Source organism: Marinobacter mangrovi (assembly GCF_016798325.1).
Lineage (GTDB): Bacteria > Pseudomonadota > Gammaproteobacteria > Pseudomonadales > Oleiphilaceae > Marinobacter_A > Marinobacter_A mangrovi.
Genome location: NZ_JAERVO010000003.1, coordinates 1 through 227,307, shown reverse-complemented (window position 1 = coordinate 227,307; position 227,307 = coordinate 1). Strand labels below are relative to the sequence as shown.

Here is a 227,307-nt window from a genome sequence, read left to right as displayed (position 1 = left end):
ACCCAGACCAAGGGCATCATCAATCCCTGGCACCTGCCGCTGATCAACACCGTGTTGCTGCTGAGCTCCTCGTTCACCGTGACCATCGCGCACCACGCGCTGAAGAGCGACAACCGCACCCGGGCCAAGATCTGGCTGGCGCTGACCATCATCCTCGGGCTGTGCTTCATCACCTTCCAGGCGGAAGAGTACATCCACGCCTACACCGAACTGGACCTGACCCTGAACTCCGGCATCTACGGCAGCACCTTCTTCATATTGACCGGCTTCCACGGGGCGCACGTCACCCTCGGTGCACTGATGCTGACGATCATGCTGATCCGCATCACCAAGGGGCATTTCTCGCCGGAGAAACATTTCGGATTCGAGGCGGCCAGCTGGTACTGGCACTTCGTGGATGTGGTCTGGCTGGGCCTGTTTATCTTCGTCTACATCCTTTGATGGGCGCGCGGATCAGGGCGTGGGATTCATCGACAGGTCGCCGTGCCACAGGGCCAGGCCGATGATCAGCAGCAACAGGCCACTGAGGGTGACGCGCAGGATGAGGGAATTGAGCACCCGTCGGCTCTTGCTCTCGTCGCGCAACAGGAAGAACAGGCCGCTGAACAGCGACGCAATCACCGCGAACAGGAGAACGACGATCAGGATCTTGAGCATGCCAACAGCTCCCATGGGCCGATTGGATGATGGAGTCACTATAGCAAAGCATGACTGAGCGGGTGCAAAGACGCTGGCAGCCCGATTGGCGTCTGTGGTTGTTGGCCCTGTTATTACTGCCGGTGCTGGTGGGGCTGGGCATCTGGCAATTGAACCGGGCGGGTGAGAAAGAGGCCCTGCTGGCCCGCTGGGCCCAGCAACTGGAGAGCGGCAGCTGGACGGAAGCCGTACGTGCGGGCCTGACCGACGGCCAGCCGGTGGAACTGAGAGGGCAGTACGTCGCGGCGCACCAGTGGTTGCTGGACAACCGCACCCGCGATGGTCGCCCGGGCTACGAGGTGCTGACCCTGTTCGAACCGGCCGCCGGCCCCCCGGTGCTGGTCAACCGGGGCTGGGTGCAGGCGCCGAGGCGCCGGGATGACTTGCCGGGCCTGGTCACGCCGCAGGGCACGGTCACGATCCGGGCCCGGGTGGCGGATTACCCCACGCCACCGGTGCTGGAAGAGACTCAGCCCGAGACCGGCTGGCCCCGGCGGGTGCAGGCGCTGCATCCGGACGACGTGAAACAGCAGGCGCCCGGAGCCGTGGACCAGCTGCTGCGGCTGGAAGACCCGGCCCAGCCGGGCGCCTACCGGGCGGATTTTGCACCGGATCTGATGGGGCCGCAGACCCATTACGGCTATGCGGCGCAGTGGTTCACCATGGCCGCCGTGCTGGTGGTGCTGACGGTGGTGGCGAGTTACCGAAAACAACAAGGACAGGATCAGGATGACGCTGGCAATGACTGACCCCAGGCAAACCCAAACCGGCCCCACGCCCGAGCAGGTCCGGCGTGGCCGACGCACGGCCCTGCTGCTGTTTGCCATCGGCTTCGGCCCGCTCGTGCTGGCGACCATCATGTACTACACCGGCTGGATGAATCCCACGGGCCAGTCCAACAACGGTGTCCTCATCAATCCTTCGGTTCCGGTGGCCAACCTGGGCCTGGTGAACGCCGACGGCCAGCCCTTCGCCGATCGATTCGGACCCATGCACCCGGACGCCAGCTGGCTGATGCTGGTGGCCAACGAAGGGCCCTGCAGCGAGGCCTGCCAGCAGCAGATCTACCTGGCGCGCCAGGTCAACGTGGCCCTGGGCAAGAACCAGGACCGGATGAGCCGGGCCGCCTACCTGCCCGAGCCACCGGCGGACCTGAGCGGCTATCCGGACATGCCCCTGCTGCGAGCCGGCGAGACGGAAGCGATCCGCTGGCCAGGCGGCGTGGACCTGAAACAGGCCCCCCAGATTTACGTCATCGACCCGTTCGGCAACGTGATGATGCGTTACGGACCGGCGATGGACGGCAAGGCGATTCTTGAGGATCTCAAGCACCTGATGAAGATTTCCCAAATCGGCTGACGTGGTCCGGCGCGGAGGTATCCCGCCACGTGGAAAGACGCCAGCCACAGGTCGGAGGAGTGTGCCATGAACGCAACGCCTGACCGTATTGCCCCGCACCGTCGGTTGATGGGACGCCTGGCGCTGGCTGCGACCGTGCTGACACTGCTGGTGGTGATGCTGGGGGCCTGGACCCGGCTGACCCATTCCGGCCTGGGCTGCCCGGACTGGCCCGGCTGCTACGGCTTCTTGAGCGTGCCGCAATCCGCCGAACACATCGCCATCGCCGAGGCCCGTTTCCCGGAAGCGCCGTTCGACGCGAGCAAAGGCTGGCCGGAAATGATCCATCGCTACGCCGCCGGCACCCTCAGCCTGCTGGTGTTCACCATCGCTTTCCTCGCCGTGCGCTATCGCCGCGAAGGCTTGCCGCTGCGCCACCCGCTGCTGATTGCCGGCTTCATCCTGCTGCAGGCCGCGTTCGGCATGTGGACGGTGACCCTCAAACTCTGGCCCCAGATCGTGGCCCTGCATCTGCTGGGTGGGTTCACCACATTGAGCCTGTTGACCCTCCTGACCCTGCGCCTGCGCGGCCGTCACGTGAATCCATTGCCGTCCCTGGCGCACCGGCTGGGACATTTCCGGCCCGCCCTGCGAGTGGCCCTGTTCCTGGTGATTGCCCAGATCGCCCTGGGCGCCTGGACCGCGTCCAACTACGCGGCGGTGGCCTGTACCGATCTGCCCACCTGCCAGGGGCAGTGGTGGCCACGGATGGACTTCCGCCACGGCTTTGATGTGACCCAGGCGGTGGGCCCGAACTACCTGGGTGGCCAGCTGACGGCCGAGGGCCGGGTGGCCATCCACGTGACCCACCGGATTGGCGCCATGCTGGTATTGGCGGTGCTCGGCAGTCTTCTGCTGCGGCTGTGGCGACCGGCTCGTGAGGCCGGCATGGGGCGTTGGGTGCTGCTGAGCGGCGGGGTGTTGCTGGCGCAGATTGCGCTGGGGATCGCCAACGTCTGGCTGCACATCCCGATTGCCGTGGCCATGGCCCACAACGCACTGGGCGCAGGGCTGCTGCTGACGGTGATCAACCTGCTGTGGCGACTGCAGCCGTTCCCGGTCGCGCGGTCGCTGCCGAAACTGCGACTGATCAACCATGAGGTGCCTGCATGAGCGAGCCGTCCGACACCGTTGCGCTCGATCTCCACCGCGCCAGCTGGCGCGACTTCCTGGAGCTGACCAAGCCCCGGGTGGTGGCGCTGATGATGCTGACCACGGTGATCGGCATGTTGCTGGCCCGGCCGGAACTGCCGGGGCTCACCGTGCTGGTGCTGGGCAATCTCGGCATCGCCGCGCTGGCGGGCGCCGCGGCGGTGGTGAACCATGTGGTGGACCACAAGGTGGATACCCTGATGGCGCGCACCCGCAAACGGCCGGTGGCGACGGGCCGGGTGTCCACGCCCGAGGCGTTGGGGTTCGCGCTGGTGCTGGCGCTGGGCGGGATGTGGGTGCTCATGCAATGGGTCAACCCACTGACCGCCTGGCTGACGCTGGCCTCGCTGGTGGGCTACGCCGGCGTCTACACGCTGTTCCTCAAGCGGGCGACGCCACAGAACATCGTGATCGGCGGACTGGCCGGCGCCATGCCGCCGCTGCTGGGCTGGACCGCGGTGACCGGCCGGGTGGACGGCCATGCCCTGCTGCTGGTGCTGATCATCTTCGCCTGGACGCCGCCGCATTTCTGGGCCCTGGCCATCCACCGCAAGGCGGAGTACGCCAAGGCCGGCATTCCCATGCTGCCGGTCACCCACGGCAATCGCTATACCGAACTGCACATCCTGCTTTACACGCTGGTCCTGTTCGCCGCCAGCCTGCTGCCGTTCGTCACCGGCATGACGGGGCTCATCTATCTGGTGGGGGCTGCGGCCCTGGGCTTGCGATTCCTGCACTATGCTATTCGACTCTGGCAGGGCGATGACCGACAGGTGGCGTTGGCCACCTTCAAGTATTCCATCACCTATCTCATGGCCCTGTTCGTCGTGCTGCTGATCGACCATTTCGTGCGTTTCTGAACGGGAGCCGTATGGCGCAACGCAAGAACACCTTTGGTATTCGCCTGACGGTGGCGGTTCTCATCGTCGTGGTGGTGGCCATCCTGGGGATGGTGATCATCCGCCAGGCGGTCTTTGTGCCCCAGGCGGCCCAGGCCGGCCCGCCGCCGGATCTCAGTGCCATGCACACGTTCGTCTACGACGAGGCGCGGCCCGTTGCGGATTTCCAGCTGGCGAACGAGCAGGGCAACACCGTCACCAACGCCGTCCTCAAGGGCCACTGGACCTTCGCCTACGTCGGCTACACGTCCTGTCCGGATGTCTGCCCCACCACACTGGCGATGCTCAGGCAGGCCAACCAGGAACTGGCCGGCAGCGGACCAACGCCGCAGACCCTGCTGATCAGCGCCGACCCGGAGCGGGACACACCGTCCCGGCTGGACACCTACCTGAAGGCGTTTGGCGACGACTTCCACGGGGTGACCGGCGATATCGACACCCTGCGGGCGCTGGCCCGCAGCCTCAACGCAGACTTTTCGCGACGCACCGACGACAACGGCCAGACGGTGGTCGACCACAGCGCCCACCTGGCGTTGATCAATCCACAGGGTGAGATGACCGCGGTGCTGCAGCCGCCGTTCAAACCGGAGCAGGTGGTGTCGGCCTTCCGACAGATCGTCCAGTGGTACGGCGCCGGCGACGCCTGATCCGCACCTTCCACGACACCGGCCACCTTTCCCCTTTCCGGCGAATCACCTAAACTGCCAGCCCTTTTTGTGTCGCATCCTAACCAAAGGTGAGCCATGGCCCCGTCGTCCACATCAACCGCATCCCGGCGCGATCTGTTCCGGGTGCTGCTGGCAGGGTCGATCGTCCTGTTGGTGGTCCACACCCTGGGCCGCTTCTACTACACGCCGCTGCTGCCGTATCTGGTGGACGATGGTGTTCTGGATTCGCGACAGGCCGCGGCCCTGGCCACCTGGAATTACCTGGGCTACCTGATGGGCGCCATGCTGGCGATCCGCTGGCACCGGGTCGATCACATCCGCGTGCTGTTGCCGGTATCGCTGGCGGTGCACGTCATCACTACCCTGTTGCAGACCCAGATCGAGGCGGTGCCCGCGCAGGATGTGGTGCGATGGCTCAACGGCGTCGCCAATGGTGCGGTCTTCGTTCAGGCGCCTGCGCTGATCCTGGAATGGCTGGTCCTGCGCAACCGGGCGTCCCTGAGCGGACTGGTGTATCTGGGCGTGGGTTTTGGCCTGCTGCTGTCCAGCGGCATGGTCACCCTGACTGCTGACTGGCTGAGCGGTGCTGCCCGCTGGTGGCCGGCGCTGGTGCTGTCGGTGCCGCTGGCCTGGTGGGGGTGGCGCCAGCTCCACGCGCTGGAGATGCCGGTGCATGATCCGGCCCAAGCCGATCGCAGCGCCGCCAGGCGAGGCCAGTCACCGCTGTTCGACCGCGCCAGCATCCCGCTGTTCCTGTCTTACGCCGGCGCCGGACTGGGTTATATCCTGCCCATGACGTTTCTGCCCCTGCTGGCCAAGATGCAACTCGACCCCGGCGCCTGGCTGGTGGACGGTTCCTGGCTGATCGTGGCGCTGGCGACGATCCCGTCCGCCTACGTCTGGAATCACCTGGGAGCCCGCATCGGTGACCGGCTCGCCCTGCGGATCAATTTCGTGGTGCAGTTGGTGGGCGTGCTGGCGGCGGTGATCTGGCCGGGGCCGGTGGGCATCGTGCTGTGCGGCTCGTTGATCGGTGGCACCTTCCTGGGAGCGGTCCTGCTGACCCAGCGCATTGCCCGGGCGCTGCATCCGCACCAGGGCCCGCGCCTGTCGGCGGCCATGGTGGCGCTCTACGCCTTCGCCCAGATGGCCGGACCCTGGCTGGTCAAGCAGTGGCTGGACTTCGGCGGCACCCTGGAAAGCGCCTTCTGGATTGGCGTGGGCGCGCTGGTCTGGGGGCTGCTCTTTGCCTGTCTGGTACCGGCGCCGAAGCGCTGACACCGGGGATAATGCAACCTATTCCTTGTCCGCGTCGTCGTTGCTATCCAGCACAAAACAACGCGGCAATGAATAGAAATAGGCATTGATCACCCGCTCGGATTCCTTCTCCATGTCGAACGTATCCGGCACCAGCAGCCAGAAGTAGATCAGCCCGGTGATCTGCACGTGCAGTTGGACGATGGCCCGTTCGATGTCCAGGTTCTCCGGCAGCTGGCCCAGACGGATGGCGTTGCGCATCACGCCGCGCATGCGCTCGGACGCGTCGTAGATGTTGTTGCGATGCCGGGCAACCAGTTGGGCGTTTTCATCGGTCAGCTCGCACTTGTGGAACATGATCTCGAACACCTTGCGCTGGTGCGGATCGCGGGCGATGTCCCGGGTGAGGAAGAGCAGGAAGTCTTTCAACCGGCCCAGAGGGTCGGTCTGTTCGGGATCTTCAACCACAGCGCGGAGCATTTCCAGCGGCAGTTCCTGGCGCTCCATCATCGCCTCGAACACGTCGTGCTTGTTCTTGAAGTGCCAGTAGATGGCCCCCCGGGTGACACCCGCCTCCGCCGCAATATCGTTCAACGACGTGCGCGAGACGCCTTTTTGATAGAAGACGGTCTCTGCGGCATCGATCAGCAGTTCACGGGTCTTCTGGGCGTCTTCTTTGGTGCGTCGGGCCATGGGCCGCTCCTGTAAATTTCATGTCAGCACAGCATTAACAACTATACATACATTCGTGCATGTATGTATAATCGGGTTTCACGGATTCGCCTTGGCGTGGGTCAATTTTCCCGCGCCTTTTCTATATCGGCTCTACTGAGGTTTCCCCCATGCGGCATTCTACGCAATCCTTGTTTTTGTTGCTGATTGCATCTGTCATGCTCAGCGCCTGCGGTAAACAGGAGTCTTCCGCCCAGGCCCAATCCCAGCGGCCGCCGGCAGAGGTGGGCTTCGTCACGGTACACGCCCAGCCCTTTACGGTGGTCAACGAGCTGCCCGGCCGCACCTCGCCGTACCAGGTGGCGGAAGTCCGCCCGCAGGTCACCGGCATCCTGGAGAAGCGTCTGTTTGAAGAAGGCCAGACGGTCAAGGCCGGCCAGGCGCTCTACAAGATCGACGACAAACTCTACAAGGCTTCCCTGGCCAGCGCCGAGGCGGATTTGGCATCCGCGAAAGCCAATCTGCAATCGGCCCAGCTCACGGCCAACCGCTACGAGCACCTGATCAAGACCGGTGCCGTCAGCCAGCAGGAACTGGACGATGCCCGCGCCACCCTGAACGCCAACAAAGCTGCCGTCGCGGCGGCCCAGGCCTCGGTGCAGACCGCCCGCATCAACCTGGACTACACCACCATCGAAGCGCCCATCAGCGGCCGCATCGGTCGTTCCAACGTGACCGCCGGCGCCCTGGTGACGGCCAACCAGAGCAACGCGCTGACGGTAATCCGCCAGCTCGACCCGATCTACGTCGACCTGACCCAGTCCTACTCGGACCTGCAGGCCCTTCGCAGCGCTATGGCCAGCGGCAAGCTGGAGACGGTGGGCAAGGGTAAAGCGACGGTCTCTCTGGTTCACCAGAACGGCGCGACGTATCCGCACGACGGCACCCTGCAGTTCTCCGAATACGCGGTCGACGAAAACACGGGATCCGTGACGCTGCGTGCCCTGTTCCCCAACCCGGACGGTGAGCTTCTGCCCGGCATGTTCGTGCGCGCCCGTCTGCCTCAGGCAGAAAGCCAGAACGCGATCCTCGTACCCCAGAAAGGCGTCTCCCGCCAGGCGAATGGCAAGGCGTCCGCCATGGTGGTCAGTCAGGACAACACGGTGGAAAAACGCTCGGTCGTGACCGAGAAGGCGGTGGGGAATCGCTGGCTGATCAGCAGCGGCCTGAAAGACGGCGATCGTCTGATTGTGGAAGGTCTGCAGAAAATCGGCGAAGGCGCACCGGTGAAGCCGGTCAGCGTGGACGACGCCGACAAGACGGCCGATTCCAAGACCACCGACGCGGCACAGGGCTGATTGCATGGCACGCTTCTTTATTGACCGACCAATATTCGCCTGGGTCATCGCCATCGTCCTGATGATGGCCGGTGGCCTGTCGATCTATAACCTGGCCGTCGAGCAGTATCCGACGGTCGCCCCGCCCGAGGTCACCATCAGCGCGTCCTATCCGGGCGCCTCGTCGGAAGCGGTGGAAGACTCCGTCACCCAGGTGATCGAGCAGCAGATGAACGGCATCGACAACCTGTTGTACATGTCGTCCACCAGTGACTCCCAGGGCAACGCCTCGATCTCCCTGACGTTTGCCGCCGGCACCGATCCGGACATCGCCCAGGTGCAGGTGCAGAACAAGCTGCAACTGGCCACGCCGCGACTGCCCCAGGTGGTGCAGCAACAGGGCGTGCAGGTCACCAAGTCCTCCGACACCTTCCTGATGGTGGTGGCCTTTACCTCCAGCGACGGCAGCATGGACCGGGCCGACATCGCCGACTACGTGGCCGCCAACATCAAGGACCCGATCAGCCGGACCCAGGGCGTGGGTCAGACCCGTCTGTTTGGTGCCCAGTACGCCATGCGGGTGTGGCTCAACCCCAACAAGCTCAATGAATACGGCCTGACACCGGCGGACGTGACCAACGCCATCGCCGTGCAGAACAACCAGGTGGCCGGCGGTCAGTTGGGCGGCACGCCGTCGGTGGACAATCAGCAGATGAACGCCTCGATCATTGTGCAGACGCTGCTGTCCACGCCGGAGGAATTCGGCAAGATCCTGCTCAAGGTCACGCCCGACGGTTCCAAGGTGCGCCTGAACGACGTCGCCCGCGTGAAGCTGGGTGCGGAGAGCTACAACACCGTGGGGCGCTTCAACGGGCATGCGGCCGCCGGTTTGGGGATCAACCTGGCGTCCGGCGCCAACGCGCTGGATACCGCCGAACGCGTACGGGCCCGTCTCGACGAGTTGAAGCAGTACTTCCCCGACGGCCTGGAAATCCAGTATCCGTATGACACCACCCCGTTCGTGAAAATCTCCATCGAGGAGGTGGTCAAAACCCTGTTTGAAGGCATTGCCTTGGTCTTCCTGGTGATGTTCCTGTTCCTGCAGAACTTCCGGGCCACGCTGATTCCGACCATTGCCGTGCCGGTGGTGCTGTTGGGCACGTTTGCGGTGCTCTTTGCATTCGGCTTCTCGGTGAACACCCTGACCATGTTCGGCATGGTGCTGGCGATCGGCCTGTTGGTGGACGACGCCATCGTGGTGGTGGAGAACGTGGAGCGGATCATGTCCGAGGAAGGGCTGGGGCCGCTCGAGGCCACCCGCAAGTCCATGGGCCAGATCACCGGCGCCCTGGTGGGGATTGCCCTGGTGCTGTCGGCGGTGTTCGTGCCCATGGCCTTCTTCCCGGGGTCCACCGGCGCCATCTACCGCCAGTTCTCGATCACCATCGTCTCGGCGATGATCCTGTCGGTGCTGGTGGCATTGATCCTGACGCCGGCCCTGTGCGCCACCCTGCTCAAGCCCCACAAGGGCGACCACCACACCAAGGGCGGCTTCTTCGGCTGGTTCAACCGGTCGTTCGAGAAAGCCTCCGGCCGTTACCAGGGCCGGGTCGAGAAAATCGTCGGCCGGCGGGGCCGCTATGTGCTGCTGTATGTGGTGATCGTCGGTGTGCTGGCGTTCAGCTTCATGCGCCTGCCCTCCGCGTTCCTGCCGGATGAGGACCAGGGCATCCTGCTGGCCCAGGTGCAGCTGCCAGTCGGGTCCACCCAGGAGCAGACCATCGACGTGCTCAAGAAGATGGAACACCACTTCCTGGTGGATGAGAAAGACGTGGTGCAGTCCATGTTCACCGTGGCCGGTTTCAGCTTTGCCGGCCAGGGCCAGAACTCCGGTCTCGCCTTCGTTCGTCTGAAAGACTGGGAAGACCGTGACCTGAGCAAGGACGGCGTGCAGGCCGTTGTCGGCCGGGCCATGGGGGCCTTCTCGCAGATTCGGGAAGCGGTGATCTATGCCCTTAACCCGCCGTCCATTCCGGCGCTGGGTGTGGCCAGCGGCTTCAACATGCAGCTTCAGGACCGCGGTGGCCAGGGCCATGATGCGCTGGTGCAGGCGGCCCACAAGCTGCTGGGTAAAGCCAACCAGAACCCGGCCCTGACCCAGGTCCGCTACAGTGGCCTGCCGGACGCACCGCAGTACCACCTGGACGTGGACCGCCAGAAGGCCCGTGCCATGGGCGTGTCCCTGGCGGACATCAACACTACCCTGCAGGTGGCGTGGGGCTCCAGCTACGTCAACGACTTCACCGACCGCGGGCGGATCAAGCGGGTCTATGTCCAGGCGGACGCGCCCTACCGCATGCTGCCCAACGACATCGACAACTGGTACGTGCGCAACGGCGACGGCGACATGGTGCCCTTCTCCAGCTTTGCCACCGGCGAGTGGAGCTACGGCCCGCAGCAGTTGCAGCGCTACAACGGCGTCTCGTCCATGAACATCCAGGGTAGCGCGGCACCCGGTTACAGTACCGGCGACGCCATGAAAGCCATGGAAAAACTGGTGGATGACCTGCCCGGCGGCTTCGGTGCCCAGTGGACCGGCCTGTCCTACCAGGAGCAGCAGTCCGGCAACCAGGCGCCGGCGCTCTACGCGCTGTCACTGATCTTCGTCTTCCTGTGTCTGGCGGCGTTGTACGAGAGCTGGTCGATTCCGTTCTCCGTGATGCTGGTGGTGCCGCTGGGCGTCATCGGTGCGGTACTGGCGGCCACGATGCGCGGGCTGGATAACGACGTGTTCTTCCAGGTGGGGCTGCTCACCACCATCGGCCTGTCGTCGAAGAACGCGATCCTGATCGCCGAATTCGCGCTGGAGCTGGAGAAGCAGGGCCGCGGCCTGCTCAAGGCCACGCTGGAAGCGACCCGCATGCGACTGCGGCCGATCCTGATGACTTCGCTGGCCTTCGGCCTGGGCGTCACGCCGCTGATGCTCAGCACCGGCGCCGGTTCCGGTGCGCGTAACGCGATCGGTACGGCCGTGTTTGGCGGTGTTGTCGCTGCAACGGCGCTGGCCATCTTCTTCATCCCGCTGTTCTACGTGCTGGTGCGCCGTCTGTCCGGCGTGCCTTTGAAAGCCAGCGGTGACACCGAATCCACATCCGATGACCGTGGGGACACCCCGGCACTCGAACAACCGGAGGGCCGTTCATGAAACGACTGACCCCAGCCTTGATCATTGCCCTGGGTCTGGGCGGATGCACCCTGATGCCCGACTACCAGCGGCCGGACAACCCGGTCCCTGAGGACGTGGGCGCCAACAGCCAGGCGCAGGACAGGGTTGTCCTGCCCGGCTGGGAAACCCTGTTCCAGGACAACCAGCTGCGCGCACTGATCAGCAACGCCCTGGCCAACAACCGTGACCTGCGCCTGGCCATGCTCGACGTCAAAGCCGCGCGGGCCCAGTACGGCATCCAGGGCGCGGAGCTGTTCCCGGAGATCGGCGTCAACGCCGACGGCTCCCGCTCTCGGGTGCCGGCCGACCTGAGCAGTACCGGCTCCAGCACCATCACCAGCCAGTACGGCGTCGACCTGGGCGTGGCGTCCTATGAGCTGGACCTGTTCGGCCGGGTGCGCAGCCTCAAGGAATCCGCCCTGCAGAGCTATCTCGCCACCGAGGAAGCTCAGCGCAGCGCCAAAATCACCCTGGTCTCCGAAGTGGCCAACGCCTACCTGACGCTACTGGCGGACAAGCAGAACCTGCGCATCAGCCAGGAGACCGTCGACGCCCAGCAGGAATCCGTCAACCTGGTGCGCAACCGCTACAACGCGGGCCTGGGGTCCGAATTGGATGTGCGCCAGGCGGAAATCGCCCTGGAAACCGCGCGCACCAACCGCGCCCAGTACCGCCGCCTGGTCTCGGAAGATCGCAACGCCCTGGCCGTGCTGGTTGGCGCGCCAGTGCCAGTGATCCCCAATACCAGCGTGATTGATCCGGCCGTCTCCCTGCTGACCGACGTGCCGGCAGGCCTGTCCTCCGACGTGCTGCTGCAGCGCCCGGACATCCAGCAGGCCGAGCACAACCTGAAGTCGGCCAGCGCCAACATCGGTGCGGCCCGGGCGGCGTTCTACCCGAGCATCACCCTGACCGGCTCGGCGGGCACCGCCAGCAGCGAACTGTCCGGCCTGTTCGATGGTGGCTCCGGCGCCTGGTCGTTCGCGCCCAGCATCAACCTGCCGATTTTCACCGCGGGTAAGAACCAGGCCAACCTGGACCTGGCGGAAATCCAGCGGGACCAGCAGGTCGCCCAGTACGAGCAGACCATCCAGAACGCCTTCCAGGAAGTGTCGGACGCCCTGGCGGCCCGCAACTTCCTGGCCGAGCAGGAAACGTCCCAGGCTGCCCTGGTCAAGGCGACGGAACGGTCCCTCCACCTGGCGGAAGATCGTTACGAGGCCGGTGCGGATGATTATCTCGCCGTGCTCGACGCCCGCCGGGAGTTGCTGAGCGCGCGGCAGGCGCTGGTGTCCGTCAAGCTGCAGAAACTGACCAACCGCATCACCCTGTACCGCGCGTTGGGTGGTGGCGAATCGTCGGATCAAACCACGGTCATCGGGCAGAAGCCGACGCAGGATGACACACCGGCCCAGGGTTGAACCGGTCCGTTGCAACATGGATCGCGTAGGGTACGGATTCACCCACAAAGCCTATCCGGCATGGGAACCACAAGGAGTGTCTATGACCATCGGTAAGCCATTCACCATCCTGGCCCTGAGTCTGCTCAGCGCCGGCGTCCTGGCGGACGAATCGACGTCCAAACCGGGCCCGGACGAGTGGCGGTTCAACCTCGGCGCCGGTGTCGGCGTCGCGCCCGAGTACCGCGGTGCCGACACCTACAAGGCCATCCCGATCCCGGTGGTGGAAGCCCGTCTGGGACGGCTGTTCATCAACCCGATTACCGGCATCGGCTGGAACGTGGTGCGGACCGAACAACTGACGATCTCGCCGGTGATTTCCTACGAGCGTGGCCGTGACGACGTTGGCGACATCTCCGAACTCGACAAAGTCGATGACGGCGCCATGGCCGGCGTGCTGCTGAGCTGGACACCCGGCCCCTGGCAATTCAACACCGAGCTGGCGACGCCGGTGGCCGGTGATCTGGAAGGGCTTCGCCTGCGCTCCTACCTGCGCTACCGCGGCCGCCTGTCGCCGCAATGGAGCTACGGCTTCGGGCCCGGGGCCACCTGGGCCAACGAGAAATGGAACGACGTCCTGTTCGGCGTCTCGGACGCGGAAGCCACCCGCTCCGGACTGGCGGCTTACGATCCCGACGGCGCCTTCCTGCGTGCCAGTGTTAATGGTCGCCTGACCTATCGCGTGACGCCGGAGTGGAACGTCTCCTCCATTGCCCGCTACAGCCGGCTCTTCGGTGATGCGGCGGACAGCCCGATCGTCTCGGACGTGGGCGACGCCAACCAATGGTTCGGCAGCTTGATCGTCACCTACAGCTTCTGACACACCGTTTCACGCCCACCGTCCTCCCCCCTGAACCCAACCCTCCCGGACGGTGGGCTTTTTTATCCATCATCACTGCCGCCTCAGAACCGTTCGCCGGACCAATGCCCCGATCCCGCGTATGCTGTGGTAGAACGTCCCTCATCGGAGTCGAATGTCATGTTGCTGAACGAGGATTTGTCGTCCCCCGCGCGGGTCCATGCCAGCGCCCTGGACTGGGTGCCAAGCCCCCTGGGCGGCGTCGAGCGGCGCATGCTGTTTCGCATTGGCGACGAGAAAGCCCGCGCCACGTCTATCGTGCGCTACGCGCCGGGCAGCCATTTCTCCGCCCATAACCATCCCGGCGGCGAGGAGTTCCTGGTGTTGGAAGGCACCTTTCAGGACGAGAACGGCGATTACCCGGCCGGCTCGTACGTGCGCAATCCGCCCGGCAGCCGGCATACGCCACGCAGCGACGGCGGCTGCATCATCTTCGTCAAACTCTGGCAGTTCCGCGCGGACGATCTTGAGCCCGTGGTCCGCCGCCCCCGCGAGGGGGAAAGGGCACCATTGCGCCCGGGTGTCGTGGCGGCAAGGCTGCTGTTCGAGGACGCCGATGAACGCGTGCTCCTTGAGGAATGGCAGCCGGGAGCCGAGGTGGCACTGGAGGGTTTTCCGGGCCTGGAACTGCTGGTCCTCGACGGCGCGTTCAGCGACGGCACCGACGATCTGGACCGCTACACCTGGCTACGCCTGCCCGCCGGCGAGTCGCTGAAAGCCCGGGTAGGCCCGGAAGGCGCCCGCGTCTGGTACAAGGTTGTGCCGCTGATGCACGAGCGGGTCTGCGCCTTCGACGAATAGCGCGGATTCGCGGGCCGCGCTTGAGTTTTCCCCGATTCCCGGCATGATCGTCCCCATGCTGCCGATCGATACCCTGCTCCCCGATTTACGCGCCACCCTCGAGGCGCACACCACCGTCCTGCTCCAGGCCCCGCCGGGTGCGGGTAAAACCACCCGTGTGCCGCTGGCCCTGCTGGACTGCGACTGGCGCGACGACCGCCGCATCCTGATGCTCGAACCCCGCCGGATCGCCGCCCGCGCCGCCGCACGCTTTATGGCCGGCCAGCTGGGCGAGAAGCCCGGCGAAACGGTCGGCTACCGCACCCGGCTGGACACCAAAGTCTCCGCCCGCACCCGCATCGAAGTGGTCACCGAAGGCATTCTCACCCGCCTGATCCAGCAGGACCCGGCGCTGGAGGACTACGCCGCCATCCTGTTCGACGAATTCCACGAACGTTCCCTGCAGGCGGATCTCGGGCTGGCGTTGGTGCGGGAATCCCAGCAGGCGTTGCGGGACGACCTGCGCGTGGTGGTCATGTCTGCCACGCTGGATACCGCGCCGCTGGCTGAACTGTTGGATAACGCCCCGGTACTCACCAGCGAGGGCCGGGCGTATCCCGTGGACGTGCATTATCGGCCGCTCCCGCCGGCGGCGGGTCGACCGCCCCGCATCGTGGATCATGTGGCCGCGATCATCCGGGAAGCGCTGGATACAGAAATGGGCTCGATCCTCACTTTTCTCCCCGGTGCCGGGGAAATTCGCCAGGTGGAGCGGCTGATGCGTCCCCATTTGCCACCCGGCACCCACCTGACCCCACTTTATGGCAATTTGAAGGGCGAGGAGCAGGACCGTGCCATCCAGCCTGCTCCTGAAGGCGAGCGCAAGATCGTGCTGGCCACCGCCATCGCCGAAACCAGCCTGACCATCGAAGGGGTGCGGGTGGTGATTGATGCCGGCCAGGCTCGCCGCGCGGTGTTCGACCCCAACAGCGGCATGACCCGCCTGATCACCGGCCGTGTCTCCCAGGCGGCCGCCGAACAGCGCAAGGGCCGCGCCGGACGCATCGAGCCGGGCGTGTGCTATCGCCAGTGGAGCGAGTCCGAGCAACAGGGGCTGCCCGCCTTCACACCATCGGAAATCCTCGAAGCCGACCTGGCGCCCCTGGCCCTGGAACTGGCCCAGTGGGGCGCGCGGGACCCGGGCGATCTGGAATGGCTCGACCCGCCGCCGGCCGCCCACTGGGCACAGGCGGTGGACCTGCTGCAATGGCTCGATTTGCTGGATAGCGACGGCGCCATCACCGACCACGGCCGCCGCGCCCGGGATCTGGGCATTCATCCCCGGCTGGCACACATGGTCCTCAAAGGACGCGAACTGGGTTATCCACCGACAGCGGCCCGACTGGCCGCGTTACTGGGTGACCGGGACCTGCTGGGGCCCGGGGCCGGTGCCGATCTCACCCACCGACTGCAGGTACTGACCGGCGAGTACCGCGCCCCCAACCTGGACCGGGCCCGGCTGGATGCGCTCAAGCGCGCGGCGGATCGACTGCTGCCAGAAAAGGGCGCCCGGGATGTGGATAATTCACTGCCGGCAGGCCGTTTGTTAGCCCTCGCTTACCCGGACCGTATTGCCCTTCGCCGCTCCGGCGACGCCAACCGCTACCAACTCAGCAATGGCCGTGGCGCCCGGCTGAACGACGAAGACGCCCTGGGGCGGGAAGACTGGTTGGTCGCCGCCGATCTGGACGGCCAGGCCCGGGAAGCCCGCATCTTCCTCGCCGCCGCCACCGACCGCGCCACCCTGGAAACCGATCTGGCCACCCACATCGAGACTGCCGACGAGGCCCGCTGGGACGACGCCAGAGGCACCGTCATCGCCCGCCGGGTCAAACGCCTGGGCGCGCTGGTGCTGGAACAGAAACCCCTGCCGGACCCGAGCCCCGAGCAGATCCAGCTCGGCCTGCTCACCGCCGTCCGCGAAATGGGCCTGGACAGCCTGCCCTGGACCGACGCCGCCCGGCAGTGGCGCGCCCGCGTGCAGCACATGAAGGCCCTGGAGCCGGACGCCTGGCCGGACACAGCCGACACGGCCCTGCTCAACACCCTCGACCAGTGGCTCGCCCCGTTCCTGGCCGGCGTGCGCAACTGGAAAGGCCTGCAACAGATCAACCTCATCGACGCCCTGCAAAGCCAGTTGGACTACACCCAGCAGCAGACCCTCAAACGAGACTTACCCACAACCCTCGAAATCCCCACCGGCCAACAGATCCGCCTCGACTACACTGCCGAGAACGGTCCCGTGCTGGCCGCCAAACTCCAGGCGCTGTTCGGCTGGACCGACACCCCCAAACTCGCCAACGGCCGCCTGCCGGTCGTCATCCATCTCCTCTCCCCGGCCCAACGCCCCCTGGCCGTCACCGCCGACCTTGCCAGCTTCTGGCGAGAGGTTTATCCACAGGTCCGTAAGGAGCAGCGCGGGCGCTATCCCAAGCACCCCTGGCCGGAAGATCCGCTGACGGCCGAGGCGAAGATGGGAACGAAGAAGTCGGGGAAGTGAAGTTGAACACGCGAAAAAGACCGGAGTTCAGCGACAAATGCACGAAAAGTCCGAAGCCTGTAAAAGCTAACGACTGTAACAGGCTGATCTTATTGGTTTTATGGCGGTAGGTGCATTTGCGACTGAGTGTTATACAACTCGGAGTTATCCTCGTTTTGTCGGGAAAGTCCAAAGCCTGAAACCGGCTTCTGGCCTTACGTGACTGAAAGGGCTACGCTTTTCGGGGATTGGAGTGTTTCGCGCTGCGGAGTTAGCCGCGTGGATGATATACGGCAAAGTCAGTTGAATTGGCTGTTAAGCATATGGAGATAAAATGGCTCAAGGGGTAGTAGCTGATAATTGGTCGTTGCAGGATATTTCATCTCTGTTTGCAGATGGCTTAGAGCATGATTTTGCAGGACAGATCTTGCTCAGTGGAGAAGGGCATTACTATGCACCAATCTCCAGCGCAATCATCCAGACAGAGGCTTTATTTGACTTTATTGCCAACTTAATACTTCGTGATGAAATATTGGTCGAGGAAAAGTTCTCATATTCATGGGACCAAGTCAGTAGCCCTTTGCTCGAAGCAAAGAATCTTGGTGTGGTGCGTCCATACCCCTTCCTCTCAGAACCCGGAAAAATTGCAGGACCCCGTAACAAAATAGTTGACCACATCTGTACTACTGAGTCTTTGAGGGTCGCGCATAGAGAAAATGTAGAGGGTTGGAAAGCTCGCAAACAACCCACGGATCCGCTTCTTTCTGCGACCTTGTGGGGTGGTGCAGGGATGTGCGCCAGAAGCTATGTCTATGAAAAAAGCTATACTCCCCACCCCTTGAGAAAGCGTCTTTTCGTAAACTCCGGATTTATGTTGCCTGCTTCAGACGCTCTTCATCTGGTGAAAGAGTTTCTGCATGACAAAAGAATTACTGTAAGTAAGAAAGTATACGGAAACGACTCCCTGTATTCTTCTTACGTTAATATTCCTGCGCTTCCGATACGCGTAATTCAAGATTCCAGCTCTCCATCTCAAATGATTACCACTGCACTTCAGATGCGGGATGACTTTCAACCGCTTCGAGATTGGCTAAAGATGTTCCAGAATGCTATGGCTAATGAAGATACCGAAAGTCTGTTGAAGTACAGAAAGCAGCTCGACTCGGTGAGTGAGTATATTGACAGAAAAATCGGTTACGGCGCTAGGTCCCAGCCTGTATCTATGGAAGCTGGCATGGGGATTTTTAAGATCGCCACACAAGGAAATCCGATAGAGAGCCTAAAAAACCAGTTTGGGGTAAGAGCAACCCTCAATAAACTGGTATTTGGTAGTTTTGGGGCATCAGCTCTTAAAAAGTATGTTCACATGTTTGGTGAGCGAGGGTCTGAGGTTGGCCTTGAGATTGAGCGCGCTTTCACCATAAATGCTTAACAATTCGCGCAAGGCGGACGGCTTTCAGCCGCCGCTTCGCTTGGCGTTATGAGGCATCATGTTCTGGAAGCAGAAAGGATCATTCAGGCTCATTCCGGTGCTCCCCAAGAACTATCGAAGTATTTGCCTGCACGCGATAGAGATCGCGTCCGAGCCCTGCGTGGTAGTTGATAATGATGTGATTACCGACTTCTCCGAGCGAGGTAGGCTCACTCAAAAGGGCATTCGCAACTGCACGAATCTAGAGATTCGGGATCGGGGTGTTGGAATCGTGGGCTTTCATGATCATCCCAGTGAAATGTGGATCAATGAAAACTACCAAGATTTCGCCAATCACTGCGAACACCAAGGTTGGCTTCAAATCCAAGGGCCGGCCGCTTGACAATCGGCTGTTGTCGGACGTCCCTACGCTGGCGCTCCGGTGCGCCGCAAAGCCATGGCGTTAGCTGCTTTGGAGCAATTGTTTAACGTTCCTACAACTGTCGGTCTGCTAAATTCCTGTGATTTTCAAAAATCATGACGCTGTATCCAATCGGCGTAGATGATTTCAAGAACGGATTCGAGCTATGCAAACCCTTAATTATTTTGTCTCTCACACTCTAGTGAACTTTGAGGAGTTTCAGGAGCTTTTAAAGTCCGAGCAACCTATAGGAATGGAAAAATTTAAGGCCAAATGTTCAATGGTTGCTCTGAATTTTAATCATACTCTTGAGTTTCTCATAAAAGAGAAAGAGGGTGAGATGTGCGCCCTGCTTGACTTGCAAGTTGCTAACGGCGCTAATAAACCGTCAACTAAAAATCAGATTCTTCGTAGGTTCTTTAGTTCTTCATTTAGTTATTTGGGGATGACAATTTCTGGGCACATGTTAAAAGTGTTATATGACGTAGGTGATGCGTCAAAGCATGGAAAAATTACCAGAAAGTTCCGTCAGGTGTCAGGCTATTCCCAAGTAGAGGAATGTCTATTGTTGGTGCTAAATAATTCACAGGAGGCTGAGTATTACTCAATACACACGGGGATCATGGTAACAACCGATGAAGGAAAGAAGTATAATCTTGAGAAAGTAGTAAACTTAGGTATAGGATTACTTTCAAAACTGCTTTATGACCTTGGGATAATTGATAGTGAACCCGATATTTGGGGGCAATGCAGAGATTTCAATTTAACACCTGAAGAAGCTGATAAAACATTTGAAGTAAAGCAGAATATCTGTGAACTTCCTCAGTACAGTGATAGGCCGCCCCCTACTATGCTAAGACAGGTGTTCGACCCCAGGTCCCCTCAATCTATAAGGTTTCCCAAGGAGGGTGATTGTTTTAACATCAATATCGAAGTCCCTGTTGAAGTCGTATCTACTCCTTTCCTTAAGCAACCAAGGACACCTGATTAAAACATGAATAATGTGCTTTTATATTGTGCTATTCAGCTAACCAGTAGCGTCAGTCGGACCGGTTTGTCGTGCTGTGCACCACAAACCGGCCGTTGCGCATAGCGTTATAAAAAAGAGAGTTCTATGGAAAATTCGGGCAAACGAAAAACATTTATTCTGGATTTCTGGGCTTATATTTTCAAAGTAATCGGTAAAATATCATTTTTCAATCTTGTTAGATTTTTGTTTCCAAGTTCGAAAACTGGTCTTTTCTCAGAAGCCTGGGCTCTTGGGCACTTGCTGCTAGCTGTTTTATCGGTGCCAGCAGTTTTGTATATTAATAATCAATATGTCGGTTTTTTTATTGCATCATATGCTTTATTGCGAGTTTTTGAGATTGTTGTATATCAAACCAACGTCCTTCTCTTCGATGAGTACAGAGCAAAAAAAGCTGGAAAAGAATATGCCCTGCATGGCTATAGGAGGATAGTTGTCCTTCTTATTCAAAACTATTTTGAAATAATCTTTTGGTTCGCAGCCCAATACGTAGTTTTTAACAGTTTGTTCTCGTTTTCTGTAGAAGGTTCAAATGAAAGCGTTTTTGGTGCGATATATACAAGCTTTGTAGTTATGACTAGCTTTGGTTATTACAACGTGACCCCACTAGGGGTCTTAGCCTATTCTCTTGTTATCGGGCAAGCTATGATTGGGCTTTTCATGACTTTGTTGAGTTTGGCGAGGTTTGTAGGATTAATCCCTACTCCGAAGTCAAGAGACATCACAGAGCAGTAGTTTTTATAACCAGTGCAGGCACGGCGACGCCCATTGCATTGCGCCTTCGGCTTCATTACATGGGCGCGCATGCTGCAAGCGTTGAGGCTGTAGAAAAAGGTCAGGAGATTTTTTTGACCCGAAACTGGTCAAGCAAAAACTAAAAATAGCGCCTATTCTTAAAATCTGGGGCACTCAACATCGAAAATACACCCAGATTTTACGTAGGAGCGCCATCTTAAAAAGGGCGAGGGTCTTCCTACAGCCTCGTTATGCAATCAAGGAGGACAAGTCACATGGTTACCGATCGTGAAACTGAGCTGGCTGAGCGACTGATCAAGCTACATGATGGAAGGAGCTATCAGGAACTCCAAGAAATGTCGGCGCCGCCTAAAGACCCGAATGATGATGGAAAGATCACTGAGGACATGTATCTGGATATGTGTCGAGATATAGAGAGTGAAATGGGGGCGTTGGAAAGCATTGAGCCTATAGATTGCCTGCCGAGAAATGGTTCCAAGTTAACGTTATGGAAGGCAAAATACAGTAAGAGCGATATCAAAGTGTTTTGGGCGATTGGATTTGACTCGGAGACACTAAAAGTTCAAGACGTTTTGGTCCAATGGTAAATGCATGACAAGGCCAGTCACAGCGACGTGGACTTCCCCCGCTTCACGGCTCCAAACCGGCGCGTGAGCCCGGCGGTAACTGTCTTATGAAATTTAGAGAACATCTCGAAGATATAGATTTTGACGGGGCAGAGGTTGTTGATGTCGCACGCAAAGATGATGTCGTCATAGTTTATTTTAGAAAGGGGATTTTGTTACCTAGCCATCCAGCGCACTCGAGATTTTCAGGAACTTTGGATAGCTACGAAATATCGTTTTTCGGCCTTAAAAATGAAGAAGCTTTAAAATATGTTGGTGTCGGCGAATCAGTCGCATATTTAGGAAAAATTCCCGTAGAGAGTCTCGAACACATAATACATGAGGATGATCAATTCACCTTCGGTGGGTATGTTGAAAGGGAGCCATGGTATGAGTGGCGGTTTAATGCAAATGAGTATGAGGTTCGGCTTGGCAACAGTTAACAAGTGGTTGTGGTTTGTTCTGGACTTCTAAAGATTAGGACGACCATCAACGGCAAAGAGCATGGAGCGACTTCTCTTCAAAGCCCCACTCCTGTTTATTCCTATCCAGGCAACCACTTGTATGCATACGTTGCTGTTGTATACCTAATTTATGTTTTATTGATCGAGTTGGGCGTAATTTATGAGCAAATGGATGCTCCATAATAAGGCCAGTTAGCGGGCCTTGGGTTTCCTCCCGGGTACCGGGCGTTTCTCACTCCCTCAAATAACCCCAATAAACTGAAGCCTTTCCGAAACCAGAGACTGGTACCGAGCTTTCATCTCGTCCGGCAGGTAACTCGATCGAATCAAATCCGGCGCGGCCTTTTCCACCCATCCAGCCAACCGGCGAATACGGCTGGCGGCAGCCTTCTCTCCCAGACCTGCACTCGAAGCCAGCTCGACGAAATCCGATCCGGAGTAATGGCCATTGCCCATTTCAGCGTGGTAAGTCGGTTCCCGGTCCGGGAAGAATTTGAGCGCCATCGCCCGGCCGCCCTGATTGTAAAGACTGGCGGCGAGGACGTCGTAGGCGGGCGCGAGGACGATCGGTTGGCCCAGGACAAAGCTGATGCTCTTGAGGTGATGGTCGTCGTTGCCGACCAGGTAGGAAAACACCAGGCGATCCAGCAATCGTGCGGCTATCGCCGTACCGCAGCGCTCTTTCGTCAGCGCCAGCACTTCGGAGTAACTGGCTAAGTCGTACTTGGAATCGGACGCGTCATTGCGGATCCCGAGGGCCTGCATCGGGTCCCATTGATGGCGTTTGCCGTCGGCGGTGCGATCGTAGCGGCGAATGACGAAAACGCGGTGGCCGTCCTGCAACGTGATCAAGCCACACGTCGGTAGGTCAAACCCCACCTGGAGCATCAGTGAGGGGCTTTATCGGGCATTGAGGTAACGGCAAACCGGGACGTCGGGCTTCCTCCGCGTCATCCCGGTTTGCTTCCTGGTCGACTTCGCTGGCCTCCGCTCATTTCAAGCGCCGGATCAGGGCCCGGAAGACCTCTCGCCGGGCGCGGCGCTGATCCCGTTTGACCCGCTCCAGATCAATACCGCCCAGTCCGTCGCGGTATCGGGGCGAAATGCTCTCCTTGAGTGATTCCCTCTCCTCACCGGGGTGATCCTGACGCGTGACCAGGCGGCCGGGCATGTAGGGTGCTTGTCCTGAAACCATCATCGTGTGACCTCCTTAACGCTGCCCCAATCAGGGGGCGATGGTTATCCCGTGGATTCAGGAAAATGCTAACCTTGTTCTCTGTTGCACAACATTCCATAAACGTGAGTGTTTACTTTGCAAAAACGAACAGGTGAATCCAGCAAGCCGGCAGCATCCACAGCGCAGAAAACACGCAGCGCCCTGGCCTGGAACGACTTTGAGCTCGTCCTGGCCATTGCGACGGCGGGCTCGCTATCCGGCGCCTCGCGCACCCTGGGCGTCAGTCACGCGACGGTGTTCCGGCGGTTGGGCGAGATCGAGCGGCGGTTGGGGGTGGCGCTGTTTGAGCGCAGCCGGGCCGGTTACCAACCCACCCTGGCGGGTGAGGAGCTGGCCGACACGGCCCGGGTGATGGACGAAGCCGCCCTGGCGGCGGAACGCAAAGTGGCGGGGCGCGATCTGGAGCCGACGGGAGAGATCTGGACCACCACCACCGATTCCCTGCTGATGGGTCTGCTGGCGCCGTTGTTCACGGAGTTCCGGCATCGCTATCCGGGCATCGTGCTGGATGTGGCCGTGTCCAACCAGTTGTTCAACCTGACGCGCCGGGAGGCGGACGTGGCCATTCGCCCGTCCAACCGCCCGCCCGAGAACCTGATCGGCCGACCGCTGACCACCATCGGCCAGGCCGTCTACGGGCACCGCAGTCTGGGGCTGACGCCCGGGGCGCCCGTCGAGTCCCTGGTCTCTCAGCCCTGGATCGGCGCCGGGCCCCGCCTGACGGATTCCGCGCTGGACCCCTGGATGGAAAAACACGCCCTGAAGGCGTCCTGCATCTACCGTGTGGATACGCTGGTGAGCATTCTGAGTGCCGTGCGTTCGGGCATGGGGCTGGCCGTTCTGCCCTGCTACCTGGCCGACGACGATCCGGACATCGTGCAACTCACCAGCCCCATCCCCGAGCTGCAATACGGCCTGTGGTTCCTGATGCATCCGGATCTGCGGGGCGTCGTGCGGATTCACGCGCTGATGGATTTTCTGACAGAGGCCGTGCGAGCGCAGAAACAGCGCTTGGCAGGTGCGGATATTGGCTGATGCCTTTGAAGGCCGGTACACCGGGAAAGGACAAGGAACCCATGACGATCCTCATCATTGCCCCCGATAAAGATCCCGAACCGTGGATTAGCGCCCTGAAAAGCCTGGATCCGGCGCTCGACATCCAGGTCTATCCCAACGAGGCCCGCAAAGCCGACGTAACCTTCGCCCTGTGCTGGAATCATCCCGAAGGCGTACTGCGGGACTACCCGAATCTCCGTTGCATCTGTTCCATGGGGGCCGGCGTGGATCATGTGTTGAGCGACCCGCAGTTGCCTGAAGGCGTGCCGGTCATTCGACTGGTCGATCCGCAACTGGCGCAGTCGATGTTCGAGTATGTCTGCGCGGCGGTGATGGTTTACTTCCGGGACTTCGCTGCCTACCGAGCCCAGCAGGAACAGGCGCTGTGGCAGCCGCGGGCGCCGAGGCCGATTGGCGACACGACGGTCGGCATGATGGGCCTGGGGCAGTTGGGTGAGTATTCGGCGATTCGTCTTTCGAGGCTGGGCTTCAACGTAATCGGCTGGTCCCGGACACCGAAATCGATCGAGGGCATTACGGCCTATGCCGGATCTGAGCAGCTGGACGCTTTTCTGTCACAGACCGATGTACTCGTCTGTCTGCTGCCCTTGACGAATGAAACCCGCGATATTCTCAATCTGGACAACCTGCGCAAACTCCCGGCCGGCGCGTGTCTGGTGAACGTTGCCCGTGGAGAACACCTGGTCGACGACGACCTGCTGGCCGCGCTCGACGAGGGCACGTTGCGGGGCGCCCGCCTCGACGTCTTCCGGCAGGAACCTCTCCCCGAGAGTCATCCCTTCTGGCGCCATGAAAAAATACGGCTGACACCCCACTGCTCCAGCCTGACCGATCCGGTGTCCGTCGCTCCACAGATTTTGGAAAACTATCGCCGCCTGAAGGATGGGCGGTCGTTATTGAATCGGGTTATGCCGTCTCGGGGCTACTGAGAAGCTTCCGGTCACTGCGGCTGAGGCACCCGTCTATTGACCCTGGCCAGCCCCGCGGTCATCGCGATACCGGCAAAGATCATCGCCGCGACGTTGGGGCCGAGCGCGTCCAGCAGCAGCCCGAACAGCGGTGCCCCGGCGGTCTGGCCGATAGCGATGGTAAGAAATCCAACCATCAACCCGGTGGCCGGCCGGTCTGACAGGGCCGTGACGCCCCAGATCAGGTAGACCCCGGTCAGCATCACGTAGGCGGCACCGAACAGGGCGCCACCCGCGATTGTCGTGCCCGGTGTCGCCAGGCCCGAACCCACGGCGAGAATACTCACCGCCATGGCGCCCAGGAAGCCCCAGTGGACCCGGTCAATGCCGAAGCGTCCAACCAGCGAACCGGCCCCGGCCCCGGCGATCCCGGCCGCGCCGATCGCGATCCAGAGCAGGCCGATGCCGGTGGTGCCCCAGCCCAGCCGGAGCGTGGCCAGTTGCCCGCCAAAGGACCAGATGGCGGTGCTGGCGGCGCCCATGATGAAAGCAGCCATAATCAGTCGGGCGACGTCGTCGTTGATGGGCGGAAGGACGCTGGCGGTCGCCGAACGGCTTGTGGCCGAGGGCACACAGCGAGCGGTGGCAATTGCCAGTACAAGCGCCGCTGCTGCAAAGGCGGCAAACGCCAAGCGCCACTGGCCGCCAATCGCCAGGGCGACCGGTCCGGACAGCGCTACGCCAACGCTGGTACCGGCGTTGATCGTCGAATTGGTTTTATCCTGCCGGTCCCGGCGCACCGCGGCGGCGACCGCGGCCGCCATCGGTGGGGAGGCCAGACCGGTGCTGGAGCCGGCCAGCATGACGGCGCTGGCGAGCCAGAAGGCGTTGGGTGCCATTGCGATGCCCGCCATGCCCACGGCCGCCACCAGAGCGGCACTGACGGCGACGGCCCGCGCGCCGATCCGTTCGGTCAGGTAGGCCGACCCGACAATCGCAAGGCAGTAACCCAGAAACGAGCCGCCAGAAATGACACCCGAGAGGGCGGGGCCGAGCGCCAGTTCGGCATCAATCTCCGGGAGGAACAGGCCAAAGGCAAAGCGCGCAAAGCCGTAGCAGACGCCAATCAGGCTGAAGCCGACGATGCCGAGGCGTAATGCCGGACTCATGGCCGCACCTGTTCGATCAGGAGCGCCGCCGCTTGTCGGGCCGCCACAATGGCTTCCGGCCCCCGATAGACGGATGCAGCCGTGGCGCCCTCGAAGAGCACCAGGATCTGGTCGGTCAATGCGTCGCCGCCGGCCTTCCCGACATCCTGCTCAACCACGTTGGCAATGTGGCTTCTGAACGCGGCCTTGTGCGCGGTCACGGTCTCGGCAATTTCCGGCGTGTCGCCCCCGGTCTCGCTATAGGCGCGAAGGAACAGGCAACCGCGCGAGCCCTCCTCCCGCACCCAGTCTTCCAGGGCGGCAAAGAGCGCATCCACGCTGTGAACGTCGAGATAGTGCATAAAACGGCGCTCGCGCTCGGAAAGCACCAGGGCCGAGAGTGCGGCCTTGCTGCCGACATGCTTGTAGACCGTCCGACTCGAAAACCCGGCGGCCTTCGTCAGCCGGTCCATCCCGGTGGCGGTGAACCCGTGTCGATCGAAGAGTTGTTCGGCGGCTGTGATGAGCTTTGTCTTAATATCCATGTTTGACAGGGTAAAGTGATCGTTTTACCTGTGTCAATGGTGATGCTGTTTACCCAATTTGGGTATGGTTGTGCCCAATCTGGGTATCTTGACGACCGAGGGTGGTTGTCAGGGGCTTACCGCTCGTCATGGCTTGAGCGGTTGGTTTTCGCTACAGTCGAAGGCGTTGGCCGCCTCGCAGACTCTGAATTCGTCTCCATCGCGGTCGGCCACCGCACGCTTTCACTGTCTCATTACATCGCAAGGTAACGCTTTGACGTTCGAACTCGACCCCTTCAACGGCGTCATCATCCAATCCGACGCCATGCCCGCTGAAACCGGGGCGTTTCGCGACGCCCTGCAGGAGATCGTGACGTTCTCGCGCCGTGAGTCGAAGAACATCGTCTGGCTGACGCTGTCGATCCGACGTTCGCACCTGATCGCGGTGGCGACGGAGCTGGGGTTCGTGTTCCATAACTGTCAGGAAGATGAGCTGACGCTGATACTGAAGGCGCCGACGACAACTTTCGTGCCGTTTATCCCGACCCACACGGTGGGAGCCGGGGCGATCATCACCAACGATCGGGGCCAGATCCTGGTGATCCGGGAACAGGGCATGACCGGCTTCAAGCTGCCCGGTGGGCATGTGGAGCTGGGGGAGCGGATTGAGGATTCCGTGGTGCGGGAAGTCTGGGAAGAGACCGGTATTCGGGCCCGCTTTCTCTCGATTGTGGGCTTCACGACCCGCCACCCGTTCCGGTTCGGCAAGTCGAACGTCTATTTCGTGTGTCGGTTGGCGCCGTTAACCGAAGACATCGCGATCCAGGATCCGGAGGAAATTGCCGAGGCTCGCTGGGTCGACTGGCACGATTTCATTGCCGACAAAACCAACTCCCCGTTCAACCGCCAGATGGTGGAAGAACTGAGCCATGTCGACGGGTTACGTGCCTTTGAGCCCACAAACAACACCGGCCCGTTCCGCAAGCACGAGACCTTCTTTGCTAAAGGCAAATGACGTTCCGGGCCGAATCGGCCGTCAGGCCACGCAAACGCTATTACGGCCACCTTCCTTGGCCCGGTAAAGCTGTTCGTCGGCGATCCGCAGCATGTCGTGCTGCGTGGTCTGCAGGCTGGTCAGGCCAAAGCTGGCGGTGACCTGCAGGCCGACGGCGATCTGGTGCCAGCTGTGCTCTTCGATATGCCGGCGCATGCGTTCGGCAATCTCTTCCGCCTTCTCCAAAGACGTGTCCGGCATCAGCAGGATCAGCTCTTCCCCACCGAAGCGGGCCAGGATGTCGTGGCTGCGCACACACTCGCGCAGCAGGCGGGCGATCTGTTGCAGCACGGCGTCGCCGGTCTGGTGGGAGAAGTTGTCGTTGATGCGTTTGAAGTGGTCGACGTCGATGATGATCAGGGCCAGCTGGCGCCCCTCGCGCCGGCACTCGCCGAACCAATGGTCGAACTGTTCGTTGAAGTAGCGGCGGTTGTACAGGCCGGTCAGCTCATCGGTGTAGCTCAGCTTTTCCAGGGTCTGGGCCTGCCGGGCGATGGTGGCGTTGGAGGACTGCAGGGCCTGGTACTGGTCAGTGAGATCGTCGCTCATCCGGTTGAAGGCGTGGGCCAGTGTGGCGATTTCATCCCGGCCTGAGACGGTGATCGGCTCGCTCCGGGTACCCGGTTCCATTCCGTGGACGGCGTTGCTCAGGTGACGCAACTGGCGCAGCATCGGCCGGGTCAGGAAAAACGCCACCAGGAACGAGAGCACCAGCGCGACACCGCCGGCGACGGCGAGGCTCTGGTAAAGCAGCGTGCGGTAGCTGTCGTCGAGGCCGGTCTCCGGTGCCGTGCCGGCGGCCAACGCGTAGCCCACCGGTTGGCCGTTGAGCGTCAACTCATCGGCCCGCAGGCGCTCCAGCCAGGTCAGCTTCTGGCCGGCCTGGTAGTCGAAGAACGGATGGAAGACGTAGCCTTCAGTGTCGGCCAGCACGAATCGCATGTCCTGTGAGGCAAAGGGGTCGCCCTGTTGCCGGCCGGGTGGCCCGAAACCGGGCGGGGGCGGAAAGCCTGGCGGCGGCCTTCGACCGGCTGGGCCCTGTGCCTGGCGTTGTGAGTGCCTGGCCTTGTCCACTTCGATAATACGGTGGTACAGATCCAGCGCGGCATCGCGACTGCCCCAGGGCAACGCCCCGGGCATCTGCTGGTAGCGCTCGATCAGGTGGGTAAAGTGGTCGAAGTGTGTGTTGCGGGCCTGGCCCAGGAATCGGTGTTCCATCAGCCAGGGTGTGACCAGGGCCACCACCAGCACGGCGCCCAGGCTGCTCAGCAACAGCGCAGCGAGCACCTTGGCCCTCAGGGTCAACGTCATCATAGGGGACATCCTCGTTACTGCGGGACAACCCGCGTCCCCCGGTGGCCAGCGGTCTGATTCCGGCCGCTGAACAGTATAGCCTCAGTCGCTGGAAAAGATGAGAACCGGATCTTTCGGTGGGGCCGGTCCATCCGGTCATGTTGCGGATCGATCACCTGTGCTGGCGACTGCTACGCTATAGAAGCATTCCGGGGGCATCAGCCCCGGCGACCTTCTCGTATCACAAGGACTGAGCATGGCTGAATCCGGAGAGGCTGCGAAGCCCGGCCGCGCGGCGGTCGGGCTGGCGGTGCTGGGGATCGTCTATGGCGATATCGGCACCAGCCCGATCTATGCGCTGCGTGAATGTTTTCGCGGGGTGAGCCCGGTCCCCATCACCGAGGCCAATATTCTCGGCATCCTGTCGCTGATTTTCTGGGCGCTGATCATTGTGATCTCCCTGAAATACATGGTGTTTATCCTGCGCGCCAACAACCACGGCGAGGGCGGGATTTTCGCACTGCTCGCCCTGTTGCGGCCGGATCGTAATCAGGAGAGCCGTTCCCGCCGCACGCTGGTGTTGCTGGGCCTGTTCGGGGCCGGGCTGCTGTATGGCGGCACCATGCTGACACCGGCGATCTCCGTGCTCAGTGCCGTGGAAGGTTTGGAGGTGGCGGCGCCGTCGCTGGAGAGCTACGTGCTGCCGATCACGGTCACCATCCTCGTGATCCTGTTTGCGGTGCAAAAGCACGGTACCGCCAAGGTGGGCACGCTGTTCGGGCCAATCATGGTGGCCTGGTTCCTGACGCTGGCGGTGTTGGGTATCAACAGCATCGTGGCGCACCCGGAAGTCCTGAAGGCCGTGGTGCCCTGGTACGCGGTCCAGTTCATGATCGAAAACCGGCTGCCCGGTTTCCTGGTGTTGATCGGTGTGTTCCTGGTGGTGACCGGTGGCGAAGCGCTCTACGCGGACCTGGGGCATTTCGGGCCGACGCCGATCCGGGTGGTCTGGTTCGGTTTTGTGCTGCCGGCCCTGCTGCTGAACTACTTTGGCCAGGGCGCGTTGCTGTTGGACAAGCCTGAAGGCACGCTGCAGCCCTTCTTCCATCTGGCGCCGGACTGGGCGTTGTTCCCGTTGGTGGGGCTATCGACGGCGGCAACCATCATCGCTTCCCAGGCGGTGATCACCGGCGCCTTCTCGTTGACCCGACAGGCCGTGCAACTGGGTTTCGTGCCGCGGTTGCAGGTGCACCAGACGTCCGAACACTCCCACGGCCAGATCTACATGCCGGGCATTAACTGGCTGCTGATGGCGGCCGCCCTGGCGCTGGTGGTGACCTTCCAGTCTTCCGAAGGGTTGGCCGCTGCCTATGGCGTCAGCGTGAACGCCACCATGCTGGTGACGACCATTCTCGCCTTCAATGTGGCCCGGGAACGCGGCGGCTGGAGCCTGGCCAAGGCAAGCTTCTTCCTGCTGGTGTTCCTGAGCGTGGACGTGGCGTTCCTGAGCGCCAATGCGGAAACCATTCCCCGCGGCGGCTGGTTCCCGGTGGCGATGGGGGCGGCGATTTTCACCGTGATCGTCACCTGGCGGCGCGGCAGCGAATTGCTGGTGCAATCCTACGAGGCGAACACGGTTTCCGTCGAGACACTGCTGGGCCGGCTGGAACACGATCCGCCCCACCGTGTGCCCGGCACCGGGGTGTTCTTTACGGCGCGGGCCGAGGAAGTGCCCCGGTCGATGATGCAGCTGCTGAACCTCAATAAACTGCTGCATGAGAAGATCGTGATCGTGCATGTGAACGTGACGCGGGATCCGCGGGTGTCCAACGATGAGCGCTGGGAGATCAAGGATTGCGGCCAGGGACTTTATGAGGTCATCCTGAATTACGGGTTCATGCAGGGCTTCAACATTCCGTCGGACCTGGCCTACTGCATCGAGCACCGTAATCTGCCGATCGACCTGAACGAAACCACCTATTTCGTGGGGCGCACCTCGGTCATCGCCGACCGCAAGAAGGACGGTATGATGGCCTGGCGGGACCGGATGTTTGCCTTCATGGTCCGCAACACCTTGCATGAGACCTCGCTGTACCGGATTCCGGCGGGACGGGTGATCGAGATCGGGCTGCAGTTGGGGATTTAGTGCCCCGTCTGGTTTAAGGTGATCGGAGAACCGGGGCCGTCGTCTCGGTATTGACTAACGGAAAAGGAGATTCCTGACTATGATTCGTTCATTCCGCATCGCCGTCCTGGCCCTCGCGCTCGTCTCGTTCGGTGCGCTTGCTGACGGCCGGCCCAGTGCCGCCACAGAGGCCTTGCTCGATGGCCAGTTAAAAGCCATCGCGGCCGACGATTACGCCGGTTTCGTCGAACATGCCGACGCGCACTTCCGCCAGACCCTGGAGAAAGAACAGTTCCATTCGGTCGCACAGGCCCTGGGCGGTCCGTTGCAGGCGGGTTACGAGACGACCTACCTGGGCACGCTGAATCAGGCCGGTTTGAAGGTATACCTGTGGAAGATTGTCTACAGTGAGAAGAAAGACGACAACCTGATCAAGATGGCGCTGCGGGACGATGACATTGCCGGTTTCTGGATTCAGTGACACACGCGAGCTGGCGACAAACGGCTTTTCGGTGAGCAGTCGAAAAGCCTGGGCAGAACCGGTGATCAGGCCATCCAGGAGGAATGGGAGGTCATGAAGGTTCATCACCAGCTCGCCATAGAAGCGCCCCCGCGCCTTATTTACAAAGCCCTCACCGACCCGGAACTGATCGGCGAATGGTGGGACCGGCAGACGGTGCAGCATACGCCAAACGGGGTGATACTGGAGCACGATCCCGGGCCCGAGCACGGCGTGGTCCAGATGCGTGTGGTCGTGGATGTGCGGGATCAATGGGTGGAATGGGAGTGCATCAGCCGCCACCCGCCGAGCAGCCCGGCGTCCGCCTGGACGGGCACGCACTTCATCTTTGAAATCACCGAAGCCGAAACCCCCGCCACCCGGGTGCTGCGCGCCTATCCCGGTTTCGACTCCACCCGCCTGTGCACGCTGAATTTTTTCCAGACCGACTACGACGAGCGCAGCGAGTTCCTGGGCTTCAACAACTTCGCCTGGGCGCACGTGTTGCAGCAGTTGAAGCGGTTTTGTGAGGATGCGCCCAATTGACGCTGCCACCGGTGATGGCCCATAGAAAAAGAAGACTGACTGTATGACGCTTGATGCCCTGCTGGTTCGTTTGAATGCCGCCATATTCGCTCTTTATGGCATCGCATTCATCGTATTGCCTGAAACGCTATCCAGGATGGTTACCGGTGAAATCCCAGCCTCGGCGACTGGCCTGACCGACATGCGCGCGACTTATGGTGGCATGTCCCTGGGTATCGGAATCGTGCTGTTAATCCTGACCCTGAAAACGGAAACGCTGCGGCTTGGCGTTTTGGGTGTGGTCATCCTGATGCTGGGCATGGCCGGCGGGCGAAGCGTCGGACTGGTCATCGACGGCGTGGCCAGTCAGACCATGGTCACTTACCTGATGCTGGAGCTGGCCATGGCAGCCCTGGCCTTTTGGGTGCTGGTGCGCTCGGGGACGTCGAGACATTAGTACGGACTTAATCCACTTAATGTACCTGCCGGGAATCGCCCGGCGCCTCGTCCCTTTCGGTCATCCCGTAATCCCGGATAACGCCGGCCACCCGCAACCGGTAGTCCGCAAAATAGCGACCCCGCCCGCGGCGCTGTGCGGAGCGGTGGACGTCCAGGTTGCGCCACTGCTTGACGGCCTCCTCATCCCGCCAAAAGGACAGCGACAGCAATTTGCCGGGTTGGGTCAGGCTCTCGAAGCGCTCCACCGACACGAAGCCGTCGATGGTTTCGAGATGAGACCGCAGGGCGGCGGCGGTATCCAGATAAGCCTGCCGGTGTTCGGCATGGGGCATGACTTCAAAGATGACGGCAATCATTGGCTCTCTCCCGGGAGTTGTGCCGGAATACCCAGCGTACCTTCAACGGTCTCCACAAAGGTACGTTCTTCTTTTACGATGAATCGAAGCTCCTGCGCGATGGCAAAATTGGCGCGCCCCATCTCATCGGTTTTCAGTCGCACGCGATAGGTTTCATAGGCCGCCAGGCTGTCGAAGGCAATCAGGCCCCAGGCCACGTTATTGGTGCCTTCATGGGGCAGGAAGTAGCCCACCAGATGGCCGCCGCAACGGGGAATGATCTGACCCCAGTTTTCGGCATACTGGCGAAAGGCTTCCCGCTGGAACGGATCGATTTCATAGCGGATGATGCAGGTCATACTCATGGTTGGGCTCCTCTGGAGGTCACGGTTAATGCGAACGCTATCACCCCATCACTCCCGGTTAATTCGAGCTGGGTCGAAGCATGGCTGAAGGTCCCAACATCGTCCGGCTGGCGGCGTTGATCGGGGACAATGCCCGGGCAGCGGCCCTGTCCACTCTGATGGCGGGGCGTGCCCTGACGGCCACCGAGCTGGCCGATGCCGCCGGCGTCACGCGTCAGACCATGAGCTCGCATCTGGCAAAACTGCTCGACAGTGGGCTGGTTCAGGTCGAGCGACAGGGGCGGCATCGCTATTTCCGTCTGGCCGGGCCCGACGTCGCCCACCTGTTGGAGTCCATCATGGGCATGACCCCGCCTGCCGAAGGGCATCGACCACTCACCGGGCCCCGGGACCAGGCCCTGCGCAAGGCCCGCATCTGTTATGACCATCTGGCAGGGGAACTGGGGGTGTATGTTTACGACGGGATGCTGGGCAATGGTGTGTTGCGACAGGGTGGAGACGGGCTGCGTTTGACCGACCACGGCCAACTCTGGTTTCGCAGGCTGGGGATTGATACTCAACGGGTTGCCCGGTCCCGTCGTACCTTTTGCCGGACCTGCCTGGACTGGAGTGAACGCCGCGATCATCTGGCCGGCGCATTGGGCGCGGTCTTCCTGTCTCGCATCGAAGAGCTGGGTTGGGCGGCGCGGCTGGAGGGGTCACGAGTGATCGCCTTCAGCGATACGGGCGAGCGATCTTTGCGGTCGCTGTTTGGCGGTGTCGATCAGGAGCCCGAGCCGCCAATACGGTGTGTCCGGTAATCGCCTATCTTTCCCTTTTCTGTTGACCCGCCGTGCCTGTTGGGTGCGATAAGGATGTTCCAGTGCAATACCGCCCCATGACAATCGCCGATTACAATGCCGCGATTCAGCTCTGGCAGGACACCGCCGGCGTTCGGCTTCGCGATGCCGACTCGCGGGAAGGCATCGCCCGCTATCTGGAGCGTAATCCCGGATTGAGCTGGGTGGCGTTGGATGACGGACGCATCGTCGGCACGATCATGGCGGGCCATGATGGCAAACGGGGGTATATCCAGCATCTGGCGGTTGCGGAGGACCATCGTCGCCAGGGCATTGCCTCCCGTTTGGTGGCCAATTGCCTTGAGGCGTTGCAGCAGGCGGGGATTATCAAGTCACACGTCATGATCCTGCGGACCAACGCGCTGGGAGAAGCCTTCTGGCATCGTCTGGGCTGGCAGCGGCGGTCGGACGTGGAGCTGTTCTCGTTCATCAACGGTGGCGGCGAAAACGTCTAGTTCACGCTGTGAGGTTCAGTCCCGCCAGCGCGAATGCTTCTGCAGTTTCCGCTGCAGGGTCCGCCGGTGCATGTTGAGCGCGCGGGCGGTGGCGGAGACGTTGCCGTCGTGTTCGTTCAGGACCCGCTGGATGTGTTCCCATTCCATTTCTTCCACCGACGGCGGCGCCATGCGCAGGTTGGGCTCGTCCGCCACCGGTTCAAAGCCGCCCATCAGCTGACTGGCGGTGATGGGCTTGCAAAGGTAGTTGATGGCGCCGCGCCGCATGGCTTCCACGGCGGTGGCGATACTGCCGTAGCCGGTGAGCACCAGCACTTCCAGGTCCGGCTGCCGTACGAGCAGTTCGGGCAGCAACTGCAGGCCGCTCTCGCCGGCGAGGTTCAGATCTAGCACGCAGCGCTCGAAGTCGGTCTCCGCCAGGGCGTCCAGCGCCTGCTCGCCAGTGTTGGCGGTGGTGGTGCGGATGCCCTGCCGGGTCAGCGAGCGTTGCAAGACCTGCAGGAAAGCGACATCGTCGTCGACAAGAAGCCAGTCACGCGGTTTGCTCATCTCACTCTCCTCTTATGACTTTCCCGGCTTGCGGCAGTTCGATGATCATCGTGGTGCCCTCGTCGGTGGTAAAGGCTTTGAGGGCCCCGCCCAGCCGCTGGATTGTGGCATTGGACAGGAACAGGCCCACGCCAAGGCCGCGCTCCGATTTGACGACGTGATCGCCCGGGCTGCCCTGCTCGCTGATGTCCAACCCTTTGCCATGATCGCGAACGACAATCTCCACCCCATCCGGCCCGGTCACCTGGGCGCCAATGGAGACCCATTCCGGGCTGGCGGTCAGGGCGTTGGCGACCAGGTTGAGCACAGCCTGATCCAGCGTGGCGTCCACGGCGACCCGCGCCTCGGGATACGGTTGTTCCCATCCAATGCGGCTGGCCGGCCAGAGCAGCGTGGCAGACTCTCTCAGGCGCGCCAGCCAGTCCTGCACCGTAAGGGTTTCCAGCTGCGCTGTCCGCACCTGCATCGCGGCGGTGGACAGCTGCTTGAGGTGGCCCGAACACAGCTGCAGCTGTTCCTCCAGCATGTTCAGGTCATCCCCCAACTGCGGGGCTTCCGCTCGCATTTCATCCACCAGCAACGTCATGGTGTTCAGCGGTGTGCCCAGCCGATGAGCAACCGTGGCCGAGGAAAGACCCAGAGCGATGATCTGTTCGTCCCGCAGGCGGCTCTCGCGGGTTTCCGACAGCTGCGCCTGCTGTTCGCGGATCTGCCGGGCCAGTGAGCCGACCACCAGCATGAGGATACCGGCGGTCAACGAGAAGGCCACCCACATGCCGAGCAGGTACAGGTCCGGCAGGTGCGAGTTGGTTTCGTTGGGCAGGACCGGCGAGCGCCAGAGAATTTCCACCGCATAGGCGGTTATCGTCAGTCCTGTCAGTACGATGCTGTGGCGCAACGGGACCAGCAGGATGCCGAAGGCGATGGGCAGCAGTAACGCAGGGGTTAACGGGTTGGTGTAGCCGCCGGTCTTCAGCAGCCAGGTGCCGATCAGGACCAGGTCGAAAACGAGGGTGGCGGTGACCGTGAGCGCGTGACGCGGTGGACGCTGCCGGAACCAGAGCCAGATCAGGGTGGTGAACACGCCGTAAACGAGGCACAGCAGCAGCGCCTCGGTACTGTAGAAACTGGGGGCCACCGCCTGGGTGACCGCCAGCGTGACCAGCTGCATGGCGACGATAGCCACACGCATGGTCAACAGGTAGCGGGATGCCTGGCGAAAACCGGTCTGGGATTGTGTAAGCCACTCCATGGCGGCCATTCTACCCACTTTCAGGCGCGTCGTTGCTGCTGTTTTCACGGTAGTCCTGCGTCATTGTGTCGCGGAAACAGTAGCACAGGTTGGTTTTTATTCGGGCACTGCCGCTGGACCTTTCGTGAGCAGAGGCAGCAGCACGCCCTGCCAGAGGGACTCTCGATAGCGCTCGCGGAACCAGCCGAGATGTCCGATCTGACGTTCGCCGATATCGTCCGGCTCGATCCGCCGGATGGTGACGTCCGCGTTACGGTAAAAGCCGTGGAGCGATTCGGTATTGCGCCGGGACATCATTTCATCGTCGGTGAAGGCTATCGCAGTCATTGGAATCGTCACCTGTGCAAAACGTTCGCGCATGGCCGGCCCTTCGGCGCCGACGGCGTACTCCCGGTCCAGGCACCAGCGGCGCCACTGGCGGATCACGTTGGGCGGCAGGTCGCCGACCATCTTCAGGCGGTTGCCGGGGAAATAACCCACGGTCGCTACGCTCACCGGAGCGACCAAATACCAGAGCAGCCACGCGATGCGCTTGGTGGGCGGAGAGTTCTCCCACCAGTAGCCGCTGCCGCAGGCGACCGTAATGGCCTGATCCAGGTCGTTCACGTTCGGCGTCATGCCCAGCAGCTGGCCGCCGACGCTGTGGCCGATCCAGTGGCATGGCAGGCCGGGATGGCGGTTGCGGGCAAACTCGATCACGCTGCGGCAATCCTGTTCACCCCAATCGGTGATCCGCACCGGGCAGTCGCGCATGGCACCCTCCAGCGAGGCACCGGTACCGGCGTAGTCAAAGGTGATGGCGCTGAAGCCCTCGGCCTGCAGGAAGCGGGCGAACTTCTCGTAGCAGTGTTGGCCGACGCCCATCGCGCCGGCAACGATGACCACGGCATGCGGGTCCGGGCTCTCGAACAGGCGTAGTTGGATTCGGTAGCCGGCGGGTGTGTCCAGAGCCAGGTCCTGGCGCTCGGTACCGAAGGGCGTGTGAATGCTCATGGTGATGTCTCCCTTCGCCTCAGAAATCGTCCACCAGGTGATTCAGGAAGCGGTAGACCACCTGCATCTCCTCGGCGGTGAAGCCGGCGCTCATGGTGTCGTTAAACTGGCGGATCAGTGGCTTGGCGGCCTCGATCTTCTGGCGGCCGCGGTCGGTCAGGTAGAGCCGTCCGGCCCGGCCGTCTTTTTCGCAGGGGCGGCGTTCGATCAGTTCCCGCTGGATCATCCGGTTGGCCAGCCCGGTCAGCGCGGAGTTGTTCAGGTGCAGGCCGCGGGCCACGTCTTTCAGTAGGCAGCCTTCATTGCCGGCAATCAGCAGCAGCGCGCCGAGTTGGGTCACCGAGATATCGAGACCCTTTTCGGTCTGCTGGTCGGCGTAGTTGTAGACGCGCTGGCGGGCGCTGTTGAGCAGGTAGAAGAGTCGCTGATCCATGGCGGGCCATCCAGTTCACATGTGAATCAAATATAGTTTACATATGGACTATATGGCAAGAGGCGGGTGGTTTGTGATTCCGCTCTGCCGTGTTGGGTGTTGAACCGGATCGCTACTCGCCAGTCTTCACACTGTCCAGGATGGCGCCGAGGAAGGGCTTCTGGGCGTCGATCTCGTCACGGCTCAGGCCGTTCATTTCGTAGGGAAACACCAGCCAGTCTTCCGAGGTGTGCTGGCAGAAATCCGGTTTGAGCCCGGTCCGGTTCGCGCCCGGGCGCTGGTAGAGCGTGGCGATCCGGGTGTCCTGCGGGATGTTGCGTTTGAGCTGGCTGTTGAGTCGCTCCAGCACGGCGGCGATGCTGTAGCCGGTGCTGAACACGTCGTCGACGATCAGCAGGCGGTCGTCGTGGTTCAGGTTGTCCAGCAAATAGTGGGTACCGTGCACGCGGATGTTTTCCTGCGGTGAGGCCACCATGGCGTCGTAATCATGCATACCGCGATAGGAGGTGCGCAGGGCAATGTGGTCCGTGGCCACGCCCAGGGTTTGCAGGCATTCCTGTACGTAGATGCCGATGGCGCTGCCGCCCCGCCACAGACCGACGATGAAGTTGGGCCGGAATCCGCTTTCAAACACCTGGACCCCCAACCGGAAGGCGTCTTCGATCAGGTCGGCTTCCTGCAGGAAACGACGGGAACGGGCGGGCTTCGGAGTGGTTTGGGTCATGGTGGCTCGATGATGGCGGATTGGATCAGGACCGGATGGTATCGCATCCGGGACGTATAGGTTAATCGTCGGCACCAACGGACACCAGCCCCCGGTCGGAGCAACGTCCTGGTCGACTGACGGTTTGCCGCGAACGGCGGTTTAATGGGATTATGGCGCCATTATCCAAGCAGTTGTGGTGCCATGGCAGACAAACAGTACATCAGTGCGCAGAGCCTTCTGGAGGATGCCTTCCGGCTGGGGGCTCAGGTTCTCAACTCCGGTTTCCGTCCTACCTTCATGATTGCCGTCTGGCGCGGTGGTGCGCCGATTGGAATCGCGGTGCAGGAGTTCCTGGATTACCACGGTGTCGAGACGGACCACATCGCCATCCGCACCTCGTCCTACCACGGCATTGATCAGCAGAGTAAGACGGTCCGGGTGCATGGCCTCAACTATCTGGTCAAACACGTCACCCACGAAGATTCCCTGCTGATCGTCGACGACGTCTTCGATACCGGCCGTTCCGTCGAAGCGATCATCGGCGAGCTGCGCCAGCGGGCGCGCCTGAACACGCCGCACGACATCCGCGTTGCCGTGCCCTACTACAAGCCTGATCGTAACGAGGTGGGCTGGGCGCCGCATTATTTCATCCACGAAACCGATGCCTGGCTGAAATACCCCCATTCGCTGGAAGGCCTTTCCGAGGCGGAGATCGCGCAGAATCGGCCCGAATTGCACGCGATTCTGGCGCCCCACCTCAAGCAGGACGCCTGACCGTCAGGCGTCTTCGGTCTCGGCGTCCTGGCGCTTGGCCACTTTGTGCTGGTCCTCGCTGATGCCGATTTTCCAGTAGCTGGACACGTACAGGTTACGACGACCCACGTCTTTCTCCTGCTTGAAATAGCGGCGCAGGTTGCGCATGCCGCTGAATTCACAGGCGGCCCACACCGACGGTTCACCGTCCAGCCAGTCCAGCTGCCGGATGCGATCGACAATCACCTCGCCCCGCGGATCCGGCTCCGGATTGATCACCCAGTGCAGTTCCACGTTTTCCGGGTGCGTCAGTGGCTGGATGTCGGCCTCGTCGAGCACTTCGATCACGGCATAGCCGCGGGCATCTGCAGGCATCGTCTCCAGGTTGACGCTGATCGCCGGCAGGGCGGTCATGTCGCCGGCCAGCAGGAACCAGTCGGCCTCCGGGTTGATCAGTTTGCGGGCGCCGGGGCCGCCGACCAGGATGCGGTCGCCGGGTTGGGCTTGCTGGGCCCATACGGAGGCCGGCCCATCGGTGTCGTGAATCATGAAATCCACGTCCAGTTCCCGGGGCCGCTGTTCGCGGATGGTGTAGGTGCGCATAAGCGGTTGCCCGTCGCCGGGTTGGGGAAACAGGAGTTTGATGTAAGCACTGTCCTGCTCTTCGGGAAAGCCGGCCAGATTGTCGCCGCCCAGGGTGACGCGCAGCATATGTGGCGTCACATATCGGGAGCGGATAACGTCCAGTTCACGGGGTGCCGGTCTTGGCATGATTCGGTTCTCCAGTAGTGGTCGCCCCGGCCTCGCCTCCTGCGTTCTGCAGGTTGTCGGCCATGACGTTTGCCAGGGTGATGAAGGTGTCGACGTCGTCCGGTTTGAGATGACGCGTCATTCGGTCCATGGCGATCGTTTCCACCGCCTGCATCCGGTCGATCATGGATTCGCCGTCGGGCGTCAGTCGCAGCAACTGGCTGCGACGGTCCCCGGGATTCTCCACTTTGACGATCAGACCCTCACCCAGCAGTTCATTAAGGACCCGGGTGATCTGGGCCTTGTCCCGACGCATGCGCTGGGCGATGAACTGGGCGGTACACCGCTCCTGCTTCCAGATCGCCTTGAGCACACGCAAGTGAGTGATCGGCAGGCTGATACCGGCATCGACGACGGCCGACCGCATGAAGGCGCGATAGGCGTGGGTCAGTCGGTGCAGCGGCTCACCGAGTGAGGTGAGTGACATGGGTCTCTCCTTATTGTTGATACTATCAACCATAATGCCGGCTGGTTGATACTGTCAACTACGTGGAGCTACCCATAGGTCGATGATGAGCGGACAGGGACGGTGAGGCGACGGCGGGCCGGCGGGCCCGCCGATAGGAAAGACTCAGGGATGCAGGGTGCCGGGATTGCTGGCGTCCGGATCGTCTTCGTCGTCATCGATGTCTTCCAGCGTCAGATCCATGAAGCTGGAGGTGCTGGCGGGCTTTTCCGTGGCTGCCGGTGCGGCGGGGGCTTTGCCCGTTGATGCCGCAGCTTCGCCACTCTCCAGCTTGATTCTGAGCCGCAGGTTATTGGGGGAATCGGCGTTGGCGATGGCGTCGTCCAGGCTGATTCGCCCGCTCTGGTGCAGCTTGAACAGTGCCGCATCGAAGGTCTGCATGCCGAGGTTCTCGGATTTCTCCATGATTTCCTTGATCTCGGTCAGGCGGTTCTTGAGGATCAGTTCCTGGATCGTCTTGGTGCCCAGCAGGACTTCCACCGCCGCGCAGCGCTTGCCGTCGACGGTCGGGATCAGACGCTGGGAGACGAAGCCGCGGATATTCTGCGCCAGGGACATCAGCAATGCCGGGCGCTTCTCGTCCGGGAACAGGTTGATGATCCGCTCCAGCGCCTGGTTGGCGTTGTTGGCGTGCAAGGTCGAGATGGCCAGGTGGCCGGTTTCGGCGAATTCCAGGGCGTGCTCCATGGTTTCGCGGTCGCGGATCTCGCCGATCAGGATCACGTCCGGCGCCTGACGCAGGGTGTTCTTCAGGGCATTGCGGAAACTGCGCGTGTCGACCCCGACTTCACGCTGGTTGACGATGGATTTCTTGTGCTTGTGCACATATTCCACCGGATCCTCGATGGTGATGATGTGGCCGCCCACGGAGGAATTGCGCAGGTCAATCAGCGACGCCAGCGAGGTGGACTTGCCCGAGCCGGTGCCGCCGACGAACAGGATCAGCCCACGCTTCTCCATCACCAGCTTCTTGAGGACCGTCGGCAGGCCAAGATCCTCGAATTTGGGGATCTCGGTGTTGATGTTCCGTGCGACGATGGCGACTTCATTGCGCTGCTTGAAGATGTTCACCCGGAAGCGGCCTACCCCGGCAATTGATACCGCCAGGTTCATCTCCAGCTCGTTGGCGAAGATCTGCTTCTGCTCGGCGTCCATCAACTCCATGGCGATGGCCTCGACCTGCCCGGCCGTCAGCGTCTGCTGCGACAGCGGCTTGAGCGTGCCCTGGAATTTGGCGCTGGGCGGCGCGCCCGTGCTCAGGTAAAGATCGGAGCCGTCGTGTTTTGCCAGTACATTGAGGTACTTGTCGATGGGAGTGGCCACTGTGTGATTCCTTTGAAGCTGCCGGGGACCGCTGTCGGAGCGGTCCCGATGGATCCGGATCGTGGCGTCAGTATTGGAAAAACAGAGGCCGGGCTACAAGAAGAGCTTTGTAACTTTCGGTTTGTACTCGTATCTTTATCGGGTTGGCCGAAACGGGCCTGACTTTAATAGGCCGGTTGCACAGGACAGGGCAACGGCATCGGATACGGAAACAACAGACATGATCACAACAACCATCAAACGTTGGCACGACCTGGTCGAAGCCCGCAACCCTCAGGCACTGGACGATCTTCTGGCGGATGAGGTGAAGTTTCACTCGCCGGTGGTGCACACGCCCCAGGAAGGCAAGGCGATCACCAAGCTCTACCTCGCTGCCGCCCTTCACACGCTCAACAACGAGCATTTCCACTACACCCGCGAAGTGCTTGACGGCAACAACGCCGTCCTGGAGTTCACCACCGAACTGGAAGGCATCCAGGTCAACGGCGTCGACATGATCCGCTGCGACGGCGAGGGGCGAATCGTGGACTTCAAGGTGATGGTCCGACCGCTGAAGGCAGTAAACAAGATTCACGAGATGATGGCGGCGATGCTGGAGAAAATGGCTCCGGGCAACCCTGCCTGAGGCGGCCGCTTGCCGGCGCCTTCATAAGGCCGTTCAGGAAAGTAATGATCGGGCTGACGCCCGATCATTACTTTCCTGGGGCGCTGTCCCCTCTTGCAATCCGGAGGGATGCGTTACTGGCGTTGAATGCTTTGTATGTCGCGGTAGTTGACCGGCACCACCATGTTGCCGCCGAACATGCGGCGCTGAAGCTGCAAACGCTGGCTTTCCACGGCCTGCAGGCGACCCTCCAGCACTTTCCCGCTGTTCATGACAACACGAAGGCTTTGGTTCATGTGTCGATCCAGGTCGCTAACAGCGATGGCGGACTGGGTGGTTGGCGTTTCCCGGGGTGTGGTGGATGTTGCTGACGCCGGCTCGCCGGCGTTGGCTGTCGTTTCGGTCCGTGTGATCGCGAACGGTTTCAGAGAGGCGCCATCCACACCCACCTGTGGGTTGAGGCGGCCGCTCAGGTAGTCGGGGTCGGTGCTCAGGTAACGATCTTTCGTGCTGATCGGCGGAAACGGCTCGATGGCCAGGTCCAGAGTGCTGCCCGGATGCTCAATGTACTCCCTGTAGGCGTTGGCCAGCGTGTTGTCTGGCGCCAGTCCATACGTTGACCAGACGGCCCTCCAGGCCTCGAGGTGATGCTTCCGAAATGCCTCAACGCTCATGCCGGTTTCGCGGGCACAATCTTCGAGTTCCTGCAGGACCTGGCCCTGATCCTGGATGTGTAATTCGGCGCTTTTGAGTTCCACGGATCGGGCACTCTGCAGACCATTGAAGGCGTTCAGGGCGCCACCGGGATTCAGTGTCAGTCGGGTGGTGAGGGTGTTCTCGCCGTGGATCGTAACCCGGGACAGGAGGTCGAGCTGGCTGCCACCCTGCGCCTGCTGGTACCCCAGACTTATGTCGATGATGTCATCAGAGCTGCCGGAGGCCGGTCCATTCCGGTCATCAACGTTGCAACCCGCCAGTGCCAGTTTCGTCATCATGCCTTTCCCGCCCTGGCGTTCGGTGGCCGACTGCATCAGAGGGCCATTCGGGTCGATGCGCAGGCCGACGACGTTCAGCGCCAGATGATCGGGGATATGGCCGTTTTTCAGCTCGTCCGACAAGGTGTACAGCACCCAGGGATTATCGGTTTCCAGAACCAGCTTATCCATCCGGATCGAATCATCGACGGTATGAGGGACAAAACGGATGCCGCTGATCTCAAGGTCTCCCGTTGGCGTGACGGAGACGTCATCGTAGCTCAGCTGGCCGTAGAAGCTGGCCATCTGGACGGATTTGTCCAATTGGTCCCGGACAGCGCTGGTCATCTGGTACTGCGCAAAGAAAAGTCCGCCGGCAATCACGACGACAGCGGCAATCAGGATTCGTTTCATGGGCGTCCCTGTTGTGGCATCCCTGGAGTTGGTGGCCCTGTGGGCCAAGTCAGTCAGAACATTAACTGAGTTTCATGTAACGATAAATGTTGGAAATGTAAGAGGTTCGCCCTGGCGCGCTGAGCAGGTTGATGGATTGGTATCCAAGTCAGCATCGCAGGCAGTGCCAATTCGGGTGTATCGCCAGGAAGGTTGACGGCGCTGACAATCTGGCGTTAAACAGAGGTATGAGCAATGGTTTGCGGAGGCTTGGCGGATGAAATGGATTATCGTGCTTATTGTGGCGGTCGTGGTCGGTATCTGGCTCTACCGCGGCCGGCGCAAGAATGACGTTGAGAATCCCGAAGCCAAGCCCTTTGAGGAAAGCGAGTATTACCTGTCGCCGGACGAGGAAAAAGAGTCCGACGACAGGCGCTCCTGAATGGGCGGGGCTACATGGCGTGCTTCACGCCCCGCTGGACCAGCCACCAGTTGGCCGGGTAGGCGGTGGCAAAGCCCAGGATCATGCCGATCTGCATCATGAACCAGAACTGCGGCGTATCCGGACGCGGCTCCAGGCCGAGCCAGAGTACCGAGGCGATGGCCATCCAGCCAAACATGCCAATCTCGAAGGCCACCAGCGACAGGGTGTCGGCTTTGACGGCGTCCTTCAGGGCGCTGCGCCAATTACCGTGCCCCATGCTCATGATGGGCAGGAACTGGAACAGGATACCGAACAGGTAGGCGCCCACGAACTCGCCCACGAAGTGGCCCAGCAGGGCTGAACCCAAGACAGTGACACCCAGCAGCGTCATGAGTGGCGCTGCTACCGTATCCCCCAGGGTACAGCCGCCCCCGCAATGGGTGGTGGACACGAAAACGCCCTGCCACAATGGTTTTTCGCCATGGCCTTTCAGGCCGATCCGTTTGTAGAGCCACCAGCCAACGACCGGGAAGTAGAGGCCGGTCACGGGCCAGGTGATGTTCATGATGGCCATGTGCTGGGGATGGCGTCTGACATCGAGCGCGATGGCGGCGGCTGTCAGTATTCCCAGGGCAATGAAGAACCAGGCAATCATTTCGAATCCGCTCAAAACAACCTCCTTAGCGACTGGACGTGCCTATGGGGCAGGTTTCCAGTGTTGCAGACTATTCGGGCGCGACAAAGTGTCGCGGGCTTGTCATCCCGTCGGGATGGGTTGTCCGGTCGGTGATGTGTCGCGCCTTAATCGGGTCCACGGCGTTCTCAGGCCCGTGGTGGCTGCGTTCAGCAACTTGTTGTCTTCGACAGGCCACACGGTAAAACCCTTGAGCCACTAAAAGGTCAAGGGTTGAGCTGAGCCTGGAGCCACATGAACGGTGTGATAGACTCTCGCCCCGCTGAGGGAGTGATCAGTGTCGCAATGTTGATGTCGGCGTCAATGCAGCGGTTCTGGTTGGAGACACAAGGCGGACATGACAATCCGTTAAGGATGATCCGTCATATGACGGACAGTCTGTCTGACTATTCGGCGATTTCAGCGGATGTGTCGCGTCAGGCGATGTTGTTGATTCCCCTCACTAACTGGGAGAATCGCCGCCGTCAATTGTCTCTGCATGATGTAGGTCAAGTTGCTGGTGGAATCCGACTGTGAGCTACTCCACTATTGGCGCCGATTTCTGCATGGAGTCAGGCTTCACCTGCACGCAGTCGGGCCTGACTGGCCGCACTGTCCGCTATAGATTCCTGAAACTTCCGTAATCCATTGATAGCTACATATGAGCTTGCCCGCCAGGCCCTGGCCTGCCCTTGCTCTAATGAGGTTGAAAAATGAGAGAGAAGAGCTATTTACGCGTCTTGGGCGCTGTACTACTAGCCGCTTTGCCATTGCTGTTGTCGGGTTGTAGCTCGGCGCTGATGGATCCAAAGGGGCAGGTCGGTGAGGAACAGAAGGTCCTGATCATCACGGCTTTCGCTTTGATGCTGATTGTCGTTATCCCCGTAATCGTGATGACGCTGCTCTTCGCTTACCGCTATCGCGAAAGCAACAAAGAGGCGACCTACAAGCCGAACTGGGCGCATTCCACTGCGATCGAAGTGGTGGTCTGGCTGGTTCCCTGCGTGATCATCGTCGTCCTCGCGATTCTCACCTGGATCACCTCTCACAGCCTCAACCCGATGAAGCCAATCGCCTCCGAAGACGGCAAGGAGACGATGGAAATCCAGGCGGTCTCTCTCGACTGGAAGTGGCTGTTCATCTATCCGGAACAAAAGATTGCCACCGTTAACGAGCTGGCGATTCCGACCAACACGCCGATCCGTTTCCACATCAGCTCCGGTTCGGTCATGAACTCCTTCTGGGTGCCGGAACTGGGTACGCAGATCTATGCCATGGCCGGTATGGACAGTCAGTTGCACCTGATTGCCAACGAAACAGGGGAATGGCAGGGCAAGTCTTCCAACTACAGTGGCGCCGGTTTCGCCGGGATGACGTTCCCGACGCATTCCCTGTCCGAGGAAGACTTCAAGGCATGGGTACAGAAGGTCAAGGACGAGTCGTCCAAGACCCTGTCCTTTGACGACGGTTACCAGGAACTGGCCAAGCCGAGCGAAGACGTGCCGGTTCAATACTTCTCGAAGGTTTCACCGAATCTTTACAACAACATTCTCAACAGCTTCCGCAAGGGCATCAGCGATGAGCATGGTGAAACCGGTGAACAAGAGCATGGCGAGCGCATGAGCGCAGAGGCAGCGGAGTAAGCATATGTTCGGAAAATTAAGTCTCGATTCGATTCCCTATCACGAGCCGATCATCATGTCGACGGTGGCCGTGATTGCCATCGTGGGCGCGGCTCTTGTTGGCTGGATTACGGTCAACAAGAAGTGGACCTATCTGTGGAGTGAGTGGATCACGTCCATCGATCACAAGAAACTGGGCATCATGTACTTCCTGGTGGCCCTGGTCATGCTGGTCCGTGGTTTCGCGGATGCCATCATGATGCGGACCCAGCAGGCGATGGCCGCTGGCGGTGCCGAGGGCTACCTGCCCCCGGAGCACTATGACCAGATCTTCTCCGCCCACGGCGTGATCATGATCTTCTTCGTCGCCATGCCGATGGTGATCGGTCTGATGAACCTGGTGGTTCCGCTGCAGATCGGTGCGCGCGACGTTGCTTTCCCGTTCATGAACAACCTGAGCTTCTGGCTGTTCGCCGCCGGCGTTGTGCTGGTGAACGTGTCCCTGTTTGTCGGTGAATTCGCCAAGACCGGTTGGCTGGCTTACGCGCCCCTGTCTGAGGCCAAGTACAGTCCCGGCGTCGGGGTGGATTACTGGATATGGGCGTTGCAGATCTCCGGTATCGGGACAACCCTGACCGGCATCAACTTCTTCGTCACCATCATGAAGATGCGCACCAAGGGCATGACGCTGTTCCGTCTGCCGATCTTCACCTGGACCTGCCTGGTGACCAACGTCCTGATCATCGCGGCCTTCCCGATTCTGACCGCGACCATCGCCTTGCTGACCCTGGATCGTTACTTCGATTTCCATTTCTTCACGAACGATATGGGCGGCAACATGATGATGTACGTGAACCTCATCTGGGCCTGGGGCCATCCTGAGGTGTACATCCTGATCCTGCCGGCATTCGGCGTGTTCTCTGAAGTGATTTCGACCTTCGCCAAGAAGCGTCTGTTCGGCTACAACACCATGGTCTGGGCGACCCTGGCGATCGGTGTCCTGTCGTTCATCGTCTGGCTGCACCACTTCTTCACCATGGGTGCGGGGGCCAACGTCAACGCCTTCTTCGGCATCATGACGATGATCATCGCGATACCGACCGGTGTGAAGATCTTCAACTGGCTGTTCACCATGTACCGTGGTCGCCTGGAGTTCTCCTCTCCGGTGCTGTGGACCCTGGGCTTCATCATCACCTTCACCATCGGTGGTATGACCGGTGTGATGCTGGCCGTTCCGGCGGCGGACTTTGTCCTGCACAACAGCCTGTTCGTTATTGCCCACTTCCATAACGTCATCATCGGCGGCGTGGTCTTCGGCATGATGGCCGGCTACACCTTCTGGTTCCCGAAAGCGTTCGGCTTCAAGCTGGACGAGAAATGGGGCAAACGCTCCTTCTGGTTCTGGCTGGTCGGCTTCTACGTGGCCTTCATGCCGCTGTACATCCTGAGCTTCTACGGTGCCGTGCGTCGGATGCAGTCTTACGCCAACGACGAATGGCAGCCGCTGATGATCGTCGCCTGGTTCGGCGCGGTCCTGATCCTGTGCGGCATTGCCTGCACCGCGATCCAGCTGATCGTCAGTATCCGCGATCGCGAGAAGAACAAGGACGTCACCGGCGATCCGTGGGGTGGTCGTACCCTGGAGTGGGCCGTGTCTTCACCGCCCCCGTACTACAACTTCGCGCATCTGCCTGAGATCCACTCGATCGATAACTTCTGGGAAGACAAGCAGAAGAATCAGGGTAAGGCGCAGCTGGCTGATCCGGAAACGATTGAGTACAAGGACATCCACATGCCGCGCAACACGGTTGCCGGTCCGGTAATGGGTGCCTTCAGCATCGTGTTTGGCTTCGCCCTGGTCTGGCATATCTGGTGGCTGGTCGGCGTCGGCGCCCTGGGTATGTTCGCGGCCTTCATGGGTCGGATCTTCAACGAGGATATCGACTATTACGTGCCCGCTGAGGAAGTGAAGCGGATCGAAACCGAACACCATAAACAGGTGGAGATGCAGGCGTAATCATGGCAACAGATACGATGACTAACCAACACGTGGCCGCGCATGACGGCCACGACGATCACGAACATCACGACATGACCGGCACGAAGATGTACGCCTTCTGGGTGTACCTGATGAGTGACTTGATCATCTTCGGCTCGTTGTTCGCGACTTACGGCGTGCTGCACAACGGCACCGCCGGTGGCCCGGGTGGCAAGGACATTTTCGAGCTGGACTTCGTCCTGGTCGAAACCTTCCTGCTGCTGTTCTCCAGTTTCACCTATGGCCTGGCCGTGCTGGCCATGCACAAGGACAAGGTCAAGCAGGTCATTGGCTGGCTGCTGGTCACCTTCGCCTGTGGTGCAGGCTTCGTCGGGATGGAAATCTATGAATTCCATCACCTGATCGTGGAAGGCCTGGGGCCGGATCGCAGCGCGTTCCTGTCCTCCTTCTTCGCGTTGGTCGGCACGCACGGCCTGCACGTGAGCTTCGGTCTGCTGTGGATGGCTATCATGCTGATCCAGCTGTCCACCAAGGGCCTGACTGACATGACGCGTCCGCGCATCATGTGCCTGAGTCTGTTCTGGCACTTCCTCGATATCGTGTGGATCTGCGTGTTCACCTTCGTCTACCTGATGGGAGCACTGTAAATGAGTCACTCTCACGACCACGACAGCCATAGCCACGGCAGCACCAAGTCCTACATTATCGGGCTGATCCTTTCCATCCTGCTGACGATCATTCCGTTCGGCATGGTGATGAAAGGCGGATTCGACGAGACGTTCGTTGTCATTGCAATTGCGATCCTGGCGGTGTTCCAGGTGCTGATTCAGCTGATCCTGTTCATGCACCTGAACCTGAAGACACAGGAAGGCCGAGACTCCGGTTCCTTCGTCTTCTTCACCGCCGTGATCCTGGTCCTCGTCATTGGTGGCACCCTGTGGATTATGTATCACCTGAACATCAACTTGATGTAATGCCGGGCACGTCCTTCAAAGACGTGCTTGGGCAGTTCATCGCGCTCACCAAGCCGGGGATCATTTTCGGTAATTCGATCTCCGTCATGGGCGGCTTCTTTCTGGCCGCCCAGGGTGAGTTCAGCCCGGGCCTGTTCATCGCCACTCTGGTGGGGCTGGCCCTGGTGATTGCCTCTGGCTGTGCGTTCAACAACCTGATCGATCGCGATATCGATGCGGTGATGGAACGCACCCGGAACCGTCCTCTTGTTCAGGGAACGATCACGCCGGCCACGACCCTGGGTTTTGCGACCCTGCTGGGTCTGGCCGGATTCACCATGCTGCTGGGCACCAATGTGCTGACGGCGGGTCTGGCGGTCTTCGGCTTCGCGATTTACGTCGGCGCCTACAGCCTCTACTCAAAGCGGCACTCCGTATACGGCACGTTGATTGGCAGCCTGTCCGGGGCGGTCCCGCCGGTGGTGGGCTACTGCGCCGTCAAGGGTCAGTTTGACGTTGGTGCAGCGATCATCCTGGTCACCTTCTGCCTGTGGCAGATGCCCCATTCCTACGCGATTGCCATCTTCCGCTTCCGCGACTACCAAATGGCCGGTATTCCGGTCCTGCCGGTGGCCCGGAGCATTCGCACGGCCAAGATCCACATTGTGGGTTACACCGTGGCCTTTATGCTGGCGGCGTTGTCGCTGAGCCTGGCGGGTTACACCGGCATCGCCTATTTCGTGGTGATGCTGCTGATGGGCCTGTACTGGCTGAAACTGGGAATCGCCGGTTTCCGCACCGAAGACAATGTGAAGTGGGCCAAGGGCAACTTCGGCTTCTCCATTCTTACGGTGTGTGTGCTGAGCCTGATGATGGGCATCAACGGCGTCCTGCCGGCTTTCCTGGCCTGAATCGCCATCCTGACGAGCTGCTGTAATGTGTTGTAGCAGCTCGTTTTTCCCTTCCTTATTCCCGAAATCCCCACCACGCTGTTGTTCACTGAAAGCGCTTTCCGGCCTGTGATTGAGTCATGATTCGGGCAATTTCTGTTCGATATCCGGTGTGCTATTTTCAGAATCATCAACTATATGTTTGAGTAATAGAAGCTAAGTGTAGAAAGCCATCATCACCATTGAGAGGGGTGCTTGTATGCTGACACACGTCTGGGGCCTTCTGACTCACCCGAAAAGTGAATGGGGCCACATCGAGGACGAGCACGAAACGGTAACGCATCTGTATGCGCACCACGTGTTTACGCTCGCCGCTGTTCCCGTTATCTGCGCCTACATTGGCACGACCCAGGTGGGGTGGGGCTTTGGAGGCGAACACGCCTTTATCAAGCTCGACCTGCTGAGCGCGCTGTACGCCGGTATTGCCTTCTATATCGCCATCCTGGCGGCCGTGTTCCTGGTCGGCAACGTGATTTACTGGATGGCCCACCGGTTCAGAAAACCCCCGAGTCGGCGCCGCTGCGTGATCTTCGCCGGTTACATCGCGACCCCCATGTTCCTCAGCGGCCTGGTTGCCGTGTATCCACTGGTCTGGCTGTGTCTGCTGGCCGGCATCGTGGGCTTGTGTATCAGCGCCTACCTCCTCTACTTGGGGATTCCCTACTTCCTGGGGATCAGCTCGGAAGAAGGCTTCATCGTCTCCAGTACCACCCTCGCCGTCGGGGTGCTGGTGCTTGAAGGTCTGCTGGCCGTGACCGTGATGCTCTGGGGTTACGGTGAGGTCCTCCTGCCTTGGTTGTTCAGGTTCTGACGACGGGGTGCTGAGAGCACCCCAGTGCTTTTCCAACTAAGCCTATTTGGCGGGCACCGCGTTCCGGAGCGTTCTCTCCGGGACAGGTCGTCCGCTTTTTTGCGTTGGAGCTGGCGGTGCATGGACCGCCGTTGGGCCCTCCAGGTCAGACAGGGCGGCATCCACCAAGGCAAACAGCGTATCGACCGCCTGGGTGCCCTGCTCAAAAACCGTCTGCGCGGGAACCGCAATTTCCTCGGAGCCCAGCAGGTCGTGATCCAGGCTTTCAAGAAACCGGCCAACCGCCTGTTTGCAGGCATCCAGTCGCGCGGTGGGGCCGGTACCGGGGACCTCCAGTCGGGAAAAAGCGGTACGGGACAGCGTGTCGACCTTCTGGTGAAGAAACCGCAACCTCACCCGTTGCGCCGCGTCGCTGACTCCGGCGGCGGCCAAGCCGGTTCCCAGCGCCCGCGCCTGACCGGCCCATTCGGCGGCATTGATGACCTCCTGCCAGATGCAGGGCAGATAGGCGAGGCGCGAGTCACCCTGCGCCAGGTCCATGTGAGACGCGGTGTCCTGAATCAGGTTGATGCCCTTGCGGATGAGACGATGGTGATCGGTGAGGTTGTGGCCCGGATCGCGGCCGTTCACGTCTTTTACTCGTTGCCATTGATCCACCAACGTTTGCCAGTCGCCGGTCAGATCGGCCGGCAAGTCGGGCGGTGACGCCATCAACCGGTCCAACCTTGCTGCCAGGGCGCTGAGATCCTGTGCCATGGTCCGGTCTCCGTGCAGCACCCCGTTACTCAGTCCTCGATGACGCTGCAGCCCGCTCACCAGTTGTCGCAGTTGGGTGAGCGTCTCGAGAGCTGCCTGCCGTTCGCGGCGTTGCTGACGGCGCTGGAGGATATGGAGAGCAATCAGTGCGATGCCCAATAGCACCAGAACGGCCACCTCCGCCGTTGTGAAGAGTAAGCGGGAATCAGTCATGGCTGGGCTCCTGTCCGGTAAGGTGTGCCAGATGAAGGGCGATGTGACGGGCCTGGCGGGCTGCCGCCTGATTGTCGCTGTTGCCGGCCCGGACCCGCTCCGCCAGACCGGCTATTTCGGCGACGGCCTGGCCCTGTTCGCCGGTGCTGACGGCGACCTGATCCACCTCTCCGGCGAGGTCCCGGGTGCGTCCCTGGACGGCTTCCAGTAAGGTGCGGACCGTCTCTGAATTGCCGGCGCTGCGATCCGCCAGGGCAGCCAGTCGTTGCACCTGTTCCGCGGCCTGTTCGATCTGTTCCTGCACAGCTGCATTGTTTTGTCCAATCTCGTCGGCGGAGGTCTGGCTGTGCTGGGCCAATCGCCGGACTTCTTCGGCGACAACGGCGAACCCCCGACCGCTCTCGCCGGCCCGGGCCGCTTCGATGGCGGCATTGAGTGCCAGCAGGTTGGTTTGTTCGGCGATGCCGCGAATGGTGCCAGTCATGGCCGTGATGGTTCGGGAATGCTCACTGAGCTGCTGGATCAGGCGGTCGGTGGACGCGGTCTGTTGCGCCATTTCGGTGACCTGCTGCACCAGAATGGACAACTCGCGCAGGCCTTTGGCCAGTTCGCCATCGGCCGTCTGGCTGGCCTCGCGGGACTCGCCGGCGCGATCCGCCACGTCCCGGATACTGGCGGTTAGTTCTTCCACGGCCGCGGCGGCAACGCTCGCGGATTCGCTCTGCTGCTCGGCGTTGCGGTTGACCAGCGCTGCCGCCGCCTCGACTTCGCCGGACGCGTGTGAGATCTCGTCCAGACGCTGCTGCAGGCTGTGTCGGGTTCGTTCCAGGTCGGTCAGCTTGCGCTGCAGCCGCCGGACCAGCGGGCCCAGCAGGAGCCAGCGTGTGTTTGTGAGGAAGTCGCTCTCGTCGCGCTCAATGCCGTCACGGAGCCGGCCCAGCTCCCAACCGATCAGCCAGAGGCTGGCGACCAGCAGGTACAAGGGTACGGCGACGACGAAGACGGCCCACATCGGATTCAACGCCGGCACGGCGGCCAGGGCCAATAGCCAAAGTGCTGCCAGGAGTAATGCCAATCCGGTTGTGTGAAGTGCCCGCATCAAAAGTTGTGCGGGGTAAGTGAGCGCTTGCATGCGGCCGGTCTCCTTTCCTGGGGCGGCGTCTGAAACAAAAACGCCGTCTCCCGGAATCCTGTCTGCAATGACCGGATCCCGGGACGACGGCGTCGTTGCCGGACAGGGCCGCGCCCTGCTTTTGATGATCTGCCCTGGCCGACGCAAATTGGGTGCCACGGGACCGTAGCTTTTTGTAAGCCGCTCCGGCGCCGGCCGTTTCGGTGCCCCTCTTGACGGCGGGGTCGGTCACGGAGAAGGATGAAGCGACTGTCGCTGCGTTCTGGAGGTGCCCATGTGTCCGCCGTTTAGCGATCCCAGCCAACACCTGTCTGTACGTCAGGCCACCCTGCAGGATATTCCCGGCATCATTCGGCTGAGTTGCCGGGTGTATGCCAACACCGGCATGTACGGCTACACCGAAGGCCCGCTGACCGGGCAGATGAACAACTTTCCCGAAGGCCAGTTTGTGGCAGTCGTGGGTGACCAGGTGGTGGGCTACTGCGCGACGTTCCGCATTGCCGGGGAAGTCGCCCTGGCGCCCCACGACTGGACGTCCATCACCGGCAATGGCTACGCCTCGCGACACGACCCGGAGGGCGACTGGCTCTACGGCATGGAGGTATGCGTCGATCCGGATTACCGCGGCTACCGGATTGGCCAGCGTCTGTATAACGAACGCAAGGCCCTGTGCCAGGGCCTGGGGCTACAGGGCGTGGTGTTCGCCGGTCGGCTGCCGTCGCTGCGCCGGCGCATCCGCAAGTTCGAGTCCGTCGAGGCCTACATCGAGGCCATCAAGAGCAAGAAACAGCGCGACGATGTGCTGTCCTTCCAGCTCCACAACGGATTCGAGATCCACGGCATCATTCCCCATTACCTGGATGCCGATCACGATTCCATGGGCTATGGCATTCACCTGGTCTGGCGCAACCCGGCGGTAGAACGCAACGGCGACCGCGGCAAGCAGAAGCGCTATGGCAAACGCATGCCCGACACGGTGCGGGTGGGCACGGTGCAATACCAGCAGCGGCCGGTGGCGTCCTTCGAGGCGTTCAGCGACATCGTCACCTACTTTGTCGACGTGGTGTCCACCTACAAGGGCGACTTTGTAGTGTTCCCCGAACTGTTCACGTTGCAGTTGCTGTCGATAGAGCGCCGCAAGGAGAGTCCGGCGGCGGCGATCGAGGCGATCACCGAATACGCCGGGGCCTACCACGACCTGATGCGGGATCTGGCCCTGCGTTACAACATCAACATCATCGGCGGGTCGACACCGGTGCGCGAGGAAGACGGCGCCATCCGCAACATGGCCTACGTGTTCCTGCGGGACGGCCAGGTCTTCAGCCAGCCCAAGATTCACCCCACGCCGAACGAGGCGTACTGGTGGAACATCAGTGGCGGTCGCCGGGTCAGCGCCATCGAGACGGACTGCGGACCGATTGGTGTGCTGGTCTGTTACGACGCCGAATTCCCCGAAGTCACCCGCCACCTGGTCGATCAGGGCATCCAGATCCTGTTCGTGCCCTTCTGCACCGATGAAAGGCAGAGTTACCTGCGGGTGCGCTATTGCTGCCAGGCCCGCGCAGTGGAAAACCAGCTGTTCGTGGTGATGTCCGGCAACGTCGGCAACCTGCCCAATGTGCCCAACATGGAACTGCAGTACGGCCAGAGTTGCATCCTGACGCCCTGCGATTTCCCTTTCGCCCGGGACGGCATTGCTGCCGACACCACGCCCAACGTGGAAACCGTGGCCTTCGCCGATCTGCGCCCTCAGGTGCTGCTCACCGCCCGCAACAGCGGCACGGTAAAGAACCTGTACGACCGCCGGCACGAGCTGTACAGCGTCAACTGGCGAGGCGAGTGAGCAGATCGTCATGTGCCGTTCAGCCTCGGTTCATGGAACCGGGTTGATGCCAACCGGGGCACAGCGGTTAAAGTGGAAGGACGTATCAGAACACCGACAACGTGGAGGTGAACAATGGCTGCGCAGTCCGAATGGAAATCCCTGCGCGAGGAATATGAGGCTGCCTGGACCCGGTATCAGGACGTGGCAGACCGGGTGTATGCCGCCTATGAGGATCTGGACAGCGGCGTTCAGGATCAGACGCCGGCCAATGAGGACCTGTCCGAGTTACAGGAAGCCTGGAAGGCACTTGAAAGCGCTCGTGAGCGACTTCAGGAACACGCCAACGAGTTGCATGAACGCCATATGAAGACGGGTAAGTCGATCTCATAGGGTTCAGTTTTGGGCGCTAGTGAGGGGAGTGCCCTGCGGTTCCGGAGCCGCCGGAATGCGGCCGAAGAGGCCGGGAAAACCGGCGGCTTTCCGGGGATCTATGCATGCAAACTGCAATTAAGTTGAAATTAAGTGGCATCGACGGTTGTCGATTGACCTTCCGGGCATTTATCTTGAACACCGCTTAAAGCTTTAAGTTTCGCGGATTCGGCGGAATCGGGTGGTAACGGCCAGATTCCGTTTTTTATGCGCGGCATCTTAAAGCATTAAGTTAATAAAAAAACGTTTAAGCCTTACAACAACAAAATGAGGTGTGTTCATGTCTTTCTCTATGACGCGGAGTCGGATCCAGGCTCTCGCTTCAGGTTTCATCCTGCTGACGTCCGTACCTGCCGCCCTCGCAGCCGAAGAGGCCACCCTCGAAGAGCGAGTGGAAACGCTCGAACAACAGTTGATCGAGGCGCAACAGCGAGCCCAGGACGCCGAAGTCAACGCCCGCGATGAGCGCCTCGAGCAATTCGCCCGGCACATGGACGGTGAGGAGGGCTTCTCCTTCAACGGCTATGCCCGTTCCGGACTGGACATTGGCGAGAACGGCAAGAGTGCACCGGGCGACCCCTACCTGACGCCTGCCGGCTCCGTGGGCGGTGCGGTCGGCCGACTGGGCAATGAGGACAACACCTACGTCGAGGCGACCCTCAATTACCTTCAGCGCTTTGAGAACGGCGCGAAGTCGCACTACCGGGTCATGCTGGCCGACTACAGCCAGTCCTCCAATGACTGGACCGCAGCGGACTCCCAACTGAACGTGCGGCAGGTCTACGTGGAGTTCAGCGATTTGCCGGCGTTTACCGGCGCATTCGAGAACGCGTCCATCTGGGCCGGCAAGCGATTTGACCGGGATAATTTCGACTTCCACTGGCTCGACAGCGACTTCGTATTCTTGGCGGGCACCGGTGCCGGGATATACGACATTGCGTTCAGTGATACCTGGAAAATGAACCTGTCGCTCTACGGCCGCAGCTTTTCCGAATTTCCGACCGACACGGATGTGGAACCGGAAACCGACAGTACCGATAACCTGGTGCTGACAGCGAATAACTACTTTGGCCCGGTCCAGTGGATGATCAGTGGCATGTCCGCGGCGGACAACGACGAGCGCGTTGTGGCTGGCAGCCCGGGGGTGGCGGACAACGGGGTGCACACCATGCTGGCCTACCACGGCGACAGCTTTTTCGGGCTGAGCGAGGGCAACTTCAAGCTGGCCGTGATGGCCGGTAAGGGACTGGGGGCCGAGGTCAAGAATATCGGCTCCGACGGCAACCTGAGCGAGGATGCCATTGCTACCCGCTTCGGGGTTTACGGCACCACCTATATCAGTGACCACTGGCGGGTCGCGCCCATGATCCTCGCGGAAACCAGCCAGGATCGTTACGTCGAGGGTGACGAATACAACTGGCTGACGTTGAACGTGCGCCTGGCCGACGAGATCAACAGCAACTTCGAGATGCAGTACGAGACCACCTGGCAGACCATGGACCTCAAACCCCAGCAGTACGCCGGTCGCAGCGATGCCCGGGGGCACTATACCAAGGTGACGGTGGCGCCGACGTTCAAGCCCCAGGTCGGCGGCTTCTGGAATCGTCCGGAAATCCGCGCGTTTGCCACCTACTCCACCTGGAGCGACGAGCTCAACGACTACGCCGAAACGGACGCCTTCGGCCAGGACGATTTTACCGGCGGCCAGTGGACCTTTGGTGTCCAGGCGGAAACCTGGTTCTGAGCCCGCGGGGCTGGAATCGCACCTGTAAATTTAAGTTAAATTTAAGTGGATCTGGCGGTTGCGGGCCTGCCTCGCATTCTCTAACTTTAACGATGAGCTTAAAGCATTAAGGAACGCCCGATGAAAGCCTGAACCGGGGCTCCTGAGGTGTACCAGATCCGACGAACCCGACAACAACAACATGAGGTTCAATGATGTTTACACAACTCTGTAAGACCGTCCTGCCGGGCGTGATGGCCGCGATGCTTTGGGGCGCGGCCTCCGTGCAGGCGGCCACGGTCACGATCTCCTGCGGTGCCGTGGGCGCCGAACGTCAACTCTGTGAACAGGGTACCCAGGCCTGGGCCGAGAAGACCGGTAATCAGGTCAAGGTGGTCTCCACGCCCAATTCGTCCACCGAGCGTCTTTCCCTCTACCAGCAGCTGCTGGCCGCCCAGTCCGGCGATGTGGACGTGTTCCAGATCGACGTCATCTGGCCCGGCATGCTGGGAGACAACTTCATCGACCTGAGCCAGTACAGCAACGGGGCCGAGAAGGCGCATTTCCAGTCCCTGGTGCGTAACGACACGGTGGATGGCCGTCTGGTCGCGATGCCCTGGTTCACCGATGCCGGGGTGCTCTATTACCGCAAGGACCTGCTGGAGAAATACGACCAGCCCGTGCCCGAAACCTGGCAGCAGCTGACCGACGTGGCCAAGACGGTCCAGGCCGGTGAGCGCAAGGCCGGCAACGACAAGATGTGGGGCTTTGTCTGGCAAGGCCGGGCGTACGAAGGCCTGACCTGCGATGCCCTGGAATGGCTGGCCAGCTACAACGCCGGCACCATCGTCGATCGCGACGGCAAGGTCACGGTGGACAACCCGCAAGCCGTGAAAGCCCTGAAAATGGCCCAGGGCTGGATCGATACCATCTCCCCCGTGAGTGTCCTCAACTACACCGAAGAAGAGGCCCGCGGCGTGTTCCAGTCCGGCAATGCCGTGTTCATGCGCAACTGGCCCTACGCCTGGGCACTGGCCCAGAGCGCCGACAGCCCGGTCAAGGGCAAGGTCGGTGTGGTCGCCCTGCCCAAGGGCGGCGAAGACGGCCGTCACGCCGGCACCCTGGGGGGCTGGCAGCTGGCGGTTTCCAAGTATTCCGAACATCCCGAAGTGGCGGCGGACCTGGTGATGTACCTCACCAGCTACGAGGAGCAGAAGCGTCGCGCCATTGAAGGCAGCTACAACCCGACCCGTCCTGACCTCTACAAGGACGACGAGGTGCTGGCCAAGGTTCCCTTCTTCGGCGACCTGTTCGAGACCTTCAAGAATGGCGTACCGCGGCCTTCTTCGGCCACCGGCGACAAGTACGGTCGGGTGAGCAACGCCTTCTACAACGCGGTACACAGCGTGCTGTCCGGTGAGAGCTCACCAGGGGACGCCCTGGGTAGCCTCGATCACCAACTGAACCGTCTGGGTCGGCGCGGCTGGTAAGCCCGCCGCCTATCGATCGAGGTCACCATGGCTCTGTCCAAAACCGATCCGGTCGCCACGCGGCCGGTCCCTCCTGCGCCGGTGCAGGCAATGCCCCGTCGGCGCGGCCGGGTGAGCCGCCAGCGGGTGCGTGCCGCCTGGCTGTTCCTGATCCCCATGCTGTTGGTTCTGGCCGGCGTGGCTGGCTGGCCGTTGCTGCGGACCATCTGGTTCTCGCTCACTGACGCCAGCTTCTCCGATCTGACCAGCTACCACTTCATCGGCCTGGAGAACTACCTGGTCTATGACGATGGCGCCTGGTACGGCGTACTGGCCGATCCGGTCTGGTGGCACGCGGTCTGGAACACCGTGTTCTTTACTGTGGTGTCAGTCAGTCTGGAGACCGTCTTCGGTCTGGTGATCGCGCTTACCCTGAACATGCAGTTCCGCGGTCGGGGCTGGGTGCGGGCCGCCACGCTGGTGCCCTGGGCCATTCCCACCATTGTCTCTGCCAAGATGTGGGGCTGGATGCTCCACGACCAGTTCGGGATCATCAACCATATCCTGTTGGGCCTGGGGGTCATCGATTCGCCGCTGAACTGGACCGCCAATCCGGACCTGTCCATGTGGGCGGTGATCATGGTGGACGTGTGGAAAACCACGCCGTTCATGGCGCTGCTGGCACTGGCGGCGCTGCAGATGCTGCCGTCGGACTGCTACGAGGCGGCGAAGGTGGACGGCATCAACCCGGTGAAAGTGTTCTTCCGGGTGACCCTGCCGCTGATCACGCCGGCGCTGATGGTGGCGATCATCTTCCGGGTGCTCGACGCCCTGCGGGTATTCGACGTGATCTACGTGCTGACCTCGAACAGCGAGGACACCATGTCCATGTCGGTCTACGCCCGCCAGCAGTTGGTGCAGTTCCAGGACGTGGGTTACGGTTCGGCAGCCTCAACCGTGCTGTTCCTGATCATCGCCCTGCTGACCATCACCTACCTTTACCTGGGCCGAAAACAGATCGGAGGTGACGCATGAGCGCGCAGCCGTTGGTGTCCCGTCGCAAGCTGAAACGCTATGTGGGCAAGGTGGCCTTCTTCTTCCTGATCGTGGCGATCCTGCTGTTTACCGTTTTCCCGTTCTATTACGCGATTCTGACCTCGTTCAAGAGCGGCTCCGAGCTGTTCACGGTGGACTACTGGATCCACTCGCTGAACGTCGGCAACTACGCCTCGGTACTCGGCCAGCAGTCGTTCCTGGACAGCATCTGGAACTCGGTGCTGGTGTCGTCGATGACCGTCTTGATCGCCATGCTGCTGGGTGTGACGGCTGCCTATGCCCTGGGCCGGGTGCGCTTCCGCGGGCGCGGACCGATCCTGATGATCGTGCTGGGCGTGTCGATGTTTCCGCAGGTGGCGGTGCTGTCCGGCCTGTTCGAGGTCATCCGGGCGATGGACCTGTACAACAACCCCTGGTCGCTGGTGTTCTCCTACACCATCTTCACCCTGCCGTTCACGGTGTGGGTGCTGACCACCTTCATGCGGCAACTGCCCAAGGAGCTGGAAGAGGCGGCCATCGTGGATGGCGCGTCACCGGTGGTGACCCTGTTCAAGGTGTTCGTGCCGCTGATGGGCCCGGCCATGGCCACCACCGGGCTGCTGGCCTTTATCGCCGCCTGGAACGAGTTCCTGTTTGCCCTGACCTTCACCCTGACCAACGACCAGCGCACGGTGCCCGTGGCCATCGCCCTGATCACCGGCGGCTCCCAACATGAATTGCCCTGGGGCACGCTGATGGCCGCCTCGGTGATCGTGACCGTGCCGCTGATCGTGCTGGTCCTGATCTTCCAACGACGCATCGTGTCCGGCCTGACGGCGGGCGCGGTCAAAGGCTGATTTTAGGAGTCCCGAGTTATGACCCAAGCACGACCCTGGTGGAAAGGCGGGCTGATCTACCAGATCTATCCCCGCAGCTTCATGGACAGCAACGGGGACGGCATTGGCGACCTCAAGGGCGTCACGTCGCGCCTGCCCTACGTGGCCTCACTGGGCGTGGACGCGATCTGGCTGTCGCCGTTTTTCCTCTCGCCGATGAAGGATTTCGGCTACGACGTCTCTGACTATCGGGCGGTGGACCCGATGTTCGGCACCCTGGACGACTTCCGGGCGCTGACCGCCGAGGCCCACCGGCTGGGACTGCAAGTGATGATCGACCAGGTGCTGTCCCACACCTCCGACCAGCACCCCTGGTTTGCCGAAAGCCGGGCCAGCCGTGACAACCCGAAGGCGGACTGGTTCGTCTGGGCCGACCCGCGCCCGGACGGCACGCCACCCAACAACTGGCTGTCGATCTTCGGCGGCAGCGCCTGGGCGTGGGATACCCGGCGCGGGCAGTATTACCTGCACAACTTCCTGGCCAGCCAGCCGGACCTGAACTTCCACAACCCGGACGTGCGCCAGGCCCACCTGGACAACATGCGCTTCTGGCTGGATCTGGGCGTGAACGGCTTCCGTCTGGACACCGTCAACTTCTTCTTCCACAACCGGTCGCTGGCGGACAACCCGGCGGTACCGGCGGGGGAAAAGAAAACGGTCGTGGCCAAGGGGGTGAACCCCTACACCTACCAGCGCCACGTCAACGACCTGAGTCAGCCGGAAAACCTGGACTTCCTCAGCGACATGCGGGCGTTGATGGACAGCTACCAGGACACCTCGCTGGTCGGCGAAATCGGCGACGACAAGCCACTCGAGCGCATGGCCGAGTACACCGCCGGCGATCATCGGCTGCACATGGCCTATTCTTTCGACCTGATGGCGGACAGCTTCAGCCCGACCTATATTCGCGACGTGGTGCGCAACTATGAGCACGGGATCGGCGACGGCTGGCCCTGCTGGGCGCTGAGCAACCACGATGTGGTGCGGGTGGTCAGTCGCTGGAGCCACGGTGACGAAGACCCGCAGGCCTACCCGCCAGTGCTGATGGCCCTGCTGCTGTCCCTGCGTGGCAGCGTCTGCATCTACCAGGGCGAGGAACTGGGGCTGCCGGAGGCGGACGTGCCGTTCGAAAGCCTGCAGGACCCGTACGGCATCAACTTCTGGCCGGAGTTCCGCGGCCGCGACGGCTGTCGCACGCCGATGATCTGGACGCCCACCGAGAAGGCCGATTTCACCACCGGCGAACCCTGGCTGCCGATCGATCGTGATCATCTGGAGTATGCGGTCAGCGTGCAGGAGGAGCACAGCGATTCCATCCTCAACCGTGTCCGCACCCTGATTCGTTGGCGTCAGCAGCAGCCGGCGTTGTGCGGTGGCGAACTGGAGCTGGTGGAGGACACCGGTGACGTCCTGTGCTGGATCCGCCGTCACCCGGACCAGACCCTGCTGGTGGCCATCAATATCACGGGCCAGGCGCAATCGTTGACCTGGTCCGGAGCCGGACTGACGCCCGTAGAGGGCCACGGATTCAGCGGCCAGTTGCAGGGCGGTCAGATCGACCTGCCGCCGTACCAGGCTTTTTACGCCGAACTCTGAGACAGGGCGCGTACGACGCCCGGGAGCAATGAACATGGCTTGTGTGGAACTGAAAGACATCACCAAGGCGTTTGGCAACGAGGAGATCATTCACCAGATCGACCTGCGGGTGGACGACGGCGAGTTCGTGGTCTTCGTCGGCCCTTCCGGCTGCGGCAAGTCGACCCTGCTGCGGCTGATCGCCGGCCTGGAGGAAATCACCGACGGTGAACTGGAGATCGACGGCGAGATCGTCAACGAGCTGTCCCCCAAGGAGCGGGGCGTGGGCATGGTGTTCCAGTCCTACGCCCTCTACCCGCACATGAGCGTCTTCGAGAACATTGCCTTTGGCCTCAAGTTGGGCAGCGGCGCAGGCAAGGAGAAGATTCGCGAATGGGTGCAGAAAACCGCCGATGTGTTGCAGCTGGGCGAACTGCTGCACCGTAAGCCCCGGGAGCTGTCCGGGGGCCAGCGCCAGCGCGTGGCGATCGGTCGGGCGATGGCGCGGGAGCCGCGCATCATGCTGTTCGATGAACCTCTGTCGAACCTGGACGCCAGCCTGCGGGTTCAGATGCGCAACGAGATCGCCAAGCTGCACAACCGGCTGCAGTCCACCATGATCTACGTGACCCATGACCAGGTGGAAGCCATGACCCTGGCTGACAAGATCGTGGTGCTCAACAAGGGCCACATCGAGCAGGTGGGCTCGCCGTTTGACCTCTACGAGAACCCGGAAAGCCTGTTCGTAGCGGGCTTTATTGGCTCGCCCAAGATGAACCTGCTGCCCGGGACCCTGACAACTCCCGGGGCGGACACCAGCGAGGTCACGCTGGACGGGATTGGCCTGGCCAGCTGCGCATGCGATAGTTCGCGGCTGGAGGCGGGCGCGACGGTGACCCTGGGCATTCGCCCGGAACACCTGCAATTGCGCAAGCCGGGACCCGACGACACGCCGCTGGAGGTGATGAACGTGGAATACCTGGGCAACGAGGCCTATGTCTATCTGGACGTACCCGGCGCCGGCGAGCCCCTGGTGGTGCGCCAGCCGGTGCCCTGTCCGGTCATCCAGGGCCAGTCGCTGGTGCCGGTGATCAGCGTCGACAGCGCGCATCTGTTCGATGAAAGCGGACAGGTGCTGCGTCGGACCCGCGCACCGGCCGCCAATGAGGTCGGGGAAGCCCGGATGGGAGGTGCCCAGGGATGACCGGCACCGGAGCGCCGTCGCGGCCAGGAAGGGAGCGGCTGACCGTCAAACGCATGGCGGAGCTGCTTGACGTCTCCACCGCGACTATCTCCAACGCCTTCAACCGCCCGGATCAGCTGTCGGAAGCCCGCCGGCGCTGGATTCTGGACGAGTGCAAACGCCTGGGCTACATGGGGCCCAACGCCGCGGCCCGCAGCCTGCGCACCGGACGCACCGGCAACGTCGGCGTGATGCTGGCGGACAATCTCGCCTACTCCCTGACCGATCCCGTGGCCAGCGAATTCCTGCACGGCCTGGCTGAAGTCTTCGACCAGAACCGCATGAACATGCTATTGCTCTCCAGTCAGGATCCGGACAGCGAGTATCGCAGCCATCTGCAGGAAGCCATGGTGGACGGCTTCATCATTTACGGCTGGCTGTCCAAAGGACGCACCTACGACCGGTTGCTGCAACAGGGCAAGCCCATGGTGGCGGTGGATTTCGACCTGGACGGTTGCACCTGGGTCAATATCGACAACTATGAAGGCGCCCGTACCAGCGCCGAGCACGCCCTGAAAGCGCCACCGCAGCGGGTCAGCATCCTCGGGTTGCGACTGGTGGCGTCGGAAACGGTCTGCCGTATCGACGGCCGGGAACTGTTTCGTGAGCAGCGGGCGGTGTCCGTGCGGCGCCTGGGCGGCTATCTCGATGCCCTGCATGCCGCCGGCTACGATGTGCCGGCCGAGCGCATCTGGTCCACTCCCACCAACGATCATCCCGACGCCTATCAGGCCGCCTGGGAAGCGCTCAACAGCGACCAGCGGCCGGACCTGCTGCTGTGCATGAGCGATCGCCTGGCGCTGGCGGCGATCCAGGTGGCGCTGCAGATGAAACTGCGCATCCCCGAAGACCTGCGCATTGTCGGCTTCGATGGCATTCCCGAGGGCAACACCCTGCACCCATCGCTCACGACGGTCTACCAGCAGAGTGCCGAAAAGGGCCGCATGGCGGCACGCCTGTTCCTGGGCGAAGAGCCTGATCGCAACGTCCTGATCCCGACCCGCCTGATGGTGCGCGAAAGCTGCCCCTGAGCGGAGTGTCCGGACGGGTGAGCGTCACATGACAATCCGGACAGGTTGCGGGCTGCGACAACATTCCCATCGTACATCTGGCCTATAGTGTAGAAGTCTGTCCGGAAAAGGCTTTTATGTACGCGTCCATCGAAAAACTCTGGTTGCAGGGCACGGCAGGCCGACCGCCCCGTCTGCGTCGTCAGATCGCGTTGACCAACCAGATTGCGTTGTTCGGTGCCATGGCGACGTTGCCGTACCAGGTGTTCTATCTGTTCTACGACATCGCCCTGTACTGGCCGGTTTTTTCCCTGAACATGCTGTTCATGGCGGGCTACCTGACGGTGCTGGGCTTCAATCGAAGTCATCGATACACCTATTCCCGGAACCTGGTGCTGATCAATGCCTGCACCCAGATCCTCGTGGTGACCTATTTCATCGGGGCAGCAGCCGGTGTCCATCTCTTCTACTACGCCATTGGCAGCGTGCAGGCGCTGATCTTTATCCGACACCGCACGGCTGTGCTGGTGTGGCTGCTGGGCGGGTTGGTGACCCTGTTCCTGATGTGCCAGTTCCTGTTTGCCGAGGCGGCGACGCCGGTGCCCGAGGCCTATGTAAACTGGATGTTTGCGGTGAGCGTCGTCGGGGCCATGACCCTCAGTGGCAGCTTTTCCCACCTGTTCCGGAAAGAGATCGATCACGCCGAGGACCAGTTGATCCAGTCAAACCGTAACCTGGAGAAGCTGAGCACCACCGACAAGCTCACGGGCCTGGCTAACCGGCGCAGTCTGGATCAGTTCCTCAACCACGACTGGAGCCGGGCCCACCAGGATCAAATGCCGACGTCGATCCTGATGTGCGACGTGGACAGCTTCAAGGCCTTCAACGACCACTACGGCCACCAGGCGGGCGACGATTGCCTGCAGGCGATCGCGCAGGCCCTGAGGGACGTGGTGCGCCGCCCCACGGATCTGGTGACCCGCTATGGTGGCGAGGAATTCGCGCTGGTCCTGCCCATGACGCCGGAAGCCGACGCCCGGGCCATCGCCGAACGGCTGCGCACCCGGGTCGAGGCCCTGCAGATTCCCCATGCCCATTCGGAGGTGGCGCCGGTGGTGACCATCAGCATCGGTCTGAGCACCCTGATGCCGGCGGACGAACAGCCGGTGGCTGAGGTGCTGGCGCAGGCGGATCGGGCGCTCTATCGGGCCAAGCGCCAGGGGCGCAATCGAGCGGTGGTGCATGGAGAGACCGGCTGATGCGACCCGACGTGGGCCGGGATGGGGCGAGGACGGCGACGGGCTGCAATCTCGACATCAGCGGGTTAAGGTAAGGCCACACATTCCGGGTCTGTCAGGAGGTGTTTATGTCCCTGTCTGGTCAATCCCTGGCCGGTAAACGCATTCTGGTCACCCAGGCGGATGCCTTTATGGGGCCGGCGCTGTGCGAGGTGCTGGCGGAACACGGCGCCACGGTGATCGACGACACCACGCCGCTGTTGCCCACCGGCGCTGCGGCCAAGGTGGTCCGCGCCGCCGGCGATGTGGACGTGCTGGTGGCCAACCTGGCGATTGCCGCGCCCAGCACGCCCGTGGATGAAGTGACCCAGGACGAATGGCGCAACGTGTTTTCCGCCCTGGTGGATCCGCTGCCGCGGCTGGTCCAGGCGGTCCTGCCCGGCATGCTGGACCATGGCCGCGGCAAGATCCTGCTGATGGGCAGCGCTTCGGCCCTGCGCGGCATGAAGCGGGCGTCCACCTACAGCGCCGCCCGGGGCGCGCAGCTGGCCTACGTCCAGTCGGCCGGCGTGGAGCTGGCCCGGCACAACATCCAGTTCAACGCCATCGCCCAGAACTTCGTGGACAACCCCACCTACTTCCCGCCGGAGGTCCAGGCCAATCCCCGCTTCCAGGAACGGGTGCAGCGGGAGGTGCCGCTGGGGCGATTGGTGACACCCCGGGAGGACGCCAGCCTGGCGGCCTACCTGTGCAGCGACGCCGCGGACTGCTTTGTCGGGCAGGTGTTTCCAATGAGCGGCGGCTGGGTCACCCGCTGAGGGAATCGTAACCTGACAGCTTGTGAATTCGCTTATAAAGTAAGCGGGTGCACGTCCGTTTTCACAGGTTGGTTGTCCGATCATGGCCAGTGTCTTGTTTTGCAGCCTTTTTGCCGGGAAGCGCGGTGCCCTGCCCGCTGTCTGGCTCCTGCTGGCCATGTTGGGTCTGGGCGGTTGCGCCAGCGACGGTGCCCTGCCGCGAAGCCCTGCGACGCCGCCGGCTACGATCGCGACGTCGGACACGGCGGCCCGCCTGTGGCAGGTGTTCGAACGTTACGAGGGCACGCCCTACCGCTATGGCGGCACCGACGGCGATGGCTTCGACTGCTCCGGCTTCATCATGACCGCCTACCGTGAGGGGCTGGACCGGCTGCTGCCGCGCACCACCGACCAGATGCTGGCCATGGGCGATGTGGTGCCCCTCAACCAGATCCGGCCGGGCGACCTGGTGTTCTTCCGCATCGAAGGCAAGGACCAGCACGCCGGCATCTACATGGGCGACGAGCGGTTTATCCACGCTTCATCGTCGGTCGGCGTCACCGAATCCCGTCTCGACGGCTACTACTGGCGGGACCGATACAGTCAGGCCCGCCGTTTCGACCATTGATCAGCCACCGCCGTCGAACATACCCAGCAACTGCCACCACAGGTAATCCAGCGGCGTCAGGATCAGCAGGGCGATCACGGTCAGGGGCACGGTGATCTTCAGCAGGCTGCGAACCGGCTCATTGGCCAGCTGCATGCCCACCAGCAGCGGGCCGGACTGATACGGCAGCAGGATTGTGGAAAAGCCCACCACCTGGGTCATGATCACCGCCTCCAGACTCATCCCGGTCAAGTCGGCCAGCTGGCCAGCCATCGGGGTCAGCACCGCCGGTACGCCGGGCAGTGTGGTGAGGATACCGGTGGAAAAGGCCATCCCCACCAGTGAGAAGAAATTGCGGGCATCCTCGCCCGGCGCCAGTGGCAGCCAGCGCTCCAGGGTGGCGGCCAGGACCTGACCCAGTCCCGAACTGTTCACCACCGCGCCCAGCCCGAGCACGCCGGCCACGAACAGCAGCACCGTGATGTTCAGTTGTTGGCTCACCCGACTGTTGTCCACCAGCCCGACTCGGGGCAGCAGCAAATAGATGGCGGCACCCAGCCCCACCCAGGCCGGGCTGACGCCGTGCCAGCTGTCGGTCAGCCACAGCGCCAGGGCCAGCAGCAGGATGCCGGACAGGTAGCGCTGTTGCCCGGACATCGGGCCGATGGGCACCTGCGCTTCCGGGTTGACGGATTGAGCGGCGATATGGGCAGGAAAGAACCGCAGGATCAGGCCGGCAATGATCACGGCCTTGAGCGCTCCCAGGATGGGAAAGTGAAGCAGCAGGTACTGGGTGTAGCTGAAGTCGACGCCGTAGATGGTGTTGGCGGCGCCCACCAGTACCATGTTGGGAATGTTGGCCGGCAGGATGGTAAAGGTCGGCACGTGGCAGCCGAAGGTGACCGCCAGGGCGATACCGGTGCGGCCCTGGCTTCCGGCCCCGAAGCCGCAGCGCTCGGCCAGCGCCAGGCCCACCGGCACCATCATCAGGATGCGCCCCATGGACGACGGCATGACGAAACCCAGCATCCCGCAAAACACCACCAGGCCGATGATCAACCCGCGATAGCTGTGTGCCAGATGCCGTCCCAGGACGGCCGCCACCCGATCGCCCAGACCGGTGGAGCGAATCGCCATGCCGATCACCATGCCGGCGAAAATCAGCCACCAGGCGGAGGAAGAAAACCCGGAAAAAATCTGCGCCGGTGTGGCCACCTCCAGCAACAGCGCCGCGAGGAAGAAGATCAGCGCGCTCAGGTATTCCGGCAATACCCCGGTGGCCCAGAGCACCAGGGTCACAAGGACGATGCCCAGCGTTCGGGTCTGTTCGGTGTCCAGGGCGGCCGGGGGATGGATCTGGACCAGAATCGCCAGGAACACGGCGACGATCACCAGGCCCTGGCTGAGATGACGCTTATCAAGCACGTCGTGACTCCTGTCGTGAAAGTGGCTCCATCATGGGTGTATGCTCGTCATGTGAAAAGACGACAGACTGACAATGGATATCGCAAACACGACACAGCATGAACCCCAAGGCAAGGGCTTCATCGAGGACCCCCACCGGCCGGTGCTCTGCCATGCGGCGGTCTACGGCAGCGATCGCACCGTGCGCGTTCACCGCCATCCGCGGGCCCAACTGGCGTGGGCGGAATCCGGCGTCCTGCGGATCCACACCGACAGCGGCGCCTGGGTGGTGCCGCCGACCCACGCCGTCTGGATTGCGCCGCAATTGAATCATCAGGTCACCACCCACACACCGGCGTCGGTCCGCTACCTCTACGTGGATGCCAGCGCCTGCAGGGATCTGCCGGAGCATTGCCAGGTCATGGAAATGACCGCGCTGCTGCGGGCGCTGATCCGACGCATCATGGGGATGGATCTGTCACAACCGGTGGTCGGCGCCGAGGGGCGTCTGCTGCAAGTGGCACTGGACGAAATTGGTCGGCTGACGCCCTCGCCGCTGTACCTGCCGGCCGGTCAGGATCGACGATTACAGGCCCTGATGCAGGTGCTGACGGAAAATCCGGCGGAAACCGGTCGACTGGATGAACTGGCCCGCCCCTGTGGGGCCAGCCCCCGCACCATGGAGCGGCTGTTCCGCGCCGAGACCGGCATGAGCTTCCAGCAGTGGCGTACCCGTCTGCGATTGCTGGAGGCGATCAACCGACTGGGCGAAGGGGAAAGCAGCGCCGCCGTGGCCTATTCGTTGGGTTATCGCAGCAGCAGCGCTTTCGTGGCGACGTTCCGACGCCATTTTGGCAAGCCGCCGCAGAGTTTTATCCGGGAAAGTGACGCACACGAGAGGTAGTAACGACATGCTGGATCCGACAACGCTGTTGGTGGCCCTGGTGTTCAGTTCGATCGGACTGGGTTATTTCATCTATGGGCGGCGTCAGCAGGACAAGCGGTATTTCTATACGGGGCTGGGGCTGATGTTCTACCCGTACGTGGTCAGCGCGGTGTGGCCGATGGTGGGGGTGGGCGTGGTCTTACTGATCTTGCCCCGTTTTCTGCCATAAGGTCATGGTGGTGAGTGGCCGGATAGAGAGGAAAGCCGCATCCGGCCGGGAAGATGGCCGTCAGGCCCTTCCCGGAACCGGTGCGCAGAGCGGCTCAGTAGCCGCTGACATCGCCGTAGTCGCCGGTGCTCTGCGGAACGCAGACGGTCGGCTTGTTGTAGCCGCTGACATCGCCGAAATCACCGGTGCTTTGCGGCATGCAGGACACGATCGGTTCGGCGGGGCCATCGGAAGCGCGGTCGGCCAGGCTGGCGTTCGCGGACAGGGCAGTGGCGGTCAGTGCAACGGCGAGCAGAGTTTTGAGAGCTGAAGTACGCATCGTGATAACTCCTTCATCAACGTGATAATGAAAAGGCTGGTCAGGGGAGAAGGGCCTCCTCGCCAGATGCAATCATTATCAATCTTCCCGCCGGCATAGAATAATTCTATAGAGATATTTCAAACATCACGTTTGCTGATGTACGTATTTTTTCATACAAATCAGCGGTGTATTGGATGACTTCCTGAATATGTCAATGCCTTTCATGTATTGATTATCGAGTTTCCATTATTTTTTGGAATGGCCTGCTTTCGCGGTCAGAAGCGTCGGCAACACCGCGACAGACCCGTCGCAGACCGTGCAGAAGCCCTCCCGAGACCATTGTTGGTGCCTGGCTGATTGCCGCCCACACCCGGGAAGTGACAGGGGGCGAGGCGGGCCGCGTCGTGGTCCGGGGCGGGTGTTCAGCAAGACGCGGAACCGATCAGCCGTTGCCGGCCAGCAGGGCGGGTTTGCGGTGGCCGGTTTTGGACGGGCCCATGCAGGTGGCCCAGCGTTCCTTGGTGACCCGCTCCACCAGTTCCCGCATCCACACCACGCCGGGATCCCGGTCGTGCCGGGTGTGCCAGATCAGGTACAGGCTGGTGGGGTCCACCTCCACCGGCAGGTCGGTCATCCAGATGCCGTCGTGGAAGCTGGCGTCGTTGGTGGCGATTTCCGGGATGGCGGCAATCATGTTCGACGTCCGCAGCAGTTTGGGGACCGCCGGGAAGTGGTTGACGGTCACCGCGACCCGGCGCTTGAGTCCCTTGCGCATCAGCGCCATATCCACGAACCCGGTGGCCTCCCCGGACATGGACACCAACAGGTGGCGCGCCGCCATGAAGTCCTCCACTGAAACCGGCTGGCCGGCCAGCGGGTGATCTTCGCGCATCGCCAGGGTGTAGCCACTGTCGAACAGCCAGATGCTGCGCAGGCTGTGATCGTGTTCGGTGAGCAGGCCGATGGCCAGATCCACGTGGGCCTCGCGCAGGTGCCCGAATGCGGTTTCTGCGGTGTAGGGCACGGCATGCAGGTCGATGCCCGGCGCCCGCTTTTCCAGTTCACACACCAACGGCTGCCAGATCAGCTCGAGAATGGCGTCGGTGATGGCGATGCGGAACTCGCGCTTGGACTCGGCGGGCTCGAAATGGGTGGCCTCGACCGCATTGGACAGCTCGTACATCGGCCCGCGCACCTGGTTCCACAGGCTTAGCGCGTAGGAGGTGGGCTCGATATTACGGCCCTTCTTGATGAACAGTGGATCGTTCCAGACCTGACGCATCCGCGACAGGGTGTTGGACACCGCCGGCTGGGTCATGGACAGGCGCTCGGCTGCCCGCGTGATCGAGCCTTCGGTCATGATCGCATCGAAGACATAAAGCAGGGTCAGTTCCTGGTTTTTCATGACATGACTCCGGGCAGGTGGGGCGCGTCCCGTCCTGTCGAAAGGCCGGTCGGGATCATCGGATGGCTCGAGGCAGATCAATATGCCAAGCACCGGCTTCCATCATCAGCCGTGATATCCACTATACCGACGGCCAATTAGTCCGTCAGGGGCAGATCGTCCAACATGACACCTTCAAGTCAGTCCACAGAACGGAGACAACCCCATGAGCGATGTGATCCGTGAGGTATCCGACAACGAGTTTACCGAGGCGGTGATCCAGGCCAAACGGCCCGTCCTGGTTGATTTCTGGGCGCCCTGGTGTGGTCCGTGCCACACGCTGTCGCCGCTTCTGGAGGAATTGGCGGATGAGTTTGCCGACACACTGGATGTGGTCAAGGTGAATGTGGACCAGAACCCGGAGATTACCGCTGCCATGGGCATTCGTGGCGTACCGGCGTTGATCGTGTTCAACGGCGGCAAGGCGATTGCCCAGCAGAACGGCGTCACCGGACTGGGCCAGCTCAGGGCCTTTTTAGCCGAGGCGATCTGAACCGAGCCGCTGACCGCCAAGCGAGGCGGCAGAGGTGTCGAACCCCCTTGGAGCGACTTCGGTTGCTCCTTTTTTTTGCCGTCACAGTCCCCGCACATCATCGTCCGTGATCAATGCCCCGCGGTTCGATGCCCAGATCCGCGAAGCCGGCAGCCCCCTGCCCCACCACATTGTCCGTTTCCATGAGGATCAGCTGGTCCCGGGTCAGCGGCGGGGATTCGAGTATGGACAGCAGCGCGGCACCGATAAACCACAGGCCGAACGGCACCGGCAGTAGCGGGCGCCGCCGCTTCTGACCCCGCATCACGGCTTCCAGAAGACCGCGATAACTGAGCGTGTCCGCACCGCCCAGCTCATACACCCGGCCGCGGGTGGCGGGATCATCCAGAGCGTTCAGGGCGGCCCGGGCCACGTCATCCACATGCACCGGTTGCAGTCGCGTGTCGCCATGACCGAACAGGGGGATCACCGGCAGGCGCGTGAGGCCGGCGAGAGTCGCCAGCAGCCCCTGGCCGTCACCGAACAGGGCGCCGGGACGCAGGATGGTCGCATCCGGGCAAGCGTCGCGTACCGCCTCCTCACCCCGGCCCCGGGCGCTCACGTAGCGCGAACGGGACGCGGGATCGGGGTTGAGTCCCGACAGGTGGATCAGCCGTGGAATGTCCCGGTCCCGGCAGCGGCGGGCCAGCAGGGCAGCGCCGGCCACATGCACCGATTCGAAGGTCAGTGCCGGTGGCTTCTCCACATAGAGGCTGACGGCATTGACCACGGCATCGGCGCCGTTCAGCGCCGCATCAACGGTGGCCGGTTCCACCAGGTTGGCGGTCTGGTATTCCACCCGGGGGGACGACACCGGCAAGGTGCCCGGATGCCGGGCCACGATGCGCACGCGGTAGCCGGCCAGCAGCGCTACCCGCACGATGCGGGCGCCCAGAAAGCCGGTACCGCCAAAGACAACCATCCGTGATTCGTTCATGGCGACAGGTTAGTACCTGGGTGCGCGAAGAATCCAGCCCGACGCCCGTCGGATCAAAGTCGGCTACTATCAGCAGGTCATCAGTCGTGAGGGCAACATGTATGGATCAGGTGATGATCATTACCGGAGCGAGCCGTGGCATCGGTGCGGCTACGGCGCAACTGGCGGCACGTCAGGGTTACGCGGTGGCGGTGAACTACCGGCATGACCAGTCCGCCGCCGAGGCCGTGGTTCGGGCGATCGAAGCGGACGGAGGTCGTGCGCTGGCCGTGGCGGCGGACATCTCCGTGGAAGCGGAGGTGATGCAACTGTTCGAGACCGTGGACCGGGCGTATGGCCGGCTCACCGTCCTGGTCAACAACGCCGGCATCCTGGAGAGACAAATGCCGGTGGAACAAATGGACAGCGGCCGCCTGGCCCGCGTTTTCGCGGTCAACGTGCAGGGTGCTTTCCTTTGCGCCCGGGAGGCTGTGCGGCGTATGTCAACCGCCCATGAAGGCCCCGGCGGCGCCATTGTTAATGTCTCCTCCATGGCCGCGCGACTGGGAGCGCCCAATGAGTACGTGGATTATGCCGCGGCCAAAGCGGCCGTGGATGCCCTCACCACCGGCCTGTCAAAGGAAGTGGCGGCCCAGGGGATTCGCGTCAACGCCGTCCGCCCCGGGGTGATACGCACCGACATCCATGCCAGTGGCGGTGAGCCGGACCGGGTCGAGCGGGTCAAGGCGGCGGTGCCGATGCAGCGGGGTGGCGAACCGGAGGAAGTGGCTGAAGCGATTCTCTGGCTGGCGTCGGACAAGGCGTCCTACGTCACCGGCAGCTTTATCGATGTCGCCGGCGGGCGCTAGCCCGTGTGACTGAGCACATCCGCGCCGGTGTCGTGAAGGTCGCTGGCGATGCAATTGCGGCCCTGCCGCTTGGCCTCGTACAGCCAGTGGTCGGCCCGCTTGATGGCCGCCTCGACGGATTCGCCGGGCCGCACGCTCACCAGACCGAAACTCATGGTGACGTTGATCCGGTCGTCTCCGACTTTGGAGTGATGCCGGGCGAGCCGGTCCCGGAAGCGTTCCAGTGCCGCCTGCGCCGTTTCCCGGGTGGTGTCCGGGAAGGCGATCATGAATTCTTCCCCACCCCAGCGGCACAGGCAGTCGGAACGTCGGAACCCGCCCAGCAGTGCAATGGCAATGTCTTCCAGCACCTGATCCCCGGCTTCGTGCCCGTAGCGGTCGTTCACCGGCTTGAAGTGGTCGATGTCGCCCATGGCGATGCAGAAATTGCGGGTCATACGGTCGCTGGCGGCGAACGTCTGGTGCAGGAAATCGTTGCCGAAACGGCGATTGTAGAGGCCGGTCAGTTCGTCCCGGTTGGCAATCTCGGTCAGGCGCCGCTCCTGGGATTCGTTGAGGTGCCGGACGATCACCACCGCCAGGATCAATGGCAGCGCCGAGGCCATGATGTTGAAAAACAGCATCAACGGCTGGTATTCCGCATAATCGAAGGCGTAGGGCACACCGGCATAGCGCAGTTGCAGGTAGGCGAACAGGGCTATCAGGGTATAGCCGATCACCGCGGCCTGCTTGGGCAGCATCCGGGGGTTGATGGTCGCTACGCAGGCCACCGGCCACAGGTAATAGTGGAAGCCCGCTGCGGTGCCCAGGGTGGCCGTGGCCAGAAAGGCGTGGCCGGCGATTTCCAGGCACATGAGGTAAATGGTGGTGGCGTGTCGGCCGTTGCGGTTGCACCACAGCGCTATGCCCCAGACCAGCACACTGAAGACGTTGAACTGTGCCAGGGTGTCGGCGCCGATCACGGCAAACAGGGCAATGAAGCCGGTGTGCACCAGCGTCCCGGCGATGGCCGCGATGTTCAGGACCACGTACTTGCGGTAATTTTCGATGCGGACCCGGGCCGGCTTTCGACGCAGGCGGTAGGCTTCAATGGCAGTCATCGACAACGCTGGCTCTTGCTGTATGGGGCCTTGCACAAGGCGCTCTTGTTTAACGGGAGTATAGCGCGATTGGGGGCAACCTTGCCGCTTCATTACCACCCGGGCAGACGGCTATCCGACACGGGGATTGTGGCGCTAGACTGGGGCATGGAGGAATAGTTCCCGGGGCCAGACCGGGGCCCCGACCGACAGCGCGGTTCTCGCAGGGAGGTGACCATGTTGAAGGTGACACTGGATCGTGATGACGGCATCGCCACGCTGGAGCCGGACCGGGCCATCACCCGGGAGGATGTCCAGCGTGCCGCCCACGTGATCGATCCGTATATCGAAGAGCACGGCGACCTCAATGGACTCCTGATCCAGGTGGCGTCGTTTCCCGGCTGGGCGTCGTTTGCGTCCCTGCTGCATCACCTGCGCTTTGTCCGGGACCACCATCGCCACATCCGGCGCGTGGCGCTGGTGACGGATTCCGGGGTCGTCAATGCGGCCGAGACCCTTGGCAGCCATCTGGTGGCCGCGCAGGTGAAGACGTTCCCCGCAGCCGCCGTGGGCGAGGCCCGGCAATGGCTGCAGAACACGGACGAGGCGGTCTGAAGGGAGACCGGGGAGAGCGCAATGGAACAGCTGGCGAAAGATCTCTGGGTGGTGGATGGCGAAACCGTGTCGTTCCACGGGTTTCCCTACACCACGCGCATGACGGTGGTCCGGTTGTCGGACGGCACGCTCTGGGTGCACAGCCCCGTCACCCTGACGCCGGCCATGCGCTTCCGGGTCGACAGCCTGGGGCCGGTTGCGCACCTGATCGCCCCCAACCATCTGCATCACCTGTTTCTGGCGGACTGGATCGAGGCCTATCCCGAGGCGACCGTGTACGGCACCCGCCAGGTGATGGAGAAACGACCGGATCTTCACTTCGACGAGATGCTTGACGGCCAGCATCGGGAGTCATGGCGACAGGAAATCGATGAAGTCCTCTTCACCGGCTCGCGTCTGATGGAGGAGGCGGTGTTCTTTCATCGGCCGTCCGAGACGCTGATCGTCGCGGACCTGATCGAGAACTTCCCGGCCGGGCATTTCAACTGGTGGCAAAAACCCATTGCCCGGCTGGCCGGGATCATTGCGCCGCACGGCAAGACGCCGCTGGATTGGAGGCTGAGCTTCCACAAATCGCAGGCCCAGGCTGGCCTGGCGAAGATCAAGGCGTGGACGCCGCGGCGGATCATTATGGCCCACGGTGAAGTGGTCCGGGAAAAGGACAACCAGTTCCTCAACGACTCTTTTGACTGGCTCCAGTAACTGTACCCGCAGTCGGTTGTAAGCCGTTTTCGGTCACCCGGCCACTGATCAGGGTTGCGGGTATGGGCTCGAAATAGACGTTGCGGACGCGGATGTGGTGGTTGTCGATGCGATCCACCTCGGCCGGGTCCATTTCCTCCAGTGTGACCGAGGCCCGGGTCAGCGGGCTGTCGCGGAAGCCGTCCGCCAGGACCCAGAAGGGTTTGCCCCGGTCCCGCGCCGCCAGCGCCTGCAGGTAGGTGCCCGTCTTGTTAAGAAAATGATTGTCCGCCAGCCAGCAGTCGCAGCCAGTGAGGTTGAGGTCGACGTGGGGCATGAACAGGCCCATCTCGGCGTCGGTGATGAGCGTCACCGGCACCGCCAGACCGGCCAGTTCATTGGCCACCTGAACCCCCTCGTTGCCGGGGCCGCTGAGCGTGCAGACCACGCTGAACGGGCGTTGCCGGTCCACCAACGCCTGGAAGAGCTGCATGACCGTGCCGCTGCGGCTGTGGGTCATGATCACGGCACCGGGTGGGACCAGGTTGACGGCGTGCCGGGCCGTGTCGCGGCCGGCGTGGGTCAGGTCGCGGTGGAGCACCTGGGCCGCATCGCGGGCCTGTCGCCGAAGGTCATCGCCGGTCAGTGTCAGGTCGATCGCCGCCAGCCAGCGGCGAATGGCGTTGCCCAGCGGCACCATGCTGGGACGGGCGTCGGCGAGGGTATCGGCCAGCTCGTTCAGCAGATCGACGGTGGGGTTGTCTTCATGGGCAAGGAAGTCGTCCAGCCCCTGCAGCGCCTCAAGCGTCAGTTGAGAGGCACCCGAAGACTGATCCTGTTCCAGTTGGACAATGAAGGCCGGGCGTTTCATGGTGGCTTCGTCCTGTCGCTTTTCGCAGACCATTATAACCACCTTGAGTGTGGATGGATGAAACACGGGGAATCATGACGGATCACAAGGCACCGATCACCGTCTACTATGACGGCGCCTGCCCACGCTGCCGGGCGGACCGGCGGGCTTATGAACGCTGGGCCGGGCCGGCCGCCGAGTCGGTGGTCTGGTACGACATTACCGGGCGGGAGGCGGAACTGGCGTCCCTGGGCATCGATCCCGGGACGGCCCTGCGGGAACTGCACGTTCGGGATGCGGAGGGCCGGATCCACCGGGAACTCGAGGCCTACCGCCTGCTGATGGCCCGGGTGCCGCGTCTCAAACCCCTGGCCTGGCTGATCGGTCTGCCGCTGGTGAAGCCACTGTTGTCCTGGCTCTACCGGCGCTGGGTGCTGCGCCGGTTGCATCGACAGGGTCGGCTCTGACCGTTGCCTCTACCCATGGGCATTGTTGATAATGCGCCCATTGCAAGCAGAGAGAGTGAATCATGGCGAAATCCCTGCAGGAACAGCTTCTCCAGGCCGGCCTGGCGGACGAGAAAAAAGCCCGCCAGGTGCGGCAGGAAAAACGCAAGGCCCGCAAACAGAAACAGCCGGCGGATGCCGAGGCGGCCGCCCGTAAAGCGGAGGCCGAAAAAGCCCGCGCTGAAAAGGTCGAGCGGGACCGCGAGATCAATCGCCAGCGCCAGGAACAGCAGGCGCAACAGGCCCGTCAGGCGCAGATCCGGCAGATGGTCGATCAGCACGGCGTCGCCCGGGACAAGGGCGAGACGCCTTACCAGTTCGTGGTGGGCACGAAAATCCACAAGATCTATGTGAGCGCCGAGCAGGCGGACAAGCTGGCCCGCGGCCGGCTGGCCATCGCGGTGCTGGGCGAGGACTTCCACCTGATCCCGGCGGATACCGCCAGCAAGATCCTGGAACGGGATGCCGAGATGCCCGTGATCCTGCACGATCCCAAGTCCGATCAGCCGGACGAGGACGATCCCTACAAGGACTACCAGATTCCCGACGATCTGATGTGGTAACCCGCACCCCGTGATCCTCCTCCGGTGCCCGGCCCGAGATCCTCAGGCCGGGCACCGGACCCACCTTTGCGCCTGACCTGCCTCCGCCGATCCCCGGATTACCCTGTTGCCACTCGTTGAATCGCGGATATCGCCCCCAGCCATAGGGGGATGCCCTTACAATATGTAGCTGGCTAAGCAATTGGGGTCCGTTGTAGAATGGGTCCATATTAGCTTGCTAACGAATTAGTCCGCCGGCGGCCCGCTCCATCGGCGACTCAAGGAGTTTTCCCCATGACGGATACCGAATCCGGCGGCAATGCCGCCGCCAGCCCGCTGACATCATCGATCCATGACGGCCTCAAGCCGTCGCTGGGCGGCGCCCTGGGCCGGCTGCACCGTCTGTGGCGCCGGGCCATCACCAACGCCGTCGCGCCCATGGATCTGACCGAGAGCCGCTGGTCGGTGATGGTGCACCTGTTCAAGCTGGGCGAAGGCATCAGCCAGCAATGTCTGGCCCGCGCCCTGGAAATCGAGATGCCGTCGCTGACCCGCACCCTCAACCAGCTGGAGGATCAGGCGCTGATCGAACGCCGCCCCGATCCCCATGACCGTCGGGCCCACACCCTCTGGTTCACCGGCCGCGGCCGTGAGCGGGTGACGCAGATGGAGGCCCAGATCAAAACGGTGCGGGCCCACATCTGCGACGGCCTGACGCCGGAGCAGCTGGATCAGTTTGCCGAGGTGATCACCGTCATGGAAAACAATGTCCGCCAACACCTTGCGGATGCCAAACAGAAGGAGTCGTCCCCGTCATGACGCCGGATCAGAAGTTTGCCCGGTGGGTCCATGTGTCCCTGGTGGCGTTTGTTGTCCTGTTTATCTATTTCCTGGTGGCGGATCTGTGGCTGCCGCTGACCCCCCAGTCGCGGGTCATGCACACCGTGGTGCAGGTGGCGCCCCGGGTCAGTGGCCAGGTGGCTGAAGTCCATGTGCATAACAACCAGCACGTGAACGCCGGTGAGGTGATGTTTACCCTCGACCAGCGGCCCTACCAGCTTGCGCTGGACAAGGCGCAGCTGGCGCTGGAAAACGCCAGCGTGCAGAACGACCAGTACGACGCCTCGATCGCTTCGGCGGAAGCCAACCTGGCTGCCGCCCGGGCGCAGGCGACGGAACTGTCCCGCGAGGCCACCCGCATGAAGCACCTGATCAAGCAGGGGGGTGTGTCCCGCCAGCAGGCGGACCAGACGTTGTCCCAGTACGATGCGGCCCGGGCCAAGGTCAAGGCCGCGGAGGCACAGGTGCAACAGATGGAGGTCCAGCGGGGCCTGAGTGGCGAGTCCAATCTGCGTCTGCGTCAGGCCCGCAATGCCCTGTCCCAGGCCAGGCTGAACCTGAGCTACAGCGAAATCCGCGCGGAGGAGGACGGGGTGATTTCCAACCTCCAGGTGGAGCCGGGCACCTACGCCAAGGCGGGCACTTCCCTGGCCGCGCTGGTCGGTGACGAGGCAGACGTGATCGCCGATTTCCGCGAGAAGTCCCTGTCCCACGTCAAGCCGGGCGACCGTGCGGCGGTGGTGTTCGATGCCCTGCCCGGCGAGGTGTTCGACGCCCGCGTGGATGCGGTGGATGCGGGCACCCGCCAGGGCCAGCTGGCCGCCGATGGGACCCTGGCCGCGCCCCAGTCCACCGACCGCTGGGTGCGCGATGCCCAGCGCCAACGCCTGCATCTGAGCCTGACCGAAAACCCCGGGCTGCTGCAGACGCTGCCTTCCGGCGCCCGGGCCACGGTGCAGCTGTTTCCGGTGGGCGGCCCGGCGGCCTGGCTGGGGTCTCTCCAGATCCACGCCGTCAGCCTGATGCACTACATCTACTGAGGTTCGCCGATGCCCCGTATCAAGCCCCTGCTGATGGTGCAAAAGCGGGAGATGAACGCCAATGACCTGCGCCAGTGCCTGCGCATTGCCTTTGGCGGCATCCTGGGCTTCCTGTACTGCAAGCTCACCCACAGCAGCTACGGCGCCTTCTACGTGGTCTACCCGATGCTGCTGCTGGGGATGGTGCCGGTAATCAATGCCCACATCCTGCGCCAGTTTGCCGCCAGCGCCGGTCTGGTGACCGTGGTGGTGCTGGTGCTGCACGGCCTGTTCGGCGACAAGCCGGTGCCGATGACGCTGCTGGTGGCCGGCCTCTTTGCCCTGCTTTTCCGGGAGATGGCGCGCGGACCCAACCTGCTGTTCGGCGCACAGTCCATCGTCGCCCTGTCCATGCAGTTCAATTTCGCCAGCTATCCCGGGTCGGACGTGGTGAACCTGGTGCTGTCCAACGGCGCGGCCACCCTGTTGACGGTGTTTATCGCGTGCCTGATGCACACGGTCTTTCCGGATGTGGAGCCGCGTCAGCCCCGGCAAATGCCGAATAAGCCCGCGAGCAACCAGCGCCACGAAGTCATCCTGGCCACCACCGTCGCGACCCTGTCGTTCGTTGCCTTCCAGGTGATGGGCCTGCGTGGCTCGCTGTCGGCCCAGGTGGCGACCATCCTGATCCTGTTCCCGCTGAACTGGAAAGGCGCCGGGCCGGCCGCCTGGAACCGTGCCATCGGCACGCTGGTGGGCTGTAACGTCGGGTTGTTGCTGCAGCTGCTGCTGTTCAACCACTTCAACATCCTCCCGCTGACCGCCTTCGGCCTCTGGCTGAGCCTGTTCATCTTTGCCCGGCTGCACACGCTGGAAGGCGGGGTGTCGGCGTCCGGTTTCAGTGGGCTGACCACCATGGCGATCCTGTTCGGCCAGTACCTGTCGCCGCAGCAGGATCTGATCTACAGCGACCTCTACCGCTTCAGTTCGCTGGCGGTGGGTGTCTCGGCCGCCCTGTCCGCCGTCTACCTGATGCACCATCTGCTGGACCGGTTCGAGAGCACCCGGTTGCAGCCGCTCGGGTAACAACCGCGCTTGACCTGAGGGGCTGGCAGGGCATGATGAGCCATCGTCTGAAGAGAGTGAGGTTCACGCGTGGCGCGACAATCAGGTTGGAAACGCGCGGCCCGGTGGCTGCTGTACACGGTGTGCGGGGTGATGCTGTTCATGCTGGTGGTGATTGGCGTGCTGCGTTTCGTCAACCCACCCACCACCGCGTTCATGATCGCCGACCACATCGCCCATCCCGAGCGTCGCCAGGTGCAGAACTGGGTGCCGATCCAGAAGATGTCGCCGTGGATGCCGCTGGCGGTGATGGCCAGCGAGGACCAGCGTTTCCTGCAGCACTGGGGGCTGGACCTGAACGCCATCGCCACCGCCGTGGAAGACTATCAGCAGGGTGACAGCCTGCGCGGGGCCAGCACCATCTCCCAGCAGACCGCCAAGAACCTGTTCCTGTGGAACGGTCGCCAGTTGATCCGCAAGGGGCTGGAAGCGGGCCTGACGCTGGCCATGGAAGCGCTCTGGAACAAGCGGCGCATTATGGAGGTGTACCTCAACGTGGCTGAATTCGGCGACGGCGTGTACGGTGTGGAAGCGGCCAGCCTGCGTTTCTATGGCATTCACGCCAGTCAGCTCAGTGCCAGCCAGGCGGCGCGGTTGGCGGCGGTGCTGCCCAACCCCAAGGCGCTGAGCGCCGCGCGCCCATCGGCCTATGTCTGGCAGCGGGTGGATTGGATCCTGCGCCAGATGCGCCAACTGGGCGGGCCTGCCCTGGTTAAGCCGCTGGTGGCGGCCGACTGAATCGGAGCCAACGCAACACAGGAGAGCGGATGCTGGAGATTTCCCGCAATGTCACACTGCCGGAGTCCGAAATCGAACTGAGCGCGATCCGGGCGCAAGGCGCCGGCGGTCAGAACGTGAACAAGACGTCGTCGGCGATCCATCTTCGCTTCGACGTGCGGGCCTCGTCGTTACCCGAGTTCTACAAGGAGCAGCTCCTGACGCTGGCGGACCAACGCATCAGCAAGGACGGCGTGATCATCATCAAGGCCCAGCAATACCGTACCCAGGAACTGAACCGGGAGGATGCGCTGGCTCGTCTGCAGGCGCTGATCCGCAGCGTCGCCCGCCCGCGCAAGGCACGCCGGGCGACCCGCCCCACTCGCAGTTCCCAGCGCAAACGCATGGATCGCAAAACCCAGCGTGGGCGTACCAAACAGCTCAGAGGTCAGGTAAAAATCTGATTAACCGGTTTGTCACGACTATCCTATATCCATACTCGGAAGGAGGAATCAGGATGATGCAGGGTAAACAAGCGTTTGGCGGGATCGTGCGGGGTATGGCCATGGCCGCACTGGCCGCGGTCACCGCCGGTGTCTTGTCGGGGTGTGCGCCCATGATGGAACGTTTCCAGGCGTCGAAAATGCGCCAGATCGAAGGCTCGGTCACCTACCGGGAGCGTATGATGGTGCCGCCTGAGGCCCAGGTCACGGTGGCGCTGGAAGACGTGTCGCTGGCCGATGCGCCAGCCGAGCCAGTGGCTGACACACAGTTCAAGGCCGAGGGCGCGCCGCCCTGGGACTTCACCCTGTCCTACGATCCGGAACAGGTGATTGAAGGTCGTCGTTACAACCTGCGCGCCAAAGTCACCCTGGATGACCGGCTGCTGTTCATGAGCACCCAGGCTTACCCGGTTGAACTGCCGGGCGACACCGGGCCGGTCGATATTATGGTGAGCCGCGCCAGCGGGAGCGTTGCCGATATGGCCCGGGCCGACAGCGAGCCCAACAGCCTGGTGGGCACCTTCTGGGAACTGACCGAGATCCGTGGCGATGCCCTCAACAAGGAAAGCGACCAGCGCAAGCTGAACATGGTGCTGTCCGAGGAAGGTCAGCGGATTTCCGGCTTCTCCGGCTGCAACCAGTTCACCGGCACCTACACCCTCAATGGCGACCAGCTCCAGGTCGGTCCGCTGGCTTCCACCATGATGGCCTGTTTCAAGGGCATGGAGCAGGAAGACGCGTACCAGAAGGCCTTGCAGGCCGCGACCCATTACCAGATCCGGGGGCCGATACTGCAACTGCTGGATAGCGACAACGAGGTCGTTCTGCAATTCGTGTCCGGTGACCAGCTCTGATTGACCGGCGATGAGCGAGCGTATTCTCAACATCACCAATGGGGACTGCGCCGTCGCGGCCCTGACCCGGGCCGGGCAGCCGGGAGACTGGTTGCCCTGGCGGGATATCCTGCATGAAGGTCCGGTCCCGGCCGGATTGGATCTCACCGCACTGTCGGTGTTGCGGGCCCGTTTCATCAGCGAGCGGGGCTGGGCGCCGCTGGAGCCGGTGCAGGCAGATTTCGAAGCCCGGGATGCCCGGTTAGCACAAGGCGGCGAGTACGATCGCATTCGCCTCTGGTTCGAACACGATCTCTACGATCAGTTGCAGCTGCTGCAAATCCTGGACTGGCTGGCGGACCATCCGCCGTCCACGCCGGTTACCCTGCTGTCGCTGGATGATTATCTGGGCACCGCCTCGCCCGAGCTGATCGAGCGTTACGTAGCGGCCGAACAGCCGGTCAGCAACGCCCAGAGGCAACTGGCGCAAACCGCCTGGGCGGCGTTTCGCGCGGACACGCCGGAGCCATGGGCCGGATTGCTCGAGCGGGATACGCGGGCCCTGCCGTTCCTCGAGGGGGCGGTCCGCCGGCTGCTGGAAGAATACCCGCAACCCCACACCGGCTTATCGCGCACGGCCTACCATGCCCTGAGTCTGATCGGTCAGGGTGAAGAATCGTTCAGCACCCTGTTCAGCGAAGTCCAGAACACCGAAGAACGCCGTTTCATGGGGGATCTGGGGTTTCGCTGGCTGCTGCACAGCCTGTGTGCCGGCGTCGAACCGCTGCTGGAAACGGACAGCGCCCTGCCCGCCTGGCAGATCGATCCGACGCAGCGCTTCAGCCTCACCGTAAAAGGCCGCGCCGTGTTGGCGGGCCAGGCCTCGGCGGGGGACCTGATGGTGCGCGATCGCTGGATCGGTGGCGTCCACCTGCGGCCGGATCGCTTCTGGGAGTGGGATGCTGCACTGGGGCGCTTGCAGGCAAGCTCGCTGCAACCGGCCTCGGTATGATGGGCGTCCCAAAATCTGCGGAATGAAGGACGACCCTGTGATGAACGAACGCCCCAATATTGTCCTGATCGGCATGCCCGGTTCGGGCAAGAGCACGGTCGGTGTCCTGCTGGCCAAGCGCACCGCCATGGACTTTATCGACACCGACCTGCTGATCCAGTCGGCCGAGGGCCAGACCCTGCAGGAGATCGTCGACGGCGCCGGCTACCAGGCCCTGCGGCACATCGAAGAGCGGGTGTTGTGTGAACTCAACGCTCACGGCGCGGTGATCTCCACCGGGGGCAGTGCGGTCTACAGCGACGCCGCCATGTCGCACCTGAAGACAAATGGCCGGGTGGTGTTTCTCGATGTATCGTTGGCCACAGTCCAGCATCGTATCGGGGATTACAGCCTGCGCGGCATCTCCAAGCGGCCCGACCAGACCATCGACGAGCTGTTCGCCGAGCGCAACGCCCTGTATCGGCGTTACGCCGATCTCATCGTCGACTGCGATGCCCTGAACCAGGAGCAGGCCTGCCAGGCGGTGCTGGACCAGCTTACGTAATCCGCACCGAATGGTGCTCGCTGACGGGACTCTGCCCATGACCGAACGGATGCGTCGTTCTTGCCCGATGCTGGCTGTCGCTCTCACGGTGGGACTGGCCGGCTGCCAGACACAACCGACCGGGGAGGCCGAAAGGATCGGCCATATGGTGCAGGCGGTGGATGCGGCCATCGATCACCCGGCGGATCCCGAGTCCCTGGAGACCATCGTCCGCTACGGCACCGACAGCCGCTACTACATCATGATCCGCGGCTGGCTGTCGCAGGAGCTGGACGGCGTCGAAAGCCAGTACGAGGCCAGCCGGAATCCCACCCTGCGCCAACAGCTCCAGGTCCGGGCGGACTTCCTGCGTCAGGCGATCCGCCGCATCGACCTGGAGTAGTGGCTTAACGGCCTAGTCTGGAATACGCACCTCGTTGTCCTCAAACACGATCCGGTCTGCTTCGTCCGGACTATCCGCGATCGGCGGCACGTTGGCCTCGGTGATCGCCGGCGCGCCAGCGCCGCGAGGGGTGGTCCGGACCACCTGGCTGGGCGGCAGGGCTGTGCCATCGGTCAGGTGTGCGTACATCCGGTCCAGCCCCTCCAGATAGTAGCGGTGCAGCGGGATGTAGCGCTCGTCAAAGCCGGCGAAGGCATTGAACGCGTCCAGGTGATGGCCATTGAGCACTTCGTAGTAATGCAGTTGGCTTTTCTTTCCCTCGACGGTCCGGTTCAACCCGAAATAGGGCCGTGACGTGTGGTTGATGGGCAGGATAGCGTCGGAGCGGCCGGTCACGATCACGGTCGGGATGCCGTGCAGGTCGCCGCTCGCGCGAATGGCGTCGATGCCGTCGGCAATCCGCTGCGCCTGGCTGGCCTGTTCGTCCGCCAGGTCAGCCCCGGTGACCGCATCGCTGCCCTGGGCCAGGCTGCGCAGGCACAGCAGGGCGTCCAGGCCATAGTCCTGCAGGCCGCTGGAGGGCGAGACGCTCAGCTTGAGGTTGGTCGGTCCGCCGCTGGCGGCGTCGTAGACCTGATGGATACCGGCCGACGGCGGAATGCCGTTGCTGGTGGCAAACAGCGTGGCCTCGGCGGCCTCCGCCAGTGGCTCGACAGCACCGGTGCTGGCGTTGGTCGCGGCGTAGCTCAGCCCACACAGGCGGTCGGTTACGCCGAAACGGCCGTAGGCGTTGGCGTAGGTCATGCTGATGCTCTGGGCCACCGCGGCACCAAAGTGACTGGGGGCCACGAGGTTCTGTTCCGGCTGGATGCCGAAGGTCTCATTCAGGATCCGCTGGGCGTCCGTCGCCCGGGCGTCGGTGTCCGCACCCGTCACCAGCCCCTTGGCGGCCAGCGCGCTGCAGATGTTGTCATCCACCGTGAAGTCATTGAGGATCCCGTTGAACGGCGCGGTGTCCTTCACCCCCGGCGCCAGGTTGGCGCAGCCCTCGTAGACCGCCAGGGCGGTGGTGTAATCCAGCAGGCTGCGGCTGTGGTCGGTGATGGGTGCAGCGCTGCCCTGGCGGATGCTGAAGCTCGTATCCACCGTCGGGTTCACGTTGGGTTCGGACACGGCGACGCCGTCGATCAGGCCGCGGCTGTCTTCTTCCGCCGCCCGCACCGAGGCGCCAGCCCCGTTGGACACCGACGAGGCAATCACCAGCGTGTTGCCCGGTTTCAGCGTCACCCGGATCTTGCCGTTGGGCAATGCCTCCCCGTAGGTCTCATTCAGCACGTAGAACCCGAATTCGATCGACTTGAGCACATACTGGCCCCAGTCCGCCTCGGGGTTGGTCTGCGAATGGGTGTGCTTGACGGCAAAGCGATCCGGCCAGTCGGTGTTGAACGTTTCGATGTCGGATGCGGACAGATCCGGCCGGAACTGGAGCGAGGCCGTCGCATCGGTCGTTGTCTGGCCCTGCAGGGTCTGGCCGGCACCGGTCATCAGGTTGAAGGCGCCGGTGCCCGTGCCCTTGTCGGTGTAGATCACCGCGCAGCCTTTTTTCAGGCCCCACTCACCCGCGGTGCCGATGGCGCCATAAATCCCGCGGGAACCGGAGGACGGTGCGGTGATCATGCAGGCGTTGTCGGGATCGAAGCTGTCCGGCACCTGCAGCATCACGGTGGCCGGTACGTCGCTGTCGTCGAGGGTCATCAGGGCCAGGTATTCGTCTCCCGGGATCATGCCCTCGCTGTCGTCGGCTCCCACCTGCGGGCCGAACAGCGTGCCGTAGCCCCCGCCATCGCTGGTATCCACCAGCGCCCGGTAGTTGTTGTAGATCGCGAGCGTGCGCAATTCGGTCGCCGTGGGATTCAGGGGATCGGCCGGCGCCGGCGCGGTGCCGCTGGCCAGTCCGCTGGCGCCGAGACCACCGGTCAGCAGGTCGTTGCTGCTGCCGTTATAGCGTTGGTGAACGATGTCGCTGGTCAGGAAGTCCGGTTTCTGGTTGATGCCGGTGATCGGTAGGTCATCGGTCTTGCAGGCGGCGAGGCTGACAGCAGCCACAGCCACCACAACAGGAAGGCGAATCGTCATTGAGTGCTCCTTGCGCTTTTGTTTTTGTATCGGAGAGGCACGAAGTGCCCGACCGGAAAGCCATTGCGCATCCTGTGCCAGCTCGCAAAGTGCTCGTCTAAACAATGGGTTGCAAAAATGACACTCCATCAGGCGGACAGGTGTGTCCGTTAGCGTGGACAGTGTCAGGGGATGGGAGCCCTAAAGGTCTGAATTAATAGGCGGAACGAGAGGCGACCACCTGTCTGCCAGAGCGGACAGTGTCCGGCAGGCCATACAGGACCTGCCGGACATTCCTTCAGGCAGGGGATCGACTGGAAAGGGCGAAGAGGATACTGACCGTCGCTGACGCCACCAGCGCGCCGAGGAACGGCGCCAGGGTCGGCACGCCACCGGGGAAGCTGGCGGCGTGCAGGCCTTCAATCACACTGCCCGTGGCGATCCAGTCCGGCAGCACGGCACCGATCAGGCCGGCCGTGGAACCGGCGACGGCAGCCGCGGTGGTCATCCGTGACCAGAGGCCCAGCAGCACCGGAATCACCGTGGTGGCGCACAGCAGGTCGGCAATCAGGAACAGCCGCAGCACCGAGTAGCCCTGCAGGGCGATGAGAATCACCGGCACCATCAACAGCACCGTCAGCCAGCGGGCACCGGTCAGGGACAGGCCGCGCTTTTCGGTGACCGCCAGCGACGCCAGGCCATTCTGCAACGTGTCGACCGACGACGCGACCAGCGTGAGAGCCAGGACCAACGCGACAGTCGCCAGCCAGGCCGGCGCGCTGTGCAGCAGGGCGAAGAACGGAATCGGCGGTGAGCCGAGGTCGGCTCCACTCAGCGCGGCGGCGATGCCAAGCCCGCCGACCAGGGCCACCACCAGCACGGTGGTCACACCGCCCAGAATTGCGCCGCGACCCAAGGCAGCGCCGTCCTTCGCAGCCCAGAGCCGTTGCCAGTAGCCCTGATGGAACAGGTTGGCCGCGGTCACCGCGATCACCAGGGTCAGGGCCACGGCCAGGGCATCCGCCACCGGCACCTGGGGCAGACTGGCCGAGGCCGACGCGTCCGGCAAGGCCGGGATCGCCACCGCCCCGACCAGAAGGATCAGCGCGATCAGCAACAGACCCTGCCAGCGATCGGTCACCAGGCTCGCTCGCAAGCCGCCCCAGGCGGTGTAGACCAGCGTGGTGATCGCCACGCCGAGGATGGCGAGGTTGCCGTTGAGGTCCGTGAGCAGGCCGGTGATGGCGCCCACAGCCGTGAGTTCGGCGGTCAGGAAACACAGCATGTAGAGCACGGAAATCAGGGCTACCCAGCGGCGCACGCCGGTGCCGAAGCAGGCCTGGGCGAATTCGCCGATGCTGCGGCCTTCGGGCAGGTGACGCCGGATGGCCGGGCCGCAGGCCGCGAACACCAGGAACGGCAGCGCCGCCCCGACGGCGTAGCCGGCCAGCGCAATTGGGCCCACCATGGCCCCCACTTCGGGCGGGGCAAACAGGATCCAGCCGCCCATGCCGGAGGCCAGGAAGGACAGCCCCAGAGCCTGGGCGCCCTGGGAGTTGCGGGCGGTGACGTAGTCGTCCAGGCCGCCATCCGCGAAACGGGCGCGCAGGCCCAACCAGGTAAAGACAAGCAATGCGGCGGCAACGGCCGCTACGGTGATGATCACGTCGCACTTCCTCCGCCGGTATGAACCGGATCAGGTTCCAGGGTTTGGACGGTTTCCCGTCGTATTCTCAGCCCGCCGGCGTGCGGTGGACTCCCCTGGCGACAAAATGTGTGGAATGGGTTTTCGGCGACCATACTGACATAGTTCAAAGTCGCAATCGATTGGCGAAACATCGGCTTTACTTCGACCCACGTAGCATTAGCGACACACCGATGGATTCTGATTCCCAGGGAGACTGCTCATGCACCTCATTCGAAACAGCCTTGTATCTCTCGCCTTGCTGGCACTGGTAACGCCGGTGGCGCGTGCCGCCGATACGGTCCGCGTCACGCCACTGGGCGGGCAGGACGGCGAGTTCTGCGTCCTCGACCGGGCCCTGGTGTTCGAAGACCCCAATGGTACGCGCATCCTGTATGACGCCGGCCGCACGGTCGCCGGGGCCGATGACCCGCGCCTGGGCAACATCGACGTGGTCCTGGTCAGCCACGTTCACGGCGACCATCTGGGCGACCGGCACATTCCGGAACCCAACGCCGGCAGCTGTGCCTCACCGGCGGCCTCCGAAGACGACGCGCCGCTGTCCAACAGCGTCAAGATAGCGGTCAAGAAGAACGCCCGGATCGTCACCGGCAGTGAAATGGCCAGCTTCTTTGCCGGCCGCCTGGAAGCCGCCGGGGGCGACCCGAAGGCTTCCGTGCTGGTCCGCTTCGGCGCCCATGTGGAAGAGGGCGGCGTAGGGATCACCACGGTGCCGGCAGTGCACAGCAACGGGCTGTCGCCGGCCTTTATCGATGGGCAGATGGGCAAGATCCTCTCGGCGGCGGGGCTGACCGCCTATGTCGGCCCGCCCACCGGTTACGTACTGACGTTCACGAACGGCCTGGTGGTCTACCTGTCCGGCGATACCGGCATCACCGCGGATCAGGAAGCCGTGGTGCACGACTACTACGGGGCCAAGCTGGCGGTCATGAACATTGGGGACACCTACACGACCGGGCCAGAGGAAGCGGCTCACGTGATCAACGAGATGGTCAAGCCCGCCAGCGTGATTCCATCCCACGCCAATGAGCCGGCGACGGAAAAGGGCAAGGTCCGGCCAGGGACGCGGACCGACGCGTTTATTCAGGCGTCCGACGTGCCAGTACATGTGCCGCTGAGCGGCCGCACCATGGCATTTGACGCCGGCGGCGAATGTGTCGAGGGCTGTGGTTGATCGCCGCAGGGGTGTCTCGCTTCCGGTCGCCGTCCCCTTTAAGCTGGGCCGGTGACAGGCAGGAGTGAAAACGGATGCCCGAATCCCTGGACTTACCGGATGTGTCCCTGGCGCTCATGGTGGCGCTCAACACGCTCGTCACGGCTATCGCGGTGCTGGTGCATTTCCGGGGGCTGTCTTTGCTCAACCGCTACATACCGCGGCTGGGTATTCCCCATCATTTCCGCATCGTGGTCGGAGTGGGCGGCGCCATGCTGGCGCACATGGTGGAAGTCTGGCTGTTTGGCGTTGTGTATTACTGGATGAACGCATCGCCGTACTGGGGGCACCTGGCAGGCAATTTCTCCGGCACGTTACTGGACTGCGTCTACTTCTCGCTCACCACCTACACCACCGTGGGCTTTGGTGACATCGAGCCGTTTGGACCGATTCGCTTCCTGTGCGGGATCGAGGCACTGACCGGGCTGGTGCTGATCACCTGGAGCGCCTCGTTCCTGTTCCTGGAAATGCAGCGCTCCTGGAAGCCCGGTCGCTGATCCGGCTCAGGCGTCCTCCACCGACACCTGCGCCGCGGCGCTTTCCAGTTCCCGGATGAGTTCCCGCAGGCGCCGGCTCATGTCGGCGCTTTCCACCAGCTGATTGACCATCGCCTGGGTGGTTTCGCGGATGCTCTGGACGTTCTGCTGCACCTCGTCGGTGGCTGAGGTCTGCTGGGCGGACACGTCGGCGATGTCCTGGTTGGTGTCGTCGATGCGCAGCACCATGGCGCTGATTTCCTGCAGCGCGGCGGCGCCGGCGTCGGCTTCTTCCACGCAGCGGCTGGCATCCACCGAGCTGGTGTTCATCTGCTGAACCGCCTCGCCCATGGTGCCCAGCAGCCGGTCGATGGTGCCCTGGATCTGTTCGGTGGAATCCTGCACCCGCTGGGCCAGCTTTCGCACTTCGTCGGCAACCACCGCAAATCCCCGACCCTGATCGCCCGCCCGGGCGGCCTCGATCGCGGCATTCAACGCCAACAGGTTGGTCTGCTCGGCGATCCCCTGGATTTCGGTGACGGCACTGCCGATTTCCCGGCTGTTCTCGGCCAGCGCTTCCACGCTGCCCGCGGATTTCTGGATGACGTCGGCCAGTTGCTGGATGGAGCGGGAAGACTGGGCCACCCGTTCACTGCCCTCGACCGCGGCACGGCGTGCCTCATGGGACAGCTCCTTGGCCGCATCCGCCTGCCCGGCAATGCCACGGAAGCTTTCCAGCATGGCCTGGATGGCCTCGGCAGAGCGGTCGGTACCGGTCTGTTGGCGTTTGAGTTCGTCCCGGCTGCGCTCGGCGGCTTCGGTCAGCGCGGCGACTTCACTTTCGAGTCGCTGGATGGCGGCCTTCATACTGCTCACCACGCGACCGGTACGGGCCTGCATGGCGTTGAACGCCTCGCCCATGGCGCCGATCTCGTCGGTGGAATCCACCGGGGCCCGCAGGCTCAGGTTGCCGCTGGCCTGGACCTCCACCATGGTGTCCTTGAGTCGGTGCACATGGCGCTCAATAAAGCTGATCAACAACTGGGAGCAGGCCATTTCGAAGATCATCAGCACCACCACGACGCCAGCGAAGGCGGCTGCGTGGTCGCTGACGATGGCGCTAAGGGGCTGCCCGGTCGCATCGGCCATGCGCGACATGGCAAACAACACCAGCAACAGCATCACCGCCAATACGACGATGTTGAGCAACCAGAATTTGTATTTGAGACGGGCGTTCTTAAGCAGGCTCATCATAGGCGTCCGGGTTCTCCAGTGACAGCACCGACACAGGTCCGTCCTGTCGGTCTTATGGTGTTATCGACAGGTGAGCCTGAATCTTCAGTGGGAAAGACGCAGAAGGTCAATAAAACAACGATCAATGACACTAGCAGAATCGGGTAGGATCGCCTTGTTCTGAATCAAGGAAAAGGGAAAAGCCGGCAACCGGGACCCGGTTGCCGGCGGCAGGGTCAGGCCTGCTGGGCGGCGGCGAGTTGACCGGTGTGGCTGGCTGCGTCGCCGGCGTGGGAGAAGACCAGGGCGTCGTCGTCCACCTTGCCGTAGCGCAGGTTGATCAGGTCCAGCAGATAGTTCTGGTAGAGCTTCCAGGGTTTGCGGTCGCCCTGTTTGGGCAGGTGCTCCAGGGCCCGCAGGACGTAACCGGAGTCCAGATCCAGGAAGGGCTCTTCCTCGACGTCGCCACTGACCACCGGCGTCACCTTGTCATAACCCTGCTGGTCCATGTACTGCAGTAGCCGGCAGACGTACTCGCTGGTCAGGTCCGCCTTGAGGGTCCAGGAGGCGTTGGTGTACCCCACCACCATGGCCAGGTTGGGCACGTTGCTGAGCATCATGCCTTTGTAACCCATGGTCTCGTTGGGCTGGATCAGCTGGCCGTCCACATGCAGCTCGGCGCCGCCGAGGGTCACCAGGTTCAGACCGGTGGCGGAAATCACGATGTCCGCGTCCAGTTCCTGGCCGGATTTCAGGCGAATGCCGTTCTCGGTGAAGGTGTCGATGTGGTCGGTGACGATGTCCGCGTCGCCCTTGCGCAGGGCCCGGAACAGGTCGCCGTTGGGCACCAGGCACAGGCGCTGGTCCCAGGGGTTGTAGCTGGGATTGAAGTGGGTATCGATATCGAAGTCTTTACCCAGCTGGGATTTCAGGTGCTGGCGCAACACGCGACGCATCAGCTTCGGGTAGCGCCGACAGGCCTGGTAGAACAGCGTCTGCATGGACACGTTCTTCCAGCGGGTGATCTGGTAGGCCGCCTTGGCCGGGAGGAGACGGTTCAGCCAGCGGGCGATCAGGTCCACATCCGGCAGCGACAGGATATAGGTGGGTGAGCGCTGCAGCATGGTGACCTGCCTGGCCTTGTCCGCCATCGACGGCACCAGGGTCACGGCTGTGGCGCCACTGCCGATCACCACTACCCGCTTGCCGGTGTAATCCAGGTCGTCCGGCCAGTGCTGGGGATGGATCACCTGACCCTTGAACTGCTTGATGCCCGGGAAGTCCGGCATGTAGCCCTGGTCGTAGCGGTAATAGCCGGAGCAGTTGAGCAGGAAGTTGCAGGTCAGTTTGACCGGGCGTCCGGTCTTCTGGTTTTTCGCCGTCACCGTCCAGGTGGCGTCCTCGCTGGACCAGTCGTAATGGGTCACCCAGTGGTTATAACGGATCTGTTGATCGATGCCGTTTTCCGTGGCGGTGTTCTTGAGGTAGTCCAGGATCGACGGACCGTCGGCGATGGCTTTGCCCTGACGCCAGGGCCGGAAGCTGAAGCCGAGGGTGTACATGTCCGAGTCGGAGCGGATGCCCGGATAGCGGAACAGGTCCCAGGTGCCGCCCATATTGTCGCGACCTTCCAGAATGGCGTAGCGCTTGTCGGGGCAGTGAGTCTGCAGGTGATAGGCGGCGCCGATGCCGGAAATGCCGGCGCCGACAATCAGGACGTCGAAATGCGTGTTGGCCATCGTGTTGGACCTCGTTACGGCGGATTCTTGTTGAATAAAGCATGTGCTTTATTTATTTCAACCCGAGTCACCGGGGTCGTGCAAGTTTTAAACAACGGTGGCCAAGCATTTGGCCCCAGTTCACCGATGGCACGGGTGCTTGATATTGCCGCCATCCACCCCCAAGACGGGGATATATCGACAGACGAGGTGCGGCCATGACCGACATCCTGAATATCCCCTGTCCCCACTGCCTCAAGACCAATCGGGTGCCTGAGGCACGGCGGAAAGAAGGCCCCAAGTGCGGCGCCTGTGGCAAGCCCGTGCTCGATGGCACCGTGGCCGAATTGAGCGACGCCAGTCTGGCCAACGTCACGGCGCGTTCCAGCCTGCCGGTGCTGGTGGATTTCTGGGCCAGCTGGTGCGGCCCCTGCAAGGTGATGGCCCCGGCGTTCGCGGAGGCGGCCCGGAACTGGCAGGGGCAGGCCCTGTTTGCCAAGCTGAATACCGAGCAGTCGCCGCAGGCTTCGGCCCGCTTCGGGATCCGCAGCATCCCGACCATGATCCTGTTCCGGGGCGGCCAGGAGGTGGCGCGCCAGAGCGGCGCCCTCTCGGCGGCCCAGATCCATTCCTGGCTGACCCATCAGCTGCGCTAGACCACGGCCAAACGTGGCCCGAAAGGAGAAGGATGACCGAGTCATGAATGTTCGGGGTGACCTGAACGATCTGGAAGACCTGATTGACCGCATCGACAGCGTTGCCCAAAAGCGGGAGCGTGTGGCGGTGGATGATATACTGGAGGCGGTGGGTTACCGCTCCTTCGGGCCGGTGGTACTGGTGGCGGGGCTGATCACCCTGGCCCCGCTGGTTGGGGACATTCCCGGCGTGCCCACACTGCTGGCACTGTTGGTGGTTCTCACCGCCGGGCAACTGCTGTTCCGTCGGCAGCACATCTGGCTGCCGGGATGGATCGTCAAGCGTCGTCTGCCGACTGACAAGTTGCGCAAGGGCCTGGCCTGGTCCCGCAAGCCAGCGCGTGGGATCGATCGCTGGACCCGGCCGCGGCTGACGCTGTTCGTCGAAGGTCCGGGTCTGTTTATCCTCTCGCTCGCCTGCGTGGCGGTGGCCCTGGCCATGCCGGCGATGGAAGTCGTGCCCTTCAGCGCCAATGGCGGTGGCGCGGCCCTGGTGGCGTTCGGCCTGGCGATGATCGCCCGGGACGGCGCCGTGGCCCTGTTCGCCCTGCTGGTCACCGTGGGCACCCTGGGCTTCGTCGGCTCCAGTTTCTTTTAGGCGTTAACGGCTGCTCACCTGCTCCGGTACCGGCGTCCGCGCCGGCTGCGCCATCGCATTCCGGCGGTAGTTGCGGAACCAGCGCAGGGCGGGTTTTTCCACACCGTGATGGATCGCAAACGCCAGGGTCAGCGCGGTGGTGATGGCCAGCGCCACGCCGACCGGACCGGGCAGCCCGGCGTCGTAAGCCAGGTCCATGATGCCGTAGCCAATATTCTGGTGAACCAGGTACAGCGCGTAGGACAGGCTGCCCAGTGTCAGCAGGACCCGATTGGCCAGGAAGTTGAGGTAGCCGGTGATCGCCAGGATAAAGACGCCGTAGCAGCCCAGCACAAACCCGTTGAACGGGGCCTTATAGGCGAACAGGCAGTGGGCCATCGCCAGCACCAGCAGTACCCGTTCGCTGACCGGCGGCTTGCCGTGGTGGTGCCAGCGGTAGAGCAGCATGCCACTGATGAACAGCGGCGCGTATTTGACGAACAGCAGGTCCTTGACGAGGAAATCCAGGCCATCCGGAATCTGCTTCCAGAACAGCACGCCGGCATAGCTGACGGCCACCCAGACCCAGAACACACTCCGCAGACGCGCCTTTCCCAGTCCGAAGAACAGCACCGCCATCCACACGTAGAACGTGGCTTCCACCACCAGACTCCAATAGGCGCCGTCCACCGGGTGCATGCCCAGGTACTCGTGCAGCAGGGTGAAATTCCACAGGGTTTCGATGGGTGTGACGCCGCGGTCGATCGGGCCGAGAAAGTAAACGGAAAGGCTGGTCAGGAGAATCCCCACCCAGAGCGCGGGCAACAGACGGAACGCCCGGGCCAGTCCGAACCAGCCGGCGGTGGGGGTACGCTCCAGCGTCATGAAGATGACGAAACCACTCAGGATATAGAACAGGTGGACGCAGTAGCGTCCGTACCAGAGTGGGCTCCACGGCTCGAAATCGTGCCCGTAGAGCTCGTCGTAGTAGGGGACGTAATGAAACAGCATGACCCCGCACGCGGCGAGGCCACGCAGGGCATCCAGTGCCTGAAGACGCTGGGAGGACTCCGCCATAACGCATTCCCTGTGGCAAAAACGCCATTGTATGCCGGCGCACCCGTCCGGCGGAGTGTTATTGACTACGATTCGATGGCCGCCGCCTTACCATTCGGCAAGGCGACTGTGACTCAGCCGGATTCGCCGGCCAGCGAGCCCCTCGCCCGGCCGACCCGCCGCTGACGCAGGCCAATGAGCAACAGCGGCACCACGATCATTGCCGACCCGGCTGCAAACCACAGGTCCGGGGTCTCGCCGAAGCCGATCCAGCCGAACAGCACCGCCCAGATCAGACCGGTGTATTCGGCGCTGGTGACCTGGCTGGCTTCCACCTGCCGGTAGGCCAGCAGGATGGTCATGTTGTAGCCCAAGATGAACAGGGCCGACCCGACCGCGCTGAACAGCAGGTCCGGATCCCAGTCGGCCCCCTCATAGAGCATCAGCGCGCCGCTGGCCGGCAGCACCAGCAGGTAATTCAGGAACAGCTTGTGGACCATCGACTGGCCACTGGGCAGCTTGGGCACCAGCAGCGCGTTGACGGCCAGCGTGGCGGCGACCGCCAGGGCACTCAGCGCCATCCAGTTGACCGCCACCGGCCGCAGGATCACCACAATGCCGAGGAAGCCGCTGACCACCGCGAACAGGCTTCGTCCGTCCAGACGGCCCCGGAAGAACAGGACGGAAAACACCATCACCAGTACCGGCGCGGCGTAGAAAATGGCGTTGGCCGTCGCCAGCGGCAGTGCGCCCAGCGCCAGCACCATGCAGACGATGCCCACCAGGTGGATGTGCGCACGCACGGTATGGATGCCCAGTCCCTCGAAGAAATGGCCGCGATCGATCTGGCGCCACAGCGGCAGCAGCAACAGCAGCGTGATCACACAACGCAGGAACACGAACTGGAACACCGGCGTGCCCGGATCCAGCAGCTTGATAAACACATCGGAAACCAGCGCCATCGCGTTGCCCAGGATGAGCAACAGGATCGCGCTGTTGACGGTCCGTCCGGACATGGCTGCCTCCTGCGTCGAGTGAATGGAAGCCACAGTGTACGGTCGCCAAACACCGCTGTTTAATGATATTTAGAGCTCAGGTATGAGAAATATCGATAATGGAGTCGGCGCAACATGATGAAACTGCCCCCTTTGCGTGCCCTGCCCATGTTCGAGGCGGTGGCGCGGCTGAACAGCTTCTCGAAAGCCGCGGACGAACTGGCGGTGAGCCAGAGCGCCGTCAGCCACCAGATCAAGGCGCTGGAAACCTACCTGGGGGAACCGCTGTTCCAGCGCAGCGGCCGTTATCTGACGCTGACCGATGAAGGCCGTACGTTCCAGGAAAGCGTGACCTCGGCCCTGCTGCAGATCGAACGGGCCAGCGAGACCCTGTTGGGCGCGCCGACATCCCGCCTGCGCCTGGCGGTGTTCAGTTCCTTCTGCGTGCGCTGGCTGATTCCCCGCCTGCCCAGCTTGCAGCGGGCCCATTCCCAGATCGACCTGGCGCTGGAGATGACCAGCACGTCGCCGCAGCTTTCCGACCGGGTGGCGGACTGCTTCATCACCATCAACACCAGTGCCCGCGCCTTCAGCTACGACCTGTTGTATCGGGAGCGCCTGTTCCCGATCTGCAGTCGTCCCTACTGGCGCCAGATCCGCGAGACGTTGGGCTTGCCGGAGGATCCCGCCGACAGCCGGCCGCTGACACCGGCGGAGATCGCCCGCTTCCCGCTGCTCTCCACCTACAGCATCTACGACCGGGAAGCCGGCGACTGGGACACCTGGTTCCAGGTCGCCGGGGAAAGCCGGCCGGCGCGATCCCGGATCCAGCATTTCAGCCACATGCTGATGGCGCTGGAAGGTGCCCGGTTCCACCAGGGTATTGCCCTGACCAACGACTACATGCTGAGCGAGGATCCGGACACGGAGGATGTCGTGCGCCTGCCCTGCCACAGCCTGATCACCGGCGACAGTTTCTACTTCGCCCACAAGACCAGCCGGCGCAACGAGCCCGCCCTGCGTGCGGTGCGCCGCTGGCTGATTGAACAGGCGATTGCCAGTGGTCTGCGACCCGCCGTAGAGCCGCCATCGACAGGTCACACCGGGCCGGCGCTGCATCCGTAACTTTCAATTTGGGGATGCGGCGTGTAGCTTCGTAAAAAAATGTTAAATGAAGGGGTCGATCAGAGGCTCCTCGAGCCTTCGGTAAAGAAGGTTTCACCAAGTCAAAGGAGAAGTTACTTGGCTGCGACTCGGCTAATTGGACTGGTAGCGCTGGTGGTGGGTGTCCTGTTGCTCTACTTCGGCTGGCAATCGACGCAAAGCGTGGGTGAACAGCTGTCACAGAGCCTGACGGGACGTTTCAGTGAGAATACGATGTGGTTCCTGATTGCAGGTGCCGCGGCGACGGTGGGCGGCGCGTTCATGCTGTTCTTCCGGAAATAGTCTCGATCCCGTCCAGCACGGCATTCATCGCTAGCAATGAGAGCGCCCGACGATCGTCCTGATCGCCGGGCGTTTTACCTTCAGGTGGCGTTGGCCAGGGCGGTTTTCCCGGTCTTGGCGAAGGCATAGCTGATGCCGATCACCAGCGAGCCGACCGTGATCGCGAACAGGTAGGGCAGCACCGCGCTCACCGCGTGCGGGATCAGTAGCACGAACAAGCCGCCGTGTGGCGCCATCAGTGAGACCTGGAACAGCATCGACAGCGCGCCGGTGATGGCCCCGCCCACCATGCAGATGGGGATCACCCGCAGCGGATCCTTGGCCATGAACGGAATGGCCCCTTCCGAGATGAAGCACAGCCCCAGCACAAACGACGCTTTACCCGCCTGACGCTCGTCGTCGGCGAATTTGCTCCGGGCCAGCAGACTGGCAATGCCCATACCGATGGCCGGCACCATGCCCGCAGCCATGATCGCTGCCATCGGCGCGGAACCGCCGGCGCCCTCGGACAGCAAGCCGACCCCGAAGGTGTAGGCGGCCTTGTTGACCGGCCCGCCCAGATCGAAACACATCATGGCGCCCAGCAGCGCTCCGAGCAGGACCGCATTGCCGGTGTTCATGTTGGTCAGGAAGTCGGTCATCGTCGCCATGATGGCCGCGATGGGCTCGCCCACGATGTAGATCATGGTCAGGCCCGTGAACAGGCTGGCCAGCAGGGGAATGATCAGGATCGGCTTCAGCGAGGCCACGCTCTCCGGCAGCGGGAGCTTCTGGCTCACCAGGCGCGCGGCATAGCCGGCCAGGAAGCCGGCGGCAATCCCGCCGAGGAAACCCGCCCCCAGCGTACCCGCCAGGTAGCCACCGATCATGCCCGGGGCGATCCCCGGCCGGTCGGCGATGGAGTAGGCGATGTAGCCGGCCAGCAGTGGAATCATCAGCTTGAAGGCGGTGCCGCCGCCGATCTGCATCAGCGCTGCGGCCAGCGTGCCTTTCTGCTCGGCCGCGTGGATGCCGAACACGAACGACAGGGCGATCATCAGACCCCCGGCGACCACCATCGGCAACATGAACGACACGCCGGTCAGCAGGTGCTTGTAGGGGCCCTTGCGTTCGCCGCTCTTGCTGCCTGCGGGTTTGCTTGTGCTGGCGCCGGTTTCGGTCTCCGCCTGGTCCAGCGCATCGCGCAGGGTGTCGGCCGGTTTCTTCAGGGCCGCGCCGGTGGAGGTGCGCCAGACCCGTTTGCCGGCAAAGCGTTCCGGATCGATCTCGATGTCGCAGGCGAGGACAACCACGTCCGCCTCGGCGATCTCGGCCTCCGTCAGCGCATCCTGGGCGCCGACCGAGCCCTGGGTCTCGACCCGGATGCGGTGGCCGGCGGCCCGTGCGGCTTCGCTCAACGCTTCAGCGGCCATAAAGGTATGGGCCACGCCGGTGGGACAGGCGGTGACCGCGACGATGGAGAGTCCCTGCGCACCGGTTGCGGGCGCGGCGGGCGCCGAGTCATCCGGGACATAGGGTGTGGCGGCCTGTTGCGCTTCGTCCAGGAACTGATCGGGATCGGTCAGCGGCGCCGTGACCGGCGCGTGATACAGCGCCTTGCCGGCAAACCGGTTCAGATCGACCGGTGCGCTGGCGGCGACAATCACCAGATCGGCCGCGGCGAGGGTGTCGTCATCGATCGGTGTGACCGGGCTGGCCTGGCTGTGGACTTCGGCCGTGACTTGCCAGTGGCGGGCTTCGGCGGCGCGGGTCAGGGCCCGGGCGGCCAGGAACGAGGTGGCCAGTCCTTGCGGACAGGCGGTAACGAGAATCAGGTTCATGATGATGCCTCCCCGGACAGGGTTGTATCCGGCCAGGGTGTGACCCTGGTGTGTTGTTGGAGTTGTAGGAAGTCGTCGGCGTCGGGATTGCCCACGCCCACATGGCGGACGCATTCGGCGGACAGGGCGGTGGCCAGCTGCAGGGTGTCGAAGTCACTGAGGCCGCTGAGTTCGCCATGGAGCAGGCCGGCCAGCAGTGTGTCGCCGGCACAGACGGTGCTGACCACCGGCACCTGCGGGGCACGGGCCAGCAGGTCCCGGCGCGGGTTGAGCCAGAGCACGCCCTCCGGGCCGCGGGAAATCACCACGTGGGCGATGCCCGACTGCTGCAACTGGCGGCCGGCGTCGGCCTGGGCGGTCAGGTCGGGCAGGGGGCGGCCGGCCCATTCCGCCAGTTCTTCGTTGTTGGGTTTGACGCCGCTGGGGCGGGCCCGGATGCCGGCCGTCAGCGCGGGGCCGCTGGTATCCAGCCAGACCGGCCGATCGGCCTCGGCGCAGCGCCGGATCAGCCCGGCCAGTTTTTCCGGTGCGAAACCCAGGGGCAGGCTGCCGGCGATGGCGACCGCATCACAGTCGCCGAGCAACGGGCTCAGGCGGAACTGTAGCCGGTTCAGGGCGTCCGCCGGGGTATCGAAGCCGGTGCCATTGAGGTCGGTGACCCGTCCGCCGGTTTCGGCCAGTTTGACGTTGGTGCGGCTGGTTCCGGGCACTCGCAGGAAGTGATCTTCCAGGCCCTCGTCGGCAAACAGCTGCTCGAACGGCGCCGCGTTATCCAGGCCCATCAGGCCGGACACCATGACCTCGTGGCCCAGCCGGCGCAGCACCCGCGCCAGGTTGATGCCCTTGCCCGCGGCGTCCAGCTGGGTCCGCTCGGTGCGGTTGACCTCGCCGAGGCGAATCGGCGGGGTTTCCACCGAGAGGTCCAGCGCCGGGTTCAGGGTGATGGTCAGTACACGAGCCATTACGCGCCCTCCAGCTTGTCCCGCACGTCACTCGCCGTGGCCTGTTGCAGGGCCAGCTGAGCGAGTGATTTCGCATCGGACAGGGCCAGGTTACGGATGCAGGCCTTGACCAGCGGCACCCGGCGGCTGGTGACGGAGAATTCGTCCACGCCCAGCCCCAGCAGCACCGGAATCGCCTGGGGATCGGACCCCAGTTCCCCGCAGATGCCCACCCAGCGACCGTGTTCGTGAGCCGCCTCGACGGTCATCTGGATCAGGCGCAGCACGGCCGGATGCAGACCGTCGGACTCCGCCGATAGCTGTGGGTGGCCGCGGTCGATGGCCAGGGTGTATTGGGTCAGGTCGTTGGTGCCGATGGAGAAGAAGTCCACCTCCGGCGCCAGGGTCGGCGCCAGCAGCGCACTGGACGGGATCTCGATCATCACGCCCACCTGCACGTCCGGGGCGTCGATTTCCTCGCGCAGCTTGTCCACCAGCGCCTTGGCGGCACGGAACTCGGCCAGGTCCTTGACCATGGGGAACATAATCCGCAGCGGGCGGCTGCCGGCTTCGGTCAGCAACGCGCGCAGCTGGGTCTCCAGGATCTCCGGCCGGGTCAGGGACAGGCGGATGCCGCGCAGGCCCAGGAAGGGGTTGTCTTCCTCGGGCAGCGGCCAGTAATCCAGCGGCTTGTCGCCGCCCACGTCCAGGGTCCGGGCCACCAGCGGCAGGCCGTCGAGCGCGTCGAACGCCTTGGCGTACTCGGTGCGCTGGGTGGCCAGGTCCGGGGCTTCGGAATGGGCCATGAAAATGAATTCGGTACGCAGCAGACCCACACCGTCGGCGCCGCGTTCCACCGCTTCCGGCGTGTGGGCGGTGTTGCCGAGGTTGGCGCAGACTTCCACCTGATGACCGTCCACCGTGCTGGCCGGCTCGTGGCGGGCTTCGTGGGCCCTGGCCTGAAGCTGCTCCAGCTGCTCCAGGCGCTGGTTCAGGCGGCGCCGACGCTCGCTGCCGGGTGCCGGGACGATGCAGCCCCGCTCACCATCCACAACGACATCCGTGCCGCTTTCCAGGGTCAGCAAACGCTCACCCACACCCACCACGGCCGGCAGGCCGAGGGCGCGGGCGAGGATGGCGCTGTGGGCGGTGGCCCCGCCCTTGGCCGTCACCAGGCCCCGAACCCGCTGGGTGTCCAGCCGGGCCACATCGGACGGGCCCAGGTCGTCGGCCACCAGGATGTAGGGCTCGTCCGGGGGTGTCGGCATGGACACCCCGCAGAGGTTGGCCAGTACACGCCGACCGACGTCGCGCAGGTCCGCAGCGCGTTCGGCCAGCAGACGGTCGGCGAGCGCTTCCTGGGCTTTGGCGGCGGTGTCGATCGCCTGCCACCAACCGGCCTCGGCCGAGGCGCCTTCGCGGATGATGTCGAACGCGGCCTGATGCAGGTCGTCGTCACGCAGCATCTCGGCGTGGACCGCGAGGATGGGACCGGCCTCGCCGCCTTCGGCGTGTCGGATCAGGGCTTCCAGTTGCTCGAAAGCGTCGTCGATGGCCTGGTTCAGGCGCTCGCACTGGTGGTCGGGATCGTTGGCGGTGGCCGCGTAGGTCAGTTCGGGCAGGCGCATGACGAAGGCCGGGGCCACGGCCAGTCCCGGGGACGCCGCAACGGCCTTGATCGGCGTATCCGGGTCCAGTGGTTCGACCGGTTGGGACGGCTGATCGCTGTCGGTTGTCTTGCGTTCATCGTGGGCGCGCAGCGGGGTCACTGCCTCGCCCAGGCCGGACTCGATGGCCTCGGCCAGGGCTTTCACCGCCGCTTCGGCTCCGTCACCGGCGGCGCTGATCACCAGTGTCTGACCGCGACGCGCGCCAAGGCCGATGACTCGGGTCAGGCTGGTGGCCGACACCGCCTGGGCGTCGCCTTCGAGCAGGCGCAGCTGCAGGGGCAGCGACTGCTGGCGGGCCACCTGCACCAGTTGCTTGGCCGGACGGGCATGCAGGCCGTGGGCGTTGAGCAGGCGGACCTGTCGGGTCACGGCGTTGGCCTGTTCCCCGGCCAGGCGCGCCAGCAGCTCGTCGGCGGACAGGCTGGCAATGGATTCCGGCTGGGTCAGCAGGTGATCGATCTGCTCCAGCAGCGGCTGGGTGTCTTCGCCCTGACCGGCCAGGCACAGCACGCCGTCCAGCGCGCTATCGGCTTTGGCCGGGGTAGCCACCGCCAGCGCCGGTTGGGTGACGCCATCGGTGGCATGCACCAGCCACAGGCCGCGGCCCAGCGCTTGTGGCGCCTGGGCCACCAGGCTGGCAATAAACGGCGGCTCGACACAGCTCAGGCTCTGCAGGCGGGCGGCGGCGGTCAGCGCCAGTTCGCGGGTGTCGCTGGCCGGCACCTTCAATAGCAGGGTATCGCGATCGCACTTGGGCGTGGCGGGTGTGCGCGACAGGCAGGCCAGCAGGGTGTCCCGGTCGGTCGCCTCAGCCAGCTGTTGGGCCAGGCCCGGTTTGTCCAGCACCCGGGTGAGGTGGCGCAGGATGTCCAGGTGTTCGTCGGACTGGGCGGCGATGGTGACCAGCACATGGACCCGGGCATCGTCGTGCCAGGTCACGCCGTCGGGAAACTGCAGCACCCGGATGCCGGTGGAGCGGACGTGCTCGCGGCTCTCGGGTGTGCCGTGGGGGATGGCAATGCCGTTGCCCAGGACCGTGGACGACTGGGCCTCGCGTTCCAGCAGGCCTTGCAGGTATTCGGGGGTGGTCCGGCCTGCGGCTTCCAGCTCCTCGCCGGCCAGGGCGAGGGCCTCGCGCCAGTCGGCGGCGCGGCAGCCCAGACGGATGTCGTCGGCAGTTAACGTAAGCATGGGGAAATCCCCTTGGTTGACCTTGTTGTTGTCTCACAGCAGCCGGTCAGGCGCCGTGGTTAAAAACGTATTTAAGCATTTGCTGAATCGTGTCAGCAATGACTAGAATGGATCATGAAACAACATTGATCAGATTTCAAGCAATGCAAATCACGTCGGTCGGGTCACGTTGACTTCGGTGATCCCGTAGAATGTCGGCTTTATCGACAGGCGCCCGGCAACAGGGACAGCAGGAGACCGCAATGACCTTGGCAGAACTGGCCCGACTGGCGGGCGTTTCGCGCACCACGGCGAGCTACGTGCTCAATGGCCGGGCCGCTGCCAACCGCATCAAGCCCGAGACCGTGGAGCGGGTGACCACGCTGGCCCGGGAACACGGTTTCCGCATCGACGCCCAGGCGGCGGCGCTGCGTGGCGGCCAGTCGCGCACCCTGGGTTTCATCCTGCCGGACCTGGAGAACGCCAGTTACGCCCGCTTGGCCAAGTTGCTGGAAGTGGGTTCCCGCGCCGAGGGCTATCAGCTGCTGATCGCCGGCTCCGACGATGACGCCGAGACGGAACGCTCGCTGGCGCTGTCGTTCCGGGCGCGGCGTTGCGACGCCCTGATCGTGGCGAGCTGCCTGCCGCCGGACAGCACTTTCTACCGGGATCTGCAGGCCGAGGGGCTGCCGGTGATTGCCGTGGACCGGGCCCAGGATCCCTCACAATTGACCTGCATCGTCAGCGATAACCAGGCCGGCGCGGCCGCTCTCACCCGTTCGGTGCTGGGCCCGGGGGTGCATTCGGTGGTCTGGCTGGATGCCCTGCCCGAGCTGGCCATGACCCGCCAGCGGCGCCAGGGCTTCGAAGAGGCCGTCGCAGACTGGAGCGGCGAGGCCATCGTGATGAGCGGCGATCGGTTCGACCGGGCCTCCGGGGCCGCCCTGGCCCGGGAGCTGCTGGCAGAGCGGGGCCAGCCGGACGCGTTGGTGACGGCGTCCTATTCCCTGCTCCAGGGGGTGCTGGACGTGTTGCTGGAGCGGCCGGACGGCCTGCCCGCGGACCTGCACCTGGCCACCTTCGGCGACGACCGCCTGCTGGATTTTCTGCCGATCCGCGTCAACGCCCTGCCACAGCAGCACGAGGCCATCGCGGCGGCCACCCTGAAAGCGGCGCTATCCGCGATCCATGGTGTGACCTCACCCGGTTGTCAGGTCATCGAACGACGTCTGCACCGGCGCGCGGTCTGACGCCAGCACCTCGATTACATCCCCCAGCCGGATCTCACCGCCCTCGATAACCCGTGTGGTGATTCCGCCATGCCCGCGCATGGCGTTGTAACCCCCGGGCCCGAGTTCGGCCTCCATCTTGGAACAGGGATCGCACAGCCCGGTCATTTCCAGCACCGCCTCACCCACCCGGAAGCGTTTGCCCTTGAGCGCCAGCAGGTTGAGGCCGCGGACCACCAGGTTGCGGCGCAGCCGGTCGGGGGTGATCGCGTCCTGGTGTACGAGCGAGGCAATCACCGGCAGGTGCTCCGCCTGGATCAGTGTCACCTGGCGCTTGCTCTCCGGACGGCCCCGGAAGCGGTCGCCGATCAGCCCCTGGCCCCGCTCGATGGTGGCGGATTCCGGCGCCAGCATGGGTTCGTCCCGGCCCGGCCGCAGGCCGATCCATTCAAGCGTGCCCTGTTGCGGGAGGGTATTCATCAGATCCTGCAGGCGTTGTGCGGCCATGGTCGCTCCTTGATCGTCAGGTGAGGGGTTGATGGTACGTAGCGGGAAACTTTCGTGCCATATCGCGTCGCCGGGTTATGGGTAGATTTGCGCACTATCCGGGTCCCCGATTTGTTCCTACATTCGCGCCCATACCGGCCCGGACCATTGTCCGGGCCATTTTTATTGGCGTCGTCCCAGATGAGGAACCCATAGACGTCCATGAACGAACACGCCCCGATCCAGGTTTCCGACTACTACGACGATGCGACCTTCCAGCGCATCAAGACCTTTGCCGACACGAAAGAAACCCCGTTCCTGGTGGTCGATACGGCCACGATCAACCGTCAGTACAACGAACTGGTGGAAAATTTCCCGTACGCCAAAGTCTATTACGCGGTGAAAGCCAACCCGGCGCCGGAAATCCTGACCATGCTGCGGGATCGGGGTTCGAATTTCGACATCGCCTCCATCTATGAGCTGGACAAGGTGATGGCCCTGGACGTCTCGCCGGATCGCATCAGCTACGGCAACACCATCAAGAAGGCGAAGGACGTGCGCGCGTTCTACGAGCGGGGCGTGCGCCTGTTTGCCACGGATTCCGAAGCGGACTTGCGCAACATCGCCAAGGCCGCACCGGGGTCGAAGGTGTACGTGCGCATCCTGACCGAAGGCACCCAGACCGCCGACTGGCCGCTGTCCCGCAAGTTCGGCTGCCATACCGACATGGCGATGGACCTGCTGATCCTGGCCCGCGACCTGGGCCTGGTGCCCTACGGCGTGTCGTTCCACGTGGGTTCCCAGCAGCGTGAAATCGGCGCCTGGGACGCGGCGCTGGGCAACGTGAAGGTGATCTTCGATCGCCTGCGCGAGGAAGACGGCATCGAGCTGAAGATGATCAACATGGGCGGTGGTTTCCCGGCCAACTACATGACCCGGACCAACGAACTGGGCACCTACGCCGAGGAAATCCAGCGCTTTATCCGTGAGGATTTCGGCGACGACTTCCCGGAAGTGATCATCGAGCCGGGCCGTTCGCTGATTGCCAACGCCGGCGTGCTGGTGAGTGAGGTGGTGCTGATTTCCCGTAAATCCCGCACCGGTCTGCACCGCTGGGTGTTCACCGACGTGGGCAAGTTCTCGGGCCTGATCGAGACGCTGGACGAGTCCATCAAGTTCCCGATCCACACCGAGAAAACCGGGGAATGCGAAGACGTGGTGATCGCCGGCCCGACCTGCGACAGCGCCGACATCATGTACGAACACTACAAGTACGGCCTGCCGCTGAACCTGGCGATGGGCGACCGACTTTACTGGCTGACCACGGGTGCGTATACCACCACATACAGCGCGGTGTGCTTCAACGGTTTTCCTCCGCTTCAGGACTATTACATCTGAAGCAGTTGAACAGGGATGGTGTTAATCGCGAGTTCCTTGGGGAGCGCGTATCGTAGGTTGGGCTGACGAAGGAAGCCCAACAATTAGCGGGCTCCAGACGTTCCCGTTATCACGGGCATGCTTGGAGCATGGGTACTCAAAAACCGGCTTGGCGGCCATGGGATTGGATGAGATTGGCCGCCAACCGGGTTTGTTGGGCTTCCTTCGTCAGCCCAACCTACGCCATTGCGCTGGTTGTCAGTCCTGAATGCCCCGCAACTCCGACAAGCGTGTCTCGGTATCCGAATCCGCGCGCAAGGTGAGCGTCCGGACACCGGTGGCCATAACCTCCTCCCAGATATTATCCGCGATCACCGGCGGCTCTCCCTCAATCCGAACCACCACCTTGACCTGATGCCGTTGGATCAGTGCCGCCAGTTCCCCGGGATATTGCACCGTCGCCCCCAGGAGCCGGGTCCGGTTGTTCCAGGGCTCATCGTCAATAAACGCGACGAGTTGGAAACGGCCGCTGGCCTGAACGGCCTGTCCCAGACTGAAACCGGGATAGCCCACACCCACGATGATCAGGTTCGCCGGCGGCTTTTGGCCACCGAACCAGCGTTTCAGACGACTGCGCCACGGCGTCACAGGGGCTCCTCGCAAAGAAAGATCGCTTCGTACGGACCGCATTATCCGCAATCGGCCGGGATTCGGACAGGGTACTGGTTGTTCCCGACCGGTCACTATACACTCAGCCCGTAACGGCAAGGATGATCGGATAGACGTATGACACGTGGGCTGTTGTTGGCCTTGTGCCTGTTGCCCCTGTGGGGACACGCGGACATCTATCGCTACACCGACGAAAACGGCGTAGTGCATTTCAGTGATCGCAAGGAACCGGATCGCCAGCAGGAACGGGTGGAAGTGCGTGGCAGCGCGTCCCGATTCCAGCGCTTCCAGATCGACATCGTCACCGACGGTGTCACCCTGACCGATGACGAACGGGCGGACATTTCGGCGAACGTGAACAATGTCTACGCGTTCTTCGACGATATTCTCTATTTCGATATTCACCGCACCGTACCGGTGAACATCCGGGTGCTGCCGGACAAGGCGACCTATAACCAGTTCGTGGCCGCCAACACGAAAGGGCCGGTTCCCCCGTCCCGCGGCATATTCCTTAATAAAGGCAACCAGATCGCGGTCTATTTGCGGGAGAACCGCGAAGATACCCTCCGCACCATCAGCCACGAAACCGCCCACGCCATCGTCGCGACCCTGACGCCTTACGTACCGGCCTGGCTTGACGAAGGCCTGGCGGAACAGATGGAAATGCTCCGGCGCCGCGACGGCCATCTGGTGATCGATGCCCATCCGGAGAATACCCGGATCGTGGACTACATGCGGGCCAACAGGATGCTGCCGGACGTGGCCGATTTTCTGGCGATGCAGAGCCGGGACTGGCGTAATCATTACGCCGATAAGGGCTATTCACTGCAGGCCCAGACCGGTGAGTTCGTCTACTTCCTGCTGTCCACACCCACCGGCCGCAGCTTCCTGGTGCGACTGATCCACCAGTACCAGCGGGGCGACCGCACGCTGGCCGCGGGCCTGGTGGACGACAACTACATCGGCGGCATGCGCGTGCTGCAGGACAACTGGGCGCTCTGGCTGCAGGGCGCCCGCACGGATTCAATCACCTTCTAAATCACTGACTGAGGACCGACCCCATGGTGGAATGGTTCAGCTGGATCGGCGATCCCCAGGCCTGGATTGCCCTGGCCACCCTGGCCCTTCTGGAAATTGTGCTGGGCATCGACAACATCATCTTCATCTCGATCCTAGTGGGCCGGCTGCCGGAACACCAGCGCAACCGGGCCCGCATCATGGGCCTGGGGCTGGCGATGATCACCCGCATCCTGTTGCTGTTGTCGCTGGCCTGGGTGATGACGTTGACCCAACCCCTGTTCACGATCCTGGAAGAAGAGATCTCCGGCCGGGACCTGATCCTGATCATCGGTGGCCTTTTCCTGCTGGCCAAGAGTGCCCATGAGATCCATAACAGCCTCGAGGGCGAGGAAGAGAGTGGGGCCTCGGCGGCCACAGCCGGCCTGGCGGCGACCCTGGCGCAGATCGCCGTGCTCGATATCGTGTTCAGCCTGGACTCGGTGATTACCGCCGTGGGCATGGCCGATCACGTGACGGTGATGGTGATTGCGGTGGTTCTTGCGGTGGGGGTGATGATGTTCGCCGCCAAGCCGATCGGCGAGTTCGTCGACGAGCACCCGACCATCAAGATGCTGGCGCTGAGCTTCCTCATCCTGGTGGGCGTGGCCCTGCTGGGGGAAGGCTTCGACATGCACATTCCCAAGGGCTACATCTACTTCTCCATGGCCTTCTCCTTCGGCGTGGAACTGCTCAACCTGCGCATGCGCAAGAAACGGGCGGAGAAGGTGCGGTTGCACCACGAGCTGGTGGAAGATCGCGAAGAGTCGTAGGCGGGAATTGAGGCCGGCCGGAGCGTGGTACTCCGGCCGGTAGCAGAACTTACCAGCGGTAGCTGACGCTGCCGATCACCCGGCGTTCGGCGCCGTAGTAACACCAGTAATCGCAGCTGGCGACGTACTCGCGGTTGAACACGTTGTCGGCGTTGACCTGAACACGCCAGTGCCGGGTAACGTCGTACTGAGCCATCATGTCGAACACGGTGTAGGACGGCACCTCATAGCCGTTGGCCTTGTCTTCGGTGCTGCCGACATAACGCACACCACCGCCCACTTTCATGCCCGGCACCCATTGGGCCAGCGTGTAGTCCAGCCAGGCCGAGGCCATCTGCCGCGGAATCAGCGGCGCCTGAACCTTGTCATCGCTGCTGGCGGTATTCTCGGTAGTGGTGTCGCTGAAGGTGAACGCGGCCGTCGCCTGCAGGTTCGGCGTCAGGTAGGCAACGCCTTCCAGCTCGAAGCCGTTGGTGTTGCGCTCACCCGCCTGGGACTGGATACCGCCGGTGGTCACCAGCGAGTTCTTTTCGTTGATGCGGTAGACGGACGCGGTCACGTACCCGTCCAACCCGTCTGGCGCGTACTTCACACCCCCTTCGATCTGTTTGCCTTCCAGTGGATCGTAGAGATCGCCATTGCTGTCGGTGCCCACGATCGGCTGGAACGACTCGCTGTAGCTGACGTAGGGCGACAGGCCGTTGTCCGCCAGGTACATGATGCCGCCGGACAGGGAGACCTCGTCGACATCCGCGGTTTCCCGGGTGCCGCTGGTGCGGTTCACGTTATCGGTGTCCGCCTGGTCGTAGCGGGCGCCGGCCAGGAAGATCCAGTGATCGTCCAGACGCAGCTGGTCCTGGATGTAGTAACCCGTTTGCTGCTTGCTGATCTTGCGATTGACGATCGCCGAGGTGTCGACCGGGTTGTAGGTGCCGTACCGCGGATTGAACAGGTCGATCTCGCCGAACGCGTAGTCGTCGTATTCGTCGCCGGTGTTTTCCAGGTCCTGGTAGTCCACGCCCAGCAGCAGGGTGTTCTCGGTCCGGTCGGTGAACCATTTGCCGACCATCCGGTTGTCCACCGTCCAGGATTTGATATCGCCGTCCCGGTATGTCAGGCCGCGCTGACCGGTCCGCGGGCCGGTCTGGAACAGGATGTAGCTGGAGCGCAGGGTCAAGTCCAGCTGGCTATAGCGCAGGTCCTGTTCGAAGGTCCAGGTGTCGTTGAGGCGATGGGACAGCTGGTAGCCGATGGCGGACTGCTCGCGCTCGTTGGTGTCGAAATCCGGCTCGCTGTAGTTGGTGGACGGATCGACCTTGCCAAACGGTGTATCGTTGACGGTGCCGTAGCCCAGCTTGAAGCCGTTGTAGGGTACCGCATTGTCCTTCTGGAAACTGGCCAGAATCGTCAGTTGGGTGTCGTCGGAAATGTCCCACTCGACGCTGGGGGCGATGTAATAGCGCTCGTCCTCGGTGCCATCGATATCGCCGTCTTCATTGCGGTACAGGCCGACCAGGCGATAGCGAACGTCATCGCTGCCGGCCACCGGTCCGCTGGTGTCGAAGGCATACTGCTGGTGATTGTTGGTGCCGCCCTGGACCACGATTTCGCCCTGGGTGGTGTCCGTCGGCCGTTTGCTGATGGCGTTGATCACCCCACCCGGAGGGGCTTCACCGTAGAGAATCGAGGCCGGTCCCTTGAGCAGTTCCACCCGTTCCAATCCGTAGGTTTCCGGCAGCCACTGATAGAAGCCCTCGCGGTAGATGCGCAGACCGTCCTGATAGGTGGACTGGTCGTAGCCGCGCACCTTGAACCAGTCCGTATCGTTGTCGTCACCATACTGGCCGGACAGCACGCCGGCGCGATAGCGGAAGGTCTCGTCCAGTGACTGGACATTGCGCTCTTTCAGCTCTTCCTGCTCCACCACCGACGCGGGGCGGGGCGTCTCCACCAACGGCGCGGCCACTTTCAGCGCGGTATCGGAAACCACCAGCGTGTTGAGTGACGAGCTGTCGCTGTCATCGGACTGGGCGGTCGCCATGGGCGCCACGCTTAACAGTGCAGCCGGGACGGCCAGGGGAACAACGCAGGACCGCCAGCGGGCGGACGGGGAATGCAAACTCATGAACACCTCAATCATGCGGACGTGCTGGAGGCAATTTATTGCCTGATGAATAAGGCGAATAATATTAATGCGCTTTAACAAATGCAAATAATTATCAATAACTGAGGTGGTCGCGTTAAGCCTTCAGAAGAGCGAGGACGTGTCTTTCAGGTGGGCATATCGGGGGTGTGCCGCCCGCCCGTCCGGCTGGACAGGCGGGCGATGTCAGGGCGACTTACTCGTCGTCCGGCAGGTTATAGGAGCCGTCCGCGTCGTGGGTCTCGCGGCCGCTCACCGGCGGGTTGAAGGTACAGATCAGGCGCATGTCCTCGGTGCCGCCACGCAGGATGTGCTTGTCGTGCTTATCCAGCGCGTACAGGATGCCGTCGCGGATCTGGTGCACTTCACCGGTCGCCAGGTCTTCGATGCTGCCGTTGCCGGAGACACAGTAGACGGCTTCCAGGTGGTTCTTGTACCAGAAGGTAAACTCGCTGTTGGCCGGGATAATGGTCTCGTGCATGGAGAAGCCCATGCCATCCTTCTTGAGCAGCAGGCGACGACTGTTCCAGGGCTTTTCGCCCGGGCCGAAGACGTCAGCGTCACTTCCGATGATTTCTTGCAGGTCAACAATTTTCATTGGAGGCTATCCTCGTTTTGTGGCGAGTACTCCTTCAGGGTGACTGGAGGCGACTCGCGGCCTCTGCCTGCATCACCCCTGGGGAGTTTGGGGATAAGCCCATTAGTATAAACATGGCCTATTCAGGCAGTTCAAATGTATTCCTGATTTATCGTAGCGTGCAGGGACGCCTCTTGCCATTCGCTGAACGCCGTCATGGCCGCCAGGATCACCGGTCGATAGCGGCTGGCGGCACGGCCGTCGCCACTGCCTTTGGCCAGTCGCTGCAACATCGCCTGCAGGCCTTTCTGGTCGTCCCGGGACAGATGGGCCAGCCAGCGCGCGCCGGTCTGGTCGAGCTGCACCGGGCCACGGCCGGCATGGTTGCGGTGGCTGATCTGGTGCCAGTGATTCAGGGCCCGGCCCAGGATGACGTAACCGAACTGCAGGTCCGCCACCGGTCCGTAGCGCAGCTCACGCCCGCCTGAATGCAGCGGCCCCAGTGACCAGCGTGCCAGCCGGTCCGCGTAGAAATAGCTGCCGGCGGCGCCGAGGACCCCACCGACCAGCGCCCCGGCGCCCAGCGACGTCCCGAAGGTCAGGGCGTCGATGCCCACGCCGCCGAGCGCTCCGGCGCCGAAACCCATGGTCGCCAGGTACGTCCGGCTGACGCCCCAAAGGGCCCGGCTGTGTTCGCTGAACAGATCCTCGTCCTGCCAGTAGAGGTCGTCTTCCTGCCGCTGCAGCCGGTGATGGCGATACAGTCCCTCAATGGCCTTGCGCAGCTGGCGTTCCCGTTGGCGCTGGGCGTCCAGCCACTTCTGCTGCAGCCGCTGGCGTACCGCACGCCGGTCATCGTGTTCGCCCACGCGTCCGCTGACCCGCATCTGCAACATGTCACCCAGGGCCGCGGCCATCAGGTCGGCCGCGTCGTCCCGGCGTTGCTGGCGCTGGGCCTGCAGGTGCCCGGTGGCGAGAGTCAGACGGTCTTCCCAGCGGTGTTCGAGCTGACCAAAACCCCGCAGTAAACCCAGGTGCTGGTCGAATGGGGCGGTGACCGCGTTGAAGCGGCGCACGATACGGAAGTACTGACCCAGGGCCTTTTCCCAGTCGTCGCTGTGATCGTCCGGGCCAATGGCGTTGATCAAAGCCAGGCTGGGCCGCCCGGTCCACTGGAGGATGGTCATCTCGGCTTCGTTGGCCGGGCTGTAGGGCACGGACCCATCCACCACGTAGATGATGCCGGCGTCTTCCTCCAGGATCGGACGCAGCAGTTCGCATTCGTCATGGAACTGGGGATCGTCCCGATGCTGGAGATAGAAGGCGCGCACGGTGTCCGGCCGGTCGGACGCGGAGGCACTGTGGGTGTCCAGCCAGGCCATGACCTTGCGCGGTCGCTGGAAGCCCGGCGTGTCGATCAGTGTGTAGAGCACCTCGCCGTCCACCGTCAGCGGGTAGGCGTGACTCTCCCGGGTGGTGCCGGGTTCCATGGCGATGGCGATGCTGTCGTTCTGGGACAGGGTGGCCACCACGCTGGACTTGCCGCGATTGGGATGGCCGACGACGGCAAAGACCGGAGCATCAGCCATGGCGTCGGACTCCTTCCGTCTGATCCGGCAGGCGGCAGACCCAGAGGTTGGCGTCCTGCTGACGTTCGGCGAAGCGCTGCCACTGGGCCAGCTGCACGCTGCTGGCGGGTTCCAGCGGCGCTTCTCCGCCCACTGGCAACAGCGCGATCAGGCGCTCCCGGGACCAGGCCCGGCGGGCATCGTGCAGGAAGTCTGCCAGCTCGCCGGTGGGCGGTTCCCAGGCACGGGTCAGCAGGATGACCGGGTCGCGACCGGCGGCGAGTTGGCGGATCACGTCATGGTCCTCGGCGAGAGACAGGGTGCCGCCGGCGCTGACAACCGGGGCGTCCGACTGCGCGAGCAATCCCCGGATTGCCGGTTCGTTGTGGGTCGCGGTGCCGGCCCAGCGGATCAGCGCGTGTCCGGGAGGCAGGGTGTGCAGGGCGTTGCCCGGCTGCGACACCGCTTCCCGGTGGCTGTCGTCCGCCTCCGCCACCGATTCCACGATAGGCGTGTCAAAACGGTGCCACAGGGCGCTGCGCCCCGGGTGCCGACGCAGCAGTCGCCGGGCCTGCCAGCGCAGGTGAGTGCGCGCGAACAGAGTCAGCAACAGACGTGGCAGCACGGCGTAGGTCAGCCACAGCATGCTGACAAACGGCCACCAGTCGCCGTAGCGGGCGGGTTCGTTGATTGCGGTTTCGCCCAGCCGGTAGAACTGGGTCTGTTCCACCAGGGCCAGCGACGGATACGCCGCCGGCCAGAGGTGCTGCCAGGGTGTGGCCAGCGACTGGACCAGGCCGGCGTAGGTTTCGGCCGAGGCGCGCAGCGTGGTGCTCCAGCCAAACGCCAGATCCTGCACCACCACCAGACCCATCAGGGTCAGCCAGGCGAACAGGGTAAACACCAGGGCGGTCTGCTGGGCGGTGCAGGCGGCCAGCTGGGGTTGCAGGCCATCCAGTGCCGTGGGGCGGTCGTCGGCGTCCCGGCGCGGGCTCAGCAAACGTCCCCAGGGGCGCCAGCCGATCAGGGCCTGGATCGTGGTGGCCAGTGCCAGCAACCCCTGCAGGGCAATGAAGCCGATAATGACCGTAACGTTGATCTGCTGGGACCCGTCGTAGAACAGCAGGCCCAGCATGGTGAGGATGCCCAGCACAGCCCCGACTGGCAGCAGCAGGCGTGAAACGCGACGCCAGGTGCGCAGCCGGCGATCGTCGTCCGGTCCGGGCGTGCGATGGGGCTGGATGTGCTGCAGCCAGCCTGCGACGGAAGGCTGGCGGCTTGCCTGTTGGCAGTTCAGGGCATAGCGCCGGTCGCGCCGGTGCAGGAAGGCAGCCGACTGGGCCTGGTCACGCCGGACCTGATCGTCGAAGGCGAGTAGCAGCGTGACGGGGTGTTGGCGCATCCGGTGCGGGTCCTCAGGTCTGGCGGTGTGGGTGTTTTTTTGAGTGTAACCGCTTGATAACGCGGGCGGCTAGCGGCGGTCCGACGAGGCGTCTGACGGCCAGAGTCGCCGCCAGCCATCGTGTCCCAGCGCGCGCAGGCGCTCGATGTTGGCGCGGTAGATGGCGTCGGGGTCGTCCATGGCCTCGGCAGCCTCGGCCACGCTGTCTTCCCTCAGTATATGCAGGATCGGTAGCGGTGAACGGTTGGTGTAGTTGTCGATGGCGTCGTCAGGCGTGTCGGCGAAGCGATAATCCGGGTGGAAGCTGGCAATCTGGAAGGTGCCGTCGAGTTCCAGGTGTTCCAGCAGGTTGTCTGCCAGGCCCAGGAAGTCGTTGAAGGCGTCGAAGTCGGCCAGGCCCTCGGTGAGGATCAGCAGGGTGGTTTCCCGTTCTTCGGCGGGCAGCGCCTGAAGCTGGTGAATTTCGGCCAGCAGGGCCTCGGCAATGCCCTCGTCATCCGTCGCTTCGGTAACGGCAAAATGCACCTGAGAGCGCACGTAAGGGGCCCGGGCAAACGGACACAGATTGAGGCCGATCACAGCGGTTTCGACCCAGCGGCGGGTGTCGGTGATGGCGGGGTTTTGGGTATCGGTCATGGGCGTCTCCGGGTAATCCGCCATAATAGCGTGTCCGGCACGGATCTGCGCCGTCGTGTCGTCCGCTTTTCGGCCGAAGCCGTTACAATGACCGGACAGTCACCCCGAATTCGAGTACGCCCGATGCCCCACTTCCTGATGAACCTGCGCCATGTCCCGGACGACGAGGCGGACGAGATCCGCGCCCTGTTCGAGGAGCACGGCGTGGATTACTACGAGACGCCCCCCAGTCGCTGGGGCATTAGCATGGGCGGCTTCTGGACCCGGGAAGCCGACGAGGCCGAGCGCGCCCGCGACCTGTTGGCCACGTATCAGCAGGCCCGCCAGGATACCCAGCGAGCCGACTATGCGCGCCGACTTGCGGCCGGTGAGGTGCCGTCCTTTGCCCAGCGATTGTGGCGCCGGCCAGTGACCATCCTCGCCACCTTACTGGCTGTCGCCCTGATCCTGGGGCTGAGTGTGGCGCCGTTTCTCTCCTGGTGATCGGGCAACGCCCTGATCTGTCGATCAATTGTCCACAAGTTGACTCGCTTGACGTAACAGTGTGTAACAAAGGCTAATGAATTGTACATTTGTACCAAATTAGTCTGGGGCTGTCCGGGATCCGGCAGGATGCGCCGGGACCTGAAAAATAAAGACAACAAACAGGTACAGTCCAATGAACAAGCACGTCAGTGGCCTGACAACGGCCAGTCTTCTTCTGTTTTTGCTGTCCGGCTGTGGCGGTGGTGGTTCCGGCGACTCGGGCTCCGACTCGGCCGTCCTGGGCGACGTGGAGGTCGCCGACACCTCGGACAACCCATCCCCCACCACCCCGGCCCAGCCGGCCACCGACGAGCAGCGGGCCCTGCCGGAAGCCACGGTGGGTCTGGAGGCCGCCTCCTGTGAAACCGGTGAACACCTGCAGGGCGACCGCAGCTATCGGGTGGAGATGCCGTCCCGGGTGGACGGCGCTGCCATCGTGTTCCAGGTGTTCGAACCGCGCCTGTTTGACTGTCGCAACCATCATCCGCTGATCCTGCAAAGCCATGGTTTCAGCGGCAGCCGCGAGACCGAAGCGGGCAACGATCCACTGGCCCCGGTTCAGCCGCTGGTGGATGCCGGTTATACCGTGATCAGCATCGATGAACGGGGCCATGGCGAAAGCGGCGGCACCGTGCGGGTGATGGATCCGGATTACGCCGGCCAGGACCTGGTGCAGATCGTCGATTGGGCCGAAGCCAACCTGGATTACCTGGCCTACCGGGATGACAACCTGCTGCTGGGTGCTGTCGGCGGCAGCTACGGCGGCGGTTTCCAGTACATGCTCTACAACGTGGATCCCGATCGGCGGATGGACGCCATGGTGCCGCAGATCACCTGGCACGACCTGACTGACAGCCTTGATCCGGGCGGTGTGGTGAAAACCTATTGGGCGGCGGTGCTGGCGTCCCTGGGCGATGCGGGCACCGGCTTCAGCATGGACCCGTTTATCCGGTCCACGTTGCTGGAAGGCGTGGCCACCAACCGGATTCCCGACACCGCGCTGGATTTCTTCTACTACCACAGCCCGGCCTATTTCAGCGACAACGAACGGGACCTGGCGCTGTACGACAGCGGCAACACCGACGACTACCTGCTCGACCCGCTGACCGGCCAGCTGCCCATCACCGGTGACGGCCATTACGTGGTCAAGACGCCGCCGCGCGCGCCCTACCCGGTGGACGTGCTGATGTTCCAGGGCGTGCGCGACAACCTGTTTCCGCTCAACGAAGCCTACGAGAACTACAAGACCATGGCGGCCGCCGGTGGTGACGTGCGCCTGCTGACCTATCCCTTCGGCCATCATTACCTGGCGCCCAGCGTCGGGCTGGTGCAGGAAACGCTGGAGAACGGTGATTTCTACGCCCAGGCGCTGCCGAAGTTTCCCTCGGAGGGCACCGGTCCGCTCTCCAGCTGTGGCGACATTGATGTGACCCAGGCGACGCTGGCCTGGTTCAACGAGAAACTGCGTGGCGAGGGCAATGCCGACAACGTGATCACCAGCGGCCACCAGGTGTGCTTCTCGCTGGCGCCGGGGGATTCGGTCAACGCGCCGTCGATGACCGTGGGCGGGGAGGCCTTCCCCATCGACAACCCGCTCTCGGCAGCGCTGCCGGTGACGGTGCTGGCGGGGCCGAACCCGTTACCGACCGTGATTCCGCTGACGTCCGTGGACCAGGATGCCGTGATTGCCGGCATTCCCACGGCGACGCTGTCGCTGTCCTTCCCGGTGGACGGTCTCGACAGCGCCTGTCTCGACAACGGCGATCCGGTGCTTGGCCTGGGCACCTGCGACGCCATCGTGTTTGTCGGTATCGGCCGGATCCGCAACGGCGTGACGGAACTGATCGACGGCCAGGTGCAGCCGGTGCGCGGTCTGGGCGAGCACGACATCGAGCTGACCGGCATTGCCGAGCGCCTGCAGCCCGGCGACAAGCTGGCCCTGATGGTCTATGGCCAGTATGCCAGCACGTACCTTGGCGCGTTTTCCCGCGATCTGACCAGTTACTCCCTTGTCCTGGACGGGAGTGTCCGGCTCCCCCTGCTCGCGTCGGACGGTCAGAGCGCGCTTACTCCCTGAAAGGCGTCTTCGGGGATCTCATCGGGCGCAGGGACGCGCCCCGTTTTGCGGTTTAATCGTCGCCAGCTCCGTGGGTAGAATGACTTTTCCGCTGCCAACGGATACCCCGGATGCTGCTGCTTGTACTGTTTGCCGCTCTTTCCATCGGTTTTTCATTCTTGTGTTCCGTGCTGGAGGCCGCCCTGCTGTCGGTCACGCCCAGCTACATTGCCTCCCTCAAGCAGGATCGCCCCGAGCTTTTCAGGCGCCTGCGCCATCTCAAGGACAACGTGGACGACCCCCTGGCGGCGATACTCACCCTCAATACCGTGGCCCATACCGTCGGGGCGACCGGCGTGGGTGCCCAGGTGGCGGGCCTGTTCGGCAGCACCTGGGTCGGGCTGGCGTCGGGCATCATGACCCTGGCCATCCTGATCTTTTCCGAGATTATCCCCAAGACCATCGGGGCCAAGTTCTGGCGCAGTCTCGCGCCCTGGCTGCCCAGTGTCCTGCGGGTGATCATGGTCGCGCTGGCGCCGTTCGTCTGGCTGTCGAACCTCATCACCCGGCGGATCGGCGAAGACGCTGCGGATGTGGACCTGCGCGCCGAAATCAGCGCCCTGACCGAAATCGGTCGGGACCAGCGGGCGCTGGACGAGGACGAACGCCGGGTCATCCAGAACATCCTGCGCCTGCATGAAATCACCGTGGGCTCGATCATGACCCCGCGCACCGTGTGCCAGACGGTGCGCCCGGATGCCACGGTGGCGGAATTTCGTGAACGCTTCCAGGACCTGCCGTTCACCCGCTACCCGCTGATCGATGCCGACGGCAAAAGCCTGGGCTATGTCCATAAGCCGGATGTGCTGGACGTGGACGGCGACGTGCGCCTCGACACCGTGGCCCGGGAGATGGAGATCGTCCGCGCCGGCACTGACATCGAGCGGCTGTTCGGTTTGATGCTGCGCGAACGCCAGCATATGGCGGTGGTCTACGACGAGATGGATACCTGGGTCGGGGTGGTCACCATGGAAGACATCCTGGAAACCATCCTGGGACTGGAGATCATGGATGAGACCGACAACGTCGCCAACCTGCGCCGTTACGCCAAGGAGCGCTGGAGCCGGCGGCTGCGCAAACTGTCGGCCCGGCAGCTGTAGCGCATCGGACTGTCCTGCAAAAAGCTGTGAAAACAGGGTGTTTGACGGGCTTGCGGCTCGACGCCCGGCGCTGGAGCGGCTAAGTTGCTTAGGGAGTCTCCGATTAAAATGCCCGGGGTCCCTTTGAGCGATCCGAAGGCGTCTCAGGTGGTCATCAGAGGCTCCATGGTGGGAGTGTCACGGAGCCAGCGACGGCTTCACCTGGACGATGCCCCACGGGACGTTGATAGAGAGGGATTCCGTATCAGATGAGTGCGTCCAGGGAAGTCGGCTCGCCGTTCCGCCGGGCCTTGTTGATCTGCGTGGCCTACGCCATCCTCAGCGCCCTGTGGGTGGCCGCCAGTGACCGCATGCTGGGCATGATGGTGCATAACCCGGACACCCTGACCAGTATCCAGACCTGGAAAGGCTGTGGGTTCGTCCTGGTGACATCCCTCTTCCTGTTCACCCTCATTTACCACCAGTTTCGCCGCTATGCACGCATGCTGGCCGTCAACCACGAACAGGCGGAAGCCATCCACGATCTGAGCCAGTTCCGTGAGAGCATCATCGACAACGCCAGCATCTGGATCAACGTGCTCGACCCCGCCGGCCGGGTGCTGATCTGGAACAAGGCGGCGGAGCGGATCAGTGGCTACACCCGCGATGAGGTGCTGCACTCCGATTCCATGTGGGGTCTGTTGTATCCGGATGACGAGTACCGGGCTCACGTGCTGGAGCTGGCGGAATCCATTATCCGTGACGGGCTCGACCTGAGCGGTTTTGAAAGCCGGATCCAGACCAAGCAGGGCCTGCTGCGGGCCATGTCCTGGAATTCCCGGCGTTTCTTTACGCCGGACGGCGAAGTGGCCGGTGCCATCACCATTGGCCAGGATCTCACCGAACAGCGCCAGATGGAGCATCTGGCCCACGACAGCGAACGCCAGCTCAAGACCCTGATGGACAACCTGCCGGGCATGACCTATCGCTGCCTGTTCGACGAATCCTGGACCATGAAATTCGTGTCCGATGGCTGCCGTTCGCTGACGGGCTACTCGCCGGACGAACTGATCAACAACCGGACGGTCGCGTTTGCCGACCTCATCGATCCGGCGGACAACGAAACCAGTACCCGGGCGGTGGAACAGGCCATCGGCAACGCCGAGCCCTATGCGCTGGAATACGGCCTCACCCGGCGCGACGGAAGCCGCATCTGGGTCTGGGAGAAAGGCCGCAGTGTGGAAGTGGACGGCCAGTTGATGCTGGAAGGCATCATCCTCGACATCAGTGACCGCAAGGCGCTGGAAGAGGAGCTGGCGCGATTGGCCACCCACGACGCCCTGACCGGCCTGTTCAATCGCCGTGAGGTGGAACGGCGACTGCGCGAGGAACTGGTCCGGGCCGAGCGCTACAAGCGGCCGGTGGCGGTGCTCTGGATCGACCTGGATCACTTCAAGGACGTCAATGACGCCCACGGCCATGCCGGCGGCGACGAGGTGCTGCGCCGGGTCAGCGAGCAGTTGCTGGATTCCGTGCGCGCGGTGGATATCGTCGGGCGATACGGCGGCGAGGAATTCGTGGTTATCCTGCCGGAGCATCACCTGCCGGAAGCCCGCGAGACGGCCGAGCGCCTGCGCCGGATGGTGGCCAGCCAGCCCATCCGGATCAACGATCACGTTGACGTGCCGCTGTCGATCAGTGTGGGTGTGGCGATTTACCCGGAACACGGGCAGGGGGTCAAAGCCCTCTGCGAAGCGGCGGATCAGGCGATGTACGCGGCCAAGCGGGCCGGTCGCAATCAGGTCTGTCTGGCCCACTCCGCTGGCGACAGCTGATAGAACCCGCTCAGGCATTCGTACAGCCGGGGCTCGCTGTGACGCAGCGCCTCCGGATCGCAGAAGAACGCTTCTGTGGCCACGGCAAAGAATTCTGCCGGATTGGTGGCGCCATAGGGATCCAGTACCGTATCGCCATGGCGGGCCTCGCGCTTGAGGCGTTCCCAGGCGTCACTGAACACCGCCTGCCAGTTGCGGGCCTGTTCCCCGGAATGCAGCGGCGGCGCCCCGTCGGAGCTGCCGTCCAGTTGATCGAGCTGGTGGGCGAATTCGTGCAGCGCCACATTGCTGGCGGCCCACTCATCGGCCGCCTCGGCCTGCAGCGTCGCCCACACCAGGATCACCCGACCTTCTCCCCAGGACTCGCCCAGCCGCGTGTCCGTGCCCTCGACCACCACCGGCCCTTCGCGATGGTGGGTGGGCGCCCGGTAGGCGTCGGGGTAGATCAGCACGGCCTGCAGGCTGTCGTAGTAGTCCATGGACAGTCCGGACACCAGCAGCGCGCCGTGGGCGGCCACCAGGACGCGCATGTCGTCGGTGAGTTCCAGGCCGTTGCAGCCGTAGAATTCCAACTCGTCCATCAGGATCAGGGTGCCGGTGTGGACCCGCTCCCGGACCGGCCCGGGCAGTCGCCGGTAGAGTGCCATGTCCCGTTCCAGCCAGTGCGCCCACTCGGCGGGAAAGGCGCTCGCGGCCAGCCGCTGCCTCCGGGCCCGGCGATAGAAGAACAGGCGCCAGGCGGCCAGGGCGATCACAACGGCGACACACAGCGCGTAGAGCAGAGGCGTCATGGGAACTCCATTCTGTGGGTTGGCCCGCATTGCATACCGGTTGGCATCGCAGCGGGCGTCCGGGGCAATGTATCATCATTCCTGATGGTGATGGACGGCCGTCCAGCACCGGTGCCTGACAACGACAAGAACGCGGATACCGCTGTCGCCCTCCATGAGGATATCTGCCCATGAACAAACTCACCCGTCGCGCTTTCAACACCAGTGTCATTCCCCGGGACCTGGCTGCTGTCACCCACATCGATCACGCGGCCGAAGTGGCGCCGGCGTCACTGGGTCTGAGCGCCGAGGCGGTTGGCGGTATCTGGAACTCGGTGGAACGGTTGTACCGGACCGGCGTTCACCCCGGCATGCAGCTGTGCCTGCGCTACCGGGGCGATGTCGTGCTGCATCGGGCGATCGGCCACGCCCACGGTAACGGCCCCCGGGATCGCCGGAATGCGCCGCGGGTGGCCATGACCACCGATACCCCGATCTGCTATTTCTCCGCCTCCAAGGCGGTGACGGCGCTGCTGATGCATATCCTCGCCGAACAGGGGCGGATCAACCTGCTCGATCCGGTCAGCCATTACTGCCCGGAATTCGCCCGCAACGGCAAGGGCACCATCACCATTCACCAGGTCCTGTCCCATCGCGGCGGCATTCCGGCCATTCCCCGGGATACGCCGCTGGAGACCCTGTGGGACCGGGACGCCATCTGGAAAATCCTGTGCGACGCGGTGCCGGTGGAAGTGGACGGCTCCAAGCTCGCCTATCACGCGATTACCGGTGGTTTTGTCCTGCAGCGGGTTTTGGAAACGGTGACCGGGGAATCCATCGAGACCTTCCTCGATCGCCACATCCGTCAGCCGCTGGGCATGCAATGGTTTACCTACGGCATTCGCCGGGAAAAGCTGTCGGAGCTGGCTTCGAACTACGCCACCGGTCCGAACCCGGTGTTTCCGGTGTCCTGGGTGCTGCGTCGGGCGCTGGGCGGTGACATGGCCACCATCGAAACCGTGGTCAATGATCCCCGGTTCCAGGCAACCGTGGTGCCGGCGGCGAACCTGTGCGGCACCGCCGAGGAGATGAGCCGCTTCTTCCAGATGATGCTCAACGGCGGCGAGTGGCACGGGCAGCGGATCTGCCAGCCGGAGACGATCCGGCGGGCGGTGCAGCAGTTCGGCTCCCCCCAGATCGACCGGACCCTGATGATTCCCATGCGGTTCAGCGCCGGTTTCATGCTGGGGGGCAACCCGGTCGGGTTATGGGGGCCGGACAGTCGTGAAGCGTTCGGGCACGTGGGGCTGATCAATAAATTCTGCTGGGCCGATCCATCCCGGGACATCTCGGTCAGCCTGGTCAACACCGGCCTGCCGATCGTCGCCCATCACCTGCCGGCCCTGGCCCGCTTCCTGTGGTCCGTCGGTCGACAGTTCCCGCGTCACCCCGGAGAAGCCCGTCGGGTGGTGGCCTGATCGGATTGCCGACTCTGATCAGCGTCAGACGTCGTCCAGCTGGGCTTCCAGGATGGCCAGCACGGACGACTGCACTTCCTTGAAATCCGTGACCGTCTGGGTGCGCTGGATGACCTCGTCCTGGCGTTCTTCCAGCTGGTGCAGCTTGGGAATCACCCGCCGGATGCCTTCGGTGATCACCTCGTAGGGATAGTGGTGGTCCATGACGCTCAGCTTGTTCAGCTCCGAGACTTCCTGATGGAAGATGCTGATGATGTCGTAGAGCAGGTCCTTGTGCTGGATGGTGCTCGCTTCCCAGTAGGCGTCATCCAGCAGTTCCAGCAGGGACAGGTATTCCCGCAGGGTATCGGCGACGGACGGTGCGGTCATGTCAGGCTCCGGTCAGACGTAGGGTTGCATTCCAGAATAGCAGGCGCGAGGATGAGCGTAAGGATCTGTAGACTGCGTTTATGGCCGTAAAATGAACCTATGTTCATACTTTGTTGCGGATCCTGATCGGGTTGTGCACAATAAAGCCCTGCCGCATGCGGGTTCCATGGATGTGAGGAGCCCACACCGGGTACGCGGAGCGTTATGATAACGTCGCTGAACGACTCAAGGATGAGAGAGCCCATGTTGAAAGAAACCGACCTGCCTGACCAGAGTGGCCCAAGCCACCCTCATCAGCCCAATCTGAACCGCCACGAGAGCGTCCGCAAGCACCTGCAGGAACGCCTGAACCGGGAAGTGGCGGACCTGGAAGAACGTATCGAATCCCTGCGCCGCAGCCGCGCGCCCCATACTGCGATCATCATCGCCACCTACGAGAGGATGATCGATCGAAAGAAGGGCTTCATGTCGACCTGGGGGATGGGCAATCAGGTCGGCAGAAGTCACCGCTCAAACTGATCCGGATCGTCGGCACCCCGGACGTGCTTACTGGCGTCCGGACACCGCTTGCGTCGCATAGCTGTTCCCTGTCCCGTCATCGAAGTTACCGCAATAGTCCTGCGTCCTGGTGTACTGCGCCTCCCGTTTCGCCGGGTCGTCGCAGTCCGAGCCACTGAGGCTGCAGGTTGAGGTAAAGACCTCGGCGGTCTGCTCGGCGTAATCGAGCACCACGCGGGCGCAGTCGACGCCCGTTTGGTCAGCGAAGTCGAACGTATTGCTGCTGCTGCGGATCCATTCGTCCCGGTCGGAATTCAGGAAATCCTGCTGCAGGCCCAGGCGTTCCTCGCTGTCGTCGGCAGTGAACGACGCGGTGAGCAGTTCCGGTGGATTGAAACCGACGGCGGTGAAGGCCAGGTCGTCATACTGGACGCCGACGGCCGCCGTGATCAGGCTCTCGCCGGCCTGTCCCTGATAGCGCACCACGCGAATCACCTTGTTGGCTTCGTCGGGGGTGTAGACCCAGGTCAGCACCGGGTAGCTGTAGGTGTCGGTCACCTTGTCGTCCTGGTTTTCCTGGAACTGGACGCTGCGGTCATTGGCTTTGGTGCTGTATTGGGCGGCGTTGCCGGCGTCGATGCAGCTGCTGATGTAGCGCCGACCGACGTTGAAGTTGTCGATGGTGCCTTCGCCGATGACCAGGTTGATCAGGTCCAGGGGGTTGCGCACGCTGGTGTAGGCGCTGGCGCCACTGGAAGGGCTGCCGCCGTTGAAGTGGGCGGTTTCCGCAAACACGTCCCTGGCGACCGACTGACCGTAGGCATCGCCGTCGCTGGCCGGCTGCACGCCGGCGATCACGTCGCGGAACATGTGATAGTCCAGTCGTTCCGGTTCGTTGACGTCAAAGCTGCTGAAACTGGCCAGCACGTTGGTGGCCGGGTTGTACTGGGAACCGCAGTCCGCCGTGCTGCCGCCATCCCCGTTGCTGTCCCCGCCGCCGCAACCGACCAGCACCAGCAGGCTGGCCGTCAGGGCCAGAAACGTCTTGTCTGTCGCCATTGCCTGATCCCTCGTCGCGAGCCCCATTTATAGGGGTGCGAAGACGCCGATAACGCGCTAAAGTTGGTTTAGAAAGCGGGCTTAATGAAGGGGTTCAAAAGAGACTCCATAACAAAACCACAAAGCCCGGCCCGACGATCCCGCACCATAGCGGAATTCCAGGGCGCCTGCCCGCTCGGAGATCACATTTTGCGGTATCCCGATCAGCATCCGGCGCGTTACTTCGCAACGCTTTTCCGGATGATTATTGTCGCCCTGGCCCTGTTGGCGTCGTTTCCGGCGCTGGCGGCCCAGCCGGCCTGCCATGAAGTGCCTGTCCGGGTGGATCCGGGCCGGGACCAGGTGGATCTGGCGTCCTGCCTCTGGTACCTGGAGGACCCCAGCGCCGAGCTGAGCCTGGAGGACGTGCGCCAGCGTGATCAGGCTGGTGATTTCCGCAAGCACGACGGCGGTATCCTCAACTTCGGTTACACCGAATCCGCCTACTGGGCCCGCTTCGATCTCAACTACACCGGCGACATGCCGGTCGAACGCATCCTCGAGCTGAGCCTGCCGCTGGTGGATCACGTGGCGGTCCACGTCTACCGCGACGGCACCCTGACCGACGAGCGGGAACTGGGCTACACCGCCGACTGGGCAGACCGCGAGCTGCTGGTACCCAACCCGGTGTTCAAGCTCACCCTGCACCCGGACGAAAAAGTCCGCATCTACCTGCGGGTCCGGACCGCCAACACCTTCCGCCTGCCGTTGACGCTCTGGTCACCGGACGCCTACGTGGAGAAGGTGGCGGTGGACGAGACCATCCAGGGGATTTTCCTGGGCAGCATCCTCGCCATCCTGGCCTACAACCTGTTCGTCGCGGTGTCGGTTCGCGAGCGCAGCAACGTCTACTACGTGCTCTACCTGGTGTTCGCCACGTTGTTCATCGCCACGGAGCAGGTACACGGCCTGCAGCTGTTCGATCACCGGCCCTGGTTCCTGGACAAGGACTTCTTGCACTACCAGATCCTGCTCACCTGGTTCTTCGGTATCCAGATGGCGCGGGAGCTGCTGGAACTGCCCCAGCGTGCCCCGGAGCTGGACAAGACCATGCGGGTCTGTCTGGGCGGCGTGGTGCTGACGTTCCTGCTCAGCCTGTTCATGCCCTACCACATTGCGATGGAATGGACGGTCATCGGCTCGATCAGTCTGTCCATTATCATGATCCTGGTCAGCTACTGGGCCTGGCGGCACTTCAATCCGGCGGCCCGTACCTATTTCTTCGCCTGGACCTGCACCCTGGCGGGTGTGGGGCTCTATGCGCTGACGGTGATGGGCTATTTCCCGCTCAACTACATCACCGGCCATTCGCCGCAGATCGGTCTCACCGCGCAGGTCATCCTGTTCTCCTTCGCCCTGGCTGACCGGATCAAGCTGATCCAGGCGGAGGCTCTGGACTGGAGCCGGCGCGCCCTGTCCAACCTGACCCGCTACCAGTCGCTGTTCAACAACGCCGTGGAAGGCATTTTCCAGATGTCCCTGGAGCGGCGCTTCCTGGCGGCCAACCCGGCCATGGCCGAGCTGCTGGGCTATGACGACGCCGAAACCCTGATGAGCGAGGTGCCGGACGTGCTGTCCGCCTGCTTCGCCGATCCCGGCCAGCGCCAGCAGGTGATCGAGCGGCTGGAGGTGAGCGGTGGCGCCAAGGGCATGGAGACCCGCTGCTTCACCCCGCAGGGCGAGGAGCGCTGGCTCAACGTCTCGCTCAACACTGTCTATGACGCCGAAGGCGAGCCGGTCCACCTGGAAGGCACCTGCATCGACATCACCGAACGCATGCAGCGTGAAGTGATCGAGAAAGAGCGCGAAAACGAGCGCATGGAAAAGGAGCTGGCCCGCAACGCCGCCGAGGCCAAGAGCCAGTTCCTGGCCAACATGAGTCACGAGATCCGCACGCCACTGGCGGCGATCATCGGCTATGGGGAGAACCTGCTGGATCCGGAGCTGGATGGCGAGGAGAAGCGCAACAGCGCCGAGACCGTCGTGCGCAGCGGCCGCCATCTGCTGGATCTGGTCAACGACATCCTCGACCACTCCAAGATCGACGCCAACAAGCTGAACGTCGAGATCCTGACCGTTGACCTGCCCGAATTGCTGGACGAAGTGCGTGCGTTCTTTGTGCCGCGGGCCCGGGAAAAAGGCATCGAGTTCGGGATTCACTGCGATTTCCCCCTGCCCGAACAGATCCGGACCGATCCGACCCGATTCCGGCAGATCATCATCAACCTGTGCGGTAATGCGCTGAAATTCACAGAAAAGGGATCGATCTCGCTGTCCATTCGCTGCCAGCGGGACACCGAGACCCTGGTCGCCCGGGTGGTGGACAGCGGCATCGGCATGAAGCCGGAACAGCTCCAGCGCCTGTTCGATCCGTTTGCCCAGGGCAGCGCCGCGATTGCCCGCCAGTACGGCGGCACCGGACTGGGGCTGAGCATTTCCAAGCGGCTGGCGGAACTGCTGGGGGGCTCGATCGCCGTCCACAGCGTCTACGGTGAGGGCAGCGAATTCGAAGTCACCATTGCCACCGGGCCGTTGGAAGGCGTGCATCTGCTGCGTGATGCTTCCGAACTGACCCAGCGCCGGCGCCTGCTGCCGATGGTTACGGCGCCGCGACTGAGCGGACGGATCCTGTGCGCCGAGGACAACGACGTCAACCGCAAACTGGTGGAACTCATGGTGCAGCGGACCGGTGCGGACATCGTGCATGTCAGCAACGGCGCGGAAGCCCTGGACGCGGCCACCCATGGTTCCTTCGACCTGATCCTGATGGACATCCAGATGCCGGTCATGAACGGCCGCGACGCCACCGCGGCCCTGCGCGAGGCGGGGATCAACACGCCGATCATCGCCCTGACCGCCAACGTCATGGCCGAGGACATCGAGGACTATCGCCGTGCCGGTTGTACCGATCATCTGGCCAAGCCCATCGACAAACGCCGCTTCTATGAAATCCTGGCCCGTTACCTGACCCTGGACGAGTGGCCCACGCCGGCGGAAGACCAGCAGTACGAAGGCACGGTGCTGGTGGCCGAAGACAACGACGACAACCGCCGACTCGTGGAACGCCTGTTGGGCCGGTTCGGACTCGACGTGATCGCCGTGACGTCAGGCCGGGAGGCGGTCCAGATCGCCCTGGCGAAAACGGTGCATCTGGTGCTGATGGATCGCCACATGCCGGATATGGACGGGCCTGCCGCCACCCGGATGCTGCGCCAGACCGGTTTCCGGCGCCCGATTATCGCCTTTACCGCCGGGGATCAGCGGGAAATCGAGGAGCTGGTGGACGCCGGCTGCGATGGCGTCCTGAACAAGCCGATCGACAACGGGCACCTGGGCGCCACGCTGGCCCGCTACCTGTCGGCCAGCGGTGCGACGGCAGCGGCCAGTCAGGAGAGCGAGGGCATCCGGGCGTTGGTGTCGCAGTTCCTGGACGGGCTACCCGAGCGGATCCGTATCGTGGAAACCGCTGTGGCGGATGCCGACTGGCCGACCCTGCAGAACCAGGCCCATCAGATCAAGGGCACCGCCGGCGCCATGGGCTATCCGCTGATGACCGAGCAGGCCGGGGTGGTCGAAGGGGCCATCAAGCGTGGGGACACCGGTCAGGCCACTGAACAGTCTGATACACTCATCAACCTGATGCGCCAGGCGGTCGCCAGCCGCCGTTACGCATCCGAGATGCCAACTGAGGATCGTTAGTCGTGGACGAGAAGCAAAACAACGAAGCGCCGTCTCTCAACACCATGTTCGGGACCTACGCCGACGTCCTGTTTGTCCTGTTCCCGTTCCTGGTGATCATCATGCAACGGATGTGGGACGGCGAGCTGACCGAAGTGCTGCTGCGCCCGGACCTGAGCATTGCCTCGGCGATCCTGGCCGGACTGGCGATCGGCAAGTTCGTACTGGGACTGGTCATGAATCGCGATCTGGGGCGCTACAAGGAACGCATCGTCTTCTTCATTGCGCTGACCCTGTTCCTGGTGATGGGGCCGGCGATCATCCTGATCCTGAGTATTGTCGGTGGCGACAAGGTCCCCGGTTTCGTGGCCTTCCTGCAGCCGGTGCTGCTGATCGTGGCGATTTCGCTGTATACCACAGCCATTTCCATCAGCAACCTGCTGCTACGTGGCGGCGAGGACGACGACACGAGGGGCTCTGCGGCCCGGTCGTCGTCAGCCGGACGATCCGCGTCGCCCACTCCCCTGGTTATCCCGCGGCGGACGTCGAACGGCGAGTAACCCGGTGCCGAAACGAATGATGCCTATTGAGAGGAATTGAGAATGGAAAATCTGCGAGTCCTCGTGGTCGAAGACGAGCCGACCATGCGCGAACTGCTCAAGGACATGCTGCACCAGACCGGCGCCACCATGGTGGTGGATTGTGTCGATGCCGCCAGTGCCCGCAAGCAGTTTGCCGAAAGCAGCTTTCATATCGTGATGCTCGACCTGGGCCTGCCGGACATGGACGGCCATGAGCTGATGCAGGAATTCAAGGCGGCCAACGAACAGCAGCACATCGTCCTGGTGACTGCGGACGACTCCATCGACAGTATCCAGCGCGCGATCAGCGCCGGCGCCAACGGCTATGTGGTCAAGCCCTATTCACTGGAAAAGATTCAGGATGTGGTGAACAACTACGTGATGGTTCACGGCGGGGAAGGTGACGCCCTGCGAGGCATCAGCCGCCATCACTGACGGCTGAGTGCCCGTACCCGCGGTCAGGCGACCTGACGGGCAATCCAGGAATTGTACTTGGTGGCCAGGGCGCGTACATAGCGGGCCTCCTGGCTGTCCATCGTGGCGATCACGCCATTGAAGATCCAGCCGCGCTCGTAAAGACCCAGAACGCTCTGTTCGCTGTCCAGGTTGACGCGCTGGTTGAGCTTCTTGCAGATGGCCTCCAGCAGCGGCAGCTTGGCCGGACGGCGCAGGGCGCCTTGAGGATTCGCTTTGGTTTGCGGGCCGGGGCGGTTGTGGTGCTTTCTCATCATTCTCTCCTTTTGCTCTATCGCGCGTGCAAAAAAACAAACCCCGATCAGGACGACCGGGGTTGTTCGAGAGAATCTCGGCCCGGTCGCCCAACGGCTTCCGGGTTTGGGGAAGCCGTTAGAACATGCGCATGACAATGGCGTGGATGCCCGCCTGGTACAGGGCCTGATCCGCGCCTTCGCGGTTGACTGCAAGCTTCGGTTGTCCGTACATCTGAGGCTGACCTCTCCACTGGGTTGCTGAATCGAAACCATAAAAAAAGCCCGGAATCATTGTGCTTCCGGGCTTTTCTGCCACCGGAAGATTCGCACCGCGAATCGCCCGGTTGCGGGGATTCGTCGGTTATTCGGCTTTGCTTCGATTCAATGCAATCACTCGTCGCTGTCTCTGTCTGAACCGGCGCTGTTGGTGCCGGCCAACGGTTGTCCGTTGTCACCTGTTGCCAGTCTATCCGTTCATGGGGACTTTGCAATAGGGCGAAGCGGGCATTTTGTGTCCGCGTCCCGCCAGCCCCGCCCGGGCGGCCGTTTGCGGCAATCCCGTACAGATAACAGGGCCTCCCGGCGCCATACTGCATGTTGTCACGTGTTTACGTTGTGCATTTCATCAGCCCTTATCCACCTACGATGGGTTGGTATGATGAATCTCTCCTTTAATGGCGCAGCCTCTTGGCTGCGTCTTTTTTTTATCCCCGCTTTTATCCTTGGTATTTCCTGTACGCCTCCTCTCGGTTGTTGCGTACTGAGTTCCTCGTACAGCCCTATTCAGGCGCGCGCGCGATAATTAGGACACTATCTTACCGGGTGTTGGCCCGGCAATTCCTGAACTCACAAAACCGAGGTGAAACCGAGAACATCATGTCCGACGACACAGGCCGCATCGTCAAACTGAAATCCCACATCGTCATTGAAGTACTGCTGGTCGTGGCACTGGCCCTTTATTTTGTTCTGGCCAAGAGTCAGGTCGTCGGAACGGACGTGACGTTTACCGCCTTAGGCGCCGCGCTGATGGCGCTGGTGACCTTCTGGACGCTGAATACGGCCGGGGATGTGATTGAGGTCGTCGCCCAGCGCCTGCAGGCGAAAAAGCGCTGAATTCCGGGAATCAGGAGCGCGCCGCGCGAACTTCCGCCTTGCGGTGTGCGCCCTGATCCATGACCCGGCGCCAGGTTTCCTGCAGAATCAGGGCATCGTTGGCCGCCCGGTGTACCGGCAGGCCGAGGGACTCGATCACCTGCTGGCGGACTTCCGCCCACAACTGCACCTGGTGGGTGTCGAGGATGGAGGACACCGACTCCAGCACGAACGTCGGCGTGATGCGGGCGGCGCGGAACAGGCGGTGCAGCCAGAAGCTGTCGAACGTCCAGGCATCGCAGTACACCGCATCGCCCAACAGCTCGTTCAGGGCATGGGCGACGTCCCGCACCTCGTGACCTTCCCGGCACAGGGTGTCGCGGCTGATGCCGTGGATGGCCTCGGCGCTGTCCGACCAGTCCTGCCAAAGCACGTGGGGGGCGATCAGCCAGCTGTGGAGGGTTCCATCCGGCAGACTGACGCCCACCTCGATCGGGTAGCTGGCGATCAGGTCCAGGCTGGAGGCCTCGAAATCGATAAATGCCGGTGACTCGGAAACGTTCATACTGCGTCGTTCTGGTTGTGTTCTTTTAAGCCTGCCGATGGGGTTGTGTCGGCAGGTTGGATCCGGATGATCCATTGAGTTTAACCGGCCCTGCGACCGGACGCGAACCCATCCTGCCGCGTCCCTGTTACAATTCGTCCATTCCCGTTATTGGCTGTTATGAGGTTGCCCACCTATGTCCCAGAAAGTCGTCGTCATCTACTCCGGTGGCATGGATTCCTTCACGCTGCTGCACCGTGCCCGGGCCGCCGGTTATGAGGTGCATGCGCTGTCGTTCAACTATGGTCAGCGACACGTGCGGGAACTGGAATGCGCCAGGGCGGTGTGCGAACAGCTGGGGCTCCCTCACAAGGTAGTCGATATGTCGCCTATGAGCGACCTGCTGAGCGGCTCGTCGTTGACCGACGACATCGACGTACCGGAAGGCCACTACGAAGAGGACAGCATGAAGTCCACCGTGGTGCCCAACCGCAACATGATCCTGATCGCCCTGGCCACCGGCTATGCGGCGTCGGTCGGCGCCCAGGCGGTCTGGTTCGGCGCGCACGGCGGGGATCACGCGATCTATCCGGATTGTCGCCCGGAGTTCGTGGAAAAAATGGACGCCGTCTGCCAGATCGCCAACTACGAGCCGGTGCGCGTCGAGGCACCCTACATGGCGCTCGATAAGGGCGAGATATTGGCCGAAGGCCTGGGCATGAACCTGGACTACAGCCAGACCTGGACCTGCTACAATGGCCGTGACGCCGCCTGCGGCCGCTGCGGGTCCTGCGTGGAGCGTCTGGAGGCCTTTGCCGCCCATGGCCTGCGCGATCCGTTGCCTTACGAGGTCGAGGTCTGATGTACCGGGTCAAGGAAGCCTTCTACACCCTGCAGGGCGAAGGCGCCCAGGCCGGGCGTGCGGCGGTGTTCTGCCGCTTCAGCAAGTGCAACCTGTGGACCGGCCGCGAGAAGGACCGTGCCAACGCGGTCTGCAATTTCTGCGATACGGATTTCGTCGGCACGGACGGGCAGAATGGCGGCCAGTTCGCCGATGCCGACGCGCTGGCCGATCACATCGCCGCGCTCTGGCCCCACGACAGCGGCCGGCCCTATGTGGTTTGCACCGGGGGGGAGCCGCTGCTGCAGCTGGATGAACCGCTGATCGAGGCGTTTCATGCCCGCGGTTTTGAAGTGGGTGTGGAAACCAACGGCACCTTGCCCGCGCCGGCCGGCATCGACTGGCTGTGCATGAGCCCGAAGGCCGACGCCAAGATTGTTCTGGAGCGTTGTAATGAGCTGAAACTGGTGTACCCGCAGCCGCTGGCGATGCCCGAGCGTTTCGAGCACATCCGGGCGGATCATTTCTTCCTGTCCCCGATGGCGTCGCCGACGCTGCCCGAAAACGGGCCGGATCCGGTCAAGCAGAGCAACACGCGCCGGGCGACGGACTACTGCCTGGCGCACCCCCAGTGGCGGCTGACGCTGCAGATGCACAAGATTGTGGGGATTGATTGATTCAGGCGTGCACGGCCTGATTGTTGTCGTGTCTTCGTGGGCAACCCTGCGGGCTGCTCCGAAGCTGAAGCGTCGGCTACATTTGGCGGCCCGCCTGAGCTTGTAGCCGATGCTTTAGCACCGTAGGTTGGGCTGACGCAGGAAGCCCAACAAACCGGGATTGCGCCCGATCTTATCTCGCCAGGACGGTTTTTAAGAATCCATGTTCCAAGGCCTGCCCACGATAACGAGAACGTCCGGTACTTGCCTATTGTTGGGCTTCCTGCGTCAGCCCAACCTACCAGTCGGCGCGCCCTCGCCCGAGACTTAATCCCCCAACAAATGATCCAGCGGCTGGCTGTAACTGGGCGCGAACACGTCCAGGAAATACTGCACTTCCGGTAGGTCCTCGCTCCTGAGCCGCTCCAGGATCTGCACCGCCGCCGGCTCGAACTCCTTGTTGCCGGCCTGGATCTCGGCCTGGCACTTGAGCCAGGCGGACAGCCGGTCGGCCGCTTTCACCAGGACTTTCACATCGTCATCCCAGCGGGATTCCTTGATGTAGGTGGCAAAGTCCGCCTGCAGGCTCTCGGGGAGCAGATCGAGCAGTTCATCCTCGGCCTTGTGCTCGATCTCGCTGAACGCCTCGCGCATGACGCTGGAATGGTATTTGACCGGCGTCGGCATATCGCCGGTGATCACTTCGGTGGCGTCGTGGTAGAGGGCCGCCGCGGCGATGTGGTCCGCATCCACCGCGCCGCCAAAGTGACGGTTGCGGATCAGCGCCAGGGCGTGGGCGATGGTGGCGACTTCCCAGGAGTGGGTCGCCACGTTTTCCTCGATGGCGTTGCGCATCAGCCCCCAGCGCTTGATCCAGCGCAGGCGGGCGATGTAGGCGAAGAAATGGCTCAGGCGACGGCTCATCTATCGGGCATCCATGGCGAAGGGCACAATCACGCGAATCGCGTCTTCACCCATCTCGGTCTTGGCGTCCTCGGACGGCGCCAGCAGGAACAGTTGATCGTCGGGAATATCGTACTGGTCCGACAGCTGTTTCTGCAGGATCGCGCCGCGCTGCTGGGCCAGTCGGTTCAGCGCCTCCGGTGGCAACTGCACGTCTTTGGTCAGGGCGCGGACCAGGGTCGTGACCCACTCGGCGCTGTTGAGCCGGTCGTCCCCGGTCTGTTTGTTGTCGGCCTGCAGCTTCTTGAGGGCCGCCTCGCCCTGCTGGTTGACCACCTGACTCTCCAGGGCGCGGACCCGCTGCTTGCGGTCGACGTCCGCGGTGAGATCCAGCTGGGCATTAAGCCGCTCGGCTTTCAGGGCCAGGCCGTCGATGTCCGGCGCGACCGCGCCACGGACGTTCAGCAACAGCTGCGGCTTGTCGGCCATGGCATCCGCCAGCAGCTTCAGCTTCTTGTCTTCACCCGGCGCCAGGGTGGTGGTGCCGGGCACGAAGGCCACCTGCCCCAGTTCTTCCCCGGAGAAGCCGGCCAGCTCCGCCACTGAACCCAGCATGTTGAACGGTGACGTGGCCGCCTTGGCCAGCAGGTTGATGAAGGCCCGCAGCACCACCTGGCCAACGCGGAATTCGGGATCGTCCAGGTTGCCCGAAATGGGCAGGTCCACATCGATCACGCCATCGGTGTCGCGCAGCAGGGTCAGCCCCAGCTTCACCGGGACGTTCACCGCGTCGTCGCTCTGGACCGACTGGCCCAGGGTCAGCTGGTCCAGCACGATCCGGTTGTCGGCCTTGATCTGGGGACCGGTGATGTCGTATTTCAGGTCCATCCGCAGCTTCCCGCTGTCCACCGCATAGCCCAGGTAACGGCCGAAATAGGGCGAGAGTTCGGCCATGGCCATGTTGTCGAGGTTGAGCTCCAGATGGGTGGTGTCTTCCTGCCCCAGGGTGCCGATGGAGCCGTTCATTTTGACATGCCCCCGCTGGCCCAGTTCGCCGCTCATGCGCACGCTGCCCTGCTGTGGCGGTACGTTGCTCAGGCCTTCGATCATGCCGTTGACTTTGCGCATGCCCGTGGTGAAGACCGGTTTGACGGTGCGATCCGCCAGGTCGAACTGGCCGTTCTCCAACTCGACCTGGGTCACCCGGAACACGAAGTCCGGCTTGTCCCCCTTGTCTTCCTTGGCGGGCTCTTCGGCGGTGTCCTGTCCGGCCGTGTCACTGCCTTTGATGAGCCCCGAGAGGTTGGTCGAGCCATCGGCGGCCCGCACGATATGGGCATCCGGATCGGTCAGGGTGATGGTGCCGATTTCCAGCCGGCCGGGGTTCAGGTTCAGTTCCACCGGGTTGAGGCGCAACGAGGACCAGCTGAGGATCGAATCGGACTGGCCGGCGCGGGTGAGTTTCAGGTCCTTCACCTGGCCGTTGCCGTTGAAGGTGCCGGTCAGGGCGGGCGTCTGGTCGTCCAGATCCAGTTCCCCTTCGATGTTCAGGGTGCCGCCGGCGAAGGCCACATCGGCACTCTGCTGGACGTAGGGCTGGAACGGCGCCAGGGCAATGCCATCCAGCGACAGGGTGGATTCCAGGGTGAATGGTGCGAGCGTTACCTGCCCTTTGGCCGCGATCTTGCCCGCCTCGCCCGTACGCAGGTTCAGGTCGTAGGGGACCGGCTCATCCAGTGCCTGGCTGATAGGCCCCATTTCGGCGTTGATGCCGCTGGCGGTGATGTCGGCCGGCGTCTCCGGCACCGCGTCCTGCCAGTGGACCTCGCTGTCCGCCAGGCGCACGGTATCGATGCGCCAGTTGAAGCCGGTGCCACCGTTGTCGCCACCGGATGCGGCCTGATCGCGCTTGTCCTCTTCCGGCTGGCCGGTGAACGGCTTGATGACATTGATCAGGCCATCCTTGTCGCGACTGACATCGCCTTTCAGTTGATCCAGGTCGACCGAGCCGATGGCCAGGGAGCGTTCCCCGAGATTGAACGTGATGCCCTTGACCACCAGCGCGGCCAGGGTGGCGAACGGCGCATCGGCGTCCGGCAGGCCGGCACTGAGGTTGTCGATTCGCAGTTCGCCGTTTTGTGTGACCAGCGCAAATGCGCCGGCGCTGGAGATGGCGTAGTCGGTATCCAGCGACAGGGTGCCCTGGTTGACCACGTAGGGGGCGTACGGCGAGGCGAAGTGCACCAGCGTGGTGTGGCTGATGTCGCTCAGCCGGATGTGGCCGTTGGAGTGGAAAGGCATCAGACCGATGTTGCCGTCCCAGTCGATCTGTTGCTCACCGATGGCGGCCGACAGGGTGTAGTCGCTGGGGTTGCCGTCGTCGCTGAACGTGGCCAGGTCGTTGAGGGTGACGTTCAGCGGCTGGATGTCGAAGGTTTCCGGTTCGCCCTGGCTGTAGTCGCGGAAGCGGACGTTGCCGTCATTGAGCTGAATCTCATTGAAGTAGAGGTGCGGTGGCTCGCTGGAGGCGCTTTGTTCCTCGGGTGGCTCGTCTTTCGCGGGGTGGTTGTGGGTCCAGTCCCGCACCAGGTTGACGCCATAGTCCTTGAGCAGATCAACGCGAACGAAAGGTGAGTCCAGCCGGATGGATTCGAAGGCGATGGTGCCGGTGATCAGTCGCCAGACCGTCAGATCCACGTGCAGCTGTTTGGCCGACACGACCGGTTCGCCGTCCGCATCCTTGGCGTCCAGCCCCTCGACATCCAGCGTCATGGTGAACGGGTTGAAGTCGATGTCGGTCACCGAGCCCTCCCAGCCCAGCTGGGTTTCGAGCTGTGCCGGCACCTGACGCTGCAGCCACCAGGGCAATCCGATGAAGCCGGCCAGCGTGTACAGGACCAGCAGCAGGATCAGCCAGAACGAGACCATCTTGTAGATGGGCTTGCGCGCCTTGGGGTCGGCCACGAACTCTCTCCTTGTTATTGCGGGGGCACGGATATTGTCGGTGTGTCATCAGGATGCAGGCAAGACCCGGACGTCACCAAAACAATGGGATATGTCGAGTATAGAAGCATAGTCCGATGGCCAGGTGACTGTCATTGCTTCGATGGTGGCGTGTCCGGAATGGCTGTCTGGGTGATTTGACGCCATGGACACAAAGGGATGGGGAAAGGAAAGCGGGGTGCCCGCAGGCACCCCGGGGTAGGCGCTTACTTCGCCGCGGCGCGGGCCTGTTCCAGCCAGCCGTTGTAGGTGTCCTGGTGAGCCTTGATCCAGGCTTTGGTGTGTCCCATGATCGCTTCCGGCGAATCTTCGCCGTCACGGATCTTCATGTTTTCGGCACTCACGTCGTTGACGGAGACCTTCATGATTTCAAACAGCTTGGCGGCCGCCGGATTTTCCTCGGCCCAGGCCTTGTTGGCCACGATCCGCTCGCTGTTGATCTCGAAACCGTAGTTCTTGCCGTTGGGCAGTTCGGTGTCGGTGCCGTTCGGGTTGGATGAGAAGGGCACTTCCAGCCAGACCACGTCCTTGCCCGGAACCAGCACACCGGAGACCCAGTACGGCGTCCAGGTGTAGTAGAAGATCGGGTCGCCGTTGTTGTAACGGGTGATCGTGTCGGAAATGATGGCCGCGTACTGGCCCTGCTTGTGGGTGACCGTGTCGCGCAGATCGAACGCATCGAGCTGGTGCTCGATCACACCTTCGCAGCCCCAGCCGGCCTGGCAGCCGGTGAGATCCGCCTTGCCGTCACCGTCGGTGTCAAACAGCTTGGCGATCTTGGGATCCTTGAAGTCGGCAATGTTGTCGATGCCGTACTTGTCGGCGGTTTTCTTGTCGATCAGGTAGCCCTGTGCCGCGCCTTCGATGTAATGCCCTTTGCGGTAGAAGACATCGTCACCGCCGGCGTTCTTGTACATGGTGTTGTGCAGCGGATACCAGTTGACCGCCATGAACGTGGCATCACCGTTGGCGATGGAGGTGTAGCCGGCGCTGTAGTCGACTTCCTGGATGTCCTTGACGTCGTAGCCCAGGTCTCGCAAGGCTTCGTCAACCAGCATGGTCTGGAAGGTTTCCTCGGCGATCGGGCTCTGGACGGCCTGGACGGTTACGCCCTTGCCGGGCATGTCCTCAGCCTGTGCGGCCAGAACAACACCGCCGGCCAACAGCGCGCCTGTCAGTGCTTGTTTGAGAGTCATTTAATTCTCCTCCTGCTTCGGGTTTAAAGCCTTGTTCAGGCTTCTTTCTTCTTTTTTATCAGTGAGTAGATCAGCCCCACGGGGCCTGATTCGTACCAGTGACGGGTCCCCCGATTCCGGGAGTCCTGGCCCAGTGCCTGGGTCATGCGATCCAGGATGATGGCCATGATGACAATGCCGATGCCGCCGACGGTGGCCAGGCCGATATCCAGCCGGCCGATGCCCCGCAGGACCATCAGCCCCAGGCCCGGAACGGCAATCATCGAGGCAATGACGACCATCGACAGGGCCAGCATCAGCGTCTGGTTCACGCCGGCCATGATCGTGGGCATCGCCAGCGGCAGCTGGACCTTGAACAACAGCTGACGGGAATTGGCGCCGAACGAACGGGACGCTTCCACCAGGTCCGACGGCACCTGCCGTATCCCCAGGTTGGTCAGCCGGATCACCGGTGCCACGGCAAAGATGATGGTGACGATGACGCCCGGCACGTTACCGATGCCGAACAGCATGACAATGGGCACCAGGTAGACGAACGCCGGAGTGGTCTGCATGGCGTCGAGAATCGGGCGAATGACGCGGGATACGGTGTCGCTCTTGGCCATCCAGATGCCGGACGGGATCCCGATGATCATGCAGAACAGCACGGAGGTGATCACCAGCGACAGGGTGGTCATAGCCTCGTGCCAGGCCCCGATGGCGCCCATGGCGGTCATGCCGACCATCGCCGCAATGGCCAGCCGGATGCCGGCCAGCTGCCAGGCCACCAGGCCGAAGAGGATGATCATGACCACCGGTGGCACGCTGAGCAGCGTCGAATCGAAGAAGCCGAGGGCCAGATCCACCGGCTGTTTGACCAGCTGGAAGAACACCCGGAAGTTGTCGACGATCCAGTCGATGCCGTGTTCGACGCCACCCTGGATGTCGAACCACTCGGTCTGGAACGGATGGGCCAGGGTGTTGTGGACCACGTCCACCTGGTCGGCGCCGTTCAACCAACTGGCACCGCCGTCGCCGCCGGCATCCGCGCCGCCACTGGCCGCACCCCAGGGATTGCTGGCATCGCCGCCGGAGCCCTGTTGTTGGGTCGCGTTGGCCCAGGGGTTGGCGCCGCCCGTGTCCTGGGGAGCGGTATCGCCTGTCTGTGAGGTGTTGTTATCCGCCATGTTATTCGCCCTCCCGATCCAGAGCCTGCAGCAACGCTGCTTTTGAAATGACACCCAGGTAGTGACCGTTCTCGTCGACGACCGCCAGGCCACAGGGGGCTTCGGCCACCGGTCCGATGACGTCGGTCAAGGGGGTGGAGGCGTTGATCGGATCAATATCGGGCAGCAGGGCATCGCTCACGCGCTGACCGTTCTTTTCCGCCGCCTGGAGGGAATCCAGCGACACCACGCCGTGATACACCTGGTCCGGGCTGACCACGTAGCCGAAGTCACGCTCGTTGTGGCGCAGGCGCTGCACGGCGGCCGGAATGCCGGCCCCTTCGCGCTCGATGACGGTCACCTGTTTCTTGGTGGCCACGTCCTTGGCGGAGAGCACGGTGGACACGTCGACGCCCCGGAAGAAGGAGCGCACGTAATCGTCGGCCGGGTTCTTGAGAATCTCGTCAGGTGTACCGACCTGGACCACGCGACCGCCTTCCATGATGGCGATGCGATCGCCGATACGCATGGCTTCGTCCAGGTCGTGGGAAATGAAGATGACCGTGCGCTTGGAGTCCTTCTGCAGCTTGACGAGTTCGTCCTGCATTTCGGTCCGGATCAGGGGATCCAGCGCCGAGAAGGCCTCGTCCATCAGCATGATCTCGGGATCATTGGCCAGCGCCCGGGCCAGGCCGACGCGCTGCTGCATGCCGCCGGACAGCTCGTCCGGATAGCTGCGGGCGTTGGCCTCGAGACCGACCTGCGCCAGCGCCGCCCGGGCCCGCTTGTGGCGCTCGTCCCGCGGCACACCGGACAACTCCAGGCCAAACGCGGCGTTGTCGATCACGTTCATGTGGGGCATGAGGGCGAAGGACTGGAACACCATGCTCATCTTCTTGCGGCGCAGTTCGTTGAGCTCGGTTTCCGAGAGAGAGGAGATGTTCTGGTCGCCGACCCAGACCTCACCGTCGGTGGGCTCGATCAGGCGATTAAGCAGACGTACCAGGGTGGATTTGCCGGAACCGGAAAGCCCCATGATGACGAAGATCTCCCCTTCGTAGATCTCGAAGGAGGCATCCATGACGCCGAGGGTCATACCCGTTTGTTTGAAGATGTCGGCCTTGCCAACGCCCTGTCTGACCAGGGCCATTGCCTCTTCCGGGTTATCTCCGAAGACCTTGAAGAGGTGTTTGATAACAACTTTTGGTTTCATTCAGGTGGTCCTGCGAGGCTCGCGGCCTTCTACCCCATGATTTATTCAGTATAGTAAAAATTTGAAATCCCACTCATACACGCGCCTTCCTTCCCTGGCAAAACTGTTCTGCACGCTACCAAAGCCTAAAATCAAAGGCTAGAACGGTGCGTCGGTTCGACATACATAACAGATTAGGCAATTCCCGCTCCATTATCCGGCCCCGAAAAACCTTTGGCATCTAAATAATGACCTGGATCAAGTTGGGTGGCAGGCTGATGCGACGATCGCGACATACCATCAGGCCACACATCGCCGTATCATGAGGGCCCGCAACGCATCGCCGGGTGTCGTTCGGGGTTGTAGGGCCGATTCCGATCGTGCCGGGCCCCGGGAAGCTTCCAGTTCCGGAAAGGAGCAACGGCCATGCCAGCCAATCGCGGCGTGGCGGGGCGTGAACCGGTGGTGGCCGTCAGCGCGTATGTTTCAGGCGGACGTCAGCCGCCTGCATCCGCCGGTGGTGCGGTGATCGAATGTATGGGTAGCAGGCCTGGGCGAGACAGGTCGCGATGGGACGACATTATGGATATCAGTGACATGCGCCGGGATTTCGAGTCCGAGGGGCTCGATCGTGATCAACTGGATGCGGATCCGGTGCGCCAGTTTGAAACCTGGTTCAACCATGCCCGGGAAGCGGGCGTGCTGGAGCCCAATGCACTGTCATTGAGCACCGTTGGTGCCAACGGGCAGCCCGGCCTGAGGACGGTATTGCTGAAGTATTTCGACGGTGCCGGCTTTGTGTTCTACACCAATTACGGGAGCCGCAAGGCTCACGAATTGGCCGAGAATCCACGCGCGGCCATGTTGTTCCCCTGGCTGGCCCTGAATCGCCAGGTGATCATACAGGGCGCGGTGGAGAAGGTCAGCAAGACCGAGTCGTTGCGCTATTTTTCATCCCGGCCACGGGGCAGCCAGATCGGTGCGTGGGTGTCCGAACAGAGCCAGGCCATCACCTCGCGCGGGCTGCTGGAGCAGAAAGTCGCAGAGATGAAGCAGCGTTTCCAGAAGGGTGAGGTGCCGTTGCCGTCGTTCTGGGGGGGCTACCGTCTGGTCCCTGAGCGGTTTGAATTCTGGCAGGGCCGGCCCAGCCGACTGCACGACCGCTTCGAATACGTGCGTGACGACGGCCATTGGCGCATTCAGCGGCTGCAACCGTAGCCAGAACAAAACTGTTGGGAAGGAGTCGGTATGGACGCAGACAACCGCTGTGGCTGGTGTGGCACGGACCCGCTCTACGTCGATTATCACGACAACGTGTGGGGGCGCCCGGTCTCCGATGATCGGGAGCTGTTCGCCAAGCTCTGCCTCGATGGCCAGCAGGCCGGCCTGAGCTGGATCACCATCCTGCGCAAACAGGGCAACTACGAGGCGGCGTTCGACGACTTCGACCCGGAGAAGATCGCCCGCTACGACGACGCCCGCATTGCCGAGCTGCTGCAGGATCCCGGTATTGTCCGCAACCGGCTCAAGGTGCAGTCCATCGTCAAGAACGCCCGGGCCTTTTTGGCATTTCCCGAGCAGGGCCAGTCGTTTTCCGAGTTCCTCTGGTCGTTCGTGGACTACCGACCCATTCAGGGCGCCTGGCGCGAGCTGTCCGACGTGCCGGCCACGACGCCGGAAGCCGAGGCGCTTTCCAGGGCCCTCAAGAAACGCGGGTTCACGTTCGTCGGGCCCACCATTGTCTACGCGTTCATGCAGGCCGTGGGCATGGTGAACGACCACCTCTGGCACTGTCCCCAGCATCCGGTCTGTGCCGAACTGGCCGGCGACGCGTCATTTCCCCGACCGGATTCGTCGGCCGTCTGATCCTATCCCGCCGGTCCGGCGTATGTCTTCGCAGGTTTTACACGCAACGCCGGGTGCAGCTTGTCTGGCCCGATGGAGGGTATAAACGTGCGTATCACGCTGGAGGAACTCAGGCAGCGGGGCAACCCGCAGATCGATCTGCTTGAGCTGTTATCCCTCGAAGGTCAGTTCTACATGGCGAGACTGCATCTGGAAGACGGTATGCAGGTGCTGTCCGACGACCAGGGCAAGACGCGTCTTCTCAAGAGTGCCTGGCAGGCGCAGGATCTGCTGGGTTCGTTCGATGTGAAGCGCACGGAAGTCGTTCATGCCTCCGCCTATGACGAGATGGTGGGGCTGAACGCCCCCGCCGAGCCAATGCGCATTCGCGTGCAGGACCGCCGCTCATGATTGCGGTTGCTCGACTGGCCACCGCCATCGGACTTGCCGGTCTGGTGCCGTTCATCTTCGGGGCACTGGCGATCATCCTCTGGCCGGTCGCTGAAGCGTTGTGTGTGAAACTGTTCTACATCTACAGCGCCGGCGTATTGGCGTTCATGGCCGGCGTCTACTGGCCGATCGCCCTGCAGCTGGAGCAGCGCTGTTTTCCCTTGTCCCCCATCTGGACGCTGGTGATCAGCCAGCTGTTCTTCCTCACCGCCGGTCTGGCTTTGTTGCTGCCACTGACGGCACAAACCGTGGTCTATCCCCTGGCCTACCTGATCCTCTACATCGTGGATGTGCGCTGGATGCGCCTGTATTGGCCGGGGTGGTACCGTCGGCTACGCATGGTGCTCACCCTGGTGGCGTGCCTGTGCCAGATCCTGGCTGCCGTGTGGCTGCTGGCGGCGCCGACGGTCAGCGCCTGAGCTTCAGTTGCCAGCCAGGCTGGCCAGATTGGCGTACTGGGACCGCAGCTTGGCCAGCGCACCCTTCTCGATTTGACGAACCCGCTCGCGGCTGATGCCCAGATGCTCGGAGATGCTTTGCAGCGTTTCCGGCTCGGGCAGCCCCAGGCCAAAGCGGCGGCACAGGATGTCCCGCTCCCGGTCCGTCAGGTTGGACAGGATATCATCCATCAGACGTTGCTGATCGCGAGGCACCAGCGCCAGGTCCGGCTGGGTGTGGTGGGCTTCCGACGCCAGTGCGTCGCCCAGGCGGATATCCTCGCTGTCACTGAGCGGCGTCTCCGTGGACACTTCCGGCACGGACAGCCCGCGCAATTCTTCGACCCGTTCCGGCGTGGTATCCAGGTGGCTGGCCAGCTCCCGGGCCGACGGCGCCTGACCGGAGGCCTGTTGCAGCTTGTGGGTGGCGGCCTGCAGGGCGCGGATCTCATCCACCACCTGTTCCGGCGTGCGCACGATGCGACGCCCGCGCTTGAGGCTGCGCCGGATCTCCTCACTGATCCACCAGTAGGCGTAGGTGGAGAAGCGGAAGCCCTTGTCCGGGGCGAAGCGTTCCACCGCCTTGATCAGACCGATGTTGCCGTCCTGGATCAGGTCCGTCAGCGGTATTCCGCGGTTGGCATGGCGTCGGGCCAGGTGGACCGCCAGTCGCAGGTTGCTCTCGATCAGGGTGCGGCGGCAGGCCAGCGCCAGACGAACCGCCCGACGCGCGTGGGGGGATCTGAAATCCGCTTCGCTGTGGCCATCCAGCACATCACGTAATGTGCGTGGCGTTCCGGGAGGCAGCTGACGATGGGTTTCCAGGACGCGCAAGGCCCGATTGAGTCGGGTGCTCAGCCGGCGCTCGGCGCGTTCCCCCAGCAGGGAATGATGGGCGGCATCGCGGAAATAATGGGAGATCAGCGACAGGCTGTCGCCGCCGCTGTCGGACGCCGGCAGCGCCTCGGGCGCGCGGGCCGGTTGTTCCGCGAAGTCCAGGTCGTCAGTGTGTTCCGCCGATACGGGGCGGTCGGGCCAACGGGTATCTCGCATCGTCTGAGGGTTCCGGTTGGAATGTACCCGTATGTACGACGATCGTGAGCCGGCGGATTGAACCGAAGAGACAGGAAGCGGCGGGATGGACGCAGTCGCAAAAGGTGATCGGAACCGCCCGAAATTCGCAGTTCAGGCGGCCCGATCAGGAGGCAAGACATCCTCCATTACCGGAGCCAGGGCGACCGTTCCCGGCCCCGATAATTCTGTCAGCCCAAGGCGGGCCCGTTGTCGGGTCCCGGGGCTCTTCAGCCGACCGCTGCAACGATGGCGTATTCGTGGTTATGCGGCTCGATGAGGGTGGCGTGCAACTTGGCGATCGCCTTCTCGTAATGGTCCTCGTCGATGATGAACTGCATATCCACCTGACGCATGCACTGGTGCAGCGCGACGATGCTGATTTCCTCTTCCGCCAGGGCGGTCACGGTCTTGGCCAGGATGCCCGGCACCTGCATGTCGCTGCCGATGGCCGAGACCACCGCCAGCTTGCGGGTGGCGATTTCCGCGTTGGGGAATTCATCCTGCAGGGCGCGAACCACACGCTTGACGTGCTTGAGGGTGCTGTCCACGTAGTGCGTGATCGTATTGGCGTTGGTGTCCTTGGTGACACAACGCACCTTGAAGCGGCTCAGCACGTCCAGGATGCGGCGGTCGGAACCCGGATCGCCCTGCATGTCCTGGTCGAACACTTCGATCGCAAACACACCCTTGCGGCCGGCGATGATTTCCACCTGCGGCTTCTCGCTGATGTAGTCGCGGGTGATCAGCGTCCCGGTGTGCTCCGGCTCGAAGGTGTTCTTCACCCGCAGCGGGATGTCGTTCTGGCGCAGGCCTTTACCGGCCCGGGGGTGAATCGCTTCCATCCCCAGGTTGGCCAGCTGGTCGGCCACGTCGTAGTTGGTGCGACCGATCGGAACGACCTTGTCCTCGCCGACGATCTTGGGATCGGCGGAACTCAGGTGATATTCCTTGTGGATTACCGCTTCGGCGGATTCCGTGATGACCGCAATGCGGCTGAAGGTCATCTCGCTGTAGCCGCGGTCGAAGGTCCGCATGAGGCCTTCCTCGCACTGGGCGTAGCCGGTACAGATGGGCAGCTCGCGGCTCAGGTCGACATTGTCGAACGCCTGCTTCAGCTTCTCGTCCAGCGGCAGCAGTTCGTTGTCGCGCCAGCCGGTCAGGTCGACGAAACGGGCATTGATGCCTTCGGCCTGCAGCTTCAGTGCCGTGTTAAAGGCGCTGTGGGCCTCGCCGATGCCGGCCAGCATTTCGCGCACGGTCAGCAGGTGCTCTTCCAGCTGGAACTGGCCGTAGGAGCACAGGCGCTGGAGGTCGATCAGGCAGCCGCGGACGCCTTCGATGCGGTCCACGATAAACTGGTCGGCCTGCTGCTTGAGCATCGGGTCATCGAACAGTTCGCCGTTGAAGTCGGTCAGGAACTGGGTCAGCTTGCTGAGGTCGTCGCCCCAGGCCCAGTCGGATTCGGCGTCGGCAAACAGGGCGTACACGCCCGGCTCACCGGTCTTCTTGTGCTCCAGCAGCTCATCGGTCACGCCGCCGTAGGCGGAAACCACGAAAATACGCTGGTAGAGGTCGTCGGCGCTGCGATCACCGACAATGATGTTGTCACGTACGGCTTGGTAGTCGCTCATGGACGTACCGCCGATTTTTTCTACAGTGTGCTGTTGGCTAGTCATGATTCTGATCTTCGGTCGCTTCTGAATGGGCGCCGGGAGTGTTAAAGCGGGAGGGCCGTCGCGCCTGACGGCGTCCCGGCCGGAGGCGGCCCTCCCGAGGGATGACAAGGCGCGCCTACACGCGCCTGCCGTCCCTCTCGGCTTCCTGCACTGCCTGGATCAGGAGGCTTCGCTCATGTCTTCCTTCATGATCTCTTCCACGCTTTCCTTCAGCAGGGACAGACCTTTTTGCAGGTCTTCCTCACTGATGGTAAGCGGCATCAGGCACTTGACGACTTCGTCGTCCGGACCTGCGGTTTCGATAATCAGGTCTTTCTTGAAGGCGCGGGCCGAAATCTTGCCGGCCAGGTCGCCGTCACGACAGGCGATGCCCTGCATCATGCCACGGCCCTTGAGCTTGAACTCGCCCTTGAATTCGTCGGCGATCGCTTTCAGGCCAGCGTTCAGGATGCCTGCCTTTTTCTTCACCTCATCGGCGAAGCTGTTGTCTTTCCAGTAGGTCTCCAGCGCCGCCTTGGCGGTGGCGAAGGCCATGTTGTTGCCGCGGAACGTGCCGTTGTGCTCACCGGAGGTCCACACGTCCAGTTCACGCTTGAACAGCACCAGGGCCATCGGCAGACCGTAGGCACTCAGGGACTTGGACACCGTCACGATATCCGGCTTGATGCCTGCGAATTCAAAGCTGAAGAACTCGCCGGTACGACCGTTACCCGCCTGGATGTCGTCAACGATCAGCAGGATGTCGTGCTTGCGGCACAGCTTCTCGAGCTTCTGCAGCCACTCGGCGCTGGCCGCGTTCAGACCACCCTCGCCCTGTACCGCTTCGACAATCACAGCGGCCGGCAGTTCGATACCGGAAGAACCGTCGCTCAGCATCTTGTCCATCACGGCGATGGTATCAACGTCGTCGCCCAGGTAGCCGTCGTACGGCATGAAGTTCACGCCGCCCAGCGGAACGCCGGCACCGCCACGGTGGTGCTTGTTACCGGTGGCCGCAACCGCGCCCAGGGACACGCCGTGGAAACCGTTGGTGAAGGAGATGATGGTGTCACGCCCCTTCACCTTGCGCGCCAGCTTCAGCGCCGCCTCGACACAGTTGGTGCCGGTCGGGCCGGTGAACTGCATCTTGTAGTCCAGGCCGCGCGGCTCAAGGATGTACTGCTTGTACGCTTCCATGAAGTCGTGCTTGGCCGTCGTGAACATATCAAGACCCTGGCTGACGCCGTCGTTCTCAATGTACTCCAACAGGGCCTTCTTCAGGATATCGTTGTTGTGACCATAGTTCAGCGAGCCCGCGCCTGCGAGGAAGTCGAGGTAGGCTTTGCCGTCCTCGGTGTACAGGTGTGCGTTCTTGGCCCGGTTGAAGATCACCGGGAAAGCACGTGAATAAACGCGGACTTCGGATTCGGTCGTCTTGAAAAGTTCCATTGTCTTGCCTCTTAGCATGTCAGGTTCGAGGTGAATGCAACGCCGGTCGCGTGTGCTCGGTCGCCCAGGGGACACGGCGCTGCGGGGAATACCGCCCCGGCAGGCCCAGCCTGCCGGAGGCGTCGGCGCGCTTCCTAGCCGTTTACAGGCTGGGTGAAGGGGCCGATACGGAGCAGGAATTCTGAGTCGTGATGGCCGCCAAAGTGGGCCTCCTTCTCAAAATGCTCGGTATAGGTGAGCTCAGCACCGAGATCACGGGCGAACGAGCGGAACAGCGCCCAGGACGCTTCGTTGTCTGCGGTGATCGTGGTCTCGAGATGAGATACGTTCTTGCACGCATCCCGGCTCACGATGGCCTTGAGCATCCGCTTTGCCAGACCCTGGCCGCGTCCCTTTTCATGGACGGCGACCTGCCAGACAAAGACGGTCTCAGGCTGCTGAGGAGGAATATAGCCGGAGATAAAGCCAACCAGATCGCCATCCTTTTCGGCAGCGACGCCGGTTTCGGCGAAGTGGCTGCATTGCAGCAGGTTGCAGTAAATCGAATTCGGATCCAGCGGCGGACACTCAGCCACCAACTGGTGGAGCCGGAAGCCATCATCCTTGTTTGGAGTACGAAGGGTGATGGCGGTTGTATTCGAACCTTCAGTGGTCATAACGGTGTTGGGCACTCAGTCATTTAGAGTTGAATTCATTCGAAAGGGCTTAAACGCCTGTTGATGCCGCGCAAGGGCCTTCCGATCGCCTATAAGCCGCTGAAATAGAACCAGTAATGGCGGCTCGGCGCTAATCTTTAGAGTTGTAATTATATAGACCTCGAAAGAAAAATCAAACCGGGACGGGTTGCCAACAGCGACAGTTGCAACCGGAAAACGGGCGTAATCCCAATGCTGGCAAGGGCTTGGCCGGCTAAAGATTGATCTGCTCAGGCCGCAATGCCGTCCCCTCAAGGATGCGCCGTCTGTATGACAGATTGGCGTCGGTGCCTTCCGGCCACCAGGTCGAGAATCGGTTCATCCACGGATCGAAGGGAAAGGCCACCGGCAGCAGGGAGAGCGCCAAGGGGCCCTGTATGACCTGCGCCACCGGTTGGGTACACGGTGCAAGATTCGCCGGCGCGATGCGTGTGATCAAACCGCGCGTGTCCTGTTGGAAGTTACCCATGCCGGCCGCACCGTTGTTGATGACGGTGCGTGTTCCGCCGTCCTCGACAGACCGTTGCCACAGTGCGGGCAGGCAGGTGTGGGTACCGGCGAAAACATCGGCGCCGGTGAGCCTGAACCAGTCCGCAACCCGGGCACCGTGATCCGGGCGCGCGAGGTTTTCATGGGCCAGTCCCCAGCCGGCCAGGGATTCCGGGTCGCCATGCAGAATCAGCAGGCTCTGGCCGGCCATCTCGTAACAGCGCCAGCGGGGTGCCGCCGCGAGTCGTGCTTGCAGGTCGGGAAAACGGGCCGCTACGGATTGCAGGCGCGCCATGATGCGGTTGGAGCGTTCCACTACGTCCTGGTCGACAAAGTCCGGATAGGCGCAACCGCAACCCGCCTCCGGGCTGGGATGCGCCAGCTCGTACTCCACGTTGCCGAGGATCACGTCGTGATTCAGGACGCGTTCGTTCAGGCGGGCAAACGTCTCGGGGTCGGCGTTGAACCAGTTGAAGTCGCCATTGAACACCAGCCGCACCCGGTAACCGGCCGCCTGTTCCTCGGCGGCCATCCGCTCAAGGGTGTCCAGCGCCTCCGGATTGCCGTAAAGCCCGCCAATCACATAAAGCACATCCGCATCGACCGGCTGCGGGTCGGCGCACAATGGCTCGGGCCGATACCGGTAATGGATCGGGCAACTCCGGCCGGGCGCCTCCGTCATGTCATGAGACTCCGCTGGAGACCGGCGTGCGGCCCAGCAGTCGCTGCACCAGGATTGGCAGGAAGAATCCGGCGGTGCAGATCAGGATGCCCCAGGCATTAACCCCCAACAGCGCCGCGTACTGGCCGTTGCCGATGGACCAGCTCTCCGGGATCAGCCCCAGGGCGAGGCCCAGGCCCAGCGCGATGCCGGTCCAGAAACTGAGGTGGAAACTCCAGGGTGACCAGCGGGTGAAGCCATAGAACAGGAACACCGGTGCCAGGCCCATCACCATGGTGCCGGAGATGGTGGTCGCCTTGAGGATGTCGGTGCCGGCAAACATCGGCAGGTTGCCGAGAATCGCGAAGGCCACCATGACCACCGCGCCCACGCGCATGTTGGGCAGCCGGTCGGCGGAACGCTTCACCAACTGTGGCAAATCTACGGCAATGGACTTGGACAACGACGTAAAGGTGGAGTCCAGGGTCGAGCCGGCGGACGTCATCATCACCACACTCATAAAGAACAGGGCGGTCAGACCGGCGGCAGCGCCCACCGCGGCGGGGGCGTTACCGTTGGCGGCAATGCCGTGCAGCTGGGCATGAACGCCCACCAGGCTGAAGACAAAGACCGCCACAAACCCCAGCAACCCGGCGACGACAAAGCTCTTCAGCATGGTCTTTTCCTTGTTCACGAAGCCGCGGTCGGTCAGCACCGGATCGTGGAAGGGATAGCTGAAGATCTGCAGTCCGGCCACCAGCAACAGATCGGCGCCGGCGTCGAGTTTGAATTCGCCGGTGGTCAGCAGGGTGCCCGTATCGTTGGCGGGAACGATCAGGAACAGCACCGCCGCGACGAAGAACACGAACAGGATCGCCTGGATCACGTCGGTAAAGATGGAGCTGCGCAGACCACCCTTGAGGCTGTAGGCCAAGGTAAAGGCGGTAAACAGCATGGCCGCGGCGTAGTAGGCGGTATCGCCGGGCAGTCCAAAGTAACCGCCCACCACGGCGGTGTTACTCCAGACTTCGTTATAGAGGCGAATCAGGATGGCGGCGGCAAAGCTGACCGCAGCCAGACGGCCGAAGCGCGAGGTCAGGAATTCCTGCAGACTGCGGGCGCCGGTCTGGGTGCGGATCAGGTAGATGATGTAGCCGGCGACGGGAATGGACAGCCAGTAAGTGGCGTACGCCAGGCCGCCGACCACGCCGTAAGCCGCCCCCAGGTTGGCGGCGTTGGTCACCGACTTGGCGAAGATCCAGCTGATGAAGATGCTGGCGGTCAGCGACCACTGACTCACGGGGTTGCCCCGATCGTCCGCCCCTTTATAGAAGGACGCGGCATTCCGGCTGCGAGGAGACAGCGCGTACATGATGATCCCGTAGACCAGCAGGAAGCCCCAGAACAGGCCCGCTTCAGCAAACGACATGGGTGACAGGTTCCTTGTTTAATGGTTGTTCATCGGGCCCGAGTGTCGCCCGCTGGTTTCAGGCCGGGGCGCTGCAGCTGGCGCCGAAACGGTAGCAGGCAAAACAGCGGTGATGTCGCAGCATGATGCGCGTGTCCATGCTTTCCCGCAGGCTGCCGCCCAGGTCGTAGTCCGGATCGTCATCCACCAGCGTGCAGGCATAGACCCGGACCTGATCGCCCTGCTTCACCAGCATCCGCGTGTAGGTGCACATAAAATGGGACCGGCTCTCCCGGGTCGGGTATTTCTCCATGCAGGTTTCGGTGATTTCGGGGCTGCCGTCTTCGGCGCCCGGTGTGCCGAAATCCGGAAACGCCGTGAAGGCGAGATCCTCGGGAATGCCGGCCTCCCGGAAAATGGCACGGAAGGCCGCTTCCACCTGCTCCGGGTCTTCGTTGGCGTCGGACTGACGGGCAATCGAGACCGTAAAGCCGTTTTCATGCAGCCAGCGGATGCCTTCCAGCGCCTTGTCGAAACTGCCCTCGCCCCGGTCCACGTCGTGCCGGGCCCGGTCCGGGAAATCGAGGCTGACGCGGAAACGGATCGGATACGGATTGTCCCGCAAGGGCAACAGTTGATGGGTGCGTTTGAGCAGTGGATCGGTGGCGTTGGTCAGCACGAAACAGGGCCGGTGCTGGCTGGCGTAGTCCAGGATATTGACGAAGTCGCGAATGACGAACGGCTCACCGCCGGTAAAGGAAAACTGCTCGACGCCCATGTCCAGCGCCTCGTGGATAAACGGGCGTACGTCGTCCAGGGTCATGCCGGGAATGCGGCCGTCGCCGGGATGCGAACCTTCCAGGCAGAACGGGCAGGCCAGGTTGCAGGCGGTGCCGGTGTGGATCCACAGCTCGGTCAGTTGGTCCGCGTCGATGTAGCCGCGCGGATCGCCGTTCCGGGTGTGGGTCCAGCTGTCTGGATGACGCGGCGAAATCAGCTCCGTGGCAGGAATGCGTTGAGCGGTGCCGGCAAGTATGGTCATGGTGTCTCCGTCATTGGCGGCGAGGATGATTGGATGGTGTCCACTATGGACCCCGCCTCGCACGCTAAAGTCACAAAGTTATAACGATTTCATCGCAGACCGGGCGCCCCTGTCCACGGGAAACGTTGGAGTATGCAGCATTTACGTCGGAAAGCCGGGGCAGGATGCATGGAGCCGATCTCGCATCGCAGGGGTGAGTCGATCGGACGGCCGCCATGGCGGGCCGGAACAGGCGGGCGTCGGCTTTCGACCAATGTTTATGTCACCAATTCGGTGCAATCCTGATTTTTCTCCTATCCTATATTCAGACCGCCAACGAGCCGGCACCGATTCTGTGCGCACTATTGTGAGGCAGAAATCGCCGGATGCGGTCCGATAGAGCAGTGGTTTTGCGCGATAGCGTCGAACAACGACAACAAAATCAACAACCTGCAAAGCTTGGCTTGGGCCTTGCTGATGCGGGGTTGCTATGCACACAACCGATTTTCGGAGACAACTCATAATGAAAAAACTGATCACACTCGCTGCGGGAACGGCTACGCTGTTGGGCACTCTGATGGCGAGCAACGCCATGGCAGCGACAACGCTGGAAGCTGTCAAGAACAAAGGCCACCTTCAGTGTGGTGTCACCAATGGTCTGCCCGGCTTCTCACAGCCCGATGAAAAGGGCCACTGGACCGGCATCGACGTCGATACCTGCCGTGCGATCGCGGCGGCCATTTTTGGCAAAGGGGATGCGGTTCAGTTCACACCGCTGACGGCAAAGGAGCGTTTCACCGCGCTGCAGTCTGGCGAGATTGACGTGCTCTCCCGTAACACCACCTGGACCCTGACCCGTGACGCCTCCCTGGGTCTGAACTTCACCGGCACCAACTACTACGACGGTCAGGGCTTCCTGATCAAGAAAGACATCGGCGTGACCGATGCCAAGGAGCTGAACGGAGCCACCGTCTGTATCCAGGCCGGGACCACCACCGAGCTGAACCTGGCGGACTACTTCCGTGCCAACGACATGGAATTCAAGCCGATCGTATTCGATACCTCCGAGCAGACGGTTCAGGGCTTCGCCGCCGGTCGCTGTGACGTATTGACCTCCGACCGTTCACAGCTGGCGGCCCTGCGCTCCAAGCTGGCGGATCCGTCCAGTGCCGTTATCCTGCCGAACACCATTTCCAAGGAGCCGCTGGGCCCGGTGGTGCGTCAGGGTGACGACCAGTGGTTCAACATCGTGAAGTGGGTGCTGTTCGCGCAGATCAACGCCGAGGAACTGGGCATCACCTCCGAGAATGTTGAAGACATGAAAAAGTCCGACAACCCGAACATCCAGCGTCTGCTGGGAACCGACGGTGACATGGGCGAGAAGCTGGGCCTGCCGGCTGACTTCGGCTACAAGGTCATCAAGGAAGTGGGTAACTACGGTGAAATGTACAACCGTAACGTCGGACCGGGTACGCCCCTGGATCTGGACCGTGGTCTGAACGCGCTGTGGACCGAAGGCGGCATCATGTACGCGCCGCCGATGCGGTAAATCCTGAGAGCAGCTGTGAAGCCGGCAGGGTGCGTCCCTGCCGGTTTTGCCGTGAATGACGTTTTATTCCCTCCAGTTGCTTTCCGGGATTGTCCATGAACGATAATAATCCGCCTCTACAACCGTCTCGCAGCAAACCGTGGAACGACCCGCGGGTGCGCGCGATTTTCTTCCAGGTCGTGGCGCTCGCCGCGATCGCCTGGTCCGGCTGGACACTGATCGAAAACACGCTCGCCAATATGGAGAGCCGCGGGATCAGCACGGGGTTTGGCTTCCTCGACCAGTCCGCCGGCTTCGGCATTATCATGAGCCTGATTCCCTACGACGCGACCTATAGCTATGGCCGCACGTTCTTTGTCGGGCTGCTCAATACCTTGTTGGTCTCAGCCATGGGCATCGTGGCGGCCACCATACTCGGTTTCATCATCGGCGTGGCCCGCCTCTCCAGTAACTGGCTGATCGCCAAGCTGTCGCTGGCCTACATCGAGATCATCCGCAACATTCCCATCCTGCTGCAGATTTTCTTCTGGTATTTCGCCGTGTTGCGCAGCCTGCCGACACCACGCCAGAGCGTGGATGTGGGTGGCGTGTTCTTCCTCAATAACCGCGGGCTCTACCTGCCCGATCCGATCGCGCAACCCGGGTTTGGCTGGGTTGAGGCTGCGCTGGTCATTGCCATCGTGGCGGTCGTGATCATCAAGCGCTGGGCCAAGAAGCGCCAGTTGGCCACCGGGGAGATCTTCCCGACGGTCAAGGTCGGCATCAGCATCCTGATCGGTCTGCCGCTGCTGGCGTACCTGGCGACCGGTGGGCCCATTGAGTGGGATATTCCGGCGTTGAAGGGCTTCAACTTCGGCGGTGGCATCACGCTGATTCCCGAGCTGGCGGCCCTGTGGGTGGCCCTGACGCTGTTCACCGCGGCCTTTATCGCGGAGATCGTGCGGTCCGGGATCCTGTCCGTCAGCAAGGGACAGACCGAAGCCGCCCGCGCGCTGGGCCTTCACAACGGCCTGACCTTGCGTCTGGTGGTGATTCCCCAGGCCATGCGGGTGATCATTCCGCCGCTGACCAGTCAGTACCTGAACCTGTTCAAGAACTCGTCGCTAGCGACGGCCATCGGCTATCCCGATCTCGTGTCGGTCTTCATGGGCACGACGCTCAACCAGACCGGTCAGGCCGTGGAAGTGGTGGCCATGACCATGGCGGTGTACCTCACGGTCAGTCTGCTGATCTCCTTCTTCATGAACCTGTACAACCGCGCCGCTGCGCTTAAGGAGAGATGATGAGCGAATCAATGGCACCTCCCAAGCGCGCGTTTGCGCCCGTGCAGTGGATGCGGGATAACCTGTTCAACACCTGGTACAACATCCTGTTGACCGTGGTGGTTGTCTACATGATCGGCACCAGCATCGGCCCGCTGCTGAACTGGCTGTTCCTGGACGCTACGTTCACCGGCGCCGATCCCAAGGATTGTGTGGGCGATGGCGCCTGCTGGCTGTTTATCAACCAGCGGTTGAACTTCTTCATGTATGGCTTCTACCCGGATGCCCAGCAGTGGCGGGTGGACATCATGTTTTTCCTGCTGGCGGTGGCCTTTGTGCCCCAGTTCATCGAGCGCTTCCCGGCGCGGCGCTGGCTGGGCATCTTCGGCATGACCGGCTTGCCGATCATCGGTTACATCCTGATTCCCGGTGGCTGGTTCGGGCTGGAAGAAGTCCAGAGCAACAAGTGGGGCGGGTTGATGCTGACGCTGATCCTGGCCTACGTCGGCATCATTGGTTCGTTGCCGCTGGGGATCATCCTGGCGCTGGGCCGGCGCTCCGAAATGCCGGTAATCCGGGGCTTCTGCGTCATCTTCATTGAAGTCTGGCGGGCGGTACCACTGATCACCGTGCTGTTCATGGCGTCGGTGATGCTGCCGCTGTTCCTGCCTGAAGGCATGAACTTCGAGAAGCTGTTGCGGGCGCTGATCGGGATCACCCTGTGGCAGTCGGCCTACATGGCGGAAGTCATCCGCGGCGGTCTGCAGGCGATTCCCCGTGGTCAGTACGAGGCCGGCAGTGCGCTGGGTCTGGGCTACTGGCGCAAGATGCGGCTGATTATCCTGCCGCAGGCACTGACGCTGGTCATCCCGGGCATCGTTAACACGTTTATCGGCTTGTTCATGGACACCACGCTGGTGTTGATCATCGGCCTGTTCGATATTCTGGGAACGGTGCAGTCCACGATCACCGACCCCGCGTGGCAGAACGTCGCGATCGAAGGCTATGTCTTCGTTGCCTTCTGTTTCTGGGTGTTCTGTTTTGGCATGTCGCGCTACAGCCAGAACCTGGAACGCAAGCTGGATACCGGTCACAAGACCTGATGGATAGATAACATGACTGAACAAATGCAATCCGAGCAGGGCCAGACGGTCGTTGATTCCGCCAAGGCGGACAAAACCATCATTCACGTGGAAGCCATGCACAAGTGGTACGGCAGCTTCCACGTGCTGAAGAACCTCAACCTGGATGTGGCCCAGGGCGAACGGATCGTGATCTGCGGGCCGTCCGGGTCCGGCAAGTCCACGTTCATTCGCTGCATCAACCGGCTGGAAGAGCACCAGCAGGGCAAGATCGTGGTGGACGGTGTCGAGCTCACCGACGACGTCCGCCATATCGACAGCGTGCGCAAGGAAGTGGGCATGGTGTTCCAGCACTTCAACCTGTTCCCGCACATGACGGTACTGGAGAACTGCTGCGTGGCGCCGATCTGGGTGCGCAAGACCCCGCGCAAGGAAGCGGAAGCGACCGCGATGGAGTACCTCAAGCGGGTCAAGATCCCGGACCAGGCCAACAAGTACCCGGGCCAGCTCTCCGGCGGTCAGCAGCAGCGGGTGGCGATCGCCCGGGCACTGTGCATGAAACCCAAGATCATGCTGTTTGACGAACCGACGTCGGCGCTGGATCCGGAGATGATCAAGGAAGTGCTCGACACCATGATCGAACTGGCGTCCAGCGGTATGACCATGCTCTGCGTGACCCACGAGATGGGCTTCGCCAAGACCGTGGCCGACCGGGTGATCTTCATGGATGGCGGTGAAATCGTGGAATCAGCACCGCCCCACGATTTCTTCGACAACCCGCAGGAACCCCGCACCCAGCAGTTCCTCAAGCAGATCCTGCACCACTGATCTGCCCGTTATCGACTTTCCGGCAGACCGTTTGCCGGAAAGTCGATGACAACCGGATTTTTCCGATCAATACTGAGAGTATGCCGTCCCTGACATGGGCTGGAGTCTGTGCCGGCAGAGGGTGACCCACACCCCGGGACAGCCGCGGTAAACTGGCGTTGTGATCGTACCTGCCCTTCACGGCAGCATGGCGACTTCCGGACCACGGTCAGTGGTCAGGTTGCTTTTTGCTTGCCGGGGGTGCGACATGGTCAGATCCTTGGGGTTCCGTTCCTGTTTCCTGTCTTTTGCGGTCTTTTCTCTCGTTCTTCTCTTGATGCTGGCGTCGTCGCCGGCTTCGGCCTATCAACTGGTGGTGGCGGATTCCGCGAACCGAAGCGGGGCGGTTGCCCTGTCCGGTCAGACCGTCGATGGCTCGATCTATGTGTTCATCGACCAGAGCGCCGGACTGGACCAGGTGCGTTTTCGGCTGGACGGCGTGGAAGTCCAGGTCGAAAACCACGCACCCTGGGATTTCAGTGGCACGGCGCCAAACGACGACAGCCTGCCGTTCGATACCACCACGATGGCCAATGGCCCCCACACCATTGACGCGGAGTTGCGGGCGGGAGGGCAACTCCTATCCACACTCAGTGCCGCCTTCGATGTGGCCAATGCCGGCAGCGGTCCGCAAAACGGAGACGACGCACCGCAGTTCCACACCGGCTGGCGCGGGGACACCGCCACCAGCCTGACGGTGTCCTGGCTGCTGCGTATGCCGCCCGCCGGACCAGTGGTCGAGTACCGCCCTGCCGGCACCACGACCTGGCAGTCGGCTCCGGCCGCCGTCACGGAGACCACGTTGGAGGGCAGCCTGCTGGAGGCTACTTTGACGGGCCTGCTGCCGGACCAGCGCTATGACATCCGCGTCAGCCTGGCGGCGGGGGTGACGAGTCGTCCCTACAGTTCCACCACGCTGCCCGGTTCCGGTGCCCACGATCTGGACGTGTTGTTCGTTGCCGACACCGGGCTGATCGGCCGGGCGGATGGACTGACCACCGGCACCGAACAGGTCATTATGGAAATGGCCAGCCTGGCGCCGTCCCTGGTCCTGCTCGGCGGTGACTACGCCTACTTCAATACGGACAAGCGCTACGGCACCCTGCAGGCCACCATCGGCGCTTGGTTCGATCAGATGCAGCCGCTGTTCGAGTATTCCCCGATCATGCCCACCTACGGCAACCATGAAATCCTGCTGGGGGAAGGGTTCGACGACTGGGCCCTGCACTTTGCGACACCGGACGGCTGGAACAGTCGGCGCATGTACAGCTTTGATGCGGGGGACGTCCATTTCGTGTCCGTCTTCGGTGTGGATGAGTACGCCACCCTGCCGGATGCCGCCCTGCAATGGCTCGACGCGGACCTGGCCGATGCCCGGGCCCGGGGCCAGCGCTGGCTGGTACCGTTCTTCCACGCCTCGCCCTTCTCGGACGGTAGTAACCACGGTTCCGCACTGCCATTGCGCGGCCAGCTCGGGCCGATCTTCGAAGAATATGGGGTTGAGGTGGTGGTCACGGCTCACGACCAGTCCTTCGAGCGGACTTACCCACTGGTGGATGTGCCGGCCAGCAATACCCCGACCACGACCGCCCGCAGCTGTTACGACACCGACGACGGGACAACCTGGCTGAAAGTGAGTCCGGGCGGCAAGCTGAGCAACATCTCCAAAGACTTCTCGCCCTGGAAATCCGCCGTTCCGCCCGCCTGGACCGTCGTGCGCGACAACACATTGCATCATTTCGCCGAATTGAACTTCACCGCCGGTGGCGAACTGATCGTGAACACGCTTGGGATCACTGGAACCGGTGAGCCACCGCGGCTGGTGGACCAGTTCCGCTACAGCCAGTCGGGCTGCGGTTCCCAGTATGTTGCGGATCCGGTGGCGCTGGGTTTCGAAGTGCCGGCGGACGGCCGTGACAGTCAGACACTGGCCTTGTCCGCCACCGGCGCGGCGCTGAACTTTACGGTCAGTCAGACGCCAGACTGGTTGACCGTGTCTCCGGCCAGCGGCACCACGCCGGCCACCTTGACGCTGACGGTGGACGGCCAAAAGGTGGATCCTGGCACGCAGGTCGCTCATGTCGCCATCACCCAGGCCAGCGGGCTGGCCCTCGTCGTGCCGGTCACGGTCCGGGCGGGGGCGGGTGCCTATTCGCTGATGGTTTCCGGCTCGCCAGACCGCGGCATTCCTGAGGCGCTGGAAGGCGCGGCGCTGCAGGGGAATCGGTATATTTTCCTGAGCCCGGAGCTCAACGTGAAGCAGGCCCGGTTCTATCTGGACAACCCCAATGCATCCGGCACACCCCGGCAAACCGAGAACGTGGCACCTTATGACTTTGCCGGCACCAACGCGTCCGACCTGGCGATGCCGTTCGATACCAGGTCGATCGCCGACGGCCAGCACACGGTGACGGTGAGCGTAACGACTCAGGACGGCGCCATCCTGACCGCCACAGCCGCGTTCACCGTGGCCAACCTGGTGCCGCAGCTGTCGGTCAGCCCCTCAAACCTCAACGTCACGCTGCGTTCGCCGGAGTCCAGCGATCAGGCCTCCCTGGACCTGGTGATGACGGACGGCTCTCAGTTGGCCTTCACCGCCACCAGTGACGCCGGTTGGCTGTCCGTGACGCCGACACAAGGGACAACGCCCCAAACGCTGACGGCATCGATCGATACGGACGGCCTGGCACCGGGCAGCTATCAGGGGCAGATCCACATCAGTGCCCAAGGGCAGGACGACGTCACGGTCACCGTCAATCTGGCTTTCGACCTGGCCAGTCCCTATGACCTCCAGGTAAGCGGCCAGCCAGACCGGACCGGCGCCGTGCCTTTGGCCGGCCAGTCGCTGACCGGCAACGCCTATGTCTTTGTGCCTGAAGTGACCGGCATTTCACGGGTTCGGTTCTATCTAGACGATCCGGAACGCCTGCGGGCACCGATCAAGACTGAAAACAATGCGCCCTGGGATTTCGCGGGCACCGTCGCGGGTGGCAGCCGACCGGCCTATCCGTTTGATTTCGGCACGCTCAGTGGCAGCCACCAGATCACGGCGGCGGTGGATACCGCGAGTGGCACCGTTGTGGTGACGGCCGGGTTTACGGCGGGCAACTAGGGTGTCTTTGATTCACTCAGGAGGGGATAGCGGCGATCCGGCGCTGTGACCGGATCGCCGCAGGGCCATCAGCGCAACGCCGGGTTCAGGGTGTAGGTACCACTGACACGGGCGCTGGCCAGCACGTGGCCCTGCATGGCCTCGCGGACGGCGTCGCCTTCGAAATCACCACTCAGGCCCAGGGTTTCCACATCCAGGGCATGGACCTCGTAGTAATAGCGGTGCACCAGCTCGTCGTTCCAGGGCGGGCAGGGGCCGTCGTAACCGGCGTAAGTGCCGGCCATGTCCGGGTTGCCGGCCAGGAAATGGGTGTATGTGTTGATGCCGCGAATGCCGATCGGGCCCGGGCCGCCTTTCTTGCCTTTGGGAATCACGCCGTCGCTGTCCGCGCCCTCGGGGATGCGCGACGTGTCAGCCGGGACATCCACCAGCAGCCAGTGGAAAAAGTCGACCCGCGGCAGATCCTTGTCGACCGTCTTACCTTCCTGGTTCACGTCGTCGGCGACGCTGGGCACGTCGGGGTCGTACATCATGACCACGAAGCTTCGAGTCCCGGCGGGCGCGTCCGACCAGACCAGTTCCGGATTGCGATTGGGGCCGAAGCTCATGTGGTCCTCTTCGCTGTAGACACCGAATGCGAAGGTTTCCGGGACGGGCTGGCCTTCGGTAATCCCTTTCACTTGCAGTTTCACGGTTTGCTCCTTTTGGTGTTGGAGAACGGGGGAAGCCGCTGAACAAGCACTGGCCAAAACGGAAACTCAACAGCGCTTGTCCAGAGACTCCCAGATATGTTGTAACAGGGCGTTTTTCCCTGTGTCCAGTGTCGGTTTTGTCAGTGTCGACGGATGACGCGGGTCCACCACGGCCCTTGGAGCGTCACTGTTGATGTCGTAAAATAACGACATATTGAGGGTCCGCATCACGAATCACGAGCGAACGACCGGTGCAGGTAGTTTCCACGCTGCCTCCGGAAGTCGCATTGAGTGTATCCTGCCCACTCGATAGGATACGCCCTCCTCACCCTGAGTGAAGACAGCCAAAAGCGTCTGGTCCGTCCGGTGCCGTTGTCCGGTCAGAGCTGTTGGCTGTCTTTTCTTATCGGGAACCCCGCAATGGATAAACTGCATCATATTGTCGTCGTCGGCGGTGGCGCCGGCGGTCTTGAACTCGTGACGCGTCTGGGCAACCGGCTCGGCAAAAAGCAGAAAGCCCGCATCACGCTGGTGGACGCCGGGCTGACGCACGTCTGGAAACCCCTGCTGCACGAAGTGGCCTCCGGATCTCTGGATGCCAGCGCCAACGAGATCAATTACCGGGCCCACGCCCGCAAGCACCATTATGAGTTCCAGCTTGGCCGCATGGCCGGCCTGGATCGGGACAAGCGCGAACTGGTCATCGACGCGTTCCACGATCAGGACGGTGAGGAAGTGGTGCCGGAGCGGCGCATCGGCTACGACACCCTCGTGATCGCCGTCGGCAGCACGGCCAACGATTTCGGCACCCCAGGCGCCCAGTCCAACTGCCTGTTCCTCGACAGCCTGGAGCAGGCCCGGCGCTTCCACGACCTGATGCTCAATGCCTTCCTGCGCAAGAATCACGACGCTGGCGAAGGCGGCAGCGGCCAGCTTCCAATCACCATCATCGGCGCCGGTGCGACCGGTGTGGAGCTGGCGGCGGAACTGCGACTGGCGTCCCGCGAGTTGCCGGTGTACGGCATGAACTACCTGCGCCCGGAAGACATCAGCATCTCGGTGGTCGAAGCCGCCGAACGCATTTTGCCCGCACTGCCGGCACGGTTGTCCGTGGCGGCCACGAAAGAGCTGGAGTACCAGAACGTGACCGTGCTGACCGGCCAGCCGGTGAGTGAGGTGCGTGAAGACAGCATCGTCATGAAGGACGGCACGGAACTGCCCTCGGAAATGACCATCTGGGCTGCCGGTATCAAGGCGCCGGCCTTCCTGGCCAAGCTGGGTCTGGAAACCAGCCGGGGCAATCAGTTGCTGGTCAAGCAGACGCTGCAGACGACCCAGGACGACAACATTTTCGCCCTCGGCGATTGCGCGGCCTGCCCGCAGCCGGATTCGGACCGCCCGGTGCCGCCGCGCGCCCAGTCGGCGCACCAGCAGGCGGCGACGCTGTACAAGTCGCTGGTCAACCGTCTGGAAGGCAAAGAGGCGGTGCCGTTCGTCTACAACGATCACGGCTCGCTGATCAACTTCAGCCGCTACACCACCGTCGGCAACCTGATGGGTAACCTGTCTGGCCGCAGCATGTACGTGGAAGGCAAGGTGGCGCGATTGTTCTACCTGTCCCTCTACCGCATGCACCAGGTGGCGCTGCATGGCCTGCTGCGCACCGGCGTGATCTGGTTCATGGATCGCATCAGCCGGGCGATGCAGCCGCGCCTGAAACTGCACTGACGTCATCGGCCAGTGAAAACGTCGGGATGGGTCACCGATCCCGACGGCTTCCGGTGACATACTGAATCCAGTACAACGATAAACTGGAGTGCGTATGTCACCGACCCCCCTGACGGATCTTCTGGGTTTCGATCCCCATTTGGTCACCCTGGCCCTGGCGCCGGCCTTCTTCCTCGCCATGGCGGGTGAGTGGCTGCATCTGCGCCACCACTGCGCGGCCTATCCGTCAGCCACCTACACCTGGGCCGATACCCTGAGCAACATGACCCTGGCCGGGCTCTACCAGGCCAGCGATGTGATTGCGGCGCTGTTGACCATCGTGGTCTACAACGCCCTGTTCGACGTGCGCCTGTTCGATATTCCCTTCACCGGCTGGTCGGTGGCGTTGCTGTTCCTGGTGCAGGACTTTGTCTACTACTGGTTCCACCGGGCCCATCACCGCATCCGCTGGTTCTGGTGCTCCCACGTGGTGCATCATTCTTCGGAGAAGCTCAATCTCTCCACCGCCTTCCGTCAGAGCGTGACTTACCCGATCACCGGCATGTGGCTGTTCTGGCTTCCGATCGTGTTCATCGGCTTTCCGCCGGAGACGGTCATCTTCGCCGTCGCCATCAGCCTCGCTTACCAGTTTTTTATCCACACCCAGGCCATCGGCAAGCTGGGGCCGCTGGAGTGGGTGCTCAATACGCCCTCCCACCACCGGGCCCATCACGGTCGCAACCCGCGCTATATCGACAAGAACTACGGCGGCATCCTGATCATCTGGGATCGTCTGTTCGGCACCTTCGTGGAAGAGGACGCGGTGGAAAAGCCGGATTACGGCATCCCGCGCCAGATCCGTACCCACAATCCGGTGAAGCTCAATTTCCACGAGTGGCGGGACATGTTCCGGGACCTGGTAGCGCCGGGGCTGACGCTGAAAGAACGGGGTCTGGTGCTGTTGGGGCCACCGGAGCTGGCGGAGACGCTGGGGCGGCATCGATTGGGAGAAGAGATGGAGCGGGTGAAGGGAATCGAACCCTCGTCGTAGGCTTGGGAAGCCTCTGCTCTACCATTGAGCTACACCCGCTTGCCGTGCCCCGGGACGGGGGCCTTGCAGGGAGCCAATATAGATTGTGAACTCTTGTCAGGCAAGGTCTACGTAGCGATTGCCTATGCTATTCTCTTGACGTGAGTTTGAACTCCCCGGAAGACTGATTTGACCACCGATTCGCGCCCTGCTTTAAGACGCGCTCTGGTCCAGGGATGGCCTGTCCTGCTGGTGCTTGCACTGGGGGCGGCGCTGACAATGATTCTGGCCCAGCGGGCGGCAGAGGCCGAACGCCAGATCGTGCAATCCAGTTTCGAGCAGGAGGCCCGCTCACGCATCCTGCTTGTGGAAGAACTGATCCAGGGCCAGCTGCGCGAGCTGGACGCGATGCGCCGGTTCATCACCCTGGAGTCGGAACTCACCCGCCACGAGTTTGAAACGCTGACCCGCCTGTCCGATCGCATCGAGATGACCGTCAGCTGGACCGAGAACGTGCCGGCCAGCCAGATGGCGCTGTATCGCGAGCGAATGGCCTATTACTACCACCATCAGTTCCGGTTGCGCCTGCCGGAATCGGTGGAGGACCTGAGCTCCGGCGACATTCGCCGCCATTTCCCCATCACCTACCAGAAGACCAACGTCCCCGGCGCCAATCTGGTGGGGATGGATGTCAGCTACTTGCCGTCGCGGGTCCACGCCTTCGAACAGGCCATGACCACTGGCAAAGCGGTGATGATTGGCGGCATCCGCACGCTTGACGACCCGGATGACGAGTCCGGCATCGTCGTCTTTGCTCCGGTGTTTAACGAGGGCACCGTCAAGGATGTGACCGATCGTCACTACGGAAACCTGCGGGGATTTATCGGGCTGGGGCTGCGCCTCAGCGCGCTGGCCCAATGGGTGTCCTCGGCGCACAGTGATTCACCCGACATCGCTCTGGGCTTTGAGGAGTTCGCTTCGAACAGTCCGGCCGTGACGCTCGATCATAGTGAGGATCATCACCACGACCCGGGGCTGACCTTTTCCCGCGATATCAATCTGGCAGACGGATCGGTCTTGATCCGGGCGGAACCGACCGACCCGGCGCAGTGGCAGCCCCGCCCGACCGCACTGCTGGTGGTCATCACCGGACTGGGCGCTACCCTGCTTTGCGCGGGCTACCTGGCGATGGCCCTGCTGGGCCGGGCCCGGGCGGAGGCCAATGTCACGCGGCGTACCCAGGAACTGCAGCAGGCCCTGCAAGCACTGTCCGAATCAGAAGCGCGCTGGCAGTTCGCCCTCGACGGGTCCGGCGATGGCGTCTGGGACTGGCGCATGCCCGAGAACGAGGTGTATTTCTCCGAGGGCTGGAAAACCATGCTGGGCTACACGCCGGACGAAATCGGCCAGACCCTCAGCGAGTGGTCCGGCCGAGTTCACCCTGAGGATCTGGGCCCGTGTCAGAAGGCTTTAGATGCGCACTTCAAGGGCCTCACGGATTATTACGAGAGCATGCACCGACTCCGTTGCAAGGACGGCACCTACAAGTGGATCCTAGATCGCGGCAAAGTCATTGAGTGGCATGGGCCGGATCGTCCCGCGCGGATGATCGGCACACACTCCGACATCAGCCACGTCAAACAGACCGAACTGGAACTGCGTGAAGCGAATGCCTACCTCTCGGGCATTTTTGCATCGGCGGAAGACGTGGCGATTATCGTTGCCCGTCCCGACGGCAGGATCGCGCTGTTCAACCGCGGGGCGGAACACCTGCTGGGCTACAGCGCGGCCGAGGTGGTGGGCCGGATGACGCCTTTGGCTTTCCACGATCCCGGGGAAGTGGCGGCTTGGGGCGAGCGGCTGACCCAATACACCGGCAAATCGTTGGCCGGCTTCCGGGTCTTCCAGGTGGGCATTGAAGAGGGAATGCACCGCTCGGAACGCTGGACGTTTGTGCGCAAGGACGGTGAACGCCGCAAAGTGCAGCTGACCCTGTCCAAGATTTTCGATGAATCCGGACAGGATCTGGGTTACCTCGGTGTCGCCATCGACATGACTGAATACCTGCGGGCGATGGAAGCGCTGGAGCAGAACGATCACCTGCTCCAGGACCTGACCACCAACGTGCCCGGCGTCATATACCAGTACCTCAGCCGTCCGGACGGCACGGCGTCGTTCCCCTACGTCAGTGACGGGATCTGGGACGTGTTCGAAATCACCGCGGAAGAAGCCCACCAGGATGCCACCAACGCGCTCAGGCGTATCCATATGGACGATGCAGCCACCGTGCAGGCCTCTATCGACCGCTCCCGGACCAACCTGGTGCCATGGATCTGCGAATTCCGGGTGGTTTTGCCGCAGCACGGCATCCGCTGGTTGCGGGGCGAGTCGACGCCCCGGCGGGCCGAAGACGGCAGCACCTACTGGCATGGCTACATTTCCGATATCACCCAGATGAAGATGCTGGAATTCCAGCTGCGGGAACAGGCGACAATGGATCCGCTCACCGGCGCCTTCAACCGCCGTCACCTGGAAACCCACTGGCAGCGGGAAATGGCCCGTTTCCGGCGCCAGGGCATGGCGTTTGCGATGATCATGCTGGATATCGACCACTTCAAAGGCGTCAACGACAGCCACGGCCACAACGTGGGCGATGAGGTTCTGGTCCGCCTCGGTCGGCTGCTGCGCCACGAAGTGCGTTCGACGGATGTGGTGTACCGGCTCGGTGGCGAGGAGTTCCTGATCCTGTGCGAGGATACCGACCTCGGGGGCGCCCGCCGTCTGGCCGAATTGCTGCGGGACCAGCTGCGCCAGCATCCCATGCCCTTCCCGGATCGGGTCACGGCCAGTTTCGGCGTGGTGGAAGTCGAACTGGACGAGCCCATGCCGGAAGCTTTCAAGCGTCTCGATGAACTGCTGTATCTTGCCAAGGCCAATGGCCGTGACCAGGTCGTGTCGGCCCCGCTGGAACCGGTCCTCTGATCCCGTCGCACTGATGTTCCTCTCACGGCATCTCTGACTGGCGGCCGGGAGCTGTTATCATGCACTCGAATGGACTGGAGTTCGCATGGATCCAACTCTCACCCTAATCGGGGCCCTGATGCTGGTGATCAGCATCCTCCTGAGCCCCCTTTCCAGCCGGCTGGGAATGCCGGTACTTCTGATATTTCTCGCGGTCGGCATGCTCACCGGCGAAGACGGGCCGGGGGGCATCCGCTTCGACGATTTCGAGCTGGCCTTCCTGGTAGGCAACCTGGCGCTGGCGGTGATCCTGCTCGACGGTGGTATGCGCACCCGTGCCGACACCTTCCGGGTGGGCTTGCGGCCGGCTCTGTTGCTGGCCTCGTTGGGCGTGGTCATAACCGCCGGCATTGCCGCGGTGGCCACCCACTACCTGTTCGACATGGGCTGGATTCCGTCCCTGTTGATGGGCGCGATCATTTCCTCCACCGACGCTGCCGCCGTGTTCTCGCTGCTCCAGGGTCGGGGTCTGCACCTGAACGAACGGGTGGGCGCCACCCTGGAGATTGAATCGGGCAGCAACGACCCGATGGCGATCTTCCTCACCCTGGCGCTGCTGGCGATCATGACCAAGGAAGAATCCGGGCTGCTGGGCAGTCTCTGGTTGCTGATCGAGCAGTTCGGGATTGGCGCCGTGATGGGCGTACTGGGCGGCCGTCTGATGGTGCGCCTGGTCAACTGGGCGCGATTGATGCCGGCGCTGTATCCGTTGCTGGTGGCCGCCGCCGGGATCGCTCTATTCTCGGTGACCAACATGCTGTCCGGCAGTGGCTTCCTGGCGATCTACCTGGCCGGGGTGGTGCTGGGCAATCGCTCGGTGCGGATGATGCCGCTGATCCTTCAGGTGCACGACGGTCTGGCCTGGCTGGCGCAGATGAGTCTGTTCCTGATCCTGGGCCTGCTGGTGAGTCCCAGCCAGTTGATGCCGCTGGTCGGCGGCGCCCTGGCACTGTCGCTGATCCTGATCCTGTTTGCCCGGCCGCTGGCGGTGTTCGCCACACTGTGGCCGTTCAGTTTCAATCGCCGTGAACTGACGTTCATCAGCTGGGTGGGCCTGCGCGGCGCGGTGCCGATTGTGCTGGCGTTGTTTCCAATGATGGATGGCCTGCCCGAGGCGCCGTTGATCTTCAACATCGCCTTCTTCGTGGTACTGGTGTCGCTGGTGGTCCAGGGCAGCTCGCTGGCGCGCATTGCCCGCTGGCTGAAGCTGGAGGTGCCGGCGCCGGAGGAGCCCTATCGGCGTCTGCCGCTGGATGTCCCGGCCGCCGGCGATCACGAGCTGATGCTGTTCCCGTTGCGGGGTGAGCGCTGGTCCGATCCGCGTCCCCTGTCGCGCATCACCATGCCCAAGCATGCGGCGGTCGCCGGTGTGTTCCGGGACCGGCTCTGCATGGCGCCCCAGCCGGACACCCTGGTCCAGCAAGGGGATGTACTGGCCGTCTTCGCGCTGTCGGACAGCCTCAACGATTTGGGGCACACGCTCAGCGGCCGGCAGCCGCCGCGTCACTTGATGGAGCGGGCCTTCTTTGGCGACTTCGTGCTCAATGGCGACGCGCTGCTGGGGGATGTGGAGCAGGTCTACGGCATCGAGTTCGACGAGCTGTCGCCGGAGCTCTCCCTGGCCGACTGCTTCGCCAAACGGGCCAAGGGGCATCCGGTCGTCGGCGACCGGGTGGTGCTGGGTCCGGTCACCCTGGTGGCCCGGGCCACCGAGGCCGACCGGGTCACCAAGGTGGGCCTGAAAATGGACGAGGGCGCCGCGCCGCCTAAATTCTGACCGATTCGTTCTTTGCGCCTGCGGCATGGTACAGTTGTTATAATATAACGTTTTGAGTGACGGCCATGCCGATTCCAACCCATCTGATTCTCGGCTTCCTGGGCGCGGGAAAAACCACCGCTATCCGCGATCTGCTGGCCCGTAAGCCGGCGGGCGAGACCTGGGCGGTACTGGTTAACGAATTCGGCGAGATCGGCATCGACGGCCAGTTGCTGGCCGATACCGGCGCCTTCGTAAGGGAAGTGCCCGGCGGCTGTATGTGTTGCGTGGCCGGCCTGCCGATGCAGATGGGCCTCAACATGCTCATCCGCGAAGCACGTCCCGACCGGCTGCTGATCGAGCCCACAGGCCTGGGGCATCCGGCCCGCATCATCGAAACGCTGCAGAACGAGTTCTATCGGGACGTCCTGACGATCGGTGCCACTATCGGTCTGGTGGACCCCCGCCGCCTGGAGGATCCCCGGGTGACGGAGAACGTGCACTTCCGGGATCAGGTCGCCGCCGCCGACGTGTTGGTGGCCAACAAGACTGACCTGTGCACGACACCGCAAATCCGCAACTTCTGGCAGTGGGCCGAAGCCCTGATGCCTGCCAAACAGCGCATCGCCCAGACCCGACAGGGCCGGCTCGAGCTCGCCTGGCTGGATGCCCGGCCCCAGGTTCCCCAATTCGAGTCGCCCCATGCTCACGACCATCACCATGCCGAAACCGGCGCGGTGGATAATGGGGCGGACCGTGACTGGCAGATGCGGGAAAACCGCGGCCAGGGCTATGTCAGCCTGGGCTGGCGGATCGCGCCGGATCGGCGTTTTGATGCCGACGCCGTGGTCGCCTGGCTGACCGGCACCGACTGCGCCCGCTACAAGGCCGTGCTGAACACGATCGATGGCTGGCTTGCCTTCAACGGTGGCGAAGGTGCGATCAGCCGCTATCCGACCGTGCCGGCTCCGGAGAACCGACTGGAGCTGATCGCCGACCAGCCGCTGAAGGCGACCTGTCTGGACGTTCGGTTGCGTGCTACGGTGCTGGACTAAATTATTTACCCCCGGAAACGTGCCGATTTCTCACTGTAACGTTAAGAAATCGAACACCCTCCGGGGTTGTGCTATAAAATGCGCATTAACTTTGTGCAATCTGCTGGTTTTCTATGCTTTTTCGTCGTCTAGCGCAGTTGTTGCTTTCGCTCAGTATTCTGGTACCGGGCCTGGCCTCCGCCGAGAGTCTCGCCATGGCAACGACCGATTATCAGCGGCCTGAAACCGCCCACGCATCGCTGGCGGTGGATCGGGTCGTGGTCCACAAGGCCAAGCGGCGCCTGGACCTGATGGTGGACGGCGAAGCCGTGAAAACCTTCCGCATCTCCCTGGGAGACAACCCCACGGGCCACAAGCTGTTTGAGGGCGATGAGCGTACGCCCGAAGGCGATTACGTTCTTGACTGGCGTAACCCGGGCAGCAGTTACTACAAGTCCATTCACATTTCCTACCCCAACGCCCACGATCGCGAACTGGCCTCTGACTGGGGGTTGAACCCCGGCGGCGAGATCATGATTCACGGGCTGCCCAACGATGCCGGTGATATGGCGTTTGCGTTTGCCGGGCTGGACTGGACCGACGGCTGCATTGCCGTGACCAATGAGGCCATGGATCAGATCTGGACGCTGGTTCCCGACGGCACACCAATCCGTATCCTTCCCTGACGCGTAACTTAAGTGGACGCGTTACGAACCGGTAATTGGCGAACGTAATCGGTTGATCTATAGTTCTCAATTCGTAAGGCAGTGTTCTACACTGTTCATGACGATTTGGACGACAGTGGTCCAAACTTGTGGAACAGACAGGGAGTTGGTTCCAAAGACTTCTGCAGTCTAAGGAAGCTATAACCATCAATAAGGGGTAATGAGAATGCGTAAGTTGACGATCGCAGGTTTTGCACTGGCCACCGCTATGACTGCTGGTTGTGCCAGCACAGCCAACCAGGAAGCCATTGATGACGCAGCAGCAACTGCGAACTCTGCAGAGCAGACAGCCAGCAACGCGCTGAGCACTGCCAACTCTGCACAGAGCCGCGCCAACGCTGCTTATGAAAAAGCAGAAGAAGCCATGTCTGCTGCCATGCAAGCGCAGAAGTCCGCTGAAGAAGCGAACGAGCGCGCCAAGCGTATGCTGCAGAAGTCGAGCATGAAGTAAGTTGCTCTGACGAATGCGAAAAAGGCCGGCTTGACCGGCCTTTTTTTGTGTCTGCAGATTGGGTTATTCCGGGCTGTTTTCCGGTTTGGGGGCCTTGTCGCCAGCCGGATTCATGAAGCTCTTCATGATGTCCATGGGCAGCGGGAAAACGATGGTGGAGCTGTTGTTGTTGCTCATATCGGCCAGGGTCTGCAGGTAGCGCAGTTGCAGGGCTGCCGGATTGCGGGACATGACATCCGCCGCTTCGACCAGCTTCTGTGACGCCTGGAATTCACCGTCCGCATGGATGACCTTGGCCCGGCGTTCCCGCTCCGCCTCGGCCTGACGGGCGATCGCCCGGATCATCGATTCATCCAGATCCACGTGCTTGATTTCCACGTTGGCGACCTTGATGCCCCATTCCTCGGTTTGTGTGTCCAGGATCTCCTGAATATCGGCGTTGATCTTGTCCCGTTCGGACAACATCTCATCCAGATCGTGTTTGCCCATCACCGAACGCAGGGTGGTCTGCGACAGCTGGCTGGTCGCCGCACCGTAGTTTTCCACCCGGATGATGGCCTTTTCCGGATCCACCACGCGGAAGTAGAGCACCGCGTTGACCTTCACCGTGACGTTGTCCTTGGAGATCACGTCCTGACTGGGAACGTCCAGCGTGATCACCCTCAGGTCCACCCGGATCAGCTGTTGAATCCCGGGAATGACGATGATCAGCCCCGGTCCCTTGACGCCCTGGAAGCGCCCCAGGAAGAACACGACGCCGCGCTCGTATTCCGGCAGGATGCGAATGGCACTGCCGAGAATGATCAGCAGGATGACGAGAGGTGCAATGTACGGTATCAGGTTGCCCAGCATGTTGTTCCCTCCGGTTGGTTGTCCTGATTCAGTGCGTCGTTGGGGCGTCCGCCGTGTCGTCCTGGCGGCTGACCCGGGCGGTCAGGCCATCGATGGCCTCCACGCGGACGGTCTGGCCCTCATGGACCGCGGCCGTGCTGGTGGCGTTCCAGCGCTCACCATTCAGTCGGACATGTCCCTTGTAGTGATCGTCGTCGATCACAAACGTATCCAGGGCGATACCGCTTTCACCCTGCATCTGCTCCTTGCCGCTGACCACGCGTCGTTTGCGCAGCCCGACAAACCGGGTCACCGCCCACAGCAGGAAACCGCCGGCCACCGCGGCGGTGCCGCCGATGATCGGCAGGGAAATGGCCTGGTGAGTGCCGTCCATCAGGATCACCGACCCCACCACAAAGGCGGCCAGGCCGCCCAGCCCCATCACCCCGAAGCTGGGCATGAAGGCCTCCGCCACGATAAACGCCAGGCCCAGCAGGATGAGCGCCAGCCCGGCGTAGTTCACCGACAGGACCTGGAAGGCGAACAGGGCGAGCACCAGGCAGATGGCGCCGATCACCCCCGGGAACAGGCTGCCGGGGTTGGCCAGCTCGAAGATCAGCCCGTAGAAACCGATGATCATCAGGAAATAGGCGACGTTGGGATCAGTCAGCACGGACAGCAAGTCGGTACGCCAGCCCGGGTCCGCGCGCTTGACGGTCAGGTTGGCGGTCTGCAGCACCCGCTCGCCGTCGGCCATGACCACTTTTCGGCCGTCGATCTGCTGCAGCAGGTCGGGAATGTCCCGGGCCACCACATCGACCACGTTCTGTTTCAGGGCGTCGTTGGCGTTGAGGTTGACGGCCTCTCGCACCGCCCGTTCGGCCCAGTCGGCGTTGCGTCCGTGGCGGTCGGCGAGGCCCCGGATGTAGGCGACGGCATCCTCCAGCACCTTACGCTCCATGGCGCTGCCGCCCTGATGGGGCTCTTCTTTTGATGCGTTGTTGCTGTCGTCGGCAGGCGGCTGTTTGTCCGGAGCCGGGGATTCCTCCGGCTGGCCGGGCAGGCCGCCCATCTGGACCGGTGTCGCCGATCCCAGGTGGGTGGCGGGCGCCATGGCGGCGATGTGGCTGCCGTAGAGAATATAGGTGCCCGCGCTGGCGGCGCGTGCGCCAGACGGCGAGACGTAAGTGACCACCGGAACCGGAGAGGCCAGGATAGCCTTGATGATGCTGCGCATGGACGACATCAGACCGCCAGGCGTGTCCATGGCGATGATCACCAGCGGATCCTGGTCATCGGCGGCTTGCTCCAGACCCCGCATCAGGTAATCCATGGTCGCCGGGCTGATGGCGCCGTTGACGGTCAACAGGCGGGCGTTGCCCGAAGAGGCCGAACCCGACGACTGGGCCTGGACGTATCCGGCCAGCACCAGGAGGACTCCTAATCCCAGCATCCACGCGAACAGGCTGTGCTTGAGGCGTTGACTGCAGATCATGGCCATCGGTCTCCGCTCGCTGCGTCCGGGCGAGGGCGTTTGGCCCCTCGCCTGGCTTTTAAGATCCGTCTATAGAGTATACGTTCCCTGACCGGGGGGGATTAACCGATGTTACTCAGAGCATCCGGGCCAGCAGGGACGTGGGTACCCGTTTCATGATGAACCCGATGGCGCGCCAGGGCCAACCGGGCACATAGACGTCGGCCTTTCCGGATTCGATGGCTTTAACCATGGCGCGGCAGCCCGTCTCGGCGTCCACCACGAAGGGCTTGTGTTTGATGTCGGCGTTGATGGCGGTGCTGATATAGCCGGGAAAGAGCGTGGTGATGCGAATCGGTGAGCGGGTTTTTGCCAGTTCCACGCGCAGGCCTTCGGCGAGCGCGGCGACGCCGGCTTTGGTGGCGCCATAAGTGGTGACGTTACCGGGCATGCCACGGATCGCCGAAACCGAAGAGACTATCACCAGTTGGCCCTCGTTTTGGGAGCGGAGGATGGCCATGCCGGCTTCCATTTGCGCCAGGGCGGCGACGAAGTTGGTTTCGGCGGTGTCCCGGTTGGCGTGAAAGCCGCCGGAACCGAGGGGCTGGCCCTTGCCGATGCCGGCATTGACGATGATGCGGTCGAGTCGGCCCAGGTCCTGGTGGAATCCGTTGAACACGTCAAAGACCCGATCGTGCTGGTTCACGTCCAGGGCCCGGATCAGGATGCGGATGTTGGGCTGGCGGCGCTGGATCTCGGTTTTCAGGGTTTCGAGGCGTTCAGTGCGGCGGGCGCACAGCGCCAGGTCGTAGCCCCGTTCCGCAAATTCCCGCGCCATACCCTCGCCCAGGCCGGAGCTGGCGCCGGTGATCAGTACCGCTTTAGCCATGACGGTGTCCTTATTGTTATCGATTGGCTGCGATAACGCGGGTCAGGGCCCGCGCAGAAACTCAGTGTTCTTCAGGAGCGCCGTTAGAGCGACGGCTTGTCGTCGGTCTCTTTGTCGTGGTTCTGGGCCATCTGGCGAACCTGCTCACCCACCAGGCGCGGAACGCCGTCGGCCTGGTCCACCGCCAGTTCCACGGCATGGCGCTGGAATTCGATGCCGGGATGTTTGTCGAGCAGTTTGTCCATCTTTTGCATCACGTCTTTCCAAAGCTGGTCCTTGGCGGCCTTGTCCATCTCTTCCTTGGGACGATGGATCTCCAGCCACACTTCGTTACCGCTCATGCCCACCTTGACCGGCTGCTTGACGAACTGCACCGGCGTGCCCTTGGGCACCTCGAACACCAGTTGGGAAATGTCGTCGTTGTACATGCGGATGCAGCCGTGGCTCACCTGCATGCCGATGCCGAATTTCTTGTTGGTGCCGTGGATCAGGTAGCCCTTGGCGCTCAATTTGAGGGCGTAGGGCCCCAGTGGGTTTTCCGGCCCCGGCGGCACCATCAGCGGCAGCTGTTCCCCGTTTTTCTCGTACTCTTCGCGGACACTGGTGGGCGGGTACCAGGCGGGGGATTCCAGGCGCATGGTGACCTTGGCTTGCGTCAGCGGTGACGGGTTCTGTTCGGTGCCGACGCCGACCGGGTAGGTCTGCACGCCGTCATCGCTGTAATAGTAGAGACGGAACTCGGCCAGGTTGATGACGATGCCCTTGCGTGGGGCATCCGGCAGGATGTGCTGTTCCGGCAGGGTGATCTGCGTGCCGTCGCCCGGCAGCCAGGGATCGACCCCCGGATTGGCGTGGACCAGCTCCAGGTAGCCGATGCTGTTGCGGGTGCCGATGTCCGCAAAGGTGTCTTCATAGCGGGTTTTCATGGTCTCCATGTGACCGATCAGGTCGCCCTTGATCGGCATCACCGGTTGCCCGGCCAGTGCAGCCTGGGTGGAGAACAGCAGGCAGGCTGCCATCAGGCCCCGTCTGAAACATGTCATTACTGAAATCCTTGGGACAGGTGTTCCGTCACTTCGTTGAACCGCAGGCCAGCAGGGATGCCTGCCGACCTGTTTACTTTATAGGCACCTATTAAGAAAGCCCATTATTCCACAGAGTGCGGCGCGTTTCTTCTCTCGCACCGCTGGATTGCGGCAAAAACGCATGACGAATCAGTAATCAGCCGGCCGTCAGGCTGATGCCGCTGAAGGCCCCGACCAGGGTGATGACCCCGAGCACGATAAACAGCCCACACGCAAAGAGGCGGGCCGTGGCCAGGGGCATGCGATCCATCAGCCACTGGCCGGCCAGGATGACGGGAACGTTGGCCAGCAGCATGCCCACCGTGGTGCCCAGAACGACCATGACGGTATCGTCGAAACGGGCGGCGAGCACCACGGTCGCAATCTGTGTCTTGTCACCGATTTCCGCCAGGAAGAACATGATCAGCGTGGCGAAGAACGCGCCATAGCGCAGCAGGCCGGCATCCTCGCTGTCGTCCTTGTCGGGAATCAACAGCCACAGCGCAATGGCGATAAAGCTGGTGGCGACGATCCAGGGTAGCCAGCTGGCGGGAATCAGCTTGGCTATCCAGGCGCCGAGCAGGGCGGACAGGGCATGGTTGAGCAGGGTGGAAAACAGGATGCCCAGAATGATGGGTGTCCGCTTACTGAAACGGCAGATCAGGAACAGGGACAACAACTGGGTCTTGTCGCCGATTTCCGCGATGGCCACGGCGAAGGTAGAGGATAGGAAGGCGTCCATTGAATCTCCAAGCAGGGGCGGATTTACGATGACACAGGGACAACCCGGCCTTCCGCCCCAACGGCAGACCGCGTTATCCCAGGTCTCGTCAATCCCATGACAGGTGGGACGTGGCAGCCATGAGGATGTGCCTCAAGTTTGTTGACCGCCACCCGGAAGGCCGACTGAATGAACCAGTCTGTCCTTCGCGGAGACTACTCCCCCGGAGATGCGCGAAGTTTACCGAACTCCCCTGTCCGGCACAACGGGTCTCTTGACGGGGTGGGCAGGTGGTGACGAGAAATTAAATGCGATCAATTTGCATTTGCGCTGACGAAAGGCGCTCGGTAAACTGCGGATCATTATTGATCAGTCCGGTCCCGGCCGACTGACGTCCACACCCGCGGGAGCCGTTGCACGATGTCCATGGCCCAACAGTCTCTGGCACAGCACATCGCCCTGGATCGTTTTTACGCGATCTCGGCCGAGATCAATCCGGTGCTGGCCGGCGATCAGGTGCCGCCGGTGGACCAGTGCCTGTGCGCGCGGGACGACAATCGGGCGGTCCTCGAAACCCTCTACGCCACCCTGAGTGAAGCCTACCCGGAAGCCGGCATGCCCTACTGGTCCGTGCGGACCTGGGGGCTGATGGTGTGGCAGCCGATCATCCTGACGGTGATCGGTGTGCATGGTGCCGGTGTGTTGCCGCCGCTCCAGGATCTGCGACAGAACGTGGGCACTTTGATGGTGGCGGGTTACTCGCTGCCGGACGACGGCTGGGAGCACGGCACGGAAGCGCAGCTGACCCAGCGTGGCGGGCAGGCCCTGCGCGCACTCTGCGACAGCCTCTTGGCAGAGCTGCGCGAGATCACGCTGATCAAACCCCTCAATGCCCTGCGGCTGGCGGCGGACAGCCTGTTGAGCGCCATCGCCGGACTCGACCGGATTCGCCCTGAGCTGACCCAGACCCAGCGGCTGGAACTGGCCTGGACCTGGCTGCGGGCGATGGGGCTGGAAGGCCAGAGTGCCTTGATGCCGCTGCCCCTGGCCGATGGCCGTACCCCGCTGGTGCTCGACCGCAAGGGCTGTTGTATGCATTACCGCCGCCACGATGGTGAACTGTGCGCTTCCTGCCCCAAGCAGAAGGACGAGGTCCGGTTCACCCGCCTGCAAGAAGAGCTGTTGCACGATGCTTGAACTGAACGGCATACGCGTCCACCGGGACGGCCGGGATATCCTGGCGCTGCCGGAGCTTTCGATTTCCGGTCACGAATTCACGGTCATTCTCGGTCACAACGGGTCGGGCAAGTCCACGCTGATGAATCTGCTGGCGCGCCAGATGGCGCCGGATGCCGGCGAGATCCGGCTCAATCGCCGCCCGATGGACGCTTATTCCCAACGGTCGCTGGCCCGGGAAATCGCCTACCTGCCCCAACACCTGCCGCCGGTGGCGGGCCTGAACGTGCGCGAACTGGTAGCCCTGGGGCGCTATCCCTGGCGTGGCCTGTTTGGTCGCTGGCGGGCGACGGACGCCCAGGCCATCAATGAGGCGATGGCCCAGACCGGTGTGTTGGAGTATGCCGACCACCTGACCGACCAGCTCTCCGGCGGTGAACGCCAGCGGGCCTGGATCGCCATGCTGCTGGCCCAGCAATCACCCCTGCTGCTGCTGGACGAACCCACCTCGGCGCTGGACCTGTCCCACCAGTACGAGTCCATGGGCCTGCTGCGTCAGCTGAACCAGGACACCGGTCGCGGCGTGGTGGCGATCCTGCACGACGTTAATCTGGCGGCCCGCTACGCCGACCGCATCCTGGCGCTCAAGGGCGGCGAGCTGGTGTTTGACGGCACGCCCGACGAGATGCTCACCCGGGATCGTCTCAGCCAGCTTTACGGTATCGATATCCAACTCATTCCCCAGCCCGGCAAGTCACGTCCGGTTGCTGTCGTCGCCTGACTGTCGGAGGCCTTTATGGTGATTCGAGGCGTATTCCGCTTCTTCGTCTTATTGTTGGCAGGGCTGCTCTGCGGCCAGGCCCTGGGGGCGGTGACCATCACGGACGCTCGTGGTGAGCACACCTTCGACAGCACGCCCCAGCGGGTGGTGACCCTGAGCTGGGCCATGACTGAAGACGTGGTCGAGCTGGGCGTCAAACCGGTCGGCGTGGCCGATATCGACGGTTACCACACCTGGGTGGTGCGGCCGTCCATTCCCGAAGGCGTGGCGGACATCGGCACCCGGGACGAGCCCAGCATCGAGGAACTGGCGGCACTTAAACCGGACGTCATCATCCTGGCCAACGGTCAGGAAGACTTGATCGATCGGCTGGAGCAGGTGGCGCCGGTGCTCTACTTCGATGCCTTCAGTGCCGATCACAACAACGCCACCGTGGCGCGCCGGATCTTCCGCAAGCTGGGCCATCTGTTCGGCAAGGAGGACGTGGCCGAGCAGAAACTGGCGGCCATGGACACCCGCTTTGACACGCTCAAACAGCAGCTGCACGCTCATTTTGGTACGGACCTGCCGCGAGTCGCCAACATCCGCTTCAACAACAACGCCGTGGTGTTCGTCTACGGTGAGAACGCCATGTCCAGTTATGTCCTGCGTGAACTGGGGCTGGCGTCGGCGCTCGATATCCCACCCAGCCAGTGGGGGGTGACCCAGAAGAAAATGGTCACCCTGAGCACGCTCAAGGCCGACGACGTGTTGCTCTATTTCAAGCCGGCGCCGGGCGTGGAGAAACTGTTCGAATCACCCCTGTGGCAGGCGATGCCGGTGGTGAAGGCCGGTCACGTGGCGGGTGTTGTATCCACCTGGTCCTACGGTGGCGCCCTGTCGTTACGCTACCTGGCGGAAGCCATGACGGACGCGTTGCTGACGATCGAGCCGTGATGTCCGGTACTGACACCCTGGCAAGTCCCCGCCCGGCCCTCTGGCAGGGTGCGGCCGGTCGTTACCTGGCGGCGCTGGCGGTCCTGCTGTTGGCGTTGCTGTGGCACCTGCACCTCAACTCGACGCTGTCCCTGTCGCAGCAGTGGTCGCTGATCCTCGGTCGAGCACCGGAAACCTTCGACGACATCCAGTTTGTCTACGCCGCCCTGCCGCGCGTGGTGCTGGCCATTCTGGTCGGTGCCGTGATGGCCCTGGTCGGCAGTCTGCTGCAACAGGTGACCCAGAATCCGCTGCTGTCGCCGATGACTCTCGGGGCCGCCTCCGGGGCCTGGCTGGCGCTGGTGTGCGTCAGTGTCTGGTGGCCGGATCTGGCGCCGGATGGGCGTTCCTGGTTTGCCCTGGGCGGCGCCGTGGCGTCGGTTGTGCTGGTGCTGCTGATCGCCGGGCGCAGCGGCCTCAGCGGATTGCCGGTGATCCTGGCGGGCATGGCCACCCATATCCTGATGGGCGCAGTGGCGACCGCCGTCATCCTGCTCAACCAGTACGCCACCCAGAACCTGTTTATCTGGGGCGCCGGCGACCTGACCCAGACCGACTGGAGCTGGGTGCAGTGGCTGTTGCCCAAGCTGTCGGTGGCGCTGCTGGTGCTGTTGATCGCCCCCCGACCGCTGGCCCTGTTGCGGCTGGGGGATGCCGGTGCCGGGGCTCGGGGCTTGAGCACCGGGCCGATCCTGATCGTGTTGCTGATGCTGTCCCTGTGGCTGGTGGCCAGTGCCATCACGGCTGTTGGAGTGATCAGCTTCATTGGTTTGATCACGCCGAACATCGCCCGCTCCATGGGTGCCCGCACGCCCCGGGATGAGTTGTGCTTCAGCCTGCTGCTGGGCGCAACCGGCCTGCTGTTGACGGACAGCCTGGCCGTGATGGCCAGCGACTGGCTCCCGGATCTGTTGCCCAGCGGGACGGCCGTGGCCCTGATCGGCGCGCCGGCCTTGATCTGGTTCGTGCGTCGCAAGCTGTCGGCGAAGGATCAAACGGCCCTGCAGCTGCCGGAAGGGGCGGCCCGGGTCAGTCGCTGGTCCTGGTGGCTGGCGCCGGTGGCCGTGATGGTGCTGGTGATTCTGGGGCTCTGTTTCGTGCCGGATGCCTTCAGCTGGCGTCAGCCCTGGGTCGCCTTCCAGTGGCCGTCGGATCTGGTGCTGTCCCTGCGCTGGCCGCGACTGGTGACGGCCGCCTGTGCCGGGGTCGGCATGGCGTTGGCGGGCCTGATCCTGCAGCGGCTGATCCGCAATCCCCTGGCCAGCCCCGATATCCTGGGGATGTCGGCCGGCGCCACGTTTGCCCTGGTCGCCTTCACCGTGTTTATCGGCGGTTCGATTCATGAAGCCGGGCCTTTCGTTGCCTTTGCCGGTAGCGCCGGGGTTCTGGTGTTGCTTCTGCTGCTGGGGCGACGGGCTCACTACGCCCCGGGCATCATGATTCTGGTGGGGATTTCCCTGTCGGCATTGATCGAGGCGCTGGTGCAATTCGTGCTCGCCAAGGGCAGCGACCAGGCCTACGCCATTATTGGCTGGCTGTCCGGGTCCACCTATCGGGTGTCCGATGCCGAAGCGCTCTGGTTCGCCGGTGGCACGGTGCTGCTGTTTGGGTTGTCGCTGGCGACCGGGCGCTGGCTGACGCTGATCTCGGCGGGCGATCACATGGCCCAGGCGCGTGGTCTGAATGCGTCCCGGGCCCGTCTGGTGCTGCTGGTGTTGGTGTGCGCCTGCTGCGCCCTGGTCACGGCGCTGATGGGGCCGATTGCCTTTGTCGGCCTGCTGGCGCCCCACGTGGCGACGCTGATGGGCGCGCGCAAGGTCTGGCCGCAGTTGTGGCTGGCACCGCTGGTCGGCATGGTGTTGATGCTGTTCTCCGACTGGCTGGGCTGGGTGCTGCTTTATCCCAAGCAGATGCCGGCGGGGACGCTTGCGGCCATCCTTGGGGGCAGTTATTTCATTTATCTTCTGGCTCGGCGGCGGTTGCGGTAAGGGTTTGGTTGTAGAGAGGATTTCTATTGAGTTTGGCGTCTGAAACCAATGGAGGCCATCGCTTCCGTCGCCTAAGAGGGCCGTCCGTGGCCGCTTATGCGATGAGGACATCCCTGTCCTCGGCTCCAGCGATGGCCTCCATGGGTTTCGATCAGACTTCGTGCAAAAGCCTCTTGGTAAAACATGCCCTTGAAGGACGTTTGTAATGATGGCGCCTGCCGGCGCCTCAGAAGCTGAAGCATCTGCTACAGGCTCGAGTTGGCTGGGTAATGTAGCGGACGCTTTAGCTTCCGAGCCGTCCCTGGGACGGCCCGTCAGGTTGCTTGTGTCCCTCAGTCCCCGGCCGTCGCCACCGTCTCCGGCCGCTTCGCATAAACCGCAATCGGATTCTTCAGGGTGCCGGCAAACTGCAGGTTGGCCGCCGGATCCGTCAGGTTGATCATCTGCTGGTTGTTGGCCAGTTGCAGACGGTTCAGGCACGACAGCGTGAACTCCGGTGCAAACAGGTCGTGGGCGGCAAACTTGTCGGCCATGTGCGGGTGCGCGGCCTGGTAGTCGTGCACGCAGTCGGCCACCAGGGCCCAGAACCGGTCCTCGCCGATATCCCCCTGCTCTTCGAGAAGGCCGCCGATAAAGCGGAAGATGCAGTCGAACACGTCGGTAAAGATCGACAGGATCTTCAGCTCTTCCGGCACGGACACCGCCAGACGCTGCACTTTCTCCGAGAGCACCACCTCCTCGTTCATGATCGCCACTTCCTCGGCAATGTCCTTCATGATCATGCGCACCGGCACCTGGTCGTCCAGCACCAGGATCAGGTTTTCGCCGTGGGGCATGAACACCAGGTCGTGGGCATAGAAACAGTGCAGCAGCGGGCTCAGGTAGGCTTTGAGGTAACGTCTCAGCCAGTCCTCCGGCGCTAGGCCCGACGCCCGCATCAGCGCTGGCAGCACGGCGCGGCCGTCGTTATCCACGTGCAGCAGGGACGCCATGGTCATCAGTCGTTGACCGGGTTTGAGCGTCGGGATCGGGCTTTCGCGCCACAGCGCCGAGAGCATCTTGCGGTAGGGGCTGTGCTTGTCGAGGGTGGTCTCGAAATCCGGGTGCATGTAACCCACCCCGGCCACTTCCCGCAGGATGCTGAAGCCGGTGTCCGACAGGTAGGGATCCTGGTTGATCAGGTTGTGGATAAAATCGTTGATGGCCGGCGTGGTGCTCATGTAATACGGCGACAGGCCGCGCATGAAGCCCATGTTGAGGATCGACAGGGCTGTTTTGACGTAGCGCTTTTCCGGCTGGTCCTGGTTGAAGAAGGTGCGGATCGATTGCTGGGCGCGGTACTGGTCTTCACCGTAGCCCAGACAGACCAGGCGACCCTGGGCGAGCGCCTTGGCGAACAGGTGGGCGAGTTTGTTGTACCACTGCCACGGATGAACGGGGATCAGGTGGAAGTCGGCCGGGTCGTGGCCGTCGTTGCGCAATCGGTCGTCGAAGCGGCGCAACTGGCCTTCGCCCAGCTCATCCCGGAGCAGGTTGCGGTGGTCCAGTCCGTCGGTGCCGGCATAGACCGTATCGTCACGATGGGCGGCGAGCCACAGGAGCTGCACCAGCTGGCCGGATTCGGGGGCGTACGCCGGATAGTCCAGCGCATCGAAGCCGATCCGACCGTTGTTGGCGATAAAGCAGGGATGGCCTTCAGACATGCTGGCTTCCACGGTCTGGAAGTCGGCCCGGGTCAGCGCCTCGGCGGTGGGGCTGGATCGATGGTGCTTGAAGGCGCTGCCGTATAACGTGCTGGAAATTTCCTCCAGGTACGTGGGCAGCATGGCCTCGGAGATACCCAGTTGCTCGCGGAATTCGAGGATAAAGCGACTGGCATCGATCTCACCCTGGCCGCCATCGGCCCACTTCTCCAGGCTGTCCGGATCCACCAGCCAGTGATCCAGGGTGATGCAGCGCCCGTTGAAGCGGTATTCGGTGGTGCCGTCGTCGGCAAACAGTCGATAGCGTCCGTCTTCGCCTTCGATCGGATCCGGCGCCAGCACCCGCTCGTGGGACAGTTCGCTGATGGCTTTGCGCACCAACAGCCGGTTGACCTTCTCCCAGATCGCTGGTTGCAGATGATCGCTGACCGTGCGCGGGTCTGGGCGGCGCTGCGGCGTTTTCCGGGAGGCTCTCCGTGGCTGGGTCGCCTCGAACTGGGCGGCGGTGCAGAACGCCAGCTCGGCGGTCTTGTCCGGCAGTTCGATGGGGCGTTCGTAGACAAAACCGACCGCTTTGTTGAGCGTGTGGATGGCCTCGTTGCGGGTGTCCGGTTCCACCACGATCCGCTGCGCACCCAGTTGGCGGAACATGAACGTCATGATGCCGCGGAAGACCGCGCGGCTGAAACCTTTGAGTGGCGTGTCCGTTGGTGCGATCAGGATGTGCATCCCCAGATCGCCGGGCTGGACGGTGTAATGCTCACCGACGGGATCCCGGGCCGGGTCGTAGCACTCCATCAGGAAGACCGGGTAGCCCTGGTGGTAGCCGATAAAGGCATCGCCCTTGCCGGATTCGGGCAGGTCCCGGTAGAACGCGGCCAGGTCGTTCTCGTCCATGGACTGCATGCCCCAGTAGTGGGCACGATCCTGGCGCAGCCAGCTCCTGACCAGTGGGATATCGTCGGGTACCTGCAGGGGCCGGATCTCGAAGGCGCCGAGAGTCGGGTCCAGGTAGGTGAAAGGCTGCTGTGCCGGTAATGCGTTCATGCGTCGCTCCTTGATAGGCGGGAACGTGAGGGGGACGCAACGCCCGTCTGGCGTTGCGGACGATAGAGCAGGCCGTAGAACAGGCCGGCGCTGAGCACCAGGCCGGCGGCCGCCAGATAGAACGGAACATCGAGGCCTGTGGTGGCGACCACGGCGCCGGCGGCCCAGGAGGCGACCAGCACGCCCAGGTTCTGGCTGAAGCTGACCTTGCTGAAGTCGGTGGCGTAGTCCCGGGGTTGGCTCAGGGCGAAAAGCAACTGGTCGAGCCGCACGGTGGCGCGGAACAGTCCCCAGCCGAACAACAGGCGGCCGACCAGGACCACGGGCATCGACGGCACTGCCTGCAACAGCAGGCCGACCGTCACATAGACCATGGCGGGCAGGATCTGCCAGTGGGCTTCGGTCGCGACCGGTTGACGATAGCTGCGCCACAGCGCGAACAGGGCCACAGCGCCGGGAATCGCGAAAATCACACCGGCGTAGAACGCATCGCTCCAGCCGGACAGGGCTTCCCAGTAGCGCACGAAGAACGGCCGCACCAGGAAGGCGCTGAAGTAGAACACCGCCATCACCAGACACAGGCGCAGTACCACGGGGGTATTGGAGGCGCCGGAGGCGGGCGTCGATGTGTCCTCAGTGTCATCGGCGGCTGAAGGGACTGGCGTTTGGCGTCGCAGCAGGAAACAGATACCCGTCTGTAGGAAGTCACCCACGGCCATCAACAGGAACACCTGCCGCGGTTCGAACCACTGCAGGACCGCGCCGCCGAGTAAGGCGCCGCCGATGCCACCGAAGTGGACGATCACCGACAGCAAGCCGATGGTCCGGCCGTGGGCGTCGGCCTGCTCCAGCCGCATGATCTGGGGATAGATCAGCAGGTAGCTGGCCTTGAACACCAGCATGGCCAGCGAGATGGCCCAGAACTGGGTCAGGCTGGCGGTCCAGTAGCACAGCACGCTGAGCACGCCGGCCAGCAGTTGCGTACCGATCAGCAGGGGCAGCAACGACAGGTGTCGCGCCACCCGCGCCCACACCGGAAAGGCCAGCATGACCGTCAGGCAGCAGGCGGCGATGTACAGGCCGACCAGACCGGCGTCGGTCACGCCGAACGCACTCTCGAAAAAGTGCGGATAGAAGGGAATCAGCATCGAGTCGCTGACCACCGCGATGGCGGTCAGGCCGATGAGCCAGGCTTTCATGGACACCGACATATCAGGCCAGCGCGTTCTGGGGGCGGGTCAGCGCCTCTGTGTCGGACACCCCGAACTGCTGGAAGGCAATGCGCTCCTCGATCGGGTACGGCTCGCCGCCGGTCAGTTCGCGCAGGATGCAGCTGTTGCGGTAGCAGGCCATGCCGAGGTCCGGCGTCACAAATCCATGGGTGTGGAGTTCGGCGTTCTGAACGAAGATACGGCTGCCCTCACGGTCGATGCTGTAATTGCGCCGCACGTCGAACCGTCCCTGATCGTCCCAGCGGATGCGGTCGGCGATCCCCTCAAGGAACGCCGGCGGCCGGTACTGGTAGCCGGTGGCCAGCACCAGCGCTTCGGTCTGGTGATGGAAGCGGCGTTGCTGCTCCACTTGCTCGAAGGTCAGGTCGTACCGCTGGCGTTGGCGATTGAAGCGGGCCTCGAGCAGTGCCGCGTTGGTCTGCAGATTCACCGGCACGTGACCGGCGAGTCGTTTGGTATACAGCAGGTCGTGGATGGCGTTGATCAGGTCGGTGTTTATGCCCTTGTACAGGTGCTTCTGGTGGGTCACCAGATGATCGCGTTTTTCCCGCGGCAGGCTGAAGAAGTAGTCCACATACTCCGGGGACGTCATTTCCAGCGTCAGTTTGCTGTATTCCAGCGGGAAGAAGCGGGGCGAGCGGGTCAGCCAGTTCAGGGTGTAGTGGTGGCTGTCGATGTCCTGCAGCAGGTCGTAGAAGATTTCCGCCGCGCTCTGGCCGCTGCCGACAAGGGTGATGGCGTTCCGGGACTGCAGCTCTTCCTTGCGATTGAGATAGTCCGAGGCGTGCAGGACCGGGCCGTCCAGGTCGTCACAGCAGCTCGGGCAATGGGGGCGCGGCCCGGTGCCCAGAACCAGGCGGCGGGTTAGGTAATCCCGGGGCTGGCCGGTTCGGGAGCAGAGCGTACGCAGTCGGTAACAGTCCCGGTCGCTGTCGAACTCGACCTGCTCGACGAAGGTGTTGAACCGGACATTGTGCAGCCGCTGGCTGGCCCACTGGCAGTACTGGTTGTACTCCCGCCGCTGGAGGAAGAAATCCTCCCGGATGTAGAAGCTGTAAAGGCGCCCCTGCTGCTTGATGTAGTTGAGGAAGCTGTAGGGACTGGTGGGGTCGGCCAGGGTGACCAGGTCGGACATGAACGGCGTCTGCAGGTGGACGCCTTCGATCATCAGCCCCGGATGCCAGTCGAAGCCGGGGTTCTCGTCCAGGAACAGGCTGTCCAGACCGTCGATGGGTTCCGCCAGGCAGGCCAGGCCCAGATTGAACGGGCCGATCCCGATCCCGATAACGTCGTAAATGCGCTCAGCCATGGACCGCCTCCTTGCATGCCGCTTGGACCGGGGGCTTGTCCGCCTCGCGGAAGTAAGCCTCCCCGTGTTGTTTGATCAGGCGCAGGATGGCCTGGATGTCCTGAATCCGGGTCGCCGGATTCAGCAGGGTGAATTTCAGGTAGTGGCGGCCACGCACCTGGGTTGCCGCCACCATGGCCTCGCCCGAGCGCATGATGGCTTTGCGGATTGCACGGTTGGCGGCGTCCAGCTGCTCGGGGGAACATGCCCGGGCCGGGTGATAGCGGAACACCAGCGCGCTCAGGGCCGGCTGATGCAGTACGTCGATCTGCTCGTCGGACAGCAGCAACAGGTAGGTCTTGCGGGCCAGGGCCATGGCCCGTTCAAAGGCGTCGCCCAGGGCATCGGGCCCCATGGTGCGCAGGGTCAGCCAGAGCTTGAGTGCGTCGAACCGGCGCGTGGTCTGCAGGCTCTTGTCCACCAGGTTGGGCGTACCTTCCTGGCGCTGGCTCAGCGGGTTGAGGTATTCCGCGTGCCAGGTGACGCAGCCGAGGTTGGCGCTGTCCCGGGCCAGCAGCGCACTGCAGGAGACCGGCTGGAAGAACGATTTGTGGTAGTCGACCGTGACCGAGTCCGCCTGCTCGATGCCCGCCAGCCGCTGGCGGTGATGGCGCGACAGCAGCAGGCCGCAGCCATAGGCCGCATCCACGTGGAACCAGGCGTTCACCGAGCGGGCGATGGCGGCGATCTCAGGCAACGGGTCGATGCTGCCGAAATCGGTGGTGCCGGCGGTGCCGACGATGGCCAGCGGGATCTGGTCCGCCTCGGCGGCCGCATCCAGTGATGCCCGAAGCGCGTGGGGATCCAGGCGGAAGTGCTCGTCGCAGGCGACCGGCACCACGGCGTCGTAGCCCAATCCCAGTAGCGCCGCGGCCTTTTGCAGGCTGAAGTGGCTGACCTCGGAGCAGAAAATCCGGAAGCGGCTGGCCTCGCTGGGAATACCCAGCTCGCGGACGTTGTGGCCCCAGAGCCGCTCGCAGGCGTTGTCCCGCGCCAGCAGCATGGCCATCAGGTTGGACTGGGTGCCGCCGGAGGTGAATACGCCATCGGCTTTCGGACCCAGTCCGATGCGACCGGTCGTCCAGTCGATCAGGCTCTGCTCAATCAGCGTGGCGCCGGCGCTCTGGTCCCAGGTGTCCACTGAGGTGTTCACGCTGCTGAGGATCAGCTCCGCCAGGATGGCCGGTGTGACGATGGGGCAGTTGAGATGGGCCACATAACGGGGGTGGTGAAAGTAGACCGCGTCCTGCAGGTACAGCTCATCCAACTCGGACAGCACCTCGCCCAGGCCGTCCAGCGGCTGATCCAGGTCCAGATCCTGGAAGCGGGGTGCCAGCTCGCCAGGCAGGATCCCGGAGAACGGCTGGTCGGCCAACGCCAGGCGGCGCTGGATCAGGTCGATCCCCTGCTCCAGTGTGACGCGGTAACGCTCGGATTGCTGGGCGTTGAACAGGAAATCTTCGGGGTTGGCTTTCGAGGTTGAGGTGGTGGAAAACAGAGACGGGTGTAGCGGGCTTGGTTGATCCATCATAAGCCTTATCCATCGGGTTGGCGTTGGAGGAAGCAATTGCCGGGGTAATTGCTATATATACGCATAAGCTAATGCGAATCATTCTCGTTAAATGAGCGCAGAAAAGTCAACCCGGAATCGCCACCGAGTGGATTAACTCTCTGTCAGGTTAGGGGGGGAATGCCCAGAGCGTTTGATCAGCCGGGGATGCGGCGAACCGGCCAGAGCGCCAGCAGGACAAAGGCCGTCATCAGCCACCAGGCGCTGTGGAAGGCGTCGATGGTGGGCAGGCCGTGGCTGTGCTCGCCGTACTCCAGCGTCAGCGCCACCACGTTGACGCCAAAGGCGCCGCCCAGTTGGCGGGTGAAGTTGATGATGCTGGAGCCGTAGCCCAGCTCGTGGGGCTCCAGCGGGTTGAGGGCACCGGTGGACAGGGACGGCATGATCAGGCCCAGACCGACGCGGCCGATGACGGCCCAGGTGGCCAGCCAGAAAAAGCCCAGCGCCTGGTCGGAAAACGCAAACAGCGCGGTGGACAGGGCAAACACCAGGATCCCGATCATGATCATGCGCCGAGCCGGTTTGCGGTCGGCCAGCCAGCCGGCGATCGGGAAGGTGATACCGAGGGCGATGCCGGCAGGCAGCATCAGCAGCCCGGCTTCGGTGGCCGAGAACTGCAGCGCCGACTGCACGAACAGTGGAATCAGGTAGGTCGATCCGAACAGCGCCAGCCCCAGGGCCACGGCACCCAGACAGGCGCTGCGGAATTCCGGACGGCGCATGAGCCCCAGGTGCAGCAGCGGGTTGGCGGCCCGGCGCTCGCGGCGGGCAAACAGGATCAGTGCCAGCAGGGCCAGGGTGCCGCTGAGGGCGATACGGAGACCTTCGCCTTCGGCATGTTGTAGGGTGTTGAGGGCATCGAGGCTGGTGGCAATGAACAAGGCCAGCCACAGGAAGCCAGCAAAGTCGAAACGGTACGGGGCCGGCCGGCTTACAGGCCAGGGCAGATAGCGGTAGACCATGATCACGCCCAGCAGGGTCACCGGGACCGGCGCAAACATCACGTAGCGCCAACTCAGTTGATCCACGATAAAACCGCCGATGACGGGGCCCAGTGCGGGCGCCAGGATGACGCCCATCCCGTAGATCCCCATGGCCTGGCCGCGCTGCTCCCGGGGAAACGCCCGGAACACCAGGTACATGGCCATCGGCTGCATCAGTCCGGCCATGGCGCCCATGCCGATGCGGGACAGGATCAGCCATTCCGGCGACGTGGCAAAACCGCCGGCCACCGACATCACGCTGAACAGGACCATGGCACTGGCCAGTGTACGGCGCAGGCCGAAATGGTCCAGCAGCCAGCCGGTAGTCAGCATGGTGGTGGTCATGGCGGCGATGAAACCGGTGACCAGCCAGTGGGCCTGGCCCTGGCCAATCGCGAAGTACGCCATGATGTCCGGCAGCGCGACGTTGACGATGGTCGCGCTGAGCACCGTAGCCATGGTGCCCAGCATCACCGTGGCGACCGCCAGCCAGCGCCAGCGGGCACCGTGACGTTCACGCAGTGCGTCCAGACTGAAGTCTTTCAGGGGGTGCCTCCGTCCATGGCGTCGGCGGAATCGGTAGGGGTCAGTGGCCCTGCAGCTGCTCGGCGTTCTTCATGATGCGGTTGAAGACCCGAAGTACGACTTCCAGGTCGGCGTCGTCCACGCCCTCGAGCATTTCCTCACGGAGCTTTTCGCCGCGGCCGTTGAGGTCGTCCATGAAGGCTTCACCGGCGGAGGTCAGGTGCAGACGGCGGGCACGGCGGTCTTTCTGGCAGGGGCGGCGTTCGATCAGGCCCTGGCCTTCCAGGCTGTCGAGCAGGCGCACGAGCGTCGGGTTCTCGATTGCCATCAGGCTGGCCAGCTCGCGCTGGGTCAGGCCTTCGCCGCCTTTTTGCAGATAGACCATGGTGGTCCAGCGGGCCTGGGTGACGCCCAGGTCTTTGAGGCGTTCATCAAGCAGTTTGCGCCAGCGGCGGGTAACCCGTGCCACGGCGAAGGGAAACTGGTCTTTCATCAGAAAACTCCCGACAGGATGCGGTCACGCTGGATGACAAAAAGCGCGTGACAGGATAATTAATACTAGTTTGCTAACAGTTGTAATGAAAACAGATGCGGGATCAGAATTAACATGAGGGAAAACCGAAAGCGCTTTGCCCGGGCAATCTTTAGGAACCCACTGATTAACGTTTCGGGTCATGAAACAACCGATTAAGGGCTTTTATCAGGACGACGCCGGCGACTGGGTGGCGCAACTGGCCTGCGGTCACGGCCAGCATGTGCGGCACCGGCCACCGTTCATCAACCGCCCCTGGGTGACCACCGACGCGGGACGGCACAGCCGGTTGGGCGCCTGCCTGGATTGTGTGAAGTGCGACCGGGGCGAGCCAACGGACGCGTCAGGCTGAGGGCTCGGTGGCGATCTCTTCGGCGATTTCAGCCGCTTCCGGCGAGGTGTGGAACTCCTCGTTGCGCGGATCCATCTCGGTCAGCACGGGCATGGCCTCGGGCATGGTGCTGACGAAGTGTTCCTGCTGCTCGACCGGAATGTCCTCGGTGGTCCAGATATACCAGCCGGTGATCAGGCCGAGCAGCACCAGGAAGCCGGCGCTGCCCAGGAACAGGCCGCCGGGGCCGATCACACCAATCAGTTCCGAGATCACCAGCGGCCCCAACACGCTACCCAGACCGTAGCTCAGCAGCAGCGTGGCGCTGGCGGCCACGATGTGGGTTTGCTCCATGCGGTCGTTGGTGATGGCGACGGCGATCGGGTAGAGCGCCGCCGACAGCCCGGTAAACGCGCCCACCGCGACGATCAGAAGAACCGGATGGTCGACGCCCAGGAACGCAGCCGCGCAGGCGGCGAGGGCGGCCACGAAGGACAGCGTCAGCATCACCCGCCGCCGGTCGAAACGGTCACAGACCCGGCCCATGGGCCAGGCCAGCAACATGGCGGCGATGATTGCCGTGGCCATGAAGACGGAGGTTTGTGCCAGGTCGAGGCCAATCAGCGTGGCGTAGACCGGTCCCAGGGCGTAGAAGGTGCCGATCAGCACGCCGCAGGTGAGCGCGCCCATTACTCCGGTGGTGGACTGGCCCAGCATGGTGAAGATGGAAATGCGGGCCACCTGTTCGATGGCGGGCGCTTCCATCCGGGTCAGGGACAGGGGGATCAGCGACAGTGTCAGCAGGATGGCGGCAAGCGTGTAGAGCAGGAACGACGCCGGGTCGCCCAGGTTGACGATCAGCTGCCCGCCCGCCACGGACACGAAGAACACGATCTGGTAGACGGCAAACAGGGTGCCGCGATTGCTGTTGGTGGCCCGACTGCTGAACCAGCTTTCCACCACCAGCAGCACGCCGGCCATGCTGAAACCGGACAGCACCCGCAGGAACGCCCAGAAGGTCATCGACAGGGCGACCGGGTACAGCAGGGCCATGACGGCCGTCAGCGCCGAAAACACCGCGAAGGCGCGAATGTGCCCCACCCGCTCGATGACCCGGTTGACGGTCAGGGTGCCGATGACGAAGCCGATGGAGTAGCACGCCAGCACGCGCCCGATGGTGGCGGGATCAATGGACTCGAGGCCCAGTCGGATACCCAGCAGCGTCATCAGGAAAGCGTTGCCGCTGACCAGCAGCATGGTGCTGAGAATCAGGGCAGAGAGGGAGGCGACCATTCGTCTCATGGCAGTTTTTCCGGAGGCCTTTGGCGACAGCAGATACGTACACACCATAGCAGGCATCAGGAGAGCGTGCCGGGCGTCCGCGATTTAATCAGAGGCCGGCTTTGTAAGCGATTACGCACTTCCCGAATGGCGGATGTTACCTGAATGTAAGTGGTGGATTTCTCTGGAAACAGCCAAACTATTAGTCCACTGTTTAACGTTATTTGACATTAATGTGCCGTAACACGCGGCGTGTCGGGAAGCTGCTAGCATATCGACTTTGGTTACGGATTGATCGAAATTCAATCAGTCAAGAAAGAGCGCCACATGATGAAGAAAACGGACTGGCCCATTCGATGGGATCTCCTGCTACGTTACCGCCTGATTGAGATCATCGCATTGTGGGAAGGTCGTCTGACGACCAACCACATCTGCCATGCTTTCGGGATTGGTCGCCAGCAGGCATCAAAGGACATCAACACCTACTTGCGGGAGGTCGCGCCAGGCAACCTGGAATACGACCGTCACCTGAAAGGCTACGTCCCCGCCGATCAGTTCCGTCCCGCGGTGACGCAGGGGCGCTCGGACGAATACCTGGAAGTGCTGGGCCGCGATCACGCCCTGAGCGAGACCTTCGAATCCCTCGATCTGGGTCTGCCCAACACTGAGATCCTGCATGTGCCGCGCCGCCTGGCGGAGCCGGAAGTGGTGCGCCCGATTGTCCTGGCGACGCGTCAGGGCCGTCGCCTGGAGGCGGAATACTTCTCGCTCACCCGGCCGGAAGGCGAACGCCGAACGCTCGAGCCGCATACCCTGGTCTACAGCGGCCAGCGCTGGCACGTGCGCGCCTGGTGCGAAACCAACGGCGAATACCGTGATTTCGTGCTCAGTCGCTTCCGCGGTGTGCCCCAGGTCCTGCCCGAGCGCAGCCGTCATAAGGCCCGCAACGACGAGGCCTGGAACACCACGGTCAACATTATCCTGCGGCCGGACCAGCGCCTGTCGGCGGATCAGCAGGCCATTGTGGCCAACGATTACGCCATGGTCGACGGCCAGCTGAAGATCGAAAGCCGGGCCGCCCTGGTCCGCTACATGCTGACCCTGGCCGGGCTCAGTGGCGATACCCCGCACAGCGATCCGCTGGTTCAGCAGCTTGAGCTGGCCAATCGCGACGACCTGCGCGCCTGGCTGTAAGCTGCCTAGCCGTCCGCGACGTGGGCGGCCCGCCAGTCGCGGAGTTCCCGGGCCCATTTCTCCGCACGGTCACGCCGGTTGAGCGTGGCCAGCCCGATGGCCTGATGGTCGGGGTCGTCCAGTTCGATCTGCACCTTGTGACGATGCTGGGCCGATTCCATTTCCTGCCCGATGACCTCGATGCTGACGATCTGGGCCGCCCGGAATATCTGGTAGCGGCCCGGCCAGACCACGGCAAAACGATCCGTCCCCTGCTCGGTGACCACCGTAAGACTGGAAGACCAGCGCTGATCGGGGATGAAACCTTCCCGACGTAACTGGCCCATGGAACGGTTGCGGCGCCGCGCCTGAAACACCATCAGCGCGCCAACGGCGGCCAGCGCCACGACAATCAGGATCACGGGATGGCTCATTGCGTTTCTCCATTGCATCTGCAGTGAACCTTGGGGACACTGCCGGTCGCACATCGGTCACAACGCATTATGGTTTCACGAAGGGCATCATGAAAGGCATCGCCTCCAACCTCGCGCTCCTGGGCGGCCTTCTGCTGGCCAACCCGGCCCTGGCGGAACGCTGCGGAGACAGCGCGACTCCGCTGTCCCGGGTGCAGGGTGCCGGCGATCAGTCACCGCTGGCCGGTCGCCGCGTTGCGGTCGAAGGCGTGATCACCCTCGACGGCCGCGGCCCCCATGGCTTGGGCGGCTTCTATCTGCAGGCCCTGCCGCAAGACGCCGATCGCGATCCCACCACCTCGGACGCCGTATTTGTCTATACCCGGGCGTCTGGCGGTGCCGTGGGTCAGCACGTGCGGGTGCGCGGTCGGGTGAAGGAATTTCATGGGTTAACGGAAATCGCAGCCGGGGATCGGCTGCGCGTGTGCGGTCGCAGCGGTTTGCCGGATCCGGTCGTCCTGTCGTTTCCCCTGCCCGCCGACCCGGAAGCCCTGGAAGGGATGCGCGTCGCGTTCGCGGATCCGGTAACGGTCGTCGACACCCACGACCTGGGGCGTTACGGTCTGGTCACGCTGGCCGGGGACGATCCACGCTATCCCGATTCGCTGTCGCCACAGCAGCAACTCCTGCTCGACGACCGGAGCCTCGACCAGAATCCCGCCGATCTGCCCTGGCCCCGGCCTGGGCTGACCGCAAACCACACGCTCAGGTCGGGCAGCCTGCTGTCGCCGGTGCAGGGCGTGCTCGACTTCCGCTACGATCGCTGGCGGCTGCAGCCCGACCGCTGGCCCTCGGTGGTGGGCGGCAACACCCGCCCCGACTGGCCGGCGCCCCCGGCTAACGGCACCCTGCGGGTGGCCAGTTTCAACCTGCTCAACTTTTTCAACGGCGACGGCCGGGGCGGCGGCTTCCCGACCGCGCGGGGGGCGGACAGTCCGGCGGAACTGACGCGTCAGCGCCAGAAGCTGGTCAGCGCCATTGAAGGGCTGCAAGCCGATATCGTCGGGGTCATGGAGCTGGAAAACGACGGGCGCGGGCCGGATGCCGCGGTGGCGCAACTGGTGGCCGCGCTGGGGCACGACTGGGCCGCGGTTCGCCCGCAAGACGCCGGTGACGATGCCATCCGGGTGGGCCTGTTGTATCGCGCCGATCGCGTTGAGCCGGTGGGTGAGAGTGACAGCCTGGATGAGGCGCCCTTCGATGCCTTCAGCCGGGTTCCCCTGGCACAGACTTTCCGGGCGCGCGACAGTGGCGAGACGCTGCGGGTGGTGGCCAATCATTTCAAATCCCGATCCTGCCGCCATGCCCGGGGCGCCAATGCCGACCAGGGCGACGGTGAGGGTTGCTACGCGCCGGTGCGGGCCCGCTCCGCCCGGACGCTGCTGGCGTGGCTGGACGACCTCCCGCCCCAGCACACGCTGGTGCTGGGGGATCTCAACAGCCACGCTACCGACACCCCGCTGCGTATGTTGGCCGAGGGCGGCTTCCGTCGACCGGCGGTCCTGGCCGGCGACGACGGCTACAGCTACCGCTTCCACGGCGTGCGCGGCACCCTCGATTATCTCCTTCCGGATCCGTCGCTGCAGGCGCGTGTGGTGGGTGGCGCCGTCTGGCACATCAATGCCGATGAACCGCCGGTGCTGGATTACAACCTCCAATACCATTCCGGTGACCGCGCGGATCGGCTGTATGGTCCGGGCCCCTGGCGTTCCTCCGATCATGATCCGGTGTATCTCGACCTGCGACTTTGATGCGGGACTGGCAGGCGCGCCCCGTTCGACGCGACAGCGAGGCCATAGGACGTCACGCAGGACGGGTTAGACTCAGGGTCAAAGGACTCCACGCAACAAAGGTTACCCTTCATGCTCGCTAACACGCCGTTGTTCAACACGCTGCAAGATCGCCTGCCCAACCCCTGGCCGCTGGCCCGGACCGGGCACCGCTGGTTGCAGCGGGCCAGACGACACAGCACGACGGTCGATGGGCACCGCATCGTCTGGCTGGAGCGAGGCCGGCGGCGCAGTGACCGTCCGTCCATCGTGTTGCTGCACGGCCTGGCGGCAATGAAGGAGAACTGGAGCGCCTGGTTGCCCCTGTTCCCGTCGGACAGTCACGTGCTGGCCGTGGACATCCCCGGCTTCGGTGAGAGCGACTATAAGGTCGGCGCCGGCTATGGCTACCGGGAGCAGGCCGGTCGTCTATTGCAGTGGCTGGGTGCGGCCGGTCTGGGTCAGGTGCACCTGGTGGGCAGCTCCATGGGCGGGGCCATCGCCACGGTGATGGCGGCCCGCGGCGGCGAACGGGTCGCCAGCCTGACCGTCATGAACAGCGCCGGGATTCCGGCCCAGCCGGGCATGGATCTGTCACGGCCGCCGCGCTTCGATTCCTCGCTCTTGCTCCCGGAGGACTGGCCGGGTATCTACCGCATGTTCAACAGCGTCAGCAACGGCACGCCCACGGCGGCGGGTCTGGCCATGGTGGGTTTGCTGGGGGTCGATCTGCTGCGTCGCTCCGGCCAGAACCGCCATGTGTTTGCCGACATGGTGGCCGATCCGTACGCCCCGGCGAAGGAACTGGGCGCGGATACGCCGCCGCTGCTGGTGATCTGGGGTGACCGGGATCGCATCACCCTGCCCGGCTGTGTGGATTTCTACCGCGAGCAGGTCCCCCACGCGGAAGTTCACATGCTGCCCAAAGTCGGACACCTGCCCATGCTTGAAAAGCCGCTGGGCTCCCATCGCATCCTCATGGATTTCCTGGACCGGCACACGCCCCGTTAGGCCCTGGCTGGCCTCGCCTCCCGGAACAATTGGCCCCTTCATCCCGTTGACGCGTCACTGCAGTCATGGGGTCGGTGATCGGATCCATTCATAATCAGTTGCACTATTACAATAATGCAACTTCTGAGGACGGATGACATGCCTGCTGCCGCATCACAGGTTCAGGATCTGGGCTTACCGGCGATTTACCTGCACACCATTGCCGAACTGCTGCGCCAGCGCGGCGTGGACGATCGGGCATTGCTGACGAAAGTGGGGCTGGATCCGGCGTGCCTGGCCGATGACGACGTTCGTGTGTCCCTGTCCCAGGCCAGTGAATTCGTGACCCGGGCCATCGTCGAGAGTGGCGAGCCGGGGCTCGGCATCCTGCTGGCCTCGGAGCTTCGCCTGCCGTTGCATGGTGCCCTGGGTATTGCCGCCATGAACAGCCGCACACTGGGTGAGGCGATGGACCTGATGGTGCGCTACCTGACCCTGCGCGCGCCGCACCTGCGGATTTTCTGCGTCAACGAAGGCGACACCACGACCCTGCGCGTGGTGGCCGGCCTGGAACTCGGACCGCTGCAGAGCTTTATCATGGATGCCATGGTGTTCGGTTGTGTGACCATGGGCACCCAGTTGCTGGGCCAGCCGGTGCGGGGCGCCCGGGTGCATCGCCGGGGCCGCGAGCCGGGTTACGTGCAGCGTTTCCGGAATCAGTTGCCGTTGCCAGTGGAGTACGAGCGCGACGAAGACGCCATCGTGATTCCCAGCGGTGCCCTGGCCACGCCCATCCGTTTCAGTGACGACGAAGTGGCGCGCGCGTCCCGGGAACAGTGCGAGCAGGCCCTGCACCGACTGACTGAAGACGCCGGCTTTGGCGCCCGGGTTCGCCGGGTGATCGAAACCAGTCATCCTTTCCCGCCCAAGCTGGGCCGGGTGGCCGGCACCCTGTTTGTGTCCGAGCGAACCCTGAAACGTCGCCTGCAGGAAGAGGATGTCAGCTTCCAACAGCTGGTCGACCAGGTGCGCCTGGAGCGGGCCCGGGATCTGCTCGCCAACACCCGCATGAGCCTGAGCCAGATTGCCGACGCCCTGGGTTACGCCGATGCGGCCAATTTCACCCGCGCATTCAAGCGCTGGACCGGCATCAGCCCGAGCGCCCATCGCAATCGTCGCCAGCCCCTGGCGGCCGTCGACTGACCGTCCCGCCGTTACCGCGCGATTACCTTTCCGTCAGGACCGTGGCCGAGTTCCCGCGGCTCTGGCATCATCCGAATCGCTGTCCGGCTCTGGCCGGTGATGGTTCCTTCTGAACAAGGAGTAGTACTGCATGCGATTCGGATTTACCTTGTGGCTGGCTGCGCTGCTGGTCATCAACGTTCCCGCCGCCTTCGCGGACGATCACAAGAAAGACGCCGAAACCCTCGGCTTTGTGGAATGGGTGGTCCTGCAGGATTCCGGCGTGCGGCTCAAGGCCCGGCTCGATACCGGCGCCAAGACGTCGTCGCTGCACGCGGTGAACGTGGAACCGTTCAAGAAGGACGGCAAACGCTGGGTCAGCTTTGAGGTGCCGCTGGACGATCACAAGTCGCCGGACGATGCCGAGGATGACAACATTGTCCTGCAGTTCGAGCGCCCGGTGGAGCGCACGGTGCTGATCAAGCGCAAGGGCGCCGAATCCCAGCGCCGCTATGTGGTGAAGATGGACTTCTGCATCGCCGGCGAGAAGCACGAAACCCAGTTTTCCCTGACCGATCGCAGCCGTTTCAACTACGCGATCCTGCTGGGGCGCCGCTTCCTCGGGGACGACAACGTCCTGGTGGATTCGTCCGACAGCTTCCAGGCGTCCAAGGAGTGCGACTACCAGTCCCTGGAAGAGCTGGAGCAGGAACGCGACGCGGACTAGTCTGGGACGTTTCCCGCCTGCCAGGCCCGGGCCTGCTCACAGACCCGGGCGACATCCCGACTGAACCGTTCCGGCTGCGCCCGCATTTCCGCCAGGGTAAACCAGCCGGTGGCGCAGGCATCGTCGCCGGCCACCGGTTCACCACCCTGGTCCTCACATAGCACCGGGCAGAGCACGAAGTGATGCCCGTCCGTCACCATATCCAGCGGCGGCAGACGTCCCATTGGCTTGCCGTCCAGGCCGGTCTCTTCCTTCAACTCCCGCAGGGCAGCCTGCTCCAGGCTTTCACTCCATTCCAGCTTGCCGCCGGCATGGCCCCAGAGGCCGCTGTCCGGTGGATTGCTCCGTTGCACCAGCAGGAAAGCGCCGTCGCGTTCGAGGATGACGATGACGGCCGGGCAGGGATGAGGCATGGGCGGCTCCTTGGTGGGTGTGCTTCATTCTATCAGGCCCGGGGCAATGACCGGTGGTGGCCGTATTGCCCGAGTTTTCGTCCTTTACTGCCATTCTCAGGTGGACGTCGGCTGATAAAGTGCTATTTAAAGTAAATGCTTTAATTCGGTCGGCGCACAGCAAGTCGGCCTGTCACAGACACCCCCTCCAATCTGAGGATGACCCGATGAAAGAACTCCAGAATAAAGTCGCCGTTGTGACTGGCGCCGGCTCCGGCATTGGCCGGGCCCTGGCGGCCAAGCTGGCCAGCCGCGGCTGCCGCCTGGCCCTGTCTGACGTCAACGAAGCCGGGCTGAAGGAAACCGCAGCCGCTTGCAGCGCAGTGGAAGTCAAAACATACAAGCTGGACGTCTCCGACCGGGATGCCATTTACGCCCACGCCGAGGAAGTGGCCCGGGATTTCGGCCAGGTGAACCTGGTGATCAACAACGCCGGCGTGGCCCTGTCGGCGTCGGTCCGCGAGATGACCGATGAGGATTTCAAGTGGATCATGGATATTGATTTCTGGGGCGTGGCCCACGGGACGCGAGCGTTCCTGCCGCACCTGATCAACTCCGGCGATGGGCATGTGGTCAACATTTCCAGTGTTTTCGGTCTGATTGGGGTGCCCAAGCAGAGTGCCTACAACGCCGCCAAGTTTGCGGTGCGCGGCTTCACCGAAGCCCTGCGCCAGGAGATGGCGCTGGAGAACCAGCCGGTGACCGTCAGCTGCGTGCACCCGGGCGGCATCAAGACCAACATTGCCCGGGCCGCGCGCATGGGCAAGTCGGAGAACGCCGAAGCCCAGCGCAGCGGCTTTGACAAGCTCGCAATGACCACACCGGAAAAGGCGGCGAACATCATTGTGCGCGGAATCGAAAAGGACGAGTCCCGCATCCTGGTGGGGCCGGACGCCTGGGGTATCGAAGTGCTCAACCGTGCCCTTGGCGCCGCCTACCAGCCGCTGGTCGCGCGCTTCTCGCGCAAGAACCTGTACGTCTGAACGGCACTCAATACAGGCCGGGTGAGTGTTCACCCGGCCTGGTCAGGGCCTGGTGCATTACAATGTAATCTTCGCGCCCATGACCTCCAGGAACTTGGCGATCCAGGCCGGATGCGCGGGCCAGGCCGGCGCCGTGACCAGGTTGCCGTCCACGTGGGCTTCGTTCACCTCGATGGACTGATACTGGCCGCCAGCCCCGGTGACTTCCGGCGCGCAGGCGGGATAGGCGGAGCAGTCCCGGCCTTCCAGTACGCCCGCGGCTGCCAGCAGCTGGGCGCCGTGACAGATGGCGGCGACCGGTTTGTTGGTTTCGAAGAAGTGCCGTACCACTTTCAGCACGTCCTCATTCAGGCGCAGGTATTCCGGCGCTCGACCGCCTGGAACCACCAGTCCGTCATAGTCCGATGGATTGATGGCCGCAAAGGTGGCGTTCAGCGCAAAGTTGTGGCCGGGTTTTTCCGAGTAGGTCTGGTCGCCTTCAAAATCATGGATGGCGGTGCGGACGGTCTCGCCGGACTTCTTGTCCGGGCACACGGCATGGACTTCGTAGCCTACCGCCATCAGCGCCTGGAACGGCACCATCACTTCATAATCCTCGACATAATCGCCGACCAGCATTAGCAGACGTTTCATGTTCGACTCCCTCCTGTTGGCATGATCCGATTCAATCCGGACGAACCTTAAACCTTCACCCAAAGCGGGGTTCTGTCAAATGAACCTTTGTCGTAGAGCAATCGAAAAATGAGGGTGGGTTCAGTGGAGGTGGCAATGACCTTGGGAGTCTGAAACCAATGGAGGCCATCGCTTCCGTCACCTAAGAGGGCCGTCCCTGGCCGCTTATGTGACGAGGACGTCCTGTCCTCTGCTCCAGCGATGGCCTCCATTGGTTTCGATCGGGCCTCGTGCAGAACGTCGATGGTGCACGGACAGCGATCAGGACCTCGGAGTGAATGATGGCGCCTGGCGGCGCCTCAGAAGCTGAAGCATCGGCTACATGTTGGGGAGCTTCGTAAATGTAGCCGATGCTTCAGCTTCGGAGCTGTCCGCAGGACAGCCGGTGTTATCCCGAGCATGTCGACCATGCCCCAAAAAAAAGCCCGCTCAAAGGCGGGCTCGAACGGGCAGGCAAGGACTTCGGATTACTGCAGGGTCCGGCGGTTACCGTTGCGGTATTGCGGCGCGATGTACTCGGCCACCTCGGACTTGAAGCGGGCGATCAGCTCGCTGTTGTCGTGCTCCCAGGGATGGAAACCGGGCTTGAAGTATTCCAACCAGGTGGGGATCAGGCTGGAGAAAACGCCATCGGTGCCCCACATGCGCCACATCCCTTTACCCACGTCTTTCAGTGAGAAGCCGCGCTTGTCGTTCCACATCATGCGGGCGGTGAAGTAGGTGGTCATCACGCCCAGCAGCGCGGTGCTCAGGATCTGGTAGAACGAGCGCTCCAGGTAGGTGCCGCCCACTTCCTGGAACACGTCGTAGGTCACCGCCTTGTGCTCGGTTTCCTCGATGGCGTGCCAGACCCACAGCGGGCGCATGGTTTCGTGCATGTCTTCGCGCACGTCGTCACGCTCGAGCAGCATGTCGGCCATCATGGCGGTCATGTGCTCCAGGGCACAGGTGATGGCCAGCTGGTGGCGCTTGGGGAGGCGCTTGCCGAAACCGTCCAGCAGTATGCGCAGGTGGTGTTCCATGTCTTCCACCGGCATGTCCTGGTCGCGCACGTGCTGGTTCATGGCGATGTGTTCCAGCGAGTGCATGGCCTCCTGGCCGATAAAGCCGGCGACTTCTTTCTTCAGGGCCGGATCGGTGATCTGGTCCCGGTAGTAGCGTACGGAGTCGACGAAAAATTGCTCGCCCTGGGGGAACAGGACCGACAGCGCGTTCATCATGTGGCTCAGGAACGGGCTGTTGTCGAGCCAGTAACGGGGTACCTGGTCACCGAACTCGAAACCCATGCGCTGGGGTTTGATGTCCACATGGTCGGGTTTACGAACGGCTGCCTTTTTGTTTGCGATCGCTGTTCTCAGCATGGATCCTCCTATGCGCCAAACGTCGGGGCGCTCATGGCTCAGACTTGCGTCGGTGATGGTGGTGAATGACGCAAGCCGCGATGTCATGGGGCCAGTCTGTGGGGTGCAAGCGATTTCGGCCATGCGCAAACGGGACGGCCGCCGTGGATGATGGGACACACGGGCGTTTTTGCGGGCCTGAATTGACCGGAACGACAGGATTTTCGGGCGCTACGCCAAATAGTGGGGGGTCGGTGCATCTGGTAGCATCGACCTATGCCGTCGGCCCGCCATGGGCCGAGTCCCCCCGAGTCAATCGAAGAAGGAAACAGGATGGCCAAGGTGAGTGCGGATCGAGAGCGCCAGATGCTGGGGCTGTTCCTGTTGCCCGGCGTGTATTTGCGTGTCCTGGGGGATACCGTCAAGCGCCTGGGGTTTGACGACCGGCCTCTGTACGAAGGGCTCAGCTTTTCAAAGACCGATCTGCAGGCGGCCGACAGCCGGGTGTTTGTGACCGACGCCGTGATCATGGCCGATCGCGCGGTGGCGCTGGCCGGTCAAAAGGGGCTGAGCTTTGCCCTGGCCCGGGAGCTGCGGGTCACCATCCACGGCACCCTGGGCTTTGCGGCACTGACCAGCCCAACCGTCGGCGGCGCGCTGGATTCCGTGCGTCGTTACCTGCAGCTGCGGGCGCCGTTCCTGAGCATGATCATGCGGGACACCGGCGAGCACGTGCTGGTCCAGTTGAAAGCAGAATTCGAAGTGCCCTCCCTCTACCACTTCCTGGCGGAAACCGTGATGGCGACGCTGGTGTTGCTGGCGGAACAGCTGGTGGACCACGCCAGCGGCGAGGAGCTGGGGTTCGAATTGCGCAATGGCAAGCTGCCCGGCGTCTCGGCGCGATTGTCCTGCCCGGAGCCCGCCTACTATCGGGATTTCGCCCACCAGTTGCCGATCCGTTTCGATTACAGCGCGGATTCGGAGATGCTGATTTTCCCCAAGCGTTTCCTGGATATCCGCATGCGCCTGGCGGACGCCGATGCGTCGGATATGGCGCGCAGCCAGTGTGAATTTGAATTGCAGAAAGCCCTGAAAGAACAAGGGGACATCGTCATCGCCATCCGCAACATGCTGCATGTGATGCCCGGCCCGCTGCCGTCGCTGGAGGACATGGCGGAGCGCTTCTGCGTGTCGTCGCGCACCCTGAAACGCCGGCTGGCGGATCGGGAGACCACCTACCGTGAAATTGTCGAAGCGGTCCTCAAGGATCGCGCCATCCAGCTGCTGCGCTACACGAATCAATCGATTAGCGAAATTGCCTACGAGCTGGGTTATGCTGATCTTTCAAACTTCAGTCGCGCTTTCCGCAAGTGGACCGGCAAGTCGGCGAGCGAATTCCGCGAGGACGGGCCGGACCCGGCGCCGGAACTCGGGCCCTGAGCCCCGGTCTGCAAGTGTGACTGATCGAGACACCTCATCTGGCTGGAGAGGCACGCATGCCGCAGACGGACACGCACAGCAAGCTGTTTGGCTATCTGCTCTGGATTTTCGGGTTCCTGGGGTCGCACCGTTTCTACTACGGCAAGCCGGTCACCGGGACCATCTGGTTTTTCACCCTGGGTCTGTTCTTCATCGGCTGGATCATCGACCTGTTCCTGATTCCGTCGATGGACCGGGAAGCCGATTTCCGCTTCCGCGGCGGCGATACCAGCTACAACATCGCCTGGCTGCTGCTCACCTTCTTGGGAGCGTTCGGTGTTCATCGCATGTACATGGGCAAGTGGATCACCGGTGTGATCTACCTGCTGACCCTGGGACTGTGCGGTCTGGGGGTGCTCTATGACTTCTGGACGCTGAATGACCAGATCTCGGTGAAGAACGCGTCCATCATGGACTGATTCGTGGTCGATGTTCCGGTAACCGAACGGGAGCGGTCAGCGTGATGAGCTACTTTCGCAAGCATTACCACGAACCGGGCACGGCGCCGGGCACGCTGGTCCAGCGGAGTCCGGCAACGACATCGCCCCTATCGATGCATCTGACGGACTACACCGAGGAAGGCGTCGAGGAGCTGGATCTGGACGCCGTGCAGGATTGCGTCCGCTACCTGGAACGCGACTCCAAGACCTGGGTGCAGATCAACGGCGCCGTCGGCCCGGATACCTTGCGCCAGTTCGGGGACCTGTTCGGTCTGCATGATCTCGCCCTGGAGGATGTCCTCAACGCGGGCCAGCGGCCAAAGATCGAGTCGTACGACCAGCAGCTCTTCGTCACCGCGGCCTTCCCTCGACTGAACGACGGCAGTCTGGAAATCGTCCAGATCAGCCTGTTTGTGGGCGAGAATTACCTGATCTGCTTCTGTCCGCTGGCCGAGGACCCGTTCGATCCCATCCGCAAACGGATACGCCAGCCGAACGGCCGGCGGTTTACTTCCCGGGGTATCGACTACCTGCTCTACGCGCTGCTCGACTTCATCGTCGATTCCGGTTTTCCCGTCCTCGAGTCGTTCGGCGACGATCTGGAAGTCCTGGAAAGCGAGTTGCTGGCCCATCCGGACCGGCAGACGCTGGCGGCCATCCACCGCCTGAAGCGGGAGCTGTTGCTCATGCGGCGGATACTCTGGCCCCAGCGCGAGATGATCGCCAGCGCCATGCGGACCGAGGACCATCGAATCAAGCCGGAGACCCTGGTGTACCTGAGGGACTGCATGGACCACAGCGTGCAGATCATCGAGCTGCTGGAAAGCTTCCGGGACATGGCCACCAGCATGCTGGACCTGTACCTGTCGGCGATCAGTAACCGGACGAACGACACCATGCGGGTGCTGACCATCATCGCCACCATCTTCATACCGTTGACCTTCATCGTCGGCGTCTACGGTATGAACTTCGGGAACCCGGACAACCCCTGGGCGATGCCGGAACTGTACGCTCGCTATGGCTACCCCCTGGTGTGGGGCGTCATGATCGTCATGACCGGGGCCCTGGTCTGGTACTTTCGCCGCCGCCGCTGGCTGTAGCGGCGGCAACGGGCATCAGGCGGCTGTGGTCCGGCGCTGGGACGCCGGCACCTTCAGGCGCACCCGGTCGCCGTCCAGCAGGGCCGGATAGACCTTCACCCGCACGGATTCGTCTTCCATGCAGATGCCGGTGCGCAGGCTGAAGTGCTGCTTGTACAGCGGCGACGCCACCACCGGTTCCCCTTTCAGATCGCCGGTAATGCCCCGGGCCAGCACGTTGGCGCCGCTGAACGGGTCGGTGTGGCTGATCGCGAACAGGGCCGGCAGGTGATGCGGCAGGTAGAACACCGCCACCGGGCCGGCTTCGGTCCAGACCGCGATGCCGGACTCCGGCACCAGATCGTCCACCGTGCAAACGGCTTCCCAGTTGTTGTGTGCAGTCATGGTGCTTGCTCCTTCCATAAAATGCCGGCCGATGATCGACCTCAGGCGATGTCGGCGTTGGCCAGCGGACGGCGCTGGTCGCGCTCGGTGGTCCAGTGCTGTACCGGGTCTTTCTTCTCCGGCGCGTTGACGAACTCGCGGAACCGTTTGCGCTTCTCCGGATCCTCCACGGTGGTCTTCCACTCGCACTGGTAGGTGCCGATGATGGCCTGCATGTGGGCTTCCAGTTCCTCGCCCAGGCCCAGGCTGTCGTCCAGCACCACCTCTTTCAGGTAGTCCAGGCCGCCTTCCAGGTTCTCCAGCCAGACGCTGGTGCGCTGCAGGCGGTCGGCGGTGCGCACGTAGAACATCAGCACCCGGTCGATGGTGCGGATCAGTTCGTCATCGGACAGGTCGGTGGCGAACAGGTCCGCGTGGCGCGGCCGCATGCCGCCGTTACCGCAGACGTAGAGGTTCCAGCCGTTCTCGGTGGCAATCACGCCGATATCCTTGCTCTGGGCCTCGGCGCATTCCCGGGTGCAGCCGGAGACGGCGAACTTGAGCTTGTGCGGGGAGCGCAGGCCCTTGTAGCGTTCTTCCAGCCGGATGGCCATGCCCACACTGTCCTGCACGCCGTAGCGGCACCAGGTGCTGCCGACGCAGGATTTCACCGTGCGCACCGATTTGCCGTAGGCGTGGCCGGTCTCGAAGCCGGCGGCGATCAGCTTTTCCCAGATCTCCGGCAACTCGCTCAACGTGGCGCCGAACAGGTCCACCCGCTGGCCGCCGGTGATCTTGGTGTAGAGGTTGTATTCCTTGGCCACTTCACCCAGCACGATCAGCTTGTCCGGGGTGATTTCACCGCCCGGTATGCGCGGCACGATGGAGTAAGTGCCGTTCTTCTGCATGTTGGCCATGAAGGTGTCGTTGGTGTCCTGCAGGGGCACGTGGTCGGTGGCCATGATGTGCTCGTTCCAGCAGGTGGCCAGGATCGAGGCGACCGCCGGTTTGCAGATGTCGCAGCCGTGGCCCTTGCCGTACTGTTTGATCAGGCTGTGGAAGGTGCGGATGCCGTTGACCTTCACCAGGTGGAACAGCTCCTGGCGGCTGTAGGGGAAGTGCTCGCAGATGTCCTTGCTGACCTCCACGCCACGCTTTTCCAGCTCGTTGTCCACCACGGACTTGAGCAGGGCCGCGCAGCCGCCGCAGCCGGTGCTGGCCTTGGTCTCGCCCTTCACCGCGCCGAGGTCCGTGCAGCCGGCGTCGATGGCGCCGCAGATGTCGCCCTTGCTGACGTTGTGGCACGAGCAGATCGAGGCCGTCTCCGGCAGCGCATCCGGGCCCAGTGCCGGGGCGCCGCCCTCGGAGACCGGCAGAATCAGGCTTTCCGGGTTCTTGGGCAGGTCGATGCCGTTCAGCGCGTATTGCAGCAGCGTGTCGTAGGGCCCGTTGTCGCCCACCAGGATGGCACCCAGCAGTTTCTTGCCGTCTTCGCTGATCACCAGGCGGCCGTAGGTGCCGGCCTGCTCGTCGTTGAAGCGGATGTTGCGGGCGCCCGGCGTGGCACCGTGGGCGTCACCAATCGAGCCCACATCCACGCCCAGCAGCTTGAGTTTGGTGCTCATGTCGGCGCCACGGAAGCCGGCTTCCGCGTCCTGGTTCAGGCGCGCCGCCAGCGTGCGGGCCATGGTGTAGCCCGGGGCCACCAGGCCAAAGATGCGGTTGTCCCACAGCGCGCACTCACCGATCGCGAACACCTGCGGGTCGGAAGTGGTGCACTGGTCGTCGATGACGATACCGCCGCGCTCGCCGATCTCGAGGCCGCTGGACCGGGCCAGGGTGTCCTGCGGGCGGATGCCGGCGGAGAACACGATCAGGTCGGTTTCCAGGTGCGTGTCGTCGGAGAAGTTCATGCGCAGACGGGCTTCCTCCCCCGGCACGATAGCGGTAGTGGCCTTCTCGGTATGCACCTGAACGCCCAGTTCCTCGATCTTGCGCTTGAGCAGCGCACCGCCGTCGGCGTCCAGCTGCACCGGCATCAGGCGCGGGGCGAATTCCACCACGTGGGCTTCCAGGCCCAGGCTCTTGAGGGCGTTGGCCGCTTCGAGTCCCAGCAGGCCGCCGCCAACGACGACGCCGGTTTTCCTGCCTTCGGCGCTGGCGCGAATGGCGTCCAGATCCGCCAGGGTGCGGTAGACCAGGCAGTGGTCCCGGTCGTGGCCGTCGATGGGCGGGACGAACGGGTAGGAGCCGGTCGCCAGCACCACCGCGTCGTAGGTGTATTCCCCCTTGGGGGTCAGGACTTTGCGGTTATCCCGGTCCAGTTCGGTCACCGGCTCGTCCAGGTGCAGGGTCAGGCCTTTGGCGGCGTAATCCTCGGCGGTGCCCAGCGCCAGGTCAGCGTGGGTGGAACCGCCGAAGTACTCGGACAGATGGACCCGGTCGTAGGCGATCAGCGGTTCCTCGCCGAACACGTGGATGTCGTAGTCCGCGGCGGCGGGCGTCTCTGCAAACTGTTCGAGAAAGTGATGGCCAACCATGCCATTCCCGATCACGATCAATGTTTTGTTTGCCATGGTCTGTCTCTCTCTGTCTGTCCGTCAGGCGTCGCAGTACGCGGCGCCAAAAGCGAGTTGCTGCCGGTAGGCCGACAGGTCCCGCTGTTGCTGAAGTTGGTCGAAATACCACGGGCCATCCTGGGTCTCGCCAAACAGGACGGCGCCCGCCAGGCGGTTATTCCGCAGCAGGAGGTGGCAGTAACGGGCGGATTCGTGGTCCTGCCAGATCACGGATTCGGTGTCCGGGCCGGGCTGGGCCTGGCCGCAGGAGAAAATGGGGATGCCGCTGATCTTGAGCCGGGTGGCGACGTCGCTCGGCTCGAACCGCTCGGCGTCGCCGCACAGCACGCCCGCCAGGATCTCGGCCTGCTGGTAGCCAGGCTCCACCAGCCCGAAGGTGTGCTCACCCAGCTGGCAGCATTCGCCGAGGGCGTAGACGTTGTCCCGGCTGGTGCGCAACTGGTGGTCGACACAGATGCCCCGTTCACAGTCGAGACCGGCCTCGCGGGCCAGTTCGGCATTGGGGGTAATGCCGGCGGCCAGGACCACCAGGTCGGTGCTGACGAGGGTTTCGTCCGACAGCTCCACCGCCCGAACCCGGCGCTGGCCCACCAGGCTGCGGGGGGATTCGCCGGTAATGCTGTGAATGCCGCGGGCTTCCAGTGCCTCGCCGAGCAGTTCCCCGGCGGTGGCGTCGAGCTGGCGGTTGAGCAGGTAGGGGCTGCGATGAATCACGGTGACCGCCATGCCCTGCTGGCTCAGTCCTTCTGCGGCTTCCAGTCCCAGGAAGCCGCCACCGATGACGACGGCACGACGGTATTGAGCGCTCATGGCCAACAGCTGCTCGGTGTCACGGATGTCGCGGAAGGTCACCACGCCTTCCAGGGATTCCCCCGGGAGCGACAGCGACGAGGGCCGTGCGCCGGTGGCGATGACCAGATCGTCGTACCCGAAGGTGCGGCCATCCTCGACAGTCACCTGCTTTGAGTCGGTATCCAGCCGGGTCACCCGGGTGTTTGGATGCAGGCGGATCCGGTGGGCACGGAACCAGTCCAGCGGTTGCAGGGTGATGGCGTCCAGGCTGGCTTCGCCGGCCAGCACCGAGGACAGCAGCACCCGGTTATAGGCGGGCACGGCTTCGGCGCTGAGCACGTCGATGCGGGTGTACGGATGATCGGCACGGGCCACCAGTCGCTCCAGCAAACGCTGGGCCACCATGCCGTGTCCAACCACCAGTAATGTGCGTTCTGCCATGGGGTGCTCGACCTTTTCCCGCCAACAAAAAAAGCCGGAGCATCTTCCCCTTGCGGAGAGCGATGGTCCGGCGTCAGTGCCAACAACGATGTTTGATGGTCCGATCAATCCCTGATCGGGCAAGTCGTCCTGTCTTATCTAAAGCGATTACCGTGCCAGTCTTTCTGTGACCATAAAATCAGCGGGTTACGCGATTTTCCGTGATTTCCCACTCGTTTTACCTGCCCAGCTCTGGTTCGGAACGACTTCAAAACGCACTAAAAGCGATCAGTCCTGCACCGCTGTCGCGACCGGCTTTTTCGTTTTTGCCGAGGTTGACTGCGGTTCAGGTGCTTTCACTTCGACCGGCGATTCGGGGGCAGTCGAATCCGCCTCTTCGGTCGGTGTGGATGCCTGAGGGGCCTTGTCGCCCTTTCCCGGGAAACGCTGTTTTTCATACAGGAAGCGCAGCACGGCCTGGCGGTAGTGAACGTATTGATCGTCATCCGCCAGGGTGACCCGGTTGCGCGGGCGTGGCAGGTCGATGGTCAGCTCTTCGCCCACCGTCGCCGCCGGGCCGTTGGTCATCATCACGATGCGGTCCGACAGCAGCACGGCCTCGTCCACGTCGTGGGTGATCATGATCACGGTGCTGTTCAGGTCCTGCTGGATCTCCATCAGGGCATCCTGCAGGTGGGCGCGGGTCAGGGCGTCCAGCGCGCCGAACGGTTCGTCCATCAGCAGGACGCTGGGGCGCATGGACAGGGCCCGGGCGATACCCACCCGCTGGGCCATGCCGCCGGAGATCTCGCCGGGGCGCTTGTCCTGGGCGTGGGCCATGTTGACCAGTTCCAGGTTGTGGATGATCCAGTCCTGGCGCTCGCGTTTGGTCATGCTCTTGCGGAAGACCTGCCGCACGGCCAGCTCCACGTTCTCGTAGACCGTCAGCCAGGGCATCAGGGCGTGGTTCTGGAACACCACCGCCCGCTCCGGGCCGGGCGTGTTGACCTCGTGGCCGTCCAGCACGCAGCCGCCCTGGCTGGCCTGCAGCAGGCCAGCGACGATGTTCAGGACCGTGGACTTGCCGCAGCCGGAATGGCCGATCAGCGACACGAACTCGCCCTTGCGGATTTTCAGGTTGATGGTGTCCAGCGCCTGGAACGGACCCTGCGGGGTGTCGAAGCTCATGCTGACGCCGGTGAGTTCAAGATGCGATTTGCTCATGGTCGGTCTCCTCGAGAGTCCGTGTTTATTCGTCCCAGGCAACTTTGCGCTGGATCATCAGCATGATCCGGTCCAGCACATAGCCGATGAAGCCGATGGCCAGCACGGCCACCATGATGCGGCTCAGGGAGTCGCTGCTGCCGTTCTGGAACTCGTCCCAGACGAATTTCCCCAGACCGGGGTTCTGGGCCAGCATCTCGGCGGCGATCAGCACCATCCAGGCGATGCCCAGGGAGACTCGCAGGCCGGTGAAGATCATCGGCACGGCCGCCGGCAGGACCACCTTGCGGGCGTGGGTCCAGAAGGGCAGACGCAACACCTTGGAGACGTTGACCAGATCCGGATTGACCTGGGCCACCCCCGTGGCGGTGTTGATCAGTGTGGGCCAGAGGCTGCACAGGGTGACGGTGACCATCGAGGTGATGAACGACTTCTCGAACATCGGGTCGTCACTGACGTAGGTGGCCGAGACCACCATGGTGACCAGCGGCAGCCAGGCCAGCGGTGAGACCGGTTTGAAGATCTGGATGATCGGGTTGGCCGCTGCCGCAAAGTAGCGATTGAGGCCGATCATGATCCCCAGCGGTACCGCGATGATCGTGGCCAGGAAAAACCCGGCCAGCACGGTCTTCAGGCTGGTGAAGATCTGGTCGATGAACGTCGGTGCCCCGGGATAGGGCCGGATTCGGGTTTCTGCATCCGGGTTGTCGGCAAGGATGCGCGCGTTGCGCTTCTCCTGCATCTCGACGTAGCGGTCCGCCCGATCCTGTTCGTTCTGGTGTTCCTGCCACAACTGACCGGCCTGTTCATAAACGTTGGCCGGGGTCGGGAAATTGCCCAGCGACGTGTTGATCTGGGGCGCGACCAGTTGCCAGGCAATCAGGAATAACGCGATGCCCAGCACCGGCAGGGTCACCGACTGCAGCAGTGCCTTGCCGGTGACGTCCGGATAGCGGCGTCGGATCAGCTGCAGCAGTGGATTGGTGGACGTTAGCGTGCTCATGGTTTGTCTCCCGGGACCCGGTTACGGGGTCTCCTTGCCTTTCAGTCCGATGGGGAAGCTGTCGATGTAGGCGTTGGGCTGTTTTGGATCGAACGCCACACCGTCGATGAATTCACCCTCGTGCGGTCGGGTGAAGTTCTCCTTGTCGAAATCCGGAAACGCGCTGGCCGGCAGCGTGCCGTCGGCGATCAGGGACTTGGCGGCTTCCTCATAGATATCCGCGCGATAGACTTTTTTGGCGATGTCCATGTACCAGCCGTCCGACTTCTGTTCCGGAATCTGGCCCCAACGGCGCATCTGGGTCAGGTACCAGATGGCATCCGACGGGTACGGGTAGGTGGCGAAGTAGCGGAAGAAGACGTTGAAGTCGGGCACTTCACGCACGTCGCCCTTTTCGTATTCGAAGGTGCCGGTCATGGAGTTGGCGATGACTTCTTCGTCCGCACCGACGTAATTGGGTCGGGCCAGCATCTTCACCGCAGCTTCGCGGTTGGCGTTGTCGTTCTCGTCCAGCCAGTAGGCGGCGCGGATCAGGGCACGCAGCAGGTGCAGGTGGGTATTGGGGTATTTCTCGGCCCACTGCTCGGTCACGCCGAAGACCTTCTCCGGGTTGTTGGGCCAGATCTCATAGTCGGTGATCACCGGCACGCCAATGCCTTTGAACACGGCCTGCTGGTTCCACGGTTCACCCACGCAGTAGCCCTGGATGGTGCCGGCTTCCAGTGTGGAAGGCATCTGCGGCGGCGGAGTGACGGACAGTTGCACGTCCGCCTGCAGGGTGCCGCTGGTGTCGCCGTTCTGCGGCGCGTAATACCCGGGGTTCAGGCCGCCGGCTGCGAGCCAGTAGCGCAGCTCGTAGTTGTGGGTCGACACCGGGAACACCATGCCCATCTTGAACGGCTCGCCGGCGTTGCGCTGTTTCTCGACGACCGGCTTGAGCGCGGAGGCGCTGATCGGGTGCTGGGGTTTGCCGTCGGCGTTGGTCGGAATGTTCGGCTTCATCTGGTCCCAGACGCCGTCGGATACGGTGATGCCGTTGCCGTTCAGGTCCATGCTGAAGGCAGTGATGATGTTGGCCTGGGTGCCGTAGCCGATGGTGGCCCCCAGCGGTTGGCCGGCCAGCATGTGGGCACCGTCCAGTTCACCGGTGATGACCCGGTCGAGCAGGACTTTCCAGTTGGCCTGGGCTTCCAGTTCCACGAACAGGCCTTCATCCATGAAGTAGCCGTTTTCCCAGGCGACAGCCAGTGGGGCCATATCGGTGAGTTTGATAAAGCCCAGCTTGAGGTCGGGTTTTTCCGGGGGACCGATCTCGTCACCGAATGCGGTCACGGATTGTGTCAGCCCCAATACGGCAGCAAAGGTTGCTGTCAGGATACGGCTCGCCATGCGTCTCTCCTATGTCATCTTTTCCTTTGGGCATAAAAAAACGCCCACCCCCGTCGCCGGGGGCAGGCGCCAATGCCTGCAGATCGTCATCGTCTGTAGTCAAACTGTGTGGTACTGAGCCGATTCAGTACGCGTAATCGTCACTTAATCGAAAGCACGGGGCGTGCCAGTTTTAAATATTCTTTTATATCAGGGGCCTGAATGATTTTCGGGTTAACGGCATGCGAGGTGGTGGAGCCGTTTCGGGTCAGTTGTTTAGATAGTGCACCATGTGCGGGCGGTTTGGGGCGGCCGGGAAATGCGGACTTGGCTCTGAGCGTCTGGAACCCATGGAGGCCATCGCTTCCGCCGCCCTAGAGATAGATCCCTGAGTTAGAGGCCCAAGAAGCCTCTCTCCCCTCGAGGGAGAGAGGTTTGGAGAGAGGGGGACGAGGCGACAGCCTCGCAGGGCTTCCGATGGAACAAACGGGCGCCCATGGCGCCTCCCCCTCTCCCCGGCCCTCTCCCGCGAGGGGAGAGGGAGTCGGCTTGTGCAAACCGGCAACATGGGTGACACAAAGGCATCCAAGCCCTGAGAAGAGACTTGTGTATGAGCGTAGATACCGAGACGGTGCCATCGATCTCGGGCCGTCAGCCCGGCCAGTGGTGCACCTGCTCGCCGATCAGGCCGTCGCCGGCGATGTTCACCGGTCCCTCGCGACCTTCAACCATATGACTCAGGCGGTGGTGGCCCTCGGTCTTGGCGTCCATGGTGGGGGCATCGATGCCGGCGGAACTGGCGGCTTCCCGGAAGATGGCCGGTTTGACGATGCCGCGAATGTCGGCCGCCGAGGCTTCGCCCAGCTGTCCCCAGCGGGCCAGGCGCGTGGCCAGCCAGTGGGCCTGGGACAGCCACGGGAAATTGGCGCTGTCCCGGAAGAAGTGCTGGTGCAGGCGCGGATGGAACAGTGAAAACGGATGGCCGTCCAATGCCTGGACCTGGTTTCCCAGGTAACACTCATCGGACAGGATGTCCCGCAAGGCCGCGTGATGGTCGGGATCGTCCAGCCACTGGCAGGCGCTCAACAGCACGCGAATCAGCCTGCGGTGAATCTCCGGATGCTGTTCGGCCCAGTCCTGGCGCATGCCCAGGACTTTTTCGGGGGCGTTTTGCCAGATCTGGTGACCAGCGTGGAGGATGACGCCCAGGTCCTGCCATTCCAGCAGGCTGTTCCAGGGTTCGCCCACACAACAGCCTTCGATATGGCCGGCGCGGAAGGCGTCCAGCATCTGGATCGGGGACACCGGCACAATCTGGATATGGTGACGGGCATCGGGACCGGCAGTGGCGACCCAGTCGCGCAACTGCAGGTCATGGCTGGACCAGGGCGCCACCGACGCCAACTGGATCGGCGAACCCCGACGGCGGGCGACGTCCACCAGGGCCCGGGCTGACGCCAGCGGATCATTGGGATCGGCGCCAGCGGCCATCAGTTTCGGATAGAGGGACGTGGATACGGTAATGCCATTGCCGTTCCGACTCAGCACCATGCCGGTGGTGATCGGTGTGCGCGGCCGGTCGGTAGCCAGGGACATGGCCAGCGGCATGGGGGCGAGCATGTGGGCACCATCGAGCAGCCCGAACGACACCTTATCCCGCAGGGACGCCCAGGAGCCTTCCCGCACTAATTCGACGTCGAGCCCCTCGCGGAAGAACAGGCCCAGCTCATGGGCGATGATCAGCGGGGCGCTGTCGAGCAGCGGTACGAAGCCCAGTCTCAACGTGAAGCCTTTTCGCCGGCGCAACGGGATGGGATCGGATGCCATGGGATCCTTCCTTGATCAGGACGCGCGCTGTAACTTGTCGGAATCCTTGCCGAACATCTCGATCACACGCTGGGCGATCTGCCCGATGCGCTGACTGTGGTCCATCGCCGCCTTCTGCAGGACCCGGTAGGCTTCCGCTTCGTCGCAGTTCTCGCGCTTCATGATCAGGCCTTTGGCCCGGTCGATCAGCTTGCGCTCCTCCAGCTGGGTGCGCGTTTGTTCCAGTTCGTCACGCAGGGATTGGAACGCTTCGAAACGGGCGACGGCGGTGTCGATGATGCCGCGCACGTGCTGTGGCTGGACGCCGTCGACGACATAGGCGCTGACGCCGGCGCGAACCGCCGCCTGGATGGTGTTGCGGTCGCTCTGTTCCTGCGCGAAGAACACGATCGGGCGGGGCGCGTGGGCATTGAGCGTGCTCATGTTTTCCAGCGTATCCCGGTCCGGCAGGTCCATGTCGATGATGACCATGTCGGGTTCATCCCGGGCCACGGCCGCCGTCAATCCAATCGCGTTCGGGCGATGGCTGATCACCTCGTGACCTTCCGCCTCAAGGGCTTTTCGGACGACCATCGAGCGGTCGGCGTCGTTGTCGATCAGCAGGATGCGGAGTGGTTCGAATGCAGTCATGGCATGGTCCTCGTTAATCTGACTATCGCCGAAGCAAAAACCTGACCACTGCTTGCCTGTATTTTTTAAAAGATTGAATTGTCGAGATAAATTGATAGTTGAGAAAGTCATTCGGTGGTTCGAAGGGGCGTCTCAGTCGCCCAGCGGTGGTTCAAAATCAGGTGCTTTGCACTGTTTTGGGTGTGATCGGGGGCCTGAAAGCCGCATTCTCCGGCTTTTTGGGCTGGCCCTTATATTGCTTCTGACCCTCGGGTGAAGTGCAAACGATCCTCTGGGGTCCGCCACTTCCTCTCTATATTGACGTCTGGCGACGATTGAGCCTGGCAATGACGCCCGGGAGACGATGCGACAGTGGAAACGCTGTGGTGTGGTCTCCCGGGCTTTTTTTTTGGATTTTTGACCGGGAGTGAGAAACGCCCGTGAACGACAAGGCGCAAGCAACCTGCACGACCTGTCCCTATTGTGGCGTGGGCTGCGGTGTCGCGGTGACGGCCGGCGAGCCGGTACAGGGCGACACGACCCACCCGGCCAACTATGGGCGGCTGTGCGTGAAGGGATCGAGTCTCCACGAAACCCTGGGTGACAACGGGCGTCTGTTACACCCCCGGGTTCGCGGTCGGCGCACGGACTGGTCGCACGCCGTGCAGTCGGTGGCGGGGGCCATTCGCGAGGCGGTGGCGCAGCACGGTCCCGGTTCGGTGGGGTTCTACCTGTCCGGGCAGCTGCTGACCGAGGATTACTACGCCGCCAACAAGCTGGCGAAAGGGTTTATCGGCACGCCCCACGTCGACACCAACTCCCGTCTTTGTATGTCCTCCGCCGTGGCCGCCCACAAGCGGGCGTTCGGGGCCGATGTGGTACCCGGCTGTTATGACGATCTGGACATGGCCGATCTGCTGGTGCTGGTGGGCAGTAATGCCGCCTGGAACCACCCCATCCTGTTCCAGCGGATGCAGGCCGCGGCCCGCGACGGTCGCCGGGTGGTGGTCGTCGATCCGCGACAGACGGCCACCAGCGACCTGGCCGATCTGCACCTGAGCCTGCGTCCGGGCAGCGATGCCGCCCTGTTCAATGGCCTGCTCACCTGGCTGGCCGACAGGGATGCGCTCGATCAGGACTACATCGCCGCCCACTGTGACGGATTCGATGATGCCCTTGCCGCCGCCCGTCACTCGGCGCCGGATGTCGAGGCGGTTGCCGATGCCTGCGACTTGCCGGTCGACGATGTGGCCCGTTTCTTTAACTGGTTTGCGGACTCACCCCGCACCGTCACCCTGTTCTCCCAGGGTGTGAATCAGTCCAGTTCCGGCACCGACAAGGGCAACGCCATCATCAACTGCCATCTGGCTACCGGCCGGGTCGGCAAGCCCGGCGCTTCGCCCTTCTCCATTACCGGCCAGCCCAACGCCATGGGCGGGCGCGAAGTCGGTGGCCTGGCCAACACGCTGGCGGCCCACATGGACTACCAGAGCGACGCGGATCGCGATCGGGTGCAGCGCTTCTGGCGCTCGCCCGGCCTGGCCGATGGTCCCGGATACAAGGCCGTGGACCTGTTCGACGCAGTGCATCGCGGTGAGATCAAGGTCCTGTGGATCATGGCCACCAACCCGGCGGTCAGTCTGCCGGACAACGCCCGGGTGCGGGAAGCGCTGGCCCGTTGTCCCACCGTCGTCGTCTCGGACTGCGTCGCCGAGACGGACACCACGGCCTACGCCGACATCCTGCTGCCGGCGATGGGCTGGGGCGAAAAGGACGGCACCGTGACCAATTCCGAACGGCGTATTTCCCGCCAGCGGGCCTTCCTGCCGCCCACAGGCGAGGCCCGGCCGGACTGGTGGATCATCAGTGAAGTGGCCCGCGAGCTGGGCTACGGCGATGCCTTCAGCTACACCGCGCCGGTCGATGTGTTTCGCGAGCATGCCGCGCTGTCGGCGTTTGAGAACGACGGACGCCCGTTCGACCTGGCTGGCTTCAAGCATGTGGATTCCGAGAGCTATGATGCGCTGGCGCCGATCCAGTGGCCCGTCAATCAACGGTATCCGCAAGGCCGATCCCGGCTCTTCGACGATGGCTGCTTCGCCACCCCAAGCGGTCGTGCTCAATTCGTTGCCATTACCCCGGATCAGCCTGTGCAACAGCCGGATCGCGACTTCCCGATGGTGGTTAATAGCGGTCGCATCCGCGATCAGTGGCACACCATGACCCGGACCGGGCGCGCGGCGCGGCTTTGGCAGCACCGGGCGGAGCCGTTCATCGATGTGCACCCGGAGGATCTGGAACGACTTGGCCTCAAGGCGGGTCAACTGGGTCGTTTGGAGGGGCCCCGGGGCGCGTTTGTCGGTCGCCTGCAGGCGGTGGCGGAGCAGCGCCCCGGTGAGGTGTTCGTTCCCATCCATTGGAACCGGCTATACGCCGGCCAGGCCCTGGCCTCGGACCTGATGGCGGCTGTGGTGGATCCGGTATCCGGCCAGCCGGAGTCCAAGCACGGCGTGGCACAACTGAGCGCGGCGCCGGTGCGCTGGCAGGCCCGTCTGTTGTGTCGGCCCGGACACACTGGCGTGTGGCGGGCGGATCACTGGTCGCGGGTGCCGCTGGACGGCTGTGAGAGCTGGTGGCTGGCCGGCGAGGACAACGCCGACTGGCCCGACTGGGCGTCCCGCTGGCTGGGCGGTCAGCCGCAGGTGGAAATGCACGATGCCGGTGCGGGTCGCTATCGCGCCGCGCGTTTCCATCAGGGGCAGCTGCTGGCGGTGTTGATTGCCGAACCGGCGGACAGCCCGTTCCCGGATCTGGCGTGGCTGGCGACCTGTTTTGAACGGAATGACCTGACGGCTGCCGATCGGCGGGCGATCCTGGCCGGGCGCGATGCGGATCTGCCGGACATCGGGCCGGTGATCTGCAGCTGTTTCCAGATCGGGCAGAAGCAGATCGAGGCGGCCATTGGGGATGGCTCGGATTCCCCAGAGGCCCTGGGGCGACAGTTGAAGTGCGGTACCAACTGCGGGTCCTGTATACCGGAGCTGCGCAAGCTGATCGAAACCACGCAGATCGCGGCGGAAGCGGAGTAACCGGCTGTCAGCGGCTGTGGCGCATCATGGAAACCGGAACCCGGTAGCGCGCCCCGCGCCAGCGCCCGGTGCCCTGCACCGTGCAGGTTCGCCGGTTCACCCGAATAATCCGACCTTCGCGCTGGCGGGGCGCCTGGCCAAACTGGACGGTATCGCCGACGGCAAATCGCGAGAGTTGGTCGCGCACGTCGTCCAGCGTCATGATCGACCGGGGCAGCTCAATGCCCTGCTGTTGACTCTTCTCCATCAAAAACGCCCGCACGGCCTCGGCGCCGCCACTGGCGTGCATTTCATCGAGAATCCGGTAAAACGCCGCGTTGTGCACTGAGCCATGATGACGTTCGCCACTGACGTTCTGCAGCAGGTGAGCGAACTCGTGGCAACAGGTGTGCGCCAGCAGGTTGCAGGTGGACACCTCACCTTCAAAGTAGTCCCGGCCCTGGATTTCCCGCGTCGACAGCCAGCCCTGACTGGTGATCCCCTCGAACTTCGCGGCCACCATCTGGCGGCCGTAGGTGATGGTATGCCGACGACTGTGCGGATCGAACTTGTGGTAGGTCGCCTGACCGCTACCGGCACGGCACTTCAGCTCGCTCCCGGCATGGCGGGCCTGCACCCACTCGCGGGCCGGCCCCCAGAGGATGGCTTCGGTGGCGGCCCCCATCAGGAGGGCAACGCGATGAGCGGTTTCAGGTGCGATGGACATGGCCCGGGCGGAGACAGTGAATAAACGCCTGCATAATGGCGTGCGCCGGGAATGCCTGCAACCCCGGAGCTTGCCCGTTTCTGCAGCAGGAATTGCCAAGGATTAGAGTTGTACCCCGCTGGTACGCAAGCTAGCTTTATAGCCACCCCTGCGTTCTGATCGGCAGCAATTTCCGAGAACCCGCCGATCATCGGTAGCACGACAATAACGATTCCCCTGGCGACGGCAAACTGATCTGTGCGACGGATCGTAACGTCTGGATCGACCGGGATTGAGGAGAGAGATCATGGCGATCAGTTTCGAGCTGAATGGCAAGGAAGTGTCGGCCGACGTGGAGCCGGACACCCCGTTGCTCTGGGTCCTGCGGGACCATTTCAAGCTGACAGGCACCAAGTTTGGCTGCGGCATTGCCCAATGCGGCGCCTGCACGGTGCACCTGAACGGCCTGACCCGCCGTTCCTGCATCACCCCCATTTCCCAGGTCGACGGCGGTACGGTCACCACCATTGAAGGGGTGTCCGGTGAGGAAGCCCGCGCGATCCAGGACGCCTGGGTCGCCCTGGATGTGCCCCAGTGCGGCTTTTGCCAATCCGGGCAGGTGATGTCGGCCACCGCCTTGCTGCGGGAGATTCCCAAGCCGACGGACGAGAACATCGATCAGGCCATGGCCGGTAACATCTGCCGCTGCGCCACGTACGTGCGAATCCGCAAGGCCATTCACCGGGCATCGGATTCAATGGAGGGCTGATCCATGACGCGTCAACCTGAAACAACAGCAACCGGCGGCCTGACCCGTCGTGGCTTTCTTAAGGGTGCCGCGGCTTCGGCGGCCAGCCTGGTCATCGGCGTTCACCTGCCCAACCGGGCGTGGGCCGAAGACGGCGTGGAACCCGCAGCCGGGGCGTTTGCCCCTAACGCCTTTGTGCGGATTGACCCGGACAGCACAGTTACCGTCATCGTCAAACACATCGAATTCGGCCAGGGCCCGGTGACGGGGCTGTCGACCCTGGTCGCGGAAGAACTGGATGCCGACTGGCTGCAGATGCGCGCCGAACTGGCGCCCGCAGACACCGCCAAGTACACCAACAAACTGTTTGGCTTGCAGGGCACCGGCGGCTCCACCGCCATGGCCAGCTCCTTCGAGCCCATGCGCAAGGCCGGTGCGGCGGCCCGAGCCGTGCTGGTGCAGGCGGCAGCCAACCGGTGGGGTGTCGATCCCGGCGAGATCACGATTGAGCGCGGCACGCTGAGCGATGGTTCCGGGAGTCACAAGGCCTCATTCGGCGATCTGGTGGCCGACGCCGCCAAGTTGGAAGTGCCCGGCGATCCCAAGCTGAAATCCCCGGACCAGTTCCGCCTGATCGGCACCCAGGTTGGCAAGCTGGATACGCCGGAAAAAAGTAACGGCAAGCAGATCTTTACCCTGGATCTGTACCCGGATGACCTGATCACGGCGACCATCCTTCATCCGCCTCAGTTTGGTGCCAAGGTGGCCTCCGTCGACGACAGTGCGGCCCGTGCCGTAAAAGGCGTGATCGATGTGAAAACCGTGCCCGCCGGTGTGGCCGTCTACGCGGAAAACACCCATGCGGCACTCAAGGGGCGCAAAGCGCTGAAAGTCCAGTGGGACAGCAGCGGCGCCGAGACCCGTTCCACCCTGCAGATGGAACGGGAGTACAGCCAGGCCGCCAAAAAACCGGGCCTGGATGCCCGCAGCGACGGCGACGTCGAAAAGGCGCTGGGCTCTGCGGATACGGTCATTGAAGCCGAATATTTCTTCCCTTTCCTCGCTCATGCCCCAATGGAAACCCTCGATGCGGTCATCCAGTTCAAGGAGGGGCAGGTCACCGCCTGGATGGGTACCCAGATCCAGACCCTCGACCGGGGCGGCCTGGCCCGGGTGTTTGGTGTCGATAAAGAAAAGGTCCTGCTGTACACCCAGTATGCCGGTGGCAGCTTTGGTCGCCGGGCTCAACCGGGCGCGGACTTTGCCGTCGAAGCCGCACAGGTCACCAAAGCGCTGGATACGGACCGGCCGGTCAAACTGATGTGGACCCGGGAAAACGATATCCAGGGCGGTCGCTATCGGCCGCTGGCGATACATCGCCTGCGCGGAGGCCTGGACAAGGATGGCAACGTCGTCGCCTGGGACCAGCAGATCGCCGTACAGTCCTTCATGAAGGGAACGCCCTTTGAGGATTTCATGATCAAGGACGGCATCGACGCCAGCGCTGTGGAAGGTTCCAAGGAACTGCCCTACGCCATCCCCAACCTGCGTGTCGGCCAGCATCTGATGGACAACGGCGTGCCCACCCTGTGGTGGCGCTCGGTTGAACACACCCACAACGCCTACGCCAATGAAACCTTCCTGGACGAGCTGTTCGAGCGGGCCGGTACGGATCCGGTGGAAGGTCGGCTTGCTCTGTTGGGCGATAAACATCCCCGGCACAGCGGCGTCCTGAAAAAAGTCGCCGAGATGGTGAAGAAGGCCGGCGACGTGCCCGAAGGGCGCCAGCGGGGCGTAGCGGTGCACAAGAGCTTCGGCAGCTATGTGGCGCAGATCGCCGAAGTGTCCAAAAACGCGGCCGGTGAGCCGCGGGTTCACAGGATGTGGTGTGCTGTGGACTGCGGCGTGCCCGTCAATCCGGACGTGATCCGGGCCCAGATGGAAGGGGGCATGGGGTACGGCATCGGCGCCGTGCTCTATGATGCCATTTCCCTGAGCGACGGCGGCTATGTGGAGCAGTCCAACTTCGACCGCTACCGCTCGATACGTATCAATGAAATGCCCGACATCGAAGTCGAGGTGATCCGGTCCACCGAACCGCCTACCGGCGTGGGCGAACCGGGGACGCCGCCATCCGGTCCGGCCATCGCCAATGCCTGGCGCCGCCTGACCGGTCAATCCGTCCACCGGCTGCCGCTGGTTCCGATCACCGCGTAAGGAGACAACACCGTGAAACGTATCGTGATTGCCATTGGCTGCGCCGCGCTGGTGTCGCTGGGTCTCTGCCTGAAGATCGGCACCGCCATCGCCGCGGACAGCGAGGCCGCCAAGGCCCAGACCCTCCAATCCCCGGAAGACTTCGCCAACATCCGCGACGAGTCCAAGCGCTCCGTCGCGATGTTCAACGAAATGGGCAAAGTGCTCACCCACCCCCGTTGCGTGTCCTGTCACCCCCGCGGTGACAGCCCGCTGCAGGGTATGGACCTGCACAAACACGAACCGCCCATCGTCCGCGGCGCCGGCGGCATGGGCGCCCCAGGTATGCGCTGCTCCACCTGCCACGGCGACGACAACGTCGCCTTCAGCACCGAAGAAGGCTCCATCCCCGGCCATCCCGGCTGGCGGCTGGCGCCCAAATCCATGGCCTGGGAAGGCAAGAGCCTGGGCGAAATCTGCCGTCAGCTGAAAGACCAGGACCGCAGCCACATGACCCTGGAAGAACTGCAAAAGCACAACGCCACAGACGGCCTGGTCGGCTGGGGTTGGCATCCAGGCGAAGGGCGGATACCCGTGCCCGGAACGCAGAAGATCTTTGGGGAGTTGACTCAGGCCTGGATTGATACGGGGGCGGTTTGTCCTGAGGGGTAGGCGAGCATAAATACGAGCTATGTACGGCTTGCGCTCTGCGAGATTAATGAGGCGATCGAACCTCACGAAAAGGGTTGAATTGCCTCTAGTCTCCGCAGTGTTCCAGATTCATCGTGTGTTGATTGGTTTGAAGGACATAATCGGCATCGTCTGCCCAAATATCGCTCTCTGCGACCGAGTCGTAGAATCCATTCCATGTGAAGAGCATTCCCCCATCCTCCAACAGCTTACCTGTTGCTATGGGGTTCTTTTTGGAGAAAGAATCCCACTTCAGCATCATTCCACCTCGTCCGAGATCTTCGGGTTCGGCGTAAAAGAAACTATAGGTGCCGTCCGCAAGTATGACATTTGAGGAAATAGTAATTTGATTGCTGGATACAACCAGGGTGGCGTGATGCGGGTCCGAAAACTCGACCCTGCCCAACCCTGAGTGGCAATCGAGGGCCCAGTTGTCTGCGTGTGCTGTAAATGAGATGAATGCTAGGAGTATCGAAAGAACAGTTGCGATAATTCTCCGGCACGCTTGAGGGAGTTCTACAGCCTCCAAAACTAGTTCTTTCCAGTCGCTGCACAGGTGATTTCTTCGTTGTATACATCGATGGAGCATTCTTGCTCATTCCAGGGAGCTGCGGCAATAAAGCGGACTCCACTGACGTCCACTGTAATATTGGTTGCATAAACTGAGGGGGCATCTCGCTCAAGGTTGATGCCTGAACTCCCCAGTTCGCAGTACCGCTTTTTGCTGCCTTTTATGACGTCAACAGTGATGCACGGGTCGGATTTTAAGACATATGCCGCAAAGTGCTCTCGTCCTGAATTCAGACGGTAATCTGTACCATAGAACCTGTATTCAGAAAGCGTGGCTGACGCTAAGTTGGTGCTTAAGGTAGCCATGAGCACAAAGGGGAATGCGTGTTGTTTCATTTTTTTTACGCTTGGGTTGCATGTGGCAATTTCAGTTGTCGTCAGAACGGTTTGCCTCGAAAGGTAGTCGGCAATTTTTTATATTTTTAAATACATCTTTATCGATTTTTTTGTTAGTTAAAAATTTGAATCGTTTTTCTCCGTTTAGTGTGATTTCAAATTCTGAAATATTGGTGATTTCATCTAGAAATAAGTTCCATTTTTTTGGAACCACTCTCGCTCTTTAAGTCGCTCGGTATCTCGTGGTTAATACCGTTTGTCGTTATCGAAAATTCTTTCGAATTAGAGGGGGAGAATTGTTCTCTTTCTCTGGTGATAAGCATTGCTGAAGTCAGGCTGCCGTTTGGGCTGGCTCCAACATCACAACTAATTATGAACGTGTCATGATTGTCATTGGTAATGATTCTTTGAACTATACCGTTTCCGAAGCCGATTTTCCACTAGCCTCCATAGAGCAGGGTCGGTGTTGTTGCTGTTATTAATAAAATAAGTGCTCGGCTAAATATACTGCTCGGCGATCTCCATGGTTTTGATCTTCGGCTGTTGATTATTCTGAGATTTCTTAAAGGGTTTGGTGGGGTGTTCGGCTAATCATTGTTTGCCTCAGCCTTGCTCATTTTGTAAAGCCATCCGTCATACATTTCCCAGAGTTGACCGTTAACCACCTCTAGATTGAAATAAGGCTCTTTCGTGTCCTTGTCAGGGTCATATACATGCAGGACTTTTATTGATTTCCTGTCCAAGCCGAATCCATAGAAATTGCTCCAGTGATTGACGCTTATATCACGCTCTTTGGCTGATGAGTAACAGGAAATCTTGTATGACGGATTGGTGATGAGGATATCTTTCAAATGGAACTGGTTGGTGCCGATAAGCGCAGTTTTTCCTATATGCCTTTTAGCAACAGCGTCTGATGTCAATCCTCCGCCGTATCGGGTGGCATCTGTAGTGATGTATTCCGAGTAGAAATCATCCAGATTTTGATTTTTACAAGTAAAGCCAGACCTTCTATCTTCTGCAGCCACTCCATTTAACGATGTTGCAGCAAAAAATAAAATGAAAATGCCTTTCAATGTTGACTTTTGTCTATGCATGGCGCCGAAAATTTCCGGATTTCCAGCATGATAATGACTTTACAGCCGATTTTAAATCGGATCAGTATTACTTGCTTCGTGTGTCTTGATTAAAGTCAAGGTTTCTGTGCTCAAGATCTCTGTCCGTATTGCATCTAATGAGTGGAAGCTGTTTATAGAAAATGATGCTATTCACACTATGGTGGTTTTCGTCAGTCTCAGCAGATATGCAGGCGCACGAATATCCATATCCGTGATTCATGTTTACAAACTCTGATTCATCGGTTGGTGTCAGGAACTCCGAGTTTTCTGCACGCTTACCACCCTGCTCGGCGATAACCCACACTGCATCGCGGTCGATCAGCCAATAATTTCCTGGTGAGGGGTTGTCCAGCCAGCCGCATCTGTATTCTTGTGCTCGAGTCATTGAAGTCAGGAATATGAGACCGCAAGCTATAAATATAAGAGGTAAATTAGGCATGGGTTAATCGATGAATCAACATGGCATGCGATCATGCTATCTAGTTTACGGGCTGCGATTTATAGTTTTCGCACATCTCATTGTCAACGTCACATGGCAATTCGGATTTTAGAGTTGCCAGTTTATCGATTGAAGTATCTATGCATTCTATATTTGCAATAATGTTATTTGGATTGCCCTTCGCTACTCTTACTCCGCTTTTTGTTTCAGGGGATTGATTCCCGTCCCATTCACTAAATAGTATGTATTTGTAATCGCCTGTTTTGAATGAGACTCGCACGTAACTCATTGATGGTCTGGATAGCTCAAAAAACTTGAAATTGCTGCCTTTGTACTGCAGTTCGACATTCTTCTCTCTAGAAAAAGTGTAAATTAGCTCTTTGTTGTCAATGCTTCTCAGTGTAATAGAGGTGCTGTTTCTTCCCTGACAAGAAAATAATGTATCCGCCGGTAAGATGGCTGCATACAAAAATGTTATTGACAGAAGAGCTATACTTCTAAATCTGTTTGAGTTTTTCATAATTTTCTTTCATTTCTTTGTCGTAATCGTCTTGGTTCGGCCCGTTGTACCCTAGAGCAAATTCAAGCCAGTTTTTGTTTTTTAATGCTTTATGGACAGAAGGTTTTGATTTTATATAATTAACCAGTGCCTTGAGATGGTTTTTTTCTGACTTGGACATTGCTTTGACGAAATCTTCGACTGTGGGGTAGCCAGCAGATGAATGATATCTTCCCATTATCTGAAATTTTCCCCACGACGCCGACTTTAGTGCCTCAGAAGGTGCCAGATCATAAGCTGTGAGAAGCTTGTCATATTGATCGCTGAATAAGCCATATCCGCCTGGTGTTGGATTCGATACAAGCGGGAAGCTTTGGTCAAATCTACCAGATGTGAGTTCGCTGAAGAAATGGCGCTCATATAATATTGATGGGATTTTAGAGCCTTCCGTAGTTGTGTAAAAGCTACCCGTGCTTTTGGTTTCCGCTTGAGCTATTGCTTGTAATGCCTCTGGTTCGCAGTTTAGATCATTTGCCGCATCTTTGTAATCCGCTTCGGTTATGGTTTCTCCGCTGTATATATCAAGGAATTTGAGATCAACAATTTTTCCCTTAAACTTTCGGGTAGGATGTTTTTTGTTGATCTCATAAAGATTTTTTGAGCTAGGATAAATGTGCCATACGAGTGGGCTGCGTAACTCTAGAGTTGTCATTTTATCCATCCAGCTTAGCTGGGTCGCTCGTTCGACTTCGTGATCTATCAAGGCATGACTTTTTGGTGATGTATATAGCACCCTAAATCTATTTATCATCGCTTCGGACTTGGGGGCCCACCATTCACTATTATGTTTAGCAACCACTCTGTGGCGCTCGTCTGCATTAGAGGGCCTCGTTAGCGTATCGCGCACCGTCTGCGCGTCAAGCTCTTCCGGTTGCGCACTGTCACTGGATGAGCAAAGCGACCGAAAAAAATCGGGCACTTTTTCCGGATCAAGAACACCATCGCAATCGCTACCATCAACCAGTCTAAAACCCTCATCCTGCCATTTTTTTGATTTGACGACGTCCTCGACGTCATCTTCCGGGCTGAACACTTCCAGATGAATCATGGCATTGCCGGTTTTCCCACCGTCCAGACTGGCGGGGCTTTCATAGAGACCTAGATAGCCAATGGTATCGCCCGCACGGATCGGAACCGGGTTTGGAAGTTCGTAAAGTTTATCCAGTTGGGTAGGCGTTTCGGAAATGATATCGATGTACTGTTCTTCGACGCAAACCCACTGGCTTCGGCCTGATTCGGGGAGTTCACAGCGGGCCATCTTGCGGGCTTTGCCACCGATTTCCTGGAACTGGACCCGATGGGCATCGAAGCGGATTTTTGTGCCGGCGCTGATGGAGTGAGCCGGATCGCCCGCCAGTTTGAATCCGGTTTGCACCTTGTTCGGTTTAGGATCGGCGCGACCGTTCATTTTTTCTTTGACTGTGGCTTCGACCTGATCGTAAATCCAGTTCGGTCGGCTGACCGAAATCTGTTCCATGACCGTTTCATCTTTGGCAATCCACAGGGTGTCCGTGCCCTTGGTCGCCAGAACCTGACTGTTGCTCACACCCTCCGAAAGCATCCGAATACGCATGAAATCGTAGGCAACGCCGTTGATTTGCCCCTGTTGAATGGCTTCTCCCGCGACCGGCTCAAAGGTTTCGCCCACGGGCAGCGTCGCTGCGGGGACTTGCTGGCCGTTTTGGGGCACACTATTGCGCACGTTTCTGCGTTGGTTCAGACGATAACGCTCGGTGGACGGCCACTGCTTCCAGGGGCAAAGGTGCATGTACAGGGAATAGTAGGTAAACCCCTGCTTTTGGCCTTTGTCGTCTTCCTGCTCGTAATGATGGCGGACTAAACAGAAGCTGTTGGAGTAATTTAGGGTTTCACCTTTGAATTCAGAGGTGAGGTAGTCCTCCATCATGCGGTAGGCGACCACTTCGCCATCGGCAATGCAACGGACCGGATAGGTGTCCTTCGCCCAGGGCGCGCTGTCTTCACTGATGTGAATGCCGCCGTGCCAGGTCTGAGTGGTGAGAAGGTACAGGTCGTCACCCGCATCCTGAATCAGTTTGCTCAGTTCCTCGGCGTTTTCGAATTCTGTGCCGTCCTGCTTGACTATCGGCAACCGCATGAATATCAGTCCTTCCTAACCATTGAGAACAGGACAAAGCCTTCGTCGTTCTGTTCCTTGTCGTCTTCCTGAGTGACTTTGCTTGCCGCACTTGCCGCACTTGCCGCACTTGCCGCACTTGCCGCACTTGCCGCACTTGCCGCCGTGGATGCGCCGTTGGTGGTTGCTGCCAGCGCTGTAGAAGAGGCCGTAGCGGATGAGGTGGCCTGGGCTGCTGTGGTAGCCGTAGCTTCGGGAGTCGCGTCCGCCGAAGCGATGGCGCGAGTTGACGTATCAGCGAGCGCATCAGGCTTCACGGAGCTATTGGCATTTTTGTCCAGGACTTGCGGGGCGGTGGGTGTGGCTGCCGCTGCAGCGGTTCCGCTCCCCGGCGCCCCGCCGGAATTCATCTTGATCATCGGCCCGGAGACGGTGACGCCGCTGGGGTCGACTTTGACGAAGCTACCGCCGGCCTTGAGGGTGATTTCGGCGCCGGCCTCGACGACGATTTTCATGCCCGCTTTATGGTGGATCTCGGTGCCCGCTTCCACCAGCTGGGCTTTGCCCTGTTTGCTATGGTGGGTACCGCCCACCGTCAGGCTCATGTCCTTTCCGATTTTCTCCCGCTTCTCCCCATCGATGGTGCTGTGGTCGTTGGCCTTGATGTGGGCATAGCGGTCGTTGTCGACGGTGAGGTGGCTGTCGTGGTGGACCACCTCGGTGCGGTCGTTCTCGGTCAGCAGGTCCAGGTCCTTCTGGGCGTGGACGTAGATCTGTTCCTTGTCCGCCTCGTCCTCGAAGCGCAGTTCGTTGCTGCCCTCGCCCTTGTGGGTCTGGGTCTTCAGGGTCGTTCGGGTCTTGTGCTCCGGCAGCGCGTAGGGCGGCGTGTTGGTGGCGTGATAGGTGC

General features: G+C 62.5%; 215 protein-coding genes and 1 tRNA gene (1 of these 216 only partly in view). 123 read left to right on the top strand and 93 right to left on the bottom strand.

Annotated features, from left to right (window positions below; all coding sequences use genetic code 11):
- Positions 1-441, top strand: the end of a protein-coding gene (locus tag JL474_RS10700; RefSeq protein WP_123636527.1) for a cytochrome c oxidase subunit 3. Its footprint begins 447 nt before the window's first position; 441 of the gene's 888 nt are visible here — the last part of the coding sequence; the start codon falls outside the window, past its left edge; its stop codon occupies positions 439-441.
- Positions 442-453: 12 nt separating this feature from the next.
- On the opposite strand, the gene JL474_RS10695 is transcribed toward JL474_RS10700, so the two are convergent.
- Entirely contained in the window at positions 454-657 is a 204-nt protein-coding gene (locus tag JL474_RS10695; protein ID WP_123636528.1) for a twin transmembrane helix small protein, read from the bottom strand.
- 50 nt (positions 658-707) lie between these two features.
- Here JL474_RS10695 and JL474_RS10690 point away from each other — a divergent pair, with 50 nt between their 5' ends.
- The 6 genes from JL474_RS10690 to JL474_RS10665 all read left to right on the top strand — a co-directional run bounded on the left by JL474_RS10690 (position 708) and on the right by JL474_RS10665 (position 6,091).
- Entirely contained in the window at positions 708-1,445 is a 738-nt protein-coding gene (locus tag JL474_RS10690) for an SURF1 family protein (protein WP_203142073.1), read from the top strand.
- Entirely contained in the window at positions 1,438-2,055 is a 618-nt protein-coding gene (locus tag JL474_RS10685) for a hypothetical protein (RefSeq protein ID WP_236012188.1), read from the top strand. Before JL474_RS10690 ends, JL474_RS10685 begins: the two co-directional genes overlap by 8 nt.
- A 66-nt stretch (positions 2,056-2,121) precedes the next feature.
- Complete coding sequence (locus tag JL474_RS10680; RefSeq protein ID WP_407944056.1) at positions 2,122-3,207, top strand: COX15/CtaA family protein; 1,086 nt, start codon at positions 2,122-2,124, stop codon at positions 3,205-3,207.
- A complete protein-coding gene (cyoE, locus tag JL474_RS10675) occupies positions 3,204-4,106 on the top strand; it encodes a heme o synthase (protein WP_203142071.1) in 903 nt (300 codons plus the stop codon). The genes JL474_RS10680 and cyoE (JL474_RS10675) overlap by 4 nt, the downstream gene beginning before the upstream one ends.
- An 11-nt stretch (positions 4,107-4,117) precedes the next feature.
- On the top strand, positions 4,118-4,792 hold the full coding sequence (locus JL474_RS10670) for an SCO family protein (RefSeq protein ID WP_203142070.1): 675 nt from the start codon (positions 4,118-4,120) through the stop codon (positions 4,790-4,792).
- A gap of 96 nt (positions 4,793-4,888) precedes the next feature.
- Positions 4,889-6,091 carry a YbfB/YjiJ family MFS transporter gene (locus tag JL474_RS10665; protein WP_203142069.1) on the top strand — a complete coding sequence of 401 codons (1,203 nt, stop codon included), beginning with the start codon at positions 4,889-4,891 and terminating at the stop codon, positions 6,089-6,091.
- Between the two features lie 18 nt (positions 6,092-6,109).
- Here JL474_RS10665 and JL474_RS10660 read toward each other — a convergent pair whose 3' ends face one another.
- The gene (locus JL474_RS10660) at positions 6,110-6,763 is read right to left on the bottom strand and encodes a TetR family transcriptional regulator (protein WP_123636535.1); all 654 of its coding nucleotides are present in this window, start codon (positions 6,761-6,763) and stop codon (positions 6,110-6,112) included.
- A gap of 149 nt (positions 6,764-6,912) precedes the next feature.
- Between JL474_RS10660 and JL474_RS10655 the strand changes: the two genes are divergently transcribed.
- The 12 genes from JL474_RS10655 to JL474_RS10600 all read left to right on the top strand — a co-directional run bounded on the left by JL474_RS10655 (position 6,913) and on the right by JL474_RS10600 (position 21,606).
- Complete coding sequence (locus JL474_RS10655) at positions 6,913-8,100, top strand: efflux RND transporter periplasmic adaptor subunit (RefSeq protein ID WP_203142068.1); 1,188 nt, start codon at positions 6,913-6,915, stop codon at positions 8,098-8,100.
- Between the two features lie 4 nt (positions 8,101-8,104).
- Positions 8,105-11,284: an efflux RND transporter permease subunit gene (locus JL474_RS10650; protein ID WP_203142067.1), complete on the top strand. Its 3,180-nt coding sequence runs from the start codon at positions 8,105-8,107 to the stop codon at positions 11,282-11,284.
- Complete coding sequence (locus tag JL474_RS10645; protein WP_203142066.1) at positions 11,281-12,726, top strand: efflux transporter outer membrane subunit; 1,446 nt, start codon at positions 11,281-11,283, stop codon at positions 12,724-12,726. Before JL474_RS10650 ends, JL474_RS10645 begins: the two co-directional genes overlap by 4 nt.
- Before the next feature lie 82 nt (positions 12,727-12,808).
- Entirely contained in the window at positions 12,809-13,585 is a 777-nt protein-coding gene (locus JL474_RS10640) for a MipA/OmpV family protein (RefSeq protein ID WP_203142065.1), read from the top strand.
- Between the two features lie 177 nt (positions 13,586-13,762).
- Positions 13,763-14,425 carry a cupin domain-containing protein gene (locus JL474_RS10635; RefSeq protein WP_328797811.1) on the top strand — a complete coding sequence of 221 codons (663 nt, stop codon included), beginning with the start codon at positions 13,763-13,765 and terminating at the stop codon, positions 14,423-14,425.
- Positions 14,426-14,480: 55 nt separating this feature from the next.
- Positions 14,481-16,964 carry an ATP-dependent helicase HrpB gene (gene hrpB, locus JL474_RS10630; RefSeq protein ID WP_203142375.1) on the top strand — a complete coding sequence of 828 codons (2,484 nt, stop codon included), beginning with the start codon at positions 14,481-14,483 and terminating at the stop codon, positions 16,962-16,964.
- Positions 16,965-17,277: 313 nt separating this feature from the next.
- Positions 17,278-18,375, top strand: coding sequence for a hypothetical protein (locus JL474_RS10625; protein WP_203142064.1), 1,098 nt, complete (start codon positions 17,278-17,280; stop codon positions 18,373-18,375).
- Between the two features lie 58 nt (positions 18,376-18,433).
- Entirely contained in the window at positions 18,434-18,757 is a 324-nt protein-coding gene (locus JL474_RS10620; RefSeq protein ID WP_203142063.1) for a hypothetical protein, read from the top strand.
- A 184-nt stretch (positions 18,758-18,941) separates the two neighbouring features.
- Complete coding sequence (locus JL474_RS10615; protein WP_203142062.1) at positions 18,942-19,766, top strand: hypothetical protein; 825 nt, start codon at positions 18,942-18,944, stop codon at positions 19,764-19,766.
- 123 nt (positions 19,767-19,889) lie between these two features.
- The gene (locus tag JL474_RS10610) at positions 19,890-20,537 is read left to right on the top strand and encodes a hypothetical protein (protein ID WP_203142061.1); all 648 of its coding nucleotides are present in this window, start codon (positions 19,890-19,892) and stop codon (positions 20,535-20,537) included.
- Between the two features lie 275 nt (positions 20,538-20,812).
- On the top strand, positions 20,813-21,145 hold the full coding sequence (locus tag JL474_RS10605; RefSeq protein WP_203142060.1) for a hypothetical protein: 333 nt from the start codon (positions 20,813-20,815) through the stop codon (positions 21,143-21,145).
- 86 nt (positions 21,146-21,231) lie between these two features.
- Positions 21,232-21,606 (top strand): hypothetical protein, encoded by a 375-nt coding sequence (locus JL474_RS10600; RefSeq protein ID WP_203142059.1) that lies wholly within the window; start codon positions 21,232-21,234, stop codon positions 21,604-21,606.
- Between the two features lie 261 nt (positions 21,607-21,867).
- On the opposite strand, the gene JL474_RS10595 is transcribed toward JL474_RS10600, so the two are convergent.
- Both JL474_RS10595 and JL474_RS10590 read right to left on the bottom strand, forming a co-directional pair.
- Positions 21,868-22,515 (bottom strand): HipA domain-containing protein, encoded by a 648-nt coding sequence (locus JL474_RS10595; RefSeq protein ID WP_268890289.1) that lies wholly within the window; start codon positions 22,513-22,515, stop codon positions 21,868-21,870.
- Between the two features lie 103 nt (positions 22,516-22,618).
- A complete protein-coding gene (locus JL474_RS10590) occupies positions 22,619-22,825 on the bottom strand; it encodes a hypothetical protein (protein WP_203142057.1) in 207 nt (68 codons plus the stop codon).
- 114 nt (positions 22,826-22,939) lie between these two features.
- On the opposite strand from JL474_RS10590, the gene JL474_RS10585 reads away from it, so the two are divergent.
- The gene (locus JL474_RS10585) at positions 22,940-23,899 is read left to right on the top strand and encodes a LysR family transcriptional regulator (protein WP_203142056.1); all 960 of its coding nucleotides are present in this window, start codon (positions 22,940-22,942) and stop codon (positions 23,897-23,899) included.
- A gap of 41 nt (positions 23,900-23,940) precedes the next feature.
- Complete coding sequence (locus JL474_RS10580) at positions 23,941-24,870, top strand: 2-hydroxyacid dehydrogenase (RefSeq protein WP_203142055.1); 930 nt, start codon at positions 23,941-23,943, stop codon at positions 24,868-24,870.
- 11 nt (positions 24,871-24,881) lie between these two features.
- On the opposite strand, the gene JL474_RS10575 is transcribed toward JL474_RS10580, so the two are convergent.
- Positions 24,882-26,018, bottom strand: a complete 1,137-nt coding sequence (locus tag JL474_RS10575; RefSeq protein ID WP_203142054.1) for an MFS transporter — start codon at positions 26,016-26,018, stop codon at positions 24,882-24,884.
- Complete coding sequence (locus JL474_RS10570) at positions 26,015-26,542, bottom strand: TetR/AcrR family transcriptional regulator (protein ID WP_203142053.1); 528 nt, start codon at positions 26,540-26,542, stop codon at positions 26,015-26,017. Before JL474_RS10570 ends, JL474_RS10575 begins: the two co-directional genes overlap by 4 nt.
- Before the next feature lie 253 nt (positions 26,543-26,795).
- Between JL474_RS10570 and JL474_RS10565 the strand changes: the two genes are divergently transcribed.
- Positions 26,796-27,536, top strand: a complete 741-nt coding sequence (locus JL474_RS10565) for an NUDIX hydrolase (RefSeq protein WP_203142052.1) — start codon at positions 26,796-26,798, stop codon at positions 27,534-27,536.
- A gap of 21 nt (positions 27,537-27,557) precedes the next feature.
- Here JL474_RS10565 and JL474_RS10560 read toward each other — a convergent pair whose 3' ends face one another.
- The gene (locus JL474_RS10560) at positions 27,558-28,889 is read right to left on the bottom strand and encodes a GGDEF domain-containing protein (RefSeq protein WP_203142051.1); all 1,332 of its coding nucleotides are present in this window, start codon (positions 28,887-28,889) and stop codon (positions 27,558-27,560) included.
- Positions 28,890-29,124: 235 nt separating this feature from the next.
- Between JL474_RS10560 and JL474_RS10555 the strand changes: the two genes are divergently transcribed.
- The 4 genes from JL474_RS10555 to JL474_RS10540 all read left to right on the top strand — a co-directional run bounded on the left by JL474_RS10555 (position 29,125) and on the right by JL474_RS10540 (position 32,474).
- Entirely contained in the window at positions 29,125-31,014 is a 1,890-nt protein-coding gene (locus JL474_RS10555) for a potassium transporter Kup (protein WP_203142050.1), read from the top strand.
- A gap of 79 nt (positions 31,015-31,093) precedes the next feature.
- Positions 31,094-31,474, top strand: a complete 381-nt coding sequence (locus tag JL474_RS10550; RefSeq protein WP_203142049.1) for a hypothetical protein — start codon at positions 31,094-31,096, stop codon at positions 31,472-31,474.
- A 93-nt stretch (positions 31,475-31,567) separates the two neighbouring features.
- Complete coding sequence (locus JL474_RS10545) at positions 31,568-32,038, top strand: SRPBCC family protein (RefSeq protein ID WP_203142048.1); 471 nt, start codon at positions 31,568-31,570, stop codon at positions 32,036-32,038.
- A gap of 43 nt (positions 32,039-32,081) precedes the next feature.
- On the top strand, positions 32,082-32,474 hold the full coding sequence (locus tag JL474_RS10540; RefSeq protein ID WP_203142047.1) for a DUF4345 family protein: 393 nt from the start codon (positions 32,082-32,084) through the stop codon (positions 32,472-32,474).
- A 16-nt stretch (positions 32,475-32,490) separates the two neighbouring features.
- Here the strand turns inward: JL474_RS10540 and JL474_RS10535 are convergent, their stop codons facing one another.
- Entirely contained in the window at positions 32,491-32,832 is a 342-nt protein-coding gene (locus JL474_RS10535) for an antibiotic biosynthesis monooxygenase family protein (RefSeq protein WP_203142046.1), read from the bottom strand.
- Positions 32,829-33,176, bottom strand: a complete 348-nt coding sequence (locus tag JL474_RS10530) for an NIPSNAP family protein (protein ID WP_203142045.1) — start codon at positions 33,174-33,176, stop codon at positions 32,829-32,831. The genes JL474_RS10535 and JL474_RS10530 overlap by 4 nt, the downstream gene beginning before the upstream one ends.
- Before the next feature lie 80 nt (positions 33,177-33,256).
- On the opposite strand from JL474_RS10530, the gene JL474_RS10525 reads away from it, so the two are divergent.
- Positions 33,257-33,976 carry an ArsR/SmtB family transcription factor gene (locus JL474_RS10525; protein WP_203142044.1) on the top strand — a complete coding sequence of 240 codons (720 nt, stop codon included), beginning with the start codon at positions 33,257-33,259 and terminating at the stop codon, positions 33,974-33,976.
- Positions 33,977-34,053: 77 nt separating this feature from the next.
- Positions 34,054-34,470 carry a GNAT family N-acetyltransferase gene (locus JL474_RS10520; RefSeq protein ID WP_203142043.1) on the top strand — a complete coding sequence of 139 codons (417 nt, stop codon included), beginning with the start codon at positions 34,054-34,056 and terminating at the stop codon, positions 34,468-34,470.
- A 15-nt stretch (positions 34,471-34,485) separates the two neighbouring features.
- Here the strand turns inward: JL474_RS10520 and JL474_RS10515 are convergent, their stop codons facing one another.
- The 5 genes from JL474_RS10515 to JL474_RS10495 all read right to left on the bottom strand — a co-directional run bounded on the left by JL474_RS10515 (position 34,486) and on the right by JL474_RS10495 (position 38,421).
- Positions 34,486-35,019 (bottom strand): response regulator transcription factor, encoded by a 534-nt coding sequence (locus JL474_RS10515; protein ID WP_203142042.1) that lies wholly within the window; start codon positions 35,017-35,019, stop codon positions 34,486-34,488.
- A 1-nt stretch (position 35,020) separates the two neighbouring features.
- Positions 35,021-36,319 carry a sensor histidine kinase gene (locus JL474_RS10510; RefSeq protein WP_328797810.1) on the bottom strand — a complete coding sequence of 433 codons (1,299 nt, stop codon included), beginning with the start codon at positions 36,317-36,319 and terminating at the stop codon, positions 35,021-35,023.
- 48 nt (positions 36,320-36,367) lie between these two features.
- On the bottom strand, positions 36,368-37,264 hold the full coding sequence (locus JL474_RS10505; protein WP_203142041.1) for an alpha/beta hydrolase family protein: 897 nt from the start codon (positions 37,262-37,264) through the stop codon (positions 36,368-36,370).
- Between the two features lie 19 nt (positions 37,265-37,283).
- Positions 37,284-37,697, bottom strand: a complete 414-nt coding sequence (locus JL474_RS10500; RefSeq protein ID WP_203142040.1) for a MarR family winged helix-turn-helix transcriptional regulator — start codon at positions 37,695-37,697, stop codon at positions 37,284-37,286.
- Between the two features lie 112 nt (positions 37,698-37,809).
- Positions 37,810-38,421 carry a phosphoribosyltransferase gene (locus tag JL474_RS10495; protein WP_203142039.1) on the bottom strand — a complete coding sequence of 204 codons (612 nt, stop codon included), beginning with the start codon at positions 38,419-38,421 and terminating at the stop codon, positions 37,810-37,812.
- 183 nt (positions 38,422-38,604) lie between these two features.
- Between JL474_RS10495 and JL474_RS10490 the strand changes: the two genes are divergently transcribed.
- Complete coding sequence (locus JL474_RS10490; protein ID WP_203142038.1) at positions 38,605-39,177, top strand: phosphoribosyltransferase; 573 nt, start codon at positions 38,605-38,607, stop codon at positions 39,175-39,177.
- Positions 39,178-39,180: 3 nt separating this feature from the next.
- Here JL474_RS10490 and JL474_RS10485 read toward each other — a convergent pair whose 3' ends face one another.
- The 3 genes from JL474_RS10485 to JL474_RS10475 all read right to left on the bottom strand — a co-directional run bounded on the left by JL474_RS10485 (position 39,181) and on the right by JL474_RS10475 (position 41,755).
- Positions 39,181-39,927 carry a siderophore-interacting protein gene (locus tag JL474_RS10485; RefSeq protein ID WP_203142037.1) on the bottom strand — a complete coding sequence of 249 codons (747 nt, stop codon included), beginning with the start codon at positions 39,925-39,927 and terminating at the stop codon, positions 39,181-39,183.
- Positions 39,905-40,393 (bottom strand): MarR family winged helix-turn-helix transcriptional regulator, encoded by a 489-nt coding sequence (locus JL474_RS10480; protein WP_203142036.1) that lies wholly within the window; start codon positions 40,391-40,393, stop codon positions 39,905-39,907. Before JL474_RS10480 ends, JL474_RS10485 begins: the two co-directional genes overlap by 23 nt.
- Positions 40,394-40,537: 144 nt before the next feature.
- Entirely contained in the window at positions 40,538-41,755 is a 1,218-nt protein-coding gene (locus JL474_RS10475; RefSeq protein WP_328797809.1) for a PilT/PilU family type 4a pilus ATPase, read from the bottom strand.
- A 220-nt stretch (positions 41,756-41,975) separates the two neighbouring features.
- On the opposite strand from JL474_RS10475, the gene JL474_RS10470 reads away from it, so the two are divergent.
- Positions 41,976-42,380 (top strand): nuclear transport factor 2 family protein, encoded by a 405-nt coding sequence (locus JL474_RS10470; protein WP_203142035.1) that lies wholly within the window; start codon positions 41,976-41,978, stop codon positions 42,378-42,380.
- A gap of 113 nt (positions 42,381-42,493) precedes the next feature.
- On the opposite strand, the gene JL474_RS10465 is transcribed toward JL474_RS10470, so the two are convergent.
- Positions 42,494-43,747 (bottom strand): hypothetical protein, encoded by a 1,254-nt coding sequence (locus JL474_RS10465; protein ID WP_203142034.1) that lies wholly within the window; start codon positions 43,745-43,747, stop codon positions 42,494-42,496.
- A gap of 256 nt (positions 43,748-44,003) precedes the next feature.
- On the opposite strand from JL474_RS10465, the gene JL474_RS10460 reads away from it, so the two are divergent.
- Entirely contained in the window at positions 44,004-44,168 is a 165-nt protein-coding gene (locus JL474_RS10460) for a hypothetical protein (protein ID WP_203142033.1), read from the top strand.
- A 10-nt stretch (positions 44,169-44,178) separates the two neighbouring features.
- Here JL474_RS10460 and JL474_RS10455 read toward each other — a convergent pair whose 3' ends face one another.
- The gene (locus tag JL474_RS10455; RefSeq protein WP_203142032.1) at positions 44,179-44,820 is read right to left on the bottom strand and encodes a DUF4396 domain-containing protein; all 642 of its coding nucleotides are present in this window, start codon (positions 44,818-44,820) and stop codon (positions 44,179-44,181) included.
- A gap of 258 nt (positions 44,821-45,078) precedes the next feature.
- Between JL474_RS10455 and JL474_RS10450 the strand changes: the two genes are divergently transcribed.
- The 7 genes from JL474_RS10450 (at position 45,079) to JL474_RS10420 (ending at position 51,158) form a co-directional block, all read left to right on the top strand.
- Positions 45,079-45,360 carry a hypothetical protein gene (locus JL474_RS10450; RefSeq protein WP_203142031.1) on the top strand — a complete coding sequence of 94 codons (282 nt, stop codon included), beginning with the start codon at positions 45,079-45,081 and terminating at the stop codon, positions 45,358-45,360.
- Between the two features lie 176 nt (positions 45,361-45,536).
- The gene (cyoA, locus tag JL474_RS10445) at positions 45,537-46,466 is read left to right on the top strand and encodes a ubiquinol oxidase subunit II (RefSeq protein WP_123633702.1); all 930 of its coding nucleotides are present in this window, start codon (positions 45,537-45,539) and stop codon (positions 46,464-46,466) included.
- A 4-nt stretch (positions 46,467-46,470) separates the two neighbouring features.
- Positions 46,471-48,462, top strand: coding sequence for a cytochrome o ubiquinol oxidase subunit I (gene cyoB, locus JL474_RS10440; RefSeq protein WP_123633701.1), 1,992 nt, complete (start codon positions 46,471-46,473; stop codon positions 48,460-48,462).
- Positions 48,463-48,464: 2 nt separating this feature from the next.
- Positions 48,465-49,091, top strand: coding sequence for a cytochrome o ubiquinol oxidase subunit III (locus JL474_RS10435; protein ID WP_123633700.1), 627 nt, complete (start codon positions 48,465-48,467; stop codon positions 49,089-49,091).
- Positions 49,092-49,418 (top strand): cytochrome o ubiquinol oxidase subunit IV, encoded by a 327-nt coding sequence (gene cyoD, locus JL474_RS10430; RefSeq protein WP_123633699.1) that lies wholly within the window; start codon positions 49,092-49,094, stop codon positions 49,416-49,418.
- Entirely contained in the window at positions 49,418-50,308 is an 891-nt protein-coding gene (gene cyoE / locus JL474_RS10425; RefSeq protein WP_203142030.1) for a heme o synthase, read from the top strand. The genes cyoD and cyoE (JL474_RS10425) overlap by 1 nt, the downstream gene beginning before the upstream one ends.
- Positions 50,309-50,546: 238 nt before the next feature.
- Complete coding sequence (locus JL474_RS10420) at positions 50,547-51,158, top strand: Yip1 family protein (protein ID WP_123633698.1); 612 nt, start codon at positions 50,547-50,549, stop codon at positions 51,156-51,158.
- A gap of 42 nt (positions 51,159-51,200) precedes the next feature.
- Here JL474_RS10420 and JL474_RS10415 read toward each other — a convergent pair whose 3' ends face one another.
- A complete protein-coding gene (locus tag JL474_RS10415; RefSeq protein ID WP_203142029.1) occupies positions 51,201-52,127 on the bottom strand; it encodes a nitrate- and nitrite sensing domain-containing protein in 927 nt (308 codons plus the stop codon).
- Positions 52,120-53,259, bottom strand: a complete 1,140-nt coding sequence (locus tag JL474_RS10410) for a methyl-accepting chemotaxis protein (RefSeq protein WP_203142028.1) — start codon at positions 53,257-53,259, stop codon at positions 52,120-52,122. The genes JL474_RS10415 and JL474_RS10410 overlap by 8 nt, the downstream gene beginning before the upstream one ends.
- 274 nt (positions 53,260-53,533) lie before the next feature.
- Between JL474_RS10410 and JL474_RS10405 the strand changes: the two genes are divergently transcribed.
- The 12 genes from JL474_RS10405 to JL474_RS10350 all read left to right on the top strand — a co-directional run bounded on the left by JL474_RS10405 (position 53,534) and on the right by JL474_RS10350 (position 67,127).
- A complete protein-coding gene (locus JL474_RS10405) occupies positions 53,534-55,102 on the top strand; it encodes a bifunctional GNAT family N-acetyltransferase/carbon-nitrogen hydrolase family protein (protein ID WP_203142027.1) in 1,569 nt (522 codons plus the stop codon).
- Between the two features lie 114 nt (positions 55,103-55,216).
- Complete coding sequence (locus JL474_RS10400; RefSeq protein ID WP_203142026.1) at positions 55,217-55,474, top strand: hypothetical protein; 258 nt, start codon at positions 55,217-55,219, stop codon at positions 55,472-55,474.
- Positions 55,475-55,793: 319 nt separating this feature from the next.
- The gene (locus JL474_RS10395) at positions 55,794-57,257 is read left to right on the top strand and encodes a carbohydrate porin (protein WP_203142025.1); all 1,464 of its coding nucleotides are present in this window, start codon (positions 55,794-55,796) and stop codon (positions 57,255-57,257) included.
- Positions 57,258-57,451: 194 nt separating this feature from the next.
- A complete protein-coding gene (locus tag JL474_RS10390) occupies positions 57,452-58,726 on the top strand; it encodes an ABC transporter substrate-binding protein (RefSeq protein WP_203142373.1) in 1,275 nt (424 codons plus the stop codon).
- Between the two features lie 90 nt (positions 58,727-58,816).
- Positions 58,817-59,740, top strand: coding sequence for a carbohydrate ABC transporter permease (locus JL474_RS10385; protein WP_203142372.1), 924 nt, complete (start codon positions 58,817-58,819; stop codon positions 59,738-59,740).
- A 14-nt stretch (positions 59,741-59,754) separates the two neighbouring features.
- Entirely contained in the window at positions 59,755-60,597 is an 843-nt protein-coding gene (locus JL474_RS10380; protein WP_190294827.1) for a carbohydrate ABC transporter permease, read from the top strand.
- A gap of 18 nt (positions 60,598-60,615) precedes the next feature.
- Positions 60,616-62,232 carry an alpha-glucosidase family protein gene (locus JL474_RS10375; protein WP_203142024.1) on the top strand — a complete coding sequence of 539 codons (1,617 nt, stop codon included), beginning with the start codon at positions 60,616-60,618 and terminating at the stop codon, positions 62,230-62,232.
- A 34-nt stretch (positions 62,233-62,266) separates the two neighbouring features.
- Positions 62,267-63,415, top strand: coding sequence for an ABC transporter ATP-binding protein (locus JL474_RS10370; protein WP_123633692.1), 1,149 nt, complete (start codon positions 62,267-62,269; stop codon positions 63,413-63,415).
- Positions 63,412-64,485: a LacI family DNA-binding transcriptional regulator gene (locus JL474_RS10365; protein ID WP_203142023.1), complete on the top strand. Its 1,074-nt coding sequence runs from the start codon at positions 63,412-63,414 to the stop codon at positions 64,483-64,485. The genes JL474_RS10370 and JL474_RS10365 overlap by 4 nt, the downstream gene beginning before the upstream one ends.
- A 116-nt stretch (positions 64,486-64,601) precedes the next feature.
- Positions 64,602-65,723, top strand: coding sequence for a GGDEF domain-containing protein (locus JL474_RS10360; RefSeq protein WP_203142022.1), 1,122 nt, complete (start codon positions 64,602-64,604; stop codon positions 65,721-65,723).
- A 107-nt stretch (positions 65,724-65,830) separates the two neighbouring features.
- Positions 65,831-66,520 carry an SDR family oxidoreductase gene (locus JL474_RS10355; protein WP_203142021.1) on the top strand — a complete coding sequence of 230 codons (690 nt, stop codon included), beginning with the start codon at positions 65,831-65,833 and terminating at the stop codon, positions 66,518-66,520.
- A gap of 82 nt (positions 66,521-66,602) precedes the next feature.
- Positions 66,603-67,127, top strand: coding sequence for a C40 family peptidase (locus JL474_RS10350; RefSeq protein WP_203142020.1), 525 nt, complete (start codon positions 66,603-66,605; stop codon positions 67,125-67,127).
- Here the strand turns inward: JL474_RS10350 and JL474_RS10345 are convergent, their stop codons facing one another.
- Positions 67,128-68,531 (bottom strand): SLC13 family permease, encoded by a 1,404-nt coding sequence (locus tag JL474_RS10345; RefSeq protein ID WP_203142019.1) that lies wholly within the window; start codon positions 68,529-68,531, stop codon positions 67,128-67,130.
- A gap of 73 nt (positions 68,532-68,604) precedes the next feature.
- Here JL474_RS10345 and JL474_RS10340 point away from each other — a divergent pair, with 73 nt between their 5' ends.
- Both JL474_RS10340 and JL474_RS10335 read left to right on the top strand, forming a co-directional pair.
- Positions 68,605-69,414 carry an AraC family transcriptional regulator gene (locus tag JL474_RS10340; RefSeq protein WP_203142018.1) on the top strand — a complete coding sequence of 270 codons (810 nt, stop codon included), beginning with the start codon at positions 68,605-68,607 and terminating at the stop codon, positions 69,412-69,414.
- 7 nt (positions 69,415-69,421) lie between these two features.
- Entirely contained in the window at positions 69,422-69,625 is a 204-nt protein-coding gene (locus JL474_RS10335) for a hypothetical protein (protein ID WP_203142017.1), read from the top strand.
- A gap of 94 nt (positions 69,626-69,719) precedes the next feature.
- On the opposite strand, the gene JL474_RS10330 is transcribed toward JL474_RS10335, so the two are convergent.
- Both JL474_RS10330 and JL474_RS10325 read right to left on the bottom strand, forming a co-directional pair.
- Positions 69,720-69,944 carry a hypothetical protein gene (locus tag JL474_RS10330; protein WP_123633685.1) on the bottom strand — a complete coding sequence of 75 codons (225 nt, stop codon included), beginning with the start codon at positions 69,942-69,944 and terminating at the stop codon, positions 69,720-69,722.
- Positions 69,945-70,368: 424 nt separating this feature from the next.
- Complete coding sequence (locus JL474_RS10325) at positions 70,369-71,331, bottom strand: LysR family transcriptional regulator (RefSeq protein WP_203142016.1); 963 nt, start codon at positions 71,329-71,331, stop codon at positions 70,369-70,371.
- Positions 71,332-71,536: 205 nt separating this feature from the next.
- Between JL474_RS10325 and trxA the strand changes: the two genes are divergently transcribed.
- Positions 71,537-71,863 (top strand): thioredoxin, encoded by a 327-nt coding sequence (trxA, locus tag JL474_RS10320; protein WP_203142015.1) that lies wholly within the window; start codon positions 71,537-71,539, stop codon positions 71,861-71,863.
- Positions 71,864-71,960: 97 nt separating this feature from the next.
- Here the strand turns inward: trxA and JL474_RS10315 are convergent, their stop codons facing one another.
- A complete protein-coding gene (locus JL474_RS10315; protein WP_203142014.1) occupies positions 71,961-72,839 on the bottom strand; it encodes a complex I NDUFA9 subunit family protein in 879 nt (292 codons plus the stop codon).
- Positions 72,840-72,940: 101 nt separating this feature from the next.
- On the opposite strand from JL474_RS10315, the gene JL474_RS10310 reads away from it, so the two are divergent.
- Positions 72,941-73,687, top strand: coding sequence for an SDR family oxidoreductase (locus tag JL474_RS10310; RefSeq protein WP_203142013.1), 747 nt, complete (start codon positions 72,941-72,943; stop codon positions 73,685-73,687).
- On the opposite strand, the gene JL474_RS10305 is transcribed toward JL474_RS10310, so the two are convergent.
- Positions 73,684-74,787 (bottom strand): diguanylate cyclase, encoded by a 1,104-nt coding sequence (locus JL474_RS10305; RefSeq protein ID WP_203142012.1) that lies wholly within the window; start codon positions 74,785-74,787, stop codon positions 73,684-73,686. The two genes, JL474_RS10310 and JL474_RS10305, sit on opposite strands and share 4 nt — an antisense overlap.
- 216 nt (positions 74,788-75,003) lie before the next feature.
- On the opposite strand from JL474_RS10305, the gene JL474_RS10300 reads away from it, so the two are divergent.
- Both JL474_RS10300 and JL474_RS10295 read left to right on the top strand, forming a co-directional pair.
- The gene (locus tag JL474_RS10300; protein WP_203142011.1) at positions 75,004-75,381 is read left to right on the top strand and encodes a SpoIIAA family protein; all 378 of its coding nucleotides are present in this window, start codon (positions 75,004-75,006) and stop codon (positions 75,379-75,381) included.
- Between the two features lie 21 nt (positions 75,382-75,402).
- Positions 75,403-76,083 (top strand): DUF4336 domain-containing protein, encoded by a 681-nt coding sequence (locus JL474_RS10295; RefSeq protein WP_123633678.1) that lies wholly within the window; start codon positions 75,403-75,405, stop codon positions 76,081-76,083.
- On the opposite strand, the gene JL474_RS10290 is transcribed toward JL474_RS10295, so the two are convergent.
- On the bottom strand, positions 76,055-76,933 hold the full coding sequence (locus JL474_RS10290) for a translation initiation factor eIF-2B (protein ID WP_123633677.1): 879 nt from the start codon (positions 76,931-76,933) through the stop codon (positions 76,055-76,057). The genes JL474_RS10295 and JL474_RS10290 overlap by 29 nt on opposite strands.
- A 74-nt stretch (positions 76,934-77,007) precedes the next feature.
- On the opposite strand from JL474_RS10290, the gene JL474_RS10285 reads away from it, so the two are divergent.
- The 11 genes from JL474_RS10285 (at position 77,008) to JL474_RS10235 (ending at position 84,935) form a co-directional block, all read left to right on the top strand.
- Positions 77,008-77,379, top strand: coding sequence for a thiol-disulfide oxidoreductase DCC family protein (locus JL474_RS10285; RefSeq protein WP_203142010.1), 372 nt, complete (start codon positions 77,008-77,010; stop codon positions 77,377-77,379).
- 62 nt (positions 77,380-77,441) lie between these two features.
- Entirely contained in the window at positions 77,442-77,981 is a 540-nt protein-coding gene (locus tag JL474_RS10280; protein ID WP_203142009.1) for a DUF2058 domain-containing protein, read from the top strand.
- A 273-nt stretch (positions 77,982-78,254) separates the two neighbouring features.
- Complete coding sequence (locus tag JL474_RS10275) at positions 78,255-78,779, top strand: MarR family transcriptional regulator (RefSeq protein ID WP_203142008.1); 525 nt, start codon at positions 78,255-78,257, stop codon at positions 78,777-78,779.
- Positions 78,776-79,840 (top strand): HlyD family secretion protein, encoded by a 1,065-nt coding sequence (locus tag JL474_RS10270; RefSeq protein WP_203142007.1) that lies wholly within the window; start codon positions 78,776-78,778, stop codon positions 79,838-79,840. Before JL474_RS10275 ends, JL474_RS10270 begins: the two co-directional genes overlap by 4 nt.
- Positions 79,841-79,849: 9 nt before the next feature.
- Positions 79,850-80,905 (top strand): DUF2955 domain-containing protein, encoded by a 1,056-nt coding sequence (locus JL474_RS10265; RefSeq protein WP_203142006.1) that lies wholly within the window; start codon positions 79,850-79,852, stop codon positions 80,903-80,905.
- Positions 80,906-80,974: 69 nt separating this feature from the next.
- Positions 80,975-81,682, top strand: coding sequence for a monofunctional biosynthetic peptidoglycan transglycosylase (mtgA, locus tag JL474_RS10260; protein ID WP_123633671.1), 708 nt, complete (start codon positions 80,975-80,977; stop codon positions 81,680-81,682).
- Positions 81,683-81,711: 29 nt separating this feature from the next.
- The gene (arfB, locus tag JL474_RS10255) at positions 81,712-82,125 is read left to right on the top strand and encodes an alternative ribosome rescue aminoacyl-tRNA hydrolase ArfB (protein ID WP_123633670.1); all 414 of its coding nucleotides are present in this window, start codon (positions 81,712-81,714) and stop codon (positions 82,123-82,125) included.
- 53 nt (positions 82,126-82,178) lie between these two features.
- Entirely contained in the window at positions 82,179-83,018 is an 840-nt protein-coding gene (locus JL474_RS10250; protein ID WP_123633669.1) for a YbaY family lipoprotein, read from the top strand.
- A 10-nt stretch (positions 83,019-83,028) separates the two neighbouring features.
- Entirely contained in the window at positions 83,029-84,009 is a 981-nt protein-coding gene (locus JL474_RS10245) for a hypothetical protein (RefSeq protein WP_203142005.1), read from the top strand.
- Between the two features lie 40 nt (positions 84,010-84,049).
- The gene (locus JL474_RS10240) at positions 84,050-84,553 is read left to right on the top strand and encodes a shikimate kinase (protein WP_236012185.1); all 504 of its coding nucleotides are present in this window, start codon (positions 84,050-84,052) and stop codon (positions 84,551-84,553) included.
- Positions 84,554-84,590: 37 nt separating this feature from the next.
- Positions 84,591-84,935 carry a hypothetical protein gene (locus JL474_RS10235; RefSeq protein WP_236012184.1) on the top strand — a complete coding sequence of 115 codons (345 nt, stop codon included), beginning with the start codon at positions 84,591-84,593 and terminating at the stop codon, positions 84,933-84,935.
- A gap of 12 nt (positions 84,936-84,947) precedes the next feature.
- Here JL474_RS10235 and JL474_RS10230 read toward each other — a convergent pair whose 3' ends face one another.
- Positions 84,948-87,071, bottom strand: a complete 2,124-nt coding sequence (locus tag JL474_RS10230; protein ID WP_203142003.1) for a 3-hydroxybutyrate oligomer hydrolase family protein — start codon at positions 87,069-87,071, stop codon at positions 84,948-84,950.
- Between the two features lie 277 nt (positions 87,072-87,348).
- Positions 87,349-88,716, bottom strand: coding sequence for an SLC5/6 family protein (locus JL474_RS10225; protein WP_203142002.1), 1,368 nt, complete (start codon positions 88,714-88,716; stop codon positions 87,349-87,351).
- 241 nt (positions 88,717-88,957) lie between these two features.
- On the opposite strand from JL474_RS10225, the gene JL474_RS10220 reads away from it, so the two are divergent.
- Positions 88,958-89,929 (top strand): MBL fold metallo-hydrolase, encoded by a 972-nt coding sequence (locus tag JL474_RS10220; protein ID WP_203142001.1) that lies wholly within the window; start codon positions 88,958-88,960, stop codon positions 89,927-89,929.
- A gap of 74 nt (positions 89,930-90,003) precedes the next feature.
- Positions 90,004-90,465, top strand: a complete 462-nt coding sequence (locus JL474_RS10215) for a potassium channel family protein (RefSeq protein ID WP_203142000.1) — start codon at positions 90,004-90,006, stop codon at positions 90,463-90,465.
- Positions 90,466-90,471: 6 nt separating this feature from the next.
- Here JL474_RS10215 and JL474_RS10210 read toward each other — a convergent pair whose 3' ends face one another.
- Positions 90,472-91,698, bottom strand: a complete 1,227-nt coding sequence (locus tag JL474_RS10210; RefSeq protein ID WP_203141999.1) for a methyl-accepting chemotaxis protein — start codon at positions 91,696-91,698, stop codon at positions 90,472-90,474.
- Between the two features lie 215 nt (positions 91,699-91,913).
- Positions 91,914-93,416 carry a flavin-containing monooxygenase gene (locus JL474_RS10205; RefSeq protein WP_203141998.1) on the bottom strand — a complete coding sequence of 501 codons (1,503 nt, stop codon included), beginning with the start codon at positions 93,414-93,416 and terminating at the stop codon, positions 91,914-91,916.
- A 197-nt stretch (positions 93,417-93,613) separates the two neighbouring features.
- Between JL474_RS10205 and trxC the strand changes: the two genes are divergently transcribed.
- Together trxC and JL474_RS10195 are read left to right on the top strand one after the other, a co-directional pair.
- Positions 93,614-94,051, top strand: coding sequence for a thioredoxin TrxC (gene trxC / locus JL474_RS10200; protein ID WP_123633660.1), 438 nt, complete (start codon positions 93,614-93,616; stop codon positions 94,049-94,051).
- Positions 94,052-94,094: 43 nt separating this feature from the next.
- The gene (locus tag JL474_RS10195; protein ID WP_203141997.1) at positions 94,095-94,688 is read left to right on the top strand and encodes an exopolysaccharide biosynthesis protein; all 594 of its coding nucleotides are present in this window, start codon (positions 94,095-94,097) and stop codon (positions 94,686-94,688) included.
- 3 nt (positions 94,689-94,691) lie between these two features.
- Here the strand turns inward: JL474_RS10195 and JL474_RS10190 are convergent, their stop codons facing one another.
- Both JL474_RS10190 and JL474_RS10185 read right to left on the bottom strand, forming a co-directional pair.
- Positions 94,692-95,744 carry an acyltransferase family protein gene (locus tag JL474_RS10190; protein ID WP_203141996.1) on the bottom strand — a complete coding sequence of 351 codons (1,053 nt, stop codon included), beginning with the start codon at positions 95,742-95,744 and terminating at the stop codon, positions 94,692-94,694.
- A 113-nt stretch (positions 95,745-95,857) separates the two neighbouring features.
- Positions 95,858-96,739 carry a DMT family transporter gene (locus JL474_RS10185; protein WP_203141995.1) on the bottom strand — a complete coding sequence of 294 codons (882 nt, stop codon included), beginning with the start codon at positions 96,737-96,739 and terminating at the stop codon, positions 95,858-95,860.
- A 117-nt stretch (positions 96,740-96,856) separates the two neighbouring features.
- Between JL474_RS10185 and JL474_RS10180 the strand changes: the two genes are divergently transcribed.
- Complete coding sequence (locus tag JL474_RS10180) at positions 96,857-97,843, top strand: LysR family transcriptional regulator (RefSeq protein WP_123633744.1); 987 nt, start codon at positions 96,857-96,859, stop codon at positions 97,841-97,843.
- 117 nt (positions 97,844-97,960) lie between these two features.
- On the top strand, positions 97,961-98,164 hold the full coding sequence (locus JL474_RS10175) for a DUF3185 family protein (RefSeq protein ID WP_123633656.1): 204 nt from the start codon (positions 97,961-97,963) through the stop codon (positions 98,162-98,164).
- 80 nt (positions 98,165-98,244) lie between these two features.
- Here the strand turns inward: JL474_RS10175 and JL474_RS10170 are convergent, their stop codons facing one another.
- From JL474_RS10170 to ptsP, 3 genes are read right to left on the bottom strand one after another with little or no spacing between them, the layout of a single operon-like run.
- On the bottom strand, positions 98,245-99,984 hold the full coding sequence (locus JL474_RS10170) for a PTS fructose-like transporter subunit IIB (protein WP_203141994.1): 1,740 nt from the start codon (positions 99,982-99,984) through the stop codon (positions 98,245-98,247).
- Positions 99,981-100,946, bottom strand: coding sequence for a 1-phosphofructokinase (pfkB, locus tag JL474_RS10165; protein WP_203141993.1), 966 nt, complete (start codon positions 100,944-100,946; stop codon positions 99,981-99,983). Before pfkB ends, JL474_RS10170 begins: the two co-directional genes overlap by 4 nt.
- Positions 100,946-103,786 (bottom strand): phosphoenolpyruvate--protein phosphotransferase, encoded by a 2,841-nt coding sequence (ptsP, locus tag JL474_RS10160; RefSeq protein ID WP_203141992.1) that lies wholly within the window; start codon positions 103,784-103,786, stop codon positions 100,946-100,948. Before ptsP ends, pfkB begins: the two co-directional genes overlap by 1 nt.
- Before the next feature lie 242 nt (positions 103,787-104,028).
- Here ptsP and cra point away from each other — a divergent pair, with 242 nt between their 5' ends.
- On the top strand, positions 104,029-105,015 hold the full coding sequence (gene cra / locus JL474_RS10155; RefSeq protein WP_203141991.1) for a catabolite repressor/activator: 987 nt from the start codon (positions 104,029-104,031) through the stop codon (positions 105,013-105,015).
- Here cra and JL474_RS10150 read toward each other — a convergent pair.
- Positions 104,965-105,501, bottom strand: coding sequence for an MOSC domain-containing protein (locus JL474_RS10150; RefSeq protein WP_203141990.1), 537 nt, complete (start codon positions 105,499-105,501; stop codon positions 104,965-104,967). The two genes, cra and JL474_RS10150, sit on opposite strands and share 51 nt — an antisense overlap.
- Before the next feature lie 201 nt (positions 105,502-105,702).
- Here JL474_RS10150 and JL474_RS10145 point away from each other — a divergent pair, with 201 nt between their 5' ends.
- Positions 105,703-106,878, top strand: a complete 1,176-nt coding sequence (locus JL474_RS10145; RefSeq protein ID WP_131483476.1) for a type III PLP-dependent enzyme — start codon at positions 105,703-105,705, stop codon at positions 106,876-106,878.
- A 237-nt stretch (positions 106,879-107,115) separates the two neighbouring features.
- Here JL474_RS10145 and JL474_RS10140 read toward each other — a convergent pair whose 3' ends face one another.
- Positions 107,116-107,505, bottom strand: a complete 390-nt coding sequence (locus JL474_RS10140; RefSeq protein ID WP_203141989.1) for a nucleoside-diphosphate sugar epimerase/dehydratase — start codon at positions 107,503-107,505, stop codon at positions 107,116-107,118.
- A gap of 138 nt (positions 107,506-107,643) precedes the next feature.
- On the opposite strand from JL474_RS10140, the gene JL474_RS10135 reads away from it, so the two are divergent.
- Positions 107,644-108,564 (top strand): DUF4124 domain-containing protein, encoded by a 921-nt coding sequence (locus tag JL474_RS10135; RefSeq protein WP_203141988.1) that lies wholly within the window; start codon positions 107,644-107,646, stop codon positions 108,562-108,564.
- A 23-nt stretch (positions 108,565-108,587) separates the two neighbouring features.
- The gene (locus JL474_RS10130) at positions 108,588-109,355 is read left to right on the top strand and encodes a TerC family protein (RefSeq protein ID WP_203141987.1); all 768 of its coding nucleotides are present in this window, start codon (positions 108,588-108,590) and stop codon (positions 109,353-109,355) included.
- A gap of 49 nt (positions 109,356-109,404) precedes the next feature.
- Here the strand turns inward: JL474_RS10130 and JL474_RS10125 are convergent, their stop codons facing one another.
- The 5 genes from JL474_RS10125 to JL474_RS10105 all read right to left on the bottom strand — a co-directional run bounded on the left by JL474_RS10125 (position 109,405) and on the right by JL474_RS10105 (position 115,681).
- Positions 109,405-111,396: a TonB-dependent siderophore receptor gene (locus JL474_RS10125; protein ID WP_407944055.1), complete on the bottom strand. Its 1,992-nt coding sequence runs from the start codon at positions 111,394-111,396 to the stop codon at positions 109,405-109,407.
- Positions 111,397-111,694: 298 nt separating this feature from the next.
- A complete protein-coding gene (locus tag JL474_RS10120) occupies positions 111,695-112,096 on the bottom strand; it encodes an ectoine synthase (protein WP_123633647.1) in 402 nt (133 codons plus the stop codon).
- 131 nt (positions 112,097-112,227) lie between these two features.
- A complete protein-coding gene (locus JL474_RS10115; protein ID WP_203141986.1) occupies positions 112,228-113,664 on the bottom strand; it encodes a GTPase/DUF3482 domain-containing protein in 1,437 nt (478 codons plus the stop codon).
- The gene (locus tag JL474_RS10110; protein WP_203141985.1) at positions 113,657-115,045 is read right to left on the bottom strand and encodes a DUF2868 domain-containing protein; all 1,389 of its coding nucleotides are present in this window, start codon (positions 115,043-115,045) and stop codon (positions 113,657-113,659) included. Before JL474_RS10110 ends, JL474_RS10115 begins: the two co-directional genes overlap by 8 nt.
- Before the next feature lie 69 nt (positions 115,046-115,114).
- On the bottom strand, positions 115,115-115,681 hold the full coding sequence (locus JL474_RS10105) for a DUF1415 domain-containing protein (RefSeq protein ID WP_203141984.1): 567 nt from the start codon (positions 115,679-115,681) through the stop codon (positions 115,115-115,117).
- A gap of 123 nt (positions 115,682-115,804) precedes the next feature.
- Between JL474_RS10105 and JL474_RS10100 the strand changes: the two genes are divergently transcribed.
- From JL474_RS10100 to JL474_RS10085, 4 genes are all read left to right on the top strand, one after another.
- Entirely contained in the window at positions 115,805-116,164 is a 360-nt protein-coding gene (locus tag JL474_RS10100; protein WP_203141983.1) for a DUF6164 family protein, read from the top strand.
- 175 nt (positions 116,165-116,339) lie between these two features.
- Complete coding sequence (locus JL474_RS10095) at positions 116,340-118,283, top strand: CocE/NonD family hydrolase (RefSeq protein ID WP_203141982.1); 1,944 nt, start codon at positions 116,340-116,342, stop codon at positions 118,281-118,283.
- Between the two features lie 110 nt (positions 118,284-118,393).
- Positions 118,394-119,422 carry a CNNM domain-containing protein gene (locus tag JL474_RS10090; RefSeq protein ID WP_203141981.1) on the top strand — a complete coding sequence of 343 codons (1,029 nt, stop codon included), beginning with the start codon at positions 118,394-118,396 and terminating at the stop codon, positions 119,420-119,422.
- A gap of 248 nt (positions 119,423-119,670) precedes the next feature.
- Entirely contained in the window at positions 119,671-121,236 is a 1,566-nt protein-coding gene (locus JL474_RS10085; RefSeq protein WP_203141980.1) for a sensor domain-containing diguanylate cyclase, read from the top strand.
- Here the strand turns inward: JL474_RS10085 and JL474_RS10080 are convergent.
- Positions 121,200-122,027, bottom strand: a complete 828-nt coding sequence (locus JL474_RS10080) for a M90 family metallopeptidase (RefSeq protein WP_203141979.1) — start codon at positions 122,025-122,027, stop codon at positions 121,200-121,202. The genes JL474_RS10085 and JL474_RS10080 overlap by 37 nt on opposite strands.
- Positions 122,028-122,197: 170 nt before the next feature.
- On the opposite strand from JL474_RS10080, the gene JL474_RS10075 reads away from it, so the two are divergent.
- Positions 122,198-123,484, top strand: coding sequence for a serine hydrolase domain-containing protein (locus JL474_RS10075; RefSeq protein WP_203141978.1), 1,287 nt, complete (start codon positions 122,198-122,200; stop codon positions 123,482-123,484).
- 24 nt (positions 123,485-123,508) lie between these two features.
- Here JL474_RS10075 and JL474_RS10070 read toward each other — a convergent pair whose 3' ends face one another.
- On the bottom strand, positions 123,509-123,853 hold the full coding sequence (locus JL474_RS10070) for a hypothetical protein (RefSeq protein ID WP_123633638.1): 345 nt from the start codon (positions 123,851-123,853) through the stop codon (positions 123,509-123,511).
- 243 nt (positions 123,854-124,096) lie between these two features.
- On the opposite strand from JL474_RS10070, the gene JL474_RS10065 reads away from it, so the two are divergent.
- A complete protein-coding gene (locus tag JL474_RS10065) occupies positions 124,097-124,372 on the top strand; it encodes a hypothetical protein (RefSeq protein WP_203141977.1) in 276 nt (91 codons plus the stop codon).
- Between the two features lie 27 nt (positions 124,373-124,399).
- Here JL474_RS10065 and JL474_RS10060 read toward each other — a convergent pair whose 3' ends face one another.
- Entirely contained in the window at positions 124,400-125,410 is a 1,011-nt protein-coding gene (locus JL474_RS10060; RefSeq protein WP_203141976.1) for a hypothetical protein, read from the bottom strand.
- Positions 125,411-125,650: 240 nt separating this feature from the next.
- Between JL474_RS10060 and JL474_RS10055 the strand changes: the two genes are divergently transcribed.
- From JL474_RS10055 to JL474_RS10045, 3 genes are read left to right on the top strand one after another with little or no spacing between them, the layout of a single operon-like run.
- Positions 125,651-129,148: a response regulator gene (locus JL474_RS10055; protein ID WP_203142369.1), complete on the top strand. Its 3,498-nt coding sequence runs from the start codon at positions 125,651-125,653 to the stop codon at positions 129,146-129,148.
- A 44-nt stretch (positions 129,149-129,192) separates the two neighbouring features.
- On the top strand, positions 129,193-129,687 hold the full coding sequence (locus tag JL474_RS10050; protein WP_123633739.1) for a hypothetical protein: 495 nt from the start codon (positions 129,193-129,195) through the stop codon (positions 129,685-129,687).
- A 42-nt stretch (positions 129,688-129,729) separates the two neighbouring features.
- Positions 129,730-130,143, top strand: a complete 414-nt coding sequence (locus JL474_RS10045; protein WP_123633635.1) for a response regulator — start codon at positions 129,730-129,732, stop codon at positions 130,141-130,143.
- A 23-nt stretch (positions 130,144-130,166) separates the two neighbouring features.
- Here JL474_RS10045 and JL474_RS10040 read toward each other — a convergent pair whose 3' ends face one another.
- Complete coding sequence (locus JL474_RS10040) at positions 130,167-130,436, bottom strand: hypothetical protein (RefSeq protein ID WP_123633738.1); 270 nt, start codon at positions 130,434-130,436, stop codon at positions 130,167-130,169.
- Positions 130,437-131,294: 858 nt separating this feature from the next.
- Between JL474_RS10040 and JL474_RS10035 the strand changes: the two genes are divergently transcribed.
- Positions 131,295-131,531, top strand: a complete 237-nt coding sequence (locus JL474_RS10035; RefSeq protein ID WP_203141975.1) for a hypothetical protein — start codon at positions 131,295-131,297, stop codon at positions 131,529-131,531.
- 10 nt (positions 131,532-131,541) lie between these two features.
- Here JL474_RS10035 and JL474_RS10030 read toward each other — a convergent pair whose 3' ends face one another.
- Positions 131,542-132,075: a 3'-5' exonuclease gene (locus tag JL474_RS10030; RefSeq protein ID WP_123633633.1), complete on the bottom strand. Its 534-nt coding sequence runs from the start codon at positions 132,073-132,075 to the stop codon at positions 131,542-131,544.
- A 175-nt stretch (positions 132,076-132,250) separates the two neighbouring features.
- Here JL474_RS10030 and queC point away from each other — a divergent pair, with 175 nt between their 5' ends.
- Both queC and queE read left to right on the top strand, forming a co-directional pair.
- Positions 132,251-132,916 carry a 7-cyano-7-deazaguanine synthase QueC gene (gene queC, locus JL474_RS10025; RefSeq protein ID WP_123633632.1) on the top strand — a complete coding sequence of 222 codons (666 nt, stop codon included), beginning with the start codon at positions 132,251-132,253 and terminating at the stop codon, positions 132,914-132,916.
- A complete protein-coding gene (queE, locus tag JL474_RS10020; RefSeq protein WP_203141974.1) occupies positions 132,916-133,572 on the top strand; it encodes a 7-carboxy-7-deazaguanine synthase in 657 nt (218 codons plus the stop codon). The genes queC and queE overlap by 1 nt, the downstream gene beginning before the upstream one ends.
- Before the next feature lie 306 nt (positions 133,573-133,878).
- Here queE and yfbR read toward each other — a convergent pair whose 3' ends face one another.
- From yfbR to proV, 5 genes are all read right to left on the bottom strand, one after another.
- Positions 133,879-134,475: a 5'-deoxynucleotidase gene (gene yfbR / locus JL474_RS10015; protein ID WP_123633630.1), complete on the bottom strand. Its 597-nt coding sequence runs from the start codon at positions 134,473-134,475 to the stop codon at positions 133,879-133,881.
- The gene (locus JL474_RS10010) at positions 134,476-137,418 is read right to left on the bottom strand and encodes a DUF748 domain-containing protein (protein ID WP_203141973.1); all 2,943 of its coding nucleotides are present in this window, start codon (positions 137,416-137,418) and stop codon (positions 134,476-134,478) included.
- Positions 137,419-137,663: 245 nt separating this feature from the next.
- A complete protein-coding gene (proX, locus tag JL474_RS10005) occupies positions 137,664-138,653 on the bottom strand; it encodes a glycine betaine/L-proline ABC transporter substrate-binding protein ProX (protein ID WP_203141972.1) in 990 nt (329 codons plus the stop codon).
- A gap of 35 nt (positions 138,654-138,688) precedes the next feature.
- Positions 138,689-139,819 carry a glycine betaine/L-proline ABC transporter permease ProW gene (gene proW, locus JL474_RS10000; RefSeq protein ID WP_203141971.1) on the bottom strand — a complete coding sequence of 377 codons (1,131 nt, stop codon included), beginning with the start codon at positions 139,817-139,819 and terminating at the stop codon, positions 138,689-138,691.
- Position 139,820: 1 nt separating this feature from the next.
- Positions 139,821-141,011, bottom strand: coding sequence for a glycine betaine/L-proline ABC transporter ATP-binding protein ProV (gene proV, locus JL474_RS09995; RefSeq protein ID WP_123633626.1), 1,191 nt, complete (start codon positions 141,009-141,011; stop codon positions 139,821-139,823).
- Positions 141,012-141,572: 561 nt separating this feature from the next.
- On the opposite strand from proV, the gene pdxH reads away from it, so the two are divergent.
- From pdxH to JL474_RS09975, 4 genes are all read left to right on the top strand, one after another.
- The gene (gene pdxH, locus JL474_RS09990; protein ID WP_123633625.1) at positions 141,573-142,208 is read left to right on the top strand and encodes a pyridoxamine 5'-phosphate oxidase; all 636 of its coding nucleotides are present in this window, start codon (positions 141,573-141,575) and stop codon (positions 142,206-142,208) included.
- A 30-nt stretch (positions 142,209-142,238) separates the two neighbouring features.
- Entirely contained in the window at positions 142,239-142,856 is a 618-nt protein-coding gene (locus tag JL474_RS09985; RefSeq protein ID WP_203141970.1) for a DNA-3-methyladenine glycosylase I, read from the top strand.
- Between the two features lie 87 nt (positions 142,857-142,943).
- A complete protein-coding gene (locus JL474_RS09980) occupies positions 142,944-143,246 on the top strand; it encodes a DUF6482 family protein (protein WP_203141969.1) in 303 nt (100 codons plus the stop codon).
- The gene (locus tag JL474_RS09975) at positions 143,243-143,704 is read left to right on the top strand and encodes a DUF3429 domain-containing protein (protein ID WP_203141968.1); all 462 of its coding nucleotides are present in this window, start codon (positions 143,243-143,245) and stop codon (positions 143,702-143,704) included. Before JL474_RS09980 ends, JL474_RS09975 begins: the two co-directional genes overlap by 4 nt.
- Before the next feature lie 3 nt (positions 143,705-143,707).
- On the opposite strand, the gene JL474_RS09970 is transcribed toward JL474_RS09975, so the two are convergent.
- From JL474_RS09970 to JL474_RS09940, 7 genes are all read right to left on the bottom strand, one after another.
- Positions 143,708-144,775, bottom strand: a complete 1,068-nt coding sequence (locus tag JL474_RS09970) for a sigma-70 family RNA polymerase sigma factor (RefSeq protein WP_203141967.1) — start codon at positions 144,773-144,775, stop codon at positions 143,708-143,710.
- Positions 144,776-145,023: 248 nt separating this feature from the next.
- The gene (locus tag JL474_RS09965) at positions 145,024-146,472 is read right to left on the bottom strand and encodes an aspartate kinase (protein ID WP_123633620.1); all 1,449 of its coding nucleotides are present in this window, start codon (positions 146,470-146,472) and stop codon (positions 145,024-145,026) included.
- Positions 146,473-146,631: 159 nt separating this feature from the next.
- Positions 146,632-147,900, bottom strand: coding sequence for a diaminobutyrate--2-oxoglutarate transaminase (ectB, locus tag JL474_RS09960; RefSeq protein ID WP_123633619.1), 1,269 nt, complete (start codon positions 147,898-147,900; stop codon positions 146,632-146,634).
- Positions 147,901-148,034: 134 nt separating this feature from the next.
- Entirely contained in the window at positions 148,035-148,556 is a 522-nt protein-coding gene (gene ectA / locus JL474_RS09955) for a diaminobutyrate acetyltransferase (protein ID WP_123633618.1), read from the bottom strand.
- Between the two features lie 253 nt (positions 148,557-148,809).
- The gene (locus JL474_RS09950; protein ID WP_203141966.1) at positions 148,810-149,766 is read right to left on the bottom strand and encodes a hypothetical protein; all 957 of its coding nucleotides are present in this window, start codon (positions 149,764-149,766) and stop codon (positions 148,810-148,812) included.
- 1 nt (position 149,767) lies between these two features.
- Entirely contained in the window at positions 149,768-151,174 is a 1,407-nt protein-coding gene (locus tag JL474_RS09945; protein WP_203141965.1) for a sodium:solute symporter family transporter, read from the bottom strand.
- Positions 151,175-151,232: 58 nt separating this feature from the next.
- Positions 151,233-152,195 carry a radical SAM protein gene (locus tag JL474_RS09940; protein ID WP_203141964.1) on the bottom strand — a complete coding sequence of 321 codons (963 nt, stop codon included), beginning with the start codon at positions 152,193-152,195 and terminating at the stop codon, positions 151,233-151,235.
- Between the two features lie 502 nt (positions 152,196-152,697).
- Between JL474_RS09940 and JL474_RS09935 the strand changes: the two genes are divergently transcribed.
- From JL474_RS09935 to JL474_RS09915, 5 genes are all read left to right on the top strand, one after another.
- On the top strand, positions 152,698-153,723 hold the full coding sequence (locus JL474_RS09935) for an amino acid ABC transporter substrate-binding protein (protein WP_203141963.1): 1,026 nt from the start codon (positions 152,698-152,700) through the stop codon (positions 153,721-153,723).
- Between the two features lie 95 nt (positions 153,724-153,818).
- A complete protein-coding gene (locus tag JL474_RS09930; protein ID WP_203141962.1) occupies positions 153,819-155,006 on the top strand; it encodes an amino acid ABC transporter permease in 1,188 nt (395 codons plus the stop codon).
- Positions 155,003-156,088, top strand: coding sequence for an amino acid ABC transporter permease (locus JL474_RS09925; RefSeq protein WP_123633612.1), 1,086 nt, complete (start codon positions 155,003-155,005; stop codon positions 156,086-156,088). Before JL474_RS09930 ends, JL474_RS09925 begins: the two co-directional genes overlap by 4 nt.
- Positions 156,089-156,184: 96 nt before the next feature.
- On the top strand, positions 156,185-156,895 hold the full coding sequence (locus JL474_RS09920; RefSeq protein ID WP_407944060.1) for an amino acid ABC transporter ATP-binding protein: 711 nt from the start codon (positions 156,185-156,187) through the stop codon (positions 156,893-156,895).
- 247 nt (positions 156,896-157,142) lie between these two features.
- Complete coding sequence (locus tag JL474_RS09915) at positions 157,143-160,046, top strand: BACON domain-containing protein (RefSeq protein WP_203141961.1); 2,904 nt, start codon at positions 157,143-157,145, stop codon at positions 160,044-160,046.
- A 68-nt stretch (positions 160,047-160,114) separates the two neighbouring features.
- On the opposite strand, the gene JL474_RS09910 is transcribed toward JL474_RS09915, so the two are convergent.
- Positions 160,115-160,738 carry a YbhB/YbcL family Raf kinase inhibitor-like protein gene (locus tag JL474_RS09910; protein ID WP_203141960.1) on the bottom strand — a complete coding sequence of 208 codons (624 nt, stop codon included), beginning with the start codon at positions 160,736-160,738 and terminating at the stop codon, positions 160,115-160,117.
- A gap of 420 nt (positions 160,739-161,158) precedes the next feature.
- Here JL474_RS09910 and JL474_RS09905 point away from each other — a divergent pair, with 420 nt between their 5' ends.
- Together JL474_RS09905 and JL474_RS09900 are read left to right on the top strand one after the other, a co-directional pair.
- On the top strand, positions 161,159-162,466 hold the full coding sequence (locus JL474_RS09905; RefSeq protein WP_203141959.1) for an NAD(P)/FAD-dependent oxidoreductase: 1,308 nt from the start codon (positions 161,159-161,161) through the stop codon (positions 162,464-162,466).
- Between the two features lie 94 nt (positions 162,467-162,560).
- Positions 162,561-163,496 (top strand): sterol desaturase family protein, encoded by a 936-nt coding sequence (locus JL474_RS09900; RefSeq protein WP_203141958.1) that lies wholly within the window; start codon positions 162,561-162,563, stop codon positions 163,494-163,496.
- Here the strand turns inward: JL474_RS09900 and JL474_RS09895 are convergent.
- Positions 163,462-163,535, bottom strand: a tRNA-Gly gene (locus JL474_RS09895). The two genes, JL474_RS09900 and JL474_RS09895, sit on opposite strands and share 35 nt — an antisense overlap.
- 129 nt (positions 163,536-163,664) lie before the next feature.
- Between JL474_RS09895 and JL474_RS09890 the strand changes: the two genes are divergently transcribed.
- The 5 genes from JL474_RS09890 (at position 163,665) to JL474_RS09870 (ending at position 170,462) form a co-directional block, all read left to right on the top strand.
- Complete coding sequence (locus JL474_RS09890) at positions 163,665-166,457, top strand: sensor domain-containing diguanylate cyclase (RefSeq protein ID WP_203141957.1); 2,793 nt, start codon at positions 163,665-163,667, stop codon at positions 166,455-166,457.
- 85 nt (positions 166,458-166,542) lie between these two features.
- Positions 166,543-168,273 (top strand): potassium/proton antiporter, encoded by a 1,731-nt coding sequence (locus JL474_RS09885; RefSeq protein WP_203141956.1) that lies wholly within the window; start codon positions 166,543-166,545, stop codon positions 168,271-168,273.
- 65 nt (positions 168,274-168,338) lie between these two features.
- Positions 168,339-169,307, top strand: a complete 969-nt coding sequence (locus tag JL474_RS09880; RefSeq protein WP_203141955.1) for a CobW family GTP-binding protein — start codon at positions 168,339-168,341, stop codon at positions 169,305-169,307.
- Between the two features lie 194 nt (positions 169,308-169,501).
- On the top strand, positions 169,502-169,972 hold the full coding sequence (locus JL474_RS09875; RefSeq protein ID WP_223807811.1) for a L,D-transpeptidase family protein: 471 nt from the start codon (positions 169,502-169,504) through the stop codon (positions 169,970-169,972).
- Between the two features lie 205 nt (positions 169,973-170,177).
- Positions 170,178-170,462 (top strand): Lpp/OprI family alanine-zipper lipoprotein, encoded by a 285-nt coding sequence (locus JL474_RS09870; protein ID WP_123633598.1) that lies wholly within the window; start codon positions 170,178-170,180, stop codon positions 170,460-170,462.
- A gap of 63 nt (positions 170,463-170,525) precedes the next feature.
- Here JL474_RS09870 and JL474_RS09865 read toward each other — a convergent pair whose 3' ends face one another.
- From JL474_RS09865 to JL474_RS09845, 5 genes are all read right to left on the bottom strand, one after another.
- Positions 170,526-171,314: a slipin family protein gene (locus tag JL474_RS09865; protein WP_203141954.1), complete on the bottom strand. Its 789-nt coding sequence runs from the start codon at positions 171,312-171,314 to the stop codon at positions 170,526-170,528.
- Between the two features lie 28 nt (positions 171,315-171,342).
- Positions 171,343-172,794, bottom strand: coding sequence for an NfeD family protein (locus tag JL474_RS09860; protein WP_236012182.1), 1,452 nt, complete (start codon positions 172,792-172,794; stop codon positions 171,343-171,345).
- A gap of 109 nt (positions 172,795-172,903) precedes the next feature.
- Entirely contained in the window at positions 172,904-173,656 is a 753-nt protein-coding gene (locus JL474_RS09855; protein WP_203141953.1) for an SDR family oxidoreductase, read from the bottom strand.
- 83 nt (positions 173,657-173,739) lie between these two features.
- Positions 173,740-174,675: a L,D-transpeptidase family protein gene (locus tag JL474_RS09850; protein WP_236012216.1), complete on the bottom strand. Its 936-nt coding sequence runs from the start codon at positions 174,673-174,675 to the stop codon at positions 173,740-173,742.
- A gap of 202 nt (positions 174,676-174,877) precedes the next feature.
- Complete coding sequence (locus JL474_RS09845) at positions 174,878-175,462, bottom strand: TMEM165/GDT1 family protein (protein WP_203141951.1); 585 nt, start codon at positions 175,460-175,462, stop codon at positions 174,878-174,880.
- A gap of 405 nt (positions 175,463-175,867) precedes the next feature.
- Here JL474_RS09845 and JL474_RS09840 point away from each other — a divergent pair, with 405 nt between their 5' ends.
- Genes JL474_RS09840 through fhuB form a run of 4 tightly spaced genes read left to right on the top strand, consistent with a single transcriptional unit; the run spans position 175,868 to position 180,361 of the window.
- On the top strand, positions 175,868-176,638 hold the full coding sequence (locus tag JL474_RS09840; RefSeq protein ID WP_203141950.1) for a siderophore ferric iron reductase: 771 nt from the start codon (positions 175,868-175,870) through the stop codon (positions 176,636-176,638).
- Positions 176,631-177,398 carry an ABC transporter ATP-binding protein gene (locus JL474_RS09835; protein WP_203141949.1) on the top strand — a complete coding sequence of 256 codons (768 nt, stop codon included), beginning with the start codon at positions 176,631-176,633 and terminating at the stop codon, positions 177,396-177,398. Before JL474_RS09840 ends, JL474_RS09835 begins: the two co-directional genes overlap by 8 nt.
- Before the next feature lie 15 nt (positions 177,399-177,413).
- Positions 177,414-178,334, top strand: coding sequence for an ABC transporter substrate-binding protein (locus tag JL474_RS09830; protein WP_203141948.1), 921 nt, complete (start codon positions 177,414-177,416; stop codon positions 178,332-178,334).
- Entirely contained in the window at positions 178,334-180,361 is a 2,028-nt protein-coding gene (gene fhuB, locus JL474_RS09825; protein WP_203141947.1) for a Fe(3+)-hydroxamate ABC transporter permease FhuB, read from the top strand. The genes JL474_RS09830 and fhuB overlap by 1 nt, the downstream gene beginning before the upstream one ends.
- Positions 180,362-180,693: 332 nt before the next feature.
- Here fhuB and JL474_RS09820 read toward each other — a convergent pair whose 3' ends face one another.
- The 6 genes from JL474_RS09820 to slyA all read right to left on the bottom strand — a co-directional run bounded on the left by JL474_RS09820 (position 180,694) and on the right by slyA (position 189,262).
- The gene (locus JL474_RS09820; protein WP_203141946.1) at positions 180,694-183,111 is read right to left on the bottom strand and encodes a GNAT family N-acetyltransferase; all 2,418 of its coding nucleotides are present in this window, start codon (positions 183,109-183,111) and stop codon (positions 180,694-180,696) included.
- Positions 183,108-184,310, bottom strand: a complete 1,203-nt coding sequence (locus JL474_RS09815) for an MFS transporter (protein ID WP_203141945.1) — start codon at positions 184,308-184,310, stop codon at positions 183,108-183,110. The genes JL474_RS09820 and JL474_RS09815 overlap by 4 nt, the downstream gene beginning before the upstream one ends.
- Before the next feature lie 13 nt (positions 184,311-184,323).
- Positions 184,324-185,652 carry a lysine N(6)-hydroxylase/L-ornithine N(5)-oxygenase family protein gene (locus JL474_RS09810; RefSeq protein ID WP_203141944.1) on the bottom strand — a complete coding sequence of 443 codons (1,329 nt, stop codon included), beginning with the start codon at positions 185,650-185,652 and terminating at the stop codon, positions 184,324-184,326.
- Positions 185,645-187,222 (bottom strand): pyridoxal phosphate-dependent decarboxylase family protein, encoded by a 1,578-nt coding sequence (locus JL474_RS09805; protein ID WP_236012181.1) that lies wholly within the window; start codon positions 187,220-187,222, stop codon positions 185,645-185,647. Before JL474_RS09805 ends, JL474_RS09810 begins: the two co-directional genes overlap by 8 nt.
- Before the next feature lie 176 nt (positions 187,223-187,398).
- Positions 187,399-188,715 (bottom strand): MDR family MFS transporter, encoded by a 1,317-nt coding sequence (locus JL474_RS09800; RefSeq protein WP_407944059.1) that lies wholly within the window; start codon positions 188,713-188,715, stop codon positions 187,399-187,401.
- A 115-nt stretch (positions 188,716-188,830) separates the two neighbouring features.
- Entirely contained in the window at positions 188,831-189,262 is a 432-nt protein-coding gene (slyA, locus tag JL474_RS09795; RefSeq protein WP_123633585.1) for a transcriptional regulator SlyA, read from the bottom strand.
- 181 nt (positions 189,263-189,443) lie between these two features.
- Here slyA and JL474_RS09790 point away from each other — a divergent pair, with 181 nt between their 5' ends.
- On the top strand, positions 189,444-189,653 hold the full coding sequence (locus JL474_RS09790) for a DUF3565 domain-containing protein (protein WP_203141943.1): 210 nt from the start codon (positions 189,444-189,446) through the stop codon (positions 189,651-189,653).
- On the opposite strand, the gene JL474_RS09785 is transcribed toward JL474_RS09790, so the two are convergent.
- Positions 189,645-190,934, bottom strand: a complete 1,290-nt coding sequence (locus JL474_RS09785; protein ID WP_203141942.1) for an MFS transporter — start codon at positions 190,932-190,934, stop codon at positions 189,645-189,647. The genes JL474_RS09790 and JL474_RS09785 overlap by 9 nt on opposite strands.
- 309 nt (positions 190,935-191,243) lie before the next feature.
- On the opposite strand from JL474_RS09785, the gene JL474_RS09780 reads away from it, so the two are divergent.
- Positions 191,244-192,107 carry a helix-turn-helix transcriptional regulator gene (locus JL474_RS09780; protein ID WP_123633734.1) on the top strand — a complete coding sequence of 288 codons (864 nt, stop codon included), beginning with the start codon at positions 191,244-191,246 and terminating at the stop codon, positions 192,105-192,107.
- Positions 192,108-192,112: 5 nt separating this feature from the next.
- Here the strand turns inward: JL474_RS09780 and JL474_RS09775 are convergent, their stop codons facing one another.
- A complete protein-coding gene (locus tag JL474_RS09775; protein WP_203141941.1) occupies positions 192,113-192,520 on the bottom strand; it encodes a hypothetical protein in 408 nt (135 codons plus the stop codon).
- Between the two features lie 89 nt (positions 192,521-192,609).
- Between JL474_RS09775 and JL474_RS09770 the strand changes: the two genes are divergently transcribed.
- The 4 genes from JL474_RS09770 to JL474_RS09755 all read left to right on the top strand — a co-directional run bounded on the left by JL474_RS09770 (position 192,610) and on the right by JL474_RS09755 (position 197,227).
- Positions 192,610-194,310: an ExeM/NucH family extracellular endonuclease gene (locus tag JL474_RS09770; protein ID WP_203141940.1), complete on the top strand. Its 1,701-nt coding sequence runs from the start codon at positions 192,610-192,612 to the stop codon at positions 194,308-194,310.
- Positions 194,311-194,421: 111 nt separating this feature from the next.
- Complete coding sequence (locus tag JL474_RS09765) at positions 194,422-195,339, top strand: alpha/beta fold hydrolase (RefSeq protein ID WP_203141939.1); 918 nt, start codon at positions 194,422-194,424, stop codon at positions 195,337-195,339.
- A 138-nt stretch (positions 195,340-195,477) separates the two neighbouring features.
- Positions 195,478-196,521, top strand: a complete 1,044-nt coding sequence (locus tag JL474_RS09760; RefSeq protein ID WP_203141938.1) for an AraC family transcriptional regulator — start codon at positions 195,478-195,480, stop codon at positions 196,519-196,521.
- Between the two features lie 130 nt (positions 196,522-196,651).
- Positions 196,652-197,227, top strand: coding sequence for an ATP-dependent zinc protease family protein (locus JL474_RS09755; protein WP_203141937.1), 576 nt, complete (start codon positions 196,652-196,654; stop codon positions 197,225-197,227).
- Here JL474_RS09755 and JL474_RS09750 read toward each other — a convergent pair.
- The gene (locus JL474_RS09750) at positions 197,224-197,640 is read right to left on the bottom strand and encodes an NUDIX hydrolase (RefSeq protein WP_203141936.1); all 417 of its coding nucleotides are present in this window, start codon (positions 197,638-197,640) and stop codon (positions 197,224-197,226) included. The two genes, JL474_RS09755 and JL474_RS09750, sit on opposite strands and share 4 nt — an antisense overlap.
- A gap of 206 nt (positions 197,641-197,846) precedes the next feature.
- On the opposite strand from JL474_RS09750, the gene JL474_RS09745 reads away from it, so the two are divergent.
- Positions 197,847-198,662, top strand: a complete 816-nt coding sequence (locus JL474_RS09745) for an SDR family NAD(P)-dependent oxidoreductase (protein ID WP_203141935.1) — start codon at positions 197,847-197,849, stop codon at positions 198,660-198,662.
- 57 nt (positions 198,663-198,719) lie between these two features.
- Here the strand turns inward: JL474_RS09745 and JL474_RS09740 are convergent, their stop codons facing one another.
- Together JL474_RS09740 and JL474_RS09735 are read right to left on the bottom strand one after the other, a co-directional pair.
- Positions 198,720-199,295 carry a DJ-1/PfpI family protein gene (locus JL474_RS09740; RefSeq protein ID WP_123633576.1) on the bottom strand — a complete coding sequence of 192 codons (576 nt, stop codon included), beginning with the start codon at positions 199,293-199,295 and terminating at the stop codon, positions 198,720-198,722.
- 506 nt (positions 199,296-199,801) lie between these two features.
- Complete coding sequence (locus JL474_RS09735) at positions 199,802-200,695, bottom strand: metal-dependent hydrolase (RefSeq protein WP_203141934.1); 894 nt, start codon at positions 200,693-200,695, stop codon at positions 199,802-199,804.
- A 312-nt stretch (positions 200,696-201,007) separates the two neighbouring features.
- Here JL474_RS09735 and JL474_RS09730 point away from each other — a divergent pair, with 312 nt between their 5' ends.
- The 3 genes from JL474_RS09730 to corA are packed head-to-tail and all read left to right on the top strand — an operon-like array spanning position 201,008 to position 203,693.
- A complete protein-coding gene (locus JL474_RS09730; RefSeq protein WP_203141933.1) occupies positions 201,008-202,114 on the top strand; it encodes a helix-turn-helix transcriptional regulator in 1,107 nt (368 codons plus the stop codon).
- Between the two features lie 56 nt (positions 202,115-202,170).
- Positions 202,171-202,572 carry an NINE protein gene (locus tag JL474_RS09725; RefSeq protein WP_123633573.1) on the top strand — a complete coding sequence of 134 codons (402 nt, stop codon included), beginning with the start codon at positions 202,171-202,173 and terminating at the stop codon, positions 202,570-202,572.
- Between the two features lie 44 nt (positions 202,573-202,616).
- Entirely contained in the window at positions 202,617-203,693 is a 1,077-nt protein-coding gene (gene corA, locus JL474_RS09720) for a magnesium/cobalt transporter CorA (RefSeq protein ID WP_203142364.1), read from the top strand.
- 15 nt (positions 203,694-203,708) lie between these two features.
- On the opposite strand, the gene nirD is transcribed toward corA, so the two are convergent.
- From nirD to JL474_RS09680, 8 genes are all read right to left on the bottom strand, one after another.
- Positions 203,709-204,077: a nitrite reductase small subunit NirD gene (gene nirD, locus JL474_RS09715; protein WP_203141932.1), complete on the bottom strand. Its 369-nt coding sequence runs from the start codon at positions 204,075-204,077 to the stop codon at positions 203,709-203,711.
- Between the two features lie 41 nt (positions 204,078-204,118).
- Positions 204,119-206,632: a nitrite reductase large subunit NirB gene (nirB, locus tag JL474_RS09710; RefSeq protein ID WP_203141931.1), complete on the bottom strand. Its 2,514-nt coding sequence runs from the start codon at positions 206,630-206,632 to the stop codon at positions 204,119-204,121.
- A gap of 24 nt (positions 206,633-206,656) precedes the next feature.
- Entirely contained in the window at positions 206,657-207,868 is a 1,212-nt protein-coding gene (locus JL474_RS09705) for an NAD(P)/FAD-dependent oxidoreductase (protein ID WP_203141930.1), read from the bottom strand.
- 267 nt (positions 207,869-208,135) lie between these two features.
- Positions 208,136-209,071 (bottom strand): ABC transporter ATP-binding protein, encoded by a 936-nt coding sequence (locus JL474_RS09700; protein ID WP_236012180.1) that lies wholly within the window; start codon positions 209,069-209,071, stop codon positions 208,136-208,138.
- Between the two features lie 25 nt (positions 209,072-209,096).
- Positions 209,097-210,074, bottom strand: coding sequence for an ABC transporter permease (locus tag JL474_RS09695; protein ID WP_123633567.1), 978 nt, complete (start codon positions 210,072-210,074; stop codon positions 209,097-209,099).
- A gap of 21 nt (positions 210,075-210,095) precedes the next feature.
- Positions 210,096-211,463, bottom strand: coding sequence for a CmpA/NrtA family ABC transporter substrate-binding protein (locus tag JL474_RS09690; protein ID WP_203141929.1), 1,368 nt, complete (start codon positions 211,461-211,463; stop codon positions 210,096-210,098).
- Between the two features lie 630 nt (positions 211,464-212,093).
- Positions 212,094-213,269 (bottom strand): CmpA/NrtA family ABC transporter substrate-binding protein, encoded by a 1,176-nt coding sequence (locus JL474_RS09685; protein ID WP_203141928.1) that lies wholly within the window; start codon positions 213,267-213,269, stop codon positions 212,094-212,096.
- 15 nt (positions 213,270-213,284) lie between these two features.
- Positions 213,285-213,899, bottom strand: a complete 615-nt coding sequence (locus JL474_RS09680) for an ANTAR domain-containing response regulator (protein ID WP_123636735.1) — start codon at positions 213,897-213,899, stop codon at positions 213,285-213,287.
- Between the two features lie 419 nt (positions 213,900-214,318).
- On the opposite strand from JL474_RS09680, the gene JL474_RS09675 reads away from it, so the two are divergent.
- Complete coding sequence (locus tag JL474_RS09675) at positions 214,319-216,967, top strand: nitrate reductase (RefSeq protein ID WP_203141927.1); 2,649 nt, start codon at positions 214,319-214,321, stop codon at positions 216,965-216,967.
- Between the two features lie 7 nt (positions 216,968-216,974).
- On the opposite strand, the gene JL474_RS09670 is transcribed toward JL474_RS09675, so the two are convergent.
- Positions 216,975-217,673: a hypothetical protein gene (locus tag JL474_RS09670; RefSeq protein ID WP_236012179.1), complete on the bottom strand. Its 699-nt coding sequence runs from the start codon at positions 217,671-217,673 to the stop codon at positions 216,975-216,977.
- A 286-nt stretch (positions 217,674-217,959) separates the two neighbouring features.
- On the opposite strand from JL474_RS09670, the gene JL474_RS09665 reads away from it, so the two are divergent.
- The 3 genes from JL474_RS09665 to JL474_RS09655 are packed head-to-tail and all read left to right on the top strand — an operon-like array spanning position 217,960 to position 221,268.
- Complete coding sequence (locus tag JL474_RS09665) at positions 217,960-218,421, top strand: (2Fe-2S)-binding protein (RefSeq protein ID WP_123636737.1); 462 nt, start codon at positions 217,960-217,962, stop codon at positions 218,419-218,421.
- A gap of 3 nt (positions 218,422-218,424) precedes the next feature.
- On the top strand, positions 218,425-220,617 hold the full coding sequence (locus JL474_RS09660) for a xanthine dehydrogenase family protein molybdopterin-binding subunit (RefSeq protein ID WP_203141926.1): 2,193 nt from the start codon (positions 218,425-218,427) through the stop codon (positions 220,615-220,617).
- Positions 220,618-220,629: 12 nt separating this feature from the next.
- Positions 220,630-221,268: an Isoquinoline 1-oxidoreductase subunit gene (locus JL474_RS09655; RefSeq protein ID WP_203141925.1), complete on the top strand. Its 639-nt coding sequence runs from the start codon at positions 220,630-220,632 to the stop codon at positions 221,266-221,268.
- An 85-nt stretch (positions 221,269-221,353) separates the two neighbouring features.
- Here JL474_RS09655 and JL474_RS09650 read toward each other — a convergent pair whose 3' ends face one another.
- From JL474_RS09650 to JL474_RS09625, 6 genes are all read right to left on the bottom strand, one after another.
- A complete protein-coding gene (locus JL474_RS09650) occupies positions 221,354-221,815 on the bottom strand; it encodes a hypothetical protein (protein ID WP_203141924.1) in 462 nt (153 codons plus the stop codon).
- A gap of 2 nt (positions 221,816-221,817) precedes the next feature.
- On the bottom strand, positions 221,818-222,192 hold the full coding sequence (locus JL474_RS09645; RefSeq protein ID WP_203141923.1) for a hypothetical protein: 375 nt from the start codon (positions 222,190-222,192) through the stop codon (positions 221,818-221,820).
- 587 nt (positions 222,193-222,779) lie between these two features.
- Entirely contained in the window at positions 222,780-223,286 is a 507-nt protein-coding gene (locus tag JL474_RS09640) for a hypothetical protein (protein WP_203141922.1), read from the bottom strand.
- A 67-nt stretch (positions 223,287-223,353) separates the two neighbouring features.
- Entirely contained in the window at positions 223,354-223,692 is a 339-nt protein-coding gene (locus tag JL474_RS21780; RefSeq protein ID WP_203141921.1) for a DUF4087 domain-containing protein, read from the bottom strand.
- A gap of 551 nt (positions 223,693-224,243) precedes the next feature.
- On the bottom strand, positions 224,244-226,421 hold the full coding sequence (locus tag JL474_RS09630) for an N-acetylmuramidase family protein (RefSeq protein ID WP_203141920.1): 2,178 nt from the start codon (positions 226,419-226,421) through the stop codon (positions 224,244-224,246).
- 5 nt (positions 226,422-226,426) lie between these two features.
- Positions 226,427-227,307, bottom strand: an 881-nt coding sequence (locus JL474_RS09625) for a bacteriophage T4 gp5 trimerisation domain-containing protein (protein WP_407944054.1), incomplete at its 5' end; no start/stop codon positions are given.

Coding starts and splice junctions, on each gene's coding strand:
- JL474_RS09660 (WP_203141926.1), top strand. CDS start 218,425: ATGACGCGTCAACCTGAAACAACAGCAACCGGCGGCCTGACCCGTCGT.
- JL474_RS09700 (WP_236012180.1), bottom strand. CDS start 209,071: ATGAGCAAATCGCATCTTGAACTCACCGGCGTCAGCATGAGCTTCGAC.
- JL474_RS09830 (WP_203141948.1), top strand. CDS start 177,414: ATGGTGATTCGAGGCGTATTCCGCTTCTTCGTCTTATTGTTGGCAGGG.
- queC (WP_123633632.1), top strand. CDS start 132,251: ATGTCCCAGAAAGTCGTCGTCATCTACTCCGGTGGCATGGATTCCTTC.
- JL474_RS10495 (WP_203142039.1), bottom strand. CDS start 38,421: ATGACCCAAACCACTCCGAAGCCCGCCCGTTCCCGTCGTTTCCTGCAG.
- JL474_RS10655 (WP_203142068.1), top strand. CDS start 6,913: ATGCGGCATTCTACGCAATCCTTGTTTTTGTTGCTGATTGCATCTGTC.
- JL474_RS09810 (WP_203141944.1), bottom strand. CDS start 185,652: ATGGCTGAGCGCATTTACGACGTTATCGGGATCGGGATCGGCCCGTTC.
- nirB (WP_203141931.1), bottom strand. CDS start 206,632: ATGGCAAACAAAACATTGATCGTGATCGGGAATGGCATGGTTGGCCAT.
- JL474_RS10135 (WP_203141988.1), top strand. CDS start 107,644: ATGACACGTGGGCTGTTGTTGGCCTTGTGCCTGTTGCCCCTGTGGGGA.
- JL474_RS10650 (WP_203142067.1), top strand. CDS start 8,105: ATGGCACGCTTCTTTATTGACCGACCAATATTCGCCTGGGTCATCGCC.
- JL474_RS10670 (WP_203142070.1), top strand. CDS start 4,118: ATGGCGCAACGCAAGAACACCTTTGGTATTCGCCTGACGGTGGCGGTT.
- JL474_RS09630 (WP_203141920.1), bottom strand. CDS start 226,421: ATGCGGTTGCCGATAGTCAAGCAGGACGGCACAGAATTCGAAAACGCC.
- JL474_RS21780 (WP_203141921.1), bottom strand. CDS start 223,692: ATGACTCGAGCACAAGAATACAGATGCGGCTGGCTGGACAACCCCTCA.
- JL474_RS10145 (WP_131483476.1), top strand. CDS start 105,703: ATGAACGAACACGCCCCGATCCAGGTTTCCGACTACTACGACGATGCG.
- JL474_RS10620 (WP_203142063.1), top strand. CDS start 18,434: ATGTTCTGGAAGCAGAAAGGATCATTCAGGCTCATTCCGGTGCTCCCC.
- JL474_RS10040 (WP_123633738.1), bottom strand. CDS start 130,436: ATGAGAAAGCACCACAACCGCCCCGGCCCGCAAACCAAAGCGAATCCT.
- JL474_RS10610 (WP_203142061.1), top strand. CDS start 19,890: ATGGAAAATTCGGGCAAACGAAAAACATTTATTCTGGATTTCTGGGCT.
- corA (WP_203142364.1), top strand. CDS start 202,617: ATGAGCTACTTTCGCAAGCATTACCACGAACCGGGCACGGCGCCGGGC.
- JL474_RS10595 (WP_268890289.1), bottom strand. CDS start 22,515: ATGCTCCAGGTGGGGTTTGACCTACCGACGTGTGGCTTGATCACGTTG.
- JL474_RS10335 (WP_203142017.1), top strand. CDS start 69,422: ATGCTGGATCCGACAACGCTGTTGGTGGCCCTGGTGTTCAGTTCGATC.
- cyoE (WP_203142071.1), top strand. CDS start 3,204: ATGAGCGAGCCGTCCGACACCGTTGCGCTCGATCTCCACCGCGCCAGC.
- JL474_RS10690 (WP_203142073.1), top strand. CDS start 708: ATGACTGAGCGGGTGCAAAGACGCTGGCAGCCCGATTGGCGTCTGTGG.
- JL474_RS10035 (WP_203141975.1), top strand. CDS start 131,295: ATGTCCGACGACACAGGCCGCATCGTCAAACTGAAATCCCACATCGTC.
- JL474_RS10275 (WP_203142008.1), top strand. CDS start 78,255: ATGACGGATACCGAATCCGGCGGCAATGCCGCCGCCAGCCCGCTGACA.
- JL474_RS10460 (WP_203142033.1), top strand. CDS start 44,004: ATGAAATGGATTATCGTGCTTATTGTGGCGGTCGTGGTCGGTATCTGG.
- proX (WP_203141972.1), bottom strand. CDS start 138,653: ATGACTCTCAAACAAGCACTGACAGGCGCGCTGTTGGCCGGCGGTGTT.
- JL474_RS09950 (WP_203141966.1), bottom strand. CDS start 149,766: ATGACGGAGGCGCCCGGCCGGAGTTGCCCGATCCATTACCGGTATCGG.
- JL474_RS10315 (WP_203142014.1), bottom strand. CDS start 72,839: ATGAACGAATCACGGATGGTTGTCTTTGGCGGTACCGGCTTTCTGGGC.
- JL474_RS10130 (WP_203141987.1), top strand. CDS start 108,588: ATGGTGGAATGGTTCAGCTGGATCGGCGATCCCCAGGCCTGGATTGCC.
- JL474_RS09725 (WP_123633573.1), top strand. CDS start 202,171: ATGCCGCAGACGGACACGCACAGCAAGCTGTTTGGCTATCTGCTCTGG.
- cra (WP_203141991.1), top strand. CDS start 104,029: ATGACCTTGGCAGAACTGGCCCGACTGGCGGGCGTTTCGCGCACCACG.
- JL474_RS10220 (WP_203142001.1), top strand. CDS start 88,958: ATGCACCTCATTCGAAACAGCCTTGTATCTCTCGCCTTGCTGGCACTG.
- JL474_RS10250 (WP_123633669.1), top strand. CDS start 82,179: ATGATGCAGGGTAAACAAGCGTTTGGCGGGATCGTGCGGGGTATGGCC.
- JL474_RS09930 (WP_203141962.1), top strand. CDS start 153,819: ATGAACGATAATAATCCGCCTCTACAACCGTCTCGCAGCAAACCGTGG.
- JL474_RS10605 (WP_203142060.1), top strand. CDS start 20,813: ATGGTTACCGATCGTGAAACTGAGCTGGCTGAGCGACTGATCAAGCTA.
- JL474_RS09670 (WP_236012179.1), bottom strand. CDS start 217,673: ATGTCCATCGCACCTGAAACCGCTCATCGCGTTGCCCTCCTGATGGGG.
- JL474_RS10665 (WP_203142069.1), top strand. CDS start 4,889: ATGGCCCCGTCGTCCACATCAACCGCATCCCGGCGCGATCTGTTCCGG.
- JL474_RS09865 (WP_203141954.1), bottom strand. CDS start 171,314: ATGCTGGGCAACCTGATACCGTACATTGCACCTCTCGTCATCCTGCTG.
- JL474_RS10245 (WP_203142005.1), top strand. CDS start 83,029: ATGAGCGAGCGTATTCTCAACATCACCAATGGGGACTGCGCCGTCGCG.
- JL474_RS10410 (WP_203142028.1), bottom strand. CDS start 53,259: ATGCAAGCGCTCACTTACCCCGCACAACTTTTGATGCGGGCACTTCAC.
- JL474_RS10100 (WP_203141983.1), top strand. CDS start 115,805: ATGCCCCACTTCCTGATGAACCTGCGCCATGTCCCGGACGACGAGGCG.
- JL474_RS09970 (WP_203141967.1), bottom strand. CDS start 144,775: ATGCGAGATACCCGTTGGCCCGACCGCCCCGTATCGGCGGAACACACT.
- JL474_RS09965 (WP_123633620.1), bottom strand. CDS start 146,472: ATGACTAGCCAACAGCACACTGTAGAAAAAATCGGCGGTACGTCCATG.
- JL474_RS09685 (WP_203141928.1), bottom strand. CDS start 213,269: ATGGCATCCGATCCCATCCCGTTGCGCCGGCGAAAAGGCTTCACGTTG.
- JL474_RS09780 (WP_123633734.1), top strand. CDS start 191,244: ATGAAGAAAACGGACTGGCCCATTCGATGGGATCTCCTGCTACGTTAC.
- JL474_RS10235 (WP_236012184.1), top strand. CDS start 84,591: ATGACCGAACGGATGCGTCGTTCTTGCCCGATGCTGGCTGTCGCTCTC.
- JL474_RS10525 (WP_203142044.1), top strand. CDS start 33,257: ATGGCTGAAGGTCCCAACATCGTCCGGCTGGCGGCGTTGATCGGGGAC.
- JL474_RS10210 (WP_203141999.1), bottom strand. CDS start 91,698: ATGATGAGCCTGCTTAAGAACGCCCGTCTCAAATACAAATTCTGGTTG.
- JL474_RS10280 (WP_203142009.1), top strand. CDS start 77,442: ATGGCGAAATCCCTGCAGGAACAGCTTCTCCAGGCCGGCCTGGCGGAC.
- JL474_RS09935 (WP_203141963.1), top strand. CDS start 152,698: ATGAAAAAACTGATCACACTCGCTGCGGGAACGGCTACGCTGTTGGGC.
- JL474_RS09730 (WP_203141933.1), top strand. CDS start 201,008: ATGGCCAAGGTGAGTGCGGATCGAGAGCGCCAGATGCTGGGGCTGTTC.
- JL474_RS10470 (WP_203142035.1), top strand. CDS start 41,976: ATGATCACAACAACCATCAAACGTTGGCACGACCTGGTCGAAGCCCGC.
- JL474_RS09820 (WP_203141946.1), bottom strand. CDS start 183,111: ATGAACGCATTACCGGCACAGCAGCCTTTCACCTACCTGGACCCGACT.
- JL474_RS09885 (WP_203141956.1), top strand. CDS start 166,543: ATGGATCCAACTCTCACCCTAATCGGGGCCCTGATGCTGGTGATCAGC.
- JL474_RS09740 (WP_123633576.1), bottom strand. CDS start 199,295: ATGAAACGTCTGCTAATGCTGGTCGGCGATTATGTCGAGGATTATGAA.
- ptsP (WP_203141992.1), bottom strand. CDS start 103,786: ATGCTTACGTTAACTGCCGACGACATCCGTCTGGGCTGCCGCGCCGCC.
- JL474_RS10215 (WP_203142000.1), top strand. CDS start 90,004: ATGCCCGAATCCCTGGACTTACCGGATGTGTCCCTGGCGCTCATGGTG.
- JL474_RS10660 (WP_123636535.1), bottom strand. CDS start 6,763: ATGGCCCGACGCACCAAAGAAGACGCCCAGAAGACCCGTGAACTGCTG.
- JL474_RS10295 (WP_123633678.1), top strand. CDS start 75,403: ATGGAACAGCTGGCGAAAGATCTCTGGGTGGTGGATGGCGAAACCGTG.
- JL474_RS10485 (WP_203142037.1), bottom strand. CDS start 39,927: ATGCCAAGACCGGCACCCCGTGAACTGGACGTTATCCGCTCCCGATAT.
- ectB (WP_123633619.1), bottom strand. CDS start 147,900: ATGGAACTTTTCAAGACGACCGAATCCGAAGTCCGCGTTTATTCACGT.
- JL474_RS10305 (WP_203142012.1), bottom strand. CDS start 74,787: ATGACTGCCATTGAAGCCTACCGCCTGCGTCGAAAGCCGGCCCGGGTC.
- JL474_RS09785 (WP_203141942.1), bottom strand. CDS start 190,934: ATGAGACGAATGGTCGCCTCCCTCTCTGCCCTGATTCTCAGCACCATG.
- JL474_RS09925 (WP_123633612.1), top strand. CDS start 155,003: ATGATGAGCGAATCAATGGCACCTCCCAAGCGCGCGTTTGCGCCCGTG.
- cyoB (WP_123633701.1), top strand. CDS start 46,471: ATGTTCGGAAAATTAAGTCTCGATTCGATTCCCTATCACGAGCCGATC.
- JL474_RS10540 (WP_203142047.1), top strand. CDS start 32,082: ATGACGCTTGATGCCCTGCTGGTTCGTTTGAATGCCGCCATATTCGCT.
- JL474_RS10500 (WP_203142040.1), bottom strand. CDS start 37,697: ATGGATCAGCGACTCTTCTACCTGCTCAACAGCGCCCGCCAGCGCGTC.
- JL474_RS10080 (WP_203141979.1), bottom strand. CDS start 122,027: ATGACGCCTCTGCTCTACGCGCTGTGTGTCGCCGTTGTGATCGCCCTG.
- JL474_RS10125 (WP_407944055.1), bottom strand. CDS start 111,396: ATGGCGACCGCCCAGTCCGATGACAGCGACAGCTCGTCACTCAACACG.
- JL474_RS09640 (WP_203141922.1), bottom strand. CDS start 223,286: ATGCATAGACAAAAGTCAACATTGAAAGGCATTTTCATTTTATTTTTT.
- JL474_RS10090 (WP_203141981.1), top strand. CDS start 118,394: ATGCTGCTGCTTGTACTGTTTGCCGCTCTTTCCATCGGTTTTTCATTC.
- JL474_RS10580 (WP_203142055.1), top strand. CDS start 23,941: ATGACGATCCTCATCATTGCCCCCGATAAAGATCCCGAACCGTGGATT.
- hrpB (WP_203142375.1), top strand. CDS start 14,481: ATGCTGCCGATCGATACCCTGCTCCCCGATTTACGCGCCACCCTCGAG.
- JL474_RS10290 (WP_123633677.1), bottom strand. CDS start 76,933: ATGAAACGCCCGGCCTTCATTGTCCAACTGGAACAGGATCAGTCTTCG.
- proW (WP_203141971.1), bottom strand. CDS start 139,819: ATGGCGGATAACAACACCTCACAGACAGGCGATACCGCTCCCCAGGAC.
- JL474_RS10645 (WP_203142066.1), top strand. CDS start 11,281: ATGAAACGACTGACCCCAGCCTTGATCATTGCCCTGGGTCTGGGCGGA.
- arfB (WP_123633670.1), top strand. CDS start 81,712: ATGCTGGAGATTTCCCGCAATGTCACACTGCCGGAGTCCGAAATCGAA.
- JL474_RS10265 (WP_203142006.1), top strand. CDS start 79,850: ATGCCCCGTATCAAGCCCCTGCTGATGGTGCAAAAGCGGGAGATGAAC.
- JL474_RS10350 (WP_203142020.1), top strand. CDS start 66,603: ATGGCCAGTGTCTTGTTTTGCAGCCTTTTTGCCGGGAAGCGCGGTGCC.
- JL474_RS10300 (WP_203142011.1), top strand. CDS start 75,004: ATGTTGAAGGTGACACTGGATCGTGATGACGGCATCGCCACGCTGGAG.
- JL474_RS10615 (WP_203142062.1), top strand. CDS start 18,942: ATGCAAACCCTTAATTATTTTGTCTCTCACACTCTAGTGAACTTTGAG.
- JL474_RS10575 (WP_203142054.1), bottom strand. CDS start 26,018: ATGAGTCCGGCATTACGCCTCGGCATCGTCGGCTTCAGCCTGATTGGC.
- JL474_RS10325 (WP_203142016.1), bottom strand. CDS start 71,331: ATGAAAAACCAGGAACTGACCCTGCTTTATGTCTTCGATGCGATCATG.
- JL474_RS09860 (WP_236012182.1), bottom strand. CDS start 172,794: ATGGCCATGATCTGCAGTCAACGCCTCAAGCACAGCCTGTTCGCGTGG.
- JL474_RS10110 (WP_203141985.1), bottom strand. CDS start 115,045: ATGCGCCAACACCCCGTCACGCTGCTACTCGCCTTCGACGATCAGGTC.
- JL474_RS10190 (WP_203141996.1), bottom strand. CDS start 95,744: ATGGCGGAGTCCTCCCAGCGTCTTCAGGCACTGGATGCCCTGCGTGGC.
- trxC (WP_123633660.1), top strand. CDS start 93,614: ATGACCGACATCCTGAATATCCCCTGTCCCCACTGCCTCAAGACCAAT.
- JL474_RS09815 (WP_203141945.1), bottom strand. CDS start 184,310: ATGAAAGCCTGGCTCATCGGCCTGACCGCCATCGCGGTGGTCAGCGAC.
- slyA (WP_123633585.1), bottom strand. CDS start 189,262: ATGAAAGACCAGTTTCCCTTCGCCGTGGCACGGGTTACCCGCCGCTGG.
- JL474_RS10065 (WP_203141977.1), top strand. CDS start 124,097: ATGTTGAAAGAAACCGACCTGCCTGACCAGAGTGGCCCAAGCCACCCT.
- JL474_RS09695 (WP_123633567.1), bottom strand. CDS start 210,074: ATGAGCACGCTAACGTCCACCAATCCACTGCTGCAGCTGATCCGACGC.
- cyoD (WP_123633699.1), top strand. CDS start 49,092: ATGAGTCACTCTCACGACCACGACAGCCATAGCCACGGCAGCACCAAG.
- JL474_RS10185 (WP_203141995.1), bottom strand. CDS start 96,739: ATGTCCGGACGGACCGTCAACAGCGCGATCCTGTTGCTCATCCTGGGC.
- JL474_RS10060 (WP_203141976.1), bottom strand. CDS start 125,410: ATGGCGACAGACAAGACGTTTCTGGCCCTGACGGCCAGCCTGCTGGTG.
- JL474_RS10070 (WP_123633638.1), bottom strand. CDS start 123,853: ATGACCGCACCGTCCGTCGCCGATACCCTGCGGGAATACCTGTCCCTG.
- JL474_RS10640 (WP_203142065.1), top strand. CDS start 12,809: ATGACCATCGGTAAGCCATTCACCATCCTGGCCCTGAGTCTGCTCAGC.
- JL474_RS10520 (WP_203142043.1), top strand. CDS start 34,054: ATGACAATCGCCGATTACAATGCCGCGATTCAGCTCTGGCAGGACACC.
- JL474_RS09665 (WP_123636737.1), top strand. CDS start 217,960: ATGGCGATCAGTTTCGAGCTGAATGGCAAGGAAGTGTCGGCCGACGTG.
- JL474_RS09905 (WP_203141959.1), top strand. CDS start 161,159: ATGGATAAACTGCATCATATTGTCGTCGTCGGCGGTGGCGCCGGCGGT.
- JL474_RS10270 (WP_203142007.1), top strand. CDS start 78,776: ATGACGCCGGATCAGAAGTTTGCCCGGTGGGTCCATGTGTCCCTGGTG.
- cyoE (WP_203142030.1), top strand. CDS start 49,418: ATGCCGGGCACGTCCTTCAAAGACGTGCTTGGGCAGTTCATCGCGCTC.
- JL474_RS10550 (WP_203142049.1), top strand. CDS start 31,094: ATGATTCGTTCATTCCGCATCGCCGTCCTGGCCCTCGCGCTCGTCTCG.
- JL474_RS10115 (WP_203141986.1), bottom strand. CDS start 113,664: ATGGCTGATGCTCCGGTCTTTGCCGTCGTCGGCCATCCCAATCGCGGC.
- JL474_RS10120 (WP_123633647.1), bottom strand. CDS start 112,096: ATGAAAATTGTTGACCTGCAAGAAATCATCGGAAGTGACGCTGACGTC.
- JL474_RS09790 (WP_203141943.1), top strand. CDS start 189,444: ATGAAACAACCGATTAAGGGCTTTTATCAGGACGACGCCGGCGACTGG.
- JL474_RS09690 (WP_203141929.1), bottom strand. CDS start 211,463: ATGGCGAGCCGTATCCTGACAGCAACCTTTGCTGCCGTATTGGGGCTG.
- JL474_RS10570 (WP_203142053.1), bottom strand. CDS start 26,542: ATGGATATTAAGACAAAGCTCATCACAGCCGCCGAACAACTCTTCGAT.
- JL474_RS10170 (WP_203141994.1), bottom strand. CDS start 99,984: ATGAACCTGATTCTCGTTACCGCCTGTCCGCAAGGACTGGCCACCTCG.
- JL474_RS10340 (WP_203142018.1), top strand. CDS start 68,605: ATGGATATCGCAAACACGACACAGCATGAACCCCAAGGCAAGGGCTTC.
- JL474_RS10095 (WP_203141982.1), top strand. CDS start 116,340: ATGAACAAGCACGTCAGTGGCCTGACAACGGCCAGTCTTCTTCTGTTT.
- JL474_RS09985 (WP_203141970.1), top strand. CDS start 142,239: ATGGACGCAGACAACCGCTGTGGCTGGTGTGGCACGGACCCGCTCTAC.
- JL474_RS10375 (WP_203142024.1), top strand. CDS start 60,616: ATGACCCAAGCACGACCCTGGTGGAAAGGCGGGCTGATCTACCAGATC.
- JL474_RS09945 (WP_203141965.1), bottom strand. CDS start 151,174: ATGTCGTTTGCTGAAGCGGGCCTGTTCTGGGGCTTCCTGCTGGTCTAC.
- nirD (WP_203141932.1), bottom strand. CDS start 204,077: ATGACTGCACACAACAACTGGGAAGCCGTTTGCACGGTGGACGATCTG.
- JL474_RS10285 (WP_203142010.1), top strand. CDS start 77,008: ATGACGGATCACAAGGCACCGATCACCGTCTACTATGACGGCGCCTGC.
- JL474_RS09745 (WP_203141935.1), top strand. CDS start 197,847: ATGAAAGAACTCCAGAATAAAGTCGCCGTTGTGACTGGCGCCGGCTCC.
- JL474_RS09870 (WP_123633598.1), top strand. CDS start 170,178: ATGCGTAAGTTGACGATCGCAGGTTTTGCACTGGCCACCGCTATGACT.
- JL474_RS10590 (WP_203142057.1), bottom strand. CDS start 22,825: ATGATGGTTTCAGGACAAGCACCCTACATGCCCGGCCGCCTGGTCACG.
- JL474_RS09755 (WP_203141937.1), top strand. CDS start 196,652: ATGCGATTCGGATTTACCTTGTGGCTGGCTGCGCTGCTGGTCATCAAC.
- JL474_RS10230 (WP_203142003.1), bottom strand. CDS start 87,071: ATGACGATTCGCCTTCCTGTTGTGGTGGCTGTGGCTGCTGTCAGCCTC.
- JL474_RS10085 (WP_203141980.1), top strand. CDS start 119,671: ATGAGTGCGTCCAGGGAAGTCGGCTCGCCGTTCCGCCGGGCCTTGTTG.
- JL474_RS10105 (WP_203141984.1), bottom strand. CDS start 115,681: ATGACCGATACCCAAAACCCCGCCATCACCGACACCCGCCGCTGGGTC.
- JL474_RS10420 (WP_123633698.1), top strand. CDS start 50,547: ATGCTGACACACGTCTGGGGCCTTCTGACTCACCCGAAAAGTGAATGG.
- JL474_RS09705 (WP_203141930.1), bottom strand. CDS start 207,868: ATGGCAGAACGCACATTACTGGTGGTTGGACACGGCATGGTGGCCCAG.
- JL474_RS09875 (WP_223807811.1), top strand. CDS start 169,502: ATGGCAACGACCGATTATCAGCGGCCTGAAACCGCCCACGCATCGCTG.
- trxA (WP_203142015.1), top strand. CDS start 71,537: ATGAGCGATGTGATCCGTGAGGTATCCGACAACGAGTTTACCGAGGCG.
- JL474_RS10195 (WP_203141997.1), top strand. CDS start 94,095: ATGAATGTTCGGGGTGACCTGAACGATCTGGAAGACCTGATTGACCGC.
- JL474_RS10050 (WP_123633739.1), top strand. CDS start 129,193: ATGTTCGGGACCTACGCCGACGTCCTGTTTGTCCTGTTCCCGTTCCTG.
- JL474_RS10310 (WP_203142013.1), top strand. CDS start 72,941: ATGGATCAGGTGATGATCATTACCGGAGCGAGCCGTGGCATCGGTGCG.
- JL474_RS09735 (WP_203141934.1), bottom strand. CDS start 200,695: ATGCTGAGAACAGCGATCGCAAACAAAAAGGCAGCCGTTCGTAAACCC.
- JL474_RS09805 (WP_236012181.1), bottom strand. CDS start 187,222: ATGATGGATCAACCAAGCCCGCTACACCCGTCTCTGTTTTCCACCACC.
- JL474_RS10545 (WP_203142048.1), top strand. CDS start 31,568: ATGAAGGTTCATCACCAGCTCGCCATAGAAGCGCCCCCGCGCCTTATT.
- JL474_RS09975 (WP_203141968.1), top strand. CDS start 143,243: ATGATTGCGGTTGCTCGACTGGCCACCGCCATCGGACTTGCCGGTCTG.
- JL474_RS10560 (WP_203142051.1), bottom strand. CDS start 28,889: ATGATGACGTTGACCCTGAGGGCCAAGGTGCTCGCTGCGCTGTTGCTG.
- JL474_RS09800 (WP_407944059.1), bottom strand. CDS start 188,715: ATGCTGGGCACCATGGCTACGGTGCTCAGCGCGACCATCGTCAACGTC.
- JL474_RS09880 (WP_203141955.1), top strand. CDS start 168,339: ATGCCGATTCCAACCCATCTGATTCTCGGCTTCCTGGGCGCGGGAAAA.
- JL474_RS10465 (WP_203142034.1), bottom strand. CDS start 43,747: ATGAAACGAATCCTGATTGCCGCTGTCGTCGTGATTGCCGGCGGACTT.
- JL474_RS10695 (WP_123636528.1), bottom strand. CDS start 657: ATGCTCAAGATCCTGATCGTCGTTCTCCTGTTCGCGGTGATTGCGTCG.
- JL474_RS09680 (WP_123636735.1), bottom strand. CDS start 213,899: ATGACTGCATTCGAACCACTCCGCATCCTGCTGATCGACAACGACGCC.
- JL474_RS10365 (WP_203142023.1), top strand. CDS start 63,412: ATGACCGGCACCGGAGCGCCGTCGCGGCCAGGAAGGGAGCGGCTGACC.
- JL474_RS10390 (WP_203142373.1), top strand. CDS start 57,452: ATGTTTACACAACTCTGTAAGACCGTCCTGCCGGGCGTGATGGCCGCG.
- JL474_RS09915 (WP_203141961.1), top strand. CDS start 157,143: ATGGTCAGATCCTTGGGGTTCCGTTCCTGTTTCCTGTCTTTTGCGGTC.
- JL474_RS09850 (WP_236012216.1), bottom strand. CDS start 174,675: ATGGCAGCCTGCCTGCTGTTCTCCACCCAGGCTGCACTGGCCGGGCAA.
- JL474_RS09855 (WP_203141953.1), bottom strand. CDS start 173,656: ATGGCTAAAGCGGTACTGATCACCGGCGCCAGCTCCGGCCTGGGCGAG.
- JL474_RS10600 (WP_203142059.1), top strand. CDS start 21,232: ATGAAATTTAGAGAACATCTCGAAGATATAGATTTTGACGGGGCAGAG.
- JL474_RS09770 (WP_203141940.1), top strand. CDS start 192,610: ATGAAAGGCATCGCCTCCAACCTCGCGCTCCTGGGCGGCCTTCTGCTG.
- proV (WP_123633626.1), bottom strand. CDS start 141,011: ATGAAACCAAAAGTTGTTATCAAACACCTCTTCAAGGTCTTCGGAGAT.
- JL474_RS10055 (WP_203142369.1), top strand. CDS start 125,651: ATGATTATTGTCGCCCTGGCCCTGTTGGCGTCGTTTCCGGCGCTGGCG.
- JL474_RS10625 (WP_203142064.1), top strand. CDS start 17,278: ATGGCTCAAGGGGTAGTAGCTGATAATTGGTCGTTGCAGGATATTTCA.
- JL474_RS10480 (WP_203142036.1), bottom strand. CDS start 40,393: ATGTCACTCACCTCACTCGGTGAGCCGCTGCACCGACTGACCCACGCC.
- JL474_RS10045 (WP_123633635.1), top strand. CDS start 129,730: ATGGAAAATCTGCGAGTCCTCGTGGTCGAAGACGAGCCGACCATGCGC.
- JL474_RS10505 (WP_203142041.1), bottom strand. CDS start 37,264: ATGAGCATTCACACGCCCTTCGGTACCGAGCGCCAGGACCTGGCTCTG.
- JL474_RS09840 (WP_203141950.1), top strand. CDS start 175,868: ATGGCCCAACAGTCTCTGGCACAGCACATCGCCCTGGATCGTTTTTAC.
- JL474_RS10515 (WP_203142042.1), bottom strand. CDS start 35,019: ATGAGCAAACCGCGTGACTGGCTTCTTGTCGACGACGATGTCGCTTTC.
- cyoA (WP_123633702.1), top strand. CDS start 45,537: ATGAGAGAGAAGAGCTATTTACGCGTCTTGGGCGCTGTACTACTAGCC.
- JL474_RS09775 (WP_203141941.1), bottom strand. CDS start 192,520: ATGAGCCATCCCGTGATCCTGATTGTCGTGGCGCTGGCCGCCGTTGGC.
- JL474_RS10450 (WP_203142031.1), top strand. CDS start 45,079: ATGAACGGTGTGATAGACTCTCGCCCCGCTGAGGGAGTGATCAGTGTC.
- JL474_RS10490 (WP_203142038.1), top strand. CDS start 38,605: ATGGCAGACAAACAGTACATCAGTGCGCAGAGCCTTCTGGAGGATGCC.
- JL474_RS10205 (WP_203141998.1), bottom strand. CDS start 93,416: ATGGCCAACACGCATTTCGACGTCCTGATTGTCGGCGCCGGCATTTCC.
- JL474_RS10535 (WP_203142046.1), bottom strand. CDS start 32,832: ATGATTGCCGTCATCTTTGAAGTCATGCCCCATGCCGAACACCGGCAG.
- JL474_RS10030 (WP_123633633.1), bottom strand. CDS start 132,075: ATGAACGTTTCCGAGTCACCGGCATTTATCGATTTCGAGGCCTCCAGC.
- JL474_RS09900 (WP_203141958.1), top strand. CDS start 162,561: ATGTCACCGACCCCCCTGACGGATCTTCTGGGTTTCGATCCCCATTTG.
- JL474_RS10405 (WP_203142027.1), top strand. CDS start 53,534: ATGTGTCCGCCGTTTAGCGATCCCAGCCAACACCTGTCTGTACGTCAG.
- JL474_RS09760 (WP_203141938.1), top strand. CDS start 195,478: ATGCCTGCTGCCGCATCACAGGTTCAGGATCTGGGCTTACCGGCGATT.
- JL474_RS09845 (WP_203141951.1), bottom strand. CDS start 175,462: ATGGACGCCTTCCTATCCTCTACCTTCGCCGTGGCCATCGCGGAAATC.
- JL474_RS10685 (WP_236012188.1), top strand. CDS start 1,438: ATGACTGACCCCAGGCAAACCCAAACCGGCCCCACGCCCGAGCAGGTC.
- JL474_RS10370 (WP_123633692.1), top strand. CDS start 62,267: ATGGCTTGTGTGGAACTGAAAGACATCACCAAGGCGTTTGGCAACGAG.
- JL474_RS10555 (WP_203142050.1), top strand. CDS start 29,125: ATGGCTGAATCCGGAGAGGCTGCGAAGCCCGGCCGCGCGGCGGTCGGG.
- ectA (WP_123633618.1), bottom strand. CDS start 148,556: ATGACCACTGAAGGTTCGAATACAACCGCCATCACCCTTCGTACTCCA.
- JL474_RS09645 (WP_203141923.1), bottom strand. CDS start 222,192: ATGAAACAACACGCATTCCCCTTTGTGCTCATGGCTACCTTAAGCACC.
- JL474_RS10400 (WP_203142026.1), top strand. CDS start 55,217: ATGGCTGCGCAGTCCGAATGGAAATCCCTGCGCGAGGAATATGAGGCT.
- JL474_RS10355 (WP_203142021.1), top strand. CDS start 65,831: ATGTCCCTGTCTGGTCAATCCCTGGCCGGTAAACGCATTCTGGTCACC.
- JL474_RS10435 (WP_123633700.1), top strand. CDS start 48,465: ATGGCAACAGATACGATGACTAACCAACACGTGGCCGCGCATGACGGC.
- pfkB (WP_203141993.1), bottom strand. CDS start 100,946: ATGGCTCGTGTACTGACCATCACCCTGAACCCGGCGCTGGACCTCTCG.
- queE (WP_203141974.1), top strand. CDS start 132,916: ATGTACCGGGTCAAGGAAGCCTTCTACACCCTGCAGGGCGAAGGCGCC.
- JL474_RS10395 (WP_203142025.1), top strand. CDS start 55,794: ATGTCTTTCTCTATGACGCGGAGTCGGATCCAGGCTCTCGCTTCAGGT.
- JL474_RS09835 (WP_203141949.1), top strand. CDS start 176,631: ATGCTTGAACTGAACGGCATACGCGTCCACCGGGACGGCCGGGATATC.
- yfbR (WP_123633630.1), bottom strand. CDS start 134,475: ATGAGCCGTCGCCTGAGCCATTTCTTCGCCTACATCGCCCGCCTGCGC.
- JL474_RS10415 (WP_203142029.1), bottom strand. CDS start 52,127: ATGACTGATTCCCGCTTACTCTTCACAACGGCGGAGGTGGCCGTTCTG.
- JL474_RS09765 (WP_203141939.1), top strand. CDS start 194,422: ATGCTCGCTAACACGCCGTTGTTCAACACGCTGCAAGATCGCCTGCCC.
- JL474_RS10075 (WP_203141978.1), top strand. CDS start 122,198: ATGAACAAACTCACCCGTCGCGCTTTCAACACCAGTGTCATTCCCCGG.
- JL474_RS09920 (WP_407944060.1), top strand. CDS start 156,185: ATGCACAAGTGGTACGGCAGCTTCCACGTGCTGAAGAACCTCAACCTG.
- JL474_RS10530 (WP_203142045.1), bottom strand. CDS start 33,176: ATGAGTATGACCTGCATCATCCGCTATGAAATCGATCCGTTCCAGCGG.
- pdxH (WP_123633625.1), top strand. CDS start 141,573: ATGGATATCAGTGACATGCGCCGGGATTTCGAGTCCGAGGGGCTCGAT.
- JL474_RS10680 (WP_407944056.1), top strand. CDS start 2,122: ATGAACGCAACGCCTGACCGTATTGCCCCGCACCGTCGGTTGATGGGA.
- JL474_RS09750 (WP_203141936.1), bottom strand. CDS start 197,640: ATGCCTCATCCCTGCCCGGCCGTCATCGTCATCCTCGAACGCGACGGC.
- JL474_RS10240 (WP_236012185.1), top strand. CDS start 84,050: ATGAACGAACGCCCCAATATTGTCCTGATCGGCATGCCCGGTTCGGGC.
- JL474_RS10360 (WP_203142022.1), top strand. CDS start 64,602: ATGTACGCGTCCATCGAAAAACTCTGGTTGCAGGGCACGGCAGGCCGA.
- JL474_RS10150 (WP_203141990.1), bottom strand. CDS start 105,501: ATGGCCGCACAACGCCTGCAGGATCTGATGAATACCCTCCCGCAACAG.
- fhuB (WP_203141947.1), top strand. CDS start 178,334: ATGTCCGGTACTGACACCCTGGCAAGTCCCCGCCCGGCCCTCTGGCAG.
- JL474_RS10330 (WP_123633685.1), bottom strand. CDS start 69,944: ATGCGTACTTCAGCTCTCAAAACTCTGCTCGCCGTTGCACTGACCGCC.
- JL474_RS10385 (WP_203142372.1), top strand. CDS start 58,817: ATGCCCCGTCGGCGCGGCCGGGTGAGCCGCCAGCGGGTGCGTGCCGCC.
- JL474_RS10180 (WP_123633744.1), top strand. CDS start 96,857: ATGAAACTGCCCCCTTTGCGTGCCCTGCCCATGTTCGAGGCGGTGGCG.
- JL474_RS09940 (WP_203141964.1), bottom strand. CDS start 152,195: ATGACCATACTTGCCGGCACCGCTCAACGCATTCCTGCCACGGAGCTG.